The sequence below is a fragment of the Rapidithrix thailandica genome (genome assembly GCF_039710355.1).
Taxonomy (GTDB): Bacteria; Bacteroidota; Bacteroidia; order Cytophagales; family Flammeovirgaceae; genus Rapidithrix; species Rapidithrix thailandica.
Map to the genome: position 1 here is coordinate 1 of NZ_JBDKWZ010000015.1, position 178,899 is coordinate 178,899.

The 178,899-nt window shown below is 41.9% G+C and carries 121 protein-coding genes, 2 tRNA genes, 1 pseudogene and 1 CRISPR repeat array; of the genes and pseudogenes, 74 read left to right on the forward strand and 50 right to left on the reverse strand.

Annotation, left to right across the window (positions count from 1 at the left end):
• From AAG747_RS21765 to gmd, 7 genes are all read right to left on the reverse strand, one after another.
• Positions 1 to 132: polysaccharide biosynthesis protein (locus AAG747_RS21765; RefSeq protein WP_346823469.1), on the reverse strand; the 132-nt coding region annotated here is incomplete at its 3' end.
• A 125-nt stretch (positions 133 to 257) separates the two neighbouring features.
• The gene (locus AAG747_RS21770) at positions 258 to 2,627 is read right to left on the reverse strand and encodes a GumC family protein (protein ID WP_346823348.1); all 2,370 of its coding nucleotides are present in this window, start codon (positions 2,625 to 2,627) and stop codon (positions 258 to 260) included.
• Positions 2,628 to 2,630: 3 nt separating this feature from the next.
• Positions 2,631 to 3,395 carry a polysaccharide biosynthesis/export family protein gene (locus AAG747_RS21775; RefSeq protein ID WP_346823349.1) on the reverse strand — a complete coding sequence of 255 codons (765 nt, stop codon included), beginning with the start codon at positions 3,393 to 3,395 and terminating at the stop codon, positions 2,631 to 2,633.
• Between the two features lie 41 nt (positions 3,396 to 3,436).
• Positions 3,437 to 4,687 (reverse strand): Vi polysaccharide biosynthesis UDP-N-acetylglucosamine C-6 dehydrogenase TviB, encoded by a 1,251-nt coding sequence (gene tviB / locus AAG747_RS21780; RefSeq protein ID WP_346823350.1) that lies wholly within the window; start codon positions 4,685 to 4,687, stop codon positions 3,437 to 3,439.
• Positions 4,688 to 4,885: 198 nt separating this feature from the next.
• Positions 4,886 to 5,878: an SDR family oxidoreductase gene (locus AAG747_RS21785; protein WP_346823351.1), complete on the reverse strand. Its 993-nt coding sequence runs from the start codon at positions 5,876 to 5,878 to the stop codon at positions 4,886 to 4,888.
• A gap of 258 nt (positions 5,879 to 6,136) precedes the next feature.
• Complete coding sequence (gene fcl / locus AAG747_RS21790) at positions 6,137 to 7,075, reverse strand: GDP-L-fucose synthase (RefSeq protein WP_346820920.1); 939 nt, start codon at positions 7,073 to 7,075, stop codon at positions 6,137 to 6,139.
• Positions 7,075 to 8,187, reverse strand: coding sequence for a GDP-mannose 4,6-dehydratase (gene gmd / locus AAG747_RS21795; RefSeq protein WP_346823352.1), 1,113 nt, complete (start codon positions 8,185 to 8,187; stop codon positions 7,075 to 7,077). The genes fcl and gmd overlap by 1 nt, the downstream gene beginning before the upstream one ends.
• A 204-nt stretch (positions 8,188 to 8,391) precedes the next feature.
• On the opposite strand from gmd, the gene AAG747_RS21800 reads away from it, so the two are divergent.
• A complete protein-coding gene (locus tag AAG747_RS21800; RefSeq protein ID WP_346823353.1) occupies positions 8,392 to 8,928 on the forward strand; it encodes a DUF4924 family protein in 537 nt (178 codons plus the stop codon).
• A gap of 75 nt (positions 8,929 to 9,003) precedes the next feature.
• Here AAG747_RS21800 and AAG747_RS21805 read toward each other — a convergent pair whose 3' ends face one another.
• A complete protein-coding gene (locus AAG747_RS21805) occupies positions 9,004 to 10,869 on the reverse strand; it encodes a sodium:solute symporter family protein (RefSeq protein ID WP_346823354.1) in 1,866 nt (621 codons plus the stop codon).
• 356 nt (positions 10,870 to 11,225) lie between these two features.
• Between AAG747_RS21805 and AAG747_RS21810 the strand changes: the two genes are divergently transcribed.
• Entirely contained in the window at positions 11,226 to 11,636 is a 411-nt protein-coding gene (locus tag AAG747_RS21810) for a hypothetical protein (RefSeq protein ID WP_346823355.1), read from the forward strand.
• A gap of 90 nt (positions 11,637 to 11,726) precedes the next feature.
• On the opposite strand, the gene AAG747_RS21815 is transcribed toward AAG747_RS21810, so the two are convergent.
• The 3 genes from AAG747_RS21815 to AAG747_RS21825 form a co-directional block, all read right to left on the reverse strand.
• Positions 11,727 to 13,391, reverse strand: a complete 1,665-nt coding sequence (locus AAG747_RS21815; protein WP_346823356.1) for a M28 family metallopeptidase — start codon at positions 13,389 to 13,391, stop codon at positions 11,727 to 11,729.
• Positions 13,392 to 13,593: 202 nt separating this feature from the next.
• The gene (gene argS / locus AAG747_RS21820; RefSeq protein WP_346823357.1) at positions 13,594 to 15,411 is read right to left on the reverse strand and encodes an arginine--tRNA ligase; all 1,818 of its coding nucleotides are present in this window, start codon (positions 15,409 to 15,411) and stop codon (positions 13,594 to 13,596) included.
• A 335-nt stretch (positions 15,412 to 15,746) separates the two neighbouring features.
• The gene (locus AAG747_RS21825; protein ID WP_346823358.1) at positions 15,747 to 16,571 is read right to left on the reverse strand and encodes an amidohydrolase family protein; all 825 of its coding nucleotides are present in this window, start codon (positions 16,569 to 16,571) and stop codon (positions 15,747 to 15,749) included.
• A gap of 221 nt (positions 16,572 to 16,792) precedes the next feature.
• Here AAG747_RS21825 and AAG747_RS21830 point away from each other — a divergent pair, with 221 nt between their 5' ends.
• The 4 genes from AAG747_RS21830 to AAG747_RS21845 all read left to right on the forward strand — a co-directional run bounded on the left by AAG747_RS21830 (position 16,793) and on the right by AAG747_RS21845 (position 24,844).
• Positions 16,793 to 17,707 carry a pseudouridine-5'-phosphate glycosidase gene (locus AAG747_RS21830; protein WP_346823359.1) on the forward strand — a complete coding sequence of 305 codons (915 nt, stop codon included), beginning with the start codon at positions 16,793 to 16,795 and terminating at the stop codon, positions 17,705 to 17,707.
• A gap of 141 nt (positions 17,708 to 17,848) precedes the next feature.
• The gene (locus tag AAG747_RS21835) at positions 17,849 to 18,988 is read left to right on the forward strand and encodes a Na/Pi symporter (RefSeq protein ID WP_346823360.1); all 1,140 of its coding nucleotides are present in this window, start codon (positions 17,849 to 17,851) and stop codon (positions 18,986 to 18,988) included.
• A 321-nt stretch (positions 18,989 to 19,309) separates the two neighbouring features.
• A complete protein-coding gene (gene dnaE / locus AAG747_RS21840; protein WP_346823361.1) occupies positions 19,310 to 23,509 on the forward strand; it encodes a DNA polymerase III subunit alpha in 4,200 nt (1,399 codons plus the stop codon).
• Between the two features lie 72 nt (positions 23,510 to 23,581).
• A complete protein-coding gene (locus AAG747_RS21845) occupies positions 23,582 to 24,844 on the forward strand; it encodes a TlpA disulfide reductase family protein (RefSeq protein WP_346823362.1) in 1,263 nt (420 codons plus the stop codon).
• 126 nt (positions 24,845 to 24,970) lie between these two features.
• On the opposite strand, the gene AAG747_RS21850 is transcribed toward AAG747_RS21845, so the two are convergent.
• The 3 genes from AAG747_RS21850 to AAG747_RS21860 form a co-directional block, all read right to left on the reverse strand.
• Positions 24,971 to 26,653 (reverse strand): glycoside hydrolase family 10-like protein, encoded by a 1,683-nt coding sequence (locus AAG747_RS21850; RefSeq protein ID WP_346823363.1) that lies wholly within the window; start codon positions 26,651 to 26,653, stop codon positions 24,971 to 24,973.
• Positions 26,654 to 26,896: 243 nt separating this feature from the next.
• Entirely contained in the window at positions 26,897 to 27,931 is a 1,035-nt protein-coding gene (gene aroB / locus AAG747_RS21855; protein ID WP_346823364.1) for a 3-dehydroquinate synthase, read from the reverse strand.
• A gap of 212 nt (positions 27,932 to 28,143) precedes the next feature.
• Positions 28,144 to 29,241 (reverse strand): chorismate mutase, encoded by a 1,098-nt coding sequence (locus tag AAG747_RS21860; protein ID WP_346823365.1) that lies wholly within the window; start codon positions 29,239 to 29,241, stop codon positions 28,144 to 28,146.
• Between the two features lie 578 nt (positions 29,242 to 29,819).
• Here AAG747_RS21860 and AAG747_RS21865 point away from each other — a divergent pair.
• The 8 genes from AAG747_RS21865 (at position 29,820) to AAG747_RS21900 (ending at position 43,057) form a co-directional block, all read left to right on the forward strand.
• Complete coding sequence (locus tag AAG747_RS21865) at positions 29,820 to 33,881, forward strand: hybrid sensor histidine kinase/response regulator transcription factor (protein WP_346823366.1); 4,062 nt, start codon at positions 29,820 to 29,822, stop codon at positions 33,879 to 33,881.
• Positions 33,882 to 34,331: 450 nt separating this feature from the next.
• Positions 34,332 to 37,274, forward strand: a complete 2,943-nt coding sequence (locus AAG747_RS21870; protein ID WP_346823367.1) for a CBM96 family carbohydrate-binding protein — start codon at positions 34,332 to 34,334, stop codon at positions 37,272 to 37,274.
• Positions 37,275 to 38,140: 866 nt separating this feature from the next.
• A tRNA-Asp gene (locus tag AAG747_RS21875) sits at positions 38,141 to 38,214 on the forward strand.
• Between the two features lie 106 nt (positions 38,215 to 38,320).
• Positions 38,321 to 38,394: transfer RNA gene (locus AAG747_RS21880), tRNA-Asp, on the forward strand.
• 193 nt (positions 38,395 to 38,587) lie between these two features.
• Positions 38,588 to 39,655, forward strand: a complete 1,068-nt coding sequence (locus AAG747_RS21885) for a YihY/virulence factor BrkB family protein (RefSeq protein WP_346823368.1) — start codon at positions 38,588 to 38,590, stop codon at positions 39,653 to 39,655.
• A gap of 66 nt (positions 39,656 to 39,721) precedes the next feature.
• On the forward strand, positions 39,722 to 40,372 hold the full coding sequence (locus AAG747_RS21890) for an alpha/beta hydrolase (RefSeq protein ID WP_346823369.1): 651 nt from the start codon (positions 39,722 to 39,724) through the stop codon (positions 40,370 to 40,372).
• A gap of 362 nt (positions 40,373 to 40,734) precedes the next feature.
• On the forward strand, positions 40,735 to 41,904 hold the full coding sequence (locus AAG747_RS21895; protein ID WP_346823370.1) for a Gfo/Idh/MocA family protein: 1,170 nt from the start codon (positions 40,735 to 40,737) through the stop codon (positions 41,902 to 41,904).
• Between the two features lie 100 nt (positions 41,905 to 42,004).
• Positions 42,005 to 43,057, forward strand: a complete 1,053-nt coding sequence (locus tag AAG747_RS21900; RefSeq protein WP_346823371.1) for a sugar phosphate isomerase/epimerase family protein — start codon at positions 42,005 to 42,007, stop codon at positions 43,055 to 43,057.
• 76 nt (positions 43,058 to 43,133) lie between these two features.
• On the opposite strand, the gene AAG747_RS21905 is transcribed toward AAG747_RS21900, so the two are convergent.
• Together AAG747_RS21905 and ggt are read right to left on the reverse strand one after the other, a co-directional pair.
• On the reverse strand, positions 43,134 to 43,553 hold the full coding sequence (locus AAG747_RS21905; protein WP_346823372.1) for a DsrE family protein: 420 nt from the start codon (positions 43,551 to 43,553) through the stop codon (positions 43,134 to 43,136).
• A gap of 203 nt (positions 43,554 to 43,756) precedes the next feature.
• Positions 43,757 to 45,487, reverse strand: coding sequence for a gamma-glutamyltransferase (ggt, locus tag AAG747_RS21910; RefSeq protein WP_346823373.1), 1,731 nt, complete (start codon positions 45,485 to 45,487; stop codon positions 43,757 to 43,759).
• Positions 45,488 to 45,913: 426 nt separating this feature from the next.
• On the opposite strand from ggt, the gene uxuA reads away from it, so the two are divergent.
• From uxuA to AAG747_RS21930, 4 genes are all read left to right on the forward strand, one after another.
• Positions 45,914 to 47,119 (forward strand): mannonate dehydratase, encoded by a 1,206-nt coding sequence (gene uxuA / locus AAG747_RS21915; protein ID WP_346823374.1) that lies wholly within the window; start codon positions 45,914 to 45,916, stop codon positions 47,117 to 47,119.
• A 294-nt stretch (positions 47,120 to 47,413) separates the two neighbouring features.
• Entirely contained in the window at positions 47,414 to 48,925 is a 1,512-nt protein-coding gene (locus AAG747_RS21920; RefSeq protein WP_346823375.1) for a sensor histidine kinase, read from the forward strand.
• A 281-nt stretch (positions 48,926 to 49,206) separates the two neighbouring features.
• Entirely contained in the window at positions 49,207 to 49,806 is a 600-nt protein-coding gene (locus tag AAG747_RS21925; protein WP_346823376.1) for a NifU family protein, read from the forward strand.
• 235 nt (positions 49,807 to 50,041) lie between these two features.
• Complete coding sequence (locus tag AAG747_RS21930; protein WP_346823377.1) at positions 50,042 to 50,818, forward strand: sulfite exporter TauE/SafE family protein; 777 nt, start codon at positions 50,042 to 50,044, stop codon at positions 50,816 to 50,818.
• 14 nt (positions 50,819 to 50,832) lie between these two features.
• Here the strand turns inward: AAG747_RS21930 and AAG747_RS21935 are convergent, their stop codons facing one another.
• On the reverse strand, positions 50,833 to 51,966 hold the full coding sequence (locus tag AAG747_RS21935) for a PorP/SprF family type IX secretion system membrane protein (RefSeq protein ID WP_346823378.1): 1,134 nt from the start codon (positions 51,964 to 51,966) through the stop codon (positions 50,833 to 50,835).
• Between the two features lie 79 nt (positions 51,967 to 52,045).
• Complete coding sequence (locus AAG747_RS21940) at positions 52,046 to 55,786, reverse strand: PKD domain-containing protein (protein WP_346823379.1); 3,741 nt, start codon at positions 55,784 to 55,786, stop codon at positions 52,046 to 52,048.
• Between the two features lie 226 nt (positions 55,787 to 56,012).
• On the opposite strand from AAG747_RS21940, the gene AAG747_RS21945 reads away from it, so the two are divergent.
• Positions 56,013 to 63,494 carry a PKD domain-containing protein gene (locus AAG747_RS21945; protein WP_346823380.1) on the forward strand — a complete coding sequence of 2,494 codons (7,482 nt, stop codon included), beginning with the start codon at positions 56,013 to 56,015 and terminating at the stop codon, positions 63,492 to 63,494.
• Positions 63,495 to 63,572: 78 nt separating this feature from the next.
• Here AAG747_RS21945 and gyrB read toward each other — a convergent pair whose 3' ends face one another.
• Complete coding sequence (gene gyrB, locus AAG747_RS21950; RefSeq protein ID WP_346823381.1) at positions 63,573 to 65,516, reverse strand: DNA topoisomerase (ATP-hydrolyzing) subunit B; 1,944 nt, start codon at positions 65,514 to 65,516, stop codon at positions 63,573 to 63,575.
• A 691-nt stretch (positions 65,517 to 66,207) separates the two neighbouring features.
• On the opposite strand from gyrB, the gene AAG747_RS21955 reads away from it, so the two are divergent.
• Entirely contained in the window at positions 66,208 to 68,391 is a 2,184-nt protein-coding gene (locus AAG747_RS21955) for a PP2C family protein-serine/threonine phosphatase (RefSeq protein WP_346823382.1), read from the forward strand.
• A 22-nt stretch (positions 68,392 to 68,413) separates the two neighbouring features.
• On the opposite strand, the gene AAG747_RS21960 is transcribed toward AAG747_RS21955, so the two are convergent.
• Positions 68,414 to 68,893, reverse strand: coding sequence for a hypothetical protein (locus AAG747_RS21960; protein WP_346823383.1), 480 nt, complete (start codon positions 68,891 to 68,893; stop codon positions 68,414 to 68,416).
• Between the two features lie 32 nt (positions 68,894 to 68,925).
• Positions 68,926 to 69,303 (reverse strand): RidA family protein, encoded by a 378-nt coding sequence (locus AAG747_RS21965; protein WP_346823384.1) that lies wholly within the window; start codon positions 69,301 to 69,303, stop codon positions 68,926 to 68,928.
• 353 nt (positions 69,304 to 69,656) lie between these two features.
• On the opposite strand from AAG747_RS21965, the gene AAG747_RS21970 reads away from it, so the two are divergent.
• Positions 69,657 to 70,094, forward strand: a complete 438-nt coding sequence (locus AAG747_RS21970; RefSeq protein ID WP_346823385.1) for a hypothetical protein — start codon at positions 69,657 to 69,659, stop codon at positions 70,092 to 70,094.
• A gap of 137 nt (positions 70,095 to 70,231) precedes the next feature.
• Here the strand turns inward: AAG747_RS21970 and AAG747_RS21975 are convergent, their stop codons facing one another.
• Positions 70,232 to 71,953, reverse strand: coding sequence for an SWIM zinc finger family protein (locus AAG747_RS21975; RefSeq protein WP_346823386.1), 1,722 nt, complete (start codon positions 71,951 to 71,953; stop codon positions 70,232 to 70,234).
• A gap of 107 nt (positions 71,954 to 72,060) precedes the next feature.
• Entirely contained in the window at positions 72,061 to 73,653 is a 1,593-nt protein-coding gene (locus AAG747_RS21980) for an energy transducer TonB (RefSeq protein ID WP_346823387.1), read from the reverse strand.
• 171 nt (positions 73,654 to 73,824) lie between these two features.
• On the opposite strand from AAG747_RS21980, the gene AAG747_RS21985 reads away from it, so the two are divergent.
• The 10 genes from AAG747_RS21985 to AAG747_RS22030 all read left to right on the forward strand — a co-directional run bounded on the left by AAG747_RS21985 (position 73,825) and on the right by AAG747_RS22030 (position 81,541).
• Complete coding sequence (locus tag AAG747_RS21985; protein ID WP_346823388.1) at positions 73,825 to 74,943, forward strand: helix-turn-helix domain-containing protein; 1,119 nt, start codon at positions 73,825 to 73,827, stop codon at positions 74,941 to 74,943.
• 91 nt (positions 74,944 to 75,034) lie between these two features.
• A complete protein-coding gene (locus AAG747_RS21990) occupies positions 75,035 to 75,388 on the forward strand; it encodes a hypothetical protein (RefSeq protein ID WP_346823389.1) in 354 nt (117 codons plus the stop codon).
• A 180-nt stretch (positions 75,389 to 75,568) separates the two neighbouring features.
• Entirely contained in the window at positions 75,569 to 76,033 is a 465-nt protein-coding gene (locus AAG747_RS21995; protein ID WP_346823390.1) for a YHS domain-containing (seleno)protein, read from the forward strand.
• A 61-nt stretch (positions 76,034 to 76,094) separates the two neighbouring features.
• Positions 76,095 to 77,045: a CRISPR direct-repeat array (repeat unit 30 nt; unit sequence ATTTCAATTCCACACTGGTTCGATTAAAAG).
• 93 nt (positions 77,046 to 77,138) lie between these two features.
• Positions 77,139 to 77,387 carry a hypothetical protein gene (locus tag AAG747_RS22000; RefSeq protein WP_346823391.1) on the forward strand — a complete coding sequence of 83 codons (249 nt, stop codon included), beginning with the start codon at positions 77,139 to 77,141 and terminating at the stop codon, positions 77,385 to 77,387.
• 119 nt (positions 77,388 to 77,506) lie between these two features.
• Complete coding sequence (locus tag AAG747_RS22005; protein WP_346823392.1) at positions 77,507 to 77,908, forward strand: VOC family protein; 402 nt, start codon at positions 77,507 to 77,509, stop codon at positions 77,906 to 77,908.
• Between the two features lie 342 nt (positions 77,909 to 78,250).
• On the forward strand, positions 78,251 to 79,192 hold the full coding sequence (locus AAG747_RS22010; protein WP_346823393.1) for an alpha/beta fold hydrolase: 942 nt from the start codon (positions 78,251 to 78,253) through the stop codon (positions 79,190 to 79,192).
• A 76-nt stretch (positions 79,193 to 79,268) separates the two neighbouring features.
• Positions 79,269 to 79,685: a VOC family protein gene (locus tag AAG747_RS22015; RefSeq protein ID WP_346823394.1), complete on the forward strand. Its 417-nt coding sequence runs from the start codon at positions 79,269 to 79,271 to the stop codon at positions 79,683 to 79,685.
• Positions 79,686 to 79,698: 13 nt separating this feature from the next.
• Positions 79,699 to 80,097: a DoxX family protein gene (locus AAG747_RS22020; RefSeq protein WP_346823395.1), complete on the forward strand. Its 399-nt coding sequence runs from the start codon at positions 79,699 to 79,701 to the stop codon at positions 80,095 to 80,097.
• A gap of 20 nt (positions 80,098 to 80,117) precedes the next feature.
• Entirely contained in the window at positions 80,118 to 80,582 is a 465-nt protein-coding gene (locus AAG747_RS22025; protein ID WP_346823396.1) for an SRPBCC family protein, read from the forward strand.
• 431 nt (positions 80,583 to 81,013) lie between these two features.
• A complete protein-coding gene (locus AAG747_RS22030) occupies positions 81,014 to 81,541 on the forward strand; it encodes a DinB family protein (protein ID WP_346823397.1) in 528 nt (175 codons plus the stop codon).
• Positions 81,542 to 81,627: 86 nt separating this feature from the next.
• Here AAG747_RS22030 and AAG747_RS22035 read toward each other — a convergent pair whose 3' ends face one another.
• The 3 genes from AAG747_RS22035 to AAG747_RS22045 all read right to left on the reverse strand — a co-directional run bounded on the left by AAG747_RS22035 (position 81,628) and on the right by AAG747_RS22045 (position 86,345).
• Complete coding sequence (locus AAG747_RS22035) at positions 81,628 to 82,854, reverse strand: MFS transporter (RefSeq protein WP_346823398.1); 1,227 nt, start codon at positions 82,852 to 82,854, stop codon at positions 81,628 to 81,630.
• Positions 82,855 to 83,006: 152 nt separating this feature from the next.
• Positions 83,007 to 83,675 carry a FadR/GntR family transcriptional regulator gene (locus AAG747_RS22040; RefSeq protein WP_346823399.1) on the reverse strand — a complete coding sequence of 223 codons (669 nt, stop codon included), beginning with the start codon at positions 83,673 to 83,675 and terminating at the stop codon, positions 83,007 to 83,009.
• A 279-nt stretch (positions 83,676 to 83,954) separates the two neighbouring features.
• Positions 83,955 to 86,345 carry a TonB-dependent receptor plug domain-containing protein gene (locus AAG747_RS22045; RefSeq protein ID WP_346823400.1) on the reverse strand — a complete coding sequence of 797 codons (2,391 nt, stop codon included), beginning with the start codon at positions 86,343 to 86,345 and terminating at the stop codon, positions 83,955 to 83,957.
• Positions 86,346 to 86,908: 563 nt separating this feature from the next.
• On the opposite strand from AAG747_RS22045, the gene AAG747_RS22050 reads away from it, so the two are divergent.
• Both AAG747_RS22050 and AAG747_RS22055 read left to right on the forward strand, forming a co-directional pair.
• Positions 86,909 to 89,737 (forward strand): two-component regulator propeller domain-containing protein, encoded by a 2,829-nt coding sequence (locus tag AAG747_RS22050; RefSeq protein ID WP_346823401.1) that lies wholly within the window; start codon positions 86,909 to 86,911, stop codon positions 89,735 to 89,737.
• Between the two features lie 682 nt (positions 89,738 to 90,419).
• Positions 90,420 to 94,391 carry a discoidin domain-containing protein gene (locus AAG747_RS22055; RefSeq protein ID WP_346823402.1) on the forward strand — a complete coding sequence of 1,324 codons (3,972 nt, stop codon included), beginning with the start codon at positions 90,420 to 90,422 and terminating at the stop codon, positions 94,389 to 94,391.
• 148 nt (positions 94,392 to 94,539) lie between these two features.
• Here the strand turns inward: AAG747_RS22055 and rbp are convergent, their stop codons facing one another.
• Complete coding sequence (gene rbp, locus AAG747_RS22060; RefSeq protein WP_346823403.1) at positions 94,540 to 94,818, reverse strand: RNA-binding regulator; 279 nt, start codon at positions 94,816 to 94,818, stop codon at positions 94,540 to 94,542.
• A gap of 669 nt (positions 94,819 to 95,487) precedes the next feature.
• Between rbp and AAG747_RS22065 the strand changes: the two genes are divergently transcribed.
• Together AAG747_RS22065 and AAG747_RS22070 are read left to right on the forward strand one after the other, a co-directional pair.
• Positions 95,488 to 95,958 carry a hypothetical protein gene (locus tag AAG747_RS22065; protein WP_346823404.1) on the forward strand — a complete coding sequence of 157 codons (471 nt, stop codon included), beginning with the start codon at positions 95,488 to 95,490 and terminating at the stop codon, positions 95,956 to 95,958.
• 35 nt (positions 95,959 to 95,993) lie between these two features.
• Positions 95,994 to 96,926: an alpha/beta hydrolase gene (locus AAG747_RS22070; RefSeq protein WP_346823405.1), complete on the forward strand. Its 933-nt coding sequence runs from the start codon at positions 95,994 to 95,996 to the stop codon at positions 96,924 to 96,926.
• 70 nt (positions 96,927 to 96,996) lie between these two features.
• Here the strand turns inward: AAG747_RS22070 and glmS are convergent, their stop codons facing one another.
• The 3 genes from glmS to AAG747_RS22085 form a co-directional block, all read right to left on the reverse strand.
• On the reverse strand, positions 96,997 to 98,838 hold the full coding sequence (glmS, locus tag AAG747_RS22075; RefSeq protein ID WP_346823406.1) for a glutamine--fructose-6-phosphate transaminase (isomerizing): 1,842 nt from the start codon (positions 98,836 to 98,838) through the stop codon (positions 96,997 to 96,999).
• Between the two features lie 304 nt (positions 98,839 to 99,142).
• Positions 99,143 to 100,543, reverse strand: coding sequence for a DUF4270 family protein (locus AAG747_RS22080; RefSeq protein ID WP_346823407.1), 1,401 nt, complete (start codon positions 100,541 to 100,543; stop codon positions 99,143 to 99,145).
• On the reverse strand, positions 100,494 to 101,303 hold the full coding sequence (locus tag AAG747_RS22085; protein ID WP_346823408.1) for a glycogen/starch synthase: 810 nt from the start codon (positions 101,301 to 101,303) through the stop codon (positions 100,494 to 100,496). Before AAG747_RS22085 ends, AAG747_RS22080 begins: the two co-directional genes overlap by 50 nt.
• Before the next feature lie 213 nt (positions 101,304 to 101,516).
• Here AAG747_RS22085 and panC point away from each other — a divergent pair, with 213 nt between their 5' ends.
• The 10 genes from panC (at position 101,517) to AAG747_RS22135 (ending at position 114,408) form a co-directional block, all read left to right on the forward strand.
• The gene (gene panC, locus AAG747_RS22090; RefSeq protein ID WP_346823409.1) at positions 101,517 to 102,377 is read left to right on the forward strand and encodes a pantoate--beta-alanine ligase; all 861 of its coding nucleotides are present in this window, start codon (positions 101,517 to 101,519) and stop codon (positions 102,375 to 102,377) included.
• A gap of 156 nt (positions 102,378 to 102,533) precedes the next feature.
• Positions 102,534 to 102,884: an aspartate 1-decarboxylase gene (gene panD / locus AAG747_RS22095; protein WP_346823410.1), complete on the forward strand. Its 351-nt coding sequence runs from the start codon at positions 102,534 to 102,536 to the stop codon at positions 102,882 to 102,884.
• A gap of 458 nt (positions 102,885 to 103,342) precedes the next feature.
• Complete coding sequence (locus AAG747_RS22100; protein WP_346823411.1) at positions 103,343 to 104,353, forward strand: lysylphosphatidylglycerol synthase transmembrane domain-containing protein; 1,011 nt, start codon at positions 103,343 to 103,345, stop codon at positions 104,351 to 104,353.
• A gap of 28 nt (positions 104,354 to 104,381) precedes the next feature.
• Positions 104,382 to 104,864 carry a D-glycero-beta-D-manno-heptose 1-phosphate adenylyltransferase gene (rfaE2, locus tag AAG747_RS22105; protein ID WP_346823412.1) on the forward strand — a complete coding sequence of 161 codons (483 nt, stop codon included), beginning with the start codon at positions 104,382 to 104,384 and terminating at the stop codon, positions 104,862 to 104,864.
• A 127-nt stretch (positions 104,865 to 104,991) separates the two neighbouring features.
• On the forward strand, positions 104,992 to 105,684 hold the full coding sequence (locus AAG747_RS22110; protein ID WP_346823413.1) for a zinc metallopeptidase: 693 nt from the start codon (positions 104,992 to 104,994) through the stop codon (positions 105,682 to 105,684).
• Positions 105,685 to 106,070: 386 nt separating this feature from the next.
• Positions 106,071 to 107,729 (forward strand): dipeptidyl-peptidase 3 family protein, encoded by a 1,659-nt coding sequence (locus AAG747_RS22115; RefSeq protein ID WP_346823414.1) that lies wholly within the window; start codon positions 106,071 to 106,073, stop codon positions 107,727 to 107,729.
• A 413-nt stretch (positions 107,730 to 108,142) separates the two neighbouring features.
• Positions 108,143 to 109,273 (forward strand): DUF4856 domain-containing protein, encoded by a 1,131-nt coding sequence (locus tag AAG747_RS22120; RefSeq protein WP_346823415.1) that lies wholly within the window; start codon positions 108,143 to 108,145, stop codon positions 109,271 to 109,273.
• A 141-nt stretch (positions 109,274 to 109,414) separates the two neighbouring features.
• Positions 109,415 to 110,515 carry an imelysin family protein gene (locus tag AAG747_RS22125; RefSeq protein WP_346823416.1) on the forward strand — a complete coding sequence of 367 codons (1,101 nt, stop codon included), beginning with the start codon at positions 109,415 to 109,417 and terminating at the stop codon, positions 110,513 to 110,515.
• 87 nt (positions 110,516 to 110,602) lie between these two features.
• On the forward strand, positions 110,603 to 111,988 hold the full coding sequence (locus AAG747_RS22130) for an HTTM domain-containing protein (protein ID WP_346823417.1): 1,386 nt from the start codon (positions 110,603 to 110,605) through the stop codon (positions 111,986 to 111,988).
• Positions 111,985 to 114,408 (forward strand): TonB-dependent receptor domain-containing protein, encoded by a 2,424-nt coding sequence (locus AAG747_RS22135; RefSeq protein WP_346823418.1) that lies wholly within the window; start codon positions 111,985 to 111,987, stop codon positions 114,406 to 114,408. The genes AAG747_RS22130 and AAG747_RS22135 overlap by 4 nt, the downstream gene beginning before the upstream one ends.
• 95 nt (positions 114,409 to 114,503) lie before the next feature.
• On the opposite strand, the gene AAG747_RS22140 is transcribed toward AAG747_RS22135, so the two are convergent.
• Complete coding sequence (locus tag AAG747_RS22140; RefSeq protein WP_346823419.1) at positions 114,504 to 114,908, reverse strand: hypothetical protein; 405 nt, start codon at positions 114,906 to 114,908, stop codon at positions 114,504 to 114,506.
• 764 nt (positions 114,909 to 115,672) lie between these two features.
• Between AAG747_RS22140 and uxaC the strand changes: the two genes are divergently transcribed.
• The 5 genes from uxaC (at position 115,673) to AAG747_RS22165 (ending at position 121,109) form a co-directional block, all read left to right on the forward strand.
• Entirely contained in the window at positions 115,673 to 117,073 is a 1,401-nt protein-coding gene (uxaC, locus tag AAG747_RS22145; protein WP_346823420.1) for a glucuronate isomerase, read from the forward strand.
• Between the two features lie 79 nt (positions 117,074 to 117,152).
• Entirely contained in the window at positions 117,153 to 118,193 is a 1,041-nt protein-coding gene (locus AAG747_RS22150; protein WP_346823421.1) for a PfkB family carbohydrate kinase, read from the forward strand.
• 67 nt (positions 118,194 to 118,260) lie between these two features.
• Positions 118,261 to 118,935: a bifunctional 4-hydroxy-2-oxoglutarate aldolase/2-dehydro-3-deoxy-phosphogluconate aldolase gene (locus tag AAG747_RS22155; protein WP_346823422.1), complete on the forward strand. Its 675-nt coding sequence runs from the start codon at positions 118,261 to 118,263 to the stop codon at positions 118,933 to 118,935.
• Positions 118,936 to 119,274: 339 nt separating this feature from the next.
• Positions 119,275 to 119,754, forward strand: a complete 480-nt coding sequence (locus tag AAG747_RS22160; RefSeq protein ID WP_346823423.1) for a TRAP transporter small permease — start codon at positions 119,275 to 119,277, stop codon at positions 119,752 to 119,754.
• Positions 119,755 to 119,813: 59 nt separating this feature from the next.
• Positions 119,814 to 121,109, forward strand: a complete 1,296-nt coding sequence (locus AAG747_RS22165) for a TRAP transporter large permease (protein WP_346823424.1) — start codon at positions 119,814 to 119,816, stop codon at positions 121,107 to 121,109.
• An 88-nt stretch (positions 121,110 to 121,197) separates the two neighbouring features.
• On the opposite strand, the gene AAG747_RS22170 is transcribed toward AAG747_RS22165, so the two are convergent.
• Both AAG747_RS22170 and dusB read right to left on the reverse strand, forming a co-directional pair.
• Positions 121,198 to 122,091: a DUF4097 family beta strand repeat-containing protein gene (locus AAG747_RS22170; protein ID WP_346823425.1), complete on the reverse strand. Its 894-nt coding sequence runs from the start codon at positions 122,089 to 122,091 to the stop codon at positions 121,198 to 121,200.
• An 861-nt stretch (positions 122,092 to 122,952) separates the two neighbouring features.
• Entirely contained in the window at positions 122,953 to 123,951 is a 999-nt protein-coding gene (gene dusB, locus AAG747_RS22175) for a tRNA dihydrouridine synthase DusB (protein WP_346823427.1), read from the reverse strand.
• 63 nt (positions 123,952 to 124,014) lie between these two features.
• Between dusB and AAG747_RS22180 the strand changes: the two genes are divergently transcribed.
• The 11 genes from AAG747_RS22180 (at position 124,015) to AAG747_RS22230 (ending at position 141,284) form a co-directional block, all read left to right on the forward strand.
• Positions 124,015 to 124,941 (forward strand): CPBP family intramembrane glutamic endopeptidase, encoded by a 927-nt coding sequence (locus tag AAG747_RS22180; RefSeq protein ID WP_346823428.1) that lies wholly within the window; start codon positions 124,015 to 124,017, stop codon positions 124,939 to 124,941.
• A 257-nt stretch (positions 124,942 to 125,198) separates the two neighbouring features.
• A complete protein-coding gene (locus AAG747_RS22185; RefSeq protein WP_346823429.1) occupies positions 125,199 to 125,351 on the forward strand; it encodes a hypothetical protein in 153 nt (50 codons plus the stop codon).
• Positions 125,332 to 126,162 (forward strand): phosphatidate cytidylyltransferase, encoded by an 831-nt coding sequence (locus tag AAG747_RS22190; protein ID WP_346823430.1) that lies wholly within the window; start codon positions 125,332 to 125,334, stop codon positions 126,160 to 126,162. The genes AAG747_RS22185 and AAG747_RS22190 overlap by 20 nt, the downstream gene beginning before the upstream one ends.
• A 333-nt stretch (positions 126,163 to 126,495) precedes the next feature.
• Complete coding sequence (locus tag AAG747_RS22195) at positions 126,496 to 129,237, forward strand: 4-alpha-glucanotransferase (protein ID WP_346823431.1); 2,742 nt, start codon at positions 126,496 to 126,498, stop codon at positions 129,235 to 129,237.
• Between the two features lie 156 nt (positions 129,238 to 129,393).
• Positions 129,394 to 130,821 carry a sugar porter family MFS transporter gene (locus tag AAG747_RS22200; protein WP_346823432.1) on the forward strand — a complete coding sequence of 476 codons (1,428 nt, stop codon included), beginning with the start codon at positions 129,394 to 129,396 and terminating at the stop codon, positions 130,819 to 130,821.
• Positions 130,822 to 130,852: 31 nt separating this feature from the next.
• Entirely contained in the window at positions 130,853 to 132,181 is a 1,329-nt protein-coding gene (locus AAG747_RS22205; RefSeq protein WP_346823433.1) for a GH36-type glycosyl hydrolase domain-containing protein, read from the forward strand.
• Between the two features lie 250 nt (positions 132,182 to 132,431).
• Positions 132,432 to 133,166 (forward strand): GntR family transcriptional regulator, encoded by a 735-nt coding sequence (locus AAG747_RS22210; RefSeq protein ID WP_346823434.1) that lies wholly within the window; start codon positions 132,432 to 132,434, stop codon positions 133,164 to 133,166.
• 142 nt (positions 133,167 to 133,308) lie between these two features.
• On the forward strand, positions 133,309 to 134,244 hold the full coding sequence (locus AAG747_RS22215; protein WP_346823435.1) for an ROK family protein: 936 nt from the start codon (positions 133,309 to 133,311) through the stop codon (positions 134,242 to 134,244).
• Between the two features lie 109 nt (positions 134,245 to 134,353).
• Positions 134,354 to 136,102, forward strand: coding sequence for a class I mannose-6-phosphate isomerase (locus AAG747_RS22220; RefSeq protein WP_346823436.1), 1,749 nt, complete (start codon positions 134,354 to 134,356; stop codon positions 136,100 to 136,102).
• A 173-nt stretch (positions 136,103 to 136,275) separates the two neighbouring features.
• Complete coding sequence (locus AAG747_RS22225) at positions 136,276 to 139,605, forward strand: glycoside hydrolase family 38 N-terminal domain-containing protein (protein WP_346823437.1); 3,330 nt, start codon at positions 136,276 to 136,278, stop codon at positions 139,603 to 139,605.
• A gap of 74 nt (positions 139,606 to 139,679) precedes the next feature.
• Positions 139,680 to 141,284 carry a hypothetical protein gene (locus tag AAG747_RS22230; protein WP_346823438.1) on the forward strand — a complete coding sequence of 535 codons (1,605 nt, stop codon included), beginning with the start codon at positions 139,680 to 139,682 and terminating at the stop codon, positions 141,282 to 141,284.
• A 105-nt stretch (positions 141,285 to 141,389) separates the two neighbouring features.
• Here the strand turns inward: AAG747_RS22230 and AAG747_RS22235 are convergent, their stop codons facing one another.
• Positions 141,390 to 142,778 carry a type III PLP-dependent enzyme domain-containing protein gene (locus AAG747_RS22235; RefSeq protein ID WP_346823439.1) on the reverse strand — a complete coding sequence of 463 codons (1,389 nt, stop codon included), beginning with the start codon at positions 142,776 to 142,778 and terminating at the stop codon, positions 141,390 to 141,392.
• A 452-nt stretch (positions 142,779 to 143,230) separates the two neighbouring features.
• Here AAG747_RS22235 and AAG747_RS22240 point away from each other — a divergent pair, with 452 nt between their 5' ends.
• Positions 143,231 to 143,533, forward strand: a complete 303-nt coding sequence (locus AAG747_RS22240; RefSeq protein WP_346823440.1) for a HesB/IscA family protein — start codon at positions 143,231 to 143,233, stop codon at positions 143,531 to 143,533.
• Positions 143,534 to 143,771: 238 nt separating this feature from the next.
• Entirely contained in the window at positions 143,772 to 145,412 is a 1,641-nt protein-coding gene (locus tag AAG747_RS22245) for a S41 family peptidase (protein ID WP_346823441.1), read from the forward strand.
• A 291-nt stretch (positions 145,413 to 145,703) separates the two neighbouring features.
• On the opposite strand, the gene lepB is transcribed toward AAG747_RS22245, so the two are convergent.
• The 5 genes from lepB to AAG747_RS22270 form a co-directional block, all read right to left on the reverse strand.
• A complete protein-coding gene (lepB, locus tag AAG747_RS22250) occupies positions 145,704 to 146,804 on the reverse strand; it encodes a signal peptidase I (RefSeq protein ID WP_346823442.1) in 1,101 nt (366 codons plus the stop codon).
• Between the two features lie 174 nt (positions 146,805 to 146,978).
• Entirely contained in the window at positions 146,979 to 147,701 is a 723-nt protein-coding gene (gene dapB, locus AAG747_RS22255; RefSeq protein WP_346823443.1) for a 4-hydroxy-tetrahydrodipicolinate reductase, read from the reverse strand.
• An 18-nt stretch (positions 147,702 to 147,719) separates the two neighbouring features.
• The gene (locus AAG747_RS22260; protein WP_346823444.1) at positions 147,720 to 148,349 is read right to left on the reverse strand and encodes a DUF5683 domain-containing protein; all 630 of its coding nucleotides are present in this window, start codon (positions 148,347 to 148,349) and stop codon (positions 147,720 to 147,722) included.
• Between the two features lie 6 nt (positions 148,350 to 148,355).
• Positions 148,356 to 149,261: a ParB/RepB/Spo0J family partition protein gene (locus AAG747_RS22265; RefSeq protein WP_346823445.1), complete on the reverse strand. Its 906-nt coding sequence runs from the start codon at positions 149,259 to 149,261 to the stop codon at positions 148,356 to 148,358.
• 106 nt (positions 149,262 to 149,367) lie between these two features.
• On the reverse strand, positions 149,368 to 150,141 hold the full coding sequence (locus AAG747_RS22270; protein ID WP_346823446.1) for a ParA family protein: 774 nt from the start codon (positions 150,139 to 150,141) through the stop codon (positions 149,368 to 149,370).
• 463 nt (positions 150,142 to 150,604) lie between these two features.
• Here AAG747_RS22270 and prmC point away from each other — a divergent pair, with 463 nt between their 5' ends.
• The 4 genes from prmC to AAG747_RS22290 all read left to right on the forward strand — a co-directional run bounded on the left by prmC (position 150,605) and on the right by AAG747_RS22290 (position 157,647).
• Positions 150,605 to 151,480, forward strand: a complete 876-nt coding sequence (gene prmC, locus AAG747_RS22275) for a peptide chain release factor N(5)-glutamine methyltransferase (RefSeq protein WP_346823447.1) — start codon at positions 150,605 to 150,607, stop codon at positions 151,478 to 151,480.
• A 281-nt stretch (positions 151,481 to 151,761) separates the two neighbouring features.
• Positions 151,762 to 155,082 carry a S8 family serine peptidase gene (locus AAG747_RS22280; RefSeq protein WP_346823448.1) on the forward strand — a complete coding sequence of 1,107 codons (3,321 nt, stop codon included), beginning with the start codon at positions 151,762 to 151,764 and terminating at the stop codon, positions 155,080 to 155,082.
• A 231-nt stretch (positions 155,083 to 155,313) separates the two neighbouring features.
• On the forward strand, positions 155,314 to 156,294 hold the full coding sequence (locus tag AAG747_RS22285) for a GNAT family N-acetyltransferase (RefSeq protein WP_346823449.1): 981 nt from the start codon (positions 155,314 to 155,316) through the stop codon (positions 156,292 to 156,294).
• 78 nt (positions 156,295 to 156,372) lie between these two features.
• Positions 156,373 to 157,647 (forward strand): M16 family metallopeptidase, encoded by a 1,275-nt coding sequence (locus AAG747_RS22290; RefSeq protein WP_346823450.1) that lies wholly within the window; start codon positions 156,373 to 156,375, stop codon positions 157,645 to 157,647.
• A 38-nt stretch (positions 157,648 to 157,685) separates the two neighbouring features.
• Here AAG747_RS22290 and AAG747_RS22295 read toward each other — a convergent pair whose 3' ends face one another.
• Positions 157,686 to 158,969 (reverse strand): glycosyltransferase family 2 protein, encoded by a 1,284-nt coding sequence (locus tag AAG747_RS22295; protein WP_346823452.1) that lies wholly within the window; start codon positions 158,967 to 158,969, stop codon positions 157,686 to 157,688.
• Positions 158,970 to 159,167: 198 nt separating this feature from the next.
• Between AAG747_RS22295 and AAG747_RS22300 the strand changes: the two genes are divergently transcribed.
• The 3 genes from AAG747_RS22300 (at position 159,168) to AAG747_RS22310 (ending at position 162,196) form a co-directional block, all read left to right on the forward strand.
• Positions 159,168 to 159,755, forward strand: coding sequence for a MiaE family protein (locus tag AAG747_RS22300; protein WP_346823453.1), 588 nt, complete (start codon positions 159,168 to 159,170; stop codon positions 159,753 to 159,755).
• A gap of 367 nt (positions 159,756 to 160,122) precedes the next feature.
• Positions 160,123 to 161,379 (forward strand): sensor histidine kinase, encoded by a 1,257-nt coding sequence (locus tag AAG747_RS22305; RefSeq protein ID WP_346823454.1) that lies wholly within the window; start codon positions 160,123 to 160,125, stop codon positions 161,377 to 161,379.
• Positions 161,380 to 161,491: 112 nt separating this feature from the next.
• A complete protein-coding gene (locus AAG747_RS22310; RefSeq protein ID WP_346823455.1) occupies positions 161,492 to 162,196 on the forward strand; it encodes a response regulator transcription factor in 705 nt (234 codons plus the stop codon).
• A 665-nt stretch (positions 162,197 to 162,861) separates the two neighbouring features.
• On the opposite strand, the gene AAG747_RS22315 is transcribed toward AAG747_RS22310, so the two are convergent.
• The 6 genes from AAG747_RS22315 to AAG747_RS22340 form a co-directional block, all read right to left on the reverse strand.
• Complete coding sequence (locus AAG747_RS22315) at positions 162,862 to 163,356, reverse strand: hypothetical protein (protein ID WP_346823456.1); 495 nt, start codon at positions 163,354 to 163,356, stop codon at positions 162,862 to 162,864.
• A gap of 62 nt (positions 163,357 to 163,418) precedes the next feature.
• Complete coding sequence (murA, locus tag AAG747_RS22320) at positions 163,419 to 164,738, reverse strand: UDP-N-acetylglucosamine 1-carboxyvinyltransferase (protein ID WP_346823457.1); 1,320 nt, start codon at positions 164,736 to 164,738, stop codon at positions 163,419 to 163,421.
• 321 nt (positions 164,739 to 165,059) lie between these two features.
• Entirely contained in the window at positions 165,060 to 165,635 is a 576-nt protein-coding gene (locus tag AAG747_RS22325) for a 50S ribosomal protein L25/general stress protein Ctc (protein ID WP_346823458.1), read from the reverse strand.
• Positions 165,636 to 165,746: 111 nt separating this feature from the next.
• Positions 165,747 to 166,673, reverse strand: a complete 927-nt coding sequence (locus tag AAG747_RS22330) for a ribose-phosphate pyrophosphokinase (protein ID WP_346823459.1) — start codon at positions 166,671 to 166,673, stop codon at positions 165,747 to 165,749.
• Between the two features lie 228 nt (positions 166,674 to 166,901).
• A complete protein-coding gene (locus AAG747_RS22335) occupies positions 166,902 to 167,708 on the reverse strand; it encodes a LytTR family DNA-binding domain-containing protein (RefSeq protein ID WP_346823460.1) in 807 nt (268 codons plus the stop codon).
• A gap of 156 nt (positions 167,709 to 167,864) precedes the next feature.
• A complete protein-coding gene (locus AAG747_RS22340; RefSeq protein WP_346823461.1) occupies positions 167,865 to 168,704 on the reverse strand; it encodes a hypothetical protein in 840 nt (279 codons plus the stop codon).
• A 466-nt stretch (positions 168,705 to 169,170) separates the two neighbouring features.
• On the opposite strand from AAG747_RS22340, the gene AAG747_RS22345 reads away from it, so the two are divergent.
• Together AAG747_RS22345 and AAG747_RS22350 are read left to right on the forward strand one after the other, a co-directional pair.
• On the forward strand, positions 169,171 to 169,893 hold the full coding sequence (locus AAG747_RS22345) for a DUF434 domain-containing protein (RefSeq protein WP_346823462.1): 723 nt from the start codon (positions 169,171 to 169,173) through the stop codon (positions 169,891 to 169,893).
• A gap of 114 nt (positions 169,894 to 170,007) precedes the next feature.
• On the forward strand, positions 170,008 to 170,286 hold the full coding sequence (locus AAG747_RS22350; protein ID WP_346823463.1) for an acylphosphatase: 279 nt from the start codon (positions 170,008 to 170,010) through the stop codon (positions 170,284 to 170,286).
• Between the two features lie 62 nt (positions 170,287 to 170,348).
• Here the strand turns inward: AAG747_RS22350 and AAG747_RS22355 are convergent, their stop codons facing one another.
• Together AAG747_RS22355 and AAG747_RS22360 are read right to left on the reverse strand one after the other, a co-directional pair.
• Entirely contained in the window at positions 170,349 to 171,335 is a 987-nt protein-coding gene (locus AAG747_RS22355) for a pseudouridine synthase (RefSeq protein ID WP_346823464.1), read from the reverse strand.
• Between the two features lie 306 nt (positions 171,336 to 171,641).
• Positions 171,642 to 172,547: a cobalamin biosynthesis protein gene (locus tag AAG747_RS22360; protein WP_346823465.1), complete on the reverse strand. Its 906-nt coding sequence runs from the start codon at positions 172,545 to 172,547 to the stop codon at positions 171,642 to 171,644.
• 483 nt (positions 172,548 to 173,030) lie between these two features.
• Between AAG747_RS22360 and AAG747_RS22365 the strand changes: the two genes are divergently transcribed.
• Positions 173,031 to 174,959, forward strand: a complete 1,929-nt coding sequence (locus AAG747_RS22365) for a DUF8202 domain-containing protein (RefSeq protein WP_346823466.1) — start codon at positions 173,031 to 173,033, stop codon at positions 174,957 to 174,959.
• A gap of 109 nt (positions 174,960 to 175,068) precedes the next feature.
• Here AAG747_RS22365 and AAG747_RS22370 read toward each other — a convergent pair whose 3' ends face one another.
• Positions 175,069 to 176,634, reverse strand: coding sequence for a glycerol-3-phosphate dehydrogenase/oxidase (locus AAG747_RS22370; protein WP_346823467.1), 1,566 nt, complete (start codon positions 176,632 to 176,634; stop codon positions 175,069 to 175,071).
• 403 nt (positions 176,635 to 177,037) lie between these two features.
• Here AAG747_RS22370 and AAG747_RS22375 point away from each other — a divergent pair, with 403 nt between their 5' ends.
• Positions 177,038 to 178,447, forward strand: coding sequence for an MBL fold metallo-hydrolase (locus tag AAG747_RS22375; protein WP_346823468.1), 1,410 nt, complete (start codon positions 177,038 to 177,040; stop codon positions 178,445 to 178,447).
• Positions 178,448 to 178,667: 220 nt separating this feature from the next.
• Here the strand turns inward: AAG747_RS22375 and AAG747_RS22380 are convergent.
• Positions 178,668 to 178,899, reverse strand: a pseudogene (locus AAG747_RS22380) (hypothetical protein); the annotation flags it as partial.

The window sequence follows — 178,899 nt, forward strand, 5'->3', positions numbered from 1 at the left end:
CTGCTCATCCCTGGAAAAAATCACCAGTCGTCTTACTTCTGGCCACCGTTCCAAAATGGTCTTTGTCAATGCTTTGCCCAAAGAACCAGTTCCCCCAGTAATTAATATCGATTTGCCGTTTAAACAGTTCATACTTTAATTTTTATGCTTACCTTATATAATTTAGTTTCTATCAATCAACTTAATTTGGGCCAATAAAACTATTTGATTGTATCATTTAAATATGCTTTTGCTTAACTTTAGATTATTTAATCTGATTAAGAGTTTTTAAACAATTTCTTTATTGTATCTAACAGTTTCTTTTGTCCTGTATCTTCATCATAATAACCAGATGCGTAACCATTATAATACCCTCCATATTTGACATGACTTGTTAAATCGTTAAATATTAAAGCTAGATTGCAAAACTTCTTAGCTTTATGCGCTTTATCCAAATCTTGCAAAAAATGTACTTTTGAATAACTTTGTCGAATTACATATAAGTTAATATCAATATATTTATTTAGAGTAAAATAATCAGAAACTAGCCCTACTGGGGGAGCGTCAATAATTATATAGTCATAGACTTCTGTTAATTGATTAATTAGCCCTTCCATTTTATATGAGTCTAAGAGCTCGGCTGGATTAGGTGGTATTGGACCACTACTTATCATATCCAAATTTTCCACATTTGTTTCTTGAATAATTTCTTCTAGAGAGGCATTATGAATTAAATAATTACTTAAACCTATTTGCTTTGAGACATTAAAATACTCAACTAACATTGGTTTACGTAAATCAGCTCCTATAATAATTGTTTTTTTCCCTGAAAGGGCAATAATCGTACTTAAATTAGATGCACAAAATGTCTTACCTTCCCCACTGATTGTAGAAGTAAATCCAATTACTTTATAGGATTTATCTGGTGTCATATACTGAAGGTTTAAGCGTAATGCTCTAAATGACTCCGCTAAGATAGATTTAGGAGAGTTAATAATTATAGAAGTGTTATTTTGCTTATGTATTATAGAGCCTAGTAAGGGTACGTTCGTATTTTTTTCTATTTGGTCTATCGTTTCAATTTTATCATTGAAATATTCTTTAATAAAAATTATTCCTATAGGTATTAATAAGCCTAAAAAGAAGGAAAATACATAAATTTTCTGCTTTTTAGGAGAAATAGGTTCTTGGCTTTTTGGTCGTGCCTTATCTAAAATTTTATTGTCAGAGGTATTTGAGGCTTTTGCTATTCCAGCTTCAGCTTTTTTCTCTAAAAGATAATTGTAAAGATTATCACTTAAATTGAATTTTCTTTGGAGCTGAACAAGGCTTCTTTCCTTTTTAGGAAGCTTATTAATTGTAGATTGAACTGTTACTATTCTTTGTTCAATATTTTTTAAAGCAATTTTAGACGTTTGGAGTATATTTCTTACATTCTCTACTAATATGCTTTTTGCATTAGAAATTTGTAAGTTTAAGCGTTGTAAAGTGTAATCTTTCTCTGTGACAGAATATGCTAATGCGATTTTTTCAGAGTAAAGTTTTTTTAGTTCTAAAATTAGTTCATTTAATAGGGGGTCATTGATTCCCAGGGAAGTTGGAGCAATAATGTTCTTGAGGTTTATATTCTGTTGTAAATATTTAAGTAAGTAATTGTAGTACTTATCATTTACTTCAAGTACGGCTTTTTCTGTTTCTAGCTTTTCTAATTGACTTAGAGCATTTTCAGCCATTAAACTTATATCAATGATTTTCTCTTTTCTCCTAAAAGTTTCTAACTGCTCTTCAATATCTTGTAATGAATCTGTAATTTGTATTAATTGTTGATTAATAAAGTCAATAGTGCTACCTGCTATTATATTTTTTTCTTCAACTTCTCTCTTAATATAAACATCACATAGCGAGTTTAAAAAATTTTTCTCTTTTTCAACGATATGCCCTTCTATACTAAGTTCTAATATGGATGACTCTTTATCAGTTGGAGATATTTTTAATCTTTTACGATAATCTTCTGTTAACTTATTTAAGTTATTAACTGTGAAATATAACTCTTCATCTGAATTGATTTTTTCTTTCGACCGAGATATAATAAGAGTATCAGAGTTAATGATAATTGGCGTTTCAAATGAATATGAAGATAAAAGAGGAAATGACAATTTATTTTTTTCAAAAGGAATAAGTTTAATTTTATCATTATTCGTTAATTCTATAGAAAAAGATAAATTATCTAAAGAATTATTATCGGTCAATAATGCAATTATATAAGGAGATTTTCTATACATCTCACTTGTTTTGACTGAACCTTTGGCAAAATAACTAATTTTAAAGTCAAGCTCTTTAATAGTTCTATGTACTAAAGTAAAAGAAGAAAGAATACCTATTTCATTACTTATATTTCTTTGACTCTTAAAGAGGTCAAGACCTTCCAAAAAATCCCCACCCAATCCACTTTTACCTTCGTCTTTTACTAAAATTGTAGCATGTACACTGTAGACAGATTTGGAGTAGCGGTTATAAATAAATGCTAAAGTTATAAATAAAGGAATACTAACTGCAAAGTAATACCAGCGGTTAATAATTTTATTGATAATGTCTCTGGTATTGATTGTTTCTTCTGCCTCAATGATAATTTCTTCCTGCTTATTCACGACTTATTTTACAATTAGGTTAATAGCAACTAAAAGTACTGAAACTGCTGAAAGAATTACACTTGCTGTTCGAGTGTTGATGTTAAATGCTTTGGCCTTTAATGGTTCTACATATATGACATCATTAGGCTGTAAGTGATAATACTCAGAATAAACAATTTCAGGGTCCTTTAAATCTAGATATTTGGTATAAGTACCTATTTCTTTTTCTCGGATGATTTTGATTTTTCTATTTGCAAAATCAGTCACATCAGCAGCATTGGCTAATGCCTGGAATAAAGTGAATTTTTCCTCATAAATATACTGTACTCCTGGTTTATTGACTTCTCCAAGCACAGAGATTTTATAATTTGCAAGTTTTACATTTATTGAGGCAAACTTCAAGTATTCTCTTAATTGAGGAGCAATTTCCCTTTCTATTTCTTTTGTAGTTTTACCTTGAACACTTATTTCTCCAATGATGGGGAGTTCTATTTTTCCAGAGTCACTAACGATGTAACCTTGAGAGAAAAAATAGGCAGGGTTAGGTTGAATACTAGTGAAAGAGGTCTCATCTTGCCTGCGAAAAAACTGAGAAGTAGTAGTTTCCAGGTTATTCAACTTAATAGAGAGAATATCCCCTGAGCTTATTCTATAAGTGGATATTGAAAGGGAGGGGTATTCTTTACCTGGGTCATTTTGTAACATTAACAGGTTTTTATGTTTAACACAAGAAGTACATAAAATAATTACCAATACAAAGGGTAGAAAAATTTTGTAATTTTTCAAGACTGTTTAGTTTAGTTTTTATATTCTCTTTCTAATATTAATTATAAACGACTGTCTACTTGGGTTTTATCAAGGATAGACTTGACATCAAATATGACGGCACTTTCTGCTTTATATTTTTCTAAATCTAATTGTAAAAATTCATTATGAGAGACGGCTAATACAATGGCAGAGTAGTTTTTATTGGGCTGATCAATCAACTCAATACCATATTCCTCCCTCACTTCTTCTTTGTCTGCCCATGGATCATATACATCTACATTGATATTGAACTGTTGTAGTTCTTCTACGATATCGATTGCTCTTGAATTTCGAATATCAGGACAGTTTTCCTTAAAAGTAATACCCAACATGAGAACATTGGTACCATGCACACTATGGTTTTTTTTAATTAATAACTTCACCACTTTGCTTCCAATAAAGGCTCCCATATTGTCATTGATGCGTCTCCCGCTTAAAATGACTTGAGGGTGGTAACCTAATTCTTCTGCCTTATGGGTTAAGTAATATGGATCTACTCCAATACAATGCCCTCCTACAAGACCTGGGCGGAAGGGTAAGAAATTCCATTTGGTACCGGCAGCTTGAAGAACTTCTTGAGTATCAACTCCAATTTTGTCAAAAATTAACGCCAACTCATTTACAAATGCAATGTTGATGTCTCGTTGACAGTTTTCTATAACTTTTGCAGCTTCTGCTACCTTCAATGATGAGGCTTTATAAGTTCCTGCTACAATGATAGATTTATATAATTGATCTACTCGTTCCGCTATTTCAGGAGTAGAACCTGAAGTTACTTTTTTGATTTTGGTAACCGTATGTTCTTTATCCCCTGGATTGATTCTCTCTGGAGAGTATCCACAGAAAAAGTCCTCATTGTATTTTAAACCACTAACTTCTTCTAAAACCGGAACACAATCTTCTTCAGTTGCCCCTGGATATACAGTAGACTCATAAATCACAATATCACCTTCTTTCAATACTTTTCCTACCGTTTTGGAGGCACTGATAAGTGGTGTTAGGTCTGGTCGTTTATTTTTATTAATAGGAGTAGGAACAGTGACAATATATATGTTTGCTTTTGCCAGTTCTTCTAGTTGATTGGTGAAGCTAAGTTGTGAAGATGATTTTAAATTTTCTGAATCCACTTCCAAAGTCCGGTCCACACCTTTGGATAATTCCTGAATTCTTGTTTCATTTATATCAAAGCCAATAGTAGGGTATTTTTTACCAAACTCTACTGCAAGTGGTAGTCCTACATAACCCAAGCCGATAATTGCTATAGTATCCAAGGTTAATTGTGATTTAAGATTAAAAAAGTATAGTCAATTAAAAAGTGAAATTTATTTTACTGAACTGAAGCGCAATTATATCTGATATCCATAAAATTCACAAAGGACAAAAGGTTAAATATGTGAAATGTTCATGTAAGTTCTTTAAAAAATTCAACTTATTGAGTGTTATGGATAGTTTCTCCTTTTTACATTTTTTTATGAGTGATTTTGTTTTTGATAATACTTTATAGCAATCCTTAGACCATCTTCAAATGTAAAAGCTGGTTTATAGCCTATAAGTTCTTCAGCTCTTGTAATATCTGCTAAGCTATTTCTTACATCTCCTTGTCTTGGAGGATGATGTATTAGTGGAATATCTACATTTAATAAAATGCTGATTTTTTCAACGAGTTGTAATATTGATGTAGACTTATTATTTCCAATATTTAAGATTGAACCAGGGAGAAGTGGATGTGTGGAAAATAAGGCCTTAATGTTGGCTTGTACCACATTTTCTATAAAAGTAAAATCTCGAGCCTGCTTACCATCTCCAAATATTTTTGGTGATTGATTTGTCAGAAGGGCTTTGGCAAAAAGTGGGATGACTGCGGAGTAAGCTAAATTAGGGTTTTGTTTTGGACCAAATACATTGAAGTAACGGAATCCAACAGTTTCGAATCCATAACTTTTATAAAAGACTTCACCATATAATTCTCCAGTATATTTACTAACTGCATATGGTGATAAGGGTTTTCCAATATTTTCTTCTTTTTTAGGCAAAGACGGGTGATCCCCATATACTGAAGAGGAAGAGGCGTAAACCATCCTTTTGATACCTTGTTCTTTTGCAGCATTAAGCATATTAAGAAAACCGGTCACATTTGCTTCATTGGTTGCAATAGGATTAGTTATACTTCTTGGGACAGAACCAAGGGCTGCTTGATGAGAAACGTAATCAATATCTTTGCAGGCTTTAAGGCATGTTTTATAATCTACAATATCACCTTGTATAAACTCAAAGTTGGGTTTATTAAAAAACTCTTTGATATTTTCTTGAAACCCATTAGAAAGGTTGTCCAATACAACAACACGATTTGCCTTGTGTTTTATCAGATACTCGACCAAATTAGATCCAATAAACCCTGCACCACCTGTTATTAAAAAGGAGTATTGACTTAATTTTTCTTGGTGATATTGAATGTCAAACATGAATACTAGGAATATAAAAGTTAGCTTATAAATACTAGACGTTAAAAAGGGTGTGGTTTAGTGCTGGTTAAAAAAGCCATTTCAAAATGGAATTCGTCAAACCAGGATAATCAGGTCTCGAAAACGGGATAAATAAAGAAGGAAATTTCTTAATAATTCTTATTTAGATCCTATAAATCCCGGAAAGTTCCGCTTGCATTATTTTTTCATTTTTTTTACGATGTTCTCGAAACTTTCCGGGGAAACGGAACTGCCCGGCTACCGTTCCACAATCCGGCTCCAGTCCACTTGCTCATACACCTGCTGAATTCCTTCGGCCAACCCGATGGAAGGATGCCAGCCAAAGCTTTTTAATTTCGACACGTCCATCAGCTTTCGGGGTGTTCCGTCCGGCTTGGAAGTATCAAACCGAAGCTCCCCGGTATAGCCAACTATTTTTTTGATCATCAATGCCAGTTCTTTGATCGGCAGGTCTTCTCCCGTTCCCACATTCACCAACTCCGGCTCGCTATAATGCTCCATCAAAAACAGGCTGGCAGCGGCCAAATCCTCCACATGCAAAAACTCCCGCTTGGGAGAGCCTGTCCCCCATATTTCCACAAAGGCTTTGCCCTCTACTTTGGCTGTATGGAACTTCCTCAGCAAAGCGGGGAGCACATGGGAATTTTGCAAGTCGTAATTGTCGTTAGGCCCGTACAGGTTGGTGGGCATGGCCGAAATAAAATCGCAACCGTATTGACTGCGATAGGCCTCACACATCTTGATCCCGGCAATTTTGGCGATGGCATAGGGTTCGTTGGTCGGTTCTAACAAGCCGGTGAGTAAATATTCTTCTTTCAAGGGCTGAGGCGCCAGTTTGGGATAGATACAAGAAGAACCCAAAAACAACAATTTCTTCACTCCATTCAGATAACTCTGATGAATTACATTGTTCTGAATCATCAGGTTGTCATAAAGAAACTCTGCCCGGTAGGTGTTGTTGGCTTGAATGCCACCTACTTTGGCCGCAGCCAAAAACACATAATCCGGCTTTTCTTGAGCGAAAAAATCCGTGACGGCTTGTTGCTTGCGCAAGTCCAACTCTTTGGAGGTGCGCAATACCAAATTTTCATATCCCTCCTTTTGCAACTTCCGGGCAATAGCAGAGCCGACCATCCCCCGGTGGCCGGCAATATAGATCTTTGCGTTTTTTTCCATTACTCGTTGTAGTTCAAAATGGTATGTCCTCCTTGTTGCAGGTAGCGGTCTTTCTTAAAGAGCTCCACATCTGCGTTGACCATGTCCTTCACCAAGGCCGGCAAATCGTACTTGGGTTTCCAGCCGATTTTCTCCTTCAGTTTTGAACAATCCCCAATCAACAGTTCCACCTCGGTAGGCCGGAAATACCTGGGGTCTACCGCAACTACCTCCGTACCGGCTTTCAATTGGTATTCCGGGTGATTGCATTTGACTACCTTGGCCACTTCTTCGGTACCTTCACCGGAAAATTCCACTTCAATACCCAGCTCCTCAAAACTCATTTTCACAAAATCACGGATACGGGTGGTTACGCCTGTGGCTACCACATAGTCTTCGGCTTGTTCCTGCTGCATGATCAACCACATCGCCTCCACATAGTCTTTGGCATGGCCCCAATCCCGCTGGGCATCCAGGTTGCCCAGGTAGATTTTTTCTTGCAAGCCCAAGGCAATCCGGGCCACTCCCCGGGTGATCTTCCGGGTCACAAAGGTTTCGCCCCGTAAAGGAGATTCGTGATTAAACAAAATTCCATTGATGGCATACATATTATAGGCTTCCCGGTAGTTGACCGTAATCCAGTAACCGTACAGTTTGGCCACCGCATACGGAGAACGGGGGTAAAAAGGCGTTTTCTCCGATTGAGGCACCTCTTGTACCAAGCCGTAGAGTTCGGAGGTGGAAGCCTGATAGATTTTGGTTTTTTCTGTCAATCCCAGTATCCGGACGGCCTCCAGGATTCGCAGGGTCCCCAAGCCATCCGCATTGGCGGTATATTCCGGACTGTCAAAACTCACCTGTACATGGGACATGGCCCCCAGGTTATAGATTTCATCCGGTTGTACTTCTTGTACAATACGGATGATATTGGTCGAATCCGTCAGGTCTCCATAGTGCAAGGTAAACCGAACGTTTTCCTCGTGTGGGTCCTGATAGAGATGATCGATCCTATTGGTATTGAATAAGGAACTTCTTCGTTTGATACCGTGTACTTCATAGCCCTTTTCCAAGAGTAATTCGGCTAGATAAGCCCCGTCCTGTCCTGTAATTCCAGTGATAAGCGCTTTTTTCATTGAACTTTAAAAGTTAAAAAAGTTGATCTTCATAATAGTAACTTAACCGCAAAAATGGGAACTTGAATTTAAAAAAGATAATTTAATAGAGTTTTTATCTACTAGGTTAGTAATTTTTAATTCCAAAAATAGAATATTTAACATTTTGTAAATCACAAAATGTTACTTTGTACAATTAATACTTAATAGGATACAATTTTTGCTATGAACCTCATTCTTCAAAAGAAAAAAGAAAATATTTCGGAATATTTGATCAAGTTGTACCAAACGGAAGATTTGATCCGTTCGTATGAACTTGATCTGGACAGGATTTATGCGAATATCATTGTGCATCTTCCAGTGGAAGAAGAGGAGAAAATGGCTTTGAGGGCTTGGTATAAGGAACTGTTGGAGGAGATGAAGGAAAAAGGTCTGGAAGTGAAAGGACATGTGGCTGAGATTACCGACTTGCTACTTGCGTTGGAACAGCTGCATTTGGAATTGTATAAGTTGGATAAGAATTATAAGCCGGTCTATGAAAAGGCGGCAGAGGATATTCAAAAACATATAGATTTATCTGAGGGCTTAATTTCAAACCCTGTAGAAGTTTGTTTGAATACAGTATACGGGTACATGTTGTTAAGATTGGACGGGGGAGAGGTAGATGATGAATTAAACACCCGAATTCAGAATTTTGGAGAGGTGCTTTCGTATTTGAGTTACCGCTACAAGATTAAACAAACACTGGATTCTGTTAAATAAAAAATGTGTATAAATCATAAAAAAGCCTGTTTGGAAAACTCTAAACAGGCTTTTCTATGATTGACCAAATTTTCTTTACACATTCACTTTTTCCGGTTTCTCTTTTTTCAATTTATCATACCAATTGAATTTTAAAATCAAACTGGTGATAAAAAATATACCGAAGGCAATGATTGCCGGAGTGAAATCTTGAATTACAATATAAATAGGCATAACTACCAGTGAGGTTTGCCAAACCACTCCGGTTAAAATATTGAAACCATCTTGTTTGAAATGACTCTCCTTTTGAAATGTTGGGTCTTCAGCGAGGACTTTGTTGTGGATCGGTTTCCACCATCCCCAAGGTTGTATTTTACGATAGAAGTCTTTGAGCTCTTCTTCATCTTGTGGAGGGGTTGATAAGCTTCCGGCTATACATCCGATTAGAGAGATAAGCAGCATTATAGGGAAACGGGCCACATCTGCCGGTAACGGTATCATTGACACATCTAAATAGGGTAAGAACAAAGAGGCAATGATTCCTGCCAACATTCCCCAGAAATATCCATAGCCGTTCAATCTCCACCAATGCCACTTAAGTAAATTAGCCATGGCATATCCTCCAAACAGCGCGTTGACTATCCATTGGGTGATTTGGTTGATAGAGTCAGTTGCAAAACCAAAACCCACTCCGATTAACACGACCACCACTGTAGCCAGATAACTCATTCGCACATAGGTTTTGGCAGAGCCATGGGGGTTGATGTATTTTTTATAAATATCATTCACTAAATAAGCCGGGGCTGCATTGGTTGTAGCGGCTACAGTAGACATAAAGGCGGCTAATAATCCGGCTAATAATAAGCCGAGAAGTCCCACTGGAATGTAGTTTTGAATGACATAGGGCAGTACTAATTCGAAATCCACTTGATTGGTATCCGGATTCGTCAATACATCCAGCCCGATTTTATCCAAGCCTACAATCCCTAAAATTGCCACTCCCGTAATCAAAAAGTAACGAGGGAAAAACAGGACTAATGAAACAAAACCGCTCATCTTGGCCGCTTCCGCAGGACTTTTGGTGGACAGTACCCGTTGCATGTCATAATTAGGAGCTGGCCCTGCCATACTTACGAGAATTCCCTTAAAGACCATCATGCCAAAGAAAAGGGCGAACAGAGAGTAACCATCTTCTTGAACTTTCTGGTTAATTGCGGCTATGTCCCACTGAACATCCAGCTCCCAACCAAAAAACAAACTATACCAACCTTCAGGAACAATGGCACTTAATTGCTCCGGAGAGACGATGTTAATGGCAATAACTCCCACCGCAATGGAGGCGATGGTCATGATAATAAATTGTAGCACTTCGGTAAGTACAACACTGTACATTCCTCCTTTTACCACATAAATGGCAGTGATACTAATAAAGATTACTCCATAAATATTGGGGGTCATATGGATAGTACCAAAGGCCTCTGATTCGATTACTTTTGGCAAGAAAGTAAAGGCAAATTTACCGATTCCTTGAAACGCGTAGGCCAAAAAACCAATGACACTGACGATGGCAAATACAATTACGATGATGTTCGATAACCTAGCGGCAGGACCGTTGCCAAAGCGGGTTTGAATCCATTCCGCACCTGTCATTACATTGGACTTCCTTAGCCATCTTGATAAATATACCATTAAAAAGATTTGGTTGAAAATTGGCCAAAGCCATGGCAACCAAGCACTCTTTACACCATATACGAATAGTAAATACACCATCCACATGGTGCCGGTAATGTCAAACATCCCGGAGGCATTGGAGATACCCAAAGCATACCAGGGGATACTCTTTCCTCCTAAAAAGTAAGAATCCAGGTTTTTTGATGCCTTCTTTGAAATGATAAACCCGATCAAAATAGTGAGAGCCAGGTACAAAATAATTATACCTATATCGATAATATTTAATTGCATACTTTCTAGGAATTAACGGGTTGGAATTTTTAAATTTATAAGAAAATTAGCCGAAGCTTGAAAAAAGAGTGGATTACCCATTGAGGAGTGTCCGTATGGGGAATGAAGATTTCCTATTCCTAGAGCGGGAAGAGTTTGTTGATTGAACTTTTGCACTTTCATTTTTATGTTAGTTGGTCGTAAAATGAGATTTTTGCAGTTGTGAATATCGCTCATTTTATCGAATTTTAAGAAATTGTAAAGAATAAATTCCGGAAGATGAATTTAATTTAAACACATTTGATTAATAAAATTACTCACCTCTTAGCTTATAAGTTGAATATTTACACTGGTGTCATAATTAAAATACTAAACAGATGAAATTTGAAGAAATAATTAGCCGTATTATTGGTTTTGGTGCTTCGGGAGCAGCCCTGATCATCTTGATGGTAGGAATAGGGGATGGGCATTTTCCAAGTGAAATGTTTACAGCAGATATGATTTTAGGCAGTGTAGGTGGATTGGGTGTCTTTAATTCTATCCGCTTGAGAAAAAAACGAGATGAGATAAAAGTACTCAAATATTTGTCTTACAGCCATGGCAAAGCCACGGTTGCCGAATTAGTGGTGAATTTGAAGATGCCCATTGACCGAGTTAAGAAGGTGATTGAGCGCTTACAAAAACACGGAGTCATTGGCGTAGAAGTGGCGGACGATGGAGAAATGTTGTACTCTGTATCTAACAGTAGAACTTTCGAAGAAAAATTGCTCTCCGGTAAAGTGTGGTAAATACGGTTTCTTTTTTAAATCAAGAAAAAGGCGTACTTGAAGGTTTTTCCTCATGTACGCCTTTTTATTCTAATGCTTCTTCAAGGAATCTTACTGAAGATTTTCTCTTTTGGCCTTAAATTCAGACCCCTCTTTCCACTTCGGAAAAGTTTTTTCATGGGCTAGCTTTAAGCCGATTTCATAATACAACTGAGCATCTTGAACCAGGCCGCTCATGTCCCAAGTGGTAGAGTTGAATTCGTCACTCGGGCGATGGTATCGGGTAGCGGTAAATTCCTGGTGCTTTTCCATCGCATAGTCCTTCCCTTTTTCCAAATGATCATATCCTCCCTTTCCATATAGAGCCGGAATGCCGATTTTAGCAAAGTTGAAATGGTCTGACCGGAAAAAATAACCCTTTTCGGGACTTTGATCCGGTAAAATATAACGCCCTTGTTTTTGAGCTGCTTCCGCTGCATATTCATCCAGTTCGGAGTGACCGTAACCCGTAATGGTAAAATCTTTCATTGCTCCGTTTGGATTCATAGCATCAATGTTCAAATTAGCTACAGTTTTCTCCGGTGGGAATAGAGGATGTTGAGCATAATAAGCAGAACCCAATAAACCTTGTTCTTCAGCTGTTACCATCAAAAATACAAGGGAGCGTTTGTTTTTCTCTTTTTGTTGAGAAAAGGCATTTGCTATGGCCATAATACTGGCCGTACCGGAAGCATTATCCACCGCACCGTTGTAAATAGAATCTCCGTCTACGGCCGTACCAACGCCCAAGTGATCCCAGTGGGCCGTGTAGATAATGTATTCATCTTTTAGTTCTGTTCCGGGGAGCATGGCCACTACATTTTGAGAGAGGTCTTTTTTAAAGGTGTTTTTCAAAGACGTAGAGGCGTGTAGCCCCAACGATACCGGTTTGAAACCTTTGTTGCGGGCTTTGCGGGTAATATTACCCAATTCCGTTGGAGACATTTTGAATAATTTGGAAGCAGTCTCTAAAGTGATCCATCCTTGCAGTGCGCACTTGGATTGATTTCCATCAGTTGATTGCAATTGTAATTTTGCACCGGACCATGAGTTTTGTACGACTGTCCAAGGGTATCCGGCGGGACCGGTTTCATGAATAATCAATACGGCTTCGGCTCCTTGCCGGGCGGCCTCTTCATATTTATACGTCCAGCGACCGTAGTAGGTCATAGTGTTTCCTTTAAACAACGTGCTGTCAGTAGTACCAAACCCAGGATCATTGACCATGACTACAGCTGTTTTTCCTTTCATATCGATGCCTTCGTAGTCATTCCAGCCGTATTCGGGCGCGACAATACCAAAACCGCAAAACACCAATTCTGATGCTTCCAGAGAAATATCTTCCTGCTCCCTTTCTGAGAAAACTATATAATCTTTCCCTCCTTCCAGTTCGAGGCTTTCTTCTGAACCGGTACCTGTGACGGTCATGGAAGGGGCCGGATGTCCTGAAATTTCCACCAAAGGGACTTCCTGAAAATAACTTTCACCGTTGGCAGGCTGTAGTCCCATTTCCTCAAACGCTTCTTTTATAAAAGCAATGGTTTTGGTTTCACCTTCGGTAAAGGGTTTTCTTCCTTGAAATTCATCCGATGCCAGAGGTTCCAGGTATTGGGTAATATCTTCTGCTTTGATTTGAATAATTGCCTGTTGCTCGCTTGTAGGAGTGCAATACTGCAAAAATGCACAACAAGTAGCAATCATGAAGGAGTGGATAATGCGTGAGTGATGTAGTATCATGTCAATGTTTTTTATTGGTAATGCTATTAATAATAAGGAATGTATAAGATTTTTGGTAGTTTTCAAAGATATGATAGAAGGGTAAGTGAAATTGGACAATTGAAGTAACAGGTATTATTACTTTATTGTGGTGGAGCGGATATCTGAATTGAAAATAGGGAGGGTTAGAAAAATATGCTTTCCAACCCTCAAAATATGGTTGTTACATCCGCTCCGGAACCTCGGTTCCCAGAAGTTTCATTGCCTTTTCAATGGTTTTGGCTACTTCTTTGGACAAGGCTACGCGGAAGCTCTTAATGGCCTCGTCTTGCTCGCCAAAAATTGGCAGTTCAGCATAAAATTTACTGTATGCCTTCGATAACTCATAGGCGTAATTGGCGATAATCGAAGGGGCATATTCTCTACCGGCTTCTTGTATTTTTTCAGGGTATTTACTCAACAGATCGATCACATCTACCTCAATACCGTGTAACTGCTCAACGGATTGAAAGGCCGCCGGGCTATAGTCGATTTGATCGCGCTCTGCTTTGCGGACAATCGCACATATTTTGGCATGATTGTACTGAATATACACACCTGTATTTCCTTGGAAATCAACAGACTCTTGAGGGTTAAACAGGATGCGTTTTTTAGGGTCTACACGCAATAAATAATATTTTAAGGCGCCTAATGCCAGCATGCGGTACAAAGCCTGCGCTTCTTCATTATCAAATTCTTCTATTTTTCCTAATGTGGCAGTCCGCTCTTTGGCCGTGTCAATCATTTCAAAAATTAAGTCATCCGCATCGACTACGGTTCCTTCCCGCGACTTCATTTTACCACTAGGTAAATCTACCATACCGTATGACAAGTGGTAAATTCCCTCTGCGTACTCACGGTCCAGTTTTTTCATGATGATACTCAAGACCTTGAAGTGGTAATCTTGCTCATTACCTACTACATAGATGGATTTTGTCATGTCCCAATCTTTAAACTTAAGATCGGCTGTCCCCATGTCCTGAGTCATATATACGGAAGTCCCGTCTCCTCGAAGCAAAAGCTTTTCATCCAGCCCTTCCTCTGACAAATCCACCCAAACCGAATTATCTTCTTTTTGATAAAAGACACCTTTTTGCTGGCCTTCCTCTACAATGTCTTTTCCTAGTAAATAGGTGTTGGATTCATAGTAGTATTTGTCAAAGGTGACCCCCATTAACTTATAAGAAAAATCAAAGCCATCGTATACCCAGCTGTTCATCTTTTTCCACAAAGTCACGGTTGCTTCATCACCTTGTTCCCATTTGCGCAAGGTATCTTGAGCTTCTTTTAGAATAGGCGCTTCTTTTTCAGCTTTTGCCTTTAGTTCTTTTTCTGGAATACCCGGATTTTCAGCTTTATACTGTTCCAGTAATTCGGCGATTTCTTTTTTGTATTCCTGGTCAAATTTTACATAAAAATCACCAACCAGCTTGTCTCCTTTACGCCCTGGTGTAGGGGTTTCCCCATTACCGAATTTTTTATAAGCTACCATGGATTTACAGATGTGAATCCCCCGGTCATTTACCAGGTTGACTTTGAGTACATCGTATCCGTTGGCTGCCAGGATTTGGGAGACAGAATACCCTAAAAAGTTATTTCGTAAGTGGCCTAAGTGAAGGGGTTTGTTGGTATTTGGCGAAGAATACTCTACCATTACCTTTTCCCCATTGGCCGGGAAAAAGCCAAAATTCGTATCTTGAGTAATTTGAGAAAAGAGTTTCACCCAGGTTTGTTCAGAAATGCAAAGGTTTAAAAAGCCTTTTACTACATTAAAATCCGTTACTAAATCCAGGTTTTTTACTAAATATTCACCTAACAGTTGACCGGTTTCTTCCGGTTTTTTGCGGGTAAGTTTTAAATAAGGGAAGATGACAAATGTGACACTTCCTTCAAAATCTTTACGGGTAGGTTGTAATTGTATATCTTCAGCAGCTACAGTAGCTTCAAACAACTCTGTAAATGCCTGACTAATGCTTTCTTTTATTTTTTTCTCAAAATCCATAATTCTCAGTATACCTTATTCTATAAGGTTGCAAAATTAATGAATTAATGGAGAAAGTATATACGAGGATCGGAGAAACAGTGATATGGGATTAGGGATTAGAAGTTTTTTCAGGCAAAGTGAGGAATTTAATATTTTACTTACTGAAGTGATTTAAACTTATAGTTTTTGACCGAAAATGGAATCAAAATCGGCTCATCAAGGCACTTTTTGAAAAGAATAGCCAAAGCTATTGTTGAGAAAAGTAACACAGAAGAGACGTTTTTGAAACATTTTTTAGGAAAAAGAAAAAGTTTAATTCACTTCACTCCTAATACCTAATCCCCTTTGTTTTTTTACAATGAATAGAAATCTATTGCATTTTGGGCCAGCACGGCTTTTTTAGAGGCTTCATCGGGTAGGTATTCTTCTACGATAGGCATGACTTCACCGTATTCCCCCGCTAACCGGCAAACCGGCCAGTCAGAACCGGTCATCAGCCGCTTACTGCCAAAAGCTTCAAAAGCCACATCCAAATAAGGTTTGAAGTCTTCAGGTTTCCAATTTTCCCAGGAAGCTTCGGTCACCATACCACTTAATTTACAATATACATTTTCATACTTGGCCAGTTCAGTAATTTCATCTTTCCAAGGTTGGATTTTTTGATTCTTAATAAAAGGCTTAGCCAAGTGGTTGATGACAAATTTGTGTTCCGGAAACTTTTGAACGAATTCCAGAGCCACTTTCAAATGTTTGGGAAAAATCAATATATCATAAGTGAGGTCGAAATTTTTTAACTTTTCAATTCCTCTTAAAAAATCCTTTCGAAGGAGAAATTGATCATCCGGCTCATCTTGAACGATGTGGCGAATACCTTTAAACTTGGGATGTTGAGTATAATGTGCCAAGCGGTCTTCTATATTTTCTGCCTGTAAATCCAACCAACCTACGACTCCTTTTATAAATTCGTTTTGCTCGGCAAGGCCCAGTAAAAAATCCGTTTCAGCTTCTGTTTGGCTAGCTTGTACGGACACTACTCCGGTATATCCCGACTTTTTGATTTCGGTTTCCAAATCTTCCGGTAAGTAGTCTCTTTTCAGTATTTGTAATTCTTCCGTGATCCAACTGTGGGCTACCGGTGAATATTTCCAAAAATGGTGGTGCGCATCAATTTTTTGCATAGTGTAAGAATTTTCAATTTTTCGATCTTAAAAAACGAAGTTTAAAGATACGGAAAGAAGTGCAGTATTTTATAGCAGTATTTTGTCATATTCTATACCTTATTATATATTTCATAAAGTGACGAGAATTTTAAATGCCATCTCAAATTCTTTTTTATTATTTGTATTCCCCCTTCATTCTCCTTCTTACTTTTGTGATACATCGTTAAAACCCATTTCCAATGAACCCCTATTTAACCTTAAGTGAAGAAGTAGAAACAGCCTTGAATGAGGGATATCCTGTAGTGGCTTTGGAGTCCACCATTATTGCGCATGGTATGCCCTATCCCGACAATGTACAAACTGCATTAAATGTGGAGCAGATTATCCGGGAGGAGGGGGCGATACCTGCTACCATTGCGATTATTAACGGACAATTGATAGTCGGGCTTAACAAGGAACAACTGGAATGGGTAGCTCAAGCACCGGAAGTGATCAAAGTAAGCCGAAGAGACTTGCCTTGGATAGTTGCTCAAAAGAAACATGGGGCGACTACGGTGGCTTCCACCATGATTATTGCCGAAATGGCCGGAATACAAGTATTTGTGACAGGAGGAATAGGGGGAGTGCATCGGGGGGCTACGGAAACCTTGGATATTTCAGCGGATTTAACAGAATTGGCCAGGACCAATGTTGCTGTGGTCAGTGCCGGAGCAAAATCCATACTGGACTTAGCCTTGACGTTAGAATACTTGGAAACTTGGGGAGTGCCTGTGATCGGCTACCAAACGGAAGAGTTTCCCGCTTTTTATACAAGAAACAGTGGTTTGCCGGTCGATTATCAGGTAAACTCATTAGCTGAACTGGCAAGCTTGATCCAAACCAAATGGGAATTAGGCTTGAAAGGAGGGGTGGTAGTGGCAAACCCGATTCCTGAGGAATATCAACTCGATCCGGCTCTGATTCAACAGGTTATTGAGGCCGCTTTACAAGAAGCCCGTCAGTTGGGTGTTAAGGGGAAGTTACTCACACCATTTTTATTGGATAAGATTAAACAAATTACCCATGGAAAAAGCTTGGAGGCGAATGTGAATTTGGTTTATAATAATGCAAAAATAGGTGCGGGCTTGGCTGTAAATATGAATTTAATTAATTGATATTCAGTATTTTGTATCTATGTAACATTAAGTTAATATATCAGACATGTAAAGTTCATCTTAAGTTAACACTAAAATCGATCCTTCCATATACCTTCGTGTGTTGAACAATCAGAAAGCGAAAACAATACCTAGATTCATATGTCTGAAATTTTGTTAGAGAAACCAACAACCACTCCTGTTAAACTTAATAAATGGTCGGTTGTACTGAGCATTGTGAAAGTATTAGCAGTCTTGTTCTTTTTCTTAGTTTCGTTAGAGCTGATGAGTGGAGGATTTAAGCTCCTTGGAAAAGATACTGCAAAGTACATTATTTCAATTACCACCAATCCTTTCATTAGTTTATTTATCGGTTTGTTAGCTACGGCTATTATTCAAAGTAGTTCTACTACTACTTCTATGATCGTAGCCATTGTAGCAGCAGGTACTCTTACTTTAGAAAATGCAATTCCCATGATCATGGGAGCAAATATCGGTACGAGTGTGACAAGTACCATCGTCTCTTTAGGGCATATCACCCGGAAAGATGAGTATAGCCGGGCCGTTTCGGCAGCTACCGTACACGATTTCTTCAATATTATCGTGGTATCAGTGCTTTTCCCTTTGAATTATTTTACAGGAGCCATAGAAAATATGGCGCATCTGATTGCAGGGGGCTTTATCTCTGTAGGTAGCGAAAGTTCAGGCAGCTTCTTTAGCATTTTAGGTGCTACCACTAAACCGACAGCACATTTTGTCATGGACTTATTTTCTAAAAATGGTCTGCTTGTAATTGCAGTGGCTTTAGTCCTGTTATTCATCTCGTTGAGAAGCTTTACCGTGATCATGCGACAAATACTGGACGGACACTTAAAAGAGAAAGTCGAGACCGCAGTATTTGGCAACCCGTTCAAGTCTGTCCTTTGGGGTTCAATGATCACCGCAGGAGTGCAGTCCAGTTCTGTGACGACTTCTTTAACGGTACCTTTGGTAGCTACAGATAAAATCTCTTTACAAAAAGCCTTTCCATTCTTGCTAGGAGCAAATATTGGTACTACCATTACCGCCTTAATTGCATCCATAGGAAAATCAGAAGCTGCGATTAGCATTGCCTTGTGTCACTTCCTGTTTAACCTCTTGGGCGTACTGTTGGTGATGGGGATCCCTATGTTTAGAAGGTTACCTGTGTGGTTGGCTACTCAATTAGGCCTTAAAACTTTGAAATACCGGGTAGTAGGATTGGCATATGTGGTGACGGTTTTCTTCCTGATACCATTTGCCTTGATCTATTTTACCTCTTAAAATAAAGAAACACACTATTGTGATAAGCCGGAAACTGTTATGGTTTCCGGCTTTTTTTGTATATCCACTCAAAGTAAAGTACAGACCCTGCTTTATTTTTTCCGCCTTCAAAATACATAGGTTCTTCGTGATTCCTTTTTACCTTTGTCGATACGATCCTATAAACCTCTCTTCCGGGTAAGTGCTTTGTACAGGTTTTCTATGGAAAAATGCTTTGCGATTCCTTTTTAAGATCTGAGAAGGTAGAAAGAAGTTGTTGGCACTTGTCTGCTTAAAGGTGGATGTAGGGTGATTTCGTTATAAAATAAAAGTCGAGCATATATGTATCTGATATTCGATACCGAAACTACTGGTTTACCCGTCAATTGGAAAGCCCCCTATACCGACCTGGAAAATTGGCCCAGGCTGGTGCAATTAGCTTACCAATTGCATGACAAAAACGGTAATCTTTTAAAGGCTAAGAATATAATTGTTAAGCCTGAAGGTTTCACGATTCCCTTTAATGCCGAAAAGGTTCACGGAATTTCCACAGAGCGGGCGCTGAAAGAGGGAAGGCCGTTGAAAGAAGTAATGGAGGAGTTTGCCAAGGATGTGGAGGAGGCAAAGGTATTGATCGGGCATAATATCCTGGGGTACGATATTCCTTTGATGGGGGCCGAGTATTTGCGCTCTGAAGTGGACGAATCGACTTTTATGGGCTTGGATACTTTCGATACAATGGTGAATACGGTAGACTTTACCGCATTGCCAGGAGGTCGTGGGGGGAAATACAAACCACCCAAGCTGGAAGAACTACACCAAAAACTTTTCGGTTTCAAGTTTGAAGACGCCCACGATGCGGCATATGACGTAGCCGCCAATGCCAAGTGTTACTTCGCCTTGCTGACCGAGCAAGTGGCCAAGCCTTATGATGAGACGCCTGTAGAAGAAATTATCTATGAGGCCCCTAAATTGGATGAAGCCAATTTTAAGAAAAAATCCGATAAACAGCGACTCCAGGAAAAAGCCAAACAACGGATTCAGCAACAGGATCAAGTAAAAAAGGCAGACCTCATACCTTTTACACATTTGCATGTGCATTCGGAGTTTTCCATTTTGCAAAGTTCGGCCAAGGTCAAGGCCATTTTGAAAAAGGCCCGGGAAATGGAAATGCCGGCCATTGCCATTACGGATTTGGGAAATTTACATGCAGCTTTTAATGCAGTGGCAGGACAGGGGGACGATTTAAAGGTGATAATCGGTTGTGAATTTTATGTGGCCGAAGAAAGAACAAAATTGCAATTCACCAAGGACAATCCTGACAAGCGATTCCAACAATTGTTGATCGCTAAAAATCAAAACGGATATAAGAATATCAGTAAATTAAGCTCGATTGGTTACATAGAAGGTTTTTATTCCGGTGTTCCCAGGGTTGATAAAGAGTTAATTGTCAAGTATAAAGAAGACGTTATTGCAACTACGGGAAACCTGAATGGGGAAGTTCCCAGGTTGATTTTGAATGTAGGTGAACATCAGGCTGAAGAGGCATTTGTCTGGTGGCATGAGCAATTCGGAGAAGATTATTATGTGGAATTACTCCGTCATGGAATCCCCGAAGAAGAAAAAGTCAATGAAGTCTTGTTGCGCTTTGCCCGCAAGTATGGAGTCAAACCCATTGCTTCCAACGATGTGTATTATCTGGATCAGAAAGATGCACTGGCACATGAGGTATTACTTTGTGTAAAAGAAGGCAAAGTCATGAGTATGGAGAAGGGGTTTGGCCGGAAAAGACGAATGGCCTTGCCCAACGATCAATACTATTTCAAGACTCAAGAGGAAATGAACCAATTGTTTGTCGATTTGCCTGAGGCTTTGGAAAATACCAATGAGATAGTTGAAAAATGCTCGCCTTTAAAACTGAGCCGGGATATACTTTTGCCGGCCTTCCCTATGCCTCCGGAATTTGAAACCCAAGATGACTATTTGAAGCACTTGACGTATGAAGGGGCCAAAAAACGCTATAATCCGTTGACGGATGAAATCAAGGAGCGGATCGATTTTGAGTTGGGAATTATCCAGCAAATGGGTTTCCCCGGTTATTTTTTGATTGTACAGGATTTCATTCGGGCTGCCCGCGATATGGGAGTCAGTGTCGGGCCGGGTAGGGGATCGGCTGCGGGATCGGTTGCGGCTTATTGTACGGGAATTACCAATATTGACCCTATCAAATACAATTTGCTCTTTGAGCGGTTCCTGAATCCGGAAAGGGTGTCAATGCCGGATATTGATATTGACTTTGACGACCGTGGACGGCAAGATGTCATTGACTGGGTAGTACAGAAATACGGAAAAAACCAAGTAGCCCAAATTATTACCTATGGTACAATGGCAGCCAAGCTGTCTATCAAAGATGTGGCCCGCGCTATGGAATTACCCCTGGCAGAAGCCAATGCTTTGGCCAAGATGGTACCGGATGCTCCGGGAACAACGTTGAACAAGGCTTTTGAAGAAAATCGCGATTTAAAAGATATTTATGAAAGTGACCCTGGGCTGCAAGGAAAGGTGATGAAACAAGCCCACGTGTTGGAAGGATCGGTGCGGGGAACAGGTATTCATGCTGCCGGGGTAATTATCGCTCCGGATGATTTGTTGGAATATATTCCTGTGTGTACGGCCAAAGAGGCGGACTTATTGGTGACCCAGTTTGACGGGAAAGTGGTGGAAAGTGCGGGGATGTTGAAAATGGACTTTTTGGGTCTGAAAACCCTAACCATTATCAAAGATGCCATTGCATTGGTAAAAAAGAACCATGGTATTGAGATTGACCCTGATGAAATCCCCTTGGACGATGAAAAAACCTATCAGCTCTACCAAAGAGGGGAAACGGTTGGTACTTTCCAGTTTGAGTCCGAAGGGATGCGGATGTATTTGAAGGATTTGAAGCCTACCAATATAGAAGATTTGATTGCCATGAACGCCCTTTACCGCCCGGGGCCGATGCAATTTATTCCGAACTTTATTAATAGAAAGCATGGTACGGAAAAAGTAGAATATCCACACGAGCTGCTAGAGCCTATCTTGAGTTACTCCAACGGGATTATGGTGTATCAAGAACAGATTATGCAAACAGCCCAAATTTTGGCCGGTTTCTCTCTGGGAAGAGCGGATATTCTGAGGAGGGCTATGGGTAAGAAGAAGATGGACGTGATGGCGGAAATGAAGGCAGTTTTTGTGGAAGGGGCCAAAAAGCTGCATGGCATTGAAAAAGCGAAATCCGAAGAGGTGTTTGGAATTATGGAAAAGTTTGCCGCCTACGGATTTAACCGTTCTCACTCAGCGGCTTATTCCGTAGTAGCTTACCAAACAGGTTTCCTTAAAGCAAATTACCCTCCCGAATACATGGCGGCCGTGATGAGCCACTCCATGGGAAATATTGATAAAATCAGTTTCTTTATGGAGGAGTGTAAGAGTATGGGACTGAAAGTGTTGGGGCCGGATGTGAACGAGAGTTTCCGTACATTTGATGTGAACGATGAAAAAAATATCCGTTTCGGACTGGCAGCGGTAAAAGGAGCCGGGGATGCTGCGGTAGACGCTATTATTGAAGAACGGGAAAAGAATGGCCCATACAAAAGCCTTTGGGAGTTTGTCGAACGGGTGGATTTACGTAAAGTCAATAAAAAAACGTTGGAAAGCTTGGCTTATGCCGGGGCGTTTGATTCATTTGAATACCATAGGGCACAGTTCTTTTACAAACCGGAAGGGGAGCAATTTGCCGGTATTGAAAAACTCCTGAAATATGGAGTCGCTTCTCAGGCCGAAAAAAAATCCATGCAGGTAACCTTGTTCGGAGGTACCGGGGGAATGGAGATGCCTAAACCCAAAATCCTGGATTGCGAGCCTTGGACGGATATTGTAAAGCTCCGCTATGAAAAAGAAGTGGTAGGGTTTTACATTTCGGGCCATCCGCTAGGGGTGTACCGGGTGGAGTTGGAAAACTTTTGTGTGCCGGTTACAGATATTGAAAATCATAAAAATAAAGAAATCGCTATTGGGGGGATTATCAGTGCGGTAAATATCCGGCAGACAAAAAACGGGAGTAACTTCGCGCTGTTTTCCGTGGAAGATTTTGATGCCACGGCCAATTTAGCCATGTTCAGTGAGAACTATTTGAAAAATGCCCATATGCTCACCCCCGGTGGATTTGTGTATATCAAAGGGCGGGTACAAGAACGCTATAAGCAACCCGGGCAATGGGAACTCTCTCCGCATACCATCCTGCCTTTGGAGAATGTGCGGGAGAAGTTCTGTACCAAAATTGACATGAAGGTGGATATTAAAAACCTGGACGAGCGGGCTGTAGCGGACTTACATCAATTGATTGAAAACCATATCGGCAAGTGTACCATGCACCTGGAAATTTATGAAAATATTGAGAACATCCGTCTGAAGATGTATTCCCGAAGATATAAAGTAGACCCTTCTAATGATTTTATGAAAGAAGTGGCAAGAATGGATTTTCTGGAATGTAAAATAGGGTAGGGTGATAAGGAACGAAGTTTTGCTTTTATCTTTTAAATTTGCTTCGTACGACCTGTTTAAACTATACAAATTATGAGAAACTACACGATTCCATTTTGGGTAATATTTTGGGCTATCGGTTTATCGGCCTGCCAATCTCAACAACAAGAACAAAAATCTTTACAACCGGAAGAAGGTAAATGGAGAGGTGTGTTGAAATTGAATCAAGAACAATCGTTACCCTTTAATTTCGATATTGAGGCTAGTGGAGAAGAAGGTTTCAAGATGGCATTGGTGAATGCGGAAGAGCGCCTGGTGATGGATGAAATTATCAAAGAACAAGATTCTCTCCGTATTGTGATGCATATTTTTGATGCGGAACTCAAAGTGAAGCTGGAAGAAGGAGAAATGAAAGGCCGTTGGATCAAGCATAATTACAAAGGTGGAGAATATGATATGCCTTTTGAAGCCAAATTCAATGAAAACTACCGTTTTACGAAGGAAACGGAAAAGCCTAAAGCCGACCTGTCGGGAATCTGGGCTGTTAACTTTTTGACTGAAAACGGTGAGCCTGAAAAAGCCGTAGGGATGTTTGCGCAAAGCAATAACAGTATTTCCGGGACTTTTTTGACAGTCACAGGGGATTATCGCTACCTGGAAGGCGAAATCGAAGGAGATCAGCTTTGGTTGTCCTGTTTTGATGGGGAGCATGCTTTTTTATTCAATGCGACTATCAATGACGACCAGACTTTAACCGATGGGAATTTCTGGTCCGGAAAGCATTGGCATCAGCAATGGGAAGCCAAAAAAGATCCGGAAGCCATGCTACCCGATGCCTCCTCTTTGACCTTTTTGAAGGAAGGTTATGACAAAATCGAATTTGAATTCCTCAATCTGTCTAAGGAATTAGTGTCTCTGAATGATGAGCGGTACAAGGGAAAAGTGGTCATTGTGCAATTATTGGGAACGTGGTGCCCGAACTGTATGGACGAGACAGCATTTCTCGCTCCTTTTTATAAAAAGCACAAAGAGGAAGGTTTGGAAGTTATCGGTTTGGCCTTTGAAAGAAGTGCTGAGTTTGACGAGGCTGCCAAGCGTGTGCAGAAGATGAAAGAGCGGATGGGAGTAGCATATGAGGTGTTGATCGCCGGGACGAACGATAAAGAAGAAGCGGCTAAAAAACTGCCAATGTTGAATCAAGTATTAGCATTTCCAACCACAATCTTTATCGACCGGAAAGGCGAAGTGAGAAAAATCCATACGGGTTTTAGCGGGCCGGGTACCGGTAAATACTACCAACAACTTACCGAAGATATGAAGTTGTTTGTGGATAAATTGTTGAGAGAAGAGATATAGGCAAATGCCTGCATATTTTTGAAATGATGAATCCTTCCGGAAACAAAATCCGGAAGGGTTTTTTAATGATGGGGGTAAACGGTAAATCCGGTTGGGTGATATTGTTTTTTTAGACCTTTAAATAAGTTATTTGCCGTATTCGCTTATATTGGATTCTGTCGTTTTTAAACTGGCGGTGCCGGACTTGTTTTTGAAAAGGTCTTTGCTTTTTTGAATCATAAAATCAGCAAAATACTCAATGACACTTTTGGGGAATGGGAGTTGCAATTGGGCGATGATTTCTTCCGTTGGCAATTGTACCTCTATGGGAGTACTTTCATTGTTAAGCCGGTCAATTGCGGACAGGTAGTAATTATACTCGTCAAAATGTTGCAGCTGTTGTATTGGATAACTCTCTTGAGTAGGGGAGAGAATGGCCAGGATATGTGCAGGGTTTTCAAAATTGATGCTGTCAGATTTATGAAAACGGTACAATAAGTACGATTTAATGTGGTCGCTTTTTTCTTCTGTTGTCGGAGCTGCCCATTGTATGTTAATCATTTGGTTTTTAAAAGTAAAAGTCGGGTTGATAGGGGGTGGAGGAGGTGTATTGTCTTTCCAAGGCATGGTAGGCAAAAGTGCCGGATATTGATAATAATGTTTTCGCAAAGAATCTACAAAATGTCCCCGGTTGCGTAGTACGGAGGTAGCACTGTAGAAAATACTGCCATGTACTTTGTTATCAAATTTTCTCGAGTGTTGTATCTGTGCCGGAATCTCTTTTTTATCGTACCAGGATTTGTCACTGCTCCAGTAAATCCGATACGCGGCATGGCCGATGTATAAGTGCTTTCCAAAGGTGTTTTGCGACCACCATTGTACCATTTCCCTGAAGGGTATTTTATTGTGTTTGGTATTTTGGTAAAGCTGTGGAGCCACATAATCTACCCAGCCATTTTGAAGCCAAAGCCGTATGTCCGCATACAAGTGATCGTAACTGGTATATCCGGAATTGGTATTGGAACCATAAGCACTGTTATAGCGATTTCGCCAAACACCAAATGGACTGACCCCAAACTTGACAAAGGGCTTGTGCGCAACGACAGATTCATGAACGGCTTCAATAAATTGGCTGACATTATCTCTTCGCCAATCTTCAATGTATTTAAAGCCTTTTCTGTATTTATAAAAAGTGCGTTTATCCCCCATGTTACTTCCTAAGTCGGGGTAAGGATAGAAATAATCATCGAAGTGGATTCCATCTACATCATAACGCTTGGCGATATCGGTGACGATCTTTACCAAATAGTCTCGTACTTCAGGAATTCCGGGGTTAAAAAACTTTAAACTCCCATACTTCAAAAACCATTGTGGGCGAGTCTTCGTAATGTGATTTTCATGGATATGGGCCGATTTTACATTGGTGACGGCTCTGAAGGGATTGATCCAAGCATGAAATTCCATGCCTCGTTTATGGGCTTCGCGAATCATAAACTCCAAAGGGTCATAATAAGGTTGGGTTGGGCGGCCTTGCTTTCCACTAAGCCACTCTGACCAAGGTTCGTATTTGCTGGAGTAAAAGGCATCCGCAGCGGCTCGTACTTGCACAATGACGGCATTAAATCCAAAGCGTTTATGCTTATCCAGTAGCTGAATAAATTCCGCCTGTTGCTTTTGAGGGGAGAGGCCTTTTTTGGAGGGCCAATCAATATTATTTACCGTAGCTATCCATACAGCCCTGAACTCTCTTTTAGGAGCGATGGGAGATTGGCAATAGCTGATAAACGGGGACGATAGTAGGTATAAGACGAAAAGTAATTTTGGCAGCATACGGTGTAGTGCTATTTTTTAGTTTAATTGTCAAATACTGTAAGGATTATTCAGATAATTGGTCACTAAGTTTCAAGTATAACTATTTTCCCCAGAAAAGTATTTCAATAATTTAAGAAATTAATCAACGGTCGACGATAGATTAAGAACGGAAGACCAGAGACCAGTGGCGTTTTCCGGTAAAAGGAACAATTGTCTTTCCTTCCTCTAGTCCCTGGCCGGTATTTTGATCGGTTTTTTCCTTTAACAGTTTTTGTAGTATTCCAAACTTGCTGCAATTTCTTCCAAACTGATGGCTTGGTCATATACACACTCTCCGATACCGGTTAATAAAGAACTGTTAATGGTAGCTCCTTCATTTTTCTTGTCTTGTAAAGCCAGGCCCTTGATCTGATCGATATCCTCGGAGCTGAGTGAGATCTTGCCATAGGTTTGTAAAATATATTCTTTTACTTCCTGTACCTCCTTTTCAGGCATTGCACATTTCTTTTCCGAAAGATACAGTTCGGCAATCGTCCCCACGGCTATGGCTTCTCCATGCAATAGTTTTCTTCCGGGTATCGGGAGTAAATAACTTTCCACCGCATGCCCTACGGTATGTCCGAAATTTAATATTTTGCGAAGGCCGTTTTCTTTGGGATCGCTCTCTACCACTTGTTCTTTGATTTTGACCGAATGCGGAATGATTTCATGCCAATTCAGTGAGGTGTAAGGTTGAGAGGTCAGGTGTTCCCATTGTTTTTTATCGGCTATCAGGCAATGTTTGATAACTTCTGCAAAACCGGATTTGATCTCATTTTCGGGTAGTGTTTTGATGAAATCGGGGTAGATAAGTACCAAATCCGGAATGCGAAATAATCCAATGTGATTTTTAAAGCTGTGAAAATCGATTCCCAATTTTCCTCCCACACTGGCATCTACCTGAGAAAGCAGGGTTGTAGGTATTTGGATAAAATCAATGCCTCTTTTATACGTGCTTGCACAAAAGCCTCCCATATCTCCAATCACTCCCCCTCCCAAATTGATGAGTATGGCTTTCCGGTCAAACTGAAAGTCGGTCATTTTGCCCCAGATATGTTCACAAGTACGAAGCGTTTTATTTTCTTCCCCGCTTTTAATTTCAATTACCTGATGTTCCGGTAGATATGCTTTTACAAGAGGGTAACAATGCTCCCGGCTGTTCTCATCAACCAATACCGCTACTTGGGAGTACCCCGAAAGAAAATCAAACAATCCGGAGTGGAGTTCACTTGTAAATACGATTTTATTAAGGCTCATAATGTATGTCAATTATCTATAGCTACTTAATGTCCTGATATAGTTCATGGATGCTATAAATCCATTTGGTAAAAATAAAGGTCAGTTGCCAAAATAGGGGCGACTGACCTTTATTTTTGATCAGTTGGGGTTAAAGAGCAATTGATAAAGGATAAACCTGTTTGCGAATTGCCAAAACTTCAACTGACCTGTATTCAATAGTGAAAGCTACGCTATTCCGCAGGTTCCGAATTCATGATCTTGGTTTGGATACGGATCGACTCGTCATGAATCAATTTGTACAACTGCTCTGCAAAACGCTTGGTCAAACCCAGTTCTTTGGCAAGAGCCGGACGGGTTTGAAACACTTCAATCCATCGTTCCGCCTGAAATACAGTGACGTTGTTATCGCGTTTGTACTCTCCGATTTCGGTCACCAGGTTCATCCGGGTGGCCAGGTTTTCCAGAAGTTCTTTATCTACCCGGTCTATTTTCAAACGAAGGTCATCCAAGTGTGAGTTGAATTCCACATCGTCTGTTTTGTTTTTCCGGATTTTTACTTCGGCAAGTACTTCCGCCAATCGATCAGGCGTAATTTGCTGCTTGGCATCACTTAAAGCGTTGTCCGGGTCACAGTGAGTTTCAATCATTAACCCGTCATAATCCAAGTCAATGGCTTTTTGCGATACAGGATAAATCAAATCCCGGGTTCCGGCAATATGGCTAGGATCACAAAGCAGAGAAATATTTGGAAACTTACTTTTCAAAGTGATTGGCAACTGCCACATAGGAGAGTTGCGGTATTTGGTTTCCTCATGAGAAGAAAAACCGCGGTGCAAGGCCGCAATATCCCGGATGCCGGAATTATAAATACGCTCAATGGCTCCCAACCATAAAGCAAGATCCGGATTAATCGGGTTTTTGACAATCACCGGTACATTCACACCTTTCAGTGCATCGGCAATTTCCTGAACGGTAAAGGGGTTTACGGTACTCCGGGCACCGATCCACAATACGTCCATTTCATATTTTAAAGCCAGCTCCACATGTTTGGCGTTTGCAACTTCCACAGTGGCTGGCATTTGTAATTCTTCTTTGACATTTTTTAACCACTTCAGGCCGATTTCCCCTACACCCTCAAAGGTGTTAGGCCTGGTTCGCGGTTTCCAAATTCCAGCCCGGAGCATTGTAATATCAACATTTTCCTTAATGCCTTTACACGTTTGATACAATTGCTCCTCGGTCTCAGCACTACACGGACCCGCAATTGCTATAGGAGTACTTCTCCCTCTCACAACTTCCCAGTTTTTTATGGGCTGAATGTCTTCCATCTTCTTTTTTTATTTAGTGAGTGAATTGATTCTTCAGGCATGGACAGTGAACTACTTCGCAGATTTGATAATGTATTTTCATTTTTTAAACATACATGCCTGAATACAAAAGTATAAAAATATTAGTAGATAATTATTAACAATCCGATAAGGATTTTTTGGGTAAGCTATAATTTTTCTATAAAAAACAATGTTTGTTATGATATTTTTAAAATTACACTTAGAATTTTAATATTTTGTTAATTGACTGTGGCTTGTTAAATACAGAGGTATAAGAGGTCGCGAACAGTGAGTTTGAGCCGGAAAATTTGTATGACTTGTGGGTGCCAGGTTTGTAATACCGACTTTAAATAAAAATGGAAGTTGGATAATTTATCCGAATCACTACAGCTTAATTTTAATGGTCTTTTGTGGCTCTTTTCAACGAGTTCGTTATAGTTTGCACTTCTTTCTCAATCGTTCTTACACGCCTGAATATTTCCAACCAGCGATTTACAGCCAAACTAATTTTTGATGATGCTTAATACTTGATAAGGATGTAAAAAATATTTTTATATTGATTGATCAATCAATATCGTATGTACAGGGTTTATGGTACCATATTATTATCTTTAGTTGCTTCACTATCAGCGTGCTATACATTGGCGCAAACTATTGCTTTTCAAAAGCTGGGCTTGAAAGAGGGGTTAAGTGAAACTTCTGTACTTGCCATCGAACAAGATCATCTGAAAAGAATGTGGTTCGGGACAAGAAATGGCTTGAATTGCTGGGATGGGGTTCAAATGAAAAGTTTCTTTCCGGAACGAGGAGACTCTGCTTCTCTTATGGAACATAAAGTCAGGGACCTATTACGGGTTGATCGTTACTTATGGGTGCAGACTGCGGGCGGGGTTTCGAGATTAGACTTGCAAACGTTCTCTTTCCAGAGGTTTTATCTGGAAGGTGTACTTTGCATCGGAAGGTATAATCACAATGTTCTGGTGGGTTCTGAACAGGGCCTTTTGGTTTATAATGAACAAAAAGAGGTTTTCCTGTCCCAAAATGACTTGTACCAGAAACGGGAAACCATCTCACGTATCTGTCAGGATCAAGAAGGTACTCTTTGGCTGATAAACGGTAAAGAAAATCATTTGATAAAAATCAAAAATGGAAACCGGGAAATTATAAAAATCCCATTCCAGGTTTCGATCGGAACCATAAATGATGTACTATCCGATTCCAAAAACAGAATTTGGATCACCTCGGAAAATCACGGAATCATTATCTATGATGTCGGTGAAAAAAAATTCGACTTTATTTCCAAAAACACTTCTCCGTTTTACCTGAAGGATTTATCAGTCAGGTCGGTTGTAGAGGATAAAAACGGGAAAATTTGGGTAGGCACATTTAAAGGGTTAGCCATCTTTGATATAAAGAACCGCACTACTTCCTTTGTTGAGGCGGGTAAGGGCCTCCCACATGGCCTCTCTCATAATTCAGTTTATCCTTTGTTCATTTCCCATGACGACCACCTGTGGGCGGGAACATATTTCGGGGGGGTAAATTATGCCAAAGTAGCCAATCAGGTTTTTACGGAATATAATGAATCATTGGTCGGTGCCAATCCAAGTTTTCCGGTGATCGGATCATTGATCGAAGATGATAAAAAAAATATTTGGGTGGCAACAGAAGGTGCCGGCTTAGACTATTTTGACAGGCAGGAAAACAAATTTATTAATTACCCCTTTGCCAACAACAAGCATGGCGTTTCCCAAACAAATGTCAAATCCCTGCTTCTTACGGATGAAGAGCAACTTCTTGTCGGGACTTATAAGGGAGGGTTATGTCTGTTTGACATTCCAAAGAAAGAATTCAAACATTTTAATGAGTCGAAGTATAAAAATGCCCCGCAGCATGTCAATGCCATCATAAAACATAAAGACGATTTTCTTTTGGCTACCGAAAGGGGTCTGATTAAGTTCAATCTGGACGATGAAGCTTTCAGTCCATTCTTCGAATCGGTAGCAATTCAAAAAAGGACCGGTATCACCATAAGTAATGTCTTTGAAGACAGTAAGGGTATCATTTGGATGGGGTCCGAATTGGAAGGACTGTTTTCATACCATCCCGGTTCCAAGCAACTTAACCAATACTTGTATGAAGAGTTTAACGAAAGCTCGATTGCATACAATTCCATCAACTACATGGCAGAAGACAGACAACATAGATTATGGGTCGGTACTGATGGCGGGGGGCTATGCCTTTATGACCGGAAGAAGGATGAATTTAAAACCTTCAATAAAAAAAGAAACAATTTACCCAGTGATTTTATATACAGTATCAAGGAATCGGGTTCGGGTGATTTGTGGATAGCAACCAGTAAAGGGCTTTCTTATCTGGATGTTGAAAAGATGATTTTTTTGAACTACGACAGCAAGTCTGGCTTTCCGCTTACAGAGCTGAATTATAAATCTCTATTACGCAGCAATGAGGGCGAAATCTTTGTAGGGGGGATAGACGGGCTCATATCCTTCAAAGAAGGAGCACTTTTGCGAGTCTCAAAAGACCGGAAAGTGATCTTTTCCGGTCTTACGGTAAACAATAAACCGATTCGGGCAAATGACGGGACATTTGTCCTGGAAAAAGATATATCGGCCACCGAATCGTTCACCTTAAAACCCGAACATACCACCTTCAGGCTGGACTTTTCCACATGTAATTTTGACCGGACTCTCAAAAATAAATATCAATACAAACTGGAAGGTTTTGAGGAAGTGTGGGTCAATGCAGAGTACCAAACCTTTGCCAGTTATACCAACCTAAACCCCGGAAAATACACCTTCAAAGTCAGAGGAACGGATATTGCCTATGCCCCTGTCACTGAAGTGGCGGTAATTCATATTTTTGTTGAACCGCCTATTTCACAAACAGGCTATGCTTATGCACTGTATTTTTTGATTGTATTATCGCTCATCTTTCTTTTCAACTATTTCTATATTTCCAGGTTGCGTTTATTGTATCAGCTTGAAAATGAAAGAAAAGAGAAGGAACGTATCAGAGAATTGAATCTCCACAAATTGAGGTTTTTTACGAATATAAGTCATGAATTTATGACCCCTCTGACCATTATACTGAGCTCTCTGGAAAACATCATACAGAAAACCAAAACATCCTCCGAAATCGGCTTTTTATTAAAATTTGCGGTGCGCAATGCAAAGCGGCTAAAATATTTGAACAGGGAGTTGCTTGACTTTCGCAAGCTTGAGCAGGGGCATTTAAAAATCAAGTTTCAGGAGCACAATATTGTCTCCTACCTGGAGGATGTTTACCAGGCATTTATGGTGATTGCCAGCAGGAAAAATATAAAGTATTCTTTTGTCAAGAATGTAGAAAACCTTCCTGTTTATTACGATCCCACTCAAATGGACAAAGTATTCTACAACCTGCTTTCCAATGCTTTCGATCATGTGGCTGATCAAGGAGGCGAAGTGATCCTCAAATTGGAGGATAAAGCTAATGAGGTCGAAATTTGTGTAATGGATAATGGTGTGGGGATCCCAAAGGAAAAAGTTAAAAATATCTTTGACCGCTTCTATCAATTGGAAACAAAGTTTACAGGCAGTGAATATTCAGGTAGTGGCATTGGGCTGGCATTGGTCAAAAGCCTGATCTTAGCGCATCGTGGGGAGATTACTTGTGCAAGTGCTATTGACAAAGGTACGGGCTTTACGGTCAGACTTCTCAAGGGGGAAGACCACCTTAGGCCGGAAGAAATTTCCGGGGAAACGGTGAGTAATCAATTTTCAATGGATAAAGAATTGGTATGGGTAGGGGAACAGGAAGATTTTAAATGTAAAGTAGCCGCCAATAAAACACGAGCGAATACCAATAAGCCCAGTTTACTGATTGCCGATGACAATTGGGAAATAAGATTGCTAATTAATAATATTTTTAGCGATGTCTACCATGTGGAATTTGCAAGCAATGGACAGGAAGGGCTTGAAAAGGCCTTGGAAATTCAGCCTGCTATTATTATCTCCGATGTAAAGATGCCCAGACTGTCCGGTCTTGATATGTGTAAAAGGCTGAAAAGGAGTATCAATACCAGTCATATACCTATCGTATTGTTAACAGCCTTAGGAGGAGAAGAAGATAAAATTTTAGGACTGAAATACGGGGCGGATACTTATTGTACCAAACCTTTCAGCTCAAAAATGTTAAAAGCTCAGGTAGAAAACCTGTTTAATAACAGGAAGATTCTTCAACAAACATTTAGTAATGATTTGAAGACCAAGACCTCCGGAATTACCCAAAACTCCGTTGATCAGGATTTTATGAAAAGGGCTCAGGAGCTTATAGAAAAACAAGTTACCAACGCGGACTTCTCCATTGATGATTTTGCTTCGGAGATGGGCTTTAGCCGTACTTTATTTTATCATAAGATAAAAACGCTAACGGGACAAACGCCAAATGATTTTATTCAAACCGTACGGTTAAAAAAGGCGGCTAATATGTTACTGTATGAAAAAAACAAAAACATTTCAGAAGTTGCCTTTGATACAGGCTTTAATACACCCAGGTATTTCAGTAAGTGTTTCAAAGAACATTTTGGAGTATCACCTACAGAATACATAAAACAAAACAGGCAGCCGGATGAGTAAAACGGCTACCGTATTTTATCGGGAACCTGCCTCTTGTTGATGGGGAGCTGCTGAACTTGCTTTTCCTGTTACATGTACTTTCCGATGCTCCACCCCCTTCCTCAGTGCTTTAAAAAAGCGATGGATGAATGATTTTGGCCAAATTACGGACAATTTTATCACCTCTTAGCAGGCTTCACAGGATAATTTAGCGCTTACACTCAAACCGTTTCCTGATTTTACAATCAACTGAATCTTTAATTGGCACGGCCGAATATGAAGCCGCTTCAATCATGGAATAGGCTTTTAATAGCGTATTCCCGGGGGGCTCTTGCTGTCTATGGAGAAGGGGCCTGATGGTACCATCAAGCCTTAATTTTCGGAAAAGTTATCCTGTAATTAAATCAAATATAATCATCTGTTTGCTAGTAACTAATCATTCGTACCTGTAATACTTAAAAACTTATGAAAATGAAAAACAATTGCCTAAAATGGTTGGGAGCGATACACCTTATGCTCAGCTTTAGCATTGTATTGACAACAACGGGATTATGTCAAAATGCACAAATATGGAAAAAGTATACCGGAGAAATCACAGATCCTGATATTCCCTTACTCCCCGATTACTCCTTTGCCGGATACATGAGGGGGGAAGTGGCCCTTCCGGAAACCTCCGGTTATCCGGTGTTTGATGTAACAGATCCGGCCTATGGGGCCATCCCTAATGACACAAATTCCGATCAGGCGGCCATTCAGGCAGCCATTGATGCCGCAGAAGCCAACGGTGGCGGGGTTGTCTTTTTCCCTCCCGGTGAGTACCTGGTCAACTCCGATCCGAACAACACTTCACCGATCGTCATCAACGCCTCCAATATTATCCTGAAAGGCAGCGGTTCTACCCCGGGAGGAACGGTTATTAATATGAAAAACTATATGCGACTTCCCTCAGGCTGGCCCTCCTGGGGTAACTCAGCCATGTTTGAATTCTACCCTGTCAATGTCAGTACACAAGGAACTGCCGTCACAAAGGATGCCAACAGAGGGGATTATACCGTACAGGTGAAAAATGCCAGTATATTTCAAAATGAAAAATTTTGTGAATTAAGGATGCAAAACAACACTGCGGCTAACAATGATTTTCTGGACGGAAAAAGCCCGCGAAGTGTTTGGACTACCATCATCCATCAAGGGGTAGCTCTGGAAGAAGTACATGAAATCGATTCGGTTGACTTAGTCAATAATATTCTTCATCTCAAAGATCCCATAATTGATGATATCAAAGCCGGCTATAAATGGGGAGCCCAAACCATCGACTTATTGGAAAACTGTGGTTTTGAGGACATTCATTTTAAGGCCAATTTTACCGATCCGTTTGTCCATCATAAAGATTACATTCATGATTATGGCTGGAAAGGGATTAAAATGGCTGAGGTCGCCCATTCATGGGTAAGAAGAAGCAGATTTAGTAACGTCAGCCAGGCCGTAGCCATTACAAGTTCTTCCTATGCCAGCTCCATACTGAATATACTGGTTGATGGAAACAGCGGTCATTCCCTTACAGCAGTAGACGGAGGCTCGAGCCGGGTACTCCAGGGGTTAATCTGGGATAATACTTATCACGGACAATTTCACGGAGCGGACATGTCCGGTAGAGCTTGCGGGTCAGTCGTATGGAGAGTGGATGCCCGGAAGGGAAAGGCAATGGATTTACATGGGAGCATGCCCAGGACCAATTTAATCGACCGCTATATTATGATGAACAAAGACGGTGCTGGCGGGCATTATGCCAATCTTCCCAACCATCTTACCGGACTTACCATGTGGAATATCGAGCGAGTGGGCAATGGGTCTGTATGGTACAACCTATGGAATGATTGTGGGGGAAACTACTGCGGTCTTACCGTTGTCAATCCCATTGTTGTTGGTTATCATGGCGGGGGTGGAGCCGGCTTCGATCAAAATCATGTAAAATATGAGGAAAGCAATGGCACCAAAGTATTTCCGGAGTCTTTATACGAGGCACAACTCGAGTACAGGTTGGGAACCGCACCCTCTTGGGTAAGCCAGACACTGAACGAGTGGGACTCTTTAAGAACAGCCTGGTACACCTTGGAGCTTGTGGGTGATGCCTATGTCAGAAACGGGAATTATGCCAATACCAATTACGGGCATTCGGATATCATAGAAGTTAAAAATGAAGGCGGAAGCTATGAAAGAAGAGGGTATTTCTGTTTTGATGTTTCAGGTATCGGAGATGTTTCCAGTGTAAAATTACAGTTGACCCCTTCTGTTGCAGGGTACACCGATTATAATTTAAAATTTGTGCCCAACGATGGTTGGAAGGAATACCTCCTCACTTGGAACAATATGCCAGCTCCTTCTTATTTGATCGGTATCCAACAGGGCGGATCAGGACCGATCGAATGGGACATTACCAACGAAGTGATCAGTGAGAAAAACGGTGACGGTTACCTTAGTATGGAATTAGGAGCGGTTTCGAGTGGTGTTTACGGAAGTTTCTATTCAAAAGACTATCATAACCCGGACCTAAGGCCTAAATTAATCATTGGTAAAAAGGATCAGGCCATAAGCCCTGCACAAGATGCTTTTATACGTTCGGGGGCATATGCCGATAATAATTACAACATCTCCATTTTGGAAATAAAAAGCGATGGTTGGAATTATACCAGGGATTTTTACATGGGCTTCGACCTGTCAAATATTGAGCAGGAAATCGTTGGCGCCAAAGTGAAATTAACCACAAAAATAGGAACTACTCCGGGCGGAGGCACCAATCACCATGTGCGATTTGTCCAAGACGACAGCTGGGACGAATCCACCGTTACCTGGAACAACGGCCCGGCTTACGGGAATTTTCTGGATACACAAACCACCAGGGAGTCCGGTTCGGTAGTCTTGTTTGACGTAACTGCCCAAGCCGAAACCGAACGGCAAGGGGATGGTTATTTGTCTTTAAGTTTCAGCGCTGATAATAATGCCTACGTGAGCTACCATGCCAGCGAGGCAGCAACAGAAAGCCTCCGGTCTGTATTGGAATTAACATTTGCTGGCTCCGGTACGGAGCAATCCAGTATTTTAGCGAAGAAAGCTTCGGCTCCGTCAAAAATCTTCTCAACTCCATTTGAAAGCCCAACAAAAGTACATTTTAGCTCCTTAAAAGAGACGATCAACCTCTATCCAAACCCAAGTGATGAGCTTATAAATATCGAGTGGAATGAACCGATCGGAGCGTATCAAATTATGGATGTAAATGGCTTGATTATAAAGTCGAAGGAAAATGTCAATGAAAAAACAATGGCAATTGATATTCGAAATCTGTCAGCCGGAGTTTATGTAATTGTTTTAACTGGAAAATCCGGGGACAGAATAAGCAAAACTTTTATCAAGGGGTAAGCAGTAGACCTTGTCACGCTCCATTTAAGAGCAGGTTTAAAATTCATTGCAAGGGCGGATTGAAGCTTGGTTAATACCAAGTTAAAAATTCCTTTATAATTCATGAAAATATATAAAAAGGCTGTCAATTTCCGTTGACAGCCTTTTACTTCTCACTTGAAGTTAAGTTTTAATTGTTTTTTTTCTCTGAGTTGTTCTTTGTGCTGCTTGACACAGTTTCGTACGCAATCATTAAATCAACCATGATAATATATACTTAGGATTTTGGATTAATAGCAATTATTAATAAATGTAAATTTAGGCGGGATTGAGTATTTTTTACTTCTAAATATAGAGTGGATATTACATGAGTGGATAGATCGTTTTTTATGCATGAAATGATAGGTTACCAACTTTTTATTGAATCCTCTCTTGTGGTGAAGGATTATTATTTAATTGTTTTCTCTGTTAATAAGTGATTTATTTGGTTTTTGTATAAATAGTAAGGCATGTCACCAGGGGGCTTAGGTATTTTGTGAAAAGTTGATTTGATGCGATAATATTCCCAAAAAATATATTTATAGTACATGATATTTATCTTAAAGAGTGTGTTTAAAAAATGTTTTGGTAACCTTTTTTAAATCAATTCTTAGTCTGGTAGCATTGCTTCCGGTATCTACAATATGAATGAAGAGTGAAATAGGATGAGAAGTGTTTTATAGATCTTGGGGGTTTTCTTATAAAAGGTTTCTGAAATTTAGTAATGAAAAAAAGTGAAAAATTATTGTGTTGGTTACCAGTGGTATATGATTTTTTGTGGTTTTTTTTATGCTCAAGTGTTGGAAAATTAAAAGTGGAACTCTACTTTTGCATCACCATTAAGGAACGGAGCAGTAGTTCAGCTGGTTAGAATGCCTGCCTGTCACGCAGGAGGTCGCGGGTTCGAATCCCGTCTGTTCCGCAAAAACACTTAACATTTGGCAAGAAGTGCCAAGTATTTTAAAGATTAATCTTCCAGACTTTCCCTTTAGAAGTCATAGAGAAAAAAACTTTCTTTTTTGGAAAACGGAGCAGTAGTTCAGCTGGTTAGAATGCCTGCCTGTCACGCAGGAGGTCGCGGGTTCGAATCCCGTCTGTTCCGCTTGAAACCTCAACTTTACGGTTGGGGTTTTTTTATGCCTTTTTCTTTGGCTTGTTAAACGCAATACTTTAATTTCTACCTGCTATTTCTTTTGATTTAGTAACTTCACTACCAAAGGACCTTCTGTGAATTAAAAAAACAGTCCTTAAAATACACTCGCCAGACTATCAATCATTCCTTTTTATTAAGAACTATGATTCAAAAGAAAAAGAAAGTACTCACCTGGCAGGTCAGAAAGTTTTTGTGGCGTTTGAGAAGCTATGCCAAGTCCTCTTCTTCCAGCGTATTGGAAATTTGTGTAAAATGGATACTTAGGCATATATTTACATTGGCAATTCTGTTAAGGGATTCGTTTAAAGAATATTCCAATGACAATGCCTTTCAACATGGAGCGGCCCTTTCGTATTATGCCGTTTTTTCCCTGCCACCAATGTTAATGGTAATTATTTATTCCCTGGGCTTTTTTATGGGGCAGGAGAATGTAAAGATGGAAGTGTTGGGATATTTGACAAAAATGTTGGGGGCAGGAGTGGCAGAGCGTTTTTCGCAGGCAATTGAACATTTGCAGTCGCAAGAGTCTTCCGGTAGAAGTGCCTTGTTAGGTATTGGAACTTTGCTATTCGGATCTACCGTGCTTTTTTATTCCTTACAATCGTCAATCAATATTTTCTGGAAAGTGCGGCCAAGGATCAAGCAGGGGATTCTGCAAGTCGCTTGGGCCCGGTTGCGCTCTTTTGCCATGGTGGTTACTATTGGGTTTATCGTGGTGCTCTCACTGATTGTCGAAACGCTGGTACTTACCATGGACCGCTTCCTCTCGGAATTCTTTTTGGTAAGTGATTTCTTTTCCGGCTTTATTTCTTATTTGTCTTCGTTTTTTCATGAATTAGGATCTTTTGTTATCTCGGTGCTGTTTTTCTCGATTATTTTCAAGTACTTGCCCGATGCAAAAGTGAAGTGGAAAGATGTCTGGTTAGGGGCTATTTTTACCACTGTTCTGTTTAAATTGGGGCAAGGGTTGATCGATTGGTATATTTCCCAATCCAATTTTTCGGATTTTTACGGAGCCGCAGGGTTTATTATGGTATTGTTGACTTGGGTGTTTTACTCCTCTCAGATCCTGTTTTTCGGGACGGAATTTACCTTTGTGGTGGCGAAAAAGTTCGAACGGGATATTCAGCCCAGCCCTTTTGCCGTAAAAATCGAGCGGACAGAAAGAGAGTTGGAAAGCCGTCCGGAAACAAACGCTTCCACAGAATAAGGTCCTTTCCATGTGGATGTTCAAGGCCAAACTTAAAGGATTTTATAATTTGACATTTTTTTATTCATGCAAGCAGATAAACAAGAGATAGAATTTAATTTCACAGCACCTTACTACACACTGGGACGGCTGACAGAAACTACTCAAAATATTTGGATCGTTTTTCATGGCTATGGCCAAATGACCGAACACTTTATCAGGAGGTTCGATGTACTGGACCTCGAAACCAATTTTCTGATTGCTCCACAAGGCTTGTCACGTTTTTATCTGGATTTTACTTTTAAAAAAGTCGGTGCCTCCTGGATGACACGGGAAGACCGGGAAACGGATATTCATAACCAACTACATTATCTGGATGCTGTGTTAGAGTACGAATTGCAGAAATGTACCCATTCAACACCTTCCATCAACTTGTTTGGTTTTTCTCAAGGGGTTGCCACGGCTTGCCGCTGGGCTGCTTTCAGTCAATTACCCTTCCGGAAAATGATCATATGGGCAGGGATCTTTCCAGAAGATTTATCAGCGAATCACTTTACGTATTTGCCCGAAAAGCCGGAGGTTACTATCGTGATGGGCCGGCAAGATCCCTACTATCGAAAATGGCCTTTTGAAGAACATCTTCTAAGGGTAGAACAAGCGGTCGGTAAACCTGAAGTGGCGTTTTTTGATGGAAAACACGAAGTACAAAGAGAACTTCTAGGGCAGTTGGCCAAATGAACCGGAGTGCCAAATACGAAGGCCATCATATTAGGTGGTTTTTGGGTTATTATTTACTTTTTCATTTCTCTATTTCCGGTTCCCTCCAAAATAAATTTTGTAAACGCTTTGTATTTAATAATTTTATAAGTGCAGAACAAGGCCCTTACATGCTACAATGATTTTTTAAATTCATCCCATAAAATTTTTCCTTTTGGGAATGACCGCTGCCTTCCAGCTGTGGAAGCAATTGTGGCTTGTTTGATGTGGATAGATTTAGTACAGAAGGAAGAAGGGTACCCGTCTGTTTTTTTCTGCGAAGTTTTGCTCCGAAGCGAGCTTTTAATTACATAATCTTTAATTAATATTTTAAATCTGTGAAAATGAAACGAAAAATCAGAATGGGGATGGTAGGCGGAGGAAGCGGCTCTTTTATCGGAGCGGTTCACCGTATGGCAGCCAATCTCGATGGCCAGGTTGAGCTGGTATGCGGAGCCTTTAGTTCAAGACCGGAAGTAGCCCGGCAAAGTGGGATTGACCTCTTTTTACCACAAGACCGGGTATACACTTCTTTTGAGGAAATGGTGGAAAAAGAAGCCGTTTTGCCTGAAGACAAACGCATGGATTTTGTTTCTATCGTGACACCGAATCACGTGCATTTCGAACCGGCAAAATTGGCTTTGGAAAAAGGCTTTCATGTAGTTTGTGAAAAACCTTTGTGTTTCTCTTTGGAAGAGGCGTACGCTTTGCGCAAATTAGTAGAACAAAGTGACCTTGAATTTTGCGTTACTCATACCTACACGGGTTACCCGATGGTAAAAGAAGCCCGTGACCTGATCAAAGCCGGTAAATTGGGTAAAATCCGCAAAGTAATTGTGGAGTACCCTCAAGGCTGGTTGTCAACCAATGTAGAAGCAAGTGGACAAACCCAGGCTTCCTGGCGTACCGATCCGAAGCGCTCCGGTATGGGAGGTTCCGTGGGAGATATCGGAACCCATGCTGAAAACCTGGCGGAATATATTTCAGGTCTGAAAATTACAGAACTTTGTGCTGATGTGAGCACCATGGTGGAAGGCAGGTTGCTGGACGATGACGCCAATATATTATTACATTTTGATAATGGAGCCAAAGGAGTCTTACATTGCAGTCAGATATGTGCCGGGGAAGAAAACGATTTGAATATCCGGATATATGGTGAAAAAGGAGGAATCGTTTGGAAGCAAATGGAGCCCAATACTTTACTTGTCAAAATGCATGAAGCTCCGGCCCAGATCTACCGTACCGGAGGCGACCGTCCGTACTTAGGGGAAGGGGCACAAGCCCATACCCGTGTACCAGCCGGACACCCCGAAGGGTATTTGGAAGCCTTTGCCAACCTGTATCACAACTTTGCCCGGGTATTACAAGCCAAATTGGAAGGCAAGCAACCGGACCCTCAACATCAAGATTATCCGACTATTTACGATGGCGTTCGCGGGATGGAGTTCATTGTGTCAGTGATCAAATCATCCGAAAGCCAGGAAAAGTGGTTTAAATTTATCAGTGAAGAATAGTGAGTAAAAGCCTTGAGTTTTATTTGGAATCCAAAAGTGTATTGCAAGGCTTGTAAAGGAAAGTGAACAGATTCATTATACACCGTTTAAATTAACGAATATGAAAACTATCAAAGGACCGGCCATCTTTTTAGCCCAGTTTCTGGGTGATGAGCCTCCGTTTAATTCGCTGAAAAGCATTTGTGAATGGGCTGCTGGTATTGGATTTAAAGGAGTGCAACTTCCTTCCTGGGATAGCCGCATCATCGATTTGCAAAAAGCAGCGGAAAGTAAGAGCTATGCTGATGAAGTAAAAGGAATTGTAAATGAAGCCGGACTGGAAATTACAGAGCTGTCCACCCACTTGCAAGGACAGTTAGTAGCAGTACATCCGGCCTATAACGAAATGTTTGACGGGTTTGCACCGGAAAGTGTGCATGGCAACCCGAAAGCCCGTACCGAATGGGCTGTGAACCAATTAAAATATGCGGCAAAAGCCAGTCAGCATTTAGGCCTTACCGCACATGCTACTTTTTCCGGAGCCTTGTTATGGCATACGGTTTATCCTTGGCCGCAACGTCCGGCCGGTTTGGTGGAAACAGGCTTTAAAGAACTGGCCAACCGCTGGTTACCGATCTTAAATGCTTTCGATGAGGTAGGTGTGGACGTTTGTTATGAAATCCACCCGGGAGAAGATTTACATGATGGCGCCACATTTGAAATGTTTTTGGAGAAAACCGGCAACCATCCCCGGGCTAATTTGCTGTACGATCCCAGTCATTTTGTATTACAGCAATTGGATTATTTGGACTATATCGATATCTACCACGAGCGCATCAAAATGTTTCATGTGAAGGATGCGGAATTTAATCCTACCGGTCGCTCGGGTGTATACGGAGGATATCAGGATTGGGTGAACCGTCCGGGAAGGTTCCGCTCCCTGGGCGATGGGCACGTAGATTTTTCATCCATTTTCAGCAAGCTGTCCCAATATGATTTTGACGGTTGGGCAGTCATGGAGTGGGAGTGTTGCTTGAAACATCCCGAAGACGGAGCCATAGAAGGTGCCCGGTTTATTGAGGAGCATATTATCCGAGTGACGGAAAAAGCCTTTGATGACTTTGCCGGTACGGGGGCCAATGAGGAGTTGAACCGGAAGATATTAGGTTTGTAATAAACACTTACCAAACTTCCAAAAGCGCAAGGGGATCTAGCCTCTTGCGCTTTTTATATTAGGAAAACAAACTCGATTACAAGTTCAACTGCATAAATCCCTTTTCTTGTAAGCGGAACATTTCAAAAAATCCGTTATCCACAACTTCCACCCCTTTTATCAATTCTTTTTCCGGAACCTGCATTTTGTCCAATGCGATTTTACACGCTTTTAGTTTTACGCCCGATTGTAGGGCTTTACGCACGGTTTCCTTTAAACTTCCGTTTTTGCTAAGCTCCTTTACCGCCGGACCAATCACTACAATGGCGGCTTCGTCACTGGCATAACCCTGACCTTGTAAAGAAGCGATAGAAGAAAGGGCTGCCCCGTTAAGCATGCGGGCATCCTTTACCATAAAGGCTATTTTGCTTTCTTTTTCCGAAGCCTGGGCAAAGAGGGTGTTTTGCAAAGAGAGAATAGAGAGAAGTACGACTGTGAAAAATGCATGTTTTTTCATTGCTGTTGAATTTTTTTGTAGTTGAAATTTACCCTCGAAATTCGGCAGAACATAGGAAAGCTCCTGTAACATTTGTTACAGGAAATCAGAGGAAATTTGAGTAAGGTTTGAAGGATAAATATAAAAAGCTGTTTGAATGCATTTTTACCGGATCAAATTGCATTCAAACAGCTTTTTAAGTGATTGTTTTGGGTTAATTCAGGTCAATATCCTATAGCAGTATCATCCCCTCGTGGATCAGAGGCGCCTTCCAAGGTGCCGTCAGGGTACACCATAATGCAATCCATCCGGCCAATGTCATGCCCTTTGGGCAATTGTTGGACCGCGTGCCCTTTTTGTTGTAGTACTTCCAATACTTCCTGACTAAAAGCCTCCGGTTCGGATTTTACCGTATCGGGTAGCCATTGAAAGTGAAAGCGTTTGGCATTTACCGCTTCTTGCATACTCATATCGTACTCGATGGCGTTGAGCAAGGTTTGGTATACGGAGGTAATGATGGTTGAACCGCCAGGAGTGCCCACTACCATCCAGAGTGTTCCGTCTTTTTCTACGATGGTAGGTGTCATACTGCTGAGCATCCTTTTGCCCGGCTCAATGGCATTGGCTTCTCCTCCTACTAAACCAAACATATTCGGTACGCCCGGTTTTATGCTAAAGTCATCCATCTCATTATTTAAGAAAAAGCCCAAGTCTTTCACAAAAACTTTCGAACCGAAATTACCATTGAGAGTCGTAGTGATAGATACGGCATTGTGTTCTTTGTCTACTATGGAAAAGTGAGTGGTTTCGCTACTTTCCACTATGGTAATGTCTCCTCCCTTGATTTTTTCGGAGGGAGTTTTTTGCTTGGGAGAAATATCGGAGAAGCGATGTTGTAAATAAGATTTTGAGAGTAACGTGTCTACTGGTACCGGGTAGAAATCCGCATCTCCCAAGTGCCGGGCCCGGTCAGCATATACTCTCCGTTGTAATTCTATGATCGCATGAGTGGCTTTTGCAGAGTGGAAACCCCATTCTTTCAAGGGATAGTTTTCACTGCCTTTTAAAAGTTGAATCAGGGCAACTCCCCCGCTGGATGGCGGAGGCATGGAAATGATTTTGAATCGCTCTTTATACTTTGTGGTAAGGGGTTCTCTCCACACGGCCTGGTAGCTGTCCAGGTCTTTTTGGGTGAACAAACCCTTCCGGTTTTGTGCATCGGCAATCAGGGCTTGTGCCGTTTCACCTTTGTAAAATCCCTCGCTACCCTTGTCCCGGATCCGCTCCAGGGTTTGAGCCAGGTTTTCCAGTTGGATCGTGTCATTTTCCTGCCATGAGCCTTCTTTTTTTACCCAGGGAATAGAGTCTCCGTTGACTTCTATAAAATCCGCTTGATAGCGGTTTAATCGTTTTGCTTCTTTTTGAGTAAGGGGAAATCCCTTTCGGGCAAGGTTGATGGCCGGTTGTATCAAAGAGTTCAGAGGCAGCGAACCAAACCGTTTATGCATTTCCAGGATGCCTGCTACAGAGCCAGGTATTCCCGCTGCCAGGTATCCTTTCGTGCTCAGGTTGTCAATGACATTTCCCTCTTTGTCCAAATACATATTTTTACTGGCTGCGATTGGGGCTTTTTCCCTGAAATCCAAGGAGTAGGATTCTCCCTTGGCCGTACGGGAAACCATAAAACCTCCCCCTCCTAAATTTCCGGCTGCCGGGTATACTACTGCAAGGGCAAAATGTACAGCTACGGCCGCATCAAAGGCATTGCCCCCTTGTTGGAGGATATCCGCCCCGGCTTGAGAGGCCAGGGGATGTGCCGAGGCAACCATACCGTTTTGTGCCTTTGTTCCATAAACTCTTTTTTCTTCCTGAGTTTTTTCAAGTTTACAAGCATTGAAAAGGAAGCTGATGAGCAAAACAAGCCCCCAAATGCGCGATGATGATGGATGAAGCATAGTTTGAATTAAAAGGATTTAAATGATGTGATAGAGATCGTCATGTATTATCAGTTAAGATGTAAGTCTGAAGTGGTTTACACGTATCGTTTTTGAGCGAAGATGGAATCAAAACCGGCTCATCAAGGCACTTTTTGAAAAGAATAGCCAAAGCTATTGTTGAAAAAAGTAACACAGAGGAGGCCTTTTTGAAACATTTTTTAGCAAAAAGAAAAAGGTTAATTTACTTCTATATCGAATAAATATAACAAACAGATTAAGCTTGTAAAAACCTGTTGGGCCGGAACTCATTTTTTGCAGTTGATTTTACTTTATTTTTTATAAAAATGTTTACCAAACTACTTACTTGAAAAAATATTCGTGATAATGTGTTGTTAGTTACTATTTTTAAGCAGTAAGACGAAAAATTAAATAGTACTACTAATTATGAGAATGGAACAAACATGGCGCTGGTATGGCCCCAAAGACCCTGTCAGTTTAGCCGATATCAAACAAGCCGGAGCAAGGGGTATTGTCACCGCTTTGCACCATATTCCTAACGGGGAAGTATGGACCGCGGAGGAAATAATGAAGCGAAAACGGATGATAGAAGAGGAGCCTACCGGAACACTCCGCTTGCAATGGTCGGTAGTGGAAAGTGTACCGGTGCATGAACAAATCAAAACCCGCTCAGGCAATTACCAGACGTATCTTGACAACTATAAAGAATCTATCCGGAACCTGGGTAAATGTGGAATCACAACGGTCTGCTACAATTTTATGCCGGTGTTGGATTGGACCCGTACAGACTTGGAATATACAGTGGCGGATGGCTCTAAGGCCTTGCGGTTTGAACTATCAGCTTTGGCCGCTTTTGAGTTGTATATGTTGAAAAGACCAGGGGCTGAGGCCGATTATACGGAAGAGCAGCAAGCAAGAGCCCGTGAATACTTTGAACAGTTAAGTGAGGAACAAAAGTCCCTTTTACAAGCCAATATTATTGCCGGGTTGCCGGGCTCCGAAGAAGGGTATACCTTGGAGCAGTTGCAGGTAGTGTTGGACACTTATCGAGAAGTAGGAGAGAAGGGGCTCCGGGAAAACCTCGCTTACTTTTTACAACAACTCGTACCGGTAGCTGAAGAAGCCGGAATAAAACTGGCAATTCATCCGGACGACCCTCCTTTTCCTATCCTGGGCCTTCCCCGGGTAGTCAGTACCGAAGCGGATTTAAAAGAACTTTTAAGTGTTGTGGACAGTCCGTCCAACGGTTTTACGATGTGTACGGGTTCTTATGGGGTTAGGGCGGATAACGATTTGCCCGGAATGATTGAGCGATGGGGACAGAAAATGCATTTCATCCACTTGCGCAGTACCCAAAGGGACCGTGCCGGAAATTTTCACGAGGCGGACCATTTGGCCGGGGATGTGGATATGTATGCAGTAATAAAGGCAATTATCCAAGAGCAATTGAAACGGAAAGCATCTGGCCGGGCCGATGTGAAAATCCCTATGCGGCCTGACCACGGCCATCAAATGCTGGATGATTTGCAAAAACAAACCAACCCGGGGTACTCTGCAATAGGTCGCTTGAGAGGCCTGGCAGAAATCAGGGGTTTGGAAATGGGTATTGCCCGGGCGTTAGATTTGGCTTGAGAAATACATCCCAAACCTTCCGGGTTTTGAAAACCCGGAAGGTTTTACCCCGGATTTTATTAAAAAAACTTAATGGCTCACGGCTCGCATGTGTGGTTTTGTGAATTAATTTGTATCTTCATATCACTGTTTAGCACAGTATTTTTTGACTGTATAACAACCAATACCACAACAATTCTTCGCTTTAGCAAATTTGGACCGTATCAGACTCACTGCTTAAAAAGAGGTGAGATGGACTAGCCATGCTTTAACCTGAGAACGACCCAAACTGATACCGTGAAAAATTTACTGTTAATGAATACGATTAAAGCCCGTATCCTGACCGGCTTTATTACGCTTTCTCTTATTGTCTGCATCTTGTCAATTGTATCATATCAATACTTAAGGCAAGTGGAGGGGATTAATGCAATCCGTTCCAATTTGTTTGAAGTTCAGCAAATGAGTCAAGGGCTGATTCATTTTCAATTGACTTATTTACAACAAAAACAAGACGCTTTTTCCGATTCGGTAACCTTCCATGCTTCATCCGTTTTGGTGAGTGAAAAATACCGAATTACCGAAGAGCTCAACGAACAATTAACTGTTATGAGGCAAATGCCTTATCTGGAAGAATTTGTTATGAACGGGCAATTACAGCGCCTGGGCTTGCAGTTCGACTCTTTGGATAGGGTCATTACAAGTCTGGACTTTTCTGAAAAACCTCAGGCGATGGCTGCTGTCGAAGAGACCTTTTCGGGCATAAAAAACCAATTGTTGTTGTGGAATTTAAGCGCTGAAAACCGCCAATTGGAACTGATTACTCAACAAAAATGGATTTATGGCGGAACCGTAACACTCTGTATAGTGATGAGTTTTTTGTTAAGCTTCTTTATCGCCGGGGCGATTGCCCGACCCATTCGCAGACTTTCCAAACAAGTTAAAGAGATCAACCCGGAAGAGGATAGGGATATTGCTTTGGAATATACACCGGCTACTACTCCCGAAGAAGTGCAGGAATTTGCCCGGGCATTTACCTTGATGCTGCGAAAATTAAAACATCAACTTTCTATCTCCAAAGAACGGACGATTGCATTGCATATGCAAAATGAGGAACTGGCATCGCTCAATCAAGAGTTGGACTTGTTTATGTATTCGGTGTCTCATGATTTTAAAGCGCCACTCTCTTCCGTTTTGGGTTTGATTCATGTGTTAAAAATGGAGAAGAACCCTATGAATTTGGAACAAGGTTTGGATTTGATCGAACGGAGTGTGTTAAAATTGCGGCACCTGATTCACGACTTACAGGAAATGGCCCAGATCGGAGAAGCTCAATTGGCGCTGGAAGAAGTGAATTTTTACGACCTGATTGTGGAGATCTTTGAAGATTTAAAATTTCAGGAAAATGCCGAATTGATTAAAAAGGTTATTAAAATCGGGCATAAACAAGAGTTTAAAACCGACAGGCGCAGGGTGTATATTATTTTGTCTAACTTGATTTCCAATGCCATCAAATACAGCAATGTGGCCCAAGTCACTCCGTTGATTGAAATTCAAATTGAGATAAATGATCATAAAGTGAATATTCATATCCAGGATAACGGGATCGGTATCGAAGACAAAGATTTGCAAAAAATATTTCATATGTTTTATCGGGCTACCGATCAACAAGAAGGAACCGGTTTGGGGCTGTATATTGTAAAAGAGTCCGTCAGAAAGTTACAAGGTAAAATCGAGGTAACATCAGAGATGGGTAAAGGAACATCATTCTCCATTACTATTCCCGAAATAGAAGCTAAAACCGAAGGGAAACTAATGATGGCTATATAAATGTAAAGGGCGTTTGGTTTTAGCTGCTAAAATCAGCGAAAATACGCTACCTGATTGTTGAGGTATAGAGGGTGTTTTTTGGTTTTAAATGCATGTAAATGAATGGGTTGTATTGATTTTGATTCTGCTTGGTTTTTCTTCCTTTACCAATTAGTACCTTCCGGGCAAGAGGTTCTTTCATTGCTTTATTCATTTGCCAAGATTATCCACTAACTTTGCAGGAAAGGAGGGGACACCCTCTTGAGTTTAGGGATTTATTTTTCTAATTAAACTTCAAACTTATGGCTTATAATAAAGAAGCATTGTATCAGCAAAACCTGAACATATATACCGAAGCCAATCCCAATCCTAACTCCATGAAATTTATGTTGAGTTTCATGTTGATCAAAGAGGGGCAAAGCTTTGACTTTCCGGATAAAGTGAGTGCGCAAGATTCACCTTTGGCCACGGCATTATTTGACTATCCTTATGTACAAAGGGTGTTTTTTATGAGCAACTTTATTACCCTTACCAAGGATGATTCAAAAAGCTGGGAGGAGGTAATTCCGGAATTGAAAGCCTTTATTAAAGAATATTTGGAGGCCAAAAAGCCTGTGTTTACGGAAGAACAGACGGAGGAAAATCCTATCAATACTGAAGATACCGAGGCGGTGAAAATGATCAAAGGGGTATTGGACGAATATATCAAGCCTGCGGTAGAGATGGACGGAGGAGCGATTCAGTTCCATTCTTTTGATGAAGAGAAAGGAGTGTTGAAAGTCTTATTACAAGGGGCTTGCAGCGGCTGTCCTTCTTCTACGTTAACTTTGAAAGCCGGTATTGAAAACTTAATGAAACGCATGGTACCTTCGGTAACCGAAGTCATCGCAGAAGGAGTTTAATCCGGTATAGTTAACAGTGATCGGTTATCAGTAATCGTGTTTACTCACTATCAAATAGGTTGTGAGAATTTTGGAAGTCGAGCTTACCTTTCACAATAAATACAAGCAGATAACCGATCACTGAAATTTCGTCTTCTTTCCTTCTTTCCCTCTACTCTTCTACCTTTCCACAGTTGGTGCTTCTCCTATTTATTCCGTATTTTTCCACTCTGTCACCTACACCGTATTTTTATCTATGGAATTCACCTGGACGTATTTTTTTATGTTGATTGCCGGGTTCTTAGCCGGAATTGTCAACTCTTTGGCCGGTAGCGGATCCGTGTTCACCTTGTCTGTTCTTTTGTTTGCCGGGATGCCTGCGAATATTGCCAATGCAACGAACCGGCTGGGGATTATCGTCCAAAGTTTTACCAGCCTGACTATTTTTAAGAAAAATGAACAATTGCCTGTAGAAAAAAGCTGGAAATATCTTATTCCCAGTGTAGGCGGGGCTATGATAGGGGCTTGGGTGGCTGTGGATATCGATAGGCAGCTTTTAGAACGGATTATTGGTTATGTCATGGCTTTTCTATTGGTTATACTCATTTTCGAACCTAAAAAGTATTTGAAAAATCAGTCATCAAAGACGTCTACCTATGTTTGGGTGGAGTGGATGGCCTTTTTTGGAATCGGCTTTTACGGAGGGTTTATTCAAGCAGGCATTGGGGTGTTGATTTTAGTGGGTCTGGTTTCCATTTCTCAGATGTCTTTTGTACAAGCCAATGCGATTAAAGTCCTGGTGATTTTTATATATACCCTTCCGGTGTTTGGCTTATTTATTTATTATGATCAAATCGACTGGTGGGCGGGTATTTGGCTTTCCATAGGCCAATTCCTGGGCTCTATGATTGCTTCCTATTTTGCGGTGAAAAACCCCAATGCCAATGCCTGGATCAAATATTTATTGATTTTTATGATTGCCCTGACTATTTTAAAAATGTTTGGTTGGTTGGATTTTGGTATTTCCAGTTAAAAGAATCCCGTTGTTTATTTGACCCGGCGTTTTTTTACATGACGATAGCGGAGGCGCTCGTAATTTCTCCAGGGGCTGGGGCAGGTCACTCGAGGGTAGCCTGACTTTCTTGGGCCTTTGGCATGGTCAAAATTGACGGTGAAGTTATACACCAAAGAAATCTCATGCGATCCGGCCGAAGCGCGAAACAAGTCATTGATCGTGACATCATAACTATAGCCAAATTGAAAGCCGTTGTGCTTTAGCCCTACGAGCAGGGCAAAGGCATCTTGGTTCATCAATGTTGTTTCATACCGTTTGAGTGGCAAGCCCCGGTACCAGGCGCCAATGACAATGGGGTTGTAATTGAAGTAAGCCCCTACACTTAATTGATCGGATTTCCCTTGAAATTTATACAGGACAGTAGGGGTAATGGTTTTATTGTTGTAATCAGGTTTGCCTGTCATCCATCCGGTGAGGGGGATGGTAACACCGGCATGGAAAGAACCCTTAATAGGTAGTTTGTCTTCTCCTCCGGTAAAGGAAAGGTTGGGTTCGTTCATATGATGAGCCGAGAAACCCATCCATAAGGATTCGGTGAAAATCAGCACTCCCGCAGCAAAATCAAAATAATGAACATTTTCTTTCGCAAAATCCTCCATACTGGGGTTTCCGGTAGGGCCGTTGTCATCGATTTGATCTCCAAATAAGAATTTGTTGTAATTCAAATTGCGCACACCATAGGTAGGAGCCAAGCCCGCTTGGATGGCCCAGGTATCATTGACCGGAATGAGATAGGAATAGTACAAGGTTAAATCCGATGACATTAGAGGAGTGTTGACCTTGGCTCCTTGTTGGTCATTTTTGAATTGGATTCCGATACCGCTTCTGAATTTTCGCACATATTGATCGTAAGAGGCGGCATAAGTGACAAAGTTGGCATCCAAGCCCGGCCATTGGTTCCGGTAGTTGAGCGTGACCCGGGCATCTCCGGTGGCTCCGGTAAAGGCAGGGTTCAGGTACAAAGGGTTGGCGTAAAATTGGGAAAATTGTGGATCCTGTGCCCGTGCGGGCTTTGTGTTTGCCATGAAGCATAGGGCAAGTATCAGGAAGAGTATTCCAAAGGTGGGCTTGAAATCAGTAAGGAGTTGTATGTATGAATAGCGCATGCCAAATGTTTTTTATTGTTTTATAGATAGTCTGGGAAACCTTCCGGGTTTTCAAAACCCGGAAGGTTTTTTTAAGGAGTTATGGCACTTGCAATGTGATCGTATCACTATTGCCTTGCTCATCGGTAACCGTCAGTGTGACTTCCCTGGGGTCGTCACTGTCGGTATCTCCGTAAGAGACTTGATGGGGTCCGGGACCGGAAGCCGTAGGCGGATCGGCACCTGGACCAAAGTTCCATTCATATGTATAATTGCTGTTGACGGTGGCACTTTGGTAAATATAACGTTGCGAAGCACAATCGTTCCGGGCAGGGTTTACAATAATCCCAGCGGTGACTGCTTGATCACAATTACTTCCGATAGGAATATTTTGTGACATCACCGATTTACAACCGTTATTGGTCACCGTTAAGGTGACGGTATATACTCCGGGAGTGGTGTATTCATGAACCGGGCTACTGGAGCGTTGTGAGGCGTCTGTAGAGCCATCGCCAAAATCCCATTCATAAAAATTACCTGCGGCAAATTGTGGGGTGAAACGCACCTTGGCCGGAAGGTTATCACAGCTGCCTTCTTCATAACTATGCACAAAAGCGGCATTGGGATAGGGGAATACCTCGTACAACATGGAGTAAACTTTTGTATTTTGAGGATCACCACTACCTACAATTTGTGTAATGACTTTTTTGCCCGGAGTCGTCCAATACACAGAGTCTACGGTGAAACCTTGTGCGGTGTCCGGTTCGGCATCTTTTCCTAAAAACCATCTTGGGCTTTCTCCTTGAAAACCTCTGGACATGTCGGTTAAAGTAACACTGTTCAACACACAGGTATGATTGGCGGGAGCAATAGTAAAATCGGCTTCTTTTTCCAGGTCATCTACTTCTATCAGGATAGAATCGTAATACGTATTGCTGCATCCGTTCGGAGGGGTAACGGTCAGAGAAATAATGTATAAGCCTCCGTAAGGATATTCATGCTCTCCGATCATCTCCGTAGAAGTATTGGATTTATTTTCTTCTTCATCCGTGGATGGATGTCCGAAATTCCATTCGTATTGAGCGGCAGGGTCTTGGTTGGTAGGGGTGAATGTGAAACTTGCCGGAACTTGCGAACCGTCACCCGAAATGCTGAAGCTGGCATCGGTTTCCGCACTGACAAAGAAGGAATAAATAAAGGTGCGTTCAAATACCCCGTTGCCCACTACCAACATGGCTACTTTAGGACCGGGGGTGGAATAATATACTTCATGAGGGCCTCGTACATTGGACGTGGCGGGAGAAGCACCTTCTCCAAAAGACCACTGCCAGGAAGTGGCATTTTCTTCATTGACTTGTTCAAAAATTACAGGGCTGTTGATACATGGCGGATCGGGATTCACGGTGAAGTTCGGGTCAATATCTCCCGCGCCATCTTCCACCACTATGGTCATGGTATCGTAGTTGGTACAGGCTCCGTTGGTGACCGCTAATTGTACAAAATACTCCCCGGCTACTTTAAAAGTATGATCATTTATAGGAGTATTATAAGTGACCACCCCGTCCACAAGGTCTTGAATTTGCCATTCATAGAGATAATTTGGGTTAGGGGCACTATTGCCATTGGGTCTTAGCGAGGCTGAGACCGGGGCAGGGGAGAGTACTCCTGTAGGAACTACGGCAATGTTGGCCGGAGGTACGGCACTGACCACATAGCGCATCGTACTGGTATCCGAAAGTGAGCCTCCATCGGTAACGATCAGGGAGATTGTTTTTTCTCCGGGGCTTGTCCATTGTACTTGATGCGGCCCTTTAGTGCTGGCCGTTGGAGGCACGGCATCCTGGCCGAAGTCCCATTGCCAGGTTTGAGCATTAAAACTTGAGTCGGTAAATACAGCCGTATCCGGCAAACAGATACCACCCAAAGGATCTACCGTAAAGATGGCTTCAACCTCCGAAAAACTAAGGTAAGCCAAAATAGCCTCTTCTGACTGAGGCGTATCGCGCCCCCATGGGGGAATGTTGGTGGTCGGAATATTTTGCCCGAAGGAAGATCCGTTTTTTCCAAAATGCTTGCCTACCGTGATCACCCCGTTGTGCACCGGGTAGAGGCTGTACAAGTCCGTATTATTTCCCCCGGCTCCGTTACTTGGATTCCACACTCCTGTTAAAATAGAACTGTAGACTAAAGTGGTTAAATCAGGAGTGTAAACCCGTACATTCGGTCCGTTGCTGGATGGGCCTGCCGAGGGTTTATCTTGTTTTTGATAGGCATTGGCGGTTGAAGCAAAAGCCCGGGAACGGCTAATGACATATACATTGCCAACAGCATCGGTATGTATGTCAATTTGCGAACGGGCAGAGCTTAAGTTGGCATTTCCGGAATTGTGATCAGGCCAGCCGTCAAGATTGGGATCGGTGTAGGGTGCGCCCAGTGTGCCGCTTCCTTCGTATCCTCCCATGTAGGCACTGTATAGTAAATCTCCGTTGTTCAATCTTAATTTTCCCAACCAGGAAATTTCTACATTGGTATTACTTCCGGTAAATTCATTGTGAAAGGAAAATCCGGGATTCATACCATTGGTATTGACTTGGTTTCCGGCCCATAAATCTGTAGTACTTTTTCCTTGTTGGCGGGCAATGACAATGAGTGAAGAGCTGGGGCCCTCTTGAGAGTAATCAATACCCAAGGCATCTATATGTTGGAAGGGAGGCGATTGGTTATTATTTTCCGTATACAAACGGCTCCACCACTTTAAAGTACCTTGATCGGTAAACGCAATAACAATAGGTTCGAAATCAGGCCGGCCGGTTCGGGTTATGGAGTTGATACTGGAGCCAATATATATATGGTTATTGCGCTTATCTACTACTATGCCTCCGATCCGGTGAGTTGTGCGGTCTCCCAGGCGGTAATTGGTGTAGCCTCCCAGGTTCATAGTGGTTTCCGGGTTTTGGATGTTACAAGGCGAATTAAAGAAATAGTCCATAGGCCAGGTTCCCTGTTTGGTGCCCCCGTTACCGTCAGGCAAAACCTGATTGTAGTCTGTCGCACTCCAGGAGCGCATGGAACAACTCAGGTCATTGACAAACGGTACACCACTGTAGATGGGTACTACTTCTGGATTGTTTTGTGCGGGTGTCCAGGCGCCGGAAGTAAAGGCTCCATCGGACTTTTTCAGCCCCCAGTGAAAGCGCCAATTGGGCACCAAATCCGGAGCGCCATCGGCTGTCAGTCTACGAACTGCGGCCCAGGTGTTATCATTCGGGTCCCCTTCGGCAAATACTACTTTCCCATTGCCTCCTACGTCCCAGGGTTGGCGCTCGCGATGATCACCACTGGCTTCTACATTAAAGGCCCAATCCAACTGCGTAGGCACTCCGTTGACAAAATTGTTATTCAATTTTGCCAGGTAATACCCCCCTTGCCTCTTTCCCGAAATGTATAAATCTCCGGTAGTGGACCCTGTTGGGTTGGTAGTTTTCAGGTGGGTAATATCTATAACGGCCCCGGCCCGGAAGTAAACCACTTGCAGGATTTGTTGTACGTCTTCCGTCAAATGGAGGATAAATGCGGTAAACCGTTGAGAGGTAGGTACTCCGGTATTATCGATATCCAAAGGGTTAATTACGGTTTTCTTTACATTGGAAGGCAACCAATTCAGGTCCCTGGCGTGTCCTCCTACCAGGAAGCTGCCATCGGAAAGTTGAATGACAGCGTTAAAACTCTCATCCCTACTGTTACCTGCGTATGTTACCAGGTTACTTTGCCCATAGCTTGGTAAAAAAGAAAGGAAAAGTAAGATATATAAGAGAGATGATTTTCGTAATTGCTTTGACATTTAGCCTAGTATTTATTAATTGCGAAACTGTCCAAAATTCGTTGATTATAAGCAATATTTGCAATATATTATGAAAATAAAGATCTTATTAAGTAAAAATTTCTAACAAGTAAATTAATTTGTTAAATCAAAAAGAACAACTTCTTAACTATTATTATGGACAAATCGGTTCAGTTTTGGGTTGTAATGTTTAGATTAAATTTTATAAAATATATTCCTTTTATTCATGCGCGCACGACTACCTTACTATCCTGTTTTCCTATTTCTGGTATGGTCATGCCTTACTTCAGTCACATGGGCGCAGGAAGCCAGCTTTACCCCTTCCGATAAGCCGAACAGCAAAGGTTGCGGCTTTAATGTGTTTGTGTTTACCAATACTTCCGATGCCGGAGCGACCCGGTTTGAATGGACCTTGGGCAACGGCAATACGGCTACCACTACCGGCTTGGGCGAAACGGTAGAAGCTCTGTACTCTTCAGGTTCCTACACGGTCACATTGAAGGCAATTTATCCCGGAGGCGTGGAAAAGACAGCAAGCCAACAGGTGACAGTAGCCGAAAAACCACTGATCCAAGAGATAATTGCTCAACCGGAAAGTGGCTGTGCCCCTTTGTCCGTAAAGTTTGATGCCGACATTGTGGCGGACGCCAATATCATAGATTATACTTGGGATTTCGGAGACAAAGCCAGCGCTAAAGAACCTTCGCCTACCCATGAGTATACGGCTGAAGGAACCTATACCGTCACGCTCCGCATTGTGGATGAAAACCGTTGTATTACACAACAGACTACGGAAGTGACCGTAGGGAAGGAGTTGGCGATAAGTTTTGTGACGGAAGGGGCAACTTTTGCCTGTGTACCACCTCTCAGCGTAAAATTTACGGCCGAAGGAACTGAAACCGGCAAATCGTATACGTATCGATGGAATTTTGGGGACGGTTCACCGGAATTGCTGACACAGGATGCCGAAACAACGCATGAATATACACAAAATGGGATTTTTTCTGTAACGCTCACCGTGTTAGATCCGGAATTAGGCTGTGAAGCAACCTATTCCGTAGAGAATCAAGTTGCAATTCAGCCTTTGGTAGCCGATTTTGAAGTAACCAATATCAGCAACGGTTGTACTCCGACCGAAGTGACTTTTGAAAATACTTCCACCTTGATCAATGATACACAAATTGTGACTTGGAACTATGGGGATGGGGAATCCGAAACGGGTCCAGCCACGGAACTGCGAAACCCTTCACATGTATATACTTCCAGCGGAGTTTATTCGGTGACACTGACCATTGATGACCCGGTAAATGGCTGTACCGATGAAGTAACCCGTACGGATATTGTGGAAATATTGGAGGGACCTGTAGCGGCCTTTACCGCGGATAATACCGGAGCTTGTGCCGGTCCTATCAATGTGAATTTTACCAACCAGTCGACCAATGCGGTGGAATGGTATTGGGATTTTGGAAATGGGCAGACTTTTGACGGGCAAAATCCGGGTTCCATTACCTTTAATGAAGGATCTTATACCGTCACGTTGATTGTTGTGGGGGCCAATGGCTGTGCGGATACATTGCAACAAACAAATTTTATCACGGTCAAGGAGCCTGTAGCAGATTTTACGGCTTTCGATGTGGGAGGCTGTGCTCCTGACTTTTTCCTGAACCTGGTGGATAGTTCTTCTTCTCCGGTGGGTATAGCTTCTTACGATTGGAAAGTGATTAACAGCCGGACGGGAGTGGAAGTTGCCACAAGCACCGCAAAAGATCCTACGCTACAGGTTTCGGATACGGGGACTTATCATGTGGAATTGACGATTACGACACCCGATGGGTGTACTTCTACAGAGATTAAGGAAAATTATGTGAAAGTAGGGGTGCGTCCTAATTCTCTGGACTTTACTGTTTCGGTAAGGGAAATATGTAACGGGACTTTGGTGGACTTTGATGAAGGGGCTTCCGTGTTGAACCCGGACAACCCTTATGATGTGGACTTTTATTGGAATTACATCAGTGGTGATGAGCGGATGGACCAGAATGGCTTTTATGAGTATACCAATATGGATCCTGGCCCTTACAAAGTGACCTTGTTTTATGAGTCCAACGGATGCAAAGATACCTTGGCCATCGATTCGGCTGTGTTTGTCAAATTGCCCAAAGCCCAAGCTTCGAATTATCGCTTTCCTTGTGTGGGAGATTCAATCTATTTTGTGGATGAATCGTATGGGGCTGACAGCCTGGTATGGACATTTGAATTTGTAGAAGATCCCAGTTTGAACTTTACGACTGAAGAAAAAAATCCTGCCGTCTTTATTCCTCCCGGTCAAACGGTTAACTGGACCTTTCAGGTATGGAATTATTGTGATCCTTCCGATCCTTATACCAATTGCGATGGAAAATCCGAAGGGGAAATCGGTTGTGATGATATTACTAACGGCACCGTGACGATGCCTTTTAACAGTGCTCCTGTGTTTGACGGGAATGTATTTGCTCAACCGCAATCCGGCATTCCGGCTTGTGCTCCGGCCGAATTTGATTTTCGCACTTCGATCTCTTTGCCGGGAACTTCCATTACCCGTTTCGATTGGGATTTTGGTAATAACATGACCGGACAAGGCAGTGACATTAGCCAAGTGGTGTATAAGGAGCCGGGAACGTATTCGGTCAAACTGAGCATTACCACTGCGGACGGCTGTCAGTACGATACTACTTTTGTAGACATGATTGAGGTGTTCGGTCCCGTGGTGAAGTTTGATTATTGCCGTGCAGGGACTTGTGTGGGTGACTCGGTGTTATTCCAAGATCAGTCTACCTCCATCGTTCCGATTCAAACCCGTATTTGGGATTTTGGCGATGGTAATACCCTGGAAATAAATGATCCGAGTGAGACCACAATTTATTATCAATACCCACAGGCCAAAGACCCCAACAAGCAAGATGAACACTATTGGGTTACCTTGACAGTGATTGATGAAATGGGTTGTGTAGGGGTGGATAGTGCTAAAGTACGTCCTACCCAGCCCAAAGCAGTCATCGATAGTGTGAACCGGGTGCCGGTTTGCGGTGGGGACGAAATTACCTTTGTGGCTTCCATGGATTCGACTTTAGGGTTGAAGCCTTTTACCTTTCAATGGGAATTTAGTACGGGCAATTCCGGAGGAGGAGAACGGGTGACGGAAACCTTTCCGGCCGGAGAACATTGGGCCCAATTAATTATGTTCGACCAAAACTTTTGTCCGGATACAACCGAAGTGAATTTTACCGTAGTAACCGATTCTTTGGTTGCGGATTTTCCGGAAGATAAAATAGTAGGAGCCTGTCCTCCTTTGCAAGCCAACTTTACCGATCAGAGCTTTATCCTGGATAAACTTCCGGATAACGAAATTGTCTTCTGGCGGTGGGAATTTGGCGATGGCGATTTTATTGAAGGAAATCAAAATCCCGAAAAATTCTATTATGCTCCGGGAACTTATGATGTGACGTTAATTGTAGGGGATGCCTTGGGCTGTTTTGATACTTTAACCCGGGAGGATTTGGTAATGGTAGGTGGTCCGGATGCGGAAGTGGACTTAGGGCAAACCGATACCATTGGTTACGTAAGTCATACCATCGATCTTAGTGTGGACGTGGCTACCGGAAGTGATTTTACCTACATTTGGGATTTTGGCGATGGAACCACAGAGAATACCACTGATTTAGATATTACACATACATACACGACCCCGGGGACTTTTAAAGTCACCTTGGGAATTATTGACAATGCTTCGGGTTGTCAAGTATTTAATTTATTTGAACAAAGAATCATTGTATTGCCTTGCCCGGAGTCGGAACTGACGGATATTACCCAGTGCCGGACGGATGGGCAGATCGTATTAAAACCTTTTGACGAAACATTCGAACCGGACGTAGGGGAATTGTCTCTAATCTGGACCAAAGAGGGGGCAGTGGTAGCGACAGGAGTAGATAGCCTGGTGATTGATCCACCACCGGTAGGTTCTCCGGAGTTGGGTCAAGCCATTGCCTATAAAATTGCCATCGAGATCAAAGAAACCAATCCGGACGGTACCGAAGTAATTTCCTGCGTAGGAGAAGCTACTTCGATCGTGACCATCACGGATAATCCCAGTGCTGAATTTGATATTTCTCCGGCTTGTGTAGGAGATCCTGTCGTTTTTACGGCCATTAATCAAAATGCACAGTACCTGTACTTTTGGGATTTGGATGGAGATGAAGTTTATGATGAGAAAATTAATGAAACAAGCCCTGAGTTTATTTATAACCAGGCTTCGGTTTTCGAAGTGGGCTTGGTTTTGAGTAGTGGAGCTTGTGCGGATACGGTGCGCAAAAGTGTAATGGTATACGAACCTCCGGTGGCAGATTTTGAGGTGCCGGAGGTATGCCAGGGAGAGGCCGTGGTGTTTGATGCCCGGCCTTCTACCGTAGACCCGGGACGGGCCACTACCTATCAGTGGGAGTTTGAGGAAGGTGCCGGTTTTACCGCGCCTTCAGGAAATAAAGAAAGCAGTCCGCCTTATGTATATGGCACCGCAGGTACTTACAAAGTCACTCTGAAAGTCAATTATGATATTGGTTGTTCGAATCAAATTACGAAGGAGATTTTGGTTGAGCCTGCACCAATACCTGATTTTGATTTTACGCAAGTTTGTGTGGGAACAGCAACGGCCTTTACCAACCTGACCCTGGGCACAGGCTTAAATTACGAATGGGATTTTGGAGATAATTCGGATGTGGATATTACCGCAAACCCTACACATGTATATGATTTTCCGGGTGAGTACAAAGTGAAATTAACGGCGACCACCCAAGGTGGTTGTGAAGAAACCATAGAAAAAACAGTGCATGTGTTCAGTGCTCCTCAACCGGATTTTATTCTACCGGAGCCTATCTGTGTGGGACAGGAAGTTACCTTGGAAGGAGTGGACAATAGTGGCAATATCATTGATCAATGGGAGTGGAGTTTTAGTGATGGATCCACCTCTAATTCTCAGGTCACCCCAAAAACATTTTCTGCTGAGGGCACTTTCACTATTACTTTGAAACTCATTAGTGACAATCAATGCGAAGCTTCCGTACAGAAAGAAATAACCGTACATCCAGTGCCGGATGTTGCCTTTACTGCCACTGAAGCTTGTGACGGACAGACGGTCAATTTTGCTATTAGTCAAAACAATGGAGCGGCAATCTCTGCCTATGCCTGGGACTTTGACACTTCGGATGGGATTCAGGTGGATGCAACCACCATGAATCCCAGTCATGCGTATGCCGGACCGGGGGCGTATGAAGTGCAGTTGACAGTAACAAGTGAGGAAGGTTGTGAGAGTACGGTTACCCAAACGGTGAATGTGACTTCCGCTTCCACTCCTCCTGCGGTAACCCTGAACGGACCTGTGCTGGTTTGTGTAGATACGGAGGTAGAATATACGGCAGATCCTGGATTTGATAGTTATCTATGGACCTTTAGTGACGGAACAACAATTACCACCACTGAAGAGAAAGTAACCCATACCTTTGCCATTGGCATGGATGGAAATAACCAGTTTACTGTGAATTTGTTGGCGGAAGCCAATGGCTGTTCTGCCTCGGATGAACTGACGGTAGAGGCAGTAAAGGCAAATGCTTTTTTTGAAGTAACCCAAGCATGTAGCGGAAGCGAAGTGAAATTTACGGCAAAACCGGAAATAGAGCCCGGTTTACCGGTAGCATCGTATGAGTGGATAATCAGTGGAAATGGAATCAACGAGAGTGGAAGTGGTAAAGATTTTATGGTTCTGATAAATAATCCGGGAAGTTATGAAGTGACCTTGAGAGTGAAAGTTGACGGGGCCGAGTGCATTGCGGAACGCTCTCGCTTTGTGACCATTCATCCCAGCCCGGAAGCAGAAATTGCAGTTACTTCTGCTTGTGAAGAGAAAGTCCTTTTAGAAGCCAAAGGGATTACAGGCACGGTAACCCGCTACGATTGGATCTTCCCGAATGAAACCATTACCAAAAACAACCCATTTGTAGAATGGACTCCGGACAGTCCGGGCGTAAAAGACGTAAAATTGATCGTGTATTCGGACGAAGGCTGTACTTATGAGACAAGTAAGCAAATTACCATTGCTCCTAAGCCACAAGCCACCATTGAAATAACCAATGCCTGTGCCGGAAAAGAAACAATCTTTCAGTTGAATTTGGATAACAATACAGCCAACCTTACCAAAGTTACCTGGGTTTTTGATGAAACGGCTGAGCCAATTGTGGTTACCGCTAATTTTGGTGACCCGGTAAGGCGGGTCTTTGAGCGGTTAGGTTTTCATGAAGTCGTTGTGACTTTGGAAGGAGAGGAGGGTTGCTCGGTTACTTACACGAAAAAGGATGTTGAAGTGTACGCTACCCCTGAAGTGGAATTTACTTTTACGGAATTATGTGACGGCAATATCCGGTTTACCGATAATTCTGTCTTAAACGGTACGAGTGTGGAGGAAAGTGCTTACCAATGGGATTTTGATAACGATGGCAATACGGATGCTACCGGGAAAGAAGTTGAGGTATCCCGTGATACTTACTTCCCTGAAAACGGAGAGTCTTACCCTGTCATCTTAACACTTTTAACCACTGAGGGTTGTACGGCTACGGCTTCCCGGGAGGTTGAAATTGAAGTAACTAAGTTTGTGGAAGGAGACAAGGACAGGGTGGTTTGTGCTGGAGAAAACATTACAATTATCGCCAAAGGGGGGGATCTATACCATTTAAGATTAAAAGGAGATAATAATCCGAATCCGATTGCTAGTAACCCCGATGGATCGTTCACTTTTAACCCCGAAGATTTTAGTTTGAAAAAAACTCAAACTTATATAGTGGAAATCGTGGAAGTTATTGGGGGTGAAAAGTGTATTCTTAGTGAAGAAGTGAATGTGACGGTAATCAAATTTCAGCTTGCCGCTGAACTGGAAGATCAGGAGGTATGTGGTGGAGAGCCCATTACCTTTGATGCGGCCATCGCCGATCCCGGTGCTTATGACCGAGTAATTTATGAATGGTCCGATGAAACAACGGTAGTCCAAAGAAGCACAGCTTCCACATTGACAGTTACCGAAAGTGGAGAGTATTCTGTGGTAATTTCTGCAGAGAAGCTAGGGCTTACTTGTCAATCTGAAGAACTAACGGTATCGGCACTTTTTTACACGGTACCATCATCGACTTTACCGGATACGGTCATTCGCCATTGTTTTGAAACACAAGAGGTATTGACCCTGAATGCGGCTGTGGAAGGTGGTGGAAACTATGCTTATAAATGGGAGCATTCGAATGAGACTACGCCTTCAGTAGACATAAGGGATGGTGGAGAGTACATCGTCACCATTACGGATTTAGGTAATGCTTTGCAATGCGTAAGGACAGATACGGTAGTGGTGGAAGCGGTTTGTCCGGTCCGGGTCTTTATGCCGGATGCCTTTACCCCTAACGGAGACGGGCTGAATGATACCTTTACGGCAAAGGGCGCTTTTTTCAGAAATTACCGCTTGACGATCTTTAACCGTTGGGGAGAAGTTATCTATCGCACCAATAAGCCGGAAGAGGGCTGGGACGGTACCTACCTGGGTGAACTCATGCCATCGGGCGTATTTCCGTATATGCTGGAATTCATCGCGGAATGGGATGGGGAAAAGCATACCCAGTACGGGCATGTGACACTGGTGCGGTAATCGAAGAAACCGTTGTGTACAAAAAAACCTTCCGGGTGCTAAAGCCCGGAAGGTTTCTCATATATAATGAAGGATTACCTAAACGTCCAAGTTGGCGTATTTGGCATTCTTCTCAATAAATTCCCTTCTTGGCGCCACTTCATCACCCATCAGCATAGAGAACAAGTGGTCTGCTACTGCCGCCGATTCTATGTCCACACGTTTCAAGGTACGGGTTTCGGGGTTCATGGTAGTGGCCCACAGTTGTTCGGGATCCATCTCACCAAGACCTTTGTAACGCTGAATATTTACATTGGCTTCTTTTTCGCCCGCCAGTTCTTTCACGGCAATATCCCGCTCGTCATCGTTCCAGCAATAGCGTTCTTGTTTTCCTTTTTTCACTAAGTACAAAGGAGGTTGCGCAATGTATAAGTAACCGTTTTCGATCAAGTCTTTCATATACCGGAAGAAGAACGTCAAGATCAAGGTCCGGATGTGGCTTCCGTCCACATCGGCATCCGTCATGATGATGATTTTATGATAACGAAGCTTCTCCATGTTCACGGCTTTTTCGTCTTCTTCCGTGCCGAAAGATACCCCCAAAGCAGTGATCATGTTTTTGATCTCATCGTTATCATAAATTTTATGCTCCTGAGCTTTTTCCACGTTGAGGATCTTACCTCTCAAAGGCAGGATGGCCTGGAAATTCCGGTCACGGCCTTGTTTTGCCGAACCTCCTGCAGAGTCTCCCTCTACCAGGTACAATTCACATCTGCCCGGATCTTTTTCCGAACAGTCAGACAGTTTACCGGGAAGGCCGGTTCCGGTAAGCACATTTTTCCGTTGTACCATTTCCCGGGCTTTGCGGGCAGCATGTCTTGCTTGTGCAGCAACGATCACTTTTTGTACGATGGACTTGGCTTCTTTCGGATGTTCTTCCAAGTAGATATTAAGCACTTCTCCCACACAAGAATCCACTGCGCCTAAGGCTTCCGAGTTTCCGAGTTTGGTTTTGGTTTGGCCTTCGAATTGAGGTTCCGGTACTTTGACCGAGACTATGGCAGTCAGTCCTTCACGGAAGTCATCTCCGGCAATGTCCACTTTTACTTTGTCCAGGGAGCCGGACTTTTCGGCATACGCTTTCAAAGAGCGGGTCAAAGCCCTACGGAAACCGGAAACGTGCGTTCCGCCTTCGTGAGTATTGATGTTGTTTACATAAGAATGTACATTCTCAGAGTAGGAGCTGTTGTAAGTCAAGGCTACCTGTACGGCAATAGAGCCTTTCATCCCTTCCATATAGATAGGCTCGGGCAGGAGTGTGGTACGGGTAGAGTCCAAGTACGTTACAAATTCTTTCAGACCTCCCTCCGAGAAGAAATCTTCGTGATAAGCTTCTCCGTTTTCATCCTTCTCGCGGTGGTCCGTCAATTTGATCCGGATGCCGGCATTGAGATAGGCTAATTCCTGAAGACGGGAAACGATCGTTTCCGTATTGAATTCATGAACGGTGAAGATCGAATTGTCCGGCCAAAAATGTACCGTGGTACCGGTGATATCCGTTTCTCCGATTTGTTTTACATCGTATTGAGGTTTACCGATTTTATATTCCTGTTGGAATATTTTATGATCCCGGTGTACCGTGACTTTCATGTCACTGGAAAGTGCGTTCACACAAGAAACCCCTACACCATGCAATCCCCCGGAAACTTTATAGGTATCTTTGTCGAATTTTCCCCCGGCATGCAAAACGGTCATTACGACTTCCAATGCCGACTTCTTTTCTTTGGGGTGGATATCCGTAGGAATCCCCCGGCCATTATCTGTGACAGATACAGAATTGTCTTCATGCACTTCTACATGAATTTCCGTACAGTACCCGGCCATGGCTTCGTCAATGGAGTTGTCCACTACCTCCCAGATCAGGTGGTGTAAACCTTTAAACCCAATGTCACCAATGTACATGGCAGGTCTTTTCCGGACTGCCTCTAATCCTTCAAGGATTTGAATATTTCCAGCTGAATAGTTTTGTTTATTCTCTTCCATAGATTATAGTTCAACACCTGCAAAAATAACATTTATCGCTTATTTTTCAACTAAATTCTTAAGAAGTCCTGCTTATTTCATTGGACTTTCGCTGTGAGAAGAACCCCGGGTGTAATTTGTTTAGAATAGATTTTTCCAAAGTGTAATTTACGGAATTTCACCTGTATTGCATGCAGTTTTGTCATATTGTTTTTTTGAACAGGTCTGTGTGGTAGCCTCATAAACCCTGAAACAGTGAATTCCCTGCAATCAGGGTATTTGGTCAGGGGAGCGGTTTTGGGGAAAAGTATAAGTTGAAGTGGTTTACACGTATGGTTTTTGACCGAACATGGAATCAAAACCGGCTCGTCAAGACACTTTTTGAAAAGAATAGCCAAAGCTATTGTTGAAAAAAGTAACACAGAGGAGGCCTTTTTGAAACATTTTTCAGGAAAAGGAAAAAGTTTAATTCACTTCATTTTTAAAGAAGGAAATTAACTTTAATGATAGCCTTAATAATATGTTTTTTAAAGAATAATTTTTAAGATTGTAGTAAAATGATATCTCTTCCGGGGCATCCGTTCAAAATGGCTTTAAGCATTTGAGTACTTGGCAACTGCTTGAAAATTAGATGGCTGAAAAATGCGGCTTTTAAGATCCTCTGAAGGGTTTAACAAATACAATTAAACTAATAAACTAAACTTTTCAATTCTTGAATTTCTTTTTCACCAATCGTTTTGGCAATGCTTCATTTATTCTCTATTCTCTTGTTTGGATAGCAGGACTTTGCTGTGTTTATAGTCAAGTGAGAGGCCAAGAGGAGTATCATGGCCGGGCGACTTATGAAACGGGAGGGGCTGCTGCACTGACAACGCTTCAAGTGAACCTCAAAACCGTGACTACAGACGCAGAAGGCTTTTTTAAGATAGACCTTTCTTCCAGCCCCAAAGCGATGGAGGTGGAGCGAAGGGGCTACCGGATCAAACGATGGGGCGTTCGTGGAAAAGAACTCGATGTATTGCTGGCTAGGACAGTTTACTTGATGAATGGTCTGGTGACAGATGAAATGGAATTACCTCAATCACAAATTGAAGTGATATTCCGACAAGAAAAAGAACAATTGAAAGCAATAACGGGTAGCGATGGAGTTTTTCATTTGAAAGTTTCTCCGGAATTTAATTTTGCTCAACCTTTTGAATTGCTCGTCAATCAACAAACTATACCCGGAGAAAATATTTCTTTTTTAGACGATTTTGGTTTTGCAAAAATCAAACTCCTGCCTTCATCAAATCCTTCCAAACCGTGGGTAGTGTTATCCGAAAAGGGTGAACCGGTGGCCGGCAAAGAAGTGACGGTCAATCACCGTGTATTCCAAACCGGCAATGATGGTACCTTACTCAATTGGAACCGAGAAACGATAGCCGGAACCTTGCATTTTCAAGAATTTCAAGTGGTGAGAGTGGACTCCGGCACACATGCCATTCGAGTGTATGTACGGGAGAATGCAATCGTCCCTGTCGAGCCTGTGCTTGCCCCTGTTCAAAAGAAAGAAACGGTAACGGGGCTTGCTACTATTGACAAACAAAATACCGAAGCGAAACCCGGTGAATCCCAGGATATTGTCATGGATTTTTCAGCCATAAAAGAGTTGTTGAAACAAATGGAGGAGCAAGAGCAGTTGGATATCACGTTAATTCACCAACGGATCGAGGAAGTGGCCGGGGCTTTGGAGTTGAGTCAGGCATTGACCCCTTCGGAGAGGGCTTATTTTTTGTCGTATTTGGAGCGTTTGCAAAGCCTGTTAAATGCCCGGAAACAAGAATTTTCTTTTGAGCAGGAACAGACGCAGGCCTTGATAGACAGAATGCGAAAACACTTGTCAGAGAAAGATTCCTTACAACTTTTGGCCGAGAAGCATTTGGAACGGGTCCGCTTCGAACAGGAAGAAACCGTGCGTCAGTTTCAAAAAGAATTGTTAGTAGTGTCCGGCATCAGTGTGTTTTGTATTCTTATGACATTGGGCTTTTTCGTAATCAGCAGGCGTATCCGGAAGCAAAAACAAGAGATTGTACGGCAGGCAACGGATTTACAACAACTGAATGCTCTTGTGCTGGAAAAAAATCAAGATATCACTGACAGTATCCATTATGCACAAACGATTCAGGCTGCCATTCTCCCCGATCCTAAAGCCATTGCGGAAGCGATAGATGACTATTTTATCCTTTACCAACCCAAAGATATTGTCTCCGGAGATTTTTATTGGTTTTCGCACCTTCCGGCAAATCAAAATTCTCCTGCCAAAACCCTGTTGGCTGCCGTGGATTGTACCGGGCATGGGGTTCCCGGGGCCTTTATGTCCATGATTGGCAATACCTTGCTCAACGAAATAGTCAACCACCGGAAAATCAATGCCTCGGATTGTATCTTGGAATTATTAGATAAGCGGATTATCCGGGCCTTGCAACAATACGAAACGGAAAACCGGGATGGAATGGACGTATGTCTTTGTATTATTGAAAACCTGGATCGCGACACCCGGAAGGTGACTTTTACAGGAGCAAAAAGACCTTTGTATTATACCATAAAGGATAAAGTGGAAGTGATCAAAGGAGATCGTAAATCGATAGGAGGCTTGATCTATCAGAACAAGTCGTTTACCAAACACGAACTGGTCCTTAAAAAGGGAACCCGTCTTTACCTAACTTCGGACGGATATGCCGATCAAAATAACCCGGAGTATAAAAAAATCGGTTCCCGGCAATTCAAAACCTTTTTAGAAGAAATCAATACATTGCCGATGGCCCAACAAAAATCTCAGTTGGAAAAAAGACTGCGCAACCATCAACAGAGTGCAGAACAACGGGATGATATTCTGATCATGGGGGTGAAGTTATAGTAAATAAGCATGTGAAAATATTCTATGGGCTGTTGAACAAGGCTCTTTCCAATACTTCATGGCAAATGTTTACTTGTTTATTGAAATTTATCAATGTTACCCAATAATTGATCAGACCTGTAAGGAGGGCAAAAATCCAATACAGAGGGTTGGTACCCCAAAGAAGAAATAACAAGGTGAAAAATAAGGAAAATACGCAGCTGCTTACCAAAATGACTTTAGTACTGTAGAAAAGTTGATACTGTACAAACAATAAAGATCCGGTAGTGGTATCCGAAAACTTCCCTTTGATCAGGGGTAAAAAATTGCTGGGAACCTTTACTTTCCGGGAAAGGGTGAAGGCGTTTTCCCGGATATTTCCATGAAAAAGCTTTAACGGACTATCCACCTCCGCTTTTTGAGTTGAATAGTCCGTAATTGTACATCGCATTAATTGCCGGATTGCCTCTTTGTGCGAGTACGGGAGCACCAAAGTTCTTTTTTTGACTGGAAGTAAGTGCATTTATTTAATTAAAGAAAATTACCTTCCCGTATTTACCGCACTGCGATACACGAAATTTCCACATTCACATCTTTAGGCAATCTAGCTACTTCCACAGTTTCGCGGGCCGGTGCCTGAGTGTTGAAATATTCCCCATATACCTGGTTGATTTCCACAAAGTTACCCATATCTTTGACAAAGATCGAGCACTTAACCACATGGTCGAACGACAAGCCTGCTTCTTCCAGGATGTATTGCAAATTGCGCATTACCTGATGAGTTTCTTCCTGAATGCTACCGGAAATTAACTCTCCCGTGGCTTGGTTGATTGGAATTTGGCCGGATACATATAAGGTGTCTCCTGCCATTACAGCTTGGCTATAAGGACCGATCGGTGCAGGCGCTTTCTCACTGTTGACGATTTTTTTCATTGTTGGTTTAATTTTTTTATATGAAATAGGTTGAATTTCAATTGTTTATAAATAATTTCCCTGGCTTGTGTTTTTAAGAATATTTTGGTATTTAGCGAAAGGAATTACTAAAAAAACGCTTTCAAAGTTAGTGCATCGGATGCTTCTTATGAAATTGGATTCATAAATGTTTGAAGAGCTGCTTGGGTCAGTAGAATAATAGAAGAGAAAGGCCAAAACAAAGGACTCCGGAGAAGCCTGCAAAAGGAACTGATGTATGTGTTTCCCCGACCGGCATTAGCAAGAATCTTGTAGTACTTAAAGGGATATCTTAAACAGGTATATTATTTTTTATAAACTAAACTTGAAAAACCATGAATTCAGTAAAGTCTATGACAGCCATCTTAAGCAGTGTGCTTATGTTCTTCGTCTTTGCTTGTAGTCCTCAGCAAAACGAGGAAAAAAAAGATGATATGAAAGAATTGGAAGCTCAACTAATGGAACAAAAGAAAGAGATTGTTTCTGACATCAATGCGTCTATCCTCAAGGTGGAAAAAAAATTGGCCGTGCTTGAAGAAAAGTTGCAAGCAGAGGAGTTAGAGGAAGAGCTGAAACAACAACTGGAAGGCACTAAAGAAAAGCTAACCATGCAAAAAGACAACTTGGAAAGCCAACTTCAAAAAGTAGAAACCGTGACCAACGAGAATCTGGAGGTATTCAAAAATGAAATAGCCAGTCAGACAGTTGCCATCGATCAAGAGTTGGACAAGCTTTCGGAAGATATGAAAGGCTTGATTTCCAAAGAAGATTAAAAAAACGATAAACAGCCTACTGAAAAGCCATCCCAATTTTTATTGAGGGATGGCTTTTAACGGATGGTTTCTCTTTCATATAATAAATTTTGAGGAAGATGCAATCGACTAAAAATAGGGCATATATTCTCTTCTTCTTATTGAATTTCCGGAAAATACTTGTTCAGTATTTCCATCATGGCCTTTCTTTTGGAGTATTCCATCCTGAAGTACGATACTAATTGTTCTACAATGTTTTGTCCGCCTTTGATCTTTCGGACCTTTTCCAAAACGGTTACAACTTCATTGTATATATTTCTCCCCGTATTAGTTGCATGAGCTTTCAGACTACTCTCGTACAAGGCCAGCAATTCTTCCGGATAGGCATCTTGCAAGTGTTGTGCATAGGAATCTACTAGGGTGAGTGACTTGGGCTGTTTTTGTATAAGTTTTAAAAGCCGCTCATGGTAGCCTTCTTCTATATAAATGGCAGCCAGTAGGTAGATGACATCGTAGGAGTTTATGCTGGTAGTGATGGTGTTAATGATATTTTCACACTGAGCAGGCCATTCTTTTGGGGAATAAGTCGCTTTCAATTTCCGGTAATAGTCAAAGTGGTGATGGGGAGAAGCTAAATACAATTCTTTTGTTTTTTTGCGGATATCGGGAATGTTTTCTTCCGCTACGGCAACTTCCAGCAGGGTTTGCTGCCAGCTTCTTACCGTTCCGAGATGTTGTTTTTCCCGGGCAATTTCAATACCCTTTTGACAAAGGCCTTTAGCCCTTTCAAAATCTTTTCGGGCAAGGGCTTGTTCTACCAATACCTTTCTGATTGGAGGGTATTGTTTGTTGTTTTCCAATAGAATAACGATTTCTTCCGCCTTTTTAAGCCGTTTCAGGTAGTCCAATTTCGTCAGGAGCAATTGAGTGATTTTATACTCCGATGAGAAATGGTTTGGGTTACTTTTTTCCTTTTCGATTTGGCATTCGATAAGTGCTAAAAATTGTTCTTCCTGTTCCCCGGTGGAAATCAACTTAATCATCAGGTCTACAAAGAGATGCCTGAGATCCTTGTATTTTTCTTTTGGGTATTCCGAATGGCAATAGGCATACAATTCATCTTTCATCAGAGGAGGGGCTTGCTCTGTCAACTGATGGATAGTATTCCATGTATTATGGATAACATCACTGGCTCTGCCACTGGAATCATCGGCATTTTGTAACATTACCGGAACTTCCTCGATCAGTGTTTTGCAAATGATCAAGGCTTCGGTAAGGTTCTTTTTGACAAGCATGTTGGCCGCTTTTTGGGCCAGCTCGTTCAGCGAGGAAAATAATGTATTGGCAGAGCGGTATTCCACAAAGCCTCTCCTGCCTTGTGCTACTTTATATAAGTTGCGAACAATTAATCGGTATTTTTCCTCTTGGTCTTCACTCAAATGCTCTGCAAAATGCGCAATAAAGGCATTTTTTAAATTGAGATTTTTTTTGAATTGTGAGAGAATAAATGCTTGTAAGTCTTTTTGGGAGGCTTTATTGAGGATTTCCTCTATCTTTTCTTTGTTCCCCATTCTTTTCTTGCCTCCCTTTTGGGAAGGACCGGCTTTATCCAAATCCATTTGTTCTGCTATGGCGTATAGCATAGCCGTGACATGCTTGCAAACCGGGCCGCCATCATAAGGACAGTCGCAGCTCCAACTCTTGATTTTTGTTCGATGAGTTCTGATTTCTACGGTATAGACTTCCGAGCCATGTACCTGTGCCAGCCACATTCCGGGGGCTACCTTATCCAGGTTATTTACAACGTTCTCTGTGAAATATGCAAACCCCCTTTCTACAATGGTAGGGTTAATTTCCTGTTCGAAATCCTTTAAAGTCATGAGTTGGTTTCTTCTTTTTTTGCAATAGATGCTATTTAGTTGCCAAGCTACTAAAAAACAAGAGAAAAGAGTTTTTTGCTTTTGTCAGTGATAACAAGTAGGGAGAATTAGAATCCCGCAGGCACTGTAATGGTAGGCATAGGCACCGTGTGATAATGGTGATGCATCCAATGATTATCGTGCGTCCAATAGTGATTTCTGTACCTGGAAAAACCTTTGATCGAAAAGTCTACGGGAAGGACTACTTCCTGGGCTACATTCTTCCCTCTGACTTTTGCCGGTTTCCAATGAACTTCGGTGGTAGATTTTGATAGAAACGTTTTAATTAAACGGTTACAATCCGGAGTAAGCCCTTTTAAGATTTGAATATCCGAAACCAATCCGTCAGGTTCCACAATACATTTTATGAATACATATCCATGTATATTTTTCAGTAATGCATTATCCGGGTAACTAAGGTCCTTTGATAGTCTGTTTTGAAATATTTTAAAGCCTATGATTTTAGCGTTCCTTTTACAGGTCTGATACACTTTTTTGCCGTTTTCATCCTGAAAATATGCATTTTTGATCTTGAAATCTTCAAACTCATACGTGATTTGTCGTTGGGCAATGGAATCGTAAAAGGTTTCGATTCCACGACCGGAGCTGTGTAATAAATTTTTCCCGTCAAGGTTTTGAACAAGTTCATAGACAGGTTCCTCTTTCATGAATCGGAATTCACGGTGAACCTGCCCGTTAGGATGGTAGGTGACGCCTCTGAGAGGTTTATTTTTATAGTATTGCATTTTTTTCCGGAGAGAGCCATCGGGATAATACCAAGAGAATCTTCCTTTTCGCTTATGAGGGAAAAAGGAGGTGAAATCCCCTTCATAAATGAGCGTTCCGTCATTGAAATAAAATTTCTGATGAAAAACAGAATCCTCTACCGATTCGGTGAGGGCATAATAAAAAGCCTTTTCAGGTTCATTTACTTCATCCCAGGCTTTGTTAAAGTATATTTTTTCATTCCGGTCATGCTTGCGTTTATATTTTAACAACTTGATCAATACGGGAACGTCTTCACACGTATAGTGTCCTGCCTCAATCCGTTCTTTAAGTGATGTGTACTCACCAAAAACGGCACTGGCCACCTTCTTGAATTTCAGGGGTTTTTGAGGGAAACTAATATACGCATTTGAAGAATCCGCCTTGACGAGGTATGTTGTCACCACATTGCTGGCCCCGGCTCTGATATGTTTGTAAAATGTAAGGCTCCCGACTTGCTCCATTACTTCGGCAAACTCCCTTTTGTTTGACTGGGCACTGGTCAGTTGCCTTTCTACCGTGAAATTCTCAATCACCGTAAAGGAATCTACTCCGATGACATAGGAAGAGCATTCTTTGGGTTTGATGGTTTTTTCAATGCCCTCTTTATAAGACCGGAATTGAAAAAAAGTATTGTATTGAGCATATTTTAAAAATCCTTGAATCTTATTGTTTCCCAAGTCATAATAATATCCGGGCGTATAATCCTTGCCAAGCGTATAAGCAACTTCCAACGATTTTTGAGGAACATAGTCTACATCGAAATAACCGTCTATCATCTGTGCGTTTGCATCAAAGAAGTACCCCAGTTCATAGTTGCTTAGAGGGCCTTGTGAAAATGCCTTGACAGAAATCAATAGAAACAGAAGTAAAAGAAAGTGAGATGTACTTTTCATGGTAGTAAGGGTATCGGTTGGAGTGTTATTTTAAAAGAAATAGAGTGTAAATCGTATACAAAAGAAGATTTTCTTTCTGTTTTCAGAAATTAAAAAAACGCACAAAAATAGAAAATTCTTCTTTTGTCCTACCTTTTCTACTGTATTTGTCTTTTGGGAAACAAAACCGGGATGGCCAAAAAAGTAAATTTACTTCCGGGAAGCAGTACAAGAAAACTAGTTCCCAAAAGAAATGAGAAATTGATAAAAATGTTATCCGAAAAGTCTTTTTCGCCGGAATTAAACAAAATTTACCTTTTCCAAAATCATAGCATTCTGGTTTTGGAAAGTGGTAAGGGGCTATTTCAAGTGGATTTCAGCAACTATGATTACGCTGCCGGAAAAGCCCTCTTTTTATCTCCTGGACAGTACTTCCGGTTGCTAGCCGGACAGTATCAAATACGGATTTTGGAATTCTCCGGTGAGAAAGTACAGGATGTTTATGATTCGAGATTTTTATTTAAACATTTGATAAGTCTGGGGTATATTGATGTGAATCATCCCAAATTATTTTATGAGGAGCCTGAGGTACAGCATCAAAATACATATTTGTTAAATCGTGCAATTACGCATTGGCTGGCGCTGAATCCCTTCAACACTTCCCAAAAGGAAACCCATTTGCTTTTTGACCTGAAAGATATTGTAGACGATAGGTACAGGGAGCCTGTTTCCATGGATTGGGTTGCTAAAAAACTGGCAGAAAAGTCGTACCGGATAAAGTTGCTGACGAAGGAGAAATTGAACCGGACGGTGGTAAAGTTGACAAAAGACAAATTGTTATTGGAAGCTCAGCGAAAAGTGGTTTTTACCGCTTGGACCACCAAGGAAATCGCTTATGAATTGGGCTTTTCAGACCCAAACTACTTCAACCGCTTTTTCAAACTGCATACCCGGAAAACTCCTTACGAATTCAGAGAAAATTACCAGGTAGACGAACGGGATACCTTCGTCCGGGATTTGTTGTCATTGATTGATGCTCATTACAAAGAGCATCATACTATGGCTTTTTATGCCGGGCAACTACATATGTCGGTGAAGAATTTGTCAAAGAAGCTTCATCAACAGTTGGATCGTACCGTACACCAATTGATTAAAGAAAAAATTCTGAATGAAGCTAAAAACATGCTACAAGCGCAAAGGGCTGTGAATGTGATTGCTTTTGAGTTAGGATTTAAAGAACCTAATCACTTTTCGGTCTTTTTTAAACGCAATACGGGACAAACACCTACGGCTTATCAAACCAATTTCTAAAAAGTCCATTCTTTGGGGGTGATTTTGTAGCCTTTTCCTGAGAGGACCGGGGTACTTTTGTTTTATATCATTCACATTAAAAAAAAGAATTATGGAACAATCGCTTCATGAACTTCTCTCGGCAAAAAATCAGATGGTAAAACAAGGGCAAATTGTAGAGGCTACGGAGAAATATTTTGCCCCCCAAGCCCATACCAAGGACTTTGATGGTACAGCAACCCAAGACAAAGCGGCAATGCTCAGCAAAATGCAAAATTTTGCCGGAGCTATCGAGGTTGTCAATGATATCACTTTACACCATTCTTCCCTAAGTGGCAATGTTTCGTTTGCAGAGTTCACCTTTGACTTTGAGATGAAAGACGGTAGTAAGATTATATGGCATGAGATCATCCGCTCGGTATGGGCTGATGGGAAAATCGTGGAAGAGCAGTATTTCAAAGCATAACTCCGGGAAAGATGAAAATCAGGTTTATTTCTCCCAGGTTTTTTTCAGTGTCCTGAAGATGCCTTTCTTGTTCAGGTTTCAGGGAGGCTGGATACCTACTATTATTGGGCAAATGCAGTCGTAGTGTATTGGGTAGTTGCCCTTAGTGAAAATCAGTAAAAACCTTTAAATGATAAACTAATGAAAACGCTATTAAAAACCGGAATCCTCACTTTTTTTACTTTTGGGTTGTTGGTTTATAGCCTGATGGCTCAAGACAAGGCCCAGTTCAATATTGATGACAGTAAGATTGCTCTAAATGGTTACAGCGCTGTTTCCTATTTGGATTTGAACTTGGCTCAAAGAGGAGATAAGGATTATATGTCGGAATACGAGGAGGTAAAATACTTTTTTGTCAATGCGGAACAAAAAAAGAAATTTGATACGAATCCTGGAAAATACCTACCGCAATTTGGAGGATATTGTGCCACGGGGGTGGCCATTAATGCAAAATTCAGAACAGACCCGAACAAGTTTTTAGTGAGAAACGGAAAGTTGTATTTGTTTTTGAACAGCATAGAAGTGGATGCTTTGCAAGTCTGGCTTGCCGATGAAAAATCATTGACCAAAAAGGCCTATGAAAACTGGCCGAAGTTAAGCCAGTAATGGGGAGACCGTCACTTCTCCTACAACCCTTGAAGAGCCTTTGAAGCTCTTCAAGGGTTATCTTTCAATTCCACACTGGTGCGATTAAAAGGGCGTTATTTTTTGATCAGCGGGTTCCAATTCCCCTATTTCAATTCCACACTGGTTCGATTAAAAGCAGAGTTATTGAAGAAATCCGACCCTCTTGGTTTATATTTCAATTCCACACTGGTTCGATTAAAAGATATCGACCTAAGTAGTGTTGGGTGTCCCCTACTTTATTTCAATTCCACACTGGTTCGATTAAAAGGAACGTCTCCGCTTTCAGTGGCTTCAGTGGCTTCAGATTTCAATTCCACACTGGTTCGATTAAAAGCTCCGTTTTGGAGAAATACAACGGTGATAAGTCGTATTTCAATTCCACACTGGTTCGATTAAAAGTACTATTTTTCAACTTGCCTCCGGACGATAAGTTTAATTTCAATTCCACACTGGTTCGATTAAAAGTTGCCGATTGTGCAGATGAGCAAATAAATAGCTCAAATTTCAATTCCACACTGGTTCGATTAAAAGGACAAACTTAAAAAACTATATCTTTGTGGCTATGATATTTCAATTCCACACTGGTTCGATTAAAAGCTTTTTTAGTGTTTCAATGAACGGATGGGCGAAGATATTTCAATTCCACACTGGTTCGATTAAAAGTAACTCCGGAGTGTCTTATGTGAATGTGAATAAGGTATTTCAATTCCACACTGGTTCGATTAAAAGAAACAAATCCGGTCGGGTAGTCCGATCACATGGAGATTTCAATTCCACACTGGTTCGATTAAAAGATTTGGGAGATTACACTAGCGTAGTCAGTTGCTCTATTTCAATTCCACACTGGTTCGATTAAAAGTGTCGCAAATTGTGGAATTACGAAGTAATGGGATGCATTTCAATTCCACACTGGTTCGATTAAAAGTCGGTCATTTCGTGCTTGATAAGTACTTCATACCAGATTTCAATTCCACACTGGTTCGATTAAAAGCCGTTGACTGGCAACCAAAAATCCGCTATTAAATGCTTTTTTCCAAGGTTTCTTCTAAAGATTTTTGAAACGAAGTCGTCGACCGTCAATCCTATGATTTTCCCGGAAGTACAACAACATGAGTATATTCCCCTCAATCCTCTCAATCCCTCCACCCTTCAAATTAATACTTCCTTGTTCCGGTATTCCAAAGGAGGCACTCCGGTAATACATCGCAGAAGACTTTCATATCAGTATAACCCACTTCACTTACGCTTTTCCGGTCACTTTCCAATTGCTTTTATCCGTTTCGATTTTTATACATCGTTGGATGTATTCTGCCACCGTATTGGCTGTCGCTAAGTTATTGAGAATTGTTGTCGCGATCAACCCCTCATATTGTCGTATTTACACAGTATATGTTAGGGTTTTTGCCAATACCTTTGCTTTACAAATCATTCAAAAATTCAAAATTTAAATTTATGGCAACCAAGATTTTTGTAAACCTACCCGTTCAAGACCTTAATAAATCCAAAGAATTTTTTAATCAAATCGGCTATTCGTTTAACGATCAGTTTTCCGATGAGACGACTGCATGCATGGTAGTGTCAGAGGATATTTATGTAATGTTATTGACTCATGCCAAGTTTAAGCAATTCACACCCAAGCAGGTGGCCGATGCTTCGAAAACCTCTGAAGTACTTACTTGTCTTTCGGCCGATAGTAAAGCACAAGTCGATACACTGGTTGAGAAAGCCTTGAATGCCGGAGCCACAGAAGTGAGAGATCCTCAAGATTATGGCTTTATGTATGGCAGAAGTTTTAACGATCTGGACGGACATATCTGGGAGATTATGTGGATGGACCCAAGCGCAGTGAAATAAGGCTGTACGGAATTACCATCCGGTCCTAACAATTATTCTTTCCGGTAAGCACTTACGGTAAACCGTTTTGACAGTGAAATGTAAAATTTTACGATGCTCCTTTCAAAATAAATGGGCTAACTTCAAGTGCTTCAAAGCAAGTTGATTACTAAGGTTATTGGCCTTTTCAATTTCACCTTATCAAGGTTTTCGGCAGAAAGTTTATCCGCCTTTTGGATTATAATTTCTGTGAAAACCTTGAAGAGGTGATGGCTGGGCTACTATGATCCTTAAACAAACATTCCAATTGCTTCACAAAGCAACACCTTACTCAAAATAGAATTAAAACTTTAGTTGAGAACCATGAAAACCATTAATTATAATCCCATATCACTTTGGGCCAACCTTTTTCTTTTTTTCATTGCAATGTCGGGAGGGTATATGGCAAAGGCCCAACAAAACGCTCATTCTTCAGTGAAAAAGCCGGAGGCTATTACTGGGTATGCTCCTGTCAACGGGTTGAAAATATACTATGAAGTGTATGGCAAAGGGCAACCTATCGTCTTGTTGCACGGAGCTTATATGACGGTTCACAAGGCATTTGATGAGATGATTGCTGCCCTTTCCGAAAGTCGTCAAGTGATTTTGGCGGAAATGCAAGGGCATGGAAGAACTGCAGACATAGACCGTCCGATTACGTATGAGTTTATGGCCGATGATGTGGCTGCACTGATGGAGTATCTCAACATCGAAAAAGCAGATATATTCGGTTATAGTATGGGAGGGGGAACGGCTCTTCAGGTGGCGATACGGCACCCGGAGAAAGTGCGTAAACTGGTAGTCGCTTCTGCTACTTATCAATCGGAAGGCATGTATCCCGAATTGCTAAAAATGATATCGACCATCACTCCTGAAATGTTTAAAGACACCCCGTTTAAAAAAGAATACGATCAATTAGCTCCCCGCCCCGGAGATTGGCCCGCTTTGGTGGAGAAGTTGAAAACCTTGGATGAAACCCCACAAAACTGGCCAGCCGAGTCCATCCGCTCTATTCAATCGCCCACCATGTTGATTCTTGGCGATGCCGATGTGATCAGACCCGAACATACGGTTGAAATGTTTCGCTTGTTAGGAGGCGGGGTAATGGGAGATATAACAGGCTTGCCAGATGCCCGTTTAGCCATATTGCCCGGTACAACGCATACCGGAGTGATGGAGCAAACCGATTGGTTGCTTTCGATGATTCCTCCCTTTTTAAATGTTCCCGTTACAGATAAAGTTGAAGTGAGTGTTGGAGAAAAATAATAGAAAAATCGTAAATTATATATTACCTTTAAAATGGTATTTTCGATAATCAATTCACATTCATTTTATCAAAACCATGATACAAATCAATCCCTACATATGTTTCAATGGCAAGTGCAGAGAAGCGATGAATTTCTACCAAGAGTGCTTGGGAGGGGAGCTTAGCTTTCAAACCATAGGAGAAAGCCCTATGGCTGCACAATGTCCTGAGGGTATTCAAGATCAGATTTTACATTCTATGCTTGCCAATGGCTCTCTCGTGTTAATGGCTACGGACATCACTCCTCCGGAAGGGTACAAACCCGGGAATGATATTTCTATTTCTCTGAATTTTGATGAGGAAGAGGAAACCCGGCAATGTTTTGAAAAACTGTCTCTCGGTGGAAAGGTAATAGAACCGTTGAAGGAGCAGTTTTGGGGAGCGATTTTCGGAGTAGTACAAGACCGGTTCGGAAAAGTATGGATGCTTAATTATGAGAATAATAACAATTGAAAATGGAGGAATTATGAAAAATGCTAGAATTCTATTTTGGATTACAACAGGACTTATTTTTTTGTTTGAAAGTATAATGCCGGCTTTGACGTCACATACCGAACTAGCGGTGGAGGGGATCAGGCATCTTGGATATCCGGATTACTTTAGGGTGGAATTGGTTGTGTTTAAAGTTCTTGGAGGCTTGTCATTGATTTTGCCAATGGTACCCGCCCGCATCAAAGAATGGGCCTATGCCGGCTTTGGTATCAACTTTATCTCCGCGTGTATTGCCCATTGGGTAGTCGATGGCTTTGGCTTTCAAACGCTGTTTCCGGTAATTGCTCTGGGTATATTGGCTGCTTCTTATCTTTCTTACCACCGTTTGTCTACCCCTCTTCCTCAAGAAGAAACAACCAAACACTTTGCTTAACTATAAAATTTATTTCAACCATGAACAGACAAACCTTAAATCTATCTATCACTATCCAAGCTTCCAAAGAAAAAGTTTGGAAGGTGCTTTTGCAAGATGAAACCTACCGTATATGGGCCTCCGTTTTCATGGAAGGATCCTATGCGGAAACTGATGACTGGAAGGAGGGGAGCCGTGTTCTTTTCAAATCTCCGGAAGGGGATGGTTTGATAAGCCGTGTAGAACTACACAAACCTTATGAAGCAATAACTATTGAGCATTTGGGAGTGTTGGTGAAAGGAGAAGAAGACTTTGAAGGAGAAGAAGCCAAAAAGTGGAAAGGGACTAAGGAAAGCTATTTTCTGACGGAAAAGGGAGCGCATGTACAACTTACTATCGAACAAGTGACCGATGAAAGTTATATCGATTGGTTTAACTCTACCTGGGAAAAAGCGCTGGAAAAAATCAAAGATTTATCTGAACAAGCCACTGTAACGCATGGTTGAAGTTTTTAAAACAGATGTTCAAGAAGAAAAGCTGGCCCAAAAGATCATAAGCGAATTGCTCCGGCATTTTCCGGGCTGTGAAATAAACTTTGACCTTGAAGACTGTGATAAAATTCTCAGAGTAGAAACGACAAAAAATATATTTTCGGAAGTTATCGCGACTTTAACCCAACAAGGTATACGTTGCGAGATTTTAGATTGAAATGATGCCTGCCATCGAGACCCTCTTTGGATAGTAAGACGGGATTCATTAAGTAAGACTAAGCGATATCTGTCAGTACCGTCCGATTGAATTTTTAGAGAAGTTTTTTAATCACCAACGCTTGTTTTGGTGTGAAGGAAAATAGAGTTCTAAAAGTTTTTAAAATAATAGCGGCCGGACACGATCCCGTTTGCCAGTACTGACACGGATACTTTTTAACCCATGTATTATGCATACAGAACTTATCCATCAATTTGAACAGACTACACAAGAGCTGTTACAAATACTTTCCTCACTCAGTGAAAAACAACTCAACACCGTGCCATTTGAAGGCAGTTGGACTGCCGGACAAGTAGGTGAACACCTATTAAAATCCTATGGGGTTGCAGAAGTGTTGAACGGAAAAGTAAAACCAACCGAAAGGCCTATAGATGAAAAAGTAGAGGAGGTTAAAACCTTGTTTTTGAATTTTGATATTAAAATGGACTCACCGGAAGCGATTGTCCCTTCCGAAGGCCTTCTTGAGAAGGCTCCAATGATTGCCTCTTTGGAAACCAGGATTCGGCAAATTCAGGTAGTGCTTGAAGAAGCCGATTTGTCCGTAACCTGTTTGGATTTTGCCATTCCCGAATACGGAGCATTTACCCGTTTGGAATGGATTTATTTTAATGTGTTCCATACCCAAAGGCATGTGCATCAATTGAAAAATATCGTAAAGGAACTCAATAGGGCAAAGGCCGGGTTAGCCGGTAAGTAATTTGTATTGTGAATTTCAAGTTTGGAATATAGAAAAGGTTGCCGGACGCTTTTTGGCAACCTTTTTCTTTTTATAAGGTTTGAAAATCAGCGCTTTTTATGTTCGATATTGGGAAGAAAGCCCGTAACGATCCCTATTAACGGAAGGTAAGCACAAAGGTGAAAAACATAATCAATGCTGGTTTGGTCAGCCAGTTTTCCTAAAAGCGCGGAGCCTAGTCCACCCATACCAAAGGCAAAGCCAAAAAACAAGCCGGCTATCATCCCTACTTTTCCGGGCACTAGTTCTTGTGCATAGACCAGAATGGCCGAGAAAGCTGATGAGATAATGAAACCGATCAGTACGGATAAAATACTGGTCCAGAACAAGTTTGAATACGGCAACAAGAGGGTAAAGGGAGCGGCTCCTAAAATGGAGAGCCAGATGATGTACTTTCTGCCAAAACGATCGCCCAGCGGACCGCCCAGCAAAGTGCCGGCAGCTACAGCGGCCAAAAAGACGAACAAGTAGATTTGTGATTGTTGAACGGAGAGTTGGAATTTATCAATTAAATAAAACGTGAAATAGCTGGTCATGCTACTCATATAAAAGTACTTGGAAAAGATGAGCACCAATAATATGGCCAGTGAAAAAAACACCCTTGCTTTGGACAATCCATGTGGCTTTTCGTCTTCAAGGATAATTTTTTTTCTCACTCTCAAATTCAAATGGGCTTTGTACCATTTGGCAATATTAAGCAAGGCGATGATGGCTAGGATTGCCCCGATGGCAAACCAACTGATATGGAGCTGACCATACGGAATCACAATGGCAGCAGCCAACAGTGGACCGATAGCACTGCCGGCATTACCCCCTAGTTGAAAAATGGACTGTGCCAGTCCGCGTTTTCCGCCAGAGGCCAGATAAGCCACCCGGGAAGATTCCGGATGGAAAATAGAGGAGCCGATTCCCACTAAACTTACCGCCATCAACATGATGTAAAAGCTAGAAGCCATGGACAGTACAACCAAGCCAATCAACGTAAAACCCATCCCGAATGCCAAAGAATAAGGCCGGGGCGTACGGTCCGTATAATAGCCGACAAAGGGCTGTAATAAGGAAGCCGTGAGCTGATAAGTAAAGGTAATCAGGCCGATTTGTGTAAAAGTCAAACTGAATTTTTCCTTCATGAGAGGGTAAATAGCAGGGATGACAGCCTGAAGCAGGTCATTTAATAAATGCGCAAAGCTAATAGTTAATAAAATTGGAAAAACGGTTTGTTGGGCCAACTGTTTGGAGGCAGTGGCAGTAGCTGTGTTAAAAGATTTTCCCATAATTGTATCTGGATTAAAATCAGATCATCTGATGAATTACCTCAGACGATCCATCAAAATGAAATTTAGTTAGTGAATCGGATACTGTATTTGATGAAATCCGGGAATGAATGGAGATCTGTGATCGGCTTATTTCACTCCCCGGAGTCGGATTATTGAGAAATATGGCCGGTTATTTTGGCGACCCAATTCCAGGCCATCTTCGTGTCTTGGTCGATGATACTTTTCAACAGTTTTTCGTGTAAGTCCTGTGCCTCTTTAAATGCCTCGGTATCCGGAAAAATATCCAAGAATGAACTTTGTATTTGTATGGCAAACGATTTATACAAATCTGCCAGTACCGCATTTTTTGAAGCTTCCGCAATAGCAATATGAAACTGAATATCAGCTTCTACACATTCTTCCAGTAAATTAGCGTGGGCGGCTTTGATTCGTTTAGCCAAAAAGCTTTTCATTTTCTCTATATCCTCCTCACTTCGGTTTAAAGCTGCCTTTTCTGCGATCTTCATTTCCAACAATTGCCGGACCTCATCGATTTCCTCCAAGTTGGCTCTTTTCAACCGTTGGGGTAAGGGCTCTTTGATCCCTTTGCAGTCTTCCACAAAGGTTCCAACACCTTGTTGAACGCGTAAAAAACCGGAGTTAACGAGTATACGGATGGCTTCCCGTACCGTTGAGCGCCCCACACCAAAGTACTTCATAAGCTCCGGTTCAATGGGTAACTTTTGGTTGGCTGTATAACGCCCTAAGGAGATTTGTTTTTGCAAATTGGAAGCAACCTCCTCGGCCAATGATTTTCGTTTGATTCTTTGTATACTCATCTTATCATCTGATGATTCAAAAGTAGAAAGAATTTTTTAATATTAGAGGGTATTTCAAATGAAATCACTCGTTTTTTCACAAGCATCCTTCTGGTAGTGGTATTTCCGGAGGGGAGAAATATGTTGTAAACTGCTTTATCCCGGAACTGAGGGGGCTAACTTTTAGTGATTTGAAATACAGCATAGGCTCCCAAGAGGGGTAAAATGCCTAGGTACCCATTTGTGTAATTATTTGCTTATTAACCATTGGTAATGAATTGATTATGAGGTAATAAAAAATTAAAAGTACCCTTTAACCGAAAGGATGTAATTGCGCCCGGGGGCACTGATGCCCGAACTGTACGGCCGGTAATGCCGGTCAAAAATATTCTCGAGGCCCATATTTACCGTAAGGTATTTTTTGAAATGATAACTGAAGTGAAAATTCCAGATTCCCCAGGCAGGAGATCCCTCTCCGGTATATAAATGCGCTTTGCCTAACTCGGAAGATGAAAAGTCTTTCTTTCTTTTCCAGGCATTGTAACGGTATTCCAAAGAAGAGCGCAGTTTTAAATATTGATATGTCAACCTCAGGTTTCCGAACAGCGGAGGAACATGCCGTAAAGGCTCCTCCGAATCCAGGTCTTTCCCTTGGGTATAGTTCAGGTTTCCCTGTAGGTTAAAAGATTTGAGCTTGAATTGTAAGTGGGCACTCAATCCCCCGATATAGGCTTTTCCGGTATTGGTTAAAGCTTGTACTTGGCTGAATTGTCCATCGTACGGAATAGAGTCTTGCCCGTTAAATAGGAAAGGCCTTCTTACCATTGCATCTTTCAACCGGGAATAATAAGCTACTACCTCAAGGGTTACCTTGGAGCCCAGGTTTTGTACAAGTCCTAGTTCCCAATTGAAAACGTATTCGGGCTTTAATCCGGGATTGGGTACCACGACTGTTCCGGGTTCGGAATCGAAGGTTTTTCCGATATCGTCTACATTTGGCGCTCTAAATCCCGTAGAGAAAGCCGCTTTTAGCCGGGTTGCCCGCCATGGCTTGACAACATAGCCCAAGCTGCCATTAAAAGCTCCCGTATTGATTTCTGCTTTTTTAAAGGGGAATTTATAAAAAACGCTGTCTGTAAATTGAGAATGTAAGAATATATGATTGTACCTCAATCCGGCAGAGAGGGTTTGTTTTTCAGTGAATTGCCACTCATAACTAACATATGCTGCCAAGGAAGTCCAGCGGTTGCCCCCGTCAGGGTAGCGAGTAGAAATTCTCTCTTGTTCTCCGGTAAGAATATTTACGGCTTTGCCCTTGGATTGAACCGTATTGAAAATGGCTTCCACCCCGTAGTACAAATGCTGTTTTGAATTCCGTATCGCCTTTTCCAAATCCCAATTCAATGACCAGGCATTGACGGTTTCCTTTCTTACTTTCCGTGTGGGATTGTTGAATCTCCGGTTTTTGCGTTCTTCGGTAATCCATTGGTGAGCCATCAACAGTTTCCATTGATCTGCCAAGCTTGTTTTTGCCTTATTTTCTATACTAAAAGATTGCATTAGCCAGTTTTGAGGACCATAATTCCACTCGGCATATTTGGGTTGTTCATCTTTGCTTTCAATCAGACGGTCGTACCGGGGCACATCCGTAGAGGAAGAGTAGTGGAGGTTATAGCCCAGCGTCAACTTGGGAGACGCCTGGTATGCTATTTTTTGCATCAGATTCCATTGTGAATACCCGGAGTGCTTTTGGATGTGTGGGTCACTGTTTATTTTCTTGATGTCTTCTCCACCGGATCGCTCTACATACCAGGTTCGTTTGCCAAAGTCCGGAAAGTCTTTCGGGTGGTTTTTTCCTGCTTTCAAATCGTCAAAATCTGAAAAGGTCAGGCTGGTAAAAAAGGCCCATCTGTTTGAGCCGAAATTCAGGTTGAGGTGTGTGGTTTTCTCAAAATTAGCCGAAGCATACCGGACAAAAGCTTCTCCCTCTTGATGATTGAATTGGGGGCGTTTGCTAAAAAAAGACATCACCCCACCCATGGCATCGCTGCCATACATTACTGAGCCTGGTCCATACAATACCTCCACCCGCTGCATGCTATTGGCATCCAACATGATGATATTCTGAAGGTTCCCTCCGCGAAAGATGGCATTGTTCATTCGTACGCCATCCACTACGAGCATCACCGAATTGGCGGCAAACCCCCGGAGCATGGGGCTTCCGCCTCCCAGTTGGCTTTTTTGTACGAATACTTTTCCTGTGTTCGTTAACAAGTCGGCTGAAGTTGAAGGATCAAAATAACTGATTTCACGGGCATCAATACCAATTACCTGATTGGCGACTTTTTCTTGGGGCAGTTGCCATTTATGCGCGGAAAACACTAACATGTCCAAATTGACTACTTTTTCTACCAAAGCGACCTGAAACCCATGTTGACGCAAGGTGGAGTATGTAGTCAGTAATGTTTGGAAATTCAAGTGGCTGATTTGTAGAGAGTCATTATTGTTCAGCTCGTTGAGCAGGGCTTTGCCATGGGCATCTGTCACAGCCTGTTGAGTGCTGCCAAGTACTTTCACCAATGCCCCCTCTACGGGTAGTTTATTTTCTTGGTTTTTTACCCGGATTACTTGTCCGTAAAGAAAAGTATGAATTCCGTAGAGGATGCAAGTAAGAAGTAATTTTCTCATCATGGATTTTTAAATAAATAATCTCGAAAAAGGTGATAGGGTAGAAGGTATTTCAATAGGTATATTGTAGGAGAGCTTTAACGGTATTAAACGTATGAATTTAATACAAGAAAATGCTCTCAAAGCGATAACTCTTGCCAGGGGGGAATTACCTATTACCCAGTAAAGGGAAGTTAAGTTATGAAATGAAAAAAAAGAAAACAAGAGCATTGTTGCTAAAAACCAGTTGTTTACTTGATTCTTTGAAAGGTTTTTTTGTAGAAAAGGGTGATTTTTAGAAATGTAATTTTCTGTATTTTTGAATGAGTTGTCAATTGAAATGGATTCTTTCACCGATAAATTACTATACCATATCACCAACACAACTACTGACTCCTTTCGTAAGAGCTTTCTGGGTACTTGAATGCAACGTTGCCTCGAATACATATTATACCCACCGGACCATGGCTGACGGGCTGTTTTTTTGATGGGGGATGTAGGCGCAAACTTGATTTTTTGCCTATTATTTTTTTCTTTCATTGTGATTAAGTCCGTCAATAATACCAAATAGGCAGATAGCTGTTTCTATGTATGTTATTAAAACCCAAATTGCTATTACAATGATCTTATGCCTGTGGTATGGTTGGTCCATAGGGCAGGAGCCAGTTCGGGTGTACCCCATCCCGGTAGAGGGAGTGTATGGAGAAGGTCCGGTTTATGAATTGTTGAGGGATCAACGGGGTTTTTTGTGGGTGAGTTGCGGGGCTGGAGTATTGAAATACGATGGATATGGATTTCAAAAGGTGTATGCAAGTCCTGCATCTACTTTGTTTGAGGATGCGCAGGGAAATATTTGGCTAGGGACTTTTTGGGGCGGATTGGCTTATTATTCTTATACACGTGGCCGTTTTACCGAGTTCGACCCGGAAGTGTATACAGCTTTGACCAAAGTAAAAATAAATGCTATTGCAGAGGACTCTTCGGGCAATATATGGATTGCTACGAATGGTAACGGTCTGCTCCAATACCATCCTCAAAATGACTCTCTGCTCCGGTGTAAAGAGGCGTTTTCGCAGATATCCAAGGCATGCATTACTGCATTGTATGCCGACACTACTCATTTATGGCTTGGCACACAAACGGGTGAACTTATATCCTTGGAATACCGGTCTCATCGTTTCGAACAAAAAATAATTGCTGATGAAAGGTTTGATAACTTTTCCATTACAGGTATTCAACCGGGAATCGGACAAGACCTTTGGCTTGCAACAGATGGCAAGGGTTTATGGAATGTTCATCTACAGAAAGGAACTGCTGAAAAGTGGCTGAATGGAAATGTGCCCGGTAAGGGGCCGGAAGCCAATTTGGTATTGTCTCTTATAAAAGACCGGGAGCAGACCTTATGGGTAGGAACCGATGGACAGGGCTTGATTGCTTTGCATCTTCCTTCCTTAAGGTACCGGCGTTTTCAACATCAACAGGGAAATTCAATGTCTATTGCCAGTAATACGGTGTACTGTATCACGGAGGATCGACAGGGACAAATATGGACCGGGAGCAAATTCGGAGGAGTCTCTTTGTTGAAGCAAGAGCCGCCCGGTATCGAATACTTTCCCGGAGGGCAGTCGGGGGCTCCGGTGCGGGTACTCTCTTTATTTATGGATCGCCATGAAAATACCTGGGTGGGGACTGATGGGCAAGGCTTGTATTTTTCAAGTAAAGACGGCTCCGTGAAACATCATTTTAGCATGGGCAATGAAAGTATGCCAGGAGGGTATATTCATGCTTTGGAGGAGGATCGAAGGGGATATATTTGGGTAGCCACGTATCAAAATGGCTTGCATATTTTAAGCCCCGGTTTATCAATTCATCAACAAGTGAATCTGGAAACACAGTCCCAACCCATTTTGGCTAATAACCATGTTACGGCCTTATTGTACGATCGTCATCAATACATGTGGGTTGCATCAGAAGGAGGCTTGACACTTGTAAATGAAGAATTGCATGTATTTAGGTATTTTGATAAGAAAGAGCTAAACTGTCAATACATCAATAGTATGTATGAAGACCGGAAAGGTAATCTTTGGTTGGCGACAGACAATGGTTTAAAACAGGTGCTTTCCTCTCGAACGGAACTGACTGAAATGTATCGTATTTTGGAGTATCCTTTCCCTCATGATCCGGAAGAATCACCTCAGTCTATCATATATTCATTGACGGAAACTCCTGATGGTCGGCTTTGGCTTAGTCGCAATGGGGAATTGTATCATTTTGAGCCGGGTACAAAATCCTTTCACCGGTATGGGGAAACACAAGGTTTTACGGTTCAGGCGTATGGCTTGGAAGCGGATTCGGAGGGGAATTTGTGGACGAATGCTTACGAAGGTTTGTGTAAGTTTAATCCCAACACCGGAGCACAACAGTGGTTTTATGCACATGACGGATTACAAGGGAATAAATTTTTTTTTCGGGCGCATCTGAAAGACCAAGAAGGAAATTTGTATTTCGGAGGGACCAATGGGTATAATAAGTTGAATCCTATCTTACTGGAGAAGCAGCTAAAACTGCCGGATTTGTATATTACCGGAATTACTGCAAAAAATAAGGAATTACCGCTGAGCAATACGAAAACTTCAGGAGCCATGGATACACTTGAACTTACCTACCAACAAGGCGAAGCCTTTACAATTCACTTTACCGGAATTTATGACTTGCTGGCCACGGATTTTGTATATAACTACAAACTGGAACCTTTTATGACAAATTGGGTAACTGCCGGTCCGGATCATGCGGCAAAGTTCAGTGACATTCCTACAGGCTCCTATACGTTTTCTTTAGAAGCAATTTCCATTTCCGGAAAGGAAAAAACCAAACCCTTGTTGCTTCTTGTCGATATCTCTTCGCGCCCCTGGTATACCCATCCGTTTATTTTGATAGTATTGTCACTGCTTTTATTCGTATCAGGGCTTGGGTATTTTGTGAAGAGCGGAAGTAGGGCTAAGGGGTTTGAGAAGAAAGAGGACTTTTCGGATGAGGAAAAGCACCTTTTCCACAAACCGGAAGTTCCTGATGCCACAAAGGAAATTGGTGAAACGGATAAGGCTTTATTACAAACCGTTCATCAACTCATTCTTCAAAATCTGGATAATCATGATTTTGACGTAACAGCCTTACTCGCCGAAGTTCCACTTAGCCGTACACTTTTTTATCAAAAAATTAAAAGTCTTACGGGGTATTCTGCCAGCGAATACATCATTTTAGTGCGATTGCAAAAAGGAGCGGAATTAATTTTAACCTCTGAAAAGACCATTTCTGAAATTGCCTATGAGGTAGGATTTGCCAACAGTGGTCATTTCAGCACCCGTTTTAAAAAACACTTTGGCTTAAGCCCCTCTTTATACCGAAACACTCGGTGAAAATTCTCCATATACCTGGTATTTGTACGCTCAGAAAGATTATTTGTACGCTGGTAAAAGCTTCTTTGCTTTTGAGTCCTGATTTTTGGCCTATATACATTTCCCTCTATCAAAAGGATTAACCTTAACAAGAGCTTCAAGTAAGGTGTTTGTTCCAAGTAATTCTGTGATCAATACAAAGGCAAAGAAGCAATTGTATAAAACTGCGAGTTGCTAAAAGCCTTATCAATGCAAAGAGGAATGACCGAGCACTGTTAATCAAAAATCAATATTTTTCAGAAGTTAAAGAAGTATATTTTTTACTGGCTTTACCACGGCACTCGCTCTTTCGTTGGCATCACTTAAGCCTTGGAATTATATACACTTCATCTCAAAAAAACAGGTATTCGGTGTGTTTGTAACAAGTGCCTCTACGATGAAAAAATCAGGTACTTTATCACATCAAGTCTTTCAACCTACATGATCCAAAAAGGGCATTAGCTTTTAACAGAGGCAGTGTGCCCGGTGTGATTTAAAAGCATGGTCCGAATATTTATAACCCAATGTATCACATAAATTCAAATTGAAAATGAAAAAGCGTCTACTTTTATGTAAAAAAGTGTGTTTGCTGTTTTTTTGTGCAATGGGACTGTTTTCGATAACATTTGCTCAAGAGAATAGTAAGAAAAACTGGTTTGAGCTCATGCAGGAACCTGACCCCAACTTCTTTGAAGTTCAAAGGGCTTATGAAGAATATTACCGCACACATTCAAAAGAAAAAAGTGCCCGCATGGGATTGAACTGGAAAGTATTTGAAAGGTGGGCTTTTTCGGTGAGCTCAAGAGTGCAACCCGATGGTAGCATTATTTCCCAACACGAGGAAGTTGTTCGCTTTAGAAAACAAAAGAAAACCCGGGCGGCATGGAGGAGTGCCAGTACCGATAATGGTAACTGGTCAATTGTTGGTCCGGTAGGAAATCCCAATCAAAGTTTCGGACAACCGAATGGCAACGGAAGGGTCAATGCACTGGTTTTTCATCCTACCGATCCGAGTATTATGTATTGCGGGGCTCCTGACGGAGGTTTGTGGAAAAAAACAGGCAACAACCCCTGGCAGTCTTTAAATACCGATATGCTGTCTAAAATAGGCGTGTCTGCGATTTTTATCGATCCCAACAATACTTCCAGGATTTTGATTGGTACCGGAGACCGTGACGGCTCGGGAGATGGTGACGGAGTGTACGAAAGTACGGATGACGGACAATCCTGGGCACCTTCCAATACCGGAATGGCCGGGACCACAGTAGGTCGTTTGGAAGTTGATCCGAATAATGTGAGTACCCTTTTGGCTGCCACAAACCAGGGGATTTATAAAAGTACTGACGGGGGGCATACCTGGACGAAGAAAAGCACCGCCAGCGGAAATTATCGCGACCTGAGGTACAAACCGGGAAGTTCTACAATAGTGTATGCCACCGCAGGGAAAGATTATTACCGCTCGACGAACGGAGGGGAGTCCTGGAGCTTGATTACTGTAGGAAGTACTACCGGCTTAAACAACCCCCGGAAGGTGTTGGGTGTAACGCCTGCCAATCCTAATGTAGTATATATTATGTATGCCGGAGCAGAAGGAAGAGAGTTTGGCGGTTTGTACAAATCTACGGACAGTGGCCAGACTTTTTCCCTGAAGTCCAGTTCCCCGAATATCTTAGGTTGGGCTTCGGATGGAAACGGTACGGGAGGGCAATGGAGCTATGATTTATGTATGGCCGTGAGTAATACCAATGCCAATCAAATTTATGTAGGAGGAATCGGGGTTTGGCGCTCTAACAATAGCGGAACAACCTGGACCAATATTGGACATTGGGGAAATCAGGTACATGCTGACCAGCACGATTTGGTTTTCTCTCCTCATAATAATCTTTTGTATAGCGGCAATGACGGTGGGATAGATGTGTATCAAAATAATAGCTGGACGGAAATTTTAGAGGGCTTGGCAATCAGTCAGATTTACCGGATCGGGCAAAGTGCCTCTCAAAAAGATATCGTCCAGACAGGCTTACAGGACAATGGCTGTATTTCTTATGAAAACGGGGCATGGAGGGCCACTGCTGCCGGTGACGGTGCCGAGGTATTGGTTGATTATTCGGATCACAAATATCAGTATAACACCTACGGCAGTTCGATCAGGCGTTCGTCTAATTACGGACAAAGTTTCCAGGGAATTGCAGGGAACAACAATTATGGGATTACCGAAAGCGGTCCGTATGTGACGGATTATGTATTGGACAAAACGAATCCCAACTGGATGTATATCGGGTATAAAAACGTATGGAGAAATAGCAGTGTGAGAACCGGAACGCAATGGACCAAGATCTCCGATTTCGGAAACAGTGATAATATCAAAGACTTGGAGCAATCTTCGGCAAATACCAGTCTCTTTTATGTGTTGACCAATGGCAATAAACTGTATCGCAGTGACAATATTACTGCGGGAAATCCGGGTTTTAGTAATTTGAGTGCTACATTACCACAGAGTTGGGGGCTTCGGGGCATTGCCTCACATCCCAGTGATGAAAATACTGTTTACCTCCTTTGTTCCAATGCCGTATACAAGTCTTCTAACAAAGGAAGTTCCTGGTTAAACATTACCGGAAGTTTAACGAGTGCGGGATCTTTGACTTGTTTTGTCTATGACGAAAGTAGTGATGAAGGTTTGTATGTAGGAACCACTCACGCAATATATTATAAAGACAATACCCTGAACGATTGGATTTTGTTTGATAATAACATGCCTAATGTGGAAGTTACCGAAATGGAAATTTTCTATGGCAGCACCCGGGGAGGAAGTGTAGTCCGTGCCGGCACCTGGGGGAGAGGGCTTTGGGAATCTCCATTATTCAGTGGCAGCGGTTCGTCCAACCAAGCGCCACTTGCCGCTATTACTTATCCTTCGCATCAACAGCAATTTACCTCCTTGGACACCCTCTTACTTACTGCCAATGCATCCGACCCGGACGGGAGTGTGAGCTCTGTGGAATTTTTTGTCAACGGGGTTTCTTTAGGAACAGACCTTTCGGCTCCGTACGAAATGGCTTGGGAAATTCCTTCTTATGGGACCTTCAATATCAGTGTAAGGGTTACAGATAATGAAGGAGCAAGTCGTTATTCGGAGATTGTACAAATAGAAGTCGTTGATACGTCTTTGATTTCTCAAAGTGCCTGGACCTTGGAGTATGTGGACAGTGAGGAAACTTCCGGTGAGAATGGAGCGGCAGTAAATGCTTTTGATGGGGACGAAAGTTCCATCTGGCATACGGAATGGTCTGCCAGTCAGCCCGTACACCCTCATGAAATCCAAATCAACCTGGGGGCACAGTACATGATCGAAGGGCTCAAATATTTGCCAAGACCGGGTGGAGGGAATGGTACCATTGCCGGATATGAAATTTATACGAAAGAAAACGCCGGAGACAGCTGGCAATTGGCGGGTTCCGGTACTTGGACGTATGCTGTGGCGGGGGAGGAAAAGACAGTGAATTTTACACCGGTACAAGGAGGGTATATCCGTTTGGTCGCAACGTCTGAAATTAACGGAAATGCGTATACTTCCGCTGCCGAAATCAATGTGCGAGGTATACCTGTGAATAACCAATCGCCACAAGTAAGTATCATTGCTCCTGACGATCAGCAATATTATACTTCTTTGGAAACCATTACAATTATTGCGGATGCCAGTGACCCGGACGGAAGTGTGAGTTCTGTAGAGTTTTTTGCGGATGGGAATTCCATCGGTACGGATACCTCTACTCCCTATTCCATTAGTTGGACTTTACCTGTATATGCTACGTATACGCTAACCGCCCAAGCTACCGATAATCTTGGTGCCCAAACAATTTCCTCAACGATTCAGATTACAGCAACCGAATCGACACCCATTTGGAGCCTGCTTTATACTGACAGTGAAGAGACTACCGGTGAGAATGGAGCGGCAATCAATGCTTTTGACGATGCTCCTTCTACCATCTGGCATACGGAATGGTATAATTCTGACCCTGTACACCCGCATGAAATTCAGGTAGATATGGGGGCTGTTAGCCCTATTGGCGGGTTCACATACTTGCCACGACAAGATGGAAGTAGTAACGGAACCATTGCCGGATATGAATTTTACACAAAGGTAAACTCAGGAGACAGTTGGCAATTGGCAGCTTCCGGTACTTGGAGTTATGCAAGTACCGGTGAAGAAAAAACAGTGAACTTTACTGTCGTATCCGCTCGCTATATCAGGTTAGTGGCGACCTCCGAAATCAACGGCAATGCCTGGGCATCCGCTGCGGAAATTGACATTATCACATCTCAATTACTTTCAGCTTCGGTACAGGGAAAACCAGCTGTTGAGAAAAGTACAACATTTGAAAAACCAGAGTTGCACTTGTATCCTAATCCGGCTGATCATGAACTCAACCTGACCTTCCAATGCGCTGAAGAAGTAGGGTACAACCTGTTGATTACCGATGTATCTGGGCGGCAGTTTTTACGGAAAAAAGCGAAATCGGAAAGGGGAACAAACCGGCTTAATGTAAGTACAAATGCTTTGCCTCCGGGGGTGTATATTCTCAAATTGCAGGGTAACCGTTTTTCCATGGCCAAACAATTTGTCATAGAAAGGTGATTTTTGAAATAGGAAGATTGGGGCCAGGGCGAAATAAACCTGGCTCTATTTTGATGAAAATATAAAGGAGGGTGGTTGAATTAAAGTTTGAGTAGGTGGGATGGAAATTTAAAGTATGAAAAAGGCTGCCGATTGGCAGCCTTCATGATTAGTACCTTCTGTTGAAGTCTCTTCTTTCTCTTTGCTCTCTAGGACGAGCTTTCTTAACTACGATTTGACTACCATCATAGTCAGTATCGTTCAGTTCATCTATAGCTGTTTGCGCTTCATCGTCATTTTCCATTTCAACAAAACCGTATTTTTTAGAAAAACCGGTTTCTCTGTCTTTAATCACTTTAGCTGAAGTTACTTCGCCATATTGGCTGAAAAGATCATGTAAGTCCTCACTAGATGTGTCGGCACTTAACTTTGCTACGAAAATGTTCATTTTGAAAATATGTATTTAAATAAAAAGATTCATGATAGATCAGAAAAAAGAGTAGCAAAGCTTAATTAAGTTCGAATGGCATTTGAGCATTACTAAACATTTTCTAATTAGGGTTTCAAAGATAACTATATTTCTTAAATAAAGTTACGCAATTTATTTCCATCTTTTAAAGAGAGTGCTAATTATTTTCCCCCTTCACATGTATTTGTCTTCCCGTTCAGGCATGCAAAGCAAAAGATTAAGTTTTCTCTTTATCTTCTCAAAACATGTAATGGTAATCATTAAGTTTCCTTTGGTGTTATTTTGTGTTGATTTTCAGTTGATTAAAATGAGAAGGCGAAAGCCAACACCGCAAAGTAGTGAGGGCGACAAAGTTTTTCTCAAAAGGCTGAATGTAGCATTTTCCATATTCCTTGCTCATCCTTGTAATGAGTTTTGATATACAGCGTTTGCCTTCCTCCGATACCTGTTTGTCTTTAGATATAAAATGAAAACCGGCCGGTGAATCTGACCGGAAATCCCCCTGCATATTGTAATGAATTAACAAAACAAGACGTTGAAATGAAAAAACATCACCCAGCTAGTATTGTACTTCCCTTCGTATTTTGTATGGTTTTTACAGGTTGTGTCATAAAGTATGGCCATTATTCCCAAAGTCGTTATTCTATCATGAAGCCGCGAAATTGTGATAAAAAAGCCGACAATATTTATTTGTTTTTTGAAGGAGAATATTTAGATTTCCAATACCGGAAAATTGGTCTTATTGAAGCAAAAGGAGACCGGTATGCGGGAAGCACTGAATTATTGAACTTTTTGAAGTATGAGGCTTGGAAGAATTGTGCCAACGGAATTATTCATATTTCCGATAATTATGTTTCCAGGGAAGAAGGGATGCTGTTTAGCGAGTCATCAAGAGAAGAATATACGGCGAAAACGTATAATGGAATTGCTGTAGAAATCACCATGGATTCCGCCTTTCTGGCAAAATACGGGAATGAGGTGGATACGGCATTTGTGGGATATATCCGGGAAGAACTTGCCGATCAAGAAAAAGAGTATAAGAGTGATGTTACGATTTCTGTGGTCGGAGTACTGATAGGCATAATAGTCGCGGTAGTTGCTGTGGTGGCAGGTGCCTGATACCTTTATTTCAAAATCATTTTACTATCGGAAATATGAAAAAACAACTTTTAGTATTGTTGCTGTTGATTGGCCTGGTAGCCAAGTTACAAGGGCAATCCGAAAAAACGGTGACAGTCACCACTGTGTCAGGGACCTTAGAAGGCACCTTACAAATACCCGGGAAAAATGAAAAGATGCCGGTGGCTTTGATTATTGCGGGTTCCGGACCTACAGACAGGAATGGGAATAATCCCATGATGACCAATAATTCTTTGAAAATGTTAGCCTTGCAGCTATCCCAAGAAGGAATTGCTTCCCTCCGGTATGATAAACGAGGTGTAGGCAATAGTCGAGGAGCGGGATTAAAAGAAGCAGAGATGCGCTTTGAGCATTTTATAGAAGATGCGAAAGCCTGGATCCATTTTTTGAAAAAGGAAAATGCATTTACCCAAATCGTTGTGATCGGGCATAGTGAAGGGTCTTTGGTCGGAATGATCGCAGCGCAACACGCTAAAGCGGATCGTTATATTTCAATAGCCGGAAGTGGTCGACCTGCAGGGCAACTTATCCGGGAGCAGATGCAAGCGCAACCTCCTGTGGTAAGGGAGCAAGCATTACCGGTGTTGGATAAGTTAGAGAAAGGTGATACGGTAGAAAGTACTCCTCCGATGTTGCAGGCATTGTTTCGGCCCGGTATACAACCTTATCTTATTTCTTGGTTTAAATACGATCCGCAAAAAGAAATTGCGAAATTGGCAATGCCCACTTTGATTCTCCAAGGTACCACTGATATTCAGGTAAGTACTAAGGATGCAGAAGCGCTTTCTCAAGCAAACCCTCAAGCAAAGCTCAGCCTGATTGAGGGAATGAACCATGTTTTAAAAGAAGCCCCTCAAGAAAGAATGCAAAACCTTCAGACGTATAATCAACCGGATTTGCCTTTGAAACAGGAAGTGGTGGAGGAGATTGCCAACTTTGTCAATTGAACATACAGGATAAAAAAACTCCTTCCCGTTTTGAGGGAAGGAGTTTTTCACAACAGACTACCTTGTTATATTATTCTACAGTTACTGATTTGGCTAAGTTGCGGGGCTGATCCACGTTGCAACCTCGGTCTAATGCAATGTAGTAAGCCAATAGTTGAAGTGGAATGACCGAAACCAAAGGCATTAACTCCTCTTTGGTGCGGGGAACTTTAATGACATGGTCCACCATGGTTTCAATGACGGCATCTCCTTCGTTGACAATCGCGATCACTTTTCCCTTACGCGCTTTAATTTCTTGAATATTAGAAATGATTTTTTCGTAAGAATTATCGTGAGGAGCAATAACCACCACTGGCATTTCTTCGTCTATCAAGGCGATCGGGCCGTGTTTCATCTCCGCAGCCGGATACCCTTCGGCATGGATATAGGAAATTTCTTTGAGTTTTAAGGCTCCTTCCAATGCTACCGGGAAGTTATATCCCCGGCCCAAATACAAGAAGTTACTTGCACCTTTGTAAATGGACGAGATATATTTGATTTGAGCGTTCAGTTCCAGCGACTTTTCCACTTTTTCAGGAATCGCATCCATTGCATATAGCAGCTCTAAATACTTTTGCTCAGAAATGGTTTTTTTCTCTCTCGCGATCATTAAGGCGATCATGGAAAGCACTGTCAGTTGGGCGGTAAAAGCTTTGGTACTGGCAACTCCGATTTCGGGGCCGGCATGTATATATGCTCCTTCGTGAGATGCTCTGGCAATGGAGGAACCGACCACATTACAGACACCCAAGATGATCGCTCCCTTTTCTTTGGCAAGCTCAATGGCTGCTAAAGTGTCGGCTGTTTCCCCGGATTGGGAAATCGGGATCACAATATCTCCAGGGGCAATGATCGGATTTCTGTAACGGAATTCCGAAGCGTATTCTACTTCCACCGGAATCCGGGTGAGGTCTTCGATCAGGTATTCGGCAACCAAACCTGCGTGCCAGCTGGTACCACAAGCGACAATTATGATTCTGTTGGCATTGACCAACTCCTGATAATGTTTGTGGATACCACCCAAAGCCAAGTGCCCGTTGGCGGCAATCAATCGGCCTCTAAGGCAGTCGCGGATGGACTTGGGCTGTTCGTAGATTTCCTTTAACATGAAGTGATCAAAGCCTCCTTTTTCAATGGCTTCCAATTCCATGTCCAAAGTTTGGATGTAAGGGTTCTGGTGTTCGTCATCCAGGTTTTTGATGCTGAGTCCATCACCATTGATCACCGCAATTTCCTGATCGTTCAAATACACAACTTCTTTTGTGTATTCGATGATGGGAGTGGCATCTGAGGCCAGAAAATATTCTTTTTTCTCTTCTCCGACTCCGATCACCAGAGGGCTGCCTTTGCGGGCGGCAATTAACTGATCGGGGTTGTCTTTGGAAGTGATAACAATGGCATAAGCACCAACCACTTCTGTCAGCGCTAGCCGGACGGCTTCTTCCAGCGAGCATTGGTTGTGTTTTTGGATGTGCTCGATGAATTGAATAAAGACTTCCGAGTCCGTCTCACTGATAAATCGGTGTCCCTTTTTTTCCAGTTCTTTCTTCAGTGTATCATAGTTCTCAATGATGCCGTTGTGGATCATTGCCAATTTTTTGTCTGAAGAAAGGTGAGGGTGGGCGTTGACATCGTTAGGGGCTCCGTGAGTTGCCCAGCGTGTGTGGCCGATGCCTGTGGTGCCTGAAACATCCTGATCCTGAATAAATTGCTCCAGGTCAGAGACCTTTCCTTGTTTTTTGAAAACTTTTAGCGAGCTGTTGAGCACTGCGATTCCGGCACTGTCATAGCCCCGGTATTCGAGGCGTTTCAAACCCTTGAGTAAGACCTCATGAGCTTGCCTGTGGCCTACGTAACCAATGATTCCGCACATAGTAGTTAATGAGTTTTATATTTATATTTCTCGATAAAAAATTTATACGAGCTCAAAATTGTATTTAAGTAACGTGCATAGATTAGACCAATTTTGAGAAAGCATAATACATAAAAATCAAATACCCCTTAAGTGGCTTAAGAAATATTAATGAATTTTAAAGCGCTAAAGTTAATGGAATTTATAGAATAAGTAAAAAGGAATGCGATGAAGTTTATGTAAAATACAAAACACCTCCGAACTCTCATAGAGTGTTTCAGAGGTGTTTTGTATAAAGAAATATATTGTAAATCAGGTGTTTATGCTAATCTAGCAACGAGTAATGAATGCGTAATTGCAACCTGAAATCGTCCATATTTTGAAAGTCTCCAAAGAAGAGTTTGTTTATGGTACTGCTGTTGTTGGTAGGTTCGATCAACAAACCGTAACCGGTTTCTTTTCCCCACACAAGGTTTTGTATATAACTGGTCATTTCGGTAGGAGCATAGGACCTTCCGTTGGCAATATACCCGATGTTCATTGGGGTAAACTGTCCGCCTGATTTGATCACTAATTCATTTTGGATATAATCATAACTGATAAAGTTTCCTTTGTCATCTTCAAAAAACTTTCGATTTCCATTTGCATCCAAACGGATTACCCGTAAGCCGGAAGGAGGGAGTTTTTGTCCGTTAAAGTTTCCGTCATCAATAGGTTGTAATACAATTTCGGCTTTGTTGATGAGTAATTCTTCTACATTTCTGTTCAAGGTTGGGAATTCTAACCGGGTGGTAATGCCGGAGGCAGCTTGAATAATACACCTATTATTCGTCATCTCCGTACTCAAAGGCTCTTTAGTATCCCAGCCGGAGAGGTAGGCACTTTCGCTAAAATCGTTTTCGATATGGTGAAATGGTCGACTGATATATAATTTATATTCTTTCTCTACTTTTTTATTTTCATCGTCAAAATAATGATAGTGTAAGGTTAGATAACTATAAGGAACACCACTCGAAGAAATGGTTCGAAATCCAAAAATAGCATCGTCTTCTTCACTTAATGAGCTAACTTTTATTCCACCCAAAAGAAAGTGAGTATTGTATCTTGTGATGGGTTTTAGTGTATCCTGCACCATTTCAAAAAGTTTGTTTCCATACTCTTCACTTAAGTTGAAAGAAACAAACTTGTTAGTGTCTCCCGCTACTTTAAAGTCTTCAACTTTGGCTAATTCAGTTCCTAATGATTCTATTTCATCAAATTGATAATGTGTTTTGGAATGAATACTATCAGCCAACTCGTGTAAAACAAATGTTTGTGTGGAGTTGCTGTCACCATAAATGAATCCATAACCTAGAGTCAAAGTCGCTTTATCAAACTGGCGTTCTCCATCTTTGCCACTTAACTCTACTTTATCTCCAGCAATTTGAAAGCCAAAATATGTAGTGGCTTGGGTATGCCCCAGCACAGGGTCTTTGGTGCTTCCGACCAGCATGACCCCGGTGTTACTGGTGGGAACCGAGTCTAATTTGACAATGGAGGTTTTGATAGAGAAAGTATCGGTAAAAGTGGTATTGATAAGGTCGTCCGGGCGGAGTTCCAGCCCGATGCTTTCCGTATCATTGTCACAGCCGAGAGAAAGAAAGGCCAGGATTGATAATAATCCTAGCCCCAGGGTCTTAGCCCGCAAGTTCATTGTATAGTTCGTAATATGATTCAGTATATTCATCGGACGATTCGATTGTGTCGATTTTTTTGTTTGAAAACTCATTGAATATTCCGTTCAGTTTATCCTCAATGTCTTTGCAAGAGCGAGTTACGATATCTGCATACTCAGTACCAATTTTGATAAAGCCTTCGAAATCGGCCGTACTGAGGTTTTGAAGCATCGTGTCTTCGATATCCACCATTTTTACCTTGTTGAGCAAATCACCTTCAAATTTATAACTAAAAGGTGTGTTGTACACGGTAAAAATTGTTTTGGTGTTTTTAAACATCGGGTCGTTCTTGTATGTTGTTTTTAAGTAGAGAGGAATCAGGCTTGTCATCCAATCGTTACAGTGAACGATATCCGGGGCCCATCCTAATTTTTTGACCGTTTCAATTACCCCTTTGCAGAAGAAGATTGCCCGTTCGTCATTGTCATCATAAAACTTCTCGGTTTTATCGGTAAATACCGATTTGCGATGGAAGTAGTCCTCATTATCGATAAAGTAAACCTGAAGTTTGGCATTCGGAATCGAAGCGACTTTAATGGTTAAGGGTTTTTCCTCTTCTCCTACAGCAATGTTAATCCCAGAGAGCCGTACTACTTCATGTAACCTGTTTTTTCGTTCATTAATCAGCCCGAACCTAGGCACGAGAATCCTTATTTCCATCCCTCGTTCTTGCATAGATTGTGGCAGCTTCCTAACATAATCGGCAACCTCAGTAGTCCTTAGAAAAGGATTGATCTCGCTGGATACATAAAGAATTTTTAGATTTGGCATATTTATCGGATTTTACTTTATTTTTGCCGCAAAAATACGAAAAAATTAAGGGATTTCCATATTTCTGCGGCAACAGATGCCTGACTTGCCGAAAAATTCGCAAGTCTTTAACCCATTGTTCCTCTTGTTTAGGGAATTCAGCAGCCACCATAATGGTTGCCTGACATGAGTGGGTTGAGTTTATTTTTTATTCAGACATTGCTTCTTTTGCACATGGAGTGTTTCGAAAATTATTCTTCTCTGCGTCAGTTTATTCAACTGAGCAAAATGGCCGGGAAATCTATCGGGTTTGTACCTACGATGGGTTTTTTACATGCCGGACACCTTTCGTTACTACGAGAAGCCAGACTGGCCTGCGATGTAGTGGTTTGCAGTATTTATGTCAACCCTACCCAATTTAATGAGGTGAAGGATTTACAAGCCTATCCCCGGGATGTGAAACGCGACTTGACATTGTTGGAAAAGGAGGGCTGCGATGCCGTGTACCTCCCTTCCAATGAAGATATCTATCCGGGGGGGATAGATCAACTTACTTTGGGTTTTACCTTTGGCCCTTTGGAAAAGGTGATGGAAGGCAAGCACCGCCCCGGGCATTTCAACGGAGTGGCTCAGGTTATCCCGCGTTTGTTTCACCAAGTGCAACCGGATAAGGCTTATTTTGGCCAAAAAGATTTGCAACAATGCCGTATTGTGGAATGTCTGGTACGTGATTTGGGCTTTGACGTACAGATAGAAGTGTGTGGGATTGTCAGGGAAGAAGATGGATTGGCCATGTCATCCCGGAATGTTCGCCTGGATGCCCGACAGCGGAAATTAGCTCCTGTATTATATCAGACTTTGCAAAGAGCTGAAAAGCAATTGCAGCAATACCAAAGGCTCGATGAAGTCATAAATGACTGTGTGGCCTGGATACAACAATACCCCGAATTTACCCTGGAATATTTTGAAATAGTTGATAAAGATTCACTTCAGCCGCTGCAGGGTTATCAGGCCGAGTCAAAACTGGCAGTTTGTTTGGCCGCTCATTTAGGAACGGCCCGTTTAATTGACAATCTGATTGTGGACATAGCCTAAAATGAAAAGAAGTTTTTCTACTTCGTGAAAAGTACAGTATGTTTGTAGTGTTTTTAAAATTGATGCATCCTATTGGTATAGAGTGTGTTTAGTGAAATACTTATGAGCTTAAGTACACTTAATTAAAGAATAAATCGAGAAAAAAAGGTTGGAAGAATGTTTATTGAGGTTTTAAAATCTAAAATTCACAGAGTAAAAGTTACCCAAGCTGAATTGAATTATGTTGGGAGTGTTACCATCGATGAAAACCTGATGGAAGCTGCCAATATTATTGAAGGTGAGAAAGTGCAGATTGTGAATAACAATAATGGGGAACGCCTGGAAACCTATGTGATCCGGGGAGAACGGGGAAGTGGAACTATCTGTTTGAATGGTGCCGCAGCGCGTAAAGTGCAGGTAGGAGATATCTTGATTATCATTTCCTATTGTACTATGGAGCGTGAAGAAGCCCTTCAATACAAACCTTTATTAGTTTTTCCGGATGAAAATAATCAATTGGTAAGCTAATTTCAGTTTGTTTTGAGACTGCTTTTCAAATTGAAGGATTCAAAGAATTGACTTGTTAAATTCCATGGGCAGGATAATAGGATAAAAAAGATGTAATCAAATAGGGGAGCCCTTAAAAAGTGGTTGAGCACATCCTTCAACCACTTTTTATATTGAAGTGGTTTACACTTATAGTTTTTGACTGAAAGTGGAATCAAAATCGGCTCATCAAGGCACTTTTTTGAAGAGAATAGCCAAAGCTATTGTTGAAGAAAATAACACGGAGGAGGCGTTTTTGAAATATTTTTCAGGAAAAAGAAAAAGTTGAATTCACTTCATTATTATCATAGCAAAAGCCTCCTCGGTCAAGGGCTTGATTACCATGTTAAAATTGATGACCAACTTGAAATATGGTTTATAATAGCATTTTGTAGGATTATTTTTGCCTGCTTACTTATATTTATAGCAAATTTGTGAGGATGAAGTGGAATACAAAATCGCTGTTTACATATCTGATATCAGTTAGTATCTCAGCGCTTTTATTTTGGTATGTATACAAAGACCAGAATTTAGCTGAAATGCTGGAGAGAGTGGGAAGTGCCGACCTGAAGTGGGTTTTGGTGTCTATTGTTATCTCTATGTTCAGCCACTTAAGCAGGGGGATCCGTTGGAAAATAGCCTTGAAGCCGTTAGGGTATAATGTCAACACAATCAAGGTTTTTATGGCTGTGGTTGTAGGGTATTTTGTCAACAACTTAGTGCCTCGCATGGGAGAAATGGCCCGTTGCGGTTTGTTGAAAAAGGGGGAAGGGGTGCCTATCCGGGTGTCTTTTGGAGCCGTGGCTGCAGAACGTGCATTGGATTTGATTTTATTAGTGGGGTTAATCGCTACTGTGTTGATTTTGGAATTTAATAAAATCGGCGTGTTTTTGAGCGAAAAGCTGACTGTGACAGGGGCGGGAATGCTTTCCAAACTGATACTTTTGGGGGGAGTAGGAGTGTTTTTGATAGTGTTTGCCCTGATTTTGTATTTTCAGAGGCATCGCTTGCAAAGTTTCACTGTTTATCAAAAAGTTGGCAACTTATTGTCCGGTTTTAAAGAAGGGCTTCTCAGCATTCTCAAATTAAGTGCGGTGGATCGCTTTTATTATATAATGCATACGTTGCTGATTTGGGTAGCTTACTATTTTATGGCTTATGTCATGTTCTTTTGCACTCCCGAAACCAGTATTTTACCTCCTATGACGGCTCTTACCGTATTGATTATGGGTGGAATCGGAATGGCCATTCCTACTCCGGGAGGCACAGGGTCTTATCATCTGTTTGTGACGGCTACCTTGCTGGCATATGGAATTAGTGAACCCACCGGGAAGTATTTTGCTTTCTTATTGCACAGTTCACAAGTGCTATCGCAAATTATTTTTGGAAGTTTATTTCTGTTGATCAGCTTGCTTTGGTCGAAAAAGCCAGCTTACAGCAATGCGGGATAACCGGATAATAAAAATATAAATCGACTATATGAAAACACCTTCGGCTGATAAAGTCTACTCGTTGGCAGCTTTACAAGAGCAAGTAAAAATATGGAAACAAAACGGGCAAAGGGTAGTCTTTACCAATGGTTGTTTTGATATTCTTCATTTGGGGCATGTAGATTACCTGGAAAAGACTGCTGCCATGGGCGACAAACTTATTGTGGGGCTTAACTCTGATGCATCCGTCAAACGGCTGAAAGGGGAAAGCCGCCCGGTCAATCCTGAACATGCGCGTGCCCGTGTGTTAGCAGCTCTGGGTTTTGTGGATGCAGTAGTCCTGTTTGCAGAGGATACTCCTTTCGAGCTGATTTCGGGTTTATTACCCGATGTACTGGTAAAAGGAGGAGATTATACGGTGGAAACCATCGTGGGAGCGGATATCGTGATGCAGCACGGTGGAGAAGTAAAAACGGTGGCATTAGTCGATGGGTTTTCCACTACGGAAATCATCCGGAAAGCAAAGTCATAAACAAGAGGAAGTATAGAAGGAAAAGCTTTTTTTAAATATTTTTAATGTATTTTAACAGCTACTTAATCACCTCTGGGCATTAAAATCCGTAAGAGTATATTAACAACTAAATAAAATTGTTAAACCTATGTTTTGGATTATTTTCATTGGGTTTTTGGTAGCCAGTTGGTTAGTGAGCTACCGATTGAAATCAAAATTCAGAAAGTATTCACAGATACCCATACAAAATGGTATGTCTGGTGCGGAAGCCGCGGCACAAATGCTGCGTGATAACCGTATTTACGATGTGCAAATTACCTGTGTACCTGGGCAATTGACTGATCATTACAACCCGGCAGACAAGACCATTAACCTGAGTGAACCGGTCTTCTATGGAAGAAGTGCTGCTTCCGTAGCCGTTGCGGCTCACGAAACCGGACACGCAGTACAACATGCTACAGCTTACGGTATGTTGGAATTCCGCTCGGCTATGGTGCCCGTACAAAATATCAGTTCCAAGATTTTGAACATCATTTTTTGGGTTTCATTGCTGGGAGGTATCTTCTTTTTAGGCTTGCCCTATAAACTGGTTTTATTGGCTATCATCGCTTGTTATGCGGTAATTTCCCTGTTCAGTTTGGTGACCTTACCCGTTGAGCTCGATGCCAGTAAACGGGCCTTGGCCTGGGTAGAAAGCCGGGGGATTGTAACGGAGAGTGAGTACGGTATGGCCAAAGATGCTTTGAAATGGGCCGCTTTGACCTATATCGTAGCCGCCGCCAGTTCGTTGACCTTTTTATTTTATTATGTATTGCAATACTTAGGTATGAGCGATGATTAATAGATAAAAAAAATAGAACTTTTAAAAAAACAAGCCCCGCTTTCGAATAGGAAGCGGGGCTTGTTTTTTATGAGAAGATGGGTGAAGGTTGTGAAACCGACAATTGAGTTGCGTTTTTGGAAAGCTTCAAGTGTAACCGCCTGTTTGTAATTTCCATTAAAAGCTTACCGGATTACCATTTTGTTCTTTGCCCTTTGAATTGTAGTTGCACTCCTGTGTATTTTTGTACTACTTTGCAGAATGAAAGTCCTAACCTGAATAGGGGAGCTTAAATGACTGAGGACGAATCTCGGATGAAATCTCGGAGAACGAATTTTTGACTGTGTACATCATCGTGCCTGTAAAACGAGCACAGGTACTTAACCATTATAAACAACCTTTTCAATATGAAGAATAGCATTTTATCGGCAGTAGCAGGTACACTTTGCCTTTGTCAAGTTGGATGTAAAACCACTCCAAAAGAAGAGATGAAAGAAGATCAAACGCAGCAAACGATCCCTGAAGCGGTGCAGAAGATTTATGCGCCTTTTACATTAACCACGGATTTGGGGCAGTTATCCGAAAACGAGAAGAAAATGCTGCCTTTGCTGATCGAAGCAGCTAAGATCATGGATGAGTTGTTCTGGAAACAATCTTTTGGGAACAAAGCAAGTTTGATGGATACTCTGAACGATCCGGCTTTAAAAACCTTGGCCGAAATCAATTATGGCCCTTGGGACCGGATCGGTAATGATACGGCTTTTATTTCCGGCTTTGGCGAGAAAGCCCCCGGTGCAGAGCTTTATCCGAAAGATATGAGCAAAGAAGAGTTTGAACAAGCAGAATTGGCGGATAAAAATAGTTTGTACACCTTGCTTCGCAGAGATGAAGAAGGAAGGTTGGTGACAGTTCCTTATCATGAAGCATATAAAGCAGAACTGCAAAAGACATCGGACTTGTTAAAACAAGCGGCCGGATATGCGGAGGATGAAGGATTGAAAAACTACTTGAACCTGAGAGCCGAAGCCTTGATCAGCAGTGAATACCAAGCCAGTGACCTTGCTTGGATGGATATGAAAAACAACGGGGTTGATATTGTCATCGGGCCGATTGAAAACTATGAGGATCAACTGTTCGGGACCAAAGCGGCTTTTGAAGCCTATGTGCTGGTGAAGGACAAAGCATGGAGTGAGAAATTAGCCAAATACGCCAGCATGTTACCGGAATTGCAGGAAGGCTTGCCCGTAGAGGAACAATACAAACAGGATAAACCGGGTACGGATTCCGATTTAAATGCGTACGATGTTGTTTTCTATGCAGGAGATTGTAATGCCGGAAGTAAAACCATTGCGATCAACTTGCCTAATGATGAAGAAATCCAGCAGAGCAAAGGTACCCGGCGTTTGCAGTTGAAAAATGCCATGAAGGCTAAGTTTGATAAAATCTTATTACCCATTTCCGATGTGTTGATAGACGAATCCCAACGAAAGCATATTTCTTTTGACGCTTTTTTTGCAAATACCATGTTTCACGAAGTCGCACACGGTTTAGGAATCAAAAATACCATTAATGACAAAGGTACCGTCCGGGAAGCTCTACAAGAACAGGCATCGGCATTGGAAGAAGGTAAAGCCGATATTTTGGGTTTGTATATGGTTACCAAGTTGTTTGAAAAAGGAGAACTGGAAGGAGATGTGCATGATAATTATGTGACGTTTATGGCCGGTATTTTCCGCTCGGTGCGTTTTGGCGCTTCCAGTGCCCATGGAAAAGCCAATATGTTACGGTTCAATTATTTTAAAGAGAAAGGTGCCTTTGTACGCAACCCTGAAACAGGTACTTACAAAGTGGATTTTGACAAAATGGAAGAAGCAATGAATTCCCTTTCCGCCTTGATTTTAAAACTGCAGGGGGACGGCGATTATGAAGGTGTAAATCAACTTATGGTAGAAAAAGGAACTATCGAAGAAGAACTTGCGTCGGACCTGGCACGCTTGTCAAAAGCTCATATTCCGGTAGACATTGTCTTCGAACAAGGGGTGGAAGTATTGGGGTTGACCATGTAAATCTTACTTTTTGAAAACTAATAATGATGATGTTTCTCATTGTTGGTTTCGTTATATACAGCCTTAGAGGCCTAAAAAGAAAGCCCTTGGTTTCAAATCAAGGGCTTTCTTTTTGATTCCGTTTGTAAATGATTTCTTGATGCGGTTATTTGAGAAAATAACCCGAGTGCATATCCTGTAATAGGATGAAAATAAGGATTATAACTTTATCAATATAATCCCTTAACTATTTTCCGAAATACGGGCTTATACCTCTGGTAACATCGCATTAATGCATATTCATACAATGTTATTTTGAAAAAAAAACTAAAAAAAATGCTCCGGACTCTTTCAATATTCCTTTCCCTTTATACTTTTGCGTTAATTTAAACTAAGTCTAAATAAAAGCATTAAATTACGTTAAAGCGATGAACATGAAAAAGTACCGATTAAGTTTTTTAATTCGACTACTATCCGTGGGGTTGGTGGTGTTGACAGGATGTAAAGACAGCGATCCTGAACCGGAAAAACAACTGGAAGTCCCTACGTCTTATGTATTTAACAGAGAGGGAACTACGACAGTATCTTATACTGGCCAGATTGACCGGTTGGACATGCTTACTGAATTGAAAGCTTATATCAACAAAGGTGATAAAGGGGAAGTGGTTCAGGAGCAGACTCTTTTGGATATGTTTGCCAATGAGAATAATCCTTTTAGCACAGAAGAATTAAACAGCTCTACCAAGCAAATAAAAAATAAAGTATCCGGAGCAGATCTGGATGAGAATTACTTTGAAAATTTGTTCAAAGGTGCTGCAGAAGCCAGTGCCGCCGGAAAAGAGGCTGCAGAAGGCGTGGCCGGACTGATTGAAAGAGCAACTCCTGGAAAAAATATCCTGGTCGATGCCAATGGGCATGAATATACACAGTTCGTTGAAAAGGGCTTGATGGGCTCTTTGATTTTTCATCAAATATTTAACACTTATCTGACAGATGACCGCACCGGAGACGATGTAGAGAATGTGACTTTGGTAGAAGATAAAAATTATACGCTTATGGAGCATCACTGGGATGAGGCTTTTGGATATTTCGGAGTACCTGTAGATTTTCCAACGACAACTACCGGTCGCTTTTGGGGTAAATATTGTAATGAAATGGACGCTGCCATTGGTTCTAACAAAGCTTTGATGGATGCTTTCTTAACCGGAAGAGCGGCTATTGTAGCTAACGACTTCGATGTGAAAAATGTGCAAAAATTGGAAATTTATAAGAACTTAGAATTAGTTGCAGCAGCTACAGCAATTCATTACCTGAACGAGACAAAATCTGCGATCAATGCCGGGGAACAGGGAGAAGCATTCCATACACTTTCGGAAGGTTTTATGTTTATCAGAGCATTGAAATACAGTCCGAAGAAAAGAATTTCCATTGAAACGGTGAATGCTATTCTGAACGAAAAAATCGGAGTGAATTTTTGGCAAGTAACTCCTGCAAAATTAGATGCGGCTAAAGTGGCCTTAGTGGAGGTGTTTACCGAATTGGAATCTGTGAAGGACCAATTATAAACAACAACATTTCTAAATGAACCGGTAGGGGGGAAGCGTGAAAAACCTTCCAAGTTTTCAAAACCTGGAAGGTTTTAAGGTTGAAGTCCCAAAGTACGCTTACTCCCCATCACTACTATTTATCTCTTAAAATCAAGCGCCATGCTTACCACCCGAAATATTCTACTTCTGAGTATATTCTTCTTTTTTACAAACTGCGGTAATGAGGACAACGGAGCTTCAGTTTCCATAGACCGCTCGGCTATGTTATCCGATATTGGCAACTATATCATATTGCCTGGTTATCAATCTTTGCAAGCAGCAGAGGAAGAACTGAGTCAGGCCATAAATGCTTTTACAAGCGAACCAACCGAAGCGTCTTTGGCTACGGCAAAAGAAAAATTTAAAACCACTTACCTGGCCTGGCAAAAGGTCAATATGTTTGAGTTTGGCCCGGCCGAACAAAACCTGTTGCGTAGTTCGGTCAATATTTACCCCCTGGACGATGAGGCGGTAGAAAATAACATTGAAAGTGGCTCTTATGACTTGGAGACATTGGCGAATAACGATACCAAAGGCTTTCCGGCCATTGACTACCTGTTGTTCTCTAAAGAGCCGGCTGCTTTGTTAGAAGATTATACAACAGCCGAATTGGCTCCGAACCGCAAAAAATATTTACAAGATGTAACCCAAGCGATCCACGGAAAAGTAGCCACAGTAACCCATGCCTGGGAAGAAGAGGGCGGAGATTACCTGCATACATTTATCGCTTCTACGGGATTGGACGCAGGCAGTTCTACCAGCATGATGGTGAACGCCATGGTTTTGCAGTTGGAGAAATTTACCCGGAATGGCAAAGTAGCCATTCCTCTTGGAAAACTTAGTGGGGGAGTGCCCAGGCCTTTGGCTTCGGAGGCCTATTACAGTGGCATATCTCAAGTACTATTGGCCGAAAACCTTAAAGCTTTTGAGCGCTTGTTTCAAGGAATAGGCCTTCAAGACACTCAAAACCGGAAAAGCCTGTCGGATTACCTTATCGAGTTGAACCGGAAAGACCTTTCGGATAAAATAGCCGGGTACTTTACTACGGCCAATGCCGAGATTGGCGAGTTGAACGGGCCCATCGCGGAAGAAGTGAACAGTAATCAAGAGCAAGTGGAACGGGTTTATACGGAGATTCAATCTTTAGTACTCCTTTTGAAAAACGACCTGACTTCCGCGATGGGAATCTCCATTTCTTATGTAGACAATGACGGAGATTAAAAGATACCTCAACGATCAGGGAAAAAAACCTTCCAGGTTTTCAAAACCTGGAAGGTTTCACAATCAATAGATGTTTGTCCTTTGCTTATGTCTGTAGCGAATCCTACCATTCATTTATCGTCCTGGCTTACCCGGCCCGTATCCATCGCACCCTTAGTGGTATTCCGGATACTATTTGGCTTGTTAATGTTGGTGAATATCCTGCGGTTCATGGCAAAAGGCTGGGTAAAACAACTTTATATAGACCCTCAGTTCTACTTTAAGTATTACGGTTTTGAATGGGTGCACCCGCTGGGAGGAAATGGGATGTATATCGTCTTTGTCCTCATGGGTTTATCTGCCCTGTTCCTGCTATTGGGATGGTATTACAAAGTCAGCAGCACTTGTTTTTTTCTGCTGTTTACCTATGTAGAACTACTGGATCAAACCAATTACCTGAACCATTATTACTTCGTCAGTATTATTAGTTTTTTACTGATATGGGTGCCGGCCCACCGGTATTTTTCATTGGATGTATGGAGAAAACCCGGCTTGTTAAGAAATGAGGTGCCTTTTTGGACTGTCAATATATTCAAGCTTCAAATGGGCATATTGTATTTCTTTGCCGGAGTGGCCAAACTCAATCCCGACTGGTTGCTACGTGCCATGCCCCTGAAAATATGGCTTCCGGCCAAAGCCGACTTTCCACTGATTGGTCCGGTACTGAGTTCTCAATGGGCCCCTTATCTTTTCTGTTGGACCGGAGCCGTTTACGATCTGTCGATTGCCTTCTTGTTATTGCTTCGAAAAGTCCGGCCTTATGCGTATACAGCGGTGGTACTATTCCATTTGGCAACCGGCTTACTTTTTCAAATAGGCATGTTCCCTTACATTATGATCGGTATCACACTGATTTTTTTCCCGGCAAGCTTCCACCAACAAATTATTGATTTTTTGGAAAAGGCTCTGAAAAAAATCTTAGGAAACCGCTTTATACAAATTAAATCTAAGCAATCAACCGTACTAAAGCTACATCCCAAAATACAGCGTCTGGCTATTGTCTTTCTGATCGCCCATTTTAGCTTGCAGTTGTTTTTGCCCATGCGCTACGCATTGTATCCCAATAAATTGTTTTGGACCGAACAAGGTTTCCGTTTTTCCTGGCGGGTAATGTTAATGGAGAAAGCCGGATACGCCACATTTCATGTACAAGAAGTAGAGACGGGCAAAACCTGGATGGTTTCGAACAGTGACTACCTGACACCCTATCAGGAAAAAATGATGGCAACACAGCCGGATATGATTTTACAATATGCACATTTTCTGGAAGATGAATACAAGAAGAAAGGTTTGGAGTCCCTGAAAGTGACGGTAGAGTGTTATGTGACACTCAATGGAAAACCCAGTACTTTGTTGATCGATCCAGAAAAGGACTTAACAAAATTAAACGAAAGCTTTAAACATAAATCCTGGATATTACCATTTGAGGAATGAAACGAATTTTATTTGCTTGTTGGCTTATTGGAAACGTACTGTTAAGTGGTATCGCTGTCGGGCAGCAAATCACTGTGTACGGTGAAGTGAAGGGTGAAGGAGGACAACAGCCTTTGGCCGGAGCGGTCGTTTTTGTGGAGAATACCCGGAAACAAATCACTACGGATGATGAAGGGAAATTTCACATTATGTTAAAACCGGGAAGGTATAACATCGGGGCTTTTGCCTTCGGGTATAAAACGGTTTTACAATCCATACAATTGAAAGACAAAAAACACAATCTAACCTTTGTGTTGCCAGAATTGAGAGATTCTCTGGAAATGGTGGAGGTACAAGCCGAAAGAGCGGAAACGTTCGGCATTACCCGTTTACGGTCTGTGGAGGGAATGGCGATTTACGAGGGCAAAAAAAGTGAAGTAGTTGTGTTGGATGACATCACTGCAAATTTAGCAACCAATAACAGCCGTCAAGTATATGCCAAAGTAGCCGGGTTGAATATCTGGGAAAGTGACGGGGCCGGTTTGCAACTGGGAATCGGTGGAAGAGGCTTAAATCCGAACCGGACTTCGCATTTTAATACCCGTCAAAACGGCTACGATATCAGTGCGGATGCTTTGGGCTATCCGGAAAGCTATTATACGCCTCCTACTCAAGCTCTGGAGCGGATTGAAGTGGTGAGAGGAGCTGCCTCTCTACAGTACGGAACACAGTTTGGAGGAATGTTGAATTTTGTCATGAAAAAAGGACCCAAAGACAAAAAAATAGAACTGACTTCCGAACAAACGATGGGGTCTTTTGGCTTGTTTAATTCCTTTAACAGTGTAGGAGGAACTGTCGGGAAAGTGAATTATTATACGTATTTTCATTATAAACAGAGCGATGGATGGCGTCCGAACACCCAACTTGAGCAATACAATGTGTTTTCGTCTTTGAAATACAATCTGTCGGACAAGTGGACCCTCGGTTTGGACTTTACCCATATGAACTACCTGGCACAGCAACCGGGAGGCCTTACGGATCAACAGTTTGAATCCGATCCCCAACAATCCCGGAGAAACCGGAATTGGTTTAAAGTGAATTGGAACCTGCTAGCCCTGACCTTAGACTATAAACTTTCTCCCAATACCAAAATCAATAGTCGCTTTTTTGGCCTTTCGGCATCAAGAGAAGCCCTGGGGAATTTAAGCCGGATTGACCGGGAGGATGAGCCAGGCACCAACCGGAACCTGATTTCAGGCGTTTTTCAGAATATTGGAAACGAAACCCGGCTGATGCACTATTATAATCTACGAGGCCACAAATCGGTCTTTTTGATAGGAACAAGGTTTTACAAGGGCTTTTCCAACCAACAACAAGGAGAAGGTAATGCGCTTGAAGGAGCCGACTTTCATTTTGAGAACCCGGATTGGTTGATGTCTGACTATGATTTTCCCAGTGGGAATATTTCGGTATTTGCCGAGAATATTTTTAACCTCACTCCGAAGTTCAGTATTACTCCGGGAATACGCTTTGAGTATTTGAGTACCAATGCAGAAGGGTTTTATCGCATTGTAAACCGCAACCTTGCCGATGAGATTATCTATGATGAAGAAGTGGCGGAAGACCGGTCCAACCAACGCTCATTTGTTTTCTTTGGCTTGGGTTTAAGTTATAAAAAAAGCGAGCAATTGGAATTCTATGCCAATGCTTCCCAGAATTACCGCTCGGTAAACTTTTCCGATATCCGTATTGACAATCCCAATCTTGTGGTTGATCCGGATCTGGGAGATGTCAGGGGATTGAGTACTGATATAGGTGTGCGCGGAGGTGTAAACGATTACCTGAGTTTTGACGTCAGCGTGTTTCATTTGTATTTATACGATTGGATTGCAAGAATCAGAGAGCGGGTATCGGATGTAAAAGAACAAATCCGTTCGGGAAATATCGGGGATATTCGGGCATATGGTGTAGAAGCCTATGCCGAAACCGAACTGGTACGCTTGTTTACCGGAAAATCGCTTCCTAACCGTTTATATTGGTTTACTAATGTATCGTTGATCAATGCATCTTATACAGACTCGGAGATTCGACAAGTAGTAGGGAATAAAGTGGAAAATGCTCCGGAAGTGAACCTGAAAACAGGCTTGACTTTTAAACGGAAAAACTTTAGTGCTACCTATCAGCTTACATATCTTTCTCAGCAATATTCGAATGCCAATAATGATAAAACGGAAATAACATCCACCGCGGGAGAGATCCCCGCGTATTATGTTATGGATTTGTCTCTCCGGTATACGTATAAGTGGCTGAAACTCGAGTCCGGAGTCAATAACCTGACGGATAATATGTACTTCACCCGTAGAGCCACGGGATATCCGGGACCGGGTATCATTCCTTCGGACGGTCGTAGTTTATATATGACCCTTGGAGTGAAAATCTAATTCAATTCAGGTTATAAAAAATACCCTGTGTTGCTTCATAACGCTCTGGTGTATATGAAAAGAACGCGGGGTATTTTGCTTTTGAGAAGAAGTGCTTAAAACTGCATTTTTTCCATCAACACTAATACATGTTTCTTTTGGGTAGTTTCATAAGCCGGATGTAGGGTTATCTTAAAATAGTGCTTTTCCAAGCCCACCGGATAAGACTCCATAAAACTTATCTCTTTTCCTGTTTGTCCGGATGTCAACTTCTTTTTCCACGTTTCCTGCCTTGTAGTCGTATTAAAGAGCTGTAAGAGGTTTTTGCTTTTTTCAGGCTGCTTTCCAAAATAACGCTTAAAAAACAACAGGGAGGCATCATTCATATAGGCGAAATTAAAATCCCCGTCAACTCTAAACATAACAAAAGACTCGGTCAGCGAATCCTTTTTTAATCCTTTCAATGAACAAAGAGAGGTACTTGACTTTGTTAGTCGTTTCAGGGTTTTATCAGTAATCATTTTATAAGAAGTTCTAGGAGAAAGTTTGTTTGTTAGTATAGTATTATTCAAATGAATTATTGCAATAATACAAGTTTACGCGCGGTTTGCCCAATATGTTATCTTGTGTGCTAGGCATTTATCACTATTGTTATATAGGTATTATTTGTTGATTTGAATGTATTTTACTGATAAGCAGTATATTGTGTGGGTTGGGCTAATTTCTTAATAATTGTAAACTTGACGTTTCAGTGTATTTATTTTGGGTAAGCGGCAGTATCTTTAGCTGACCGACAAAAGGAATTTTACTGATGTTTTTTGTAGTATTATTTATATGAATATACGCCCTTCCGGTTCCATTCCAAGCTAAACAGGATTTCAATAAAAAAACAGATTAAATTTTATATTATAAAATTAATATCAATGAAATCATATTTAATTTTAAATTATGATGTAAAAATTTGCACTGCTAAATTAATTTTATAATTTAGAGATATATTTAAAGAGCATAGCAAAGTTGTTTTAACCATGCATTGCTTTCATAGTTTATCGTTTATTTGGATTTGATAGGAGGGTGTCATTATAGGCCTTGAGTTTGGCTATTAGGCTTTTCATTAAAAACGAAAAAGAAGCAGTACTACTAACTACTATTTACATACATTAGACACCCTCCATTCTTCAACTATCCGATATAATTTACAGATGAATTTGTAGACTACCATTCGGAATATTTGTCTGTAGCCTACTTCAATAATTATCAAATTAAACAATAGGGTAAATAGAAAATGAGGACTTTTTTAGGGGATAACTTTTTGTTATATTCCGAAGCGGCTGAACAACTCTACCACCAGCATGCTTCTAAAATGCCTATCATAGATTATCATTGCCATCTTTCTCCCGAAGACATAGCAAAAGACCGTCAATTTCAAAACGTAACTGAAATATGGCTGGAAGGCGACCATTATAAGTGGCGTGCCATGCGGGCCAATGGCATTGATGAACGATATATTACCGGAAGTGCCAATGATGCAGACAAATTTGAAAAATGGGCCGAAACGGTTCCGTTTACAATGCGCAATCCATTGTATCAATGGACACACCTTGAGTTAAAACGTTATTTTGGAATAGATACTTTGCTGAAGAAGGCAACGGCACAAGAAGTATATGAACAATGTGGGGAACTGTTGAGAAGTCCGGAATTTTCTGCGCGGAATATTCTGAAAAAGATGAAGGTGGAAGTGGTTTGTACCACCGATGATCCTGCGGATTCTCTGGAACACCATTTGGCGATTCAAGAAAGTGGCTTTTCGATAAAAGTATTGCCTACCTTCCGGCCTGACAAAGCAATGGCGGTAGAAAACCCGGAAGAATATCACCAATATCTGGACAAACTAAGAAATGCTTCCGGTAATGAAATACGGAATTACCAAGGTTTGATGGATGCAATACAAAGCCGCCACGATTTTTTCCATCAAGTAGGAGGGCGCCTTTCGGATCATGGTCTGGAACAGGTTTATGCAGAGCCGTTTACCGAATCGGAAATTCAGGCAATTTTTGATAAAGTATTGAAACGGCAGTCACTCACCGTATTGGAAATTGTAAAATTTAAATCGGCTTTGTTGGTTGAGTTTGGCCGGATGGACCATGAGAAAGCTTGGGTGCAACAGTTTCACTTGGGAGCCTTGCGCAATAACAACAGTCGCTTACTCTCGCAGTTAGGCCCGGATACGGGATTTGATTCTATGGGAGATTTCGAACAGGGCCGGGCGTTATCTGCTTTTTTAGACAAACTTGAAAGCTCCAACCAACTTACCAAAACAATTCTGTATAACCTCAATCCCAGAGACAACGAGTTGTTTGCGACCATGATCGGAAACTTTAACGATGGCTCGGTACCCGGGAAAATGCAATTCGGGTCCGGTTGGTGGTTTCTGGATCAGAAAGACGGAATGGAGAAGCAACTGAATGCGCTGTCGAACATGGGCTTGTTGAGTCGTTTTGTAGGGATGTTGACAGATTCCAGAAGTTTTATGTCTTACCCGAGGCACGAATACTTCCGGAGAACATTGTGTAACATGCTGGGGCAAGATGTGCAAAACGGTGAATTGCCACCGGAAATGGAATGGCTGGGGCAGATGGTTGAGAACATTTCTTATCATAATGCCAAAGCATATTTTCAATTTTAATCTCTGGCCTTATCGGTACATCAGAGAGAGTTATTCAGATAGTTGAAATTTAAGAATTCATTAAAAACGAAAAATAACCATGTCAAAAAAAAGAGTAGTCACCTTTGGGGAAATTATGCTGAGGCTAGCCACCCCAGGGTATTTGAGGTTTTCACAAACAGATACTTTTAACGCTACTTACGGGGGGGGGGAGGCCAATGTGGCTGTATCCTTGGCAAATTATGGCCTTGATGCCCGTTTTGTAACCCGTTTGCCGGACAATGACATTGGAGAAGCAGCTTTGATGAGCTTGCGAAAATACGGAGTGGACACTTCCGAAATAGCCCGTGGTGGCGATCGTTTGGGAATCTATTTTCTGGAAACAGGGGCAGTGAGCAGAGGGAGCAAAGTGGTGTATGACCGGGCACATTCGGCATTGGCGCAAATCCAACCGGGCATGATTGATTGGGACCAGGCTTTGGAAGGAGCTGAGTGGTTTCATTGGACGGGTATTACTCCTGCCATTTCAGAAGGAGCCGCTTTGGCCTGTGCAGAAGCCATTAAGGCGGCTAATGCCAAAGGGATTACGGTTTCTACGGATTTGAATTACCGCAAAAAATTGTGGAAATGGGGCAAGTCAGCAAATGAAGTAATGGAAGAGCTGGTGGCAGGCTGCGATGTGATTTTGGGAAATGAAGAAGATGCGGAAAAAGTTTTTAATATCCATCCGGAAGGAGTGGATGTGACAGGAGGAAAAGTAGAAGGGGCGGCTTATGAATCCGTGGGAAAGCAGTTGATGGAGAAATTTCCCAGAGCCAAAAAGATCATCATTACCTTGAGAGGGTCGATCAATGCCAATCATAACTCCTGGTCAGGGGTATTATGGGATGGGAAGCAATTATTCCAAGCGCCTACCTACCAGATTACTCATATTGTAGACCGAGTAGGAGGAGGCGATTCGTTTATGGGTGGCCTGATCTATGGCTTGTTGAACTACCCGGAAAATGATCAAAAAGCCTTGAATTTTGCAGTAGCGGCATCTTGCTTGAAGCATACCATCTATGGGGACTTTAACATGGTAACAGTGGATGAAGTGGAAAAACTAATGAGTGGAGATGCTTCCGGAAGAGTTTCCAGGTAATTTGTCATCAAGGCTTGTACATTTCTTATCATCTTAAACGCTAATCCCTAAAATTACAAAGTAAACAATGGCAAGATTTACGCGAATACAGTCTGTTTTGCAAATGGAAAAAGACGGGATGGTACCTGTTTTTTTTAGTACGGACTTGGATACCTGCAAAAAAGTGCTGACGGCTTGTTATAACGGAGGCTCCAGGGTATTTGAATTTACCAACCGGGGCGACTACGCACACGAAGTGTTTGGAGAGTTGAATAAGTTTGCTGCCAAAGAACTACCGGAAATGATTCTGGGTGTTGGCTCGGTGGTAGATGCCGGAACAGCCTCTTTGTATATTCAATTAGGCACTAATTTTATTGTGTCTCCTGTGATCAATCCGGATATGGCAAAGGTGTGTAACCGCAGGAAAATCGCCTGGTCGCCAGGCTGTGGTTCCCTTACCGAAATCAACTATGCGGAAGAGTTGGGCGCTGAAATCGTCAAAATTTTTCCAGGTTCCCAAGTGGGAGGTCCTGGCTTTGTCAAAGCGATCAAAGGTCCTTGTCCGTGGTCAAGCATTATGCCTACCGGAGGAGTAGCTCCCACAGAAGAAAACCTGAAGGGATGGTTTGAAGCCGGAGTAACGTGTGTAGGCATGGGCTCCAAACTGATTGTGAAAAATGCCGACGGAAGTATTGATTTTCCGGGATTGGAAGGCAAAGTGAAGGAGACCTTGGCATTAATCCAACAATTAAGAGCAAAATAAACAGTAAGTGCAACCCGGATACCCCTATATCATTAATCTGGTAGCTGATTCACTTGTATCAGCGCACTTTTCAATTGAGCTTAAAAGCCGTTTTTTATATAATGTGAAAGGAGTGAAGAGATGCCAGGTACTTCCTGGCATTTCTTATTTGGAAGAAATTAAGCAAGAAGAACAAGTTTATTTTCATAGATAATAATATCTTTAAGATACTCGAATACGGCTCAACAATAAGTTCTGTTTTTTGAAGAACTGCTTTTCAAACTACTTTCTGTTTCCGGTGGGGATATCCCGTTTTTCACAACGGACTGTTTTGTAAACCCCTAAATCAACCAAGAGTTTATGTTACGAAATATCATCGACAAAATTTTAGAACGCTTTTTAGCGGTACTGATGGCATTGATGGTGCTCAATGTCTTATGGCAGGTGTTTTCCCGCTACATCCTGAAAGACCCCAGCTCATTCACAGATGAACTTGCCAATTTTATGTTGATCTGGGTAGGCCTTTTAGGCGCCAGTTATGCAACGGGCAAACATATGCACCTGGCGATTGATTTGTTGCCAAGCAGGCTACAGGGCCTAAGTAAAAAGCGCTTGGAGATTTTTATCAATGCCATTGTGATTTGTTTTGCCGTGACGGTAATGGTGTATGGTGGAGGAAATTTGGTCTTTATGACATTGTATCTGGAACAAACGTCTCCGGCTCTGCAAATCCAGCTCGGTTATATCTATTCGGTACTTCCCCTTAGCGGAATATTAATAGTTTTTTATTCTGTGCTGAATACAATCGATTTAATGAAGCCGGATAAAGTAACCTCCTAAGTGCTGTAATACTACTTCTCGCTTCTATAAATATCACCTTATAAAAAATCTAAGTAAGTATGGAATTGTACGAAATTTTAACTCTGACTATCAGCTTTATCGTCCTGCTTGCTATTGGGGTCCCGATTGCCTATAGCATTGGCATAGCATCGGTGATTACCTTAGTGGCCAGCATGGACTCACTACCTGCCGTAACGACTATGGCACAACGCATGGCTACCGGCCTGGACAGTTTTTCCTTATTAGCCATCCCTTTCTTTGTCCTGGCAGGGCAGTTAATGAACCGGGGAGGAATAGCCGCCCGCTTGGTCGATTTTGCCAAAGTGCTTGTGGGGATGTTTCCCGGAGGGTTGGCATTTGTAAATATCCTTGCCTGTATTCTTTTCGGAGCCATCTCAGGGTCAGCTGCCGCAGCAGCTTCTGCCATTGGCGGATTTATGGGGCAACGCATGGAAAAAGAAGGATACTCTAAATCTTTTTCGGCTGCGGTAAACATTACCTCTGCCACTACCGGGTTAATTATTCCACCCAGTAATGTCTTGATCGTCTATTCTTTGGCTAGTGGAGGTGTTTCCATTGCGGCTCTCTTTTTAGCTGGCTATATCCCGGGTATTATCATGGGTGTGAGCTTAATGGCAGTTGCCGCTTTTTATGCACATAAGAAAAAATACCCGACAGGGGAGGTGCCTACTTTTAAAGAAATCGTGAAGAAGTTTTTGGATGCGATCCCCAGTTTGTTTCTATTATTTGTGGTGATCGGAGGGATTGTGGCGGGGGTTTTTACGGCCACAGAAGCTTCTGCGGTAGCTGTGCTTTATACGTTTGTGCTGGCTTTAGTCTATAAGGAAATCAAAATCAAAGACATGTCCAAGATCTTATTGGATTCCGTTTCGACTACTGCAATTGTTATGTTGCTGATCGCCACTTCTATGGGAATGTCTTGGGTGATGTCGTATGAAAGCTTGCCTCAGGCCGTTACGGAAGTGATTTTGTCGGTAAGTGATAATAAAATCATTGTGTTATTACTGATTAATCTGATTCTGTTATTTGTGGGGATTTTTATGGATATTACCCCGGCAGTATTGGTATTCACTCCTATTTTCTTACCGGTGGTCACCAATTTGGGGATGGATCCTACTCACTTTGGGATTATGATGGTGTTGAACTTATGTATTGGGTTGTGTACTCCTCCGGTGGGAAGTTTACTCTTCATAGGTTGTAGTGTATCCAATGTCAGTATCGGGCAGATGATCAAACCTTTGATGCCCTTGTTTATTGCCATGATCATATCCTTGATGGTCGTGACTTATTTACCGGAATTAAGCCTTTGGTTGCCTAACTTATTTGGCTTATAATTTTTGATACATACAAGAGGTGAAAAAAGCAGAAATAGATTACTCATTTGTTTCTGCTTTTTTCATGAATGAGGGATGCAGGACATCGCTATTTTTTTAGTTTTCCTTTTTTCAAAATAATATTTCCTTCCCCGGTTTCTACCTGGTATTCAAAGCCTCCTTTTCCGACCTTAATCTTCTCCCGCTTTTTCAATTGATAAGTGACATGACCGTTTTTGCTAATGATATCTTTACTCGCTTCTCTGCCTGCTGAGGCAAATTCAAACTCCGAGGTCAATGTTCCCTTATCCGCTATAAAGTTAAAATAAGCCGATAGGTTTTCTTGAAAGCTTAATTGGATGTTTCCTTTTGTCGTTTTAAAATAACTTTTTCCGAAGGGGTTTTTGGAAAAGCTACCGGTAATATTTCCCTGTACCGTCTGGGCGGTGGTTTTGCCGGAAACGCCTTCAAATTGAATGTTCCCATTGACATTGTTTAAATGTATTTCCTGAGCATTCAGGCCTTTCACCTGTACATCACCTTCACCCAACGTACTAGCCACCAGTTGGACGCCATGAGGGAGCTCGATATGAAAGTGAAAAGTAACTTTGTAATCGCCGGGAAGACTTTGTACCTGGTAGTTGATTCTTCCGTACCAAAATTGCTTTTGTAAGAAAGGAGCATCCACATAGAAGATCAGGCTATCTGTGGTTTTCCGGGTCACCAATTCTACTGTTACTTGGGCGGAATCATACTGGTCCCAGTTTGAAAAACGGACTCTTTTTTCAATGTCCACTCGTACTTTTTTTCCCTCATAAGCAGTCACTTCAACACTGCCAAACAGGTTTTCTATCTGCACCCATTTTATAGTGGAATTCTCCGGGAATTCATGATCTACATACGTCCAATCACTTTCCTCCCTCTTCTCTTGTGAATATGCAGACAGGTGAGCTAACAATGTTACCCAGAAGAGGAGAAGAAATAACAAATTTGAATGTTTCATAATTAAGTGATTTTAGTAAGGGTTAGCCGGTATTTGTTTAACAGTGTACCTCACAAAATTAGCTATTTTTAATAGTTATATTCACATAGGGGTAAAGATGTACTTTTTAAAGGAATAAATAAATTTTACCGATGAAAATTTGCATTTCTGGAACTCAATTTTATATTTGTGTTGCGATTCCTGATGCTTATAACTGACTATCCAATCTACCAATTGTTCTACCCCGAAAAGTGGTCGCAGATAGCTCCAGAAGGATTTTTCTTTCCATTCTGTAAACTTGTTGTATTGCTGAAAACCTATAGGATAATCCTAGGAAATTAGCACGCCTCCAAGTTAGTTCTTACTGTTGTAGGATTTGAATTGTTTGACAATTTATTGCTACACATCGTGGAATAACTATTGAGTTAGTTTGGGATAGCATTAACATTTAAACCTAATACTTCGACTGCACTATCTACTCTTATTGGATGCTAATTGATTGCTAATTATTATGATCTCATTTTTCTATGTAATGTTAATTGCTTATTTACTGATCTCAAACATTGCGGTATTGGTCCGTTTATATCGCTCGTTTCTCCAATACTTAAGTCCTTTGAAAGGTTATGCCGCCAGTGGTGCCCTCGTTTGCGCTCTTCTTATGTTTGATTATTTTGTTGTGAATCTCACCCGGGATTATGTAAACAACATGAATAGTAATCCAACAGAAATTACTTACGGACCAGGAGGTACAAAAAACCTTTAAAATAAGCATAACAAAAAAGAAATGAAAAGTCCCTGAACAGTTTGCGGCTGTAGTTCAGGGACTTTTTTATTTATCAACAGGCCCGAGCGGTATGGTTGTAAGCTGGCTTAGGCATTGAGCTATGCAGGTGTGTCTATATGCACTTCAAAACCCACCAATACCTCGTCTAAAATAGCACGAACTTCTTCATAACTCCCAGCTTCTACCAACTGCTTCCGGTAGGGTTTAAAGTTTTGGATGCCCTTGAAATAACTGGTATAATGCCTGCGCATTTCAAAAATCCCTTTACGGTCACCTTTCCATTCTACCGAAAAGTCCAGGTGTTTTTTACAAACCCGGATTCTTTCCTCCATGGTAGGAGGGCTTAGCAACTCTTTGGTTTCAAAGTAGTGCTTGATCTCTTTAAAGATCCAAGGGTAGCCAATGCTGGCGCGTCCGATCATGATACCATCCACCCCGTATTTATGACGGTATTCCCAGGCTTTTTCCGGGGAGTCAATATCACCGTTGCCAAAAATCGGAATATGGATATCGGGATGATTTTTCACTTCGGCAATAAAAGACCAATCGGCTTCACCTTTGTACATTTGCTTCCGGGTACGCCCGTGAATGGTCAAAGCCTGAACTCCCACATCTTGCAGCCGTTTGGCCACTTCGATAATGCGGATGGTTTTATCGTCCCAACCCAAGCGGGTTTTGACCGTTACGGGTAAAGTACAGCGCTTGACAATTTCCTCGGTCATCTTCTGCATTTTGGGAATATCCAGTAAAATTCCGGCACCCGCACCTTTGCAAGCGACTTTTTTTACCGGGCAGCCATAATTGATATCGATCAATTCAGGTTGAGCTTCTTCCGCAATTGCTGCAGCTTCACGCATCGAATCGATTTTTTCTCCGAAGATTTGTATACCAATCGGACGCTCGTATTCATAGATGTCCAGCTTTTTGACACTCTTGGCCGCATCCCGGATCAAGCCTTCCGCCGAAATAAACTCGGTATACATCAAATCAGCCCCGTTTTCTTTGCAAACTGCCCTGAAAGGAGGGTCACTCACATCTTCCATAGGGGCCAATAAAAGTGGAAACTCCCCTAATTCTAAATTTCCTATCTTTACCACTTTGCTATATTTTTGACATTTTAATGATAAACCTAGAATTTCTCTAGTTTAAGACGCTTCAACATGGATATATTGAACTCGCCACCGCAAAAATCGCAAAAACCTGTCAATTTTTCATCATTACTTGTATTAGTTGGGATGGGAGTGGCCGGTTTATTTATTTCCCAGTTTGCCGCCTTTGTAGTGGCGATGCCCTTCTGCAACTTTGATATAGGCTTGATTAGCGCCATTGCAGCGGCTCCTGATGCCTATCCGGACTATAAAACTGTCGTATTGTTGATGCAAGGGGCCAGTAGTATTTTTTTATTTATCGGTACCTCATTGTTGTTTATACTGGGGTATCGCAGTGAAGCACTGAGTGAGTATTTCGAGCCTCTGGCACAAAAAGGTCTTGGTTTGGCTTTGGTCACGGTTGTGTTGATGTTAATGTTTATGCCTTTTAGCGGAATGTTAGTGGGATTAAACGAAGGCATTGATTTACCCGACTCGCAATTTGAAACCATGTTACGGGCGATGGAAGACCGTTTGAAGGAGCTCACGTTGTTTCTTACACAGTTTGATTCTTTCGGTCAATATTTATTGGGGCTTGTCATCGTAGCAGTAATTCCGGCCATTGGGGAAGAACTTCTTTTTAGAGGGGTATTGCAGCGTTTGTTATCCCGCTTGCTCAAAAACAGTCATGTAGCCATCTGGTTAACCGCATTTTTATTCGGGGCTTTTCACTTTCAATTTTACGGAGTCATTCCACGGATGATGTTGGGCGTTTTATTCGGATATTTGTTTTTGTGGTCAGGTAATTTAAAACTCCCTATTCTCGCTCACTTTATCAATAATGGTTTCACACTTACCATGTTATACTTGTACCAAATAGGCGTGGTGGAGACCAACCTGGAAGAGGTGGAACATGTGCCTTGGCTATATGCTTTTTTGTCTTTAGCCGTCTCTGCTGTATTATTGTGGCAATTTAAAAAAATTGCACATTCCAAATAAAGGATTGGGAGTTGGAAAAATAGACGGTAGTATATTCTCTAAATAAGCATGTGCTAAGAAGTTAGAGTCATCGTGGTCTGATAGAATAATCTATGTCAGGAATCTGACTCTAGAAAATATTCCCTTGAGAATTTGCCATTTTCTCAGAATGTTTTATTATTTAGCCTAAAATGAATAAAAGCGGGACGCTTCCATAGCAGACAATGAACAATTGGACGAAAGTTTATAGTACCGATCAGCTATACCAAGCTGAAATAGTGAAAATGAAATTAGAAGAATATTTCCCCTCTGTTATCATTGACAAGGCCGATTCTTCCTATAATAACTTTGGGGAAAAAGAAATATATGTAGACCGAAAAAATGTCATCAGAGCACTTAAGATCATTGAAGATGAAGTTCGTTTTGAATGAAAGATCTGAATTGACGCAGCGGATCGTTGCGGCAGTGATTGGAGCTTTCATTATTGTCAGTTCATTAATTTATGGAGAGTGGAGTTACTTTATCGTGTTTCTCTTTATTTGCTCCTTTGCCATGTTGGAGTTTTACAAACTCTTGGGTTTGGGAGGCAATTTGCCACTAAAAACGTTTGGAACGTTTAACGGCTTATTGTTATACATACTGACGTTTTTAATAGAAAAGGGCATCCTGGATGATAAATACTATTCCGTATTTTTTGTCTCTTTTCCATTGATTTATCTCATCAAACTCTACCGTTCAAATGACCCCAAACCTTTCCGGAATATCGCCTATACTTTTCTGGGAATCGTTTATGTGGGCTTGCCTTTTGCCTTATTGCACACTATTATTTTTTTTGACGGAAAGTATCATTTCGAAGTCATTTTAGGCGCCTTGTTTATCCTGTGGTCCAGCGATACCGGAGCCTATTTTTCCGGCCGTACGTTTGGGAGACGAAAGTTGTTTGAACGGGTTTCACCTAAAAAAACCTGGGAAGGAAGTGTAGGTGGAGGGGTGTTGGCCTTGCTCATGGGCTTGACGTTCTCTTACTTTTTTAAATCGTTGGCCCAATGGCAATGGTTGAGTATTTCCATGATCATTGTAGTGGCAGGTACGTATGGCGATTTGGTAGAGTCCCTGTTTAAAAGAAGTATGCATATCAAAGACTCCGGAACGAGCATTCCCGGGCATGGAGGCTTTTTAGACCGCTTTGATGGCTTGTTAATTGCCGCTCCGTTTATCGTGGCTTTTTTAAAACTGTTTTAATTCTACAATGGACATATAAAGATGAAATAAAGGCTTACTTTTCCGGTAAGCCTTTTTGTCTTTTGAAATAATTACCCGAAAAAGCCGTATTCGTTGTCATTTTAGCATACCGGTCCGGAAGACATAGATTTTTCAGGAAATCCACTTTTTTATACATAGGTTTCGGTGCTTTTCTTTTTATACTTAGCTGAAAATTTATATTTTTTCCTATCTGTTGGCTACTCATCACTCTACAGCCAAGCTTCTTTTTTTGAAGACAATTTTTAAACTGGATTTATAGAAGATACTACCGGTTCTTCATTTCAACTTTCCCATGACTAATTGCAAATAACCATGATTAGACTGCACTTTCAAATCCACTACCACACCCAATGGGGACAGCGATTGTTCATTATTGGTAATATTCCTGAATTAGGAAGTGGAAACCCTGAACAAGCTTTGGAAATGCTCTCACAAGGAGAGGGTAGCTGGCATTTCACCTTGAGCCTTGACCCGGAACAGTTAAACTTTCCGTTGGAATACCGGTACATAGTCCGGGGAGAACAAGGAGCATTACATGAATGGGGAGAAAACCGAAAGCTTCAACTGAATCCGGTTACCAGTCATCAAATCGAAATTTATGATCAATGGCGTGCTGCGGGCTTACCACAAAACGTGTTTTATACAGCTCCTTTTGCGAATGTTTTTATGAATATAAAAACTTCCAAAGGCAAGCCGGGGAGGAAACCTGCGCCTAAAAAATTGCAAAAATCGCTCTATCGCTTTCAAATCCAAGTTCCCCAACTCTCGCCACAGTATCAATTGTGTTTGTTGGGAAGTGATCCGGCACTGGGAGCATGGCAGGAAGAGCATGCTTTGGTGTTGGATTCGGGAGGCTACCCCTTTTTAAAAACAGAAGTGAGTCTTGAAGACCGTACCGGGGCAATAGAATACAAATACGGGATCTATGACCGGGCCAATAAAAGAGTATTACGTTGGGAATATGGGGAGAACAGGCGGTTACATCCTGTACCGATGGAAGAAGAAACGGCATTGCACCTTGTGTCTGACGAACAATTTCGCGATGAACATCCATGGAAAGCTGCCGGAGTGGCCATTCCGGTGTTTAGCCTGCGGAGCAAAAATAGCTTGGGAGTAGGCGAGTTTTTGGACCTGAAACTAATGGTGGATTGGGCAAAAAAGGTTGGGTTGAAAATGATCCAGGTGCTTCCGGTTAACGATACGGTGGCTTTACATACTTGGCTGGACTCTTATCCATACAAAGCCATATCGGTCTTTGCCTTGCATCCTATCTATCTGAATATTGATGCATTGGGACAACTTTCGGCCAATGTGACGCAAGAGATTATTTTACGGCAAAAGGAAATTTTGAACAGAAAGGAGGCGGTGGATTACCAGGCGGTGATGAAAATCAAATCCCGGTTTTATAAGTTGATTTTTGATGAAGTAAAAGAGGAGTTTTTGGCCGATAAGGATTTTCAAAGGTTTTTTAAGGCCAACGAAGAGTGGTTGCGCCCTTATGCAGCCTTTTCTTATTTGCGGGATTTGTATGGGACTACAGATTATCGTGAATGGCATGAATATGCGGAATTTGATGTGCAACGTATTGAAGAACTTACTCAGGAGAGCACACCGCATTTTCCGGATATTGCCGTTCATTATTTTATTCAATACCATTTGCATAAACAGTTGCTGGAAGCCTCGGAATATGCAAGAGATAACGGAGTGGTGTTAAAGGGAGATATTCCAATCGGGATATCCCGGTTTAGTGTGGATGCCTGGATGTATCCGGATAAATTTAATTTGGAAAGTCAGGCGGGAGCTCCACCGGATGCTTTCTCTTTGACTGGGCAAAATTGGCAGTTTCCGACTTACAATTGGCCTGAAATGGCCAAAGATCAATATGCTTGGTGGAGAAAGCGAATGCAGAAAATGTCCGAGTATTTTGATGTGTACCGTATCGATCATATTCTGGGTTTTTTCCGTATCTGGGAAATTCCTGTGGAACATGTAGATGGTTTGTTGGGGTATTTTAATCCTTCCATGCCTTTTCACAAAGACGAGCTTACTTCCAGAGGTATTTGGTTTGATTATGACCGCTTATGTAAACCTTATATTCGCGAACATATGTTAGCGGACCTGTTTGGTGAAGAGCGCAATCATGTAGTGGAAACTTTTCTGGATGAATATAAACCGGGGCATTTTCAGTTTAAAAAAGAGCTGGATACCCAACGGAAAATAGATGCTTTTCTGGAAGTGGGAGAGGAAGCTCCATTGGAAGAGCGTGCTCATAAGGAAGATCTGAAAGCAAAATTATTTAGTTTGTTGGCAGAAGTAATCTTTTTAGAAGCCCCTTTTACCAATGGAGAAGCCTTTAATCCCCGCCATTCGTTACATACAAGTTATACTTACCGGGAATTGGATCATCATACCCAACAACGCTTGAATGAACTGTATATAGACTATTTTTATAAACGGCATGAGGAATTCTGGAAACAGGAGGCTTTAAAGAAGCTTCCGGTTATTACTCAGGCGACCAATATGTTGGTTTGCGGAGAAGATTTGGGTATGGTGCCGGACTGTGTGCCTCCAACCATGCGGGATTTAGGCTTGTTGACCTTAGAAATTCAGCGGATGCCCAAGAATCCGCAGGTGGAATTCGGGCACCCTAAAGACTATCCTTATATGTCGGTGTGTTCGACTTCTTCGCATGATATGTCTACTGTCCGGGGCTGGTGGGAAGAAGACCGTATGCAAACCCAGCGGTTTTATAATCATATTCTTGGCCATCATGGCAATGCGCCTTATGCTTGCGAGTCTTGGATTGTCCGGGATATCATTGTTCAACATTTATATTCTCCAAGTATGTGGGCGGTGTTTCCATGGCAAGATTTATTGGGAATGGATGAGCATTTAAGAAGGCCGGATGTCTATGCCGAGCGGATCAATGTACCGGGTAACCCCCGTAACTATTGGAAGTACCGGATGCATATCAACCTGGAAGAATTGATGGAAGAAACAAATTTCAATACTCGCTTGAAAGAACTGCTGGAACAATCAGGGAGGAATCTTTAAGCCTCTAAACCTTCCAGGTTTTGGAAACCTGGAAGGTTTTTTTATTTGTCATTCCCTTTCCTGTCACCATAAGTTTTTCTTTTACAATTTGTATTTATCAGGATAATTGATGTATCTTAGTATGTTCAAACATATGAACATTATATAAATAAGAAAATGAAAACAAGCTCAAATATCCTTTACTTATCCGCAGTCACTTTGATTGCCACCCTCGGTGGGTTCTTGTTTGGCTTTGATACGGCTGTCATTTCCGGTACCATTGGCTTCTTGAAAAACCAATTCGCCTTGGATGCAGTGATGGAAGGATGGGTAGTAAGTTCTGCCTTATTGGGTTGTATCATCGGAGCGGCCTTTGCCGGGTATTTGAGCGACAAGTACGGCCGGAAATTGACTTTGATTGTTTCGGCTGCCTTGTTTTTCGTTTCTGCTATTTTCTCCGCTTTGCCTGAGCAGTTGGAAGTATTGATCATCGCCCGTTGGGCAGGAGGAGTGGCTGTGGGGATTGCTTCAATGCTATCACCCTTGTACATTTCGGAATTCTCTCCCCGGCATTTGCGGGGAAGGATGGTTGCCCTCTACCAGTTTGCTATTACGGTGGGTATCTTGTCAGCATATTTTTCCAATGCCTTCCTATTGAAATATGCTGCCGGGGATGGGTTTGAAGCGGGCAGTTTAGTCAGTTGGTTATTTCACGAAGAAGTTTGGCGAGGAATGTTTATGACCGAGGCGATACCGGCATTGTTGTTTCTGGTTTTGTTATTTACAGTACCTAAAAGCCCCCGTTGGCTTTTGAGAATGGGGCAAAGGGAAGAAGCATTTGCCATTTTAACCAAAGTCAATGGCCGGGAAGAAGCTGAAAGAGAAGTTAAAGAAATTGAAACTTCACTGAAACAAGAACAAGATGCACATGTATCGGTGATGAGTCCGCAGTTCCGGGTGGCCATGTTGATCGGAATTGTGTTGGCTTTGGCTTCGCAACTAAGCGGAATCAATGCGATCATTTATTACGGTCCGAAGATCTTCAAAGAAGCCGGATTTACCTTGGGAGATGCTTTTGGCGGGCAAGTCACGGTGGGAGTCGTCAATGTATTATTTACCACCGTTGCCATTTGGAAAATCGACCAATTGGGACGTAAACCTTTATTGCTGGCAGGAATGTTTGGGACCCTGTTTTCATTAATCACCGTGGGAATATTGTTTCAGATGCAAATCACCACAGGATATTTTCTAATTGCTATGCTATTATTTTTCATTGCCTGTTTTGCCTTTTCCTACGGTCCGGTGGTATGGGTGATTGCGTCCGAGATTTTCCCCACCCGGATACGGGGACGGGCCATGTCCATCGCTACACTTTGTGTATGGGTAGGAGCTGCATTAGTGAGTCAAACGTTTCCGTGGTTGTTGGAAACATTCGGCCCCCAAGGTGCTTTCTGGCTGTTTGCCGCAATCACCTTTCCGGTGGTCTGGTTTGTCATCAAATTCGTTCCGGAAACGAAAGGAAAATCTTTGGAAGAAATAGAAGCGCATTGGATGCAAAAAGACGGTGCCACACCCAAAGAGAAACATTTGGAAATTAAATCATAAGGGTAACCAATTAAAACCACTTAACATAAAAATGAGAAACTTACTTTTAGTTACAGTCGCTGCCGTATGGATGATGGCCTGTGGTGGCCAAAAAAAAGCGGAGAATGCCCGAAAGGCAACGGAGTCACAGGTTTTGGCTGATTCGATTCGAAGTAACCAAAGCTTTAAAACCGTAATGGAAATGGCCAAAGGAATTCTGAAAACCGGTTTTACGGCCGGAGACGGATACGGAGAGGTCTGGATTCGGGATTTTAACACCTTTCTGGAGTTGTCTTGCCAGGTACAAGAACATACCGCGATTAAAAAGAACCTGTTGATATTTTTCTATTTTCAAGGGGAGGACGGAAACATTGTTGACGGTTATATCCCTAAAGAAAAAGCACATACGGGTGGTTACGACTATCGCTATTCGGACTTGGCTCCGGAATATGCCGCACATAAGAATACGGTAGAAACCGACCAGGAAGCTTCACTGGTACAAGCAGTGTGGAAATATGTACAAACGACCGGAGACAAGGCATTTTTGGCGGAAAAGGTCGAGGACAAAACGGTGTTGGAACGATTGGAATGGTCGATGGACTTTTTGCTTAAGCATCGCTATAACGAAGAGTATGGTTTGCTTTGGGGGGCAACTACAGCCGATTGGGGGGATGTACAGCCCGAGCACGATTGGGGAGTGTATTTGACAGACGATACGCATTACGCTATTGATATTTATGACAATGCAATGTTTGTGATTGCTATCAATAACTTTTTGGATTTGGCAAAAGACGATGCAGGAAAAGTTACCAAGTGGGAAGTAATCAGGGATGAGATTGCCACTAATACCATGAAGCACCTGTGGAATGGAAAGAAATTTATCCCACATATTTACCTGAATGGTTCTCCTTTTTCCGAAGATCTGGAGGAAGATGCGATCTTCTATCACGGAGGAACAGCCGTAGCGATTGAAGCGGGTTTGTTGAATAAAGAGCAGATTCAATTATCTTTGAAGGCCATGCAAGAAAATGTGAAGAATAGCGGAGCAGCCAGTATCGGACTGACCCTGTATCCGACTTACCCGGAGGGAAGTTTTAAAAATAAAGGCATGGGCCCTTACAGCTACCAAAACGGAGGCGACTGGACTTGGTTTGGCGGAAGGATGATCCAGGCATTGATTACCCATGGGTTTGTCAAAGAAGCGTATCAGGAACTATTGCCTATGACGGACCGGGTCGTTGCCAATAAGGGATTTTTTGAGTGGTATACCGTTGACAACCAACCGAAAGGCTCCGGTATTTTCCGTGGTTCTGCCGGAGTATTGGCCAAGTCCATTATGATGCTGGAAGAGTGGGCCGGTACGGTGGAGAGTCAACCGTAAATAAATGAGGCTGTCTAAGAAAGTCAAATATATAACCACAAAGGACTAAGGTTTGTATAGGGATAACTTATTGTAAGTCATATGATTGCATCTATTTCTATCTTAGAGCCTTCGTGATATTTTATGTTCTTTTGACTTTTTAGACAACCTTTTAAGTGTAACCAAACGGATGGCCTTGGTTTATGAATGAAAAGTTGATAATGTATTGATAGTAAACCTCTGATCATCATCCTTAATACCTGAAATTTCTATGAAAAAACTAAAAATAAACCATAAGAGCGGAGTACCCTTGCACTTACAGGTAGAAGAATTACTCAGGGAATTAATCCAACAGCCGGAATACCAGGAGGGAAAATTTTTGCCGAAAGAGGTAGATATGGCCAATCAGTTGGGGATTTCCCGGAATACCATCCGCCAGGCCACTAACAAACTGGTATATGAAGGGTTGTTGATCAGAAAAAAAGGAGTGGGCACAAAAGTGGCGCATTCTCAGGTAAACACCCGCTTGGATGATTGGGTGAGTTTTACCAAAGAGATGCGCAAAAAAGGCTTGGAAGTTATTAATTATAAAATCAAAGTGGCCTGGCAAAAACCGGATGAGGCGATAGCCAGTGCTTTTGAAATTCCTGAAGAAACGGAGGTACTCAAAGTGACCCGTCTGCGGGGAACGGACGAAGGACCTAGCCTGGTCAGCGAATCGTATCTCCATCCGCGTATAGGACTTACGGGTGAAGAGGATTTTAACAAACCCTTGTACGAACTCTTGGAAGAAAACTTTTCCATCTTGGTAGCTATTTCCAAAGAGGAAATCTCTGCCAGAATAGCCAATAAGGAATTAGCGGATCTCTTAGAAATAGAGGAGGGAGACCCGGTACTGCACCGGAAGCGTCTGGTATGTGATCCGGGGGGAAGGCCTATCGAATACAATATTGTGCAATACAGGGCCGATAGCTTTACCTACTCCATAGAGATTGAGCGGCATTAACCGGAAGTTTTTAGACGGTATACACTTGAAGGATTGTAGTATTAGCTTATAACTGACTATTTTTTTGAATTTCAATATGTATGGACAATTAAACAAATCAAAATTTCCTTACAGAAATACAGCATTATTTTAAAAAACAAGTATGCAAATACTCGGAATCGATATGGGTGGCACAAACCTCAAGTTAGGTTGGGTGGCCAATGGAGAAGTCCTGGCCACGAGCCAGGTGAAAGCCTTGCCCAAAAGCAGTATGTTGGAGAATTTATCGCTGTGCAAATCGGAAAGTATCAAACTGGCACAACAAATAGGAGCTTCGCTAAACGACTTGCAAGGAGTGGGACTGGCCTTTCCGGGATTGGTAGACTCAAAAAGCAACCGGATTCATTCTACACCGAAAGATAAATTCGAAGATGCTATTGGGGTAGACCCGGAAGCAATGGTCCGGGAGCTTTGGCAATGTTCGTTAGCCGTGGAAAACGATGCCAATATGGCTTTGTTGGGTGAGTGGCAGTTCGGTGTTGGAAAGGAATATCAAAATATTGTGCAGATTACCTTGGGTACGGGTATTGGCTCTTCCGTCATTATGGAAGGGAAACCCTTGCGGGGGACACACTTTCAAGCAGGATGCTTGGGCGGGCACTTCACCTTGCAAGCTTCCGGGAAGCCCTGTATTTGCGGAAACAGAGGTTGTGCGGAAACTTTAGCTTCTTCTTGGGCATTGCCCGGGTTGATCCGGGAAAGTGAAGAGTGTCAGGAGAGTCCATTGAGAAAGTTGCCTCAGCCTGGTTACAAGGAAGTATTTGAAGCGGCTCAACAAGGAGATGCATTGGCCTTGCGTATCCGACAGCAAAGCTTGGAAGTTTGGTCGGCTGTGGCGATTAATTTAATCCATGCTTACGACCCTGAGTTGGTAATTCTTAGTGGGGGAATTATGCAAAGTGCGGAGGAGATCATTCCCTATATCCAACAGTACGTACAACAGCATGCCTGGACCCCCTGGGGAGAGGTGAAGGTAGTAAAAGCGCATTTCGATCAATCAGCGGCTTTGTTGGGGGGGTATTACCGCTTCGAGAGGTAAAAACTTTGTCTTTCAATCATTTATAAAACATAAAAATCAACTCCGCATGCCTGATACTACTACTACTTGTTAAAGGGATTAGTAGGGGCGTGCAAAACCTAAATCTATCGTGAAGAGGTCTAAATTCAACAAATTTCCGATTTTAAAGGCAAACGTAAAGGATGAACTTGCCTGGGAAGGCTGGGAAGCTATTGCAAGCCAGCTTCAAAATGCTGTGCAAAAACAATCCGGAGAACGGGTCGTATTGGCCATCGAATGTTACCAAGGAGTCTATGAGCAAGCGCTTGTCAGTGTGGTCAAAAAGTACTTTCAGACGGCCAGATTGATCGAAAGTAGCGCTTGTTTTAAAGAAGAGTCCGTTATTAGGGCCATGGTGCAGCGCGATCTGACAGACGACCGGGTGTTTGGGAAAATGACTAACTGGGAAATCGAGGATTATTTTGACGATACTCAAACGGAAAAATTAAAAAAACAGCTGGATCAGACGCAAGGCTTAGTCGTCATCATAGGGGTAGGAGCTTCTTTGTTGGCGGAGCCGGATGTATTGGTGTATGCCGATATGGCCCGGTGGGAAATCCAACAACGGATGCGGAGCAACACTGTGAGCAATATTGGGGTAAACAATGCCGCTGACGAGGTAAGTCGCCAATACAAATGGGGCTTTTTTATTGATTGGCGCATGTGCGATCGATTGAAAAAGAAATTGATGCATCGTTGGGATTTTATATTGGATACCAACCGGGCCGAACAACCTAAGATGGTGGAAGGAGCGGCCTACCGGGAAGCCTTGAACCAAGCGGTAAATCAACCGTTGATGCTGGTCCCTTTCTTTGATCCGGGACCTTGGGGCGGACAGTGGATGAAGGAGGTATGTGATCTGGACAAAGACAGGGAAAATTTTGCCTGGTGTTTTAACTGTGTACCGGAAGAAAACTCCATCTTACTTCAGTTTGGTGAAGTGGTGATGGAAAGCCCGTCTATCAACCTGGTGTTTTACCGGCCGCAAGAATTGCTCGGGACAAAAGTATACAGCCGCTTTGGGGCGGAGTTTCCCATACGTTTTGACTTTTTGGATACGGTAGAGGGGGGCAATCTAAGCATGCAAGTGCACCCGACTACCGAATATATTCAGGACCATTTCGGAATGCCGTACACACAAGACGAAAGTTATTATATGCTGGATGCCAAGCCCGGCTCAATCGTGTATTTGGGCTTGAAAGATGGCGTGGAAAAGGAAGATTTACGGGCGGATCTGGAAAAAGCACAAAGGGGTGAAGGGGCTTTTCCCGATGAAAAATATATCAACCGCTTTGAAGTAAAGAAACATGACCATTTCCTGATTCCGTCCGGAACGATTCACTGCTCGGGAACGGATTCTATGGTCTTGGAAATCAGCGCAACGCCTTACATCTTCACGTTCAAACTTTGGGATTGGGGGCGATTGGGCTTGGACGGAAAACCCCGCCCGATTCATATCGATCATGGCATGAATGTGATTCAAATGGACCGGACTACCGAATGGGTGAAGGAAAATTTGGTGAATTGTATTGAAAAAGTAGCGGAAGGAGAGGGTTGGGCCGAAGAACGCACCGGACTACACGAATTGGAATTTATCGAAACCCGTAGGCACTGGTTTACCCGAAAAGTAAGCCATCACACAGAAGGAACGGTACATGTACTGAGCTTGGTAGAAGGAGAAGAAGCCTTGGTGGAAAGCCCGGAAAATGCTTTTGCACCTTTTACCGTACACTATGCGGAAACGTTCATTATCCCGGCACATGTGGGGGCTTATACCATTCGCCCCGTAGAAGAAAATCCTGAAAAGCCACTGGCAACCTTAAAGGCTTATGTACGATAGTAAGGCTATTTGTTGGCGGTGGTTGTATGTTTAAATACCTGACTTCCCCTCCTGGACTCGGGAGGGGTTCCCTATAGGACAGGACGTTTATTGGCCATACTTACCTTAATACCAGAACCGGATTTAAGCGGCAAATAAACTCCAATCATAAATTTTAAAACCTCATCAAAAATATGTTTCATCAAAAATTCAGACCCGAAGGACTTCGATGGTGGGCCATAGTACTGCTTGGTTGGCTTTTTGTCCAGCCACTGTACGGCCAATCGAAGCTCCCTTGGCTTTCCGGTTATACCAAAACCTTGCATGGAGAATACATTGGATACAATACGGCCATCAAAGGCGTCAACGATTGTTTGTTGGTACGGGCGATTGACCGGGAGAAATCCATTGCCTGGGAATCGGCATCCATCCCGGAAGATTATCAACAACCTTATGTAATGCTGGTTTGGTTAGCGAATTATGACCATAACAATGACCGGAGAAAATACGATTTGTCCATCAATGGAGAATCATGGTTTACGTTTACCAATAACCCTGAATCCGAATGGAAGATTGATGGAAAAGATGGAGCCGAATTGCGTTTCCAATTGATCAAAAAAGACCCCAATGGGGATTACATGGGCTATCAGTTTTTGAAATTGCCTGTGAAGTCTTTTGAAAAAGGGAAACCGCTTTCCTTACAAATTGCGGGAGAAAGTGCGGGCAAACCTACCTGGTACATGACGGTAGCCTATTCGCTGCAATCATCCATCAACTTGCAAACGGAAATGGCCGTATTGCGCAAAGAGGAGAAGCTTTGGCAACGCATCCGGGTAAAAGCGGTGTATCATGGAGAACCCGCTCCGGTTACCTTTGAAATGGATGGAAAAACATTGGCGGAAGATACTTTGCACTTGGGAGAAAATACCTACTATCTCTGGGTGGATTTGGTGAAAGAACCGGTTGACAAACAAATAAAAATTACGGTAGCCGGACAGGAGCCGGTTTACAAACAAGTCGCTTTAAAACCGGTCAAAAACTATACGGTGTACTTCCTGCCGCATTCGCATGTGGACATCGGTTATACACATACACAGGCAGAAGTGGAACAGACTCAGTGGGAAAATATGGAAAAGGGTATCGAGCTGGCCCGGAAAACCGCTCATTACCCGGAGGGGGCGCAATTTAAATGGAATGCCGAAGTGATGTGGGCAGTAGACAGTTATCTGCGAAAAGCCCCGGAAGAAAAAAGAAAAGCCATGCTGGACGCCATCGACAAAGGTTGGTTGGCTTTGGACGGTTTATACGGAAGTAACCTGACAGGGATCGAGCGGCCGGAAGAGTTGATGCGTTGGGCAGGGGAAAATACCCAAGACTTGTACAAAAAATACGGTTTCCAAATTAATTCGGCTATGATTACCGATGTGCCGGGCTATAGTTGGGGAGCAATTTCCGCACTGGCACATAACGGCATCAAGTATTTTTCGGCCGGGCCCAACCATATGCCTTCCTTGCCTCACGGAGGCGACCGGGTAGGGTATACACTGGAAGCCTGGGGCGATATTCCTTTTTATTGGGAAACGCCTTCCGGCAAACAGAAAGTCTTGTTTTGGATGACCGGACACGGATATTCCTGGTTTCACAATTGGATTTTAGGAACCATCAGTGAAGCGGGGGGAGAGCCTGTTTTACAACACCTGGAAGAGCTGGACGACAACGGGTATCCCTATGATATGGTGTATCTGCGCTATACCATCGGAGCGGACAATGGCCCACCGGATCCGAAAATGTCTGACTTTATCAAAAACTGGAACGAGACCTACGAATATCCCAAATTCAAAATTTCTACCACACAAGAAGTGTTTGAAAAATTTGAAGAAAAATACGGAGATCAGTTACCGGTATTGAAAGGAGACTTTACGCCTTATTGGGAGGACGGAGCGGCCAGCTCGGCCAAAGAAACGGCTGTAAACCGCGATGCTGCCGAAAAACTGGTGCAAGCGGAAAAACTCTGGACAATGCTGAAACCGGAGCAGTATCCTTTCGAGGGCTTTTACAAAGCCTGGCACAATGCCATTCTTTATTCGGAGCATACCTGGGGAGCCAATATCAGTATCTCTCAGCCGGACAGTGAGTTTACCCAAAAGCTTTGGAAAGTAAAACAACGGATGGCTCTGGATGCCGATTCTTTGGCGGATGTACTGATCGATGAAGGGTTAAAGGAAAGGTCGTTGGCAGAAGGAGATGTCGTGGAAGCGATTGAAGTATTCAACACCCAATCCTGGATGAGAACAGATGTGGTGACAGTTCCTGCTGACTGGCAGTTGAAAGGAGATTATGTGACGGATGCAGCAGGAAAACACTACCCTTCGCAACGTTTGCAAAATGGAGCGTTGGTGTTTGTTGCCGAAGAGGTAAAACCTTTGGGAAGTACCAAGTTTTATTTTAAAAAGAAAAAACAAAAAACGGGAAGTCCGGAAGGTTTTGTCTCTGAAAAAGGCCTTTCGAACGGCTTGGTTACGATTGAAATTGATCCGAAGAATGGGGATATTATCCAGTGGACAAGCCAAGGGGTAACGCAAAATCTGGTAGACAACAAACAAGGGTTTGGTTGGAATCATTATGTATACACCGGACAAAATGCGGAAAATCCCAAAGGCATTTCCCAAGTAACTATTGAAGTGAAAGAAAACGGGCCGGTAGTGAAATCATTAATCGTCACCTCAGAAGCTCCCGGCTGTAATCAATTGGTTACAGAGTTGAAGTTGATTCGGGGAATAGACCGTTTGTATATCGATAATCAGTTGGACAAACAGGATGTCCGCGAAAAGGAAAATGTACGCTTTGCCTTTCCTTTCCAGGTGCCTAATGGAAAGATGACCCTGGACATGGCTTGGGGTAGCTTCGAACCGGAAAAAGGACAGTTGAAGGGGGCGAATAAAAACTTCCTGACTCCTCAGCGTTGGGTGGATGTGTCCAACGAAACGTACGGCATCACCTGGGCCAATCCGGATGCCCCTTTGATTGAGATAGGGGGAATGAATGGAGAAGCTTGGATGTCAGCACCGCATCGCCCGTGGATCAAGCGTTTGGAGCCTTCACAATTGTTGTATTCCTGGGTGATGAACAACTCCTGGCATACCAATTACAAAGCCAGTCAAGGTGGAAAAGTAAATTTCAGATATGTTCTTCGCGGGCACAGAGCCTATTCCGATACGGAAAACAAAAAATTCGGGATAGAAAGCAGTCAGCCTTTGTTGTTTGTTCCGGTAGCGAAAAAACAGAATACAAAACCCTCTTTCCTGCCATTGCCCGAAGAGACCTCTGTGATCGTTAGTTCAATACGAGCGGACCATACTTCCGGACAAATGATAGTGCGTTTGTTTAATACTTCTTCTCATCCGGCTTCTTTGAGTTTGGAAAATTGGGGGAAAGTCAAAAACCAATTGACAGGAGCATCGTTGGGAGCACAATTAAGCCTTTCCGGTTGGGAAATTATCACGCTCCGTATAGAAAAAGAATAAACAAAACGGATACTCGCAAACCTTCCAGGTTTTCAAAACCTGGAAGGTTTCATTGCGAATAAAAAAACGTAATCATGCGTACCCTCTGGCTAATTCTCGGTTTGTATTTCTGTTGTTCACTGAACCTGGAAGCCCATCCGATCTCTATCAGTTGGGCAGAGGCACAAGTAGGAAAATCAAAAACGACTGTCCGGCTGCGTATTCTGGCCGAAGATTTATACCTGTATCATCAATTACAACCGGATGCGCGAGACAAAATAAGTTTGGATGCTTTGTATTCAGCCGCTCAAAAGCATAAACTATTTCTTCAGAAGTACTTTTTTATCCGGGATGAACAAGGGAACAAATTAGAAGCAAAGTTTGTGAAAACTGATTTGAGTAACTTGTCAATAGAGGGTATTGAAGTGAGTAACCTGATGGAGTATTCGGTGTATTACGTTTTGGAATATACCCACCGCCAACCTCGTCAATTTGCCTTTTATCAGCAGTTTGGTGGAGCACATAGCCCTTATAATGCCTTAATGCTCTTGACAGTAACCACAGAGGGAAGTCAAGATAAACAGACCGTAGAGTTAGGACGGGAAAAGCCTTATATTCATTCCTTTGACTGGTCGGAATCCCCTGGCAAGAAGCCCGGTTTATTTCAATCCGATTTGCCGGTTGAAAATCAGCATTCCCTTTTGGGAATCGGGAGTTATAGTGCTTTGCACTCATTTTTGTATGTTCAAACCTTTGAGGTACGCCATGAGATTTTAATTCCATTTGCCACCCTGGAAACTTGGATCAGTGTGGAACGGAAAGATGATTTGTTTTTGGAAGTAGAGGAGCAGCAAAAAGCAGAAGATGCAATCGGCCGGTTTTTCAAAGGTATTTGTAGAGTGGAAATTAATGGCCGGGAAATATCAGCTACTGTTCACCGGGTGGATTTTTACGGGTTGGATTTTAGGGATTTTGCACAATTGGCTCCCCGGAAGCGGCTGAATATTGCGCATGCCCGGGTGGGCGTGATTCTTACTTTTCCGGTGGATTTACCCGTCAACCAAGTACGTGTGAACTGGAAAGAGTTCAATTTTCAAATCCGGAAACTCAATATGACTGTTTACACATACGAACAAACCTTTCAGAAAAAACTCACCCGTTATCAGCCTGTATTGCAGTGGAAAAACGATCGAGCACTGGCTGTTCCAAAAGTAAAGGCAGTTCATGTCGCAAACAATGACTCCTGGTTGGGTTGGTTGAGTTCCTCCGGACTTCCTCCGGAAAAAGCAGAGGCGGCTGCAGCTACGTTATTGAAAAACCTCTATCAGGCATTCGCTCACCGTAGTGAAAATGCCATTTACGAATCTTTGAGTCAGACAGCTACCGGAGGAGCCTTGACGGAGGTATATTTACAAATCAAAAAGGGCCTGGCTATGCAAGAGCAAGGAGGGGCTTTGGTTTCTATCCGGAAAATGGATATACAAGAGAGTGAGTTACTCAATGCCAAAAAGGAAGCCTTTACGGTTCGGCTTTCCTGGACCGTATCCGGAAGGGTAGAGCATTGGGGGCATATGCACGACCGGGAGAACCTGTACGAGGGAAAAATTTCTGTGAAGAACGAAGAAGGGTATTGGAAAATCGATAAACTGCAAGTTTTGTCTGAAGAACGTTTACGGTTTCAAACTTCTTTGCGGAAGTAAGCATGACCAAATGTTTTACAGGTAGTGTCCAAATGACAAATCCCTCGCCCAATGCTATGGAGTGAGGGATTTGGATTTATGAATAATTACTTTTCCGGGTATTGATTAGTATCCTAGCAACCGTAGCATCTCATCACTTTTTTGCTCATCTCTGAATAGTTCATATGAGAAATTTCCATTCTCATCTTTGTCGATGATGATATGTTTGGTGGCCGGAATCAGGCAATGTTGCAAGCCACCGTAGCCACTCAGGTTTTCCTGGTATGCTCCGGTATGGAAAAAACCAATGTATTGAGGCTCACCTTTTTCGACCGCCGGCAAATACACATCACCGCTATGTTCTTCGGAATTATAGTAGTCGTCACTATCGCAAGTAATTCCCCCCAAGTGCACTTTTCGATAGTTTTTATGCCAGTTATTGATAGCCAAAAGAATGAATTTCTGGTTTTTTGCCCAGGAATCGGGGATATGGGTAATAAACGAACCGTCCACCATGTACCAAAGCTCTTTGTCATTTTGTAGTTTCTGACCGATTACTTTGTAGATCATGGCTCCACTTTCTCCCACCGTGTAGTTGCCAAACTCCGTGATGATGTTGGGATAAGGCACTTGGTTCTGATCGCAAATCTGTTTGATGGTTTCAATGATTTGCTCAGTCATAAATATCCGGTCGTAATTGTAGGCCAGAGACGTTTTGATGGGAAAGCCGCCTCCGATGTCAATCGTATCCAAGTCCGGACACACTTTGTGCAATTCGCAATATTTATAAATAAATTTACTTAATTCCGTCCAATAATATTGAGTATCGCGAATTCCCGAATTAATGAAAAAGTGCAGGATTTTTAACTTGATACGTTTATGCTGTTGGAGTTTTTGTTGATAAAAATTGATTACGTCTCCATAGCGAATGCCCAACCGGGAAGTATAAAAGTCAAAATTAGGCTCCTCATCAGCTGCTACCCGGATGCCTACCTGGAACTCGCCAGGGATATGGTTGATGTAATAATCCACTTCTTCCAAATTATCCAGAATGGGCGTAACCTTTTGGAAACCCTGATTGATCATGTCCGAAATGCTTCGAACATATGCTTCCTTTTTAAACCCGTTGCACACCACCAGAAAATCTTTATGAATCCGGCCGTCATGATACAGCTTCCATAAAATATCGATATCATAAGTGGAGGAAGTCTCCAGGTAACAGTCGTTTTTCAACACTTCATTCAAAATAAATTTGAAATGTGAAGACTTCGTGCAATAACAATAAATGTACTTACCGCTATATCCTAGCTTTTTAAATGCTTCCTGAAAGGCAATTTTGGATTGTTGGATTTGATAGGAGATCTTAGGCAAATAGCTGATCTTTAAAGGAGTACCGTATTTTCGGATGATTTCCTCCAAAGGAATATCATTGAAAAATAAGGAATTGGACTCTATCCGAAACTCTGCGGTCGGAAAATAGAAAGTCTGATCAATTAGGTCCAGGTAACTTTTCATTTACTGCTTATCAAGTTAAACAAATGGCATAAAAATGTATTTTGATTTTTTTTTTGAGTATGAAAACAGGCATTCTACTTGTTTTCTTTTCTACTAAAGAAGTTTTTTAATACTGCTTTCACCAAACACAACTCATCGGAAGTTTGAAAAGCAATAGTACTTGTTTTAAAATATTGATAATAAGGTTTTTATGTTTTTGATAGCCTTTGTATCCGCCTAGGGAAAAGCATCAAAAATGCTAAAAACGCGCGCAAAAATAATTTAAAAATCTACTTTTTCACTATATTTTTGTTTGGCATAATCCAAATTAGGATTAATTTTAAATTGGCCAAAAACTGAACTGTTTAATTTTCAAAGAATTAACATACGCTTTGATGCGTAAAATTTATTTTTGTACACGAGGGTCCTAAGAATGCACGGATTTAGGCATGAAGATCAAACCAAGCAAACAGATGGAAAAAACACCGATAAAAATTACGGATAAGGCGGCAAAAGAAATTTTATATATCCTTGAAAATAAAAATATCCCGGAGGGTTACGGACTGCGCATTGGTATTCGTGGAGGTGGCTGTGGAGCGGCCGGTTATTTTTTAGGGTTTGACAAACAAAAAGAAGGCGATGAGGCTTATCAAATTAAAGGGGTGAAGGTGTACTTTGAAAAGAAATACTTTATGTATTTGTTGGATGTAGAGTTGGATTTTGAAGAGAGAACAGAAGAAAGAGGCTTTGTGTTTAATAAAGGAGCCAACGCGTGATTTGAAAAAGACTTCTCCACAACCGCTTCACCAAGTTTCATTTCCCTGAAGATTGTTGTTAGTTCGGGCAAAAAAATTACAAAATACGGATACGGCAAGTTGTTTTAGAGAAGTACCCTGAACGGAAGGTTAGAGTTGATAAAAGCAACGCTGTTGAATACAGCCAGAAGAAGCTCTAAGGAACTTGCCTTACATTAGATTGTAGGTATCCTGGAATAATGATCAATACAAATAGTCAATGAAAGAAGAAAAAGAAATTACCAATTCCAAGTTTCAAATTCGTTTGCCCCTATTACTTTCTCTGACCCTTTCCATAGGAATTCTGATCGGATCGGAGTTTTTTGGCAACCGGGCTCCGTCCACCAAAAAGGTCAATGTCAGTGTGAGGAAGTTTGGTGATATTCTCAATTATATTCAAGAGTACTATGTAGATACCGTGGATATCAATGAGCTTACCGAGTACGCCATAAAGCAAATGTTTACCAAACTGGACCCGCACACTGTCTATATTCCCAAAGAGGATACGGAACTGGTAAATTCCCAGTTGCGAGGTGATTTTGAAGGGGTTGGGATCGAATTTAATGTTTTCCGGGATACCGTCACGGTGATGTCGGTGATAGAAGGAGGGCCTTCTGCCAAAGCCGGGTTGAAGTCCGGTGACCGGATACTCATGGTGGATGAGGATACCATTGCCGGTGTTGGGATTACCAATGACAAAATAGTTCACTTGTTGCGAGGTGAAAAGGGTAGTAAAGTGCTCTTGATGGTGATGAGAAAAGGGGAAGAAGCTCCTATGAAGTTTACTGTTTCCCGGGGAACCATCCCCACACAAACGGTAGATGTTAGCTATATGGTAAATCCCGAAATCGGTTACATTAAAATTTCCCGCTTTGGCATCAAAACCTATGATGAATTCAAAGTGGCTTTAGACCGCTTGAAGAGAGAAGGCATGCAAAAGTTGATTCTGGACTTGCGCGACAATGGCGGTGGCTACTTGGACAAAGCCGTACAAATAGCCGATGAATTTTTGCAAGGAGATGAGTTGATTGTGTATACCGATGGGAAAAATGATCAGTTTGACGCGCGTGAAAACGGCAAGCGGAAAGGAGATTTTGAAAGTGGGGATCTAATTGTTTTAATTAATGAAAGCAGCGCTTCGGCATCAGAGGTGCTTTCCGGGGCTTTACAAGACAATGACCGGGCATTGATCGTGGGAAGGCGTTCTTTCGGAAAGGGTTTGGTGCAGAGGCAAATCGGTTTGATTGACAATTCTCAATTGCGTTTGACCATCTCCAGGTATTATACTCCCAGCGGGCGCAGCATTCAAAAACCGTACGAAGTGGAGCAGAGCTATCAGTCGGATTTAAGCAACCGGTATCAACATGGAGAATATTTCCATGTGGATAGCATTAAATTTTCGGATTCCTTAAAATACGAAACGACCAATGGCCGGGCCGTATATGGCGGAGGGGGCATTATGCCGGATTATTTTGTGCCCTTGGACACTTCCTTTTACACGCCCTTTCTGGGGGCGATTAATCAGTTGGACTTGATCCGAAGTTTTGCCTTGGATTTTGCCAATGAGCGGTTTGAGCAGTTGGAAAAAATGGGGATTAAGAAATTTGCTGCCGATTATAAACTGGAAAAAGAGTTGCTTCGACAGTTTTTAACTCTTGTCCGGAACAATGAGGTTTCCTTTGATGAAGCACAATATGCCATTTCGGAAAATTTTATTTCTAATCGTTTGAAAGCCTTTGTTGCACGGACGGTCTGGGGAGATGCCGGTTTTTATCAGATCTTTCAAGAACATGATGAAATCTTCAGACAAGCGTTGACCCTAATTAAAGACGATCAGGCCTTTTTAAGTTTGAAGAAATAAGCTTGATAGAAATGTTTTTCCCAAAGTGAGCCCCACAATGTAGAGAATGCCTTTGCATGCCGAATGGCTCTTATAAGAGTTGAGTCCGTAGGACCAAAAAAGGAGTTGCGTTAAATTAACACAACTCCTTTTTTGGTAACAATGAAGTGGTTTACACATATAGTTTTTGACCGAAGATGGAATCAAAACCAATTTATCAAGGCACTAAAACTATTGTTGGAAAAAGTAATACAGAGGAGGCGTTTTTGAAACATTTCAAAAAAAAGTTTACTTCACCTCAATTATTAAAGACTATCTAATCACATTAAACAGACGGTCCCAACGTACTCTGCTGAAAATATCAGCCAAGCCGCCATTCGGGTCAATCGACCACCATATTAGCAAGCCTTTACCCAGGATATGATCTTCAGGCACAAATCCCCAGATCCTTGAGTCTTGAGAGTTATGCCGGTTATCTCCCATCATAAAGTAGTAGTTTTGCTTAAAGGTATATTCGCTTACCTGATTGCCATCTATAAACAGTTTACCGTCTTTAATTTCCGCATTTTTATTTCCTTCGTATTCCAGGATAGCGGTTTTATAAAGGATCAGATTTTCCTCATTAATGCTGATTTGGTCACCCTCTTTCGGAATGTACAAAGGACCGAAGTTATCCAAAGACCAATCGAACCTTTTGGACTGAGGGAATATGTTGGAGCTTTCACTGCTTTTGGGATATTCAATAGGCTCAACTTTCTTGACAAAATTCAACCCCTGTAATGTTTCCACATTTTTGGGAGTGGTTTGTACCACTAAACCATTGCCATAGTTATCATAGTCCGTTATGTCGTATTTATGCAAAACCCGGTCGCTGATGCCATTGTCTGCGGTCACAAAATAGCTGCTTTGCATATGCTCGGGAGCTGCCTGTGCCTGACCGTTGATAAACACCTGTTGGTTTTTGATTTCCAGTGTATCTCCACCGATGCCAATACAACGTTTGATATAGTTAGTTTTCAGGTCGGTAGGATGCCCGCTTTCCGCCGGGTAATTGAATACGACCACATCATTATTTTCCACTGAGCTAAAGCCCGGTAGTCTGAACTGAGGAAGCTCTATCCAGTCCAGGTAAGAAGGGATGTCCGTTCCCCAAATTTTTTGATGGGTTAAAGGTACCTGCAAGGGGGTTTTGGGCGTCCTTGGTCCATAATGGATTTTGCTGACAAACAGAAAGTCACCAACCAAAAGGGATTTTTCCATGGAGGGAGTCGGAATGGTAAATGCTTCGATGAATAACCACCGGATAATGGTTGCCGCTATGACGGCAAACACTATGGCATCGGCCCACTCCCGAACGACACTTTTTTTGGGTTTATCTTTATTATCAGACTTAGGATTACTAAGTATACTCATGGGTGATTTTATTTAAAGTCAATATAATTTTTGTCAATGGATATCCGCCTGAACAGATGATTAGTTGACCCTGTATCGCGTACTTTCAGAGAACTTTCCTTCTCTAAGCGTGATCCCTTCAGGCTACTTTCACTCAAGGTTGCGGCCGGTTTGCACCTCCATGACATCCTGAGGTTAAAACTTCAGGATGTCATTCATCCCGAATGCACCTTGTTTATCTTTTAACCATTCGGCTGCCACTACAGCGCCTAAAGCAAAGCCTTGCCGGGAGTGTGCCGTATGTTTGATTTCGATGCTATCGATCTCGCTTTCGTAGGTTACGGTATGTGTGCCAGGTACATTTTCAATGCGTTTGGCTTCGATGGCAAATTGCTCTTGAGCGGCTTCTTGTTCCCCTTTTAATACCCAACCATTTTTTCTTTGTATCTCCTGGATAATGCCCTCGGCCAGGGTAATGGCCGTGCCACTGGGTGCATCTTTCTTTTGGATATGATGGATCTCTTCCATACTTACGGAGTATTCCGGGTAGTGGTTGATCATTTTGGCCAGGTACTCATTCAATTTAAAGAAGAGATTCACGCCCAGGCTATAATTTGAAGCATAGAAAAACGCACTTTTGTGTTTGTCACAAAGCGCTTCGATTTCCGCTTTACGGTCCAACCAGCCGGTAGTGCCGCTTACCACAGGAATATTATGTTCCACGCAAAATTTTATATTTTCAAATGCCGCTTCCGGAGATGTAAATTCAATGGCTACATCAATTGACTGATTTTTGATACTTTGCTCAGTTAAAGGGTTTTCTACATCAATGACCACCGGCACCTGATGTCCGCGGTCTTTGGCAATCCCCTCGATGGTTTTTCCCATCTTCCCGTATCCGATTAAAAGTATGTTCATGATAGTTAATTTATTATTTTAAAAAGTCAAAACTAAAGAAATAGAAGGAATATTCCGGTCAACGGTAGAAGTAAATGACGGGACAATCTTGGCAGAGAGGTCATCAGAGACATCAAAGGATTTGAAATGTGCATCGATGGCTGCATCCACTATATTGATTCCCCAAAATACAGTGACCAGAATGATACTGTAATCGCGGTTTCTGCGAAAGATATCCCTGCGTTGCCGCAATTGCTCCACATTAAAACGGGCCAGCCTGGGGTCCATTAAGTCCGTCCGGTTTTCGCTTAAGTAAGCTAAATTATTTCTGGAAATAATGAATTCGTCATGGTTGAATTTAATGATAGAGGCAAAAATAGCAAACCCACCGTAAATGATGGGGATTTTCCAGTATTGCTTGTTCCGGGCTTGCCCTGCGCCCGGCAAGATAGCCGACAGAAGCGCTACCTTAGTAGGTTCTTTTACAAATGGCTTGTTCTCTACTTCAATGGCTACTTTGCTGCTGTCTTGAACAAGGGTAGCCTGTTGGTCGGTATCTCTGAGTATTACCGTTTCTTTTTTTTGCGCTGAGGCAAAATGCACTGAGCCGGCCATGAAAATACATAATAGCGCTTTCCAGGCCCAAGGTAAGATCGTTGGTGGTTTCACAACAAATTATTCATTTTTGATGATGTCCAATATCCTGTTTAGTTCACTTACGGAGTGAAACGGGATTTTGATTTCTCCTTTTTCTTTTCCCAAGGTGTTTACTTTAATTTTTGTGCCGAAATGTGTAGACAAGTCGGCCTGTAAACGGGTAATTTCATGGGTGGGGATATTGGAATCGACCGTTTTGGGGGTTGGTTCTTGTTTATTTGAGAGCTGTTTGACCAGCTTTTCCACTTCCCTCACGGAAAGCTTTTCGTTGACAATACGCTGATAGATATACAGTTGCTGTTCGATATTTTCCAGATTAACGAGCGGGCGTGCATGCCCCATGTCAATCTTCTTTTCTTGTAAGCCTTTTTGAATTTCAGGAGGGAGTTTCAACAAACGCATATAGTTGTTGACCGTGGTCCGGTTTTTCCCTACCCGTTTGCCCAGTTCTTCTTGTTTCAGGTTACATTCGGTTACCAAGCGTTGATAACTTAAGGCGATTTCAATGGAATTGAGGTCTTCCCGCTGAATGTTTTCGATAAGCGCCATTTCCAGCATTTGCTGGTCATTTGCGGTACGAATATAAGCAGGGAGCGTCTCTAAGTTGGCGATGCGGGCAGCCTGTAAGCGGCGTTCCCCGGAAATGAGTTGGTAACGCCCTGTTTCCAATTGGCGCACCGTGATGGGTTGAATCACTCCTTGTGTACTGATGGAATCGGCCAGCTCTTGCAGGGATTCCCGATCAAATTCTTTTCGGGGTTGAAAGGGGTTTACTTCAATTACCGATAATGCTATTTCCGATATGGACCCCAAGGAGGGGGAATCATTGGTCTCTTCACGATTGTTGGAACTGGGTGAGTCTGAAAGTAATGCACTCAATCCTTTTCCTAATGCCTGTCTCTTCTTTAAAATCTTCTTTGCCATCTTAAAAAATTACCAAATGGAAACACTCCTGTAGTATGTTTTTTTTCCTTTTGTGATCAATGAATAAAGCATAAAATATGCTCTGAAACCGGAATATACGTATTTTTTATTTATGCATCTGATTATTGTCGATAATTTCCTGAGCCAAGTTTAAATAACTGACCGCCCCTTTGCTTTCGGCATCATGGGCGATGACCGGAATCCCAAAGCTAGGCGCTTCGCTCAAACGAATGTTGCGTGGAATAATGGTTTTGAATACAATCTCTTTAAAGTGTGTATTGACTTCTTCCACCACTTGGTTGGACAAGCGCAATCGCACATCGTACATGGTCAGCAAAATTCCTTCGATAACCAATTGGGGATTTAATCGCGATTGGATGATTTTGATAGTGCTTAACAATTTTCCCAAGCCTTCCATTGCATAGTATTCGCATTGTACGGGTACTAATACCGAATCTGCCGCAGTCAAAGCATTCACTGTAATCAGTCCCAAGGAAGGAGAGCAGTCGATGATGATAAAGTCATAGGCATCCCGGAGGTTATTTAAAGCCTTTTTCATCCGTATTTCCCGCTCTTCTATATCGATCATTTCCACTTCGGCACCTACCAAATCGATATGAGAGGGAATGACGTCCAGATAATCGTATTGTGTTTGTACGATGACTTCCTTGGGATCAATGTCCTCAATCATGGTATGGTAAATACTATAGCGCTTTTCCTTGGAGTCAAGGCCTAATCCGGAAGTTGAATTTGCTTGTGGATCCGCATCTACCACCAAGCAATTGTATTCAAGCGCTGCAAAACTTGCTGCCAGGTTGATTGCCGAAGTAGTTTTACCAACGCCTCCTTTTTGATTAGCAATTGCTATGATTTTACTCATTATCTTATTTGGTGTAATTTCGAAATTCTTTTCTTTGTTTATTTTTGAGCCACTTGACAAAAGTGATTCCCTGCTCAAATACCAGGTGCTTGATTGGCTATCTGCAAAAAATGGATTTTCATCTGTGTGCTTAATTTACAGAGGGCTTTGCTTAGGTAGAGCGAATAAAGCCACATTTTTTCAGTATAACTGCACAAATATAGTTTTTTATTGATAAAATAATAAACCCAAAGCCAGTCCTTCCGGGCGAACCGGAGCTTATCGGATTTCAAATATTAGCAGGTGCCGGAGCGGATTCGGAGAAATCCCTTTCTATCTGCATGTAAATTTTGCAGAAATGGCGTTTTTTGTCCGTTATCTGTATAGAATGATTTTGTTTGTGATCGTATATATACAATGATTGAAGGGGGACAGGTCTTAAAAAACTCTCCTGGACCCTGTTGAATACAATAATGTTAAACTTGTGAACAACCTGGATTTTACTTCAAATACCTCCGCCAAAACTTTGTGGTTAGCGATTAAGGCGAAGCTAACAGAGATTTATTCCGAGCCGGAAGCCGGGGCAATGGCTTTTTGGGTGATGGAATATATATATCGGCTTCCGAAAACTTCTGTGTTGGCGGATGTAACCGTACAGCCACAAACAGCGCGTTTGAGCACCGTCATGCAGCGTCTGTTAGCTGCCGAGCCGATACAATATATCACAGGGGTTTCCGATTTTTACGGCTTGGAATTTTTTGTGAATCAGCATGTGTTGATTCCCCGCCCGGAAACAGAGTTTCTTGTGGATCAAATTGTCACCGAGTTTAAAAATAAAGGATCAATTACGCTTTTGGATGTGGGTACAGGTAGTGGCTGTATTGCCGTTAGCTTGGCTAAAAACCTGCCTCAAGCCAAAGTTCTTGCCGTGGATATATCCAGCGGAGCATTGGACGTAGCCCAGCGGAATGCAGCACGGCATGAGGTGAAGGTACAATTTACTCCCATGGATATCTTAAGGGCTACCTTGGAGCCATTTCCGGAGTTGGATGTCATTGTCAGTAATCCTCCCTATATCCGTGATTCTGAAAAATCCCTCATGCACAAAAATGTCTTGGGTTTTGAACCGGACACAGCGCTGTTTGTGCCGGATACGGAGCCTCTGTTATTCTATGAGCGGATTGCTTCCCTGGCCATGCTTTCTTTAAAGAAATCCGGAAAACTATTTTTTGAAATCAATGAAGCTTTTGGTCAGGAGATGCGTGAGCTTTTGGAAAAGACCGGGTTTCATTCCGTAGAAATCCTCAAAGACTTACAAGGAAAAGACCGGATAGCGATGGCGGTAAAACGGGAAAATTGAATTCCTCCGTGTGTATGAAATAAAAAAGCTACTTTTTAAATGATATTATATACATCTTCATACTTTTTTAGAAGTTGCTTGATCTAAGAATTTATTGGTATTATTTATAGAATGTATTATGGAAGTAGTAGTTAGAGAACATAACATAGTACCTTATACATATTTGGGTTTTGTCAATACCATCAAATCCTACCTGGTGCTTCCCCAAGCAAAAAAACTTCTTATTCACTTATAAGTTCACCCTATATACAATGAATAGAATAATACAAACTGCTTCAGCCATGAAAACTTTTAGTCATATCATCATTTGTTTTTGCTTCTTGATATCGCACTTTACGGTAGATGCGCAAGTAACAAGGCAACAGGGGATAGTCAGTGGAAAAGTGGTGGTGAAACTAAAGACCAAAAGAGAAGGGGGGAAAGGATTACGTGCACTTTCAATACAAGACATAGTGGTTGAAGAAACGTTTCAAAAACTGGGTGTCTCTCATCAAGAGCCCGTATGGAAACAACCCAATAGAAAGAAATCAAATTATCCGGCTCAACGGAATACAATTAAACCAAATAATCCTTTAGAATCTATTTACCAACTTACCCTGGAAAACGGGGTGAAAACGGAAGAGGTACTGAATGAATTGAACCAACTGGATTGGGTGGAATATGCCGAGCCTCTTTACCTGTACGAATTGTTGCATACCCCGGATGATCCGGTATCCTTTGAGCGTTGGGAGCTTTCTATCACCAAAGCTTTAGAAGCCTGGGACATAAGTAAAGGAGATACCAGTGTGCTCATTGGGGTGGTGGATACAGGGGTGGATACAGACCACCCGGACTTGATTAATCAATGGCAGTATAATTATGCGGAAAAGTATGGAATAGAAGGTGTAGATGACGATGGTAATGGCTATGTAGATGATACCCTGGGGTTTGATTTTGGAGATTGGGATACGGATGTGAGTGATCAACATGGACATGGCACCCGAGTAGCAGGAGTGGCTTCGGCCGAAACAGACAACGGGATCGGTGTCAGTGGGATAGGGTATCATTCTCGTATATTGCCGGTAAAAGCAATGGCATCCGGCAATTTTTTTCGCAATACCATTCAAGCCATCATTTATGCGGCTTTACAAGGTTGTGATGTCATTAACTTGTCTTGGGGACGTGTGGGGAATCCTTCTTTGTATGAAGAGGATGTGATTAATTTTATTACGGAAAATTACGATGTAGTGTTTGTGGGGGCTGCGGGCAATAAGCATGCCCATCTGGATTATTACCCGGCCTCTTATGAGAATGTTTTATCCGTAACGCATTCTACCAGTGAAGATAAAATTTCCGGCTGGTCTACCTATGGGTATAAGGTTGATTTGATGGCTCCGGGGTTTTATGTGGCTTCTACCAATAATGGCGGAACCTATAAGAATAACCTTGTGGGTTCCTCGTATGCTTCACCGCATGCTGCCGGTGCGGCAGCTCTGGTCCGGGCCTATTACCCCGGTTTGAAAGCGAATCAGGTACATGAATTATTGCGGGTTACTTCGGATGATATTTATGGAATTCACGATGAAAAATACGCCAATGTATTAGGCAAAGGAAGATTGAACATTTACCGGGCTTTAACCGAAAAAGGACAATGGCCGGCTGTAAGGCTAAGAAATATCAATTACTCGGGTAAAAGCGGTAAACAACCCATTCCTAAAGACACGATTGAAATTACCAGTGACTTTATTAACTATCTGGAGCCGGTATCGGCTTCCGCCAAAGTGACCTTAAGCAGCCTTACCGAAGGAGTGGAAGTGCTTGACGGGGAGTTTGCTATTGCGAATCTGGAGACTTTTCAAACACTTTCAAACCATGATTCACCTTTCCGCATCGCCCTGCCTTTGGACTTGTCAAGTATGGATAAGATTGTCTTGAAATTTGATATTCAGGACGGAGCTTATCAGGACTTTCAAATCTTTACGATCAATGTGAATCCCGGGTATTTTCTTGTCAAGTTCAACCGTTTGGCATTGGGGATTGATAGTGATGGAAGGCTGGGGCGTACGGGTACGTATTTCGTGCCAAGAGGCGGAGGGATGTTTTACGATACTACTATTGTGAATAATAACTTAGGGTTGCCTGTACTGGAAGAGATGGGCTTGATTTTAACCAGTGGTCCCGGTGTGGTGTCAGATGCGGTATATAAAGCAACGGATGAACAAAACAGTGATTTTACCGTACTCAGAGAGCCTATTTTGCATAGTTATGATAACACTTTTGAAACGTACTTAAGCGAGTACGAAGATTACTCTTCCAACGACAATCCGGTAGGGGTGAGGATCGCCCAAAAAGTGACCGGTTGGAAAAACACAGGGCATTTGCAGTATGTCATGGTGGAATATGATATTACCAATGTCAACAGCCATACCATTGATACAATGTATGCAGGGCTTTTTTCCAGTTGGATTCTGGCTGATTCTGCCAATCACGTCCGGTATGATTCCGCCTTGCAAATGGGGTATCTTTACAGCGATAGCCTGAATTGGCGTATCGGGATACAAATGATTAATGAAGATGTTTCTTTTGCTGCTTTTGACTGGGGAGAGGTAGACGAACGGTCTAAGCTTGATTTGTCGGATGGATTTTCGGATCAGGAAAAATATTATGCTCTATCCAATGGCATTTTGCAAGATACTTCGGTTTTAGAAAAAAAGGTAGGGCAAATTATCGGAGCTCCCTTGTACAATATTAAACCGGGAGAATCCCGGACACTGGCCTTAACCATTGCCATTGATACGAACTCTTTGCATGCTTTGAAAGATGTGGTGCAAAGCTCTAAAATGCAGGCTTATTTGCGGTATACCAGCCATGACCCGGAGCTTGTGGAAAAAACATATTGCTCCGGGGAAACTATTGAAATCAGTCCTCAAAACGGGGATTTATTCCGGTATTATTATAAAGAAGAGGATGCCAAACCTTTTTTTATCGGAGAGACACTGATACAACAACCGGAAGAATTGAAAGATGTCTATTACATCGCTAATTATTCGGAACCTTTGGAGAGTGATCGGTTTGCCTACCCGGTCAACCTTTATGACGAGGTGCATGCAGAGTATTCGGCTCCCGATACCTTGTATTTTATTGACGGTACCGGAGCCCCTGTCTTGTTTACCGACAAAAGCTCAAATGCTGTGAAGTGGCATTGGGACTTTGGAGATAGCACTATTTCCTCCCAACAACATCCCGAACATACCTATCAACAGACCGGGGAATATGAGGTAATATTGACTACGACTGATGCCAAGGGTTGTCAGGGTGAATATTCCAAAAATATTTTGGTGATTGATGAAGCGGTATTGGGAATTGATGAAGTTCTATCCAAAAGCTTGAAAATTTATCCGAACCCAACGGGCAATACGGCATTTTTAGAATGGGGGGAAACAAACGTTGATATCCGCCAAATCCGGTTACTTACCATAGAGGGCAAGGAGTTGTCCCGGGTTGAGGACATAGCAACCGGTAATGGAGTTGAACTGGCTCTGAAAGGATATAATACCTCCTTGATTTTGGTGCAGGTCCTAACGGATTCCGGTGTAGCTATACGCAAAGTAATTGTGCAGTAATTATTGGGACACTTCAAAAGAAAAAGGATTTATTTTAATGAAATAGTTTAACATGTAGTAGAAGGCGAGCCTCCTGTCCTGTGTAGGATGGGGGGCTTTTTGTATTTGTATGAAAAATACTAAATAAATTATACTCTCAGCGAAACCTTCGCCTGTGTCCGGGTTTATGTAGGGAAGTCTTTATTTTTGTTTGTACCAATAAAACAATTTTGCATTAACGTCTTGTTTGGCATGTCAAAAGAGTCTTTAGTAGAGATTGTCCGCTATCAACCCAGCCATCAAAAGGCCTGGGATGAGTTTGTACGAAATGAGGCAAACAATGCCCCCTTCTTTTTTCAAAGAGCCTATTTGGCTTACCACCAACATCGTTTTGTGGAACATTCCTTATTGGTTTATCAAAATAACAAAATCATTGTCCTGCTTCCTGCAACGGAAGACGGGCAACAATTGAACAGTCATGGAGGATTACCGTTTGGGGGTTTGGTATATCACCGGCAAATTTCTTTTGAACAATTATTGGCTACTTTTCAGAAAGTGTTGGAATATTTGACTGCCCAAGGGTTTACCAAATTGGTATACAAACAAGTGCCAGCGTATTTTCATATTTTTCCGGGGGAATGGGAAGATTATTTACTCTATGTATTGAAAGCCGAAAGTCACAGTTCGGAATTAAATATGTTGGTACACTTGAAGGAGGCTGATAGGAAAGTAGAAAGCCGGAGGAAACGGGGAGGAAAGAAGGCTGTGAAAAGAGGTCTTTCTTTTCAGGAAAGTAATGACTGGAAAGGCTTCTGGCAAGTATTAGAGCAGAATCTTCAACAACGCTTTGGTGTTAACCCTGTACACACATTGGCCGAAATAAAGACCTTGAAAGAGCGGTTTCCTGAAAATATCCGTTTGTACACTGTTGTGTCAGAAAGTGCGGTTTGTGCGGGAACAGTCGTCTTTTTGCACCCGGGCCTGGTTCATGCTCAATACATTGCTACAAGTCCTCAAGGCAGAGCATCAGGCGCGAATGATCTGCTATTTGATGCATTGATGAAACGGTATTCGCAAAAAAAGTACTTCAGTTTGGGCGTGAGTAACACCCGTGAAGGGGTACAACTCAACCAAGGGCTCTTGACATGGAAGGCCAGTTGGGGAGCCAGGCCCGTACTGCATCATCGTTTTGAAATTCCGACAGTACATTCTTTTTTATTGGATGAAATCTGAAAAAGAGAAGTGGAGATTTTGTCAAGGCATATGGTTTATTAGCCCCCTGATGCTACCTTTGCTTCTTTCAAAGTTGTTATGAAGAGAAGGAAAATCCATAAGTCACAAGCCAGTGAAACGGTTGATTACTATTTACACACTTTTCCCAATGGCATACGTTTGGTCCACAAACAAGTAGAAGGGACACAAATAGCCCATTGTGGCTTTGTATTGGATATAGGAAGCCGGGATGAAAAGGCCGATCAACAGGGAATGGCTCATTTTTGGGAGCATATGGCCTTTAAAGGTACCGAAAAACGGAAAGCATTTCACATCCTGAACCGGCTTGATTCGGTTGGCGGGGAGTTGAATGCTTATACCACTAAAGAAAAAATATGTTTTTATGCATCGGTCTTAGACTTGCATTTTGATAAAGCGGTAGAATTGCTGACAGATATTACGTTTCACTCTACATTTCCTGAAAAGGAAATTCAAAAAGAGAAAGGGGTGATTCTGGAAGAAATGTCTATGTACAAAGATGACCCGGCGGATGCCATTGCGGATGAATTTGATGAGGTGATTTTTGGAGATCATCAACTGGGAAGAAATATTTTAGGAACCCGTGAAAGTGTATCGGGTTTTCAACAAGCTGACTTTTTGCGTTTTATCCGCGAAAACCTGTCTACGGAACGTCTGGTGTTTACTTCGGTAAGTGCCTTGCCAATGAAGGAGGTGATTAAGAAAGTAGGAAAATATCTTTCCGCTTTGCCTGTCATAGCCTCTGAACGGGTCCGTTTGCCGTTTGAAATTTACCAACCCAAACAAGAAAAAATCCTTAAACCGATTTCTCAGGGGCATTGTGTCATTGGTACCACTGCCTATTCGATTTATGATGAAAAACGCTTGCCATTCTTTTTCTTAACCAATGTATTGGGAGGACCGGGTATGAATTCCCGTTTGAACCTGGGAATCCGGGAAAAGTATGGTTTTGTGTATGATATCAATGCCAGTTATAATACGTTTTCGGATTGCGGGCTTTTCTCTATCTATTTCGGCTCGGAAAAAAATACATTGAACCGTTGTATCGGTTTGGTCGGAAAGGAAATGAAGCGTTTGCGAGAACGCAAACTGGGCGTCATGCAGCTACACCAAGCCAAACAACAATTGATGGGGCAGTTGGCCATTGCCGAAGAAAGCAATATCAATATGATGTTGGTGATCGGAAAGAGCATTCTCGACTTGGAAAAAGTGGAAAGTATTCAAAGTATTTTTCAAAAAATAGAAGCCATCACGGCAGAGCTTCTTTTGGATATTGCCAATGAAATATTTGCAGAAGAAAAATTGAGTATGTTGCAATACCTTCCGGAAGAATAGGAATGCAACCGGCACAGGCCAAAAATTTAAACAGGCTCTCAATGGGCAGCCCGGTCCAATTCACGATATACATTGAGTAATTCCACTGGGTTCAAATCCATTGCTTCCGGGTATTTCTTAAGCAGTAAATTCCGTGCGGCATCTTCTACAGGAAGATTGGGGTAGTACCGGTCACGGGCATGATGTACGAATTTGAGCACCTTGAACCCATCTAACCACTGGAAAAACTTCTTCCGAAATCCCGACAGCGTTTTGGAATGTTTGTTCATCTCTTCCAAAGCTTCCTCAAAGGTATTTTCTTGTAAAAATGAATGCACAGATTGCGGCAAATGTGCAAGCTGCTGTTGCCAGGAGCTTGCATTGAGCTGATAACATCGCTCTACGGAGAGCAGCAGTTGTTTCAGGTCTTCAAATATTTCAAAGCGGTACGTTTGGGCAATTTTAGAAGCCCCGTTTAACCAATCTCCCTGTGCCTTTCCCGTGCCGAAGGGTACTCTGTCAGATACCCTTCCGGAGGGGAAAACGCATGCGCGGTTTACTTTGCCCGCTTTTCCGTGTGGGGCGAGTTTATGTAAAAAGTAAAAATCTTCCCCTGCCTTTTTGCGGTTCATTCCCCCTTGTTTTCCATACAAAGAGGCCCGGGCGGCCATGCTGGAACCTATCGTGTGAAAATCAAAAGGGTATTGGGCATAGCTCAAGCCTTGTATATAGTAGCGCAAAAAAAGCTCGTAGTATATAATTCCTTCTTTGAGGTTTTCTTGTTGAATGGAATCAAGATCGTGTTCGAAGTGAATGACTCCCAGGTCGTTTTTACTTTGTTGAACAAACACTTTTTCTAACTCACGTAAGTAGTTTTTACTGACGGTACAGTCGGCATCCAAGCACACAATCATCCCGTCATATCCCAAGAGGTTAAACCGCCAAAGCGCCTCGTCCATCCCGATTTTGCGGGCAAGGCCTACTCCTGCGTGTTTTTTAGGTAAATCTTTCGCATAAATTTCCTGAAAACTTAGGTGCTTCAAGGAATGTGCTTTTTTCCATTCTTGAACGAGTTGCAACGTTTCTTCATGTAATTTTACCACTTGCTCATCGGCATTTTGTCCGTGGTTGATCACCGAGATTACTTCCGTATGGCAAGAAGTGGGGGCGCATTGTGTTAAAGAAACTAAGGTAGATAAAAGCGCAGGTTCCGCATGGCTGGGAATTACAAGAATCATCCGGGTGTCGGGTTGGGGAGGAGCTGTTAATACCACTTTTTGAAAGGCATAACGTTGAAAGTAGAGCTGGGTAATGGTATTGAGTTGAGAAGCCTTGATCATCATCAGATTTTAAATATACTTAACTTTTCAGGTGAACGATTTACTGCAAGTATACAAAAGAAACCGTAGCATTGGCGAAAGCCCCGTACGGATCAGGTAGTTTCCCTCCCATTAAACTACCTTTCATTTTCTTGGAACTGTTGATAATCCTTTATTTTTGGAACCAGATGGACAGAAGAGAATTTTTAAAAGCTATAAATAATGAAATATTCTATTGAGCTGGCTTGCGATTCGAGTCAAGAATGGTTGGATGCCGTCATGGCTGATTTTGATGCTTTTTTACAGGATCATGCTGATTGTGAGCGGAAAGCTTCGGCAATGGCGATGAGTTTGGTCGCCAAATATCCGGATAGAACCGATATTATCCCCGAATTAATTGAAACAGGTATAGAAGAACTGGAACATTTCCGGGATGTTTTCGCTATTATGAAAGAACGTGGCGTGCCTTTGTCGAAGGAAATAGGCAAAGACCCGTATGTGCAGCCTTTGATGGCTTTGACACATGGGGGAACGCCCGGCACCCGGTTTCGCGACCGTTTGTTGATCGCTTCCGTGATTGAATGCCGTGGCTGTGAGCGCTTTCGTTTGGTGAGTGAGGCCCTGGAAGACCCGGAGCTTAGTCGATTTTACAAATTGCTATGGACTTCGGAAGCGAAACACGGGAATATTTTTGTAAAAATGGCCTTAAATTACTTTGATGAAAAAGATGTATACCAACGCCTGGAAGTGTTGATGCAAGAAGAAGCTAAGATTCTTCAAGGGCTAAAAATCCGCTCGGCTTTGCATTAATCAAAGCCCTTGTATTCCCGTCCAACCTTTCCCATGACAAATTATTGGAAAGGTTGGCAGGCTTAAAGCATGTTTGAAATTCGTTGCGGGAGCCACCCCTTTGGTGGTGAAAATCCTTAGTTTAGGATTCTCAAAATGCTGCGCTGAGGTATCTGAAATGGAAGTTTTTGACCAGAAAGGTGGAATTTAAACATGCTATGAAAGCTTCCTTCTGACAGAGGTTTTTCCCGGTTTATGAAGTCAGTGTTTTGGGAAGTCAGTCAAAACCTTTCTTTTTTGTTAAAAATCAGTTAATTATGGAGTGAAGGCGCTGTTAATTTGTTGTTAAATTGAGATTTCACAGTTTCGGGCTTATTATTTTTGGATTATGAAAAATAAAAAAACCATAGGAATCATCGTAGGCTTGTCGGCATTTGCCCTGATTGGCTTGGTGGTGATTCAATTGCGTTGGATCAAACAGGCTACCGAGTTGAAGGAAGCGGATTTTGACCATCGTGTAAATATGGCTTTGATTTATGTAGTTCATAAACTATCGGATGAAGAACGCATTTGTAAGCATTTGAAGCAGTCCATTAATTCCAATACGATTATCGCAAGAAAGATCCGGCTGGAAGACTTTGAAAGCAAGGCCAAAGTGGACACTTTAATAAGCAAGGCATTCCGCTATCACAATATAGATATCCCCTATAAATACACGATTATTAAGCATAATAATGACCAAAGTGATGACTCGGAGGTTTTTAAAGCTTCTTATAAAAAGAGTCTCGAACAGGCGGTGAAACATAGCGATGTAGAATTGATCGTACAATTTCCAAACAAACAAAAGTTTGTGCTTTCGCAAATGAGCTTGATGTTAGTCGGTTCTGTGGTGTTTATCCTGTTGATTACGGCTTGCTTTGCCGTAACTATCACCACTATTTTCCGCCAAAAGAAACTGGCAGAAATGACGACCGATTTCATCAACAATATGACCCATGAGCTGAAGACACCAATTGCTACCATCTCCTTGGCGAGTAATATGCTGCGAAAGGATAAAGTAACCCAGGACCCTTGCAAAATCAAACGCTACTCCGATGTCATTCACGATGAGAATTATAAATTAAAAGAGCAGGTAGAGCGGATTTTGGATTATGCCCGATTGGAAAGGGGAGAGTTTAACCTGCGAAAAGAGCAGATAGATATACATAAATTGATCAAAGATTCGATCAATGTCATAGAACTTCAGGTAGCTGAGCGTAAAGGTCAGATACAAACCCAACTGGATGCGACCCAACATACTTTACAAGTGGATGAGGTGCACTTTACCAATATTATTTCCAATTTGTTGGACAATGCCAATAAATATTCCCCTGAAGCTCCGCAAATAACGGTGAGCACCCGGAATGAAGACGAGGGGCTTGTGATTGCGGTAGAAGACAAAGGAATAGGAATGAATAAAAGTAAACAAAAGCAAATTTTTAATAAATTTTACCGGGTGCCTACCGGCAACTTACACGATGTGAAAGGCTTTGGGCTGGGGTTGTCCTATGTGAAAATGATGGTGGAGGCCCATGGGGGAGAAGTAAGGTTAAAAAGTGAACCCAATTGCGGAAGCAAGTTTGAAGTATTTATACCAGCGGTTTAAAAGTAACAGGAAATATACGTTGTATTTTTTATGATGGCAATGCTTTGAAGGCCTTGGTTATTCATACTGTATTCCGGATACTAACGGGCTTTCTATGTAATATAAAATAGCAATGAGCAAACGAAAAAGTCCACATATATTATTAGTTGAAGACGATTTAAACCTTGGATTCTTATTGCAGGAGTATTTAGAATCCGAAAGTTTTGATGTGATCCTTTGCCGGGATGGTAAACAAGGGTACAAAGCGTTTAAAGAACAGGCGTTTGACTTATGTATCCTGGATGTGATGCTCCCCAAATCGGATGGCTTTAGCCTGGCCCGGCAAATTAAACAAAGGAATGAACATGTCCCTATTATTTTCTTGACCGCAAAGGCCTTGAAAAACGATAAACTGGAAGGCTTTGAAATAGGGGCGGATGATTATATTACCAAACCTTTTGACGAGGACGAACTGGTGTACCGGATTAATGCCATACTCAGACGTACCCAAAAACTGCCGGAAACCAATGAGGAAACTTCCTTTCAAATCGGGGCTTATGAGTTCGACTACCTCAATCAGTTATTAGTGATAGGGGATAACTCCAAGCGCCTGACTACCAAAGAGTCAGAAGTATTACGCTTGCTTAGCTTGCATAAAAATGAGATATTGAGAAGGGATGCTGCCTTGTTGGCAATTTATGGCGATAGTGATTATTTCAATGGCCGTAGTTTTGATGTTTTTATTACAAAATTGAGAAAGTATCTGAAGGAGGATCCTAATGTGAAAATCGAGAATATCCATGGTGTGGGTTTTAAATTAGTGGATCAACCCTCTTAATCAAAACCTGATATCTTCCATTCATGAACCAATAAAAATTGATAATATGGAATTGAGTAATCAAAGCTTCAATACCAAAAAACACCCATAGTGAGAGTTATGGGTGTTTTTATGGGCTCCATTTTTTTACCAAAAACCCCAAAAAAAGAGGCAGCTATTGAGTAGCTGCCTTTGGTAGGGATTGTAAGAATTACTTGGTTTAAGTAAGTATCTAAGTCACAATATCTTATTTCGGCTTATTTGGCTTAATTTGATAAGGAACCGGTATATCAACTTCTTTTGAACTTGGAATCAGCTTTTTCAAAAAGACCTTCACCGAATGTATCATTAACATCATTCCCAAGACAATTGCTATTACTATAAAGATGGTAGCCATAAAGTTAATCTCAATTCCAGGATTATTTCCTTTTGGTAAAGATCTGAGAATTTGGAGATTTATACATGTTCATGTTTTTTGAAATATAGTGGATGTAATGTTTTTAGTTAAAAGTAACAAAAAAGCATTTGTGTGTAGGTTTAAGGCTTTTTGGGAGGGGGTTCGTCTTTTTTAAAGCGCTATTGAATATGGTTTTTCTGTGTGAAAAGTGTTTTGTTGAGAAAATGTTACATCTTCTTGGAAAGGGCTTCGAAAAGGGGGTTTGATAAAATTGAACTAAAAAAAGAATTTATTGTATATGCCGGGAGCGCAAACAAATCATCTCTAGATAGACTTCCGTATTGTTGCTTTGGGTGTTGGGTTTGTATAAAAGAACTACAATTTCCGGAGCGACTAGCTGGATAGGTGAATCGGATAATGTGCTCTTGGGAAATGCTTGCAAAACCTGTTTCCCGAGGTCTGACTTGGCTTTGGTAAGGGCATGTAAACGAGCAGAGGCAAAGGTGTTTCCTTTGGCTCGTTGACTTGTATGAAAGTATAGAGGCTTTCCTTGAGGATTGCTGAGTGTGCGCAAAGAATCGGCATAGTAGATTTGTTGCCGGATGGAAAGATATCCGGGAGGAACTGCAAAACCTTCTTGATCTAATGTTTCGACAAGAGTTTTCTCACTAGTAGAAGAATCTCTTTCGATAGGTTTTGATAGCGTTTGCTTCGTATCTGTCTTTTCTTGACAGCTTTGCAAGCTTAGCAAGATAGCCAATATAAAAAAATACCTCCTTACCATATACTGTTTAATACGAGGGTAAGGAGGACTAGAGTTTTGAATATCTTTCTAAATTAGTCGGATTAGATCCGGCTGATGTTTGCTCCTAAGGCTTGTAAGCGTTTGTCGATGTATTGGTAGCCTCGGTCAATTTGCTCGGCATTGTAAATGGTGCTGGTTCCTTTGGCTGACAATGCGGCAATTAACAAGGCCACACCGGCACGAATATCCGGGGATGTCATCTTTATTCCCCGTAAAGGGATCTGACGGTCCAATCCGATAACATTGGCTCTGTGAGGGTCACATAAAATGATTTGAGCCCCCATGTCAATCAATTTATCGACAAAGAACAAACGGCTTTCGAACATTTTTTGATGGATAAGAACTGTTCCCCGTGCCTGAGTAGCCACAACTAACACTATACTAAGCAAGTCCGGAGTGAACAAGGGCCAAGGCCCGTCTGCTACTGTCAGTATGGAGCCATCAATAAACCGGTCAATTTCGTAATGTTCCTGTTCCGGAATAAAGATATCATCATTTCTGAATTCCATCTGAATGCCCAAGCGTTTGAAGATATCGGGAATCAATCCCAGTTCATCAATTCTTGCATTTTTGATCGTGATTTCAGATTGTGTCATGGCTGCCAAACCGATAAAGCTCCCGATTTCAATCATATCCGGCAACATGGTATGTGTAGTACCGCTTAGCTGCTCTACCCCTTCTATTTTAAGTAAATTGGAGCCTGCTCCGGTAATTTTGGCACCCATGGAAGTGAGCATCCGGCACAACTGCTGGATGTAGGGCTCGCAAGCCGCATTGTAGAGGGTAGTAGTGCCTTTGGCTAACACCGCTGCCATAATGACGTTGGCCGTTCCGGTGACCGATGGTTCGTCCAAAAGGATATATGTACCTCTCAAATCATGCGCATCAATTTCAAAATACTTGTGATCCGAGTTGTAATTAAATTTGGCTCCTAATTTTTCAAAGCCCAGAAAGTGTGTGTCCAACCTTCTCCTTCCGATTTTATCGCCTCCCGGCTTCGGGATTTTTGCATATTTATAGCGGGCCAATAAGGGGCCTAAGGTCATAATCGACCCTCTGAGAGAGCTGGCTTTGGCTTTGTATTCTTCGGATTGCAGGTAGGTTATGTCGATTTCTTTGGCCTGAAAGGCATAAGAGTTGTCGCCAATTTTGTGAATTTCCACTCCTAAGTCCTCAAGTAAGGAGATGAGTTGGTTGACATCACGTATATCGGGAATATTATGAATGGTTACTTTCTCTTCGGTAAGCAATACGGCACAGAGTATTTGCAAGGCCTCATTTTTGGCTCCTTGTGGCGTGATCTCTCCTTTTAATTGGTTTCCTCCTTCAATAACTAATGCGTTCTGATCTGATGCGTTCATTTGGTGTAAGATTAATTAATTGATCATGTGGGACAAATCTAGAGGAATTCCTTGGGGATAGAAATTTTTTTTAGGCTTTCTGAATCCGGTCATGCGGATTTGACAAGGGAACTTTCCGTAATACAATTTTATACACAAATAATAATAGAGGATTTGTAATTCGGGAGAAAATCCCTCATTCCTCCGGAATTAGCCTTTTTATCATCATAACAACATGCCCAATCCAACACTTTGAGTCTCCCAAGGCGTTGTGTTTAGTCAAAAAAAAGTCCGGCCTTTATGACCAGACTTTTGAGTGAATGTATTGTCACACTTTGGAGATTACTCTGCAGCTTGTGCTTGAGCACTCTTAAGCGCTCTTGGAATGCTGACAGTAGCAACCGTTACCAAAGGATTGTTCAAAATGGTAAAGTTTTCGGCTTTGATTTCACTTACCTTCACTGATTTACCTAATTCAAGCTTAGAAATATCTACTTGAATAGCTTCCGGCATATCTTTAGGTAAAGCTCTAACCTTTGCTTTTCTTAACTTAGTTACCAATTTACCCCCTTTCTGTACTCCAGGAGAGTTGCCAACGAATTTCACTGGAACATCCATTTTCACTTCTTTGTCTTCGTTCAATTCCAAGAAGTCAGCGTGAGTGATGATCTCACTTACCGGATGAAACTGCAGGTCCTGTAAGATACATTGGTATTCTGTGCCTTCTACATTCAGGTTTACTTGTGCTACCTCTGGGGTGTATGCCAAGTCTCTGAACAAGATCATGGGTACTGCAAAGTGTACATTCTCCTTACCTCCGTACAAAACGCAAGGTACCAAACCTTCAGCTCTTAATTTTTGAGCGGTCTTCTTTCCAAGATCTTGCCTTTTGTAGGCAACTAATTCTAAGGTTCTCATTTTACTTCATTAATAATTTAAATAGAACATGTATAAAATTCCGGTACTCAGCAAGCTCGCTTGCCCCATCCCGGAACATGATTCTTCCCAAACAGTCTACCTGGGTAGACGCTAGATGAACAAGGAGTTCACTGACTCGTTGTCATCGATTCTGCGGATCGCTTCGGCAAACAAATCGGCTACCGAAAGCACTTTGATTTTTCCGCTGCTGTTTTGCAAGGGAATGGTATCTGTGACCACTAATTCCTGCAGCACGGAATCCTCAATGCGTTCGTATGCCGGCCCGGACAGTACCGGGTGTGTACAAATGGCCCGGACGCTGGAAGCTCCCTTTTCAATCAAGGCTTCGGCCGCCCGGCACATGGTACCGGCCGTATCGATCAGGTCGTCCACAAGCACTACATGCTTGCCTTTCACCTCCCCGATCACTTGCATGGAAGCAATTTCATTTGCTTTAGAGCGATGCTTGTCGCAAATGACCATCTCCACATTGAAATATTTAGCAAACCTGCGCGCGCGCTTTACACTGCCCACATCAGGTGCCGCAAAGATATAATTATCGAGCTGTAAGCCCTTTAAATACTCTACAAAAATCCCGGAAGTTTGTAAATGGACGACCGGAATGTCGAAGAAACCTTGTATCTGATCAGCATGTAATTCACTGGTAACGACCCGGTCAGCTCCTGCTGCGGAAAGCAAGTTGGCTACCAGTTTGGCCCCAATCGCGACCCGGGGTTTGTCTTTGCGGTCTTGGCGGGCATAGCCAAAGTAAGGGATAATTACCGATACTGTTTTGGCAGATGCGCGTTTGGCCGCATCAATCATGAGTAATAGCTCCATCAAATTGTCCGTAGGGCTAAACGTAGATTGTATTAAATAGACCTCATGTCCCCGGATGGACTCTACATAATAAGGGGCGATTTCTCCGTCACTGAAGCGCTGAAGCTTTACTTCTTCCAGTGGATTACCATGGGCTTTAGCAATTTTTTCCGCAAGGTATTGGGTTGCTGATCCGGAAAATAGTTTTACTAATGACATGATAAAACGCTGAAATTTTGGTTAGACTTAATTTGAGTTGCTCCCCCTCTTCAAACAGGGAACGTTTCGGGCTGCAAATGTAATAATTTATTATGAAATGAAACAGCGTTTACACCAATGAGTGAAAGTTTTCGAGTATAAATTTACCGGAGAAGGTTTCGTCTTTACCGAAGATGCTATTTCATGTGGTATAAGGTTGTGGGATGACTCGGTGATTGAGGCGAAGCATTAACTGTTTATGATTTCTTGATGCCACCACTCCTGTATGGCTTCCCCTTCTTTTGCCGAGACCGTAACCTCTTCATTGTAGGGTTCCGCCAGCCTTATCAAGTATTTATGACCTTCTGTCGGCTCAATGTGCTGGATGGCTTCCGGTCTTGTCAGAAAATACGATGATAATAAGTGAAATTTAGCAGGATGGAGTTTTTGAGAAATGACGGTGAACTTCTCCGGGCTGGCAATTTTGCGATGGTCAAAGGTATAGAGAAGTACCTTGTGTTTGTGCTTTTTTATAAATACTATTTCGTCAATGGGTATATGTACTGTTTGCTGACCGATACTACCAAGTATAAACCCCTGAGAGAGTGAAAGACCGGGGGCTTTCTGTGAAGTGTTTCCTTTTTTGACTAAAAAGAACAATACACTGAAATATATATTGAGTATAGCGATGAAAAGAAGGGAAGCTTTTAAATGTACTCCCCAGAGGGTTTCGGATTCTTTACTGAAATCATTATCAGTGAAATAAGCCGCTAGAAAGGTGAGGGGCAAGTGGAAGGGTAGACAATACAAAGTACCTTTACAATAAGCAGATATAACCGTAGTAAAGCGAAGGGGCTTATTGGGGGTAATTGTTTGATAATGGGCATACAATGCACTAATGCCCATTAAAAGTATGTAAAGCGAATGGCTAAGTACCAGCTTTTCATCCGGTGGGAATGTAAAGCTGGGCTGGGTTAAATTAGCTCCGCTAAAGAGTATAAACACAAATGATAAAAGGAAGCCTGTACTATATATTCCAATTGTTTTCTTGTTCATAGAAGTATTCTTACCTATGTGTAAGAAGCAAGCTAAAGAAATTCTTTTGTCGCGAGGTTTGCCCTTTCCTTTATTGAAGAAAGGCTGAATCCTTTTGAGTCATCAAAAATTTAACAAGCGCTCTGACAAAGGTTTATAAGAGTTTATAATACAAACTTACAATTTAATACAAGATTCGAGGAATTGTGTAGTGGCTTTTGATTGTAAACGCAGAGAAAAGTACAGTGGGGTTTCCCGGTCCATGATTAACCAACCGGTATATTCACCGGAAGTAGCTTGAAAATAGCGGTAGTTTTTTTCCGCTTTTTGAAACTGTAGTTTGAGCTTGATTGCTTCAAAGGCTCTGTCGAGTTGGCAGGGGGAAGAGGGCAGTGGCTGGGTCGTCAACGACAGGGTGTTGGCCGCTTGAGGAATAGTGCGGTTTTGTGCGGATTGATGGGGGTGTTTTTTTAATACTTTGTAATAACTAAGAGCTAAGATTCCATAGTAGTTTTGGAATAAATTTTTCCAATCCTCTTGCCATTGGTGTGGAAAAGTGTACCACTCTAAACCGATAAGTAGGGTGTTCAAAAAGAAAGCCCCTCCGGCTTGAAAAGGCAAGCAAGGGTTAAACTGTTGTCGTAATGTATCCAGGTCTTCAAACAATTGTACATTGGGTTTACCCACTTCAAACCGTGTATCCCATTCTATGAGTTGGGCTTGTTCTTTATTGGAATTGATTTTATTTACAAAGTCGGAAACTTGGCCGTGTTGCAGGGAAGTGTGAAAAGCTTCGGCTTGTGAGAGGGAATTTCTTTGTGCCTGCTTTTTTGTGGTACTGGTAAATGCCTCTGTATTTGTAACCGCTTGAGTGGATGAGTGCTGCTTGAGCTGTTGGTTAAATAATGGAAGCATTTGAAGGTGACTTCCTTGCTGTGGAGTGCCCGGTTCATGGTGAGGGATGAGTTGTCGGAAGGTAGTTGTTTGAGGGAAAAGTTTACGAAAAAAATCAATCATGACCCTTTGGGATTATTTACTTCAGTGTACCGTTTGAAAGCGTATTTTACCACTTCCCTATACTTTATTCAACTGATTTGGAACAAGGTTTCTTGTTTCAAAGGGTATTAAAATCAACCGGGGCAGTTGCTTGGTTACATAAATAAAATCGATTTGTAAAATATTTGGCAAGAGAGGGGGAAGAACAGTTTTTGGGGTTTTCTCCTTAGGGATTAGAGGAAAATGGTTAATTTTAAATTTTACTATACTACAGCTTTTTGAAAAAGCTTTGAATGAAGTGAATTAACCTTTTTCTTTTTTTGAAATGTTTCAAAAAGGCCTCCTCTGTGTTACTTTTTTCAACAATAGCTTTGGCTATTCTCTTCAAAAAGTGCCTTGATGAGCCGGTTTTGATTCCATCTTCGGTCAAAAACTATACGTGTAAACCACTTCAATATCAACCAATCAACAAACATAAACTATATAGATGGCACATCATCAAAAACACCGGGGAGCTAATCCCAAAGACCATAAACTTTTTACGGAAATAAATATTCAAAAACTCAAAGAGGCAATTTACGATCTTTCTTTACTCTTGAGCAGAGAATATCCATTGCGCGCTTCACTCAAACTGGTAGGAGATAAGTATAAATTGACAGAAAGGCAACGATTGGCATTGACGCATTCTGTTTGTAGTGAACAAGCCCGTCAATCCAGGGCCCAAAAGCATGTGCCCTTGAAGGCCTTGCAAGGAGAAAAGATACTGGTAGACGGATATAATTTATTGATTACGACCGAGAGTATTTTGTCCAACGGACCTGTATTCAGAGGTTTGGATCAATGTTACCGGGATATAGCCAGCATTCACGGCACCTACCGGAAGGTGGAAGAAACCCTTCCCGCGCTCAAATTGATCGGTCAAGTGATTCAAATGTATCAGCCCTTGCATATATGTTGGGTATTGGATGCACCCATCTCCAATAGTGGTCGCTTAAGGAAAGTAATGGAAGCAATCTCAGTAGAATACAATTGGAACTGGGAGGTGCTCATCGAGAATAACCCGGACAGATACATAGCCGAACATAATGCATGTGTTGCAGTGACATCCGATAGTTGGATTTTGGACAATGTAAAGAAGTGGACCAATCCGGTTCCGGAAATCATCCGGCAAGGCAATCCGGATGCCTGGATCATACACTTGGATAGTTGACGTCTTGGTGGGCTTTTGCCTATGTAGGCCAATGCATATCCCGTACCACGATTTGTTCGATCGATTTCTTCAGAGTCTATTTTATCCCTGATTATTAATAACAAATAGAGAGCAATGTCCAGAAGTTTGAAAATTAAAGTATCCGGTCAGGTACAAGGTGTTTTTTACCGGGCCTCCACCCGCGACAAAGCCGAGGCGTTAGGCCTTTGCGGGTTTGTCCGGAACGAACCTGACGGGAAGGTATATATAGAAGTGGAAGGAGACGAGTTTGCATTAAAGCAATTTGTGGATTGGTGTTGGCAAGGTCCGATGTTGGCCCAGGTAACCAATGTACAGATTCGGGAAAACAAATGGCAAGGGTTTGAAACCTTTCTTATCCGCTACGATGAGTAAGAAAACAACAGGCAAACTTTGTTGATGGGCTTGCCTGTTGTTGTGTTGGAGTAAAAACACTTTTATCCCCGCTTTTTCTTTTTTACAAAGGGTTTTTTCTTAGAAGCTTGTTGCTCTTTAGGTGGCTTTTTCATCGTATTCTTTCCGGTGAAATACTTTAATAAGATCACCTCTTTTTCATCAAGGTAACGCCACTTTCCTCTGGGAAGGTCTTTTTTCGTCAATTCTGCATAGACGGTACGGTCCAACCGCTCTACTTCGTAGCCAAAGTGGGCAAAAATTCTCCGGACTATCCGGTTTCTTCCGGAGTGAAGTTGAATACCAAGTTTGGTTCGCTCTTCGTTTAATACGGTCAATCCATCGATATCCACCTCCCCATCTTCCAGCTCAAAGTCTCTGAGCCGGATGACGTCTTCATCTTTTTGCGTCAATGGCTTGTCCAGTTGGACATCGTAAATCTTTTTGACTTTGCCCGAGGGGTGAGCAAGCTTTTTGGCGAGGTCGCCATCGTTGGTCATGATCAACAAGCCCGTGGTTTGGCGGTCAAGCCGGCCTACGGGATAGATCCGCTCATCGCATGCATTGTTAACCAAGTCCATGACCGTTTTGCGGCCAATCTCATCTTCGGTAGTAGTGATAAAACCTTTGGGCTTGTTGAGTAACACATACACTTTGCGTTCTCTTTTAAGTTTTTTTCCCAAATAAAGAACTTCATCACTTACTTTTACTTTATAACCCATTTCGGTGACCACCTTGCCATTCACCTTTACCATGCCTTTTTTGATCAGTTCATCGGCTTCTCTGCGGGAACACACCCCGGCATTGGCAATGTAGCGGTTCAGCCGGATCAAATCACTGTTTTCCGAAGCTTTACCGCTGTATTTTTGTTCCAGTTTTTTTATCTTCTGAAAGTTATATTCGGGAATTTGACTTGATGTCTTTTTCTTAAACACTTTAGGCTTTTGCTCCTTGGTGTTCTCCGTTTTGCCATACCTCTTTTTAGTCTTAAATGACCCCTTCGGTTGATGTTTCCCTGGCTTGAATTTCATGTTTTTTCTATGTTTAATCCTTTGCAGAATGGAAAAAAGCCGTTAAATGAGCGAGTCTTGTCCCCATACAATCTAGCGGCACAAGCCTGTTAGCAATTGAAGTGAATTAACCTTTTTCTTTTTCCTGAAAAAGGTTTCAAAAGCGCCTCCTCTGTATTCCTTTTTTCAACAATAGCTTTGGCTATTCTCTTCAAAAAGTGCCTTGATGAGCCGATTTTGATTCCATGTTCGGTCAAAAACTATACGTTTAAACCACTTCATTTACAAAGCTTTTATTTCTGCAAAGCTAAGGAATATTCGGCATACTCAGGCCAAGTATCTGAGGGTAGCTGCAAGAAGTATTGTCAAAAGGGCCGTCCGGAGTACAATCAAGGCGGTCTTACGCATACTGATGGAAGGGAGGTTTCCGGGTAAGTTGGTCAGGGATTGTTGAGGACTGAGGTCGTATTTTAGCAATACGGATAAGGCTGTGCAAGGAAAGCTTTTACTGGGGTTGAATTTGAAATTTTCAGGATTGATGATTGCAAGAAGATGTATAAAGCCCCCTTCGGAAAGGATCATCAAAAGACTTGTACATAGAGCAGGCACGATTTGGATCAAATAATGAATGAACCGGTTAAGGGTGTATATAGACGAATGGTGTTTGAACCGGTTGACTGTATCATAAATGACCATCAACGTTTTGTAAATAAGTAAACCAGGAAGGCCAAAAAGCATATAATAAAGTACCGGAGCCACCAAGTCCACACACAAACGATGGGCAATATACTGCAAGATTGCTTTTCGCAATTCATTGACAGTCATTTTGGAAGAATCTGACCCGGTATATTGGGCAAACAGCTTACGCGCTTTTCCAAGTTCTTCTTTCGTATGGAGTAACTTGAATAGGTTTTTTCCTTTCCGAATGGTACTTGTGTTGGAAAGTGTGATGGACAGCCAGAATACATGATGAAGTACAACCAAAGAATAATGGGCCTTCATCAACCAGAAGTCCAAATAAAAAGCGACAAAATAGGTGGATGCCACACTGATTACGCTGAAAAGAAGAACTTTGAGTAGCAGCAATCTTTTGGGTTTTAATTGCCGGTTAACCGAAAGAAATAGTGGCTGAAGAAACTTGATGGGGTGTGTAATGGGAAGATAGTGGTTGAAAATCAGCTCTACCAGGTAGGCTATCAGTAAGGATGAGATGTATAGGATTTCTGATTGCATGAAAGTAAATTGACATTCGGGTCAAAAGTAGTAATTCGAGGGGAATTTACTAATACCTGCCCCCTCATCCTATCGTGAGGGGGTAAATTGATGAGCATTATTGAAACCCGTTCGTGTATGGAAAGGGGTTCTTTTGAACAATAATTCAAGATACAATAGATTCTCTCAAATACATATTTTAATCCCACCGTTTCTAAAATTGACTTAGTACATTTCTAAGTTTTTGGAGTATATCTAATTGCCTTTCTTTTATTTTTTTACTTATTTATGATCAAAAAAAGAGGCTCCCAATACTCAAAGGATGAAAGTTGAACATGCTCTAAGACAAAATACAGAATGTCCAAGGTTTAGTTAAAGTTTGTCCGTATTGGCAAAAGATAGGAATCCGGTACTGTTTTTATGAATAATCTTACGAATACCGGGTTGCAGGCGTTCAACGGGTAATCAAAGTTGAAAATTACTATTTACTATTTTCCAAATAACATGATGCAGAAATTTACCCTCTTAAATTTATTCCTGAGTACATTTTTATGGCACAATGCGTACACACAATGTATTAACCCGGCCCCCGGAGGGGAAGATACTAACCTGACGATTTGGTTTAAAGCTGATGAAGGAGTATATGAAAATACGGGGGGTAGCGATCCGGCAGAAGGGGGAGATGTCATTGAATACTGGCAAAATCAGGCTTCGGGAGGTGGAGTCTCCCATTTGATCCGCTCTACCTTCATAAGTGGTAGCCCAGATGTGTTGGATGGGGGAGATCCTTCTTATATCGAAGAAGGAATCAATTTTCAGCCGGTGGTTGATTTTGATGGAAATGATTTTTTCAGAACAGAGAACACCATCACGTATGATAACTTTATGGATGGGCAGCAATTGTCACTTTACATAGTGATGAAAGTGGATGCCGGGGGGGTGGTTTCCGGTTGGCAAAAGATTAATTATAGTAGTGATAAGTTCGCTCTGGAAACCAATCAAGTGTTTTTCGGCCGGAACAATGACAGAGTAACAGGCTTATCCATGGGAACTGCTCAGCCCCGTTTACTTTCCTTTACGGCCGGAAGTAACAATATGTATGGGTATCTGGAAGGAAGTTTAACCAATTCCGATACCTATACGGATTTTAATGGAACAGGTACCGCAGGAAACGGGTACTTCACGATGGGAGCTTTTCGTCATGGGGCCTATTTCGTAGATGGGCAAGTTGCCGAAATAATTATGTATCAAGACGATCATGCCAGTACCGAACGGGAGAAAATCGAATCTTACCTGGCATTGAAGTATGCTTTATCACTACAACACGACTATATCCTTTCTGATAACTCCGTCATATGGGATTATACGGGAAATGCCTTGTTTAATACAAATATAATAGGAATCGGTAGGGACGATTGTAATACTTTGGATGTGCGAAAATCCAAATCAAGTAATGTGAATAGTGTGTTGACTTTAATCAACGGAACTTCGGTGGGGACTCCCGCGGCTTTCGGGACAGACCTTTCCTATTTGATGATTGGTCATAATAATGAAGCAATGAGCTCTACCAATGAAACTGATTTAAACAGCGCACAGGTAAAAAGACGTGTATCCCGTACCTGGAAAGCCGAAGAAGTCGGGACGGTAGGTACCGTAACGATCCAGCTGGATATGAGTCAGGTAATAGGGGTAGGAGGCGTATTGGGGGAGAATGATCTGGACAAGGTGAGGCTGTTGGTGGATGGGGACGGCACTTTTGCCAGTGGAGCGACCTTAGTGAGTCCTTCTGCTTATGACAACTCCACGGATATGGTGAGCTTTCAACATGATTTTGACGGGGGCTCCGGCTATTATTTCTCTATCGGATCGATTGATGCAGGCACAGCCCCCTTACCTGTAGAGTTACTTTCTTTCGAAGCCGTTTTGAATGAGCAGTTTTCTGCACTTTTAAAGTGGGAAGTTGCCAGTGAAATCAATCATGCGGGGTATACGGTCGAGCGCTCATCAGATGCCCGGAATTGGAGCCGTGTAGGGGATGTGAAGGGCATGGGGGTGGATGTCACAACCTTGCAAAGGTATAGTTTACCGGATCCGCAACCGGTTAACGGCTTGGTATATTACCGGTTAAAAGTCTCGGATTTGGATGGAGGCATTGAATACTCCAAAATCGTATCGGTAGAGGCCTCACAAGGGTTGGAAGTTTTGGAAATATTTCCCAACCCGGCAGACCAATACCTACAGGTAAAGCTCCCGAACGCTTCTTTGTACAGGTTGGATTTACTTACTACTTTAGGACAAAAAGTTCCTGTACAAGTGGTTTCATCCCGATTTGGGTTACGTGTAAATACTACAGACATTCCGGATGGAGTATACTTTCTGACCTTAAGTAACTCTTTTATGAAATACCAAAAAAAGATAATAATTCAACATTAGCTTCTTGCCGAGCTTCCAAATGTACCACCCCCATCTTTTTGTTGTCTCAAAAGGACGGGGGTATTCGTGAAAGCGGGTACAAGTTCTGTTATACAAGGTTGCTTTTCATTTATTCCTCCAAAAGGTATTTTTTAGCAATTTGATTGAATTCTGTAAGTTGATTTTTTACCCAGGTAGCATCTTTGTTAAGCTCTTCCCGCATTAGCTCTGCTACTTTCGGAGCCATTTCCATGGCCGCCCGGGCATTCAGAAACAAGGCTCTTTGTCTACGAGCAAGAATATCTTCTACCGTTCTGGCCATTTCATGCCGCACCGACCAAACAACCTCTGCCTTTGTATAAGGCAACGAGGGGTGTAATACTTCACCTAATTCGGGATGTTCCCGGCTCAAAGCCTTGATTTTAAATGCGTCACTGCCATAAATATGCAATGGGTTTGTTTCGTCCTGTTTTCGTTCATAACCATGGATGAGTACATTTTTGGTAATGCATTCTTTTTCCGGCAGGTTTGCGACCATGGCAACGGTGTCCACTACATCTTCACCCATTTTCCGGAAGGTGGTCCATTTTCCTCCTAATACGGTAATCAGCCCGGATTCGGCAACGGTTACTTTGTGGGAGCGGGAAATTTCTTTGGTGTTTTTGTCTTCTTGTGTAGAGGCGACCAATGGACGCAAACCGGCAAAGATGCTAAGTACATCGCTGCGTTGGGGAGGAATATTTAAATACTTTGCGGCATTTCTCAATACGAAGTCAATTTCTTCTTCTAAGGCAGAAGGCTCTAAAGAGGCATCCGGTATCAGTGTGTCCGTAGTCCCGACAATTACATGTTCATGCCATGGAACTGCAAACAACACTCGACCATCGTCCGTTTTAGGAACCATAATGGCCGATTCGCTCTGCAAGAATTTTTTGTCAAGAACTAAATGAATACCTTGGCTAGGTTGCAATGTGTTGACAGTATTGGGGTTGTCCATCTTCAAAATGGCATCGGCAAAAATACCTGTGGCATTGACTACGGCCCGTGCTTTTAAGTGGTATTCATCTCCTGACTCCCGGTCTATGGCGGTTACGCCTTCTACCAAGCCTTCGTTTTTCACCAAACCGGTTACTTTCATATAGTTTAGTGGGGTTCCACCAAATTGATAAACCGTTTGGGCCAGGTTTACTGCCAAACGAGCATCGTCAAATTGCCCGTCATAATACAATACACCCCCGCGCAATCCGTTGACTTCCACATTGGGAATAGCTTGCATGACTTCCTCCCGGCTCAGGCTTCGAGAGGGCCCCAAGCCCATAGAACCGGCCAAGGCATCGTACACTTTCATGCCTATGTTATAAAAGGGGCCTCCCCACCAATCATACGTTGGAATGACAAAAGCCAGGTTTTTTACAAGGTGAGGGGCGTTTTGTCGCAAAATACCGCGCTCGTGCAAAGCTTCCAATACCAAAGATACGTCACCCTGCTTGAGATAGCGCACGCCACCATGAATCAATTTGGTGCTACGGCTGGAAGTGCCTTTTGCAAAATCGGCTTGTTCCAATAAAAGCGTTTTGTACCCTCTGGTCACAGCATCCAAGGCGGCACCCAGGCCTGTAGCCCCTCCGCCAATGACAATAACATCCCAAATACTTTGAGGTTCGTTCAACAATGGTAAAAGTTCTGACCGGTTCATGGTTTGGTTTTAACTATAGATGTTTGTATTTGATATTCAGCTTTTTATCATAAGCTTTTGAAAGAGCTTTAGGGCGTAAACTATCTCCGGGACTCTCTTGGAAATTTTCGGAAAAAAGAATTTAAAAAATGAAAAATTAAACTTATCACCAGGAAAATGTTGTTTTGTAAGTATTGTAGATTTTTTTGAAATTTAAAGTATTTCCCGGAAAATAAAAGAGGAAACCGCGGAAAAGATCAATAGCATTCAAAACCAGCAAGAAATATTCTTACAACCTCGAGGAACACCCTTTTCTTAATCAACCATCAGAGGCTTATCCGATTTTTAGCGTTTATCACCTGATAAGCCATGTAGAATAGCAACCAGCCCGGACTAGAATTCTTCTTATCTAAAAAATACATCTATGAAAGTCGAACAAATTTATACCAAGCGTCTTTCAGAAGCTTCTTATTTTATTTGTTCTGATGGGGAAGCTGTTGTCATTGACCCCATTCGGGATGCCTCGCCGTATTTGCGTTTGGCGGAAAAGAACAAAGCCAAGATAAAGTATATTCTGGAAACCCATTTGCATACGGATTTTGTCTCCGGGCACTTGGAGCTTTCACGTAAAACCGGAGCCGAAATTGTCTATGGACCTAATGCGGAAACCAATTACCCGGTGTACCATGCCAAAGACGATGAGTTGCTCACCGTTGGAAAAATACAAATCAAAGTACTTTACACCCCCGGGCATACCCTGGAGTCCACCTGTTTCCTGGCATTTGATGAAAAAGGGAACGCTCACAGTTTGTTTTCCGGAGACACTTTATTGATTGAAGATGTAGGACGGCCTGATTTGGTCTTGAATAATGAGGTGAGCATAGAAGACCAAGCTCGTCAACTTTATGACTCGATTCAGGTGAAGTTAAATCCTTTGGAAGACAGTGTGTTGCTGTACCCCGGGCATGTGCACGGTTCTCCATGTGCCCGGCATATAGGCCCTGCCCTGCACTCGACCATAGGGGAACAACGGAAGGTGAATTTTGCCTTGAAAGAGATCGATAAAGAGGATTTTGTGAAGGAAGTGGTGAATGGCTTAAATTCCCCCCCCTCGTACTTTTTTGAAAATGCCCGGATTAATCGTACGGGATATGCGGACCTACAAGATGTACTGCAAAAAAACCTTAAGGCACTGTCTGTAGGAGACGTTGAACAGGCCCTTGAAAAGAAAGGGCTGGTCATCGATACCCGCGAGGCGGAATACTTCCAACGGGGCTTTATCAAAGGGGCCATCAATATCGGATTGAGTGGGCAATTCGCGATTTGGACGGGTACCTTGGTGAAAATCGATACCCCCCTTATTCTTATCGGAAGAAATCAATGTGCCTCTGAGGAAGCCATTGTCCGCTTAACGCAGATTGGTTATGAAAATGTATTAGGTTATCTGGAAGGAGGGTTTGGTATGTGGGAATGGCAAGACAAGGCTGTGGAGTACATCTGTCCGTTTTCATTGGAAGAGAGTGCAACCAAACTCAAAAATTATCAGATTATGGCAATAGATGTGCGTAATCCTAAAGCGTATCAGGAAGCTCATATTGATAATGCCATACACATTCCGTTGGCACAGTTGTCATCAAACATGTTTGATTTGAATACAATATCTGAGTATGTGGTATATGGGGATTCAGCGTATTATGCCTTGATGGCTGTATCGCTTTTACAGAAAAACGGCTTTATACAAGTTTCCTATTTGAAAGGAGATTTTATGAAGTTACAAGAATACGGTGTGCCTATGGTTTATCAAAAGAAAAAATCAATCATCTCTGCTTCATAAAAAATACTCGATAGTTAAGTAAGCTTTATAAAAAAAAGTGTTGTAATTGGCAAGGCTCTGTGTTGTTTAGAACGTGGTAAGCAATCTATGTTGAAGTTGATAAAGTAATAATATTTTACGGGATATCAAAGCCTTTTGGGAAGAATTGTCGGAAGAAATGATCCATACTGTGAATGGGAAGCTGGGCCCTGTGCACTTGTATGAAATAAATAAAACAGACCTAAGTACATGACAAAAATAAGCAGAGGGCTTTTTTAATCATATTATTGATATTATTTAAAAACACCTCTGAGAGTTTATCAAGGCCATAGGAGAAAAAGCTAACCGCTCTTCTGCCATGCTTTTTGATGGTGATTTGTTTGATGTTTTCATGTAGGTAAATCCCTATATTATACGACCAGATAAAGGCAATCACCAACACCCTGATAAGTGTATTTAACCGCTGATCATCA

Bases quoted from the DNA above. Each gene is read 5' to 3' on its own strand.
- AAG747_RS21785 (WP_346823351.1), bottom strand. From the start codon at position 5,878: ATGTTTGACATTCAATATCACCAAGAAAAATTAAGTCAATACTCCTTT.
- fcl (WP_346820920.1), bottom strand. From the start codon at position 7,075: ATGGAAAAAAACGCAAAGATCTATATTGCCGGCCACCGGGGGATGGTC.
- gmd (WP_346823352.1), bottom strand. From the start codon at position 8,187: ATGAAAAAAGCGCTTATCACTGGAATTACAGGACAGGACGGGGCTTAT.
- AAG747_RS21800 (WP_346823353.1), top strand. From the start codon at position 8,392: ATGAACCTCATTCTTCAAAAGAAAAAAGAAAATATTTCGGAATATTTG.
- AAG747_RS21805 (WP_346823354.1), bottom strand. From the start codon at position 10,869: ATGCAATTAAATATTATCGATATAGGTATAATTATTTTGTACCTGGCT.
- AAG747_RS21810 (WP_346823355.1), top strand. From the start codon at position 11,226: ATGAAATTTGAAGAAATAATTAGCCGTATTATTGGTTTTGGTGCTTCG.
- AAG747_RS21815 (WP_346823356.1), bottom strand. From the start codon at position 13,391: ATGATACTACATCACTCACGCATTATCCACTCCTTCATGATTGCTACT.
- argS (WP_346823357.1), bottom strand. From the start codon at position 15,411: ATGGATTTTGAGAAAAAAATAAAAGAAAGCATTAGTCAGGCATTTACA.
- AAG747_RS21825 (WP_346823358.1), bottom strand. From the start codon at position 16,571: ATGCAAAAAATTGATGCGCACCACCATTTTTGGAAATATTCACCGGTA.
- AAG747_RS21830 (WP_346823359.1), top strand. From the start codon at position 16,793: ATGAACCCCTATTTAACCTTAAGTGAAGAAGTAGAAACAGCCTTGAAT.
- AAG747_RS21835 (WP_346823360.1), top strand. From the start codon at position 17,849: ATGTCTGAAATTTTGTTAGAGAAACCAACAACCACTCCTGTTAAACTT.
- dnaE (WP_346823361.1), top strand. From the start codon at position 19,310: ATGTATCTGATATTCGATACCGAAACTACTGGTTTACCCGTCAATTGG.
- AAG747_RS21845 (WP_346823362.1), top strand. From the start codon at position 23,582: ATGAGAAACTACACGATTCCATTTTGGGTAATATTTTGGGCTATCGGT.
- AAG747_RS21850 (WP_346823363.1), bottom strand. From the start codon at position 26,653: ATGCTGCCAAAATTACTTTTCGTCTTATACCTACTATCGTCCCCGTTT.
- aroB (WP_346823364.1), bottom strand. From the start codon at position 27,931: ATGAGCCTTAATAAAATCGTATTTACAAGTGAACTCCACTCCGGATTG.
- AAG747_RS21860 (WP_346823365.1), bottom strand. From the start codon at position 29,241: ATGGAAGACATTCAGCCCATAAAAAACTGGGAAGTTGTGAGAGGGAGA.
- AAG747_RS21865 (WP_346823366.1), top strand. From the start codon at position 29,820: ATGTACAGGGTTTATGGTACCATATTATTATCTTTAGTTGCTTCACTA.
- AAG747_RS21870 (WP_346823367.1), top strand. From the start codon at position 34,332: ATGAAAAACAATTGCCTAAAATGGTTGGGAGCGATACACCTTATGCTC.
- AAG747_RS21885 (WP_346823368.1), top strand. From the start codon at position 38,588: ATGATTCAAAAGAAAAAGAAAGTACTCACCTGGCAGGTCAGAAAGTTT.
- AAG747_RS21890 (WP_346823369.1), top strand. From the start codon at position 39,722: ATGCAAGCAGATAAACAAGAGATAGAATTTAATTTCACAGCACCTTAC.
- AAG747_RS21895 (WP_346823370.1), top strand. From the start codon at position 40,735: ATGAAACGAAAAATCAGAATGGGGATGGTAGGCGGAGGAAGCGGCTCT.
- AAG747_RS21900 (WP_346823371.1), top strand. From the start codon at position 42,005: ATGAAAACTATCAAAGGACCGGCCATCTTTTTAGCCCAGTTTCTGGGT.
- AAG747_RS21905 (WP_346823372.1), bottom strand. From the start codon at position 43,553: ATGAAAAAACATGCATTTTTCACAGTCGTACTTCTCTCTATTCTCTCT.
- ggt (WP_346823373.1), bottom strand. From the start codon at position 45,487: ATGCTTCATCCATCATCATCGCGCATTTGGGGGCTTGTTTTGCTCATC.
- uxuA (WP_346823374.1), top strand. From the start codon at position 45,914: ATGAGAATGGAACAAACATGGCGCTGGTATGGCCCCAAAGACCCTGTC.
- AAG747_RS21920 (WP_346823375.1), top strand. From the start codon at position 47,414: ATGAATACGATTAAAGCCCGTATCCTGACCGGCTTTATTACGCTTTCT.
- AAG747_RS21925 (WP_346823376.1), top strand. From the start codon at position 49,207: ATGGCTTATAATAAAGAAGCATTGTATCAGCAAAACCTGAACATATAT.
- AAG747_RS21930 (WP_346823377.1), top strand. From the start codon at position 50,042: ATGGAATTCACCTGGACGTATTTTTTTATGTTGATTGCCGGGTTCTTA.
- AAG747_RS21935 (WP_346823378.1), bottom strand. From the start codon at position 51,966: ATGCGCTATTCATACATACAACTCCTTACTGATTTCAAGCCCACCTTT.
- AAG747_RS21940 (WP_346823379.1), bottom strand. From the start codon at position 55,786: ATGTCAAAGCAATTACGAAAATCATCTCTCTTATATATCTTACTTTTC.
- AAG747_RS21945 (WP_346823380.1), top strand. From the start codon at position 56,013: ATGCGCGCACGACTACCTTACTATCCTGTTTTCCTATTTCTGGTATGG.
- gyrB (WP_346823381.1), bottom strand. From the start codon at position 65,516: ATGGAAGAGAATAAACAAAACTATTCAGCTGGAAATATTCAAATCCTT.
- AAG747_RS21960 (WP_346823383.1), bottom strand. From the start codon at position 68,893: ATGCACTTACTTCCAGTCAAAAAAAGAACTTTGGTGCTCCCGTACTCG.
- AAG747_RS21965 (WP_346823384.1), bottom strand. From the start codon at position 69,303: ATGAAAAAAATCGTCAACAGTGAGAAAGCGCCTGCACCGATCGGTCCT.
- AAG747_RS21970 (WP_346823385.1), top strand. From the start codon at position 69,657: ATGAATTCAGTAAAGTCTATGACAGCCATCTTAAGCAGTGTGCTTATG.
- AAG747_RS21975 (WP_346823386.1), bottom strand. From the start codon at position 71,953: ATGACTTTAAAGGATTTCGAACAGGAAATTAACCCTACCATTGTAGAA.
- AAG747_RS21980 (WP_346823387.1), bottom strand. From the start codon at position 73,653: ATGAAAAGTACATCTCACTTTCTTTTACTTCTGTTTCTATTGATTTCT.
- AAG747_RS21985 (WP_346823388.1), top strand. From the start codon at position 73,825: ATGGCCAAAAAAGTAAATTTACTTCCGGGAAGCAGTACAAGAAAACTA.
- AAG747_RS21990 (WP_346823389.1), top strand. From the start codon at position 75,035: ATGGAACAATCGCTTCATGAACTTCTCTCGGCAAAAAATCAGATGGTA.
- AAG747_RS21995 (WP_346823390.1), top strand. From the start codon at position 75,569: ATGAAAACGCTATTAAAAACCGGAATCCTCACTTTTTTTACTTTTGGG.
- AAG747_RS22000 (WP_346823391.1), top strand. From the start codon at position 77,139: ATGATTTTCCCGGAAGTACAACAACATGAGTATATTCCCCTCAATCCT.
- AAG747_RS22005 (WP_346823392.1), top strand. From the start codon at position 77,507: ATGGCAACCAAGATTTTTGTAAACCTACCCGTTCAAGACCTTAATAAA.
- AAG747_RS22010 (WP_346823393.1), top strand. From the start codon at position 78,251: ATGAAAACCATTAATTATAATCCCATATCACTTTGGGCCAACCTTTTT.
- AAG747_RS22015 (WP_346823394.1), top strand. From the start codon at position 79,269: ATGATACAAATCAATCCCTACATATGTTTCAATGGCAAGTGCAGAGAA.
- AAG747_RS22020 (WP_346823395.1), top strand. From the start codon at position 79,699: ATGAAAAATGCTAGAATTCTATTTTGGATTACAACAGGACTTATTTTT.
- AAG747_RS22025 (WP_346823396.1), top strand. From the start codon at position 80,118: ATGAACAGACAAACCTTAAATCTATCTATCACTATCCAAGCTTCCAAA.
- AAG747_RS22030 (WP_346823397.1), top strand. From the start codon at position 81,014: ATGCATACAGAACTTATCCATCAATTTGAACAGACTACACAAGAGCTG.
- AAG747_RS22035 (WP_346823398.1), bottom strand. From the start codon at position 82,854: ATGGGAAAATCTTTTAACACAGCTACTGCCACTGCCTCCAAACAGTTG.
- AAG747_RS22040 (WP_346823399.1), bottom strand. From the start codon at position 83,675: ATGAGTATACAAAGAATCAAACGAAAATCATTGGCCGAGGAGGTTGCT.
- AAG747_RS22045 (WP_346823400.1), bottom strand. From the start codon at position 86,345: ATGATGAGAAAATTACTTCTTACTTGCATCCTCTACGGAATTCATACT.
- AAG747_RS22050 (WP_346823401.1), top strand. From the start codon at position 86,909: ATGTATGTTATTAAAACCCAAATTGCTATTACAATGATCTTATGCCTG.
- AAG747_RS22055 (WP_346823402.1), top strand. From the start codon at position 90,420: ATGCAGGAACCTGACCCCAACTTCTTTGAAGTTCAAAGGGCTTATGAA.
- rbp (WP_346823403.1), bottom strand. From the start codon at position 94,818: ATGAACATTTTCGTAGCAAAGTTAAGTGCCGACACATCTAGTGAGGAC.
- AAG747_RS22065 (WP_346823404.1), top strand. From the start codon at position 95,488: ATGAAGCCGCGAAATTGTGATAAAAAAGCCGACAATATTTATTTGTTT.
- AAG747_RS22070 (WP_346823405.1), top strand. From the start codon at position 95,994: ATGAAAAAACAACTTTTAGTATTGTTGCTGTTGATTGGCCTGGTAGCC.
- glmS (WP_346823406.1), bottom strand. From the start codon at position 98,838: ATGTGCGGAATCATTGGTTACGTAGGCCACAGGCAAGCTCATGAGGTC.
- AAG747_RS22080 (WP_346823407.1), bottom strand. From the start codon at position 100,543: ATGAATATACTGAATCATATTACGAACTATACAATGAACTTGCGGGCT.
- AAG747_RS22085 (WP_346823408.1), bottom strand. From the start codon at position 101,303: ATGCCAAATCTAAAAATTCTTTATGTATCCAGCGAGATCAATCCTTTT.
- panC (WP_346823409.1), top strand. From the start codon at position 101,517: ATGGAGTGTTTCGAAAATTATTCTTCTCTGCGTCAGTTTATTCAACTG.
- panD (WP_346823410.1), top strand. From the start codon at position 102,534: ATGTTTATTGAGGTTTTAAAATCTAAAATTCACAGAGTAAAAGTTACC.
- AAG747_RS22100 (WP_346823411.1), top strand. From the start codon at position 103,343: ATGAAGTGGAATACAAAATCGCTGTTTACATATCTGATATCAGTTAGT.
- rfaE2 (WP_346823412.1), top strand. From the start codon at position 104,382: ATGAAAACACCTTCGGCTGATAAAGTCTACTCGTTGGCAGCTTTACAA.
- AAG747_RS22110 (WP_346823413.1), top strand. From the start codon at position 104,992: ATGTTTTGGATTATTTTCATTGGGTTTTTGGTAGCCAGTTGGTTAGTG.
- AAG747_RS22115 (WP_346823414.1), top strand. From the start codon at position 106,071: ATGAAGAATAGCATTTTATCGGCAGTAGCAGGTACACTTTGCCTTTGT.
- AAG747_RS22120 (WP_346823415.1), top strand. From the start codon at position 108,143: ATGAAAAAGTACCGATTAAGTTTTTTAATTCGACTACTATCCGTGGGG.
- AAG747_RS22125 (WP_346823416.1), top strand. From the start codon at position 109,415: ATGCTTACCACCCGAAATATTCTACTTCTGAGTATATTCTTCTTTTTT.
- AAG747_RS22130 (WP_346823417.1), top strand. From the start codon at position 110,603: ATGTCTGTAGCGAATCCTACCATTCATTTATCGTCCTGGCTTACCCGG.
- AAG747_RS22135 (WP_346823418.1), top strand. From the start codon at position 111,985: ATGAAACGAATTTTATTTGCTTGTTGGCTTATTGGAAACGTACTGTTA.
- AAG747_RS22140 (WP_346823419.1), bottom strand. From the start codon at position 114,908: ATGATTACTGATAAAACCCTGAAACGACTAACAAAGTCAAGTACCTCT.
- uxaC (WP_346823420.1), top strand. From the start codon at position 115,673: ATGAGGACTTTTTTAGGGGATAACTTTTTGTTATATTCCGAAGCGGCT.
- AAG747_RS22150 (WP_346823421.1), top strand. From the start codon at position 117,153: ATGTCAAAAAAAAGAGTAGTCACCTTTGGGGAAATTATGCTGAGGCTA.
- AAG747_RS22155 (WP_346823422.1), top strand. From the start codon at position 118,261: ATGGCAAGATTTACGCGAATACAGTCTGTTTTGCAAATGGAAAAAGAC.
- AAG747_RS22160 (WP_346823423.1), top strand. From the start codon at position 119,275: ATGTTACGAAATATCATCGACAAAATTTTAGAACGCTTTTTAGCGGTA.
- AAG747_RS22165 (WP_346823424.1), top strand. From the start codon at position 119,814: ATGGAATTGTACGAAATTTTAACTCTGACTATCAGCTTTATCGTCCTG.
- AAG747_RS22170 (WP_346823425.1), bottom strand. From the start codon at position 122,091: ATGAAACATTCAAATTTGTTATTTCTTCTCCTCTTCTGGGTAACATTG.
- AAG747_RS22180 (WP_346823428.1), top strand. From the start codon at position 124,015: ATGGATATATTGAACTCGCCACCGCAAAAATCGCAAAAACCTGTCAAT.
- AAG747_RS22190 (WP_346823430.1), top strand. From the start codon at position 125,332: ATGAAGTTCGTTTTGAATGAAAGATCTGAATTGACGCAGCGGATCGTT.
- AAG747_RS22195 (WP_346823431.1), top strand. From the start codon at position 126,496: ATGATTAGACTGCACTTTCAAATCCACTACCACACCCAATGGGGACAG.
- AAG747_RS22200 (WP_346823432.1), top strand. From the start codon at position 129,394: ATGAAAACAAGCTCAAATATCCTTTACTTATCCGCAGTCACTTTGATT.
- AAG747_RS22205 (WP_346823433.1), top strand. From the start codon at position 130,853: ATGAGAAACTTACTTTTAGTTACAGTCGCTGCCGTATGGATGATGGCC.
- AAG747_RS22210 (WP_346823434.1), top strand. From the start codon at position 132,432: ATGAAAAAACTAAAAATAAACCATAAGAGCGGAGTACCCTTGCACTTA.
- AAG747_RS22215 (WP_346823435.1), top strand. From the start codon at position 133,309: ATGCAAATACTCGGAATCGATATGGGTGGCACAAACCTCAAGTTAGGT.
- AAG747_RS22225 (WP_346823437.1), top strand. From the start codon at position 136,276: ATGTTTCATCAAAAATTCAGACCCGAAGGACTTCGATGGTGGGCCATA.
- AAG747_RS22230 (WP_346823438.1), top strand. From the start codon at position 139,680: ATGCGTACCCTCTGGCTAATTCTCGGTTTGTATTTCTGTTGTTCACTG.
- AAG747_RS22235 (WP_346823439.1), bottom strand. From the start codon at position 142,778: ATGAAAAGTTACCTGGACCTAATTGATCAGACTTTCTATTTTCCGACC.
- AAG747_RS22240 (WP_346823440.1), top strand. From the start codon at position 143,231: ATGGAAAAAACACCGATAAAAATTACGGATAAGGCGGCAAAAGAAATT.
- AAG747_RS22245 (WP_346823441.1), top strand. From the start codon at position 143,772: ATGAAAGAAGAAAAAGAAATTACCAATTCCAAGTTTCAAATTCGTTTG.
- lepB (WP_346823442.1), bottom strand. From the start codon at position 146,804: ATGAGTATACTTAGTAATCCTAAGTCTGATAATAAAGATAAACCCAAA.
- dapB (WP_346823443.1), bottom strand. From the start codon at position 147,701: ATGAACATACTTTTAATCGGATACGGGAAGATGGGAAAAACCATCGAG.
- AAG747_RS22265 (WP_346823445.1), bottom strand. From the start codon at position 149,261: ATGGCAAAGAAGATTTTAAAGAAGAGACAGGCATTAGGAAAAGGATTG.
- AAG747_RS22270 (WP_346823446.1), bottom strand. From the start codon at position 150,141: ATGAGTAAAATCATAGCAATTGCTAATCAAAAAGGAGGCGTTGGTAAA.
- AAG747_RS22280 (WP_346823448.1), top strand. From the start codon at position 151,762: ATGAAAACTTTTAGTCATATCATCATTTGTTTTTGCTTCTTGATATCG.
- AAG747_RS22285 (WP_346823449.1), top strand. From the start codon at position 155,314: ATGTCAAAAGAGTCTTTAGTAGAGATTGTCCGCTATCAACCCAGCCAT.
- AAG747_RS22290 (WP_346823450.1), top strand. From the start codon at position 156,373: ATGAAGAGAAGGAAAATCCATAAGTCACAAGCCAGTGAAACGGTTGAT.
- AAG747_RS22295 (WP_346823452.1), bottom strand. From the start codon at position 158,969: ATGATGATCAAGGCTTCTCAACTCAATACCATTACCCAGCTCTACTTT.
- AAG747_RS22300 (WP_346823453.1), top strand. From the start codon at position 159,168: ATGAAATATTCTATTGAGCTGGCTTGCGATTCGAGTCAAGAATGGTTG.
- AAG747_RS22305 (WP_346823454.1), top strand. From the start codon at position 160,123: ATGAAAAATAAAAAAACCATAGGAATCATCGTAGGCTTGTCGGCATTT.
- AAG747_RS22310 (WP_346823455.1), top strand. From the start codon at position 161,492: ATGAGCAAACGAAAAAGTCCACATATATTATTAGTTGAAGACGATTTA.
- AAG747_RS22315 (WP_346823456.1), bottom strand. From the start codon at position 163,356: ATGGTAAGGAGGTATTTTTTTATATTGGCTATCTTGCTAAGCTTGCAA.
- murA (WP_346823457.1), bottom strand. From the start codon at position 164,738: ATGAACGCATCAGATCAGAACGCATTAGTTATTGAAGGAGGAAACCAA.
- AAG747_RS22325 (WP_346823458.1), bottom strand. From the start codon at position 165,635: ATGAGAACCTTAGAATTAGTTGCCTACAAAAGGCAAGATCTTGGAAAG.
- AAG747_RS22330 (WP_346823459.1), bottom strand. From the start codon at position 166,673: ATGTCATTAGTAAAACTATTTTCCGGATCAGCAACCCAATACCTTGCG.
- AAG747_RS22335 (WP_346823460.1), bottom strand. From the start codon at position 167,708: ATGAACAAGAAAACAATTGGAATATATAGTACAGGCTTCCTTTTATCA.
- AAG747_RS22340 (WP_346823461.1), bottom strand. From the start codon at position 168,704: ATGATTGATTTTTTTCGTAAACTTTTCCCTCAAACAACTACCTTCCGA.
- AAG747_RS22345 (WP_346823462.1), top strand. From the start codon at position 169,171: ATGGCACATCATCAAAAACACCGGGGAGCTAATCCCAAAGACCATAAA.
- AAG747_RS22350 (WP_346823463.1), top strand. From the start codon at position 170,008: ATGTCCAGAAGTTTGAAAATTAAAGTATCCGGTCAGGTACAAGGTGTT.
- AAG747_RS22355 (WP_346823464.1), bottom strand. From the start codon at position 171,335: ATGAAATTCAAGCCAGGGAAACATCAACCGAAGGGGTCATTTAAGACT.
- AAG747_RS22360 (WP_346823465.1), bottom strand. From the start codon at position 172,547: ATGCAATCAGAAATCCTATACATCTCATCCTTACTGATAGCCTACCTG.
- AAG747_RS22365 (WP_346823466.1), top strand. From the start codon at position 173,031: ATGATGCAGAAATTTACCCTCTTAAATTTATTCCTGAGTACATTTTTA.
- AAG747_RS22370 (WP_346823467.1), bottom strand. From the start codon at position 176,634: ATGAACCGGTCAGAACTTTTACCATTGTTGAACGAACCTCAAAGTATT.
- AAG747_RS22375 (WP_346823468.1), top strand. From the start codon at position 177,038: ATGAAAGTCGAACAAATTTATACCAAGCGTCTTTCAGAAGCTTCTTAT.